The 197749-nt window shown below is 59.7% G+C and carries 193 protein-coding genes, 4 tRNA genes, 7 pseudogenes and 1 riboswitch (1 of these 205 only partly in view); of the genes and pseudogenes, 70 read left to right on the forward strand and 134 right to left on the reverse strand.

The window, feature by feature from the left end; genetic code table 11:
- The 5 genes from trpS to WMP97_RS04025 form a co-directional block, all read right to left on the reverse strand.
- Window positions 1–122 carry the beginning of a tryptophan--tRNA ligase gene (gene trpS / locus WMP97_RS04005; protein ID WP_340439861.1) on the reverse strand. 904 nt of this gene lie to the left of the window's left edge, so only the first 122 of its 1026 coding nucleotides appear in the window; its start codon is at window positions 120–122; its stop codon lies off the left edge, out of view.
- A gap of 119 nt (window positions 123–241) precedes the next feature.
- Window positions 242–433: a hypothetical protein gene (locus WMP97_RS04010; RefSeq protein WP_049383615.1), complete on the reverse strand. Its 192-nt coding sequence runs from the start codon at window positions 431–433 to the stop codon at window positions 242–244.
- A 51-nt stretch (window positions 434–484) separates the two neighbouring features.
- A complete protein-coding gene (locus WMP97_RS04015; protein ID WP_086587851.1) occupies window positions 485–1456 on the reverse strand; it encodes a trimeric intracellular cation channel family protein in 972 nt (323 codons plus the stop codon).
- Entirely contained in the window at window positions 1456–2373 is a 918-nt protein-coding gene (locus tag WMP97_RS04020) for an exodeoxyribonuclease III (RefSeq protein WP_340439862.1), read from the reverse strand. Before WMP97_RS04020 ends, WMP97_RS04015 begins: the two co-directional genes overlap by 1 nt.
- Window positions 2374–2394: 21 nt before the next feature.
- On the reverse strand, window positions 2395–3648 hold the full coding sequence (locus WMP97_RS04025; protein ID WP_200288216.1) for an MFS transporter: 1254 nt from the start codon (window positions 3646–3648) through the stop codon (window positions 2395–2397).
- Window positions 3649–3863: 215 nt separating this feature from the next.
- Between WMP97_RS04025 and WMP97_RS04030 the strand changes: the two genes are divergently transcribed.
- Window positions 3864–6077 (forward strand): NADP-dependent isocitrate dehydrogenase, encoded by a 2214-nt coding sequence (locus WMP97_RS04030; protein ID WP_340439863.1) that lies wholly within the window; start codon window positions 3864–3866, stop codon window positions 6075–6077.
- Window positions 6078–6149: 72 nt separating this feature from the next.
- On the opposite strand, the gene pdxT is transcribed toward WMP97_RS04030, so the two are convergent.
- Both pdxT and pdxS read right to left on the reverse strand, forming a co-directional pair.
- Window positions 6150–6743 (reverse strand): pyridoxal 5'-phosphate synthase glutaminase subunit PdxT, encoded by a 594-nt coding sequence (gene pdxT / locus WMP97_RS04035; protein ID WP_023020657.1) that lies wholly within the window; start codon window positions 6741–6743, stop codon window positions 6150–6152.
- Window positions 6737–7639 carry a pyridoxal 5'-phosphate synthase lyase subunit PdxS gene (pdxS, locus tag WMP97_RS04040; protein WP_023020656.1) on the reverse strand — a complete coding sequence of 301 codons (903 nt, stop codon included), beginning with the start codon at window positions 7637–7639 and terminating at the stop codon, window positions 6737–6739. The genes pdxT and pdxS overlap by 7 nt, the downstream gene beginning before the upstream one ends.
- Before the next feature lie 81 nt (window positions 7640–7720).
- On the opposite strand from pdxS, the gene pdxR reads away from it, so the two are divergent.
- From pdxR to metX, 4 genes are all read left to right on the forward strand, one after another.
- Window positions 7721–9025 carry a MocR-like pyridoxine biosynthesis transcription factor PdxR gene (pdxR, locus tag WMP97_RS04045; protein ID WP_340439864.1) on the forward strand — a complete coding sequence of 435 codons (1305 nt, stop codon included), beginning with the start codon at window positions 7721–7723 and terminating at the stop codon, window positions 9023–9025.
- Window positions 9026–9062: 37 nt separating this feature from the next.
- Window positions 9063–9224 carry a hypothetical protein gene (locus tag WMP97_RS04050; RefSeq protein ID WP_167371285.1) on the forward strand — a complete coding sequence of 54 codons (162 nt, stop codon included), beginning with the start codon at window positions 9063–9065 and terminating at the stop codon, window positions 9222–9224.
- A gap of 123 nt (window positions 9225–9347) precedes the next feature.
- Window positions 9348–10664 (forward strand): O-acetylhomoserine/O-acetylserine sulfhydrylase, encoded by a 1317-nt coding sequence (locus tag WMP97_RS04055; protein WP_340439865.1) that lies wholly within the window; start codon window positions 9348–9350, stop codon window positions 10662–10664.
- Window positions 10661–11779: a homoserine O-acetyltransferase MetX gene (gene metX, locus WMP97_RS04060; RefSeq protein WP_340439866.1), complete on the forward strand. Its 1119-nt coding sequence runs from the start codon at window positions 10661–10663 to the stop codon at window positions 11777–11779. The genes WMP97_RS04055 and metX overlap by 4 nt, the downstream gene beginning before the upstream one ends.
- Before the next feature lie 87 nt (window positions 11780–11866).
- Here the strand turns inward: metX and WMP97_RS04065 are convergent, their stop codons facing one another.
- The 3 genes from WMP97_RS04065 to WMP97_RS04075 all read right to left on the reverse strand — a co-directional run bounded on the left by WMP97_RS04065 (window position 11867) and on the right by WMP97_RS04075 (window position 14133).
- Window positions 11867–12847 (reverse strand): HNH endonuclease signature motif containing protein, encoded by a 981-nt coding sequence (locus WMP97_RS04065; RefSeq protein WP_340439867.1) that lies wholly within the window; start codon window positions 12845–12847, stop codon window positions 11867–11869.
- Between the two features lie 126 nt (window positions 12848–12973).
- A complete protein-coding gene (locus tag WMP97_RS04070) occupies window positions 12974–13288 on the reverse strand; it encodes a DUF3017 domain-containing protein (RefSeq protein WP_239205823.1) in 315 nt (104 codons plus the stop codon).
- Window positions 13285–14133: a bifunctional methylenetetrahydrofolate dehydrogenase/methenyltetrahydrofolate cyclohydrolase gene (locus WMP97_RS04075; RefSeq protein WP_340439868.1), complete on the reverse strand. Its 849-nt coding sequence runs from the start codon at window positions 14131–14133 to the stop codon at window positions 13285–13287. Before WMP97_RS04075 ends, WMP97_RS04070 begins: the two co-directional genes overlap by 4 nt.
- A 23-nt stretch (window positions 14134–14156) precedes the next feature.
- Between WMP97_RS04075 and WMP97_RS04080 the strand changes: the two genes are divergently transcribed.
- Window positions 14157–14627 carry a tRNA (cytidine(34)-2'-O)-methyltransferase gene (locus WMP97_RS04080; RefSeq protein ID WP_299136842.1) on the forward strand — a complete coding sequence of 157 codons (471 nt, stop codon included), beginning with the start codon at window positions 14157–14159 and terminating at the stop codon, window positions 14625–14627.
- Here WMP97_RS04080 and WMP97_RS04085 read toward each other — a convergent pair.
- Together WMP97_RS04085 and WMP97_RS04090 are read right to left on the reverse strand one after the other, a co-directional pair.
- On the reverse strand, window positions 14611–15936 hold the full coding sequence (locus WMP97_RS04085; RefSeq protein WP_301716543.1) for a PH domain-containing protein: 1326 nt from the start codon (window positions 15934–15936) through the stop codon (window positions 14611–14613). The two genes, WMP97_RS04080 and WMP97_RS04085, sit on opposite strands and share 17 nt — an antisense overlap.
- Window positions 15933–16394: a PH domain-containing protein gene (locus tag WMP97_RS04090; RefSeq protein WP_084278972.1), complete on the reverse strand. Its 462-nt coding sequence runs from the start codon at window positions 16392–16394 to the stop codon at window positions 15933–15935. Before WMP97_RS04090 ends, WMP97_RS04085 begins: the two co-directional genes overlap by 4 nt.
- Window positions 16395–16481: 87 nt before the next feature.
- On the opposite strand from WMP97_RS04090, the gene WMP97_RS04095 reads away from it, so the two are divergent.
- Genes WMP97_RS04095 through WMP97_RS04105 form a run of 3 tightly spaced genes read left to right on the forward strand, consistent with a single transcriptional unit; the run spans window position 16482 to window position 17434 of the window.
- Window positions 16482–16631, forward strand: a complete 150-nt coding sequence (locus WMP97_RS04095; protein ID WP_080972300.1) for a helix-turn-helix domain-containing protein — start codon at window positions 16482–16484, stop codon at window positions 16629–16631.
- Between the two features lie 42 nt (window positions 16632–16673).
- Window positions 16674–16937: a helix-turn-helix transcriptional regulator gene (locus WMP97_RS04100; protein WP_023020645.1), complete on the forward strand. Its 264-nt coding sequence runs from the start codon at window positions 16674–16676 to the stop codon at window positions 16935–16937.
- Window positions 16937–17434: a hypothetical protein gene (locus tag WMP97_RS04105; protein ID WP_023020644.1), complete on the forward strand. Its 498-nt coding sequence runs from the start codon at window positions 16937–16939 to the stop codon at window positions 17432–17434. Before WMP97_RS04100 ends, WMP97_RS04105 begins: the two co-directional genes overlap by 1 nt.
- Here WMP97_RS04105 and WMP97_RS04110 read toward each other — a convergent pair.
- Complete coding sequence (locus WMP97_RS04110) at window positions 17431–20550, reverse strand: error-prone DNA polymerase (RefSeq protein ID WP_340439869.1); 3120 nt, start codon at window positions 20548–20550, stop codon at window positions 17431–17433. The two genes, WMP97_RS04105 and WMP97_RS04110, sit on opposite strands and share 4 nt — an antisense overlap.
- 137 nt (window positions 20551–20687) lie before the next feature.
- On the opposite strand from WMP97_RS04110, the gene WMP97_RS04115 reads away from it, so the two are divergent.
- From WMP97_RS04115 to WMP97_RS04125, 3 genes are all read left to right on the forward strand, one after another.
- Window positions 20688–21545 (forward strand): MetQ/NlpA family ABC transporter substrate-binding protein, encoded by an 858-nt coding sequence (locus WMP97_RS04115; protein WP_316327685.1) that lies wholly within the window; start codon window positions 20688–20690, stop codon window positions 21543–21545.
- Window positions 21546–21616: 71 nt separating this feature from the next.
- Window positions 21617–22654 carry a methionine ABC transporter ATP-binding protein gene (locus tag WMP97_RS04120; protein ID WP_023020641.1) on the forward strand — a complete coding sequence of 346 codons (1038 nt, stop codon included), beginning with the start codon at window positions 21617–21619 and terminating at the stop codon, window positions 22652–22654.
- Window positions 22651–23331 (forward strand): methionine ABC transporter permease, encoded by a 681-nt coding sequence (locus WMP97_RS04125; protein WP_023020640.1) that lies wholly within the window; start codon window positions 22651–22653, stop codon window positions 23329–23331. The genes WMP97_RS04120 and WMP97_RS04125 overlap by 4 nt, the downstream gene beginning before the upstream one ends.
- Before the next feature lie 21 nt (window positions 23332–23352).
- On the opposite strand, the gene WMP97_RS04130 is transcribed toward WMP97_RS04125, so the two are convergent.
- Window positions 23353–24213 carry a sucrase ferredoxin gene (locus WMP97_RS04130; protein WP_340439870.1) on the reverse strand — a complete coding sequence of 287 codons (861 nt, stop codon included), beginning with the start codon at window positions 24211–24213 and terminating at the stop codon, window positions 23353–23355.
- A gap of 110 nt (window positions 24214–24323) precedes the next feature.
- On the opposite strand from WMP97_RS04130, the gene WMP97_RS04135 reads away from it, so the two are divergent.
- Window positions 24324–24881, forward strand: coding sequence for an AMIN-like domain-containing (lipo)protein (locus WMP97_RS04135; RefSeq protein ID WP_340439871.1), 558 nt, complete (start codon window positions 24324–24326; stop codon window positions 24879–24881).
- Here WMP97_RS04135 and WMP97_RS04140 read toward each other — a convergent pair.
- Window positions 24878–26401 carry a DNA polymerase Y family protein gene (locus WMP97_RS04140; RefSeq protein ID WP_340439872.1) on the reverse strand — a complete coding sequence of 508 codons (1524 nt, stop codon included), beginning with the start codon at window positions 26399–26401 and terminating at the stop codon, window positions 24878–24880. The genes WMP97_RS04135 and WMP97_RS04140 overlap by 4 nt on opposite strands.
- Window positions 26398–26994: a hypothetical protein gene (locus WMP97_RS04145; RefSeq protein WP_340439937.1), complete on the reverse strand. Its 597-nt coding sequence runs from the start codon at window positions 26992–26994 to the stop codon at window positions 26398–26400. Before WMP97_RS04145 ends, WMP97_RS04140 begins: the two co-directional genes overlap by 4 nt.
- Window positions 26995–27124: 130 nt before the next feature.
- Here WMP97_RS04145 and WMP97_RS04150 point away from each other — a divergent pair, with 130 nt between their 5' ends.
- The gene (locus WMP97_RS04150) at window positions 27125–27544 is read left to right on the forward strand and encodes a hypothetical protein (RefSeq protein WP_340439873.1); all 420 of its coding nucleotides are present in this window, start codon (window positions 27125–27127) and stop codon (window positions 27542–27544) included.
- 137 nt (window positions 27545–27681) lie between these two features.
- Window positions 27682–28719 (forward strand): HNH endonuclease signature motif containing protein, encoded by a 1038-nt coding sequence (locus tag WMP97_RS04155; protein ID WP_023020634.1) that lies wholly within the window; start codon window positions 27682–27684, stop codon window positions 28717–28719.
- Between the two features lie 65 nt (window positions 28720–28784).
- Here WMP97_RS04155 and guaA read toward each other — a convergent pair whose 3' ends face one another.
- Window positions 28785–30359 (reverse strand): glutamine-hydrolyzing GMP synthase, encoded by a 1575-nt coding sequence (guaA, locus tag WMP97_RS04160; RefSeq protein WP_239205809.1) that lies wholly within the window; start codon window positions 30357–30359, stop codon window positions 28785–28787.
- Window positions 30360–30392: 33 nt separating this feature from the next.
- On the opposite strand from guaA, the gene WMP97_RS04165 reads away from it, so the two are divergent.
- Window positions 30393–30764: a hypothetical protein gene (locus WMP97_RS04165; RefSeq protein ID WP_340439874.1), complete on the forward strand. Its 372-nt coding sequence runs from the start codon at window positions 30393–30395 to the stop codon at window positions 30762–30764.
- Between the two features lie 103 nt (window positions 30765–30867).
- Here WMP97_RS04165 and WMP97_RS04170 read toward each other — a convergent pair whose 3' ends face one another.
- Both WMP97_RS04170 and guaB read right to left on the reverse strand, forming a co-directional pair.
- Window positions 30868–32031: a GuaB3 family IMP dehydrogenase-related protein gene (locus tag WMP97_RS04170; protein ID WP_239205805.1), complete on the reverse strand. Its 1164-nt coding sequence runs from the start codon at window positions 32029–32031 to the stop codon at window positions 30868–30870.
- 7 nt (window positions 32032–32038) lie between these two features.
- Window positions 32039–33559 carry an IMP dehydrogenase gene (gene guaB / locus WMP97_RS04175; protein WP_301716535.1) on the reverse strand — a complete coding sequence of 507 codons (1521 nt, stop codon included), beginning with the start codon at window positions 33557–33559 and terminating at the stop codon, window positions 32039–32041.
- Window positions 33560–33677: 118 nt separating this feature from the next.
- On the opposite strand from guaB, the gene WMP97_RS04180 reads away from it, so the two are divergent.
- Entirely contained in the window at window positions 33678–34049 is a 372-nt protein-coding gene (locus WMP97_RS04180) for a DUF5319 domain-containing protein (protein ID WP_005326826.1), read from the forward strand.
- Window positions 34050–34052: 3 nt separating this feature from the next.
- Here the strand turns inward: WMP97_RS04180 and WMP97_RS04185 are convergent, their stop codons facing one another.
- Both WMP97_RS04185 and WMP97_RS04190 read right to left on the reverse strand, forming a co-directional pair.
- Window positions 34053–34808: a hypothetical protein gene (locus WMP97_RS04185; protein ID WP_340439876.1), complete on the reverse strand. Its 756-nt coding sequence runs from the start codon at window positions 34806–34808 to the stop codon at window positions 34053–34055.
- A gap of 65 nt (window positions 34809–34873) precedes the next feature.
- Window positions 34874–35446 carry a sigma-70 family RNA polymerase sigma factor gene (locus WMP97_RS04190; RefSeq protein WP_023020628.1) on the reverse strand — a complete coding sequence of 191 codons (573 nt, stop codon included), beginning with the start codon at window positions 35444–35446 and terminating at the stop codon, window positions 34874–34876.
- Between the two features lie 306 nt (window positions 35447–35752).
- Between WMP97_RS04190 and WMP97_RS04195 the strand changes: the two genes are divergently transcribed.
- A complete protein-coding gene (locus WMP97_RS04195) occupies window positions 35753–36055 on the forward strand; it encodes a WhiB family transcriptional regulator (protein ID WP_023020627.1) in 303 nt (100 codons plus the stop codon).
- Here the strand turns inward: WMP97_RS04195 and WMP97_RS11810 are convergent.
- The 5 genes and pseudogenes from WMP97_RS11810 to WMP97_RS04220 form a co-directional block, all read right to left on the reverse strand.
- Window positions 36052–36405: pseudogene (locus WMP97_RS11810) on the reverse strand (hypothetical protein); the annotation flags it as partial. The gene WMP97_RS04195 and the pseudogene WMP97_RS11810 overlap by 4 nt on opposite strands.
- Before the next feature lie 84 nt (window positions 36406–36489).
- Window positions 36490–38106 carry a chaperonin GroEL gene (gene groL / locus WMP97_RS04205; protein WP_023020625.1) on the reverse strand — a complete coding sequence of 539 codons (1617 nt, stop codon included), beginning with the start codon at window positions 38104–38106 and terminating at the stop codon, window positions 36490–36492.
- Window positions 38107–38114: 8 nt separating this feature from the next.
- The gene (groES, locus tag WMP97_RS04210) at window positions 38115–38408 is read right to left on the reverse strand and encodes a co-chaperone GroES (RefSeq protein ID WP_005322702.1); all 294 of its coding nucleotides are present in this window, start codon (window positions 38406–38408) and stop codon (window positions 38115–38117) included.
- Between the two features lie 186 nt (window positions 38409–38594).
- A complete protein-coding gene (locus tag WMP97_RS04215; protein WP_340439877.1) occupies window positions 38595–39836 on the reverse strand; it encodes an FtsX-like permease family protein in 1242 nt (413 codons plus the stop codon).
- Window positions 39820–40425, reverse strand: a complete 606-nt coding sequence (locus tag WMP97_RS04220) for an ABC transporter ATP-binding protein (protein WP_023020623.1) — start codon at window positions 40423–40425, stop codon at window positions 39820–39822. The genes WMP97_RS04215 and WMP97_RS04220 overlap by 17 nt, the downstream gene beginning before the upstream one ends.
- A gap of 112 nt (window positions 40426–40537) precedes the next feature.
- Here WMP97_RS04220 and WMP97_RS04225 point away from each other — a divergent pair, with 112 nt between their 5' ends.
- Complete coding sequence (locus WMP97_RS04225; RefSeq protein WP_239208232.1) at window positions 40538–41689, forward strand: sensor histidine kinase; 1152 nt, start codon at window positions 40538–40540, stop codon at window positions 41687–41689.
- Window positions 41686–42321: a response regulator transcription factor gene (locus WMP97_RS04230; RefSeq protein ID WP_200288249.1), complete on the forward strand. Its 636-nt coding sequence runs from the start codon at window positions 41686–41688 to the stop codon at window positions 42319–42321. Before WMP97_RS04225 ends, WMP97_RS04230 begins: the two co-directional genes overlap by 4 nt.
- A gap of 18 nt (window positions 42322–42339) precedes the next feature.
- Here WMP97_RS04230 and WMP97_RS04235 read toward each other — a convergent pair whose 3' ends face one another.
- The 11 genes from WMP97_RS04235 to WMP97_RS04285 form a co-directional block, all read right to left on the reverse strand.
- Window positions 42340–43776 (reverse strand): purple acid phosphatase family protein, encoded by a 1437-nt coding sequence (locus tag WMP97_RS04235; protein WP_301716531.1) that lies wholly within the window; start codon window positions 43774–43776, stop codon window positions 42340–42342.
- Window positions 43777–43898: 122 nt separating this feature from the next.
- A complete protein-coding gene (locus WMP97_RS04240) occupies window positions 43899–44327 on the reverse strand; it encodes a hypothetical protein (protein ID WP_023020619.1) in 429 nt (142 codons plus the stop codon).
- 91 nt (window positions 44328–44418) lie between these two features.
- The gene (gene tsaD / locus WMP97_RS04245) at window positions 44419–45462 is read right to left on the reverse strand and encodes a tRNA (adenosine(37)-N6)-threonylcarbamoyltransferase complex transferase subunit TsaD (RefSeq protein ID WP_239205791.1); all 1044 of its coding nucleotides are present in this window, start codon (window positions 45460–45462) and stop codon (window positions 44419–44421) included.
- A gap of 25 nt (window positions 45463–45487) precedes the next feature.
- Complete coding sequence (locus WMP97_RS04250) at window positions 45488–45970, reverse strand: GNAT family N-acetyltransferase (RefSeq protein ID WP_239205789.1); 483 nt, start codon at window positions 45968–45970, stop codon at window positions 45488–45490.
- Window positions 45967–46674 carry a tRNA (adenosine(37)-N6)-threonylcarbamoyltransferase complex dimerization subunit type 1 TsaB gene (gene tsaB / locus WMP97_RS04255; RefSeq protein ID WP_340439879.1) on the reverse strand — a complete coding sequence of 236 codons (708 nt, stop codon included), beginning with the start codon at window positions 46672–46674 and terminating at the stop codon, window positions 45967–45969. The genes WMP97_RS04250 and tsaB overlap by 4 nt, the downstream gene beginning before the upstream one ends.
- Window positions 46674–47183: a hypothetical protein gene (locus tag WMP97_RS04260; protein ID WP_023020615.1), complete on the reverse strand. Its 510-nt coding sequence runs from the start codon at window positions 47181–47183 to the stop codon at window positions 46674–46676. The genes tsaB and WMP97_RS04260 overlap by 1 nt, the downstream gene beginning before the upstream one ends.
- Before the next feature lie 162 nt (window positions 47184–47345).
- Window positions 47346–48935 (reverse strand): aspartate:alanine exchanger family transporter, encoded by a 1590-nt coding sequence (locus WMP97_RS04265; protein WP_340439938.1) that lies wholly within the window; start codon window positions 48933–48935, stop codon window positions 47346–47348.
- A gap of 89 nt (window positions 48936–49024) precedes the next feature.
- Complete coding sequence (gene tsaE / locus WMP97_RS04270; protein ID WP_316331125.1) at window positions 49025–49525, reverse strand: tRNA (adenosine(37)-N6)-threonylcarbamoyltransferase complex ATPase subunit type 1 TsaE; 501 nt, start codon at window positions 49523–49525, stop codon at window positions 49025–49027.
- On the reverse strand, window positions 49515–50618 hold the full coding sequence (alr, locus tag WMP97_RS04275) for an alanine racemase (RefSeq protein ID WP_340439939.1): 1104 nt from the start codon (window positions 50616–50618) through the stop codon (window positions 49515–49517). Before alr ends, tsaE begins: the two co-directional genes overlap by 11 nt.
- A 162-nt stretch (window positions 50619–50780) precedes the next feature.
- Entirely contained in the window at window positions 50781–52652 is a 1872-nt protein-coding gene (glmS, locus tag WMP97_RS04280) for a glutamine--fructose-6-phosphate transaminase (isomerizing) (RefSeq protein ID WP_023020611.1), read from the reverse strand.
- A gap of 95 nt (window positions 52653–52747) precedes the next feature.
- The gene (locus tag WMP97_RS04285) at window positions 52748–55552 is read right to left on the reverse strand and encodes an FAD-binding and (Fe-S)-binding domain-containing protein (protein ID WP_340439940.1); all 2805 of its coding nucleotides are present in this window, start codon (window positions 55550–55552) and stop codon (window positions 52748–52750) included.
- Window positions 55553–55753: 201 nt separating this feature from the next.
- Between WMP97_RS04285 and WMP97_RS04290 the strand changes: the two genes are divergently transcribed.
- Window positions 55754–56587 carry a dienelactone hydrolase family protein gene (locus WMP97_RS04290; RefSeq protein ID WP_023020609.1) on the forward strand — a complete coding sequence of 278 codons (834 nt, stop codon included), beginning with the start codon at window positions 55754–55756 and terminating at the stop codon, window positions 56585–56587.
- A 4-nt stretch (window positions 56588–56591) separates the two neighbouring features.
- Here the strand turns inward: WMP97_RS04290 and WMP97_RS04295 are convergent, their stop codons facing one another.
- The 16 genes and pseudogenes from WMP97_RS04295 to WMP97_RS04370 all read right to left on the reverse strand — a co-directional run bounded on the left by WMP97_RS04295 (window position 56592) and on the right by WMP97_RS04370 (window position 70120).
- Window positions 56592–56849, reverse strand: coding sequence for a hypothetical protein (locus WMP97_RS04295; protein WP_034655755.1), 258 nt, complete (start codon window positions 56847–56849; stop codon window positions 56592–56594).
- Window positions 56849–58606, reverse strand: a complete 1758-nt coding sequence (locus WMP97_RS04300; RefSeq protein WP_340439880.1) for a hypothetical protein — start codon at window positions 58604–58606, stop codon at window positions 56849–56851. The genes WMP97_RS04295 and WMP97_RS04300 overlap by 1 nt, the downstream gene beginning before the upstream one ends.
- Complete coding sequence (locus tag WMP97_RS04305) at window positions 58603–58917, reverse strand: hypothetical protein (RefSeq protein ID WP_340439881.1); 315 nt, start codon at window positions 58915–58917, stop codon at window positions 58603–58605. Before WMP97_RS04305 ends, WMP97_RS04300 begins: the two co-directional genes overlap by 4 nt.
- Window positions 58918–59029: 112 nt before the next feature.
- Window positions 59030–60373 carry a phosphoglucosamine mutase gene (glmM, locus tag WMP97_RS04310; protein ID WP_023020606.1) on the reverse strand — a complete coding sequence of 448 codons (1344 nt, stop codon included), beginning with the start codon at window positions 60371–60373 and terminating at the stop codon, window positions 59030–59032.
- 189 nt (window positions 60374–60562) lie between these two features.
- Window positions 60563–61096, reverse strand: a complete 534-nt coding sequence (gene rpsI / locus WMP97_RS04315) for a 30S ribosomal protein S9 (RefSeq protein WP_023020604.1) — start codon at window positions 61094–61096, stop codon at window positions 60563–60565.
- A complete protein-coding gene (rplM, locus tag WMP97_RS04320) occupies window positions 61096–61539 on the reverse strand; it encodes a 50S ribosomal protein L13 (RefSeq protein ID WP_340439882.1) in 444 nt (147 codons plus the stop codon). Before rplM ends, rpsI begins: the two co-directional genes overlap by 1 nt.
- A 402-nt stretch (window positions 61540–61941) precedes the next feature.
- A complete protein-coding gene (locus WMP97_RS04325) occupies window positions 61942–62229 on the reverse strand; it encodes a WXG100 family type VII secretion target (protein ID WP_340439883.1) in 288 nt (95 codons plus the stop codon).
- Between the two features lie 69 nt (window positions 62230–62298).
- Window positions 62299–62613 carry a WXG100 family type VII secretion target gene (locus tag WMP97_RS04330; RefSeq protein ID WP_340439885.1) on the reverse strand — a complete coding sequence of 105 codons (315 nt, stop codon included), beginning with the start codon at window positions 62611–62613 and terminating at the stop codon, window positions 62299–62301.
- A gap of 128 nt (window positions 62614–62741) precedes the next feature.
- Window positions 62742–63866 (reverse strand): type VII secretion-associated protein, encoded by a 1125-nt coding sequence (locus tag WMP97_RS04335; RefSeq protein WP_023020601.1) that lies wholly within the window; start codon window positions 63864–63866, stop codon window positions 62742–62744.
- Window positions 63867–66251: pseudogene (eccCb, locus tag WMP97_RS04340) on the reverse strand (type VII secretion protein EccCb); the annotation flags it as partial.
- Window positions 66252–66405: 154 nt separating this feature from the next.
- Window positions 66406–66627 (reverse strand): type IIL restriction-modification enzyme MmeI, encoded by a 222-nt coding sequence (locus tag WMP97_RS04345; RefSeq protein WP_340439941.1) that lies wholly within the window; start codon window positions 66625–66627, stop codon window positions 66406–66408.
- Window positions 66628–66714: 87 nt separating this feature from the next.
- On the reverse strand, window positions 66715–67236 hold the full coding sequence (locus WMP97_RS04350) for a hypothetical protein (RefSeq protein WP_340439886.1): 522 nt from the start codon (window positions 67234–67236) through the stop codon (window positions 66715–66717).
- Window positions 67237–67296: 60 nt separating this feature from the next.
- Window positions 67297–68436 carry a hypothetical protein gene (locus WMP97_RS04355; RefSeq protein ID WP_340439887.1) on the reverse strand — a complete coding sequence of 380 codons (1140 nt, stop codon included), beginning with the start codon at window positions 68434–68436 and terminating at the stop codon, window positions 67297–67299.
- Complete coding sequence (locus WMP97_RS04360; RefSeq protein ID WP_340439942.1) at window positions 68426–69139, reverse strand: ATP-binding cassette domain-containing protein; 714 nt, start codon at window positions 69137–69139, stop codon at window positions 68426–68428. The genes WMP97_RS04355 and WMP97_RS04360 overlap by 11 nt, the downstream gene beginning before the upstream one ends.
- Window positions 69133–69294 (reverse strand): hypothetical protein, encoded by a 162-nt coding sequence (locus tag WMP97_RS04365; protein WP_340439888.1) that lies wholly within the window; start codon window positions 69292–69294, stop codon window positions 69133–69135. Before WMP97_RS04365 ends, WMP97_RS04360 begins: the two co-directional genes overlap by 7 nt.
- 400 nt (window positions 69295–69694) lie before the next feature.
- Entirely contained in the window at window positions 69695–70120 is a 426-nt protein-coding gene (locus tag WMP97_RS04370; protein WP_340439889.1) for a YjdF family protein, read from the reverse strand.
- A gap of 637 nt (window positions 70121–70757) precedes the next feature.
- Here WMP97_RS04370 and WMP97_RS04375 point away from each other — a divergent pair.
- Window positions 70758–71330 (forward strand): hypothetical protein, encoded by a 573-nt coding sequence (locus tag WMP97_RS04375; RefSeq protein WP_340439890.1) that lies wholly within the window; start codon window positions 70758–70760, stop codon window positions 71328–71330.
- A gap of 519 nt (window positions 71331–71849) precedes the next feature.
- On the opposite strand, the gene WMP97_RS04380 is transcribed toward WMP97_RS04375, so the two are convergent.
- Together WMP97_RS04380 and WMP97_RS04385 are read right to left on the reverse strand one after the other, a co-directional pair.
- On the reverse strand, window positions 71850–72443 hold the full coding sequence (locus WMP97_RS04380) for a recombinase family protein (protein WP_340439891.1): 594 nt from the start codon (window positions 72441–72443) through the stop codon (window positions 71850–71852).
- Window positions 72443–72700 (reverse strand): hypothetical protein, encoded by a 258-nt coding sequence (locus tag WMP97_RS04385; RefSeq protein ID WP_340439892.1) that lies wholly within the window; start codon window positions 72698–72700, stop codon window positions 72443–72445. The genes WMP97_RS04380 and WMP97_RS04385 overlap by 1 nt, the downstream gene beginning before the upstream one ends.
- Window positions 72701–73274: 574 nt before the next feature.
- Between WMP97_RS04385 and WMP97_RS04390 the strand changes: the two genes are divergently transcribed.
- The 7 genes and pseudogenes from WMP97_RS04390 (at window position 73275) to WMP97_RS04415 (ending at window position 81560) form a co-directional block, all read left to right on the forward strand.
- Complete coding sequence (locus WMP97_RS04390; RefSeq protein ID WP_340439894.1) at window positions 73275–73598, forward strand: helix-turn-helix domain-containing protein; 324 nt, start codon at window positions 73275–73277, stop codon at window positions 73596–73598.
- Window positions 73598–77743 (forward strand): DNA polymerase, encoded by a 4146-nt coding sequence (locus WMP97_RS04395; RefSeq protein ID WP_340439896.1) that lies wholly within the window; start codon window positions 73598–73600, stop codon window positions 77741–77743. Before WMP97_RS04390 ends, WMP97_RS04395 begins: the two co-directional genes overlap by 1 nt.
- Window positions 77744–77914: 171 nt before the next feature.
- Window positions 77915–78319 carry a hypothetical protein gene (locus WMP97_RS04400; protein ID WP_340439897.1) on the forward strand — a complete coding sequence of 135 codons (405 nt, stop codon included), beginning with the start codon at window positions 77915–77917 and terminating at the stop codon, window positions 78317–78319.
- A gap of 3 nt (window positions 78320–78322) precedes the next feature.
- Complete coding sequence (locus tag WMP97_RS04405) at window positions 78323–78754, forward strand: hypothetical protein (RefSeq protein WP_340439899.1); 432 nt, start codon at window positions 78323–78325, stop codon at window positions 78752–78754.
- A gap of 298 nt (window positions 78755–79052) precedes the next feature.
- The gene (mobC, locus tag WMP97_RS04410; protein ID WP_340439901.1) at window positions 79053–79424 is read left to right on the forward strand and encodes a plasmid mobilization relaxosome protein MobC; all 372 of its coding nucleotides are present in this window, start codon (window positions 79053–79055) and stop codon (window positions 79422–79424) included.
- A 104-nt stretch (window positions 79425–79528) separates the two neighbouring features.
- Window positions 79529–79888 (forward strand): annotated as a pseudogene (locus WMP97_RS11815) (relaxase/mobilization nuclease domain-containing protein); the annotation flags it as partial.
- Window positions 79889–80372: 484 nt separating this feature from the next.
- Complete coding sequence (locus tag WMP97_RS04415; protein WP_340439902.1) at window positions 80373–81560, forward strand: hypothetical protein; 1188 nt, start codon at window positions 80373–80375, stop codon at window positions 81558–81560.
- A 164-nt stretch (window positions 81561–81724) separates the two neighbouring features.
- Here WMP97_RS04415 and WMP97_RS11820 read toward each other — a convergent pair whose 3' ends face one another.
- The 6 genes from WMP97_RS11820 to WMP97_RS04440 form a co-directional block, all read right to left on the reverse strand.
- Window positions 81725–81823, reverse strand: a complete 99-nt coding sequence (locus WMP97_RS11820) for a helix-turn-helix domain-containing protein (RefSeq protein ID WP_445293080.1) — start codon at window positions 81821–81823, stop codon at window positions 81725–81727.
- A gap of 710 nt (window positions 81824–82533) precedes the next feature.
- The gene (locus WMP97_RS04420) at window positions 82534–83100 is read right to left on the reverse strand and encodes a recombinase family protein (RefSeq protein ID WP_340439903.1); all 567 of its coding nucleotides are present in this window, start codon (window positions 83098–83100) and stop codon (window positions 82534–82536) included.
- Window positions 83100–84248 (reverse strand): restriction endonuclease subunit S, encoded by a 1149-nt coding sequence (locus WMP97_RS04425; protein WP_340439904.1) that lies wholly within the window; start codon window positions 84246–84248, stop codon window positions 83100–83102. The genes WMP97_RS04420 and WMP97_RS04425 overlap by 1 nt, the downstream gene beginning before the upstream one ends.
- Window positions 84245–86194, reverse strand: a complete 1950-nt coding sequence (locus tag WMP97_RS04430; protein WP_340439905.1) for an HsdM family class I SAM-dependent methyltransferase — start codon at window positions 86192–86194, stop codon at window positions 84245–84247. The genes WMP97_RS04425 and WMP97_RS04430 overlap by 4 nt, the downstream gene beginning before the upstream one ends.
- Window positions 86195–86382: 188 nt before the next feature.
- Window positions 86383–87858, reverse strand: a complete 1476-nt coding sequence (locus WMP97_RS04435; RefSeq protein WP_340439908.1) for a recombinase family protein — start codon at window positions 87856–87858, stop codon at window positions 86383–86385.
- Complete coding sequence (locus WMP97_RS04440) at window positions 87803–89236, reverse strand: cell division protein FtsK (protein WP_340439909.1); 1434 nt, start codon at window positions 89234–89236, stop codon at window positions 87803–87805. Before WMP97_RS04440 ends, WMP97_RS04435 begins: the two co-directional genes overlap by 56 nt.
- A 151-nt stretch (window positions 89237–89387) precedes the next feature.
- On the opposite strand from WMP97_RS04440, the gene eccD reads away from it, so the two are divergent.
- Entirely contained in the window at window positions 89388–90815 is a 1428-nt protein-coding gene (gene eccD, locus WMP97_RS04445) for a type VII secretion integral membrane protein EccD (protein ID WP_023020599.1), read from the forward strand.
- Window positions 90816–90871: 56 nt separating this feature from the next.
- Window positions 90872–92011: a S8 family serine peptidase gene (locus WMP97_RS04450; RefSeq protein WP_232213546.1), complete on the forward strand. Its 1140-nt coding sequence runs from the start codon at window positions 90872–90874 to the stop codon at window positions 92009–92011.
- Here the strand turns inward: WMP97_RS04450 and eccB are convergent.
- The 12 genes from eccB to secY form a co-directional block, all read right to left on the reverse strand.
- Window positions 92001–93287: a type VII secretion protein EccB gene (gene eccB, locus WMP97_RS04455; RefSeq protein WP_340439910.1), complete on the reverse strand. Its 1287-nt coding sequence runs from the start codon at window positions 93285–93287 to the stop codon at window positions 92001–92003. The two genes, WMP97_RS04450 and eccB, sit on opposite strands and share 11 nt — an antisense overlap.
- Before the next feature lie 75 nt (window positions 93288–93362).
- Window positions 93363–94244 carry a tRNA pseudouridine(38-40) synthase TruA gene (truA, locus tag WMP97_RS04460; RefSeq protein WP_408922461.1) on the reverse strand — a complete coding sequence of 294 codons (882 nt, stop codon included), beginning with the start codon at window positions 94242–94244 and terminating at the stop codon, window positions 93363–93365.
- A gap of 147 nt (window positions 94245–94391) precedes the next feature.
- The gene (gene rplQ, locus WMP97_RS04465) at window positions 94392–94889 is read right to left on the reverse strand and encodes a 50S ribosomal protein L17 (protein WP_023020595.1); all 498 of its coding nucleotides are present in this window, start codon (window positions 94887–94889) and stop codon (window positions 94392–94394) included.
- Between the two features lie 72 nt (window positions 94890–94961).
- Window positions 94962–95972, reverse strand: coding sequence for a DNA-directed RNA polymerase subunit alpha (locus WMP97_RS04470; RefSeq protein ID WP_340439911.1), 1011 nt, complete (start codon window positions 95970–95972; stop codon window positions 94962–94964).
- Between the two features lie 114 nt (window positions 95973–96086).
- Window positions 96087–96692 carry a 30S ribosomal protein S4 gene (gene rpsD / locus WMP97_RS04475; RefSeq protein ID WP_005322762.1) on the reverse strand — a complete coding sequence of 202 codons (606 nt, stop codon included), beginning with the start codon at window positions 96690–96692 and terminating at the stop codon, window positions 96087–96089.
- A 21-nt stretch (window positions 96693–96713) separates the two neighbouring features.
- The gene (rpsK, locus tag WMP97_RS04480; protein ID WP_005322764.1) at window positions 96714–97118 is read right to left on the reverse strand and encodes a 30S ribosomal protein S11; all 405 of its coding nucleotides are present in this window, start codon (window positions 97116–97118) and stop codon (window positions 96714–96716) included.
- A gap of 3 nt (window positions 97119–97121) precedes the next feature.
- On the reverse strand, window positions 97122–97490 hold the full coding sequence (gene rpsM, locus WMP97_RS04485; RefSeq protein WP_005322765.1) for a 30S ribosomal protein S13: 369 nt from the start codon (window positions 97488–97490) through the stop codon (window positions 97122–97124).
- A 183-nt stretch (window positions 97491–97673) separates the two neighbouring features.
- Complete coding sequence (gene infA, locus WMP97_RS04490) at window positions 97674–97892, reverse strand: translation initiation factor IF-1 (RefSeq protein WP_004566852.1); 219 nt, start codon at window positions 97890–97892, stop codon at window positions 97674–97676.
- Between the two features lie 300 nt (window positions 97893–98192).
- Complete coding sequence (locus tag WMP97_RS04495; RefSeq protein ID WP_023020594.1) at window positions 98193–99044, reverse strand: L,D-transpeptidase; 852 nt, start codon at window positions 99042–99044, stop codon at window positions 98193–98195.
- A 66-nt stretch (window positions 99045–99110) separates the two neighbouring features.
- A complete protein-coding gene (gene map, locus WMP97_RS04500) occupies window positions 99111–99905 on the reverse strand; it encodes a type I methionyl aminopeptidase (RefSeq protein WP_023020593.1) in 795 nt (264 codons plus the stop codon).
- A 2-nt stretch (window positions 99906–99907) separates the two neighbouring features.
- Window positions 99908–100453 carry an adenylate kinase gene (locus WMP97_RS04505; RefSeq protein ID WP_023020592.1) on the reverse strand — a complete coding sequence of 182 codons (546 nt, stop codon included), beginning with the start codon at window positions 100451–100453 and terminating at the stop codon, window positions 99908–99910.
- Window positions 100453–101778: a preprotein translocase subunit SecY gene (gene secY / locus WMP97_RS04510; protein WP_023020591.1), complete on the reverse strand. Its 1326-nt coding sequence runs from the start codon at window positions 101776–101778 to the stop codon at window positions 100453–100455. Before secY ends, WMP97_RS04505 begins: the two co-directional genes overlap by 1 nt.
- Window positions 101779–102153: 375 nt before the next feature.
- On the opposite strand from secY, the gene WMP97_RS04515 reads away from it, so the two are divergent.
- Window positions 102154–103461, forward strand: coding sequence for a class I SAM-dependent methyltransferase (locus tag WMP97_RS04515; protein ID WP_023027810.1), 1308 nt, complete (start codon window positions 102154–102156; stop codon window positions 103459–103461).
- Window positions 103462–103472: 11 nt separating this feature from the next.
- Complete coding sequence (locus WMP97_RS04520) at window positions 103473–104975, forward strand: FAD-binding oxidoreductase (protein WP_023020589.1); 1503 nt, start codon at window positions 103473–103475, stop codon at window positions 104973–104975.
- A gap of 111 nt (window positions 104976–105086) precedes the next feature.
- On the opposite strand, the gene WMP97_RS04525 is transcribed toward WMP97_RS04520, so the two are convergent.
- The 7 genes from WMP97_RS04525 to rpsH all read right to left on the reverse strand — a co-directional run bounded on the left by WMP97_RS04525 (window position 105087) and on the right by rpsH (window position 108458).
- The gene (locus tag WMP97_RS04525; RefSeq protein WP_023020588.1) at window positions 105087–105575 is read right to left on the reverse strand and encodes a hypothetical protein; all 489 of its coding nucleotides are present in this window, start codon (window positions 105573–105575) and stop codon (window positions 105087–105089) included.
- Window positions 105576–105814: 239 nt separating this feature from the next.
- The gene (gene rplO, locus WMP97_RS04530; RefSeq protein WP_005322777.1) at window positions 105815–106261 is read right to left on the reverse strand and encodes a 50S ribosomal protein L15; all 447 of its coding nucleotides are present in this window, start codon (window positions 106259–106261) and stop codon (window positions 105815–105817) included.
- A 3-nt stretch (window positions 106262–106264) separates the two neighbouring features.
- A complete protein-coding gene (rpmD, locus tag WMP97_RS04535) occupies window positions 106265–106450 on the reverse strand; it encodes a 50S ribosomal protein L30 (RefSeq protein WP_023020587.1) in 186 nt (61 codons plus the stop codon).
- A gap of 3 nt (window positions 106451–106453) precedes the next feature.
- Window positions 106454–107077 carry a 30S ribosomal protein S5 gene (gene rpsE / locus WMP97_RS04540; protein WP_023020586.1) on the reverse strand — a complete coding sequence of 208 codons (624 nt, stop codon included), beginning with the start codon at window positions 107075–107077 and terminating at the stop codon, window positions 106454–106456.
- A 40-nt stretch (window positions 107078–107117) separates the two neighbouring features.
- Complete coding sequence (gene rplR / locus WMP97_RS04545; protein WP_340439912.1) at window positions 107118–107519, reverse strand: 50S ribosomal protein L18; 402 nt, start codon at window positions 107517–107519, stop codon at window positions 107118–107120.
- Window positions 107520–107522: 3 nt separating this feature from the next.
- The gene (gene rplF, locus WMP97_RS04550; RefSeq protein ID WP_023020585.1) at window positions 107523–108059 is read right to left on the reverse strand and encodes a 50S ribosomal protein L6; all 537 of its coding nucleotides are present in this window, start codon (window positions 108057–108059) and stop codon (window positions 107523–107525) included.
- Window positions 108060–108074: 15 nt separating this feature from the next.
- Window positions 108075–108458, reverse strand: a complete 384-nt coding sequence (gene rpsH, locus WMP97_RS04555) for a 30S ribosomal protein S8 (RefSeq protein ID WP_005322799.1) — start codon at window positions 108456–108458, stop codon at window positions 108075–108077.
- 306 nt (window positions 108459–108764) lie between these two features.
- On the opposite strand from rpsH, the pseudogene WMP97_RS04560 reads away from it, so the two are divergent.
- The 4 genes and pseudogenes from WMP97_RS04560 (at window position 108765) to WMP97_RS04575 (ending at window position 112745) form a co-directional block, all read left to right on the forward strand.
- A pseudogene (locus tag WMP97_RS04560) lies at window positions 108765–111053 on the forward strand (FdhF/YdeP family oxidoreductase).
- 77 nt (window positions 111054–111130) lie between these two features.
- On the forward strand, window positions 111131–111376 hold the full coding sequence (locus WMP97_RS04565) for a DUF6457 domain-containing protein (protein ID WP_023020579.1): 246 nt from the start codon (window positions 111131–111133) through the stop codon (window positions 111374–111376).
- Window positions 111376–112206: a formate dehydrogenase accessory sulfurtransferase FdhD gene (gene fdhD, locus WMP97_RS04570; protein WP_023020578.1), complete on the forward strand. Its 831-nt coding sequence runs from the start codon at window positions 111376–111378 to the stop codon at window positions 112204–112206. The genes WMP97_RS04565 and fdhD overlap by 1 nt, the downstream gene beginning before the upstream one ends.
- Window positions 112203–112745 carry a hypothetical protein gene (locus WMP97_RS04575; protein ID WP_023020577.1) on the forward strand — a complete coding sequence of 181 codons (543 nt, stop codon included), beginning with the start codon at window positions 112203–112205 and terminating at the stop codon, window positions 112743–112745. The genes fdhD and WMP97_RS04575 overlap by 4 nt, the downstream gene beginning before the upstream one ends.
- Here the strand turns inward: WMP97_RS04575 and WMP97_RS04580 are convergent.
- Window positions 112642–113625 (reverse strand): 3-hydroxyacyl-CoA dehydrogenase NAD-binding domain-containing protein, encoded by a 984-nt coding sequence (locus tag WMP97_RS04580; RefSeq protein WP_023020576.1) that lies wholly within the window; start codon window positions 113623–113625, stop codon window positions 112642–112644. The two genes, WMP97_RS04575 and WMP97_RS04580, sit on opposite strands and share 104 nt — an antisense overlap.
- Window positions 113626–114029: 404 nt before the next feature.
- On the opposite strand from WMP97_RS04580, the gene WMP97_RS04585 reads away from it, so the two are divergent.
- The 3 genes from WMP97_RS04585 to WMP97_RS04595 are packed head-to-tail and all read left to right on the forward strand — an operon-like array spanning window position 114030 to window position 119377.
- A complete protein-coding gene (locus WMP97_RS04585) occupies window positions 114030–115523 on the forward strand; it encodes a pyridoxal phosphate-dependent decarboxylase family protein (RefSeq protein ID WP_023020575.1) in 1494 nt (497 codons plus the stop codon).
- 36 nt (window positions 115524–115559) lie between these two features.
- Window positions 115560–116909 carry a lysine N(6)-hydroxylase/L-ornithine N(5)-oxygenase family protein gene (locus WMP97_RS04590; protein ID WP_023020574.1) on the forward strand — a complete coding sequence of 450 codons (1350 nt, stop codon included), beginning with the start codon at window positions 115560–115562 and terminating at the stop codon, window positions 116907–116909.
- Window positions 116909–119377 (forward strand): GNAT family N-acetyltransferase, encoded by a 2469-nt coding sequence (locus WMP97_RS04595; protein ID WP_301716787.1) that lies wholly within the window; start codon window positions 116909–116911, stop codon window positions 119375–119377. Before WMP97_RS04590 ends, WMP97_RS04595 begins: the two co-directional genes overlap by 1 nt.
- A 55-nt stretch (window positions 119378–119432) precedes the next feature.
- On the opposite strand, the gene WMP97_RS04600 is transcribed toward WMP97_RS04595, so the two are convergent.
- Window positions 119433–120218, reverse strand: coding sequence for a formate/nitrite transporter family protein (locus WMP97_RS04600; RefSeq protein ID WP_023020572.1), 786 nt, complete (start codon window positions 120216–120218; stop codon window positions 119433–119435).
- A 197-nt stretch (window positions 120219–120415) separates the two neighbouring features.
- Between WMP97_RS04600 and WMP97_RS04605 the strand changes: the two are divergent.
- From WMP97_RS04605 to WMP97_RS04620, 5 genes and pseudogenes are all read left to right on the forward strand, one after another.
- A pseudogene (locus WMP97_RS04605) lies at window positions 120416–120772 on the forward strand (ATP-binding cassette domain-containing protein); the annotation flags it as partial.
- Window positions 120753–120863, forward strand: a pseudogene (locus WMP97_RS11825) (hypothetical protein); the annotation flags it as partial. The pseudogenes WMP97_RS04605 and WMP97_RS11825, both read left to right, overlap by 20 nt.
- 45 nt (window positions 120864–120908) lie before the next feature.
- Window positions 120909–121091 carry a hypothetical protein gene (locus tag WMP97_RS04610; protein ID WP_198010455.1) on the forward strand — a complete coding sequence of 61 codons (183 nt, stop codon included), beginning with the start codon at window positions 120909–120911 and terminating at the stop codon, window positions 121089–121091.
- Window positions 121088–122230 (forward strand): hypothetical protein, encoded by a 1143-nt coding sequence (locus WMP97_RS04615; RefSeq protein ID WP_340439913.1) that lies wholly within the window; start codon window positions 121088–121090, stop codon window positions 122228–122230. Before WMP97_RS04610 ends, WMP97_RS04615 begins: the two co-directional genes overlap by 4 nt.
- 108 nt (window positions 122231–122338) lie before the next feature.
- Window positions 122339–122917 carry a hypothetical protein gene (locus tag WMP97_RS04620; RefSeq protein WP_023020567.1) on the forward strand — a complete coding sequence of 193 codons (579 nt, stop codon included), beginning with the start codon at window positions 122339–122341 and terminating at the stop codon, window positions 122915–122917.
- A gap of 58 nt (window positions 122918–122975) precedes the next feature.
- On the opposite strand, the gene rplE is transcribed toward WMP97_RS04620, so the two are convergent.
- Genes rplE through rplN form a run of 3 tightly spaced genes read right to left on the reverse strand, consistent with a single transcriptional unit; the run spans window position 122976 to window position 124217 of the window.
- Complete coding sequence (rplE, locus tag WMP97_RS04625; protein ID WP_023020566.1) at window positions 122976–123527, reverse strand: 50S ribosomal protein L5; 552 nt, start codon at window positions 123525–123527, stop codon at window positions 122976–122978.
- Between the two features lie 2 nt (window positions 123528–123529).
- The gene (gene rplX, locus WMP97_RS04630; RefSeq protein ID WP_023027809.1) at window positions 123530–123844 is read right to left on the reverse strand and encodes a 50S ribosomal protein L24; all 315 of its coding nucleotides are present in this window, start codon (window positions 123842–123844) and stop codon (window positions 123530–123532) included.
- 4 nt (window positions 123845–123848) lie between these two features.
- Entirely contained in the window at window positions 123849–124217 is a 369-nt protein-coding gene (rplN, locus tag WMP97_RS04635) for a 50S ribosomal protein L14 (protein ID WP_005322812.1), read from the reverse strand.
- Between the two features lie 529 nt (window positions 124218–124746).
- Here rplN and WMP97_RS04640 point away from each other — a divergent pair.
- Complete coding sequence (locus WMP97_RS04640; RefSeq protein ID WP_023020564.1) at window positions 124747–125664, forward strand: hypothetical protein; 918 nt, start codon at window positions 124747–124749, stop codon at window positions 125662–125664.
- A gap of 218 nt (window positions 125665–125882) precedes the next feature.
- On the opposite strand, the gene WMP97_RS04645 is transcribed toward WMP97_RS04640, so the two are convergent.
- Together WMP97_RS04645 and WMP97_RS04650 are read right to left on the reverse strand one after the other, a co-directional pair.
- Entirely contained in the window at window positions 125883–127931 is a 2049-nt protein-coding gene (locus WMP97_RS04645; RefSeq protein ID WP_340439914.1) for a sucrose-specific PTS transporter subunit IIBC, read from the reverse strand.
- Between the two features lie 133 nt (window positions 127932–128064).
- Complete coding sequence (locus tag WMP97_RS04650; RefSeq protein WP_023020562.1) at window positions 128065–129273, reverse strand: glycoside hydrolase family 32 protein; 1209 nt, start codon at window positions 129271–129273, stop codon at window positions 128065–128067.
- A gap of 20 nt (window positions 129274–129293) precedes the next feature.
- On the opposite strand from WMP97_RS04650, the gene WMP97_RS04655 reads away from it, so the two are divergent.
- Window positions 129294–130178 carry a carbohydrate kinase family protein gene (locus tag WMP97_RS04655; RefSeq protein WP_023020561.1) on the forward strand — a complete coding sequence of 295 codons (885 nt, stop codon included), beginning with the start codon at window positions 129294–129296 and terminating at the stop codon, window positions 130176–130178.
- Window positions 130175–130567: a multidrug transporter gene (locus WMP97_RS04660; protein WP_340439915.1), complete on the forward strand. Its 393-nt coding sequence runs from the start codon at window positions 130175–130177 to the stop codon at window positions 130565–130567. The genes WMP97_RS04655 and WMP97_RS04660 overlap by 4 nt, the downstream gene beginning before the upstream one ends.
- A gap of 36 nt (window positions 130568–130603) precedes the next feature.
- Here WMP97_RS04660 and WMP97_RS04665 read toward each other — a convergent pair whose 3' ends face one another.
- The 4 genes from WMP97_RS04665 to WMP97_RS04680 all read right to left on the reverse strand — a co-directional run bounded on the left by WMP97_RS04665 (window position 130604) and on the right by WMP97_RS04680 (window position 134602).
- Window positions 130604–131446, reverse strand: coding sequence for an ABC transporter ATP-binding protein (locus tag WMP97_RS04665; RefSeq protein WP_340439916.1), 843 nt, complete (start codon window positions 131444–131446; stop codon window positions 130604–130606).
- An 85-nt stretch (window positions 131447–131531) separates the two neighbouring features.
- The gene (locus WMP97_RS04670) at window positions 131532–132566 is read right to left on the reverse strand and encodes a FecCD family ABC transporter permease (protein ID WP_239204649.1); all 1035 of its coding nucleotides are present in this window, start codon (window positions 132564–132566) and stop codon (window positions 131532–131534) included.
- A 5-nt stretch (window positions 132567–132571) separates the two neighbouring features.
- Complete coding sequence (locus WMP97_RS04675) at window positions 132572–133654, reverse strand: FecCD family ABC transporter permease (RefSeq protein WP_023020557.1); 1083 nt, start codon at window positions 133652–133654, stop codon at window positions 132572–132574.
- Window positions 133655–134602: an ABC transporter substrate-binding protein gene (locus WMP97_RS04680; RefSeq protein ID WP_301732275.1), complete on the reverse strand. Its 948-nt coding sequence runs from the start codon at window positions 134600–134602 to the stop codon at window positions 133655–133657.
- A 100-nt stretch (window positions 134603–134702) separates the two neighbouring features.
- Here WMP97_RS04680 and WMP97_RS04685 point away from each other — a divergent pair, with 100 nt between their 5' ends.
- The gene (locus WMP97_RS04685) at window positions 134703–135524 is read left to right on the forward strand and encodes a siderophore-interacting protein (RefSeq protein WP_316349432.1); all 822 of its coding nucleotides are present in this window, start codon (window positions 134703–134705) and stop codon (window positions 135522–135524) included.
- Window positions 135525–135596: 72 nt separating this feature from the next.
- Here the strand turns inward: WMP97_RS04685 and rpsQ are convergent, their stop codons facing one another.
- From rpsQ to rpsJ, 11 genes are read right to left on the reverse strand one after another with little or no spacing between them, the layout of a single operon-like run.
- On the reverse strand, window positions 135597–135905 hold the full coding sequence (gene rpsQ / locus WMP97_RS04690; RefSeq protein ID WP_023020554.1) for a 30S ribosomal protein S17: 309 nt from the start codon (window positions 135903–135905) through the stop codon (window positions 135597–135599).
- A 2-nt stretch (window positions 135906–135907) separates the two neighbouring features.
- Window positions 135908–136138, reverse strand: coding sequence for a 50S ribosomal protein L29 (gene rpmC, locus WMP97_RS04695; protein WP_005322842.1), 231 nt, complete (start codon window positions 136136–136138; stop codon window positions 135908–135910).
- Complete coding sequence (rplP, locus tag WMP97_RS04700; RefSeq protein WP_023020553.1) at window positions 136138–136554, reverse strand: 50S ribosomal protein L16; 417 nt, start codon at window positions 136552–136554, stop codon at window positions 136138–136140. The genes rpmC and rplP overlap by 1 nt, the downstream gene beginning before the upstream one ends.
- 3 nt (window positions 136555–136557) lie before the next feature.
- On the reverse strand, window positions 136558–137301 hold the full coding sequence (rpsC, locus tag WMP97_RS04705) for a 30S ribosomal protein S3 (protein WP_023027807.1): 744 nt from the start codon (window positions 137299–137301) through the stop codon (window positions 136558–136560).
- Window positions 137301–137663 carry a 50S ribosomal protein L22 gene (rplV, locus tag WMP97_RS04710; RefSeq protein ID WP_005276938.1) on the reverse strand — a complete coding sequence of 121 codons (363 nt, stop codon included), beginning with the start codon at window positions 137661–137663 and terminating at the stop codon, window positions 137301–137303. Before rplV ends, rpsC begins: the two co-directional genes overlap by 1 nt.
- A gap of 3 nt (window positions 137664–137666) precedes the next feature.
- Entirely contained in the window at window positions 137667–137945 is a 279-nt protein-coding gene (rpsS, locus tag WMP97_RS04715; RefSeq protein ID WP_005276936.1) for a 30S ribosomal protein S19, read from the reverse strand.
- A gap of 13 nt (window positions 137946–137958) precedes the next feature.
- Window positions 137959–138795 (reverse strand): 50S ribosomal protein L2, encoded by an 837-nt coding sequence (gene rplB, locus WMP97_RS04720; protein WP_023020551.1) that lies wholly within the window; start codon window positions 138793–138795, stop codon window positions 137959–137961.
- 35 nt (window positions 138796–138830) lie between these two features.
- Window positions 138831–139133, reverse strand: coding sequence for a 50S ribosomal protein L23 (gene rplW / locus WMP97_RS04725; protein WP_023020550.1), 303 nt, complete (start codon window positions 139131–139133; stop codon window positions 138831–138833).
- Window positions 139133–139786 (reverse strand): 50S ribosomal protein L4, encoded by a 654-nt coding sequence (gene rplD, locus WMP97_RS04730; protein ID WP_005322847.1) that lies wholly within the window; start codon window positions 139784–139786, stop codon window positions 139133–139135. Before rplD ends, rplW begins: the two co-directional genes overlap by 1 nt.
- Window positions 139783–140439 (reverse strand): 50S ribosomal protein L3, encoded by a 657-nt coding sequence (rplC, locus tag WMP97_RS04735; protein ID WP_023020549.1) that lies wholly within the window; start codon window positions 140437–140439, stop codon window positions 139783–139785. Before rplC ends, rplD begins: the two co-directional genes overlap by 4 nt.
- A 23-nt stretch (window positions 140440–140462) precedes the next feature.
- Window positions 140463–140768, reverse strand: a complete 306-nt coding sequence (rpsJ, locus tag WMP97_RS04740; RefSeq protein ID WP_003848085.1) for a 30S ribosomal protein S10 — start codon at window positions 140766–140768, stop codon at window positions 140463–140465.
- 719 nt (window positions 140769–141487) lie between these two features.
- Between rpsJ and WMP97_RS04745 the strand changes: the two genes are divergently transcribed.
- Genes WMP97_RS04745 through amaP form a run of 6 tightly spaced genes read left to right on the forward strand, consistent with a single transcriptional unit; the run spans window position 141488 to window position 144609 of the window.
- The gene (locus tag WMP97_RS04745; RefSeq protein WP_023020548.1) at window positions 141488–141967 is read left to right on the forward strand and encodes an Asp23/Gls24 family envelope stress response protein; all 480 of its coding nucleotides are present in this window, start codon (window positions 141488–141490) and stop codon (window positions 141965–141967) included.
- Between the two features lie 5 nt (window positions 141968–141972).
- The gene (locus WMP97_RS04750; RefSeq protein WP_023020547.1) at window positions 141973–142320 is read left to right on the forward strand and encodes a hypothetical protein; all 348 of its coding nucleotides are present in this window, start codon (window positions 141973–141975) and stop codon (window positions 142318–142320) included.
- Window positions 142321–142322: 2 nt separating this feature from the next.
- Entirely contained in the window at window positions 142323–142517 is a 195-nt protein-coding gene (locus WMP97_RS04755; protein WP_023020546.1) for a DUF2273 domain-containing protein, read from the forward strand.
- Window positions 142517–143482 carry an Asp23/Gls24 family envelope stress response protein gene (locus WMP97_RS04760; protein ID WP_023020545.1) on the forward strand — a complete coding sequence of 322 codons (966 nt, stop codon included), beginning with the start codon at window positions 142517–142519 and terminating at the stop codon, window positions 143480–143482. The genes WMP97_RS04755 and WMP97_RS04760 overlap by 1 nt, the downstream gene beginning before the upstream one ends.
- Window positions 143475–144041, forward strand: coding sequence for a DUF6286 domain-containing protein (locus WMP97_RS04765; RefSeq protein WP_023020544.1), 567 nt, complete (start codon window positions 143475–143477; stop codon window positions 144039–144041). The genes WMP97_RS04760 and WMP97_RS04765 overlap by 8 nt, the downstream gene beginning before the upstream one ends.
- On the forward strand, window positions 144034–144609 hold the full coding sequence (gene amaP, locus WMP97_RS04770) for an alkaline shock response membrane anchor protein AmaP (protein ID WP_023020543.1): 576 nt from the start codon (window positions 144034–144036) through the stop codon (window positions 144607–144609). Before WMP97_RS04765 ends, amaP begins: the two co-directional genes overlap by 8 nt.
- Here amaP and WMP97_RS04775 read toward each other — a convergent pair.
- Window positions 144598–145296 carry a hypothetical protein gene (locus WMP97_RS04775; protein WP_023020542.1) on the reverse strand — a complete coding sequence of 233 codons (699 nt, stop codon included), beginning with the start codon at window positions 145294–145296 and terminating at the stop codon, window positions 144598–144600. The genes amaP and WMP97_RS04775 overlap by 12 nt on opposite strands.
- Window positions 145297–145628: 332 nt before the next feature.
- Here WMP97_RS04775 and WMP97_RS04780 point away from each other — a divergent pair, with 332 nt between their 5' ends.
- The 4 genes from WMP97_RS04780 to WMP97_RS04795 all read left to right on the forward strand — a co-directional run bounded on the left by WMP97_RS04780 (window position 145629) and on the right by WMP97_RS04795 (window position 151310).
- On the forward strand, window positions 145629–146612 hold the full coding sequence (locus WMP97_RS04780) for an ABC transporter permease (RefSeq protein WP_086589068.1): 984 nt from the start codon (window positions 145629–145631) through the stop codon (window positions 146610–146612).
- Window positions 146613–147605 (forward strand): ABC transporter permease, encoded by a 993-nt coding sequence (locus WMP97_RS04785; protein WP_239204665.1) that lies wholly within the window; start codon window positions 146613–146615, stop codon window positions 147603–147605. It abuts the gene before it with no gap.
- Complete coding sequence (locus WMP97_RS04790; protein ID WP_340439917.1) at window positions 147602–149506, forward strand: ABC transporter ATP-binding protein; 1905 nt, start codon at window positions 147602–147604, stop codon at window positions 149504–149506. Before WMP97_RS04785 ends, WMP97_RS04790 begins: the two co-directional genes overlap by 4 nt.
- Window positions 149507–149615: 109 nt before the next feature.
- Entirely contained in the window at window positions 149616–151310 is a 1695-nt protein-coding gene (locus tag WMP97_RS04795; RefSeq protein WP_340439918.1) for an ABC transporter family substrate-binding protein, read from the forward strand.
- Between the two features lie 230 nt (window positions 151311–151540).
- Here WMP97_RS04795 and tuf read toward each other — a convergent pair whose 3' ends face one another.
- From tuf to rplJ, 15 genes are all read right to left on the reverse strand, one after another.
- The gene (gene tuf, locus WMP97_RS04800; protein WP_023020538.1) at window positions 151541–152731 is read right to left on the reverse strand and encodes an elongation factor Tu; all 1191 of its coding nucleotides are present in this window, start codon (window positions 152729–152731) and stop codon (window positions 151541–151543) included.
- A gap of 392 nt (window positions 152732–153123) precedes the next feature.
- On the reverse strand, window positions 153124–155253 hold the full coding sequence (gene fusA, locus WMP97_RS04805) for an elongation factor G (protein WP_340439919.1): 2130 nt from the start codon (window positions 155251–155253) through the stop codon (window positions 153124–153126).
- A gap of 322 nt (window positions 155254–155575) precedes the next feature.
- Window positions 155576–156043: a 30S ribosomal protein S7 gene (gene rpsG, locus WMP97_RS04810; RefSeq protein ID WP_005322865.1), complete on the reverse strand. Its 468-nt coding sequence runs from the start codon at window positions 156041–156043 to the stop codon at window positions 155576–155578.
- Between the two features lie 6 nt (window positions 156044–156049).
- On the reverse strand, window positions 156050–156421 hold the full coding sequence (rpsL, locus tag WMP97_RS04815; RefSeq protein ID WP_005322866.1) for a 30S ribosomal protein S12: 372 nt from the start codon (window positions 156419–156421) through the stop codon (window positions 156050–156052).
- 232 nt (window positions 156422–156653) lie between these two features.
- A complete protein-coding gene (locus WMP97_RS04820) occupies window positions 156654–157205 on the reverse strand; it encodes a hypothetical protein (protein ID WP_023027806.1) in 552 nt (183 codons plus the stop codon).
- A gap of 26 nt (window positions 157206–157231) precedes the next feature.
- On the reverse strand, window positions 157232–158002 hold the full coding sequence (locus WMP97_RS04825; protein WP_301716689.1) for an energy-coupling factor transporter transmembrane component T family protein: 771 nt from the start codon (window positions 158000–158002) through the stop codon (window positions 157232–157234).
- Window positions 157995–159422, reverse strand: a complete 1428-nt coding sequence (locus WMP97_RS04830) for an ABC transporter ATP-binding protein (protein WP_340439920.1) — start codon at window positions 159420–159422, stop codon at window positions 157995–157997. The genes WMP97_RS04825 and WMP97_RS04830 overlap by 8 nt, the downstream gene beginning before the upstream one ends.
- Before the next feature lie 14 nt (window positions 159423–159436).
- Window positions 159437–160048, reverse strand: a complete 612-nt coding sequence (locus WMP97_RS04835; protein ID WP_340439921.1) for an ECF transporter S component — start codon at window positions 160046–160048, stop codon at window positions 159437–159439.
- Window positions 160039–160169: riboswitch (TPP riboswitch) on the reverse strand. Its footprint overlaps the gene before it by 10 nt.
- Window positions 160170–160339: 170 nt before the next feature.
- The gene (locus WMP97_RS04840; protein ID WP_023020532.1) at window positions 160340–164335 is read right to left on the reverse strand and encodes a DNA-directed RNA polymerase subunit beta'; all 3996 of its coding nucleotides are present in this window, start codon (window positions 164333–164335) and stop codon (window positions 160340–160342) included.
- Between the two features lie 107 nt (window positions 164336–164442).
- Window positions 164443–167937 carry a DNA-directed RNA polymerase subunit beta gene (gene rpoB, locus WMP97_RS04845; protein ID WP_200288281.1) on the reverse strand — a complete coding sequence of 1165 codons (3495 nt, stop codon included), beginning with the start codon at window positions 167935–167937 and terminating at the stop codon, window positions 164443–164445.
- Window positions 167938–168321: 384 nt separating this feature from the next.
- Window positions 168322–169338 carry a DUF3068 domain-containing protein gene (locus WMP97_RS04850; protein ID WP_248099157.1) on the reverse strand — a complete coding sequence of 339 codons (1017 nt, stop codon included), beginning with the start codon at window positions 169336–169338 and terminating at the stop codon, window positions 168322–168324.
- Window positions 169339–169410: 72 nt separating this feature from the next.
- Entirely contained in the window at window positions 169411–169743 is a 333-nt protein-coding gene (locus WMP97_RS04855; RefSeq protein WP_023020529.1) for a HigA family addiction module antitoxin, read from the reverse strand.
- A gap of 40 nt (window positions 169744–169783) precedes the next feature.
- Window positions 169784–169927, reverse strand: coding sequence for a type II toxin-antitoxin system RelE/ParE family toxin (locus WMP97_RS04860; RefSeq protein WP_248099380.1), 144 nt, complete (start codon window positions 169925–169927; stop codon window positions 169784–169786).
- Window positions 169928–170141: 214 nt separating this feature from the next.
- Window positions 170142–170531: a 50S ribosomal protein L7/L12 gene (gene rplL / locus WMP97_RS04865; protein ID WP_005322882.1), complete on the reverse strand. Its 390-nt coding sequence runs from the start codon at window positions 170529–170531 to the stop codon at window positions 170142–170144.
- An 88-nt stretch (window positions 170532–170619) separates the two neighbouring features.
- Window positions 170620–171141, reverse strand: a complete 522-nt coding sequence (rplJ, locus tag WMP97_RS04870; protein ID WP_005322886.1) for a 50S ribosomal protein L10 — start codon at window positions 171139–171141, stop codon at window positions 170620–170622.
- Window positions 171142–171454: 313 nt separating this feature from the next.
- On the opposite strand from rplJ, the gene WMP97_RS04875 reads away from it, so the two are divergent.
- From WMP97_RS04875 to WMP97_RS04890, 4 genes and pseudogenes are all read left to right on the forward strand, one after another.
- Window positions 171455–172759: a cryptochrome/photolyase family protein gene (locus WMP97_RS04875; RefSeq protein ID WP_340439922.1), complete on the forward strand. Its 1305-nt coding sequence runs from the start codon at window positions 171455–171457 to the stop codon at window positions 172757–172759.
- A 32-nt stretch (window positions 172760–172791) separates the two neighbouring features.
- A pseudogene (locus WMP97_RS04880) lies at window positions 172792–173808 on the forward strand (pyridoxal-phosphate dependent enzyme).
- Complete coding sequence (locus WMP97_RS04885) at window positions 173805–175106, forward strand: FAD/NAD(P)-binding protein (RefSeq protein WP_340439923.1); 1302 nt, start codon at window positions 173805–173807, stop codon at window positions 175104–175106. The pseudogene WMP97_RS04880 and the gene WMP97_RS04885 overlap by 4 nt, the downstream one beginning before the upstream one ends.
- Window positions 175103–176491: a Y4yA family PLP-dependent enzyme gene (locus tag WMP97_RS04890; RefSeq protein WP_340439924.1), complete on the forward strand. Its 1389-nt coding sequence runs from the start codon at window positions 175103–175105 to the stop codon at window positions 176489–176491. Before WMP97_RS04885 ends, WMP97_RS04890 begins: the two co-directional genes overlap by 4 nt.
- A gap of 85 nt (window positions 176492–176576) precedes the next feature.
- Here the strand turns inward: WMP97_RS04890 and rplA are convergent, their stop codons facing one another.
- From rplA to WMP97_RS04925, 7 genes are all read right to left on the reverse strand, one after another.
- Complete coding sequence (rplA, locus tag WMP97_RS04895) at window positions 176577–177281, reverse strand: 50S ribosomal protein L1 (RefSeq protein ID WP_005322897.1); 705 nt, start codon at window positions 177279–177281, stop codon at window positions 176577–176579.
- A gap of 68 nt (window positions 177282–177349) precedes the next feature.
- A complete protein-coding gene (rplK, locus tag WMP97_RS04900; RefSeq protein WP_005327961.1) occupies window positions 177350–177793 on the reverse strand; it encodes a 50S ribosomal protein L11 in 444 nt (147 codons plus the stop codon).
- Window positions 177794–177965: 172 nt separating this feature from the next.
- On the reverse strand, window positions 177966–178892 hold the full coding sequence (nusG, locus tag WMP97_RS04905) for a transcription termination/antitermination protein NusG (RefSeq protein ID WP_340439925.1): 927 nt from the start codon (window positions 178890–178892) through the stop codon (window positions 177966–177968).
- Between the two features lie 126 nt (window positions 178893–179018).
- Window positions 179019–179351: a preprotein translocase subunit SecE gene (gene secE, locus WMP97_RS04910; protein WP_023020522.1), complete on the reverse strand. Its 333-nt coding sequence runs from the start codon at window positions 179349–179351 to the stop codon at window positions 179019–179021.
- A 223-nt stretch (window positions 179352–179574) separates the two neighbouring features.
- Window positions 179575–179647, reverse strand: a tRNA-Trp gene (locus WMP97_RS04915).
- Window positions 179648–179786: 139 nt separating this feature from the next.
- Window positions 179787–179858 (reverse strand) — tRNA-Met (locus WMP97_RS04920).
- Between the two features lie 37 nt (window positions 179859–179895).
- Window positions 179896–179971 (reverse strand) — tRNA-Thr (locus WMP97_RS04925).
- 164 nt (window positions 179972–180135) lie between these two features.
- Between WMP97_RS04925 and WMP97_RS04930 the strand changes: the two genes are divergently transcribed.
- The 5 genes from WMP97_RS04930 to WMP97_RS04950 all read left to right on the forward strand — a co-directional run bounded on the left by WMP97_RS04930 (window position 180136) and on the right by WMP97_RS04950 (window position 185525).
- Window positions 180136–181092 carry a sugar-binding transcriptional regulator gene (locus tag WMP97_RS04930; protein WP_239208168.1) on the forward strand — a complete coding sequence of 319 codons (957 nt, stop codon included), beginning with the start codon at window positions 180136–180138 and terminating at the stop codon, window positions 181090–181092.
- An 85-nt stretch (window positions 181093–181177) separates the two neighbouring features.
- Window positions 181178–181903 carry a purine-nucleoside phosphorylase gene (gene deoD, locus WMP97_RS04935; protein WP_340439926.1) on the forward strand — a complete coding sequence of 242 codons (726 nt, stop codon included), beginning with the start codon at window positions 181178–181180 and terminating at the stop codon, window positions 181901–181903.
- A gap of 15 nt (window positions 181904–181918) precedes the next feature.
- Window positions 181919–183286, forward strand: a complete 1368-nt coding sequence (locus WMP97_RS04940) for an MFS transporter (RefSeq protein WP_340439927.1) — start codon at window positions 181919–181921, stop codon at window positions 183284–183286.
- Between the two features lie 10 nt (window positions 183287–183296).
- Window positions 183297–183944 (forward strand): deoxyribose-phosphate aldolase, encoded by a 648-nt coding sequence (gene deoC, locus WMP97_RS04945; protein ID WP_340439928.1) that lies wholly within the window; start codon window positions 183297–183299, stop codon window positions 183942–183944.
- A gap of 3 nt (window positions 183945–183947) precedes the next feature.
- A complete protein-coding gene (locus WMP97_RS04950; RefSeq protein WP_239204695.1) occupies window positions 183948–185525 on the forward strand; it encodes a phospho-sugar mutase in 1578 nt (525 codons plus the stop codon).
- Here WMP97_RS04950 and WMP97_RS04955 read toward each other — a convergent pair.
- The 3 genes from WMP97_RS04955 to WMP97_RS04965 all read right to left on the reverse strand — a co-directional run bounded on the left by WMP97_RS04955 (window position 185522) and on the right by WMP97_RS04965 (window position 187792).
- Window positions 185522–186106, reverse strand: coding sequence for a DUF2335 domain-containing protein (locus WMP97_RS04955; RefSeq protein ID WP_340439929.1), 585 nt, complete (start codon window positions 186104–186106; stop codon window positions 185522–185524). The genes WMP97_RS04950 and WMP97_RS04955 overlap by 4 nt on opposite strands.
- Before the next feature lie 493 nt (window positions 186107–186599).
- Window positions 186600–186681: transfer RNA gene (locus WMP97_RS04960), tRNA-Tyr, on the reverse strand.
- A gap of 106 nt (window positions 186682–186787) precedes the next feature.
- Window positions 186788–187792 carry a polyprenyl synthetase family protein gene (locus tag WMP97_RS04965; protein WP_340439930.1) on the reverse strand — a complete coding sequence of 335 codons (1005 nt, stop codon included), beginning with the start codon at window positions 187790–187792 and terminating at the stop codon, window positions 186788–186790.
- Window positions 187793–187890: 98 nt separating this feature from the next.
- Here WMP97_RS04965 and WMP97_RS04970 point away from each other — a divergent pair, with 98 nt between their 5' ends.
- Window positions 187891–189156 carry a geranylgeranyl reductase family protein gene (locus WMP97_RS04970; RefSeq protein ID WP_340439931.1) on the forward strand — a complete coding sequence of 422 codons (1266 nt, stop codon included), beginning with the start codon at window positions 187891–187893 and terminating at the stop codon, window positions 189154–189156.
- Between the two features lie 44 nt (window positions 189157–189200).
- Here WMP97_RS04970 and WMP97_RS04975 read toward each other — a convergent pair whose 3' ends face one another.
- The 6 genes from WMP97_RS04975 to WMP97_RS05000 form a co-directional block, all read right to left on the reverse strand.
- The gene (locus WMP97_RS04975) at window positions 189201–189890 is read right to left on the reverse strand and encodes a demethylmenaquinone methyltransferase (RefSeq protein WP_023020512.1); all 690 of its coding nucleotides are present in this window, start codon (window positions 189888–189890) and stop codon (window positions 189201–189203) included.
- An 11-nt stretch (window positions 189891–189901) separates the two neighbouring features.
- Window positions 189902–191101: a glycosyltransferase family 4 protein gene (locus tag WMP97_RS04980; RefSeq protein WP_239208776.1), complete on the reverse strand. Its 1200-nt coding sequence runs from the start codon at window positions 191099–191101 to the stop codon at window positions 189902–189904.
- 60 nt (window positions 191102–191161) lie between these two features.
- The gene (locus WMP97_RS04985; protein WP_340439944.1) at window positions 191162–191599 is read right to left on the reverse strand and encodes a DUF3592 domain-containing protein; all 438 of its coding nucleotides are present in this window, start codon (window positions 191597–191599) and stop codon (window positions 191162–191164) included.
- Between the two features lie 33 nt (window positions 191600–191632).
- Entirely contained in the window at window positions 191633–193255 is a 1623-nt protein-coding gene (menD, locus tag WMP97_RS04990) for a 2-succinyl-5-enolpyruvyl-6-hydroxy-3-cyclohexene-1-carboxylic-acid synthase (protein WP_340439932.1), read from the reverse strand.
- A 57-nt stretch (window positions 193256–193312) separates the two neighbouring features.
- On the reverse strand, window positions 193313–194059 hold the full coding sequence (locus tag WMP97_RS04995) for a hypothetical protein (protein ID WP_340439933.1): 747 nt from the start codon (window positions 194057–194059) through the stop codon (window positions 193313–193315).
- A 78-nt stretch (window positions 194060–194137) separates the two neighbouring features.
- Window positions 194138–196540, reverse strand: a complete 2403-nt coding sequence (locus tag WMP97_RS05000) for an excinuclease ABC subunit UvrA (RefSeq protein ID WP_340439934.1) — start codon at window positions 196538–196540, stop codon at window positions 194138–194140.
- Window positions 196541–196738: 198 nt separating this feature from the next.
- On the opposite strand from WMP97_RS05000, the gene WMP97_RS05005 reads away from it, so the two are divergent.
- Window positions 196739–197650 (forward strand): hypothetical protein, encoded by a 912-nt coding sequence (locus WMP97_RS05005; protein WP_340439935.1) that lies wholly within the window; start codon window positions 196739–196741, stop codon window positions 197648–197650.
- Window positions 197651–197749: the final 99 nt, after the last annotated feature.

Here is a 197749-nt window from a genome sequence, read left to right on the forward strand (position 1 = left end):
TAGCCGTCCTGCAGGTCAATCCACTGCTTGAGCGCTCCCAGGTAATTACCCAGGTGATAGGAATCAGCGGTGGGTTGGATTCCGGACAGGACGCGGGAAACGGTGGAATTGTCTGCAGTCATGGTGCTTTATCCTACCCCCTAGCTCCGGCGCGCGGTCCACATCCTTCCCCAGCAGTGTCCCTCCCGGATCGAAAAATTCCCCCCCGCCCGGAGGGCAGAGGGAATGCGACGCAAAGATTTTAAATCTTGCGGGAGGTGGGGCTGACCACGTCCATCAGGATGGCCCAACCGGAAACCATCAGCGCGCCGCCCACGCCCATGAGCACGATGGGGCCGAGGAAAGCGAAGGACGGACCAACAACGGTCCACCACCAGATGCTCAGGCCGAGGATTACAGCGCCGAGGACGAAAGAAATAATTGCGCGAGCCATGAACTTTCTCCGTTGCAGATTACTGAATTTTTTGACCTACCCATAGTAGCACTACTGCTTGTGTTTAGGCGCCTTGCGCTTGCCGACGTCCCCCTTATTAAAGCTCCACTGCTGCTCCACGTTTACTCCCCTCGCCCCTGGCGAGTGCCGGCCACTCGGCCGGGTAATCGATTGTTGCTTCGGGCGGCGCGCGATGCGGTTGCTGGAAATATCGTCGTAGTCCGCCCCCTCTGCCGCAGTAGAAAAAGCTCGTGTCTTGTTCTTAAACGGGCGGCTTAAAGGCCTAGTCAACGGACGCGTGATGGGGCTGGCGTATCGCGTGGCCGCGCCTGCCTTGCGCTTGGCCTTGCGGGCGCCATCGCGCACGATGCGCGCGGACAACCGCAAACGCGGGTCCATCTGCTGTTCGGCATCACGATATTCGAAGACGGGCAGGCCCTTCTTGAAGTAGATCGCGGCCAAGCGGGCAATAAAGCACACGGAGGCGGTGATGATCGCAGCCGGTTCTTCGGCTAGACCACCGTGGTACAGCGCCATAAATAACGCCGCGGCGAGCACCGAAATAGCGGCGTAGAATTCGCCGGAAAAGACCAGCGGAATGCGATCTGAAAGCAGGTCACGCAGCACGCCGCCAAAGACGCCGGAAATCACCGCAGACACCGAGGCAATAATGAACCCATGGCCCAGGTGGACTGCGATTTGGGTGCCCAGCACCGAAAAGACCGCGAGCCCTAGGGCATCCAAGATGAGGAAGAGATGCCGGAAGTAGTGCATAAGGAAGGACATGCCCACCGTCACCACGGCCGCCACGATAACGATCACCAAATAAATCGGGTGCTCTACCCAGGTAAATGGAGGATCATCGAGGATCATATCGCGCACCGTGCCGCCGCCTAGCGCCGTCATGGAGGCGATCATGGTGACACCAAAAAGGTCGAGCTTTTGGCGTCCGGCGGATAATGCGGCAGTCATGGACTCGGCCGTAATGCCGACTACATAAAGGACGCTAAATAGTGGCGTCATCAGCTGTACTCCACCACTAGTGGGGAATGGTCGGACCAGCGCTGCTCCACGGTGGGGGCCTTTTCCACCCAGGTGCGCTGCGCGCGCTCCAGCATCGGACGGGTAGCCGCCTGATAATCGATGCGCCACCCAGCGTTGTTATTAAAGGCCTGGCCGCGGTAGGTCCACCAGGTATAGGGGCCGTCTTCGTCCGGATGGAGGCGACGGGTCACGTCGAACCACTGTGGCTCTGTGGTTGGGGCCCACGGCTCGCCGCCGGCGTAGTCGACAACGCCCTGCCACTGCCCCAGGTTCTTCTTTTCCTGCGGCTCATCATCCGGGAACGCACCAAAGACGTGGTCCATGAAGGCGCGCTCTTCGGGTAGGTGGCCGGCCTTCTTTTCATTGGCCTTATTATTCTTCAGGTCCTGGGCGCGGTGGCAGACATTCCAATCGCCGCCTATCACCATCTCGGCCGGGCTGCCATCGGAGTTCGTGCGCGCTGCGTTATCCGCCAGAATGTCTTGGAACTCGTCCAAGAAGCGGTACTTTTCATCCAATTTCGGCGAACCCGTATCACCGGAAGGCAGGTACAGAGAAGCGACGCGAATATCGCGGGTGGTAGCGGCAATCCAGCGGCCGGCGTCGCTAAAGGAGCCGAAGCCCACTTCGACGTCGGCAAGCGGGGTGCGAGACAAGATGCCCACGCCGGCGCGGCCCTTTGCGGCGGCGTCGGCAAGAGCCAAATGCCAGCCCGCCTCCAGGGCCGGTGCCAAGGCTTTTTCGGCCTGCTGCGGGGTAGCGCGCACCTCTTGCATGAGCACGATATCGGCCGAAGTCGCCTCTAACCAGGCATTCATGCCGGGATTATTTTCATTGCGCTGCTTACACGCAGCGCGGATTCCGTTGACGTTAACGCTCGCGATGGTAAGGGTCATACAACCAGCATATCGGTCCGTTTATGAATGGCGAGCAAGGCGCTTTTTATCCCACATCGTCGCAGCCCACACCAGGCAACCCGCAGCCGCCAGGCCGGCACCCGCCAGCGCCGGAGCGGAGTAGCCCCAGCCGGCACCCACCACGGCGCCACCAATGGTCGCACCCGCTGCATTCGCAATGTTCAACGCGGACTGGTTGAGTGCGGCGGCCAAAGTCTGGGCGTCGCCAGCCACATGCACCAAGCGCAGCTGCAGCGAAGGCACCAAGGTGGAGCCCATAAACGCTACGCAGCCAAAGCAAATCGTGGCCGGGATGGCGTGTCCGGAGAGGAAATAAAAGGCCGTCAAAATAACGATCAGGCAGGCCAAGGCAAAAATGATGCCAAACTCCAGGTTGCGGTCCGCCAGCCAGCCGCCGAAGGCATTGCCGATGGTCATGCCGATGCCATAGGCCATGAGCACGACCCAGATGAGGCTCTGATCCATGCCGGCAACCTCGGTCATGGTCCAAGAAATATAGGTATAGACGGAGAACATGCCGCCAAAGCCCACCACGCCCATGATGACGGTGAACCACACCTGGCTATTTTTAAACGCCCCAAACTCCGTGCGGATATCGGTCTGTTTCATCTCCGTCATGTGCGGCATCAGGAAAAACAACGCAATGGCGGTGATAATGCCCAGCGCCACAACCACAAGGTAGGCCGCCTGCCAGCCTAACGCGGAGCCAAGCGCCTGCGCGGCCGGCACCCCAATGACCGTGGCGATGGCCAGACCCATGCCTACGTAGGCCATGGCCTTGCCGCGGCCGCCTGGAGGCGCCATGGATGCGGCCGAAAGGTTCGCCACGGAGAAATAAGCACCGTGCGGCATACCCGCAATGAAGCGCGCCACCATGAGGATGGCGTAATTCGGTGCCACCACCGATAGCAGGTTTCCCACCACGAGGAATCCAATGAGCAGCAGGATCAAGCGACGGCGTGGAAGCTTGCCGGTAAAGGCCGCAATCAGCGGGGCACCGACCACCACGCCCATCGCGTAAATGGTGATGAGAGTCGAGGCGTTTTCTTCCGAAATGCCAAAATCATCCGCGATAAGCGGCAGCAGGCCCATCGACACGAACTCCGTAGTGCCAATGGCAAAGGCACCAAGCGCCATCGCCACCATGACAATAGCGCGGCGACCAGCGGTAATCTCCGTTTGTAAAGGCAACGGACGACGCCGAATGCGGGGTTCATGGGCGCTGCGCGGGCTTAGCTCGTCGATGATTTTCATGGAGAGTGAGGGTACACCCCGCGTTTATCTGCAGCATGCCCGCAGCGGGCGGCCGTGAATATCTCCACCCCGCCAGCCAGTGGGTGATGCTAGCCACGCAACCCTTTTCAAGGGGCGCAAATGGGGGATCACTATCAGCAAACTGGCCCACATGCCGCCCACAAAATCGGTACTCTGGGCACTTGAACAATTTTCCAACGTTAATTAGGAGAATCATGGCAAAGATTACGTGGACCCGTACCGATGAGGCGCCGCTGCTGGCGACCTACTCCCTCAAGCCCATCGTGGAGGCCTTCGCTTCTACTGCGGGCATTGACGTAGAAACCCGCGATATTTCGCTGGCCGCCCGCATCGCCGCGCAGTTCCCAGAGCGCCTGACCGAAGAGCAGAAGGTCGAAGACGCCTTGGCAGAGCTGGGCAAGATGGCCAAGACTCCGGAAGCAAATATCATCAAGCTGCCGAATATTTCCGCTTCCCTGGTGCAGCTGAAGAAGGCCATCGCGGAGCTGCAGGCTGCCGGCTACGACCTGCCTGATTACCCGGATAACCCTTCCACCGAGGAAGAAAAGGACATCGCTACCCGCTACGATTCCGTCAAGGGCTCCGCTGTTAACCCGGTGCTGCGTGAGGGCAACTCCGACCGCCGCGCACCGGAGGCCGTGAAGAACTTTGTCAAGAAGCACCCGCACCGCATGGGTGAGTGGTCCAAGGACTCCAAGACCAACGTTGCCACCATGGCGGACAACGACTTCCGCCACAATGAAAAGTCCGTCATCCTGGAAAACGAGGACACCTTGTCCATCGTCCTTAAGACCGCCGACGGCGAGCAGACCCTGCTGCCGGAGTTGCCGGTTCTCAAGGGCGAGGTCATCGACGGCACCTTCATGTCCGCCAAGGCTCTGGATGAGTTCCTCATCGCACAGGTCAAGCGCGCCAAGGAAGAGGGCGTGCTCTTTTCCACCCATCTGAAGGCCACCATGATGAAGGTCTCTGACCCCATCCTCTTCGGCCACGTCGTCCGCGCTTTCTTTGCTGATGTATATGACAAGTATGGCGAGGAGCTGCTGGCTGCCGGCCTCAACGGCGAGAACGGCTTGGGCGCTATCTACGAGGGCCTGAAGAACTTGGACAATGGCGAAGAAATCAAGGCCGCTTTCGATGCCGCGCTTTCCGACGGCCCCGACCTTGCCATGGTCAACTCCCACAAGGGCATCACCAACCTGCACGTGCCTTCCGACGTCATTATTGACGCCTCCATGCCCGCCATGATCCGTACCTCCGGCCACATGTGGAATAAGAACGACGAGGAGCAGGACACCCTCGCCGTCATTCCGGATTCCTCCTACGCTGGCGTGTACCAGGCTGTTATCGAGGACTGCAAGGAAAATGGTGCCTTCGACCCAACCACCATGGGTACAGTGCCAAACGTTGGCCTGATGGCGCAGAAGGCCGAGGAGTACGGCTCCCACAATAAGACCTTCAAGATCCCGGCCGCGGGCACCGTTGAGGTTCGCAATTCCCAGGGCGAGGTCCTCATCTCCCACGATGTGGAGGAAGGCGATATCTGGCGCGCCTGCCAGACCAAGGACGCTCCGATCCAGGACTGGGTCAAGCTCGCCGTCAACCGCGCTCGCCTGTCCGGCATGAAGACCATCTTCTGGCTCGACCCAGAGCGCGGCCACGACCGCAATATCCAGTCCCTAGTGGAGAAGTACCTGCAGGACCACGACACCGAGGGCCTGGACATCTCCATCGAGGACCCGGTAACCGCTACCAAGACCTCCATCGAGCGCATCCGCCGCGGCGAGGACACCATCTCCGTTACCGGCAACGTGCTGCGTGACTACAACACGGACCTCTTCCCCATCCTCGAGCTGGGCACCTCCGCCAAGATGCTATCTGTGGTTCCACTCATGGCAGGTGGCGGCCTCTTCGAGACCGGTGCCGGCGGCTCCGCCCCGAAGCACGTCCAGCAGGTAGAAGAAGAAAACCACCTGCGCTGGGATTCCCTCGGCGAGTTCCTGGCCCTGGCCGAGTCCTTCCGCCACGAAAAGCAGACCAACGGCAACGAGAAAGCCGGCGTCCTAGCCGCTACCTTGGACAAGGCCACCGAGCGCCTACTCAATGAGGGCAAGTCCCCGTCCCGCAAGGTAGGCGAAATCGACAACCGCGGTTCCCACTTCTTCCTGGCCACCTTCTGGGCCGAAGAGCTGGCTAACCAGACCGATGATGCCGATCTCGCCGCAGCCTTCAAGGACGTGGCTTCCCAGCTGTCCTCCCAGGCAGACGAGATCGCCCAGGCGCTTGTCGACGCCCAGGGCAACCCCGCCGACCTCGGCGGCTACTACTGGCCAAATGACGAGAAGACCTCTGCCGTCATGCGCCCAGTTGCTAGGTTCAACGAGATCATTGACGGACTGAAGAAGTAATTCTTCCCAGGCAAAAGCCGCCCCGCAGCGTTCATTGCTTTGCTGCGGGGCGGCTTTAGTATGCGCGCAGATTTAGAAGCTATCGAGCCAGGCGGCGTGCACGCGAGCGTCGCCATTTTCTTCTGGGTGAAAGCTCAGCGCCGTCACGCGGCCTTGGCGCACACCGACCACCGCGTCGCCGTCCTCGCCCGGCGCCGTCGCGATGACCTCGACGCCCTCGCCTACGCGGGTGACCAGCGGTGCGCGGATAAAGCTCGCCTCAATCGGCAGCGACTGGTCTTTAGCAACGACCACGTCCACTGTCCGCTCGGCGGAAAAACGCTGGTTGCCAAAGGCATTGCGCCGCACCGTCACATCCAGCAGGCCCAAGGTCTGCTGGCCCGGCGCGGGGTTATCGAGCTCGCGGGCACAGTAGATGAGCCCAGCGCAGGTCGCGAGCACGGGCAGGCCTGCAGCTGCGGCGTCGCGCAGCGGCTCGGCCAGATCGAAGCTGCGCGCCAGCTTGTCGATGACACTCGACTCGCCGCCCGGAATCACCAGCCCGTCGAGCCCGTCCAGGTCCCGCGGCACCCGCACCCGGCGAGTAGCAACACCGAGCTCATCAAGAATGCGCAGGTGCTCCTCGACGCCGCCCTGCAGCGCCAGCACCCCAACGGTGGCTACCATCCGCGCTCAGCCAGGCGGTGCGGCGCGGGCACGTCGTTGACATTGATGCCCACCATGGCCTCGCCCAGGCCGCGGGAAAGCTTGGCTAGTTCGGCCGGCTGGTCGTAGAGGGTCGCCGCCTTGACGATGGCCTCCGCACGCTTGGCGGGCTCGCCGGACTTGAAGATGCCGGAGCCAACGAAGACGCCTTCGGCGCCCATCTGGCGGACAAGGGCGGCGTCGGCAGGCGTGGCCACGCCACCGGCGACAAAAAGCACAACCGGGAGCTTGCCGGTCTCCGCAACCTCTGCGACTAGGTCGTACGGTGCCTGCAGCTCCTTGGCCGCGACGTAGAGCTCATCGCGATCCAGGTGGCGCAGGCGGGCAATCTCGGCCTTAATCGTGCGCAGGTGCTTCACGGCCTCCGAGACATCGCCCGTGCCGGCCTCGCCCTTGGAACGAATCATGGCCGCACCCTCGGTGATGCGGCGCAGCGCCTCACCCAGGTTGGTCGCGCCACACACGAATGGCACGTCGAAGTCCCACTTATTGATGTGGTTGACATAATCGGCCGGGCTGAGCACCTCGGACTCATCGATGAAGTCCACGCCCAGCTCGCCGAGGATCTGAGCCTCCACAAAGTGGCCGATGCGGGCCTTGGCCATGACCGGGATGTCCACCGCTTCGACGATGCCCTCAATTAGCTCTGGATCCGACATGCGGGCCACCCCGCCCTGCGCACGAATATCGGCCGGCACACGCTCCAACGCCATAACTGCCGACGCACCCGCGTCCTCCGCAATGCGCGCCTGCTCCGGCGTGACGACGTCCATAATGACGCCGCCTTTCAACATATCGGCTAGTCCTCGCTTCACGCGCGTAGTGGCGCGTCCTTGTTCATTTACCTGTTCAGTCATAGGTCACATAGTGGCCCACACAATTGGTACAAGACAAGAGCCATTTTCAGCGTGTTGGATTAGACCACTTATGATGAAGGAGTGCCTCTCCGCCTCGATCCCTCTGATACGCGGCCGCTGCCCGTGCAAATCGCCGCGGCCCTCCGCACCCAGGTTGCCGCCGGCGTCCTCCGGCCCGGCGAGCGCGTTCCCTCGACCCGCAACTTGGCTTCGCAGCTCGGCGTTTCCCGAGGCAGCGTAGTCACCGCCTACGAGCAACTCACGGCCGAGGGATACCTTACGGCCGAGGTTGGCTCCGGCACCGTCATCAACCCGCTGCTCCCCCACGCCCGCGCCCCGCGCCCGGAGCCGGCCCCCATACCGGCCGCCGAGCCCGAGCTGGTGTCACTGACGCCCGGACTGCCCGACACCGCGGGAATCCTCACCCCTGAATGGAGGGCCGCGTGGCGCGCTGCGGCCGTCGACCCCTCCGGCGACCTTCCCCGCGAGGTCGCCGCGCACCTGCGCCACATGCGCGGGCTTAACGTCGACCCAACCCGCATCCTCATCACGGCCGGTGCCCGCGATGGCCTTTCGGTACTCCTGCGCGCCCTCGGCCGCCCGCTGCGCGTGGGCGTGGAATCACCCGGCTACCCCAGCCTGCGCCGAGTCCCCCAGGCCCTCGGCCACACGCTGCTGGAAATCCCCACCGGCCGCGACGGCGTCACTGTTCCCACCGCCGACCTCGACGCCCTCATCGTCACCCCCAGCCATCAATATCCCTACGGCGGCTCCCTGCCTGCAGCCCGGCGCGCAGAGCTCGTCGAATGGGCCCGCGCACATGACGCCCTCCTCATCGAGGACGACTTCGACTCCGAGCTGCGCTACGTCGGCCAGCCACTTCCCGCCCTGGCCGCGCTCGCCCCAGAACACACCGTGCTACTCGGGACTTTTTCCTCCGTCATTTCCCCCTCGATTGCATGCGGTTACCTCGTCCTCCCGTCACGCTTGCGCCCGGCCGTGGACCGTGTGCGCGATATCTTCGGCCAACCCGTCGGCTCCATCCCCCAGGCCGCGCTCGCCCACTACCTTGCCAGCGGCGCTTTACGACGCCACACCGGCCGCATGCGCCGCACCTATAAACGCCGCCGCAACCTAGTGGCCGAAGCGCTTGGCTCCATCGATGGCACCCAGCTCCTTCCCATCCACGGTGGACTCCACGCGGTCCTACTGTGCGACCCGGCCGTTGTCCCCCGCGCCGCCGCCCGCGGCATCAAACTCACCCCGCTGCGCGATTATTGGGGCGGGGCCGAAGCTGAAGACGGCGTCGTACTCGGCTTCGGCCACCTCAGCGATACCGAGCTACGCGAAAGCCTTTCTGCAGTCGCGGCGGCTTTACAGGGGTGATACCGTAAAGCCCACGTTTATAAACGAAAGGTAATAGATGTCTTTAGGTCCGATTGAGCTCCTTCTCATCCTCGTTTTCGTCCTTATCCTCGCTGGAATTATCGCCCTCGTGGTCAAGCTCGTGCGCAATAGCAATGACACCCGCGCGAATACTAGCCGCATTGCTAATCAGCTCGAGGAGCACGACCGCCGCCACTAAGAAAGACACCCCACCAGACCAAGCGCCACACCGACCGCTTGGTCTATTTTTATTCTCACGGCTGCCAGCGCGTTTCTACAAAATCGTTCGCTATATATACCGCTTGGTCTAGTCTTGCCAAGCATGACGACGAAATACGATAACTCCAATTCCAACTGGTCCTTCGCTACCCGCTCTGTACACGCAGGCCAAAACCTCGACGGGCACCACAACGCCCGCAATGTGCCGATTTACCAGACCACCTCTTACGTTTTTAACGACGCCGAGCACGCGGCCAACCGCTTCAACCTTTCCGACGCCGGCCCCATCTACACCCGCCTGACCAACCCCACCCAGGACGCGCTGGAAGAACGCCTCGCTTCCCTCGAGGGCGGCGTCGCGGCCGTTGCCTTCGCTTCCGGCCAGGCCGCCGAAACCGCGGCCATTTTGAACCTCGCCTCGGCCGGCGACCACATCGTGACTTCCCCGCGTCTCTACGGCGGCACCTCCACCCTCTTTACCGTCACGCTCAAGCGCCTAGGCATCGACGTCACCCTCGTCGAGGACCCGGACGACCCGGCCTCCTGGCAAGATGCCGCACAACCAAATACCAAGGCATTCTATGGCGAGACCTTCGGCAACCCCGTGGCTGATGTCCTTGATATCCCCGCCATCGCCGAGGTTGCCCACAATAACCAGGTCCCGCTCATCGTGGATAACACCATCGCCACCGCCGCCCTCGCCCGGCCGCTGGACCTCGGCGCGGACATCGTCGTGGTCTCCACCACCAAGTTCTACACCGGCAATGGCTCGGCCGTCGGCGGCGCGATTATCGACGGCGGCTCCTTCGACTGGACCGTCACCCGCAACGGCGAGCCCGTATTCCCCTACTTCGTCACCCCGGATGAGGCCTACCACGGACTCAAATACGCCGACCTCGGCGCCCCAGCCTTCGCACTCAAGGCCCGCGCCGGCCTGCTGCGCGATACCGGCGCCGCCATCTCCCCCTTCAACGCCTGGCTGACGCTGAATGGAATTGAGACGGTAGGGCTGCGCGTCGAAAAGCACAATGCCAACGCCCAAGCCGTCGCCGAGTACCTAGAAAGCCACGCCAAGGTCACCAAGGTCAACTACGCCGGCCTCGACTCCTCACCTTATAAGGCCACCAAGGAAAAGCTCGGCTACGCCTACACCGGCTCCGTGCTCTCCTTCGACATCGACGGCGGCCGCGAAGAAGCCTGGGCGTTTATCGACGCCCTCAAGCTCCACTCCAACCTCGCCAATATCGGCGATACCCGCTCCCTGGCCGTGCATCCGGCAACCACCACGCACTCGCAATCCGATGAACCTGCGCTGGCAGCGGCCGGCATTACTCAATCCACTATCCGCCTGTCCGTGGGCATCGAGCACATCGATGACATCATCGCGGACCTCGAGCTGGGCTTTAACGCGCTGGCATGAAGCTAGTTAGCATCGGCGATTTTCACACCGAAGCCGGCGCCACGCTTGCCGACGCCCACATTGCCTACCACCGCTTCGGCCACCTTCTCGGCGATCCCCATGGCGCCAATAACGTCATCCTGGTCGAACACGCGCTAACCGGGAACTCGAATGTGGCCGAGTGGTGGGCCGACCTAGTAGGCCCCGGCAAGGCGCTGGATACGACGAAGTGGTGCATTATCGCTACCAATGCACTGGGCGGCTGCGCAGGCTCTACCGGCCCGGCTTCTCCGCACCCAGACGATGGCCGTGCTTGGGGTTCGCGTTTTCCCGCGCTTTCCGTGCGCGACCTCGTTGCGGCCGAGCGTGCCGCTTTGCATGAACTTGGCATCACCCACGTGCATGCCGTCATCGGCGGCTCAATGGGTGGCGCGCGCACGCTCGAGTGGACACTGATGCACCCCGATTTCCTCGACGCGGCCTGCGTCATTGCCGTATCGGCCCGCGCCTCCGCCTGGCAGATTGGCATCCAGTCGGCGCAGATCGCGGCCATCGAGCAAGATTCCTTCTGGCACGGCGGGGACTATTACGCATCCGCCCAGCGTCCGCGCGAGGGGCTGGCGGCCGCGCGCCGCATTGCGCACCTGACCTACCGCGGCGAACAAGAAATTGACGAGCGCTTCGGCGTTCAGGCACAGACCGGCGAGAACCCGCTCGGGCCTTACCGCCGCCGCGATAATCGCTTTGCCGTTAACTCCTACCTGGATTACCAAGGAATCAAGCTGGCCGACCGCTTCGATGCCGGCTCCTATGTCACTCTCACCGAGGCGCTCAACCGCCACGATATCGGCCGTGACCGCGGTGGGCTCAACCGCGCGCTGGGATCATCCAAGGTACCTACAATGGTCGTAGGAGTAGACACGGACATCTTGTACCCGTATCACCAGCAAGAACATATCTCGCGCAATCTGGGAAATCTATTGGCTATGGCCAAGGTGGTCTCCCCGGTAGGCCACGACGCCTTCCTCACCGAGTCACGCCAAATGGATCGCATCCTGCGCAACTTCCTCACTCTTTCCCAGCCGGACCCGCGCATTGATGCAGCGGCAGGCGATCCCACCGAGTATTCGATTTAAAAAGATCGCAGCAGCAAGGATCGCCAAAGCCGCGCAGCGCGCACTAGCACTATGCGCTGCGCTGGGGCGGCGAAGGGACGAAGCGGCTCAGCGATCGTCGGGTGGCTTCGCCCAAGGCGGGCGCCACACGATGCCTTCTCCAGGACGGCGCTCGAGCCGGCCGCGACGCGGCGGCGCATTCGGGTCATCGTCGTTCACAGCATTGTGATACTTGCACGCGATGGTGAGGTTTTCGGGATTCGTATCGCCGCCGAGCAGCCACGGGGTGAGATGGTGGACTTGGCATTCATCCGCCGGCGTGTGGCAGTCGGGCCACGGGCACACCGGGTTTTCTGCCATCGCCATTTGGCGTTGCTTCCAAGTAGCCAAGCGTCGCGATTGATAGAGGTTTACGGGACCGGTGACGGGGTGGATGAGGGTGATAAGGCCGACGTCGGCAAGCGCGCGGCGGACAAGATCCGCACCAGATATCTGCGCGCCAATGGTCAGCTGCAAGGTGACGTCCTCGTCGTGGGTGACCTTCACCATCTCATTCAGGTTGAGCACCACATTGGTGGTGATTGTGGAGGTAGAGGCGCCCTCGGCAAAGACGCGACGAGCATCGGCGACGGTGGAGACGTGGTTATTAATTTCTGCAACCAACTCGGACTCGGCGGTAATTGTCAGGGTCCACAGGTCATCGCGGCGGCGGGTCAAGCGCACGCCTTCGGAGCGCTTGGTGGTGCGCTCCTCGCGCACCATGCGGCGGGCGCACTTTTCAATCTCGCTGGTGGAAAGGCGCAGGGCGCAAAGTGCCTCGCGCAGTGCCCAAGCCGCCCGCTGGGTTTTCATCTTCTGCGCGAAGTGCTCGATAATTTTCAGCGCGTCGAGCGGCAGCGAAGTGCGGCGGGCGGCGCGCCGTTTAGCGCCAAAGGAGGTGCGGCCGAAGTAAGTATCGGCCAGGCGGGCAAACTCGGCGGCCTCGCGATCACTAAAGCCCTTATCGACGAGCTCTTCTACCGACAGCCCAACGCACTCCCCGATGAGCACCATCGGGGAGTTCACGGCAGCCAGGTAGTTCGAAATCATGGCCCCGAGCCTAAACCGGCCGCGCAACCCAGCGCGCGGAGGCGGGCGGTTACCTGTGGATAACCGACCGAACCACACCCTTTCAGGCCGAAATAGGTGAAGGCTCTACGAAAAACCTGTGGATAACTAGCTACCGAGCGAGTCCACAGAAAAGGCCAGAAAGGCCATCACGGCGCCGACTAAGCCGGTAAAGCAGGCGTCAAAGCGGCGCGAGCGTACGGCCAGCACGCCGACGCGGCTGGAATCACACGTCAGTCGGACCACGGTGAGCCACAGCAAGGCCAGGCCGAGGAGGAACGTGGCCCGGCGCCAGTATTCGAAGACAGCATAGCCGCCGGAGATAACCACGCCGGCCACGAAGATGCCAATTGCTGCCCACTGCGCGGCAGGCGGCAGTGGGGAGGGCGCGAGCTCGGCGTCGTGCGGATTATCTAGATTCACGCCAACTTTTCCGCGCGTTCGACGATATTGCGTACCAGGAAGGCACGGGTCAGCGGGCCGACGCCACCTGGGTTCGGAGAGACGAACCCGGCCTTATCCCAGCAATCTGGGTGAATGTCGCCGGTGAGCTTGCCGTCGACGCGGGAGACTCCGACGTCGAGAAGCGCGGCGCCTTCCTTAAGCATGTCCGCGGTGAGCATGTGGGGCTGGCCGGCGGCGGCAATGACGATATCGGCCTCGCGGGTCTCAGCGGCCAAGTCCTTGGTGCCGGTGTGGCACAGCGTGACGGTGGAGTTCTCGCTGCGGCGGGTAAGCATCAGGCCGATGGGGCGGCCTACGGTAACACCACGGCCGATGACCACGGTCTTGGCGCCGTTGAGCTCGACGCCGAAGCGGCGCAGCAGATGCAGGCAGCCGTTCGGGGTGCACGGCAAGGGCGCCTCCTCGTTGAGCACGAGCTTGCCCAGGTTGACTGGGTGCAGGCCATCGGCATCCTTGGCGGGGTCAATGCGCTCGAGGATGGCGTTTTCATCCAGGTGCTTAGGCAGCGGCAACTGGACGATGTAGCCGGTGCAGGCATCATCGGCGTTGAGCTCATCGATGACGGCTTCTAGTTCTTCCTGGGTGATATCGGCCGGCAGGTCCTTGCGGATGGAGTTGATGCCAAGCTTTTCACAGTCACGATGTTTCATCTTCACATAGGATTGGGAGCCCGGATCCTCACCTACGAGGACGGTCGCCAGGCCAGGGGTAATCCCCTTCTCCTTCAGCGCGGACACGCGCTGGGCAAGGTCGGAAAAAATCTCGTCGCGGTACAGTGTGCCATCTAGTTTGGTAGCGCTCATAGCCACCATCCTAGACTGAAGGCATGAGCCAGCTGCACATTGTCTTTGATAACCCAGTCATCCCTACTAATACGGGCAACGCGATTCGCACGGCCGCGGTGACGGGTGCGAGCCTGCACCTGATTGAGCCACTGGGTTTCAATTTCGACGATAAGCACTTAAAGCGCGCCGGTCTGGATTATCACGATTTGGCCGATGTGCAGATTCACAAGGACTTCCAGGCCTGCATGGATGCGCTGCCGGGCGCGCGCGTCTTCGCGTTTACCACGCATACGGATAAGTGGTTTACGGATATCGAATACCAAGAAGGCGATGTCCTACTCTTTGGCACGGAGCCGACCGGCCTGCCGGAGGAGCATATTAACCATCCGCGCATAACGGACCGCGTGCGCATTCCGATGGTGCCTGCCAGGCGCTCGATGAACCTGTCGAATTCGGCGTCGACGGCCGTATTCGAGGCTTGGCGCCAGCTGGGCTTTAACGGGGCGGTTTAAGTCCCGGCAGTTGGCGGGAGCGCAGCTGGGTAAGGAGTGTGGCGGCGTCGGCAAGCGTGAGGTTGCGCGCGTCCATGCGCACGGGGCCCTGGACTAGGTCGAGGCCGACGGTGGCTAGGCCGAGCGCCTGGGAAATCGGCCCGCGGCGGTAGGTCAGCTCCTGGATATGGGAGGTGTGGATGGCCTTGACGCGGCGATTGAGCCGGCCGTTGCGCACTATGACGTAGCCGTCGGTAAGCGCCACGGTTTGTTGGCGGTAGTCCAGCGGGGAAACCCACTTGGCACGGGCCGGCGAGGCGTAGGTGGGCGCGGCGTCGGCCGGCAGGAATTGCCGGGCTTGGGCGAGGGTGCCCACCGGCAGGATGCGGGTGGAACCAGAAGCCTTTCCGCTTGCCGACGCCCCATACCCCGCCACCGAGACCCGTACCTCGTACCAGCCCAGCGGCCGCCAGAGGAACGGCTGGGTTATCTGTACGGCGTGGATGCGGTCGAGGCGAATGCTTTGGCGGCGGCGATCGGCCAGGCCGTAGGTGATGTTGAGGACCTCGCCGTCGGTGCGGGCGGTATAACGCCAGGAAGAATCGAGCACGTTCCAGGCATTGGGCAGCGCGCCGACGAGGATGGGCAGCGCGGTCGAGAGCGGCAGCCGCGTAACCACAACGAGGATAAGGAAGCCGACGAGGAAAAGCGTGGACGTGCGCAACGCGGCAGCAATAAGGGAGCGGGCGATGGGGATCTCGGGCACGAGAGCTGGTTCCTCGGCCGTTTCTTCAGCCGATTCCTCGGCCGGCGCCTCGGTTTGGGAGGTGGGAGCGCCGTGAACGCGGGCGAGGATGTCATCACGGAGGGCCTCGGCGTCAGACTTTTTGAGGTAGGCGATTTCGATGACAGATGATTGGCCGCCTGCGGTTTCCACCCGCACGGCCGCGAGACGAAAGAGGCGGGCGATGACGGGTTCCACGACGTCAACGGCCTGGGTGCGGTCATAGCGCGCGGTGCGCAATTGGACAGATAAGAGGCCGCGGCGCAGGGAAAGCTCTTCCGCGCCGAGCTGATAACCCATGCGGCGCCACCATAGGCCGGAGGCGAGCCACACCACCGCGCAGACCGCGATGAAACCGGCGAGGGCAAGGGCGGTATCACGCAAGGCCTCGCCGCGGTGTTCGCCGGTAATAAAGGCAAAGATATCGCGCAGGGCCTCCATGTTGGCGTTGAGGGCGAAGCCCGCGATGAGGGCCAGGATGACCGACCACAGACGCAACAGTGGGGTAAGGCGGTGGACGCGACGGAAGCTCGGCTGGGGGCTCATAGGCCGCTCATCCGTTCGCGGGCTTGGTGGGCAAGGCGGGTGCGGAGGGCGTCGGCAAGCGGGGCTTCTAGGCCTTTGATGGTGGCATCCGTGCTGGCCGAAGCCGTGTGGAGCTGCAGCTTTTTCAGCCCGAGGGCGCGATCGATGGGCCCGGAGGTGACGTCGACGAATTGGATGCGGCCGTAGGGCACGACGGTGAAGGTGTACCAGAGCTTGCCGCGGGTGATAAGCAGCTCGTCGTCGGTTTCGAGCCAACCCATATTGCGCACTTGAGCGGGAATGAGCCAGAGCAGCCAGAAGAAAAGACCGACGAAGATGCCGGCCGCCCAGTAGAACCACGGGGTCCACCAAAACCCCGCTGCAGCGGCGGCCGCGGCGAGCAGAAACATCCAGCTCAAATGGTGGATATAGCGCGAGGTCACCAGCCGCGGCGAGACGGGATTCATTTCTTCGCTCATAGTTATTGACAGTAACAATCAGGAGAAGCCCTTGGGCAACTTACCGTTTCCTTAACGGAAAACCATTGGTACCCTCGTCAGCTCGACATCGATTGGTGGGCCATCCAGCGCGGCATCACTCCAGTTAATCTCTCCGTTCTGAAGAATAATCGGGCCAAGGCCGTACGCTTTAGCACTCTGGCAGCATTATGCGCGGCACTGGACTGCCAGCCAGGGGATATCTTCGGCGTCGAGTAGTAACCCTTGCCAGGTCGTTGGGTTTATGCAATACTTTGACTTATGTCCCCAAAGAAGAAGCCCTCCGCACCCATTTATAACCGGGTTCGTGTGCTGCGCGCCGAGCGGGACATGTCGCGCGCACAGTTGGCCGAGGCCATCGACGTCAATCCTCAGACCGTCGGCGCGCTTGAGCGCGGCGACCACTCGCCCAGCCTGGACCTAGCTTTCCGCGTCTGCGAGGTCTTTGATCTCCCCGTGGAGGCTATCTTTTCCCGCCAGGAATTTTCTCCCATGTCCACTGAAATCTATAGGAAGAATTCCTAATGGCTAGCCCAATCCCCGCCTCCGTTTCTCGCCGCAAGCGCCTTGTCCTGGCCGGCGACATTTTCCTCGGCCTGGCCATCGTGGCTGCGGCCCTGCACTTCTTCACGCTCAGCTTGTCTAACTTGCTATGGCCGATTGCCGGTATCGCGGCCACCATCTACACCACGTCGCTCCGGCAGTCCATCCGTCACCTCGACGCACCCACCACGGAGATGGATGAGTACGAACTGCGCCTGCATACCGACGCCCGCGACACAGGACTTAAGACCGCAGTGGTTATTTCTATAGTGCTCTTCCTCGTCGCCGTCACCACCGCATTCGGCCTGCGCTTTCTCGGGGCGGAGCAGGTTGCAGTGGAGGAGGCGACCTCGGGGGCTAGTATCGCCATCTTCTTTGCCAAGCTCATCTATACCCAACTGCTGTGGATCCCTTTTGCGGTAGCCAAGGAATTGGCCAATAAGCTCAACGCGGACGAGCTGCGCAGCGGAGGAAACTAGCGGAAATCGCGGGAGCCGCGGGAGAGGAATTCGCCTAAGTCCAGCGGCTCGAGCTTATCCGCGACCACGCTGACCGCCCCGGTGGCATTTTGCACGATGCCTCGAATAATCATTGCGCGGGCGGTGCGGGCCAACACCTTGTGCCGCGACCACAATCCAGGTGAAACCATCACATTCATCAGGCCGGTTTCATCCTCCACACCCAAAAAGGTCAGGCCAGATGCGGTACGCGGGCGCTGGCGGTGGGTAATAATGCCGGCAATGCGCACGCGGGTGCCATCGGGAACATGGGGAAGTTGGGAAGCAGGTAGGACGTCGGCAAGCGAGGCACGCACCAGCTCCATGGGCTGCTGGTTATGGGTCACGCCGGTGGAGGCGACGTCGGTAGCCATAAGCTCGAAGGCGGACATACCGGGCAGGTGCGGTGCAGCCAGCGCGGAAGTGCCAGGCAGCATGCCTTCGCGCTCGGTGGCGGCAACGCCGGCCTGCCACAGCGCTTGCCGACGATCCAACCCCAGACACTCCAATGCCCCAGCCGTGGCCAGCGCTTCCACCTGCTCCACGCTGAGATCCGCCCGGCGCGAAAGATCGGACACGCTAGTAAAAGGCGCGGCCGCCTCCACGCGCTCGGCGGCAGACTCCCCCAGCCCCTTGATGAGGTTCAGGCCCAACCGAATCTCGCCCGACCTTGTCGCCTGGGCCTGCGCACCAGAATCATTGATACTCACCGGCAGCACCCGCACACCGTGGCGCCGGGCATCTTGGATGAGCGACTGCGGGGAATAAAAGCCCATCGGCTGCGCGCGCAGCAGGCCCACGCAGAATTCCGCCGGGTAGTGATACTTAAACCACGCAGAGAAATACACCAGCGAGGCAAAGGACTGCGAGTGCGATTCCGGGAAACCATAGGCGGCAAAAGCCACAATTTTGGTCCAGAGCTTATCGGCTACCTCGCCCTCGATGCCATTAGTCTCGCGCAGACCAGCATAAAAACGGCTGCGCAGCGCGTCCATCTTTTCCGGGGAACGTTTCGACCCCATGGCGCGGCGTAGGTCATCGGCCTCGGCGCCGGAAAAGCCGGCGGCATCGACTGCAATCTGCATCAGCTGTTCCTGGAAAAGCGGGATGCCCAGGGTTTTGCCCAGGGATTTCTCCAACACGGGATGGTCATAGGTGACCTCCTCCAAGCCATCGCGGCGGCGCAGGTAGGGATGCACGGACCCACCTTGGATGGGGCCGGGCCGAATAAGCGCGACTTCGACCACCAGGTCAAAGAAACGGCGCGGCTTCAGGCGCGGCAACGTGGCTAGCTGCGCGCGGGATTCCACTTGGAAGACGCCCACCGCATCGGCGCGGCAGAGCATGTCATAGACTTCCGGCTCGGCGAGGTCGAGCTCCCACAGGTGCACCTCGCGGCCGGTGGTAGCACGCACGGCATCGATCATGTGGTGCAGCGCCTCCAACATGCCAAGGCCGAGCAGGTCGAATTTCACCAGGCCGGCGGCAGCACAATCATCCTTATCCCACTGCAGCACGGAGCGGTTTTCCATGCGCGCCCACTCCATGGGGACGACGTCCGCAATGGGCCGGTCACATAGCACCATGCCGCCGGAGTGGATTCCTAGGTGGCGGGGCTGGCCGAGGAATTGCTCGGCCAAAGATGAGACCTCAGCAGGCGGTTCGGAGGTACCCTTCGACCACGCATCGGCCGAGCCCTGCGGATACCCCAGCGCGCGGGCGGCATCGCGGGTCGCGCCCTTGCGGCGATAAGTAATGACATTGGCCACCTGCGCGGCTCGATCACGGCCGTGGGTGCGATAGACATACTGGATTACCTCCTCGCGGCGACCAGACTCGATATCGATATCAATATCGGGCGGGCCATCGCGGTCCGGGGAAAGGAAGCGCTCAAAAAGCAGCTGCGCGGAGATGGGCTCGGCGTTGGTAATACCCAGTGCGAAACACACCGCAGAGTTAGCGGCCGAGCCGCGCCCCTGGCACAAAATATTCTCGCGCCGGCAAAAATCCACTAGGTCGCACACAATTAGGAAGTAGCCTGGAAAGCCCAGCTGCTTGATGACGCCCAACTCATGCCTAATCTGCTTCCTGGCCGCCTGCCTAATCTCGGCCGGGCGCGAGGCATAACGCTCCTTGGCACGGCGCCAGGCCTCATGCTCCAGCCAGCTCATCTCGGTATGCCCCTCCGGAACGGGAAAGTGCGGCAGGTTCGGGGCAAGCGCATCCCAGGTAAAGGAACACTCGCGAGCCAGACGCACAGTTTCCGCAATAAGCTCCGGCCGGTCAGGCAAAAGCTGGGCCATCTGCTCGCCGGATCGCAGCCAGCCGGCGCCCATGGGGTGGGTGTGCGGCGCAGCGGCCGCAAGAGACTCCCGGCGAGCCAAGGCGCGCTTGGCGGCGGCGAGCCGAGCTTGGTCACGGGTCGCCGCCGCAGGCCGTGCGGTTGCGATGGCCCGCAAGTTATTGTATTTATCGAGGAAACGGTGCCGATCCGCGTCTTCAGGGGACATACTGCACGAATATTCGAGAACTATGCTGTCTATTTTTATTCTTTCGAGCAGGTTATCGATTTCTGCTAACGCTTCCGACCCCACCAGGAAGAAGCACTCCCCTTCCAGCTCGCGCGCCACCTCATCTAGTGGCGGATAATCCACCCGATCCTTCTCCCCAGCCTCCATCCGGGCGCGCGCAATAAGGCGCGACAACCGGCGATAGCCTTCCGGGGTGCGCGCCAGCACGGTCACCGGCGCTTCCGCGAGCGATAGTTCCGCGCCATATACGGCCGGGAGATTCGCTTTAGCAGCAGCTTCAGCGAATTTCATCAGCCCATAAAAGCCATCGCGGTCCACAATGGCCAGCCCCTCGAGCCCCAGCTCCATAGCCCGGCCAACCAGCTCTTCCGGCTCAGCAGCACCGTCAAGAAAACTATACGAACTTACCGCGTGCAACTCCGCAAAAGGGACGGCGGAATGGCCGCGCTGAGCAGAATCGGCTGGCCCATGAAGGTGATTAACCGGCACGGGTGCGGCAGATTCGCGACCGGAGAGGATGCGCTCCACCCGCGACCACGACAGTGCTTTTCCGCCATTAAATTCCACTCCACACAGCGTAATATCGAATTATTGTTCTATACAAGCCCGTAAGACGTGATGCCGACAATAGACAAAGCGGTTCGCCGATTGCTAAGTTGCTAAACAGACAAATTATTTCAACTCCTACAAGAAGGGGAATCCCCATGCAGATCCGTCGCGTAGTGGCTGCTACTGCCGCTGTAACCATCGCTGCCACCAGCTTGGTGGCCTGCTCCTCCGATGATTCCAAATCCATCAAGGTGGGCACCACCGACGACGCCAAGAAGGCGTGGGTAGCATTCGAGCAGGAAGCGAAGAACGCTGGCTATGACATTGAAATCCAGCCATTCGCGGACTACAACACCCCGAACCAGGCTCTGGACCAGGGCGAGCTGGATACCAATAACTTCCAGCACCTGAAGTTCCTAGCGGAGTACAACCACGGCAATGACACCAACCTGGTGCCTATCGTGGCCACCGAAATCGTGCCGCTAGCACTGTTTTGGAAGGACCACGACTCCCTCGACGGCATCGAGGGCGAAGAGGTCGCCATCCCGAATGACTCCACCAACCAGGCCCGCGCCATCAACGTACTGGTCCAGGCCGGCCTTCTTACCCTGAAGGACAAGGACAACTTGGAGCCCACCCCGCTGGATATTGATGAAAAGAAGTCCAAGGTCAAGGTCACCCCGGTAGACGCCGCGCAGACCACGTCCGCGCACGGCGAGGGCACCCCGGCGATTATCAATAACTCCTTCCTGGAGCGTGCCGGCATCGATCCGAAGACTGCCATCTTCCAAGACGATCCGAATTCTGAAGAAGCAGAACCGTACATCAATGTCTTCGCCGTTCGCGAGGAGGACGCCGATAACGAAGACATCAAGAAGCTTGCCGAGCTATGGCACTCCGACGCCGTCCAGGAGGGCGTCGATGAAGACTCCGCCGGCACCTCCGTCGAGGTGGAGCGCAGCCAGGAGGATCTGCAGAAGATCCTAGATAAGCTCGAAGCAGATCTGGACTAATCACCCTTGCTTTTACCCCGCCGGAACCCCCCGGCGGGGTTTGGCACTTTCCTAACTAAGGACGCAAACACGTGGCAGATTCCACTCAACGCGGCACCCGCATCGAGTTCCGCGAGATCACCAAGATCTTTAAGCAGAAAAAGGCGCGAGTTAAGGCACTCGACCATGTCTCCATGACCATTGAGCCCGGCGAAATTGTCGGCATCATTGGCTACTCCGGCGCCGGCAAGTCCACCCTTGTACGCATGATCAACGGCTTGGACACCCCGTCCGCGGGAGAGCTGCTGCTTGATGACACCAATATCGTTGGCATGTCCGAGAAGAAGCTGCGCGGCATTCGCCGCAATATCGGCATGATTTTCCAACAGTTCAACCTGATGAACTCGCGCACCGCGGCCGGCAATATTGAATACCCGCTGCAGCTGCAGGGCGTCGGCAAGCAGGAGCGCGCCAAGCGCGTGCAAGAGCTGCTGGATTTCGTCGGCCTAGGAGACAAGGGCAAGAGCTACCCGGAGCAGCTTTCCGGCGGCCAGAAGCAGCGCGTCGGCATTGCCCGTGCGCTGGCCACCAACCCTTCGCTGCTGCTTGCCGACGAAGCAACTTCCGCCCTCGACCCCACCACCACGCAGGAAGTCCTCGACCTACTGCGTCAGGTAAACAAGGAATTTGGCATCACCATCGTGGTTATTACCCACGAGATGGAAGTCGTACGCTCCATCGCCGATAAGGTCGCCGTGATGGAAAACGGCCGCGTCGTGGAACAAGGCAGCGTCTACGAGGTCTTCTCCAACCCACAGACCTCCGTGGCCGCCAAGTTCGTAGCCACCTCGCTGCGCAACGAGCCCGACGTCGTTGAAACCGACGACCTGCTCGCACACGAAGGCCGCCTATTTACCATCAACCTCACCGAGGAATCCGGCTTTTTCACCGCCGCCGCCCGCCTTAAGGAAGCCGGCGTATCCATCGCCGTCGTCCACGGCGGCATCACCACGCTGCAGCAGCATTCCTTTGGCAAACTGACCGTACGGCTCAGCGGCGACAATAACGCCATCGAAGAGTTCTACCGCACGCTTTCTACCACCACCCAGATTGAGGAGATTGCACGATGACCGTCACCACCCTCGCCCAAGCCAACTGGGACCGCCTCGGCCCTTCACTGGCCGATGCCATCGTCGATACCCTCATCATGGTCTCGACTACCCTCATCGTTTCCGGCATCCTCGGCCTTGGCCTAGGCATGCTGCTCTATACCACCCGCACGGGCGGCATCCTGCAAAACCGGTTCGTCTATTTCATTGTCAACCTGCTGGTTAACTTCGTCCGCCCCATCCCGTTCATCATTTTGCTGGCTTTTGCCCAGCCACTGACCGTCATAGTGATGGGCGGGTCCATCGGCCGCGGACCGGCCACCTTCGTCATGGTCATCGCCGCGACCTTCTCCGTAGCCCGCGTGGTGGAACAAAACCTCGTGTCCATCGACCCCGGCGTTATCGAGGCCGCCCGCTCCATGGGTGCCTCGCCGTGGAAGATCATTACCTCCGTTATCGTCCCGGAGGCCCTCGGCCCACTGATTTTGGGCTACACCTTCCTGTTTATCGCCATCGTGGACATGTCCGCTATGGCCGGCTACGTCGGCGGCGGCGGCTTGGGTGACTTTGCCATCGTCTACGGCTACCGCGCCTTCGAATGGGAAGTCACCGTCGTGGCCACGCTCATCATCATCGTGCTGGTGCAGGCCGCCCAGTTCTTCGGCAACTGGCTCTCCTCCAAGGTCATGCGCCGCTAGCCCCCGCTTGCCGACGGCGCCCTACCCCGCGACCGGCTCCACGCCGGTCGCTACGATGGCTTGGCCCGTCTTCGGGGCGTCACCACACGAAGACACCACGCCTTCTACCTCGCGCTCCTCGAGCGTCACGCGCCAGCGCCGGCCGTCACTGTGGCTGACCTCGCCGCTATCAGTGGCGGTGAGCTGGCCGTAGGAGAGCTCCTCGCCGGCGTCGATAAGCGCTCGGGCCACCGCCAACTCCGCCACCTGGCCGCGCGGGCCGAAAATACCGCGCCCGCGATTTACCGGGTAAAAATACTTTCCCCGCGCCGCCGCCGCAATCATCTGCGCGGCGGCTTCTTTATTCATTCGTCCAAAGGAATAGCCCCACGGCATGAGCATGACCGATGGCGCGAACCGGTGTCCCTTCGTGTGCGAGGTCTCCCAGACCATATCCGGGTAATCCTCCACCAGCTCCGCGGCCAGCGGCCGGCCCTTGACCGCACAGCAGGTATCGCGCTTCGCGTGCGTACACACCAAAACTAGCGGTGTTTCCACTGCGCCGCCTCCATTGCGTCCAGGCCCTGTCAGATCCAGATCGAGGATTTTCTCTGGCCCTGTCAGCAGCACGAGTTCCATCACTCCCTGCTCGGCCCACACCAGGTAGCAGCGGTGCATCTTGCCTACCTGGCGGCCGTCGCGGCCCGGCCGACGGATAAGCTGCAGCCCCGCCACGCCTTTCAGCTTGGCCTTGAGCTGCGCCGTGAGATCCGGCCCAAAGGTATCGCCATCGAGCACGTCTCGCGACCATCCGCCCGGCCACTCAAAAAGCACATAGACGGATTCCTTCTTCGCTGTGCCTGGCAGCGGCTCTACCTGGATATCTGAACAGAACTCGGTCATATACCTAAGCCTAACCTTTCTGCATTTCAGCTCACACCCTTGGCCACAATTCGGCCACGAAATACCCCCTCGGCTATACAGTTCCCGGCCGAAACTATAACCTAGGGAGCATGCTAAAAGTCCGTCTCGCCGCAACACTCCTCGTCGCCGCTTTTCTCAGCGGCTGCGTCGCCCAAGAGACGGACCGCACCACCATGGCTGCGTCCGCAGACAACTCCCAGCTCAATCCGCTAGGCCAGGCCAACATGGAAATGAAAACCCTCCGGCCGCAGGCCCCCTCCGAGCTCACGGTAACCGACGTGCGGTTCGGCCAGCACGAGGGTTTCGAGCGCGTCGTCTTCGAACTCGACGGCGGCGGCTCTCCCGGCTGGTTCGTGGACTATGCCGACACGCCCACGCAGCAGGGCTCTGGCAAGGCTATTGATCACTCCGGCGAGACTGCGCTCAACGTCAATATCGACGGCGTGGTCTATCCCTTCGAGGCGGGAAAGGACGATCCCCGCATCGGCGTGGTCGATGCCCCCAAGGGAGGAGTCGTTACCCAGGTGGTCAACGGCGGTACCTACGAGGGCCGCTGCCAATTCGTCATCGGCATGACCTCGCGCAAGCCCTATTCCGTGCAGGTGATCGATAACCCCACCCGCCTTGTAGTCGATATTCGCGATTAATAGGTCGCCTCCACCCGCCAGCGTCCGCCGGACCATACCAAAAGCCAGGCCCGCTGATGCTCTTCATAGTCGGCCTGCCCCACCACCTGCAGGCGCGCTACGTGCTGCGGGGTATTAGTCCACCACTGCGTATCCACCGGCCAGGGACCGGCCCAGCCCAGCACACGGAAGCGATGCGCGCCCCAGCTCAATGCCACCGGCACCCCCGAAAGGAGAGCCTCGGCGGTGACAAATACTTCGCGACGAGCGGCATCGATAAGCCGGATACGCGCAGCCGGATGATTAGGCCCACCGCCCAAACGCGCAGGCAGGGGTGCCGGAATACGGCCGGGCCACTCACCTTGTGGCGGTGCGTCGCGCTGCTCACCATAAGGCACGTACTCGATGCGCTCGGCTACTCCACGGCCGCCCACCGCCCGCGGCTGCAGCACGCGGTCAACCCCCAGCTGCGATTGCACCCGAGCGATAACGCGCTTGACCTGCTCCTGCGATCCCTCCCCGCCCCATAGGCCGGTGGCGGACGGGGCGGCAACCTCTACCGGCTCCAGCGCGAGGCGGCGAATGGCCGCGCCCTCACCAGTAGCACGCGTGAGCCAGCCATCGAGCTGCCAACGCACGCGGTCCGCCGTGGCCTGCTCCGTCAGCGCTTCCTGCGTGCGCCATACCCGCGCCAACTCCTCGCCGGTGCCAAACTCCGCTACCACGCGCAGCCGCAGGCACACCTTGCCGGCTTCCTCCAAACGAGCATGCAGCCGGGCCGCTAGCTGGCGGGCCGCGAAGGCCGCCGCGTCCACGCGCTCGATGCACTCTTCCATTTCCACGGCCAGGTCTGGGCGCGCCATTTCTGGAGCTACGCGCCTATCCGCACGGGCCTGGGCCAGCTCGTGGGCACGCCGGCCAGGATCGCCAAACCGGGTAGCTACCTGCTTAAACGGCAGTGCGGCTAAGTCCCCCAGGCGGCGCACGCCCAGCTTATCGAGCTGCGCAACAAACCCAGCATCAAAGCCCAATGCCTCATCGGCGGCGAGCACGCCTATGGGCTGGGTGGCCAAAAAATCCCGCGATTCGCCCTCTGGCACCACCGCGCCCATGCCACGGTACCGGGCCGCGATGACAGCCGTAGCAATCTCATCGGCGACGCCGAGGGTGGAATCGAAGCCGGCGTACGAAGAGGCGTCGACAAGCATCTCTAATGCTTTCTCCCCGTGGTAGCGCAGCGCCGCGCCCGCGTCCACAATGGCCAGGCCGGGGCGCAGCACCTCCACCGAGGACGCCACCGCATCCAAACCGGCCGCAACCTCCGCAAACGCCGCACCATCCCGGTCCGGGTTAGCCTCCACCACCGCCGCCTCGGGGCACAGCGCTTGGGCTTGACGCAGGCGCATCCCACGCCGCACCCCCGCCCGGCGCGCCGCTCTATCACATACCGCCACCGCGTGATTGCGCGCAATGACCATAGGCCCCTGCCCGCCGACGGCCTGGATGGGCCAATCCGGAAACCACACGGCCGCTACCCTCATACGGCCTCCAACCGGCGCCGCTGGCCCACCGTGAGCACCCCATGCACGCTAGCCTGCTTCGAGGTCACCTCAACGTCCATGTCCACGCCGCGAATGCGCCCACTGCCCTTGCCGACGCCCCGATAGGCACTCACCTGCGCCCCTATCTCCACCGCCGTGCCGGGCAAGCGCGTGCCCACCGTCAGCACCGCCGCGCGCCCGCCGCGCACCTTCGCCAGCACCGGCCGGGCCTTGGTTGGGCTCACCTCACCGGGCGGCCCATGATGGATGACTAGGTCCAGTCCTTCCGCCAATACCCCTGTCACCATCCAGGAATCCACGCCCGGTTCTGGGACGGTTACCACACGTTCGATAACACCTTCCTCGGCCACTTGTGTGAGTAGAAGATCTGGCCACCCCACTACACCCACATGCCCACCGCGGGCCGTGAGGTGACAGATAAGCTCCACCACAAGCGCTGGACAGTTAGTACAGTGCACCACGTGCCGGCGCGCCAAGCCGCCCGCAGGAAGCAGACGTGCCAGGCCAGGAAGCGTATCTACCAGCTCCTCTTCCGGGCCACGCTCCATAGCGCGCATGCGAGTACGCAGCATCGCCACACGGTCCGACCTACTTAGTCCGGCCACCGCTTTTTCTAGGCGAACGCTCGTTTGATTCACCCGAATAGTATGAACCCTCACCCGGACACATGCAAGTGTATGTTCGAATGGTAGCCTTAGCGGCATGAACTTCAACGCTGCCTACGATGCCATGCGCGAGCACACCACCCCCATTCCCACTCCGCCATGGGTGCGTTTGGGTTCGTCCATCCTCATCGGTGCGGCCGTGGCGCTTTTGGCCAGCCGCGCACATATTTTTGCTGCACTAATCGGGGCGCTCGTGTGCCTCGTGGCGGCTTTCGTTCTCGTCTTTGCCCACCCCTACCGCCACGCGATGCGCGATTATGCCACCAAGCGCAATGTCACTCTGGTTCCTAGCATCGCACAGCTCGTGCCGCTGATGATTCTGTGGCTTATGGTGATGCTCGCCCCCATCGTGGCCCTACCCGCGTGGGGCGCCGGCCTGGTATGGCTGGTGGTTTTTGGCCTGAGCTTTCTCGTCTTCCCCCACGTGGATGGCACGCGACGGCTCGCGTTTGCCTAATCTATACGACACTTTTCGGGGTTATCCACAGCTTTTCCGCCCCGCCTCGGGTATGTAGGCCGGGTTATCCACACAACTGGCCGCAGCGGTTGCGCCGGCCGTGCGCCGGTGTAGGTGCGCGTCGTAGCGTTGCAGGCATGAACGCACTCGAGACCTACCTCACTGCCTTAGGCCCCGGCATGGACATCATCGCCGGGTGCCAGGGCATGTCCGGGTCCGAGCTTATGGACCACGGCGCGCCCGATGCCATCGCGGCCGATCTGCTTCTTTTGTGTGAGAGCTACTTTGGCCGCACCAAATTTACCCGGCTACAGCGCCGTGCTATTGCCGACGCCCGTCGCAACACCCATTCTATCGCCACACTCACCGCCCTAGAGCGCATTGTTAACCGTGCCCCGAGCAAGAAACAGGCCTGGGAGCTACGCGCGGAGTGCTGCGCAATGACCGGCGCGATGAGCCATATTCTCAAGCACGCCCGCCGGCGCCTGCACGAGATGAAAGACAACACCGTTACTCCAGGTGTGCGCACTTACCGACGCCCCAATGACTACTGGACGCTTGCCATCACCGGAACCTCTAGTTTCATCGCGGATCTCAACGCCGCGCTGGCCGCGACCGGGAAGCAATCGCTCGAGGCGGTAGAAAAAATTTTCTTTGACCAGGCAGCGGCCGCGCGGGCAGAGGTGATAACCAATGCCATCGTGCCATTAGACAAATTCATTCGCATCCGCGACGGCCACGGCGACGATATCGAGCTCGACCTGACCAATGGCGCCACCATTACCGGCACCGAATATCTGCGGCGCGTACTCAACGACGTCGGCTTTTCTGGCGATAGAGAAACCGGCTACGTCACGCTCGTGCACCCCGAAGAAGGGCCGGTCAACCTCTACCGCACGGCGCGCGTGGCCAATGACAAACAGCGCATCATGGCCGCTGCAGAAAACCCACGCTGCGCCTGGCCGGGCTGCAACCAACCGGCCGATCTCTCCCAGGTCCACCACCTCAAGGCGTGGAGTAACGGTGGGGAGACGAATATGAAAAACCTGGTCATGTGCTGCGCCTACCATAACGGCGTCAACGATGATGACCCCAACGCTCCGCCCCGGCGCGGCCGCCTCGAGCGGGTGGGCGGGCGCATTGTGTGGCGTCCACCGTTTACCCCGCGCGAGTAAACACGCTCCTCAAACGCGCGAAAAGGCGCTCAGAGATAGCCTGAGCGCCTTCTACGCATGCCGTTTTACTCCCACTCGATGGTTCCCGGTGGCTTGGAAGTGCAGTCCAAGACCACGCGGTTGACGTCCTTCACCTCATTGGTGATGCGGGTAGAAATTTTCTCCAGTACCTCGTATGGCAAGCGGGTCCAGTCTGCAGTCATGGCGTCCTCCGAGGACACTGGGCGTAGCACGATCGGGTGGCCATAGGTGCGGCCATCACCTTGCACACCAACGGAACGGACGTCGGCCAGCAGCACGACCGGGCACTGCCAAATCTGGTCATCCAGGCCGGCATTGGTCAGCTCGGTGCGGGCAATGAGGTCCGCCTCACGCAGCGTCTCCAAGCGCTCCTCGGTTACCTCACCGATAATGCGGATACCCAATCCTGGGCCAGGGAATGGCTGGCGGTTAACGATTTCTTCTGGCAGACCCAGCTCACGGCCGACAGCGCGTACCTCGTCTTTAAACAGCAGCCGCAGCGGCTCAACCAGCTCGAACTCCACGTCATCCGGCAAACCGCCAACGTTGTGGTGAGACTTAATATTCGCCGTGCCATCGCCGCCGCCAGACTCGACGACGTCCGGGTACAGCGTGCCCTGGACGAGGTAGTCGACGGTGGAGCCTGCGGGGGCGTCGTCAAGCACGCCCGCTACCGCGCGCTCAAAGGAACGGATAAACTCCGCGCCGATGGCCTTACGTTTAGCTTCAGGGTCGCTAACGCCTGCCAGCTTTTCCAGGAAGGCAGCGCGTTCGTCCGCGGTCACCAGCTTCGCGCCGGTGGAGGCGACAAAGTCCTTTTCTACCTGCTCGCGCTCGCCGGCACGCAGCAGGCCGTGGTCAACAAAGACACAGGTGAGGCGATCACCGATAGCACGCTGCACCAGCGCGGCCGCCACAGCTGAATCCACACCGCCGGACAGGGCGCAAATAGCGCGGCCTTCCTCGCCCACCTGGGCGCGGACATCGGCAATGAGCTGCTCGGCGATATTATCGGCCGTCCAGTTCTGCTCTAGGCCAGCAACCTCAGTAAGGAAGCGGGTAAGCACCTCCTGGCCGTGCGGCGAGTGCTGTACCTCAGGGTGGTACTGCACACCGGCCATCTTCTTGTCTAGGCACTCCATCGCTGCAACCGGAGCACCGGCCGAGGTGGCCGTAACCTCAAAGCCTTCGGGAGCGGCAGATACGGCATCGCCGTGAGACATCCACACCTTGTGGGTAGCCTCTAGGCCTTCGTGAAGTACGCCGCCCTTAACATTCATATCGGTACGGCCGTACTCACGCTCGCCAGTCGACGACACGGTGCCACCAAGCGCATGGTTCATGGCCTGGAAGCCGTAGCAGATGCCGAAGACAGGAATGCCGAGCTCAAGCAGCTCCGGCTTCAGGGCCGGGGCACCGTCAGCATAGACGGAGGACGGGCCACCCGACAGGATAAGCGCGGCGGGATCTTTAGCTTTGATTTCCTCCACAGACGCGGAGTGAGGGACAACCTCGGAGTAAATCTTGGCCTCGCGCACGCGACGGGCAATAAGCTGCGCGTACTGAGCGCCAAAGTCCACAACGAGGACGGGGCGCGGGGTAGTGTTTGGCTTAGTCACGCCCCATAGTCTAACCCACTAAACTGATAGCTTATGAAGCGCTTGGCTATTGTGCTCACCACCGGGCTATTGTTATGCGGTTGTGACGCTGCCCCAACTACGGCCGAGGTGACGTCTGCGCTGGATGAACAAGGTCCACAACGGGTAACACTCCCAGCCGCAGAAGTCTTTGGAAGCAAGTGGGACGAGTGGGCTCCCTTATGCGGCACTCAGCAGGCAGAGCGCATGGGATACCCAGAAGTAGCGCATAATTCGGTAGTGCTGCGCGCGAAAGAGGAAAAGAAGGTTGTAGAACTCAATCCTGCGGGAGCACGCGTGTGCCCAGTCCACGATGCAGGACAATGGCGGCCGATGTCGCGCGAGACCACATGGAGGAGGGAAGGCGGTTGGCAGTTGGTTTCCTGACCACCCTCCTTCTCCGCCACGCTCTACCTCTCCAGAGGAAAAGAAAGCTTGAAGACAAAACGCGGCTGCGCCAAGAAAGCACAGCCGCGTTCGAGATTGCCATTTAGTGGCGGACGGCGAGCTCAACCTTCTGGAAGGACTTCAGGTCGGTGTAGCCGCACTTTGCCATGGAGCGGCGTAGCGCGCCGACCAAGTTGGTGCGGCCGAAGGGCTCGCTGGAGGGACCGTGCAACACCGTTTCAAGCGAAGGAGCGGCAGACTCTTCTGCAGCTTCGGCCGGGGTACCGGCGGTGAGGAAATCAACATCCAAGTCGGCATCAGCTCCGGAGAACTGGACGAAGCCGCGGGGGAAACGCGGGTGACCGGCCGTGGCGGGCCAGTACCAGCCTTTACCGCCGGCCTCGCGGGCCTGAGCAAGCAGTGGGCCGAGAGCGACACTGTCGGCGCCACAAGCAAAAGCCTTGGCAATATTGCCGGAGTTTTCAAACTCGGTATCGGCGATGATGTGCACGTAGCGGCCGCCAGTCTCGTCGAGGTAGTCGCGGCGGGCGGCAGCGGCGTCGGCAATAGCGGTGGCCATGGCCGAGTCGATACCAACGGTCTCGGCGTTGGTCGTCACGCCCGCGCCCACGATAACGCCGGCCGCGCCAGTGCGCATCAGGTGCAGCGCGGTGGTGTAGTCGGTAACTCCGCCCGCGATGACCGGCACATCCAGCGATCCGATGAACTCCTTGAGGTTCAACGGCTCGCCACCAGTAGCTACGTGCTCGGCCGAGACCAGGGTGCCCTGAATAAACAGCAGCTCGGCACCGGCCGCGATCACCTTCGGGGCCATCTCACGAGCATTTTGCGGAGAAACGCGCACAGCAACGGTGACGCCGGAGTCACGGACTTGGGAGATGCGTTCGGTAAGGAGGGCGTCGTCAAGCGGGGCGGCGTGCAACTCCTGAATGATGGAGTTATCGCCCGGCTGCGAGTAAATGCGAGCTAGAGCGCCTTCGAGATCCTCGTGGCGGCCCCACAACCCCTCAGCATTAATGACGCCCAGGCCACCTTGCTTGCCCATCTCGATGATGAACTCGGGCGTGGCGAGCGCATCGGTGGGGTGGGACACGAAAGGGATGTCGAAGGTATAGGCATCGATGTGCCAGGTGGTATCCACGTCCTTGGAGGAGCGGGTACGGCGTTGCGGCACGATGGATAGTTGCTCTAGATCAAAGGTGCGGCGGGCCTCGCGGCCGATGCCAATTTCGGCGTATTCACGCATGATATTCCTAGCGGTAGTTTGGTGCTTCTGCGATTTGCTGCAGGTGGTGCGGGTGGGATTCCTTCAGGCCCGCGGCGGTGATTTGAACGAAGCGCTTGGTCTTCAGCTCGGCCAGGGTGGCGGAGCCGGTATAGCCCATGGAAGCGCGCAGGCCGCCGATAATCTGGTGCACGATGGCATCGATATCGCCGCGGAAGGGCACTCGGCCCTCGACGCCTTCTGGAACCAGCTTGTCCTCGCTGCGAACATCGGCCTGGAAGTAGCGATCCTTGGAATAGGAGCGCTTTTCGCCGGAAAGTCCACGGCCCTGCATGGCACCCATGGAGCCCATGCCGCGGTAGCGCTTGTACTGCTTGCCCTGGTAGACCACGATGTCACCGGGCGCCTCAGTGGTCCCGGCAAACATGGAACCCAGCATGACGGTATCGGCGCCGGCCGCTAGGGCCTTGGCGACGTCGCCGGAGTACTGCATGCCGCCATCGCCGATCACCGGTACACCGGCCGGGCCAGCTACCGCGGCGGCTTCCATCAGGGCCGTAATCTGCGGCGCTCCCACGCCAGCGACGACGCGGGTGGTGCAAATGGAGCCCGGGCCAATGCCGACCTTGATGGCATCCGCGCCGGCATCAATCATTGCCTGGGCGGCCTCACGGGTGGCAAGGTTACCGCCGATGACATCGACCTTGGAGCCAAAGTCCTTTTGGACGCGGGAAACCATTTCCAACACGCGGTTGTTGTGGGCATGGGCGGAATCGACGACGAGGGCGTCCACGCCGGCGTCGACAAGCGCGGCGGCGCGCTGGTAGGACTCCTCGCCGGTACCGATGCCGGCCGCAACCAACAGGCGGCCGGCCGAGTCCTTCGACGCGTTAGGGTACTGCTCGGACTTTACAAAGTCCTTGACGGTAATCAGGCCGGTGAGCTTATTATCCGCATCGACGATGGGCAGCTTTTCCACCTTATTGGCCGACAACAGCTCGAGGGCTTCCTCCTTGGATACGCCCTCGCGCGCTACGACGAGCGGCATGGCCGTCATAACCTCGCTGACCTTGCGATCAAAGTCAGGCTCGAAGCGCATATCGCGGTTGGTGCAAATACCGACTAAAGTGCCGTCCTCATCTACCACCGGCAGGCCGGAGATACGGAAGCGGGCGCACAGCGCGTCTACTTCCCCAATGGTCATATCCGGGCGGGCAGTGATGGGGTCGGTGACCATGCCGGACTCGGAGCGCTTGACTATTTCTACCTGCTCGGCCTGGTCCTCGGTAGACAGGTTGCGGTGCAGCACGCCGATGCCGCCCTGGCGCGCCATGGCAATGGCCATGCGGGCCTCAGTCACGGTATCCATGGCGGCCGAGGCAAGCGGGACGCCGAGGCGAATATTGCGGGTAAACTGCGCGCCGGTATCGACCTCGGAGGGCACGATATTGGATTCGGCGGGCAACAGAAGCACATCGTCAAAGGTCAGGCCGCGCAGGGCTACCTTGTTCGGGTCATCTCCACCAGTATGAATACGGTTCTCGCTCATCGAGGTCTCTCCTTAACAGGTTTAGCGGCTACCACAACTGTAGTGCTTTGCCGGCCGACGACACCATTTGGGCAGGGGTAAATTGCCTCGGGAGGGTAAGTTCAATAGGCTCGCAGGCGTGAACTTCTTCGCCAATATGCCCCGCGATCCTTTCGCCGATGACCCGAATGACCCCGCCTCCTTCTTGGAGGAGGACGAGCAGGTCATGCCGCTTACCGACGACGACCGAATCGCCATCATCCACGACCTCGCGCTGGTGCAGAAATTCGCGTCCATCCTCGGCCCGCGCGGCATCGACGGCATCTTCTTCCTCTGCGAGGATTGCCAGGAAAATCACTTTTATGAGTGGGATATCATGGCCGCAAATATGCGCGCCACGCTCGAAGGGGAGCTAGCGCCAGTGCATGAGCCAGGCGCCGAGCCGGATCCCTCCCGCTATGTTCCCTGGGACTACGCCCTGGGTTACTTGGATGGCCTAGAGGGCCGCTAGCTTCTACTGCTGCTGGCCCAACTCGATGGTGGTCGTCGGCTCATCCTCAACGTTGGGGTTGGGCTGCGGGTTTGGCTGCCCTTGTTCCGTGACCACCACGGTTTCGGTGGCGTACTGAGTTTCGGTCACGGTAACCTGCTCCGGCTGCTGTTCCGGTTGGGAAGCTTCTTCCGCCACGGTTTCGGTGGCGGTCTCCGTCACGGTGTGCGGGGCGGGCTTCGGGTGCGCAGAGCGCTTGTGTTCCGCCTCACTGTTGGCGGCGATGGCCTTTTCTTCCTTGCCTTCGGCCGCGTCCAGCTTGGCTCGGGCATCCCTCATCAGTTCCCGAGCACCTTCAATATCGCCTTCGGCCGCGCGAGATTCCATCTCTTCCAGCGTTCCGGCCAGCTCTACATTGCGGGTCTTATCCCCTTTATCAAAAGTTCCGGCATGCAGCATTGTGCCACCGGCTCCAGCAATGACTAGGGTTGCAGCGGCCGCGCCAATGAGACCATGCACGAAAGGCCCGCCGCGGCGACGCTTGCGCGCCTTACCAAGATCAATAACCTGAGGCTCCGCCTCAGCGCCTTCTACCAGCGGGGCCGGAGGCATGTGCTTGTCGACGTCCCCCTTTAACTCCAGCAGCAACCCCGCCAGGTCATCCTGACGGTCGGAAGGGTCGTTGCCTTTCGAAAGCTCAGTGAGGAATGCATCATCATCGACCAAGGGCTGGAGCTGGTCCGCTAGGTCGTCGTTATCGCCGTGGTGCTTAGAAGCCATGATGGTGTCTCTCCCCCTTCCTTTCTGTTATGAAATACCTGCTGTGAGATTGGGCCACAAGCCCCTTAGTGTGCAGTTTCCTGCGCGACTTGGAGGGTCTTTCGCAATTGAGCTAGTGCTCGGTGTTGTGCCACACGGACCGCGCCTGGAGTGGAACCCACAATTTCCGCAGTCTCTTCTGCTGACAACCCGTTGAACACGCGCAGAATAACGATGTTTTTCGCCTTATCACTTAATGTATCGAGCAAGGCGCGCATTCTGTTACTACCGTCGGCCTCTAGCGCCCACTCTTCAGGAGTGGCTTCACGCGCGGAGTCTTCCGGAATTTCTTCGGTAGGCGTGGACTTATCGCGGCCCATCGCGCGGTGAGCATCAGTGACCTTATTAAATGCGATGCCATAAACATAGGCCATAAAAGGACGGCCCTTGTCCTCATAGGAACCAATCGAGGTAGCCACTGCTAGGCAAATCTCTTGGGCCACATCTTCCGCGGTGGGTTGGCTGCCGCCCCCGATGCGGGCGCGGCAGTAACGCAGGACCTGCGGGTGAATGATCTGCAGGACTTTTTGCAGCGCTCGACGGCTGCCGTCGACGGCATGCGGAACGAGATCCGCTAGCTCCTGTTCCCTATCGCTCACGTATGCACCCTCTGAGATGTTTTCGACCGGTAACTAACCATATTGGCACACGGGGAGTTTATGCAAAGGCAACGCGCACCCCCATTACCTATGCAAGCTGAGCGGCAGAAAATTCACAAACCGTTAACCTTCGGCGTTTGCGCTGGTAAACCATGGTGCAGGAAGAGGAAGTGCGAGAATAATACTTAAAAGTCAAAAATCGGTAACCCACCGTTTACCCACGCGCGAAACACTACGTGAGGTTGCTTTCCGCGACGCTGCGGAAGCCACACAAGAATTCTCGCCCTTACAAAGGAGCTTAATAACGTGTCTCAGCCTCATTTGCTTCCCGGTCCCACCGCTGACCTGTGGGATTGGCAGCTACAAGGCGCCTGCCGCGGAGAAAACTCGGACGTATTTTATCACCCGGATGGCGAGCGCGGCCGCGCCCGCGCCCAGCGCGAGAATCGCGCCAAAGCCATCTGCAATTCTTGCCCGGTCATTGATTTGTGCCGCGAGCATGCCTTGCAATCCGCCGAGCCCTACGGTGTCTGGGGCGGAATGAGCGAATCCGAACGCGTGGTAGAGCTTCGCCAGCGTCGCCGCGCCGCCGCGCCGGTCAACGCTTAAGGCAGGAAAGTTAGGGGGAGACGAGGGCGTCGGCAAAAACGCCCCGTCACCGAGTCACGCTGTTCGGCTAAGTCTGCTGGCGTGCCGCTAAAGACCGCCTGGCCGCCGGCCAAACCGGCTCCGAGGCCCAAATCGATGGCGTAGTCCGCGTGCGCGAGCACAGCCAGGTTGTGGTCGATACGGATGACGGTATGGCCGGAGTCCACCTGCTCATCACGCCCGGCTCCACGTAGACCACACCCGCGCCGTTGCGCTTGAGGCAGGCACCCTCGAAACTCGCGGAATAAGAGTGCGGGTTTGATGCCATTGGCCTTGGCGAAGGCCTTGCGAACGGGGTCGGTATCACCGGTGACCTTGATGTATTCCACGGCCCTAGTCCAGGTACAACAAAACCCGCCTCGCGGGAAGCGGGGCGGGTGATGTTGGTAGCCAGTTTAGTGCTGGTGGCCGTGACCGGTGTCAGCTGGCTGCTCTTCCTGTGGCTTTTCCACCACGGAGGCCTCGGTGGTAAGAACCATGCGGGCCACGGAAGTGGCGTTGACCACGGCCGAGTGGGTGACCTTGACTGGGTCAATGATGCCGTTATCAATGAGGTTTCCGTACTCCAGGGTATTGGCATTGAAGCCTTCGCCATTGGACATCTCGGCAACGCGGGAGACGACGACAGCACCGTCGAGACCGGCGTTTTCGGCGATCCAGAACGCCGGGCGGGTCAGCGCGCGGGCGACGGCGAGGACGCCGACCTTTGCTTCGCCCTCAAAGCCCTCAGCGAAGGACTCCAGCTCCTTAGAGATCTGGACCAGCACAGAGCCACCGCCGGCGATGACGCCTTCTTCAACGGCCGCGCGGGCCGCGTTGATGGCGTCTTCGACGCGCAGCTTGCGCTCGTTGACCTCGGTCTCGGTGGCGGCGCCGACGCGGATGACGGCCACGCCACCGGAGAGCTTAGCTAGGCGCTCCTCCAGCTTTTCCTTATCCCAGGTGGAGTCGGTGCGCTCGATTTCGCGGCGGATCTGCTCGCGGCGCTCCTCTACCGCTTCAGCGGTGCCGCCACCATCGACGATGACAGTGTCTTCCTTGGTGATGGTCACGCGGCGAGCGGAACCCAAAACGTCGAGGCCAGCCTCGTTGAGGTTAACGCCCACCTCTGGGTCGATGACGGTGGCGCCGGTAACGACAGCCAAGTCATCCATGAAGCCCTTGCGGCGCTCGCCAAAGTACGGGGCCTTCACGGCCGCGACCTTGAGCACCTTGCGGATGGAGTTGACGACGAGCGCCTGCAGCGGCTCGCCCTCAACGTCCTCTGCGATGATGAGGGTTGGGCGGTTGGTCTCGGCGATCTTCTCCAGCAGCGGCAGGAAGTCCGGCAGGGAGGAGATTTTATTGCGGACGAGGAGCACAGCGGCGTCGTCCAGCACGGCGTGGTAGGTCTCTTCCTCCGTAGCGAAGTACGGGGAAAGGTAGCCCTTGTCAAAGGAAATTCCCTCGGTGACATCGACGGCGGAGTCGATGGTCTGGGATTCTTCGACGGTGACAACGCCGTCCTTGCCCACCTTGTCCATAGCACCGGCAACCATCTCGCCGACCTCCGGGTCGCGGGAAGAGACGGTGGCTACCTGGGCAATCTCGGACGAGGAGTTGACCGCGGTGGCGCGAGCCTTGAGCTCCTCCACGGCCTTTTCGGCCGCCGCCGCGATGCCGCGGTTAAGCTCGATTGGGTTAGCGCCAGCTGCGACGTTGCGCAGGCCTTCGAAGATGAGTGCCTGGGCCAGCAAGGTGGCGGTAGTGGTGCCGTCACCTGCGATGTCGTTGGTCTTGACTGCAACGGACTTAACCAGCTGGGCGCCGAGGTTCTCGAATGGTTCCTCGATGTCGATATCGCGGGCGATGGTCACGCCATCATTGGTGACGGTGGGGCCGCCAAAAGCCTTGGACAACACGACGTTGCGGCCGCGCGGGCCGAGAGTGACCTTGACGGCATCAGCCAGCGTATCGACGCCGCGCTGAATTCCCTCGCGGGCTTCTTGGTCGAATGCAATAAGCTTTGCCATAGTGAGGCCTACTTCTCGATGACGGCGAGCAGGTCACGGGAGGACAGCAGCAGGTACTCCTCACCGTTGTACTTCAGCTCGGTGCCGCCGTACTTGGAAAAGACCACGGTATCGCCCTCGTTGACGCCTACCGGGGTGACCTCACCCTTGTCGTTGGTGCGGCCTGGGCCTACTGCAACGACGGTAGCTTCCTGCGGCTTTTCCTTAGCGGAATCCGGGATAACCAGGCCGGAAGCGGTGGTGGTTTCAGCTTCTACGATCTGTACGAGGACGCGGTCCTCGAGAGGCTTAATGTTTGCCATGATGTTTCCTCCGTAGTGTTCGTATGCGCGCCGGTATGGCACGCGCGTGCCGGTTGTGGATGTCCAGCACAGCCGTCGTCGCGGGTGAACAACTGTGGGTCAAACAACCTGATTAGCACTCTACCCTCGCGACTGCTAACCCTCAACAATGACCCGGCCCACATTCTTAAGCCCTCAGCGATCCTTTCAGCGCTCCCGATTCCCCGCGCGTACAAAGCCGGCAAGCACCAGCTTGACGACGCCCAGGGCGATAGACATCGCACCAAAAATTACGGCGAAGGCCGGCCACCACAGCTGCTCCACCAACGTCTGGCCGAAAGGAACCTGTGGGGTGAGCAGGTGGTGGAGTGGGAGGAGCGTCGCCAAGCACAGCGCCCAGACCACGCCGGCCGCAGTCAGGGTGAGGCAGGCCGCCTCCCCCACTTGTATGCGCGCCCAGGCCCCGGGGGTAGCGCCGGCGAGGGTGAGGCCGCGGATATCGGAGGCAATGCGCCCGTGCATGAGCAGCGAGGTGAGCACGGCACTCACGATGCTGGGGGCAAAGACAGGCCCTAAAAGGGCGACGAAGACCTGCCAGGACGATAGGGTGCCGCCGGCGCCTGCGGCGCTTTCAAAGCGCAGGCCAGAGCCTACGGCGACGATAAATCCGCCGACGAGGACCCACGGCACGATGTGCGGGGTAGAAAAGTTGCGACGCACGCGTACATTGGCCCCAGCGATGCCGGCCGCGCGGGTCCATTGGTCGATAGCGGGCATAAGCCAGGGCCAAAAGAGGGCGACGAGGATGACCAAGCCCATCTCGGCCGAGAGAAGATCGCCGGGATCGGCAATGTGCAGGCACCCGTAAACCGTGCTGCCGATGGCCGCGGACGCGAGCAAGAATTTCACCACGGTCCAGGCCGGGTGTGCGGTGGTGCGCGGCCGGAAGACTCGGCGCAGTGGAGGCAGCGCGCCAACTAGCGCTGCGGACATGCAGACTATGACCGCAATGACCGTGACCTGGCCGGTAATGGCAAGGTCCGGCATGGGGATGCCATCGCTGCGTAGCGCGCGTACGCACGGAGCGAGCAGCGGGCCGGCCGGCAGTACTCCAAGGAGCCCTGCGGCCGCGCTGACTACGGCGACCTGGCCTAGAATGAAGGCAATAATCATCCACCCCGGCATGCCCACCATGCGCCAGGAACGGTAGACCGGCTCGCGCTCGGCGATGATAAGGCGCATTTGCGATAGCGTCACCAACACCACCACGCACAGGGCCATGCCGAGTACCGTGCCGCCCACCGGGCCGGCGGGGTTTTCTTCGGCCCCGGAGGAGGCGACCAGCATGGCTAGCGCCAGGGTGCACGAGGTGGAAGAGACCACCAACGTCAGCGCCACGGCCAGCCACGATAACCAATTGGACTGTAAGTCCTTAAGCCACACCAGCATGGGCTACCTCCTCAAGGGAAATAACGCGGTCGGCCGCTTCAGCGGCGAGGTGCGAGTGGGTCACCATAATCACGCTGGCGCCATCGCGGGCGGCGGTGCGCAGGTGGGAAAGGACGGTGGATGCGGTGGCGTCGTCAAGCGCGCCTGTGGGTTCGTCGGCGAAGATATAGGGCGCTTGAGCCAGCAGGGCCCGGGCTACAGCCACGCGTTGTTGCTGACCACCGGAAAGCTGTGCGGGCAGGCGGCGCTCCAGACCAGCAAGGCCGAGCGAATCAAAGACCTCCGCCACCCGGCTGCGTGACGGGCGCCGGCCGGAAAATCGCGCGGTCAAGGTGGCATTGCGCTGCGCATTGAGGGATTCCAAGAGGTTATAGTCCTGGAATACAAAGGCACGCTGCCTGCGCCCCGGCGCGTTGACTTGTCCGGAAGTGGGTTTATCCAGCCCGGATAGCAGGTTTAGGAGCGTGGTTTTACCGCTACCGGAAGGCCCCATGATGGCGACGAATTCGCCCGGGGCGATGGAAACAGTGACCCGCTTGAGCACAGTGCGGCGGCCGTAGCGCTTGGTGAGATTTTCTGCTTTTAACATGCCTTTGATTCCACTCGGCCGCGCAGAAGAAAGACATGGGGCGGGCTGCCCAGAAAATGGTAGAGCTAGCTCTACTGCTCCACGCCGGGTAAGGCGGCTAGGCTCTTGGGTTATGCGAACCCTCAAAGCCTGCGCGTGGAGCCTTGTCCTTGGCGCGCTATTTATCCCGGCGTTGGTGGTTTCGGTGCTGATGCTGCCGTGGGTTCCGCTGGTGGGACGCGCCGCGGAATTTGTCGGCCGGTTGGGTGCACGGTGGATGGGCGTGGAGATCCCTTCCCGGCGTGCGGGCCGGTGGTTTGATTGGCAGCAGTTTTATCACCTTATTATGCAGCTATTGCTTTCAGCTGCCTGCTTTGCCGCGTGGACTGCCTTGGGTTTTACGGCGGGTGTGCTGGTCATTGCGCCATTCGTGCCAAAGACCGAATTCTCCTTTGGCGAGTGGTCTACCACCAACCGGCCGCTCATTTTCTTTACCTGCTGGCTCACCGCGCCGTTGCTGGTGGCTTTATTGGTGGGGCTCAACCGCCTGTTGGTCTTGGCGTCGACCTCGTTGACTCGGCTGGCGTTGAGCCCCTCGGCCGAGGAGTTGGCGGCCTCGCGCGCCACGCTTATCGATGCCTTCTCCGGCGAGCGCCGCCGCATCGAGCGCGAGCTGCACGATGGACCGCAGCAGTACCTGACCGCGCTCAAGCTCAACTTGGCGGCGGCGAAGTTGCAGGCCCCGTCCGAGGCGCTGCCTGCTTTGGCCGATGCGGAACATAATGCTTCTTTGGCCCTGGCTTCCCTGCGCGCAACGGTGCGCGGCATTGCCCCGCAGGTGCTTTTCGACGCCGGGCTTATCCCCGCCCTCGACGAGCTACTCGCCCACTCCGGGCTGGAGACTGAACTGCACGTGGACGGGCCGGAACGCTCCGTGGACGAGACCACTGCCCTGCTGGCCTATCATGCGGTGGCCGAGGCACTTACCAATGCCTCCAAGCACGGCGCGGCCACCGAGGCGAAGGTAACGGTTACTTTCGGGGACATGCTGCGCCTGGACATCGTTGATAATGGCACCGGCCCCGACCTCAGCCCCACGGCCAAGGCGTCCACCACGGACGCGGCGACAGTCGCCACGTCGGGAGCCGGTACCGGCATAGCCGGGCTACGCGAGCGCGCCGCCGCACTGGGCGGCACGCTAAAACTTGCCGCGGCACACGAGACTGCCGCGGGCGAACGCGGCGGCCGACTACTAGTCGAGCTGCCGCTGAAGGAGGCGGAATGAAACTATTACTCGCGGAAGATTCCGCGCTGCTGCGCGCCGGGCTCGAGCAGCTACTCAGCTCTTTGGGCCATAGAGTTACAGCCGCCACGGATGCCGAAGAACTGCGCGCAATCGCTGGGCGAGAAGCCTTCGACCTCATTATCAGCGATGTGCGCATGCCGCCCACCATGACTGACGACGGCCTGCGAGCCGTCCATGACCTGCGAGCGCTAAACCCTACCCAACCAGTGGTGGTGCTAAGCCAATACGTAGCGGCAAGCTACCTCGACCGCCTCTTGGAGCACGGGGGATTTGGCTATCTGCTCAAAGAGCGCGTCTCTGATGTAGAGGAATTCGTGCGCACGCTCGACGAGGTCGCCCGCGGCGGCACCGTGGTGGACCCAGAGGTGGTTACGGCACTGCTGTCTGCAAAGCGCACTGGCCTCGCCCAACTCACCGCCCGCGAACGGGAGGTGCTGGGACTGATGGCGCAGGGGTTGAGCAATAAAGAAATTGAAGACACGCTCGTTCTTAGCGCTGGCGCGGTAAGCAAGCATGTCTCCAATGTTTTTACGAAGCTCGGGTTCCTGCCCGAGGATTCTAACCGACGGGTCAAGGCCGTGCTGGCGTGGCTGCGCCACACCGAGCGCTAATAACGCCGGCGACGCGAGCTACTTCTTGGAGCTGAGTCCACTCAAAGCATCGCTGGAGCTCAGGGAGCTGCCGCCTTCCGGATCCTGTGGCACCTCTGGGGTGTCGGGGTCGGTAGAGGCGTCGGCAGGCGCAGCGCCACGGTCCTTCTTCTTCAGCGAAACCTTGTCTACCAGGGTGTTATCGGCTTCGTTGAAGGTAGCGAAGGTGAGCTTGTCATCGGAGACATCCACGCGCATGTAGTCCTCGGTGTAGTCCTGGCGCCACATGGCGGTGGACTCATGGGCGAGCTTCGGATCGATGGTCTCCATGCGTGCGCCCTTGTGCTTCTGATTATTAACGTCAGTGAAGTCGTAGTACTTGCCGCCACCCGCGGTGGTGGTGGTCAGATACAAGGCCTCACCATCCTTGGGTTCGAGGACATCGCCGCGCTGCGGCTTCTTTTCTGGCAGGACTGGCTTGTTGTTTTTCATCAGGTGGCTGCGGGTGTAGATGTGGTCGTGGCCGGAGAGCACGGCATCCACGTTGAGCTCAGAGAGTACCGGGGTGAGCTTCTCGCGCAGGTTGGTGACGTCCTTATCAAAGTGGTGCGAGCCCTGTGAATACGGACCGTGGTGCATGCCAACTACGATCCAGTCATTATCCGCGCCACGAGATTCCACGGCCTCGCGCAGGAATTGCTCGTGGCGGGCAATATCGGCGTCGGAAGAAGCATTGGAGTCCAGGCCAATAAAGAGCACGTTATTGCGCTCGAAGTAGTGGTCGCGGATATCTTCGGCCTGGTGGGGGTTAGAGAAGTGCTCATCATGATGTTTCATGGTGAGGTTATAAGTCTCGTGGTTGCCCGGAACGGTATTGGTCGGGATGTGACGAATTTCCGGGGCGGAGAAGTAGGCATCGTACTGCGGCACTTGGGCGCCCCAGCCTTCTACTTGATCCCCTAGGGACCAGATCATGTTGGCATTGGGCACATGGGAAGCCGCGTGAGCGATGGTCTTGCGCCACTGCTCCGCTTGGTCATCTACCTTGAGGTCCACGCCGATTTGCGGGTCTGCAACGGTGAGGAAAGACCACTCATCGCCATTGGAGCCGGTGTTAAAGGTCTCTGGTTCGGACCAGCCGCCTTCCTCAGAGCCAACGCGGTAGGAGTACTCGGTATCCGGCTGCAGATCGGTGGCGGTGGCGAACTGGGATTTATAAAGCAGGGCGCCGTAATCGCGTTCCTCGGCGCGGAAAGTCTTGGTGCCTTCCGGGCCGGTAACCTCGAGGACTTCGTCGGCTTTGGACTTGGTGCGCCACGTAACCATTACCTGGGATTCATCCTCGCCCGGCTGCAGGATGGTGCGGTAGATGGGCGAATCAGCGGCCAGCGCCGGGGTGGCGGGCACGATGGTGGCGGCACCGCCCACGGCAAGGGCGGTAACGAAGGAGGCGACGAAGCGCGATGATCGAAGCATACAGTTTTCACCTTTTGGAGTCTTAGAAAAAGCAGTACGGCTCCCTAGGACACCATAAGAATGTGAACACCGTATTACGAGCGCGCGAAAAGCGCTTGAACCCTACCTGTGAGGGGCTAGGTTTAAAGGCTCTTGGTGGAATTGATAACGGCCGCGCGCCAGAGCGTGTACTCCTCTGGGTTATCTTCGCGGTAGTTCTTGACGGCGCGAATGCCCTGCTCCACGGACTCGATGACTGCGTCAATGGTTTTATCTTCGCCCTCGGCATCAACGAAGATGACCGGACCACAAATGGAGCGGATGGGGTCTTGCAAGAAAGCGGCATTGCCGGTGGCGGCGGCGTTGCGCGCCAAGGAGGCTACTGGGTTGGGTTCGGCGCCTTCGGCCTTGGCTTCGGGGTTGTAGAGCGCCGCATAGGTGGTGCCGTCTTCTTGGAATACTACGGAGACGCGGTCCTCAGTGGTGCCGCCCAAGAACTGGTTGGCGTGCTCCAGCTCGAATTCCAGCTTGCGGCGGGTGAGATCAGGGTTGACAAGGAAACCGACGGTCATGAGAGAAAGCTCCTTCACAAAGCCAAGAGGGCATGAACGCCTTTTAGGGTACCGGCCCCACACCCCGCCTGCAGAGCGAGAAAGAAGAACTTTAGGTTAACTGCGGCTCTTCCACATCCAGCTGGGTATCGGTGCCAACTCCGAGGCCAGAGGGCTGGGCGCCTTCATGAATAAGCTGCGCACCAATGGCCGCGATCATCACGCCATTGTCGGTACACAGCGAAAAGCGCGGCACGCGCAGCTCGACCCCAGCGGCGGCACAGCGCTCGCTAGCCAGCTCGCGCAGGCGGGAATTAGCGGCCACGCCGCCTCCCAGTAGCAGCACCCGGGCGCCCGTGTCCTCGCAGGCACGCACGGCCTTGGCGGTCAGGACATCGGCTACGGCTTCCTGGAAGCTGGCGCAGACATCTTCCACGCTGATGGTTTCCCCTGCCTTTTCGGCGCGCTCCACGTAGCGGGCCACGGAGGTCTTGAGCCCAGAGAAGGAAAAATCGTGGCGGTGCGGGCCGCGCAGATCCTCGGCGCGGGACATGCCGCGCGGGAAATCGATGGTGGCTTCGCCGCGGGCGGCGAGCTTATCAATCACCGGGCCACCGGGGTAGCCCAAACCGAGGAGACGGGAGACTTTGTCGTAGGCTTCACCGGCGGCGTCGTCAAGCGTAGAGCCCAGCTCGCGCATGGGCTTGCCGACGGCCTCAACCTCCAACAGCTGCGTATGCCCGCCCGAGACCAAGAGGGCCACCGAATGCGGCAGCTCTTCGCCTTCCAGGTTGGCCACGGCAACGTGGCCGCCTAGGTGGTTAACGCCGTAGAAAGGCACGCCCCAAGCCGCGGCATAGGCCTTGGCGGCCGAGGCACCCACCAGCAAAGCACCGGCTAGCCCTGGCCCCACGGTGGCGGCGATGGCATCTGGCTTAGCGATGCCCGCCTCATTCAGCGCCGCCTGCATCACCTGCGGCATGGCCTCAAGGTGGGCACGGGAGGCGATCTCCGGGACGACGCCGCCGAAACGCGCGTGCTGCTCCATGGAGGAAGCGACAGCATTGGCGATGATTTCCATGTGGCCGTCCTCGCGAAGCTCGACGATGCCCACGCCGGTTTCATCGCAGGAGGACTCGATGCCCATGATCTTCATGACTGCTCCTTAATTTTAATTATCTTTAACGCTCGGACTGGCGCGGGCGCACCATCACGTGCGCATCTGCTCCGGAGGGTTGGTAGTAATTCTCACGAATCCCCTGCTTGGCAAAGGCATAACCCTCATAAAGGCCGATAGCAGGTTCGTTGCCTACCCGTACCTCGAGGAAGACCGGGGCGTCTTTAAGATCCGCAATATGGCAAATATTGTCCATCATCATGCGAGCAACGCCGCGGCGCTGTGCGGCGGGGTCGACGCCGATGGTGTGGATTTCAAATTCTGGATCAGCCGCTGGCCCCATCATGCCGATTCCCGCATAACCTAGCAGCACTGTAGATTCGTGCGCGGGGTCGAGCGCGCCTTCTACCCCGAAATAGAAGTTGAAGGGCTGGGCCATTTCCTGGTGGAAAACTCCGCTGGACCATGGGGTCTCTCCGGGGAAAAGGACCTTTTCCAGCTCGGCGCATCGAGGCGCGTCGGCCGGGGTCAACTCGCGCAGCTTCACAGTTCAACCTTAGGAATGGCGGCCGACAGCTGTTGCCGCTTCGGCGGAACCGCATCCGGGCGGCGTAGGTAGAGCGGCACAACGGGGGCTGGTTCCGCAGTGAGGTCAGCTACGGCCACCAGGGCTGCTGCGGTGGGATGGGCCGCGCGGTGTGGCAACTCGGTCAGCTCCTCCGGTAGCTGTGCGGCGAGGCGCTCGGGGATGATGACCTCGGCCATAGCGTTAAGTCCCACCTCAACTTCTGCCGGCTTAGTTACCTCAGGACCAGAGATGCGCTGCACACCAGAATCGGTGGCGCGGTAGGTGGCCCAATAGATCTCTTTGCGGCGTGCGTCGGTAGCCACCAAGGCGGTGGCCTCGCCACCCGCGTCTGCGGGGCTCGCGTGGAGGCCGGCAGCATAGGCGATTGCATCGTGGGTGCATACGCCGTGGAGGGGGATGGACAGGGCGTCGGCAAGCGCGGAGGCAGTCGCCATACCCACGCGCAACCCGGTAAACGGGCCTGGGCCCACGCCGGTGACCACCGCATCTAGGTCGGAATACTCCATACCTGCCTCTGCGAGGGCGTCAGTGATCGTAGGTATGAGCAGCTCATTATGAGCGCGGGTATCTTCCAATACGCGCTCGGTGGTCTGCCCAGTGGCGGTATCTACTACCCCGGTGACCAAGGCGGTAGTTGCCGTGTCGATCGCGAGGACGCGCATTAGCCAACCAGCTTCCAGGTTCCATCCTGACGCTGGAACGCCAAAGGCTGAGCGCCCTGGACCATCGGTACTCCGCCATCCAGGCTCTGGCCCTGCTGCTCCATGGCCTTGATTTGGGTATTGATCATTTCACAGACTTCGACCTTTTCCGGGTCCAGCTCTTCGATGAAGGGCTCAGTGCTCTGGGAGATGGCAACCGCGTAGCTCTTGCCCTCTGGGACCTTGCCATCTTCAAAAGTGATGTCCTTGGTATCGATCTGCGCCTCTTTGACCTTCTCTTCCTGCATGCCCGGGCAGATGAAGCCAATAGCGGCATAGTCCTTGCCGTAGACATCGGACGGAATAAGGCTCATCGCCTCCAGGTTTTTCGGCGTCTTAGACAGCGTGGAGCTGAGGTTTCCCTCCAATGGATTGTCCTCGCGCAAGGTAGACGAGGCGAGGAGAACCATCATGACAACAATAAAGATGGCGATAATGGCGGCGGTAAGGTTGCGAGCGAATTTAGTCATGGGGTGAGTAAAGCTCCTTGAAAAGTTTTAGATTTCAGGCGGTGGGCGGTTTATCTGGCAACCGATGCTACCTGGTTAGCCGCAACACAAAACCCACAGGGTAGTGCCTGCCAGTGTAGGCGGGCACCCCTGTGGGTGAGTAATTAACGCGATGTATTGACGCTATAGCAATAGCAAAAGCAGCACCTGCGAGGCGATAATCTTGCCGATGATTGTCGTGGGATACACCGTGGCCCAGCCACGACCGGCCAGCTCGGTGCCGGTTTGGTCGCGAATATAGGCAAAGACCGCCGGATTGGTGGTCATGCCAGCCGCACAGCCCATGGCCTCGTCCCACTTCAGCTTCAGCACCAGCATGCCGATGACGCCAATCAGGATAGCGGAGGTCAAGGTGATAATGAGACCCACGCCCATAATGGTCAGGGAGGACGGATCCGTTAGGGCATCGCGGAAGGAAGCGCCGGCCGAAGTACCCACGCCAGCGAGGAAGAGGGTCAGTCCCATATTAGAAATGGTTTCGCGCGTATGGAATGGCATCTGCCAGTTAAGCGGACCTGTCCGGTTGAGGTAGCCCAGCAGCAAGCCGACGACCACGGGGCCGCCACCGAAGCCTAGCTGCAAGGTGGAACCGCCTGGCATCGGAATCGGAATGAGGCCAAGCAACATGCCCAGCGTCAGGCCGATAGCCATGGACAGCAGGTCCGCGTTACCCAAAGCAGCTTCAGAGTCACCGAGATACTTGCGTACATAAGACAAGCGGCTCGGGCTGGTTACTACGCGAACACGATCCGAATAGTTAAGCACCGTATCTGGATGCGGGACGAGGTCCTTATCGCCCTTACGAATACGAGCGATGATAAAGCCGTGGTCTAGGGCCTTGATCTCGCGAACCGACTTACCTGCAATGTCCGGGTTAGACACGGTAACGCGGGCGTACTTTAGACCGGCTTCCTCGGTCAGCTCCACCGGGTATTCTTCACCCAAAATCTCAATGGCCTTATCGACGGCCTCTTCGGAGCCATTGAGGAGGTATGCTTCGCCCTCGCATAGCGGCATTTCTGGGACGGCGAGGCGGTGACGCTCTTCGTCAGAAACGATACGAGTAGCAACGACAGTCTGGCCGGTTACGCGATAGATATGACCAGCGGTATCATTAAAGTTCTTGGTCAAGCGCACGCCCTTGGCCACGAGCTCGGCGGGAATCATGCCCTCCGCGCGGGCATCTTCCTCATGGTTGACCTTAACCACCTTGGCGCCGATAGCTGCGACCAGAATCGCGCCGATAACCGCACCCGGGTAGGCCAGGGAGTAACCGACAACCGGGGTGGAATCGCCCACCATTTCCACCACGGCGGCCATACCCGGTGTGGAGGAAAGCGAACCGGCAAACATACCGGTAGCTTCTGGCGTGCTCAGGCCAAAGGCGCGGATGAGGCCAAAGCCTACGGCAACCAGGATAACCAGCATTCCCAGCATGAATACCGTGAGCTTCCAGCCACGGGTCTTAAACTCGCGGACGAAGGAGGGCCCAAAGCTGAGGCCAATGGCATAAACGAAAATCGCCAAGCCAAATTGATAGACCAAAGGCGGAATTTGGATATCAGGATTGGCAGTAGAAAGACCCAGCGCCACAAACATCGCAGCCGCGGCACCGAGGGAGATGCCGAAGATCTTAATCTTGCCAATCGCTAGACCCACCGCCATGATGACGAAGAGAGATAGCAAAGGACTAGAGGCGAGAAAATTCAACACCTCAATAGAATTACGCACTGGTTATACCCGGGGCAAATTCTCCGCGTAGGAGATTCATCACTTATCCGCACTTTAGGCGGACATTTGTGCTAATGACCGCCCCGCAACGACCACGTAAAGCGGCGAACATCCTCGTCTGCGCCCGCGTATTCCGCCGGCTCGCGGTCGATGCTAATAAACAGGTAGTGCTCCACAATCTGCTCTACTAGTCCCCCACCCCATTCGGCAATGACCACGGCGTCTTCTAGCTCCGTGTCCAAGTCCAAAGCATCGAGCTCCCCTAGCGGATCCCCGGAATTAGCGCCGCCTTCATCGAGCAAACGGTAGGCATCAACGTGAACGAGGTCCGGCCCACCTACGGTTGAGCGGTGCACCCGGGCAATCACGAAGGTCGGCGAGGTTACCCGCCCCTTGACCTGCATGCCCTTGGCGACGCCCTGCGTTAGCGTCGTCTTTCCAGCCCCCAATGGCCCATCCAGGATCACCACATCGCCAGCCTCGAGCGCCGCGCCCAGCTCTTCGCCGAAAGCATAGGTTTCTTCCACCGTGGATAGGTCACGGCTGCCGGATTCCGGAAAGCTACTGCGCATCTTCTTCTCCTATGTATTCGCGTTCGGTGCGGCCATCGGGCAAGCAGACCACCTCGTAGTTGATGGTTCCTGCCGCCGCGGCGAGATCCGTAGCCGATACTCCCCCGTTGCCGAAAATCACGGCAGCTTGACCCGTGTCCACGCCATGGGGGTTGTCGCCCAAGTCCACCACAATCTGATCCATACAGATTCGGCCTACCTGTGGATACAGGTGCCCGCCGATGCCTACATGCAAGTCGCCTTGATAACCACGCGGTAGACCATCGGCGTATCCGCAATCCACGGTGGCCAAAAATCCCGGCTTATCCGCCTTCCAGGTCAGTCCATAACAGGTGCCTTCCCCTGGCTGAATCGGCTTTACGTTAAAAATCAGCCCGGACCAAGTCATGGCTGGGCGCAGACCATGCTCGCGGCCGTCAATAGGCTCCAAACCATAGCAGGCGGCGCCTACACGTACCTGCTCAAAATAGGAGGAAGGACGCGTCAGCACAGCTGGTGAATTGGCCAGGTGATTGACTGGACACTCCAGCCCAATCTCGCGCGCGAGCCGCAGGGCCTTGCGAAACGCCTCCTCTTGGGCGTCGTTGTGTGGATTATCCGGCTCATCAGCACAGGCAAAGTGCGACATAAGGCCGAGAACCTTGATATGTGGGGCGTCGCGCAGCACCTTAAAAGTGTCCGCCCAATCCTCTTCATCCACACCGGAACGGTGCATGCCGGTTTCTACCTTGACATATACCTCAGCAGGAAAATCGGCTTTAACCAGCTTATGTGCCTGTTCAAGAGAGTTAACTGCTACCTCAATGCCACAGGCAAGTGCCTCTTCGAGGATTTCGTCCGTCTGCCAAATCCACGCCACGATGGGTGCCTCCACACCCGCGCGGCGCAAATCCACCGCCTCCCGCAGAGTGGCCACTCCAAAGCTATCCGCGCCTGCACGCGCCATTACCGGCACGACTTTGGCCGCGCCGTGGCCATAGGCATCGGCCTTGACCACGCACATGAGCTTGACCTCAGGCCCTACCTTTTCCTTGATGAGGCGGACGTTGTGCGCAATGGCGGAGAGATCAATGGTGGTTTTCAGCATGTCCACCATTGTGCCACTGCTCACCCCTTTGCTGAATTCGGGCGGGTAGCGGCCGGTGAGCGAGCAACGTGCCTACACAGATTTGTACAAACAAAAAGGAAGCCCCCTTTCCTACCACGCAAGAAACGCGGCAGGTAAGGGGGCCTAACGGCGGACGCTTGGAGCGGATTACTCCACGGTCACGGACTTGGCCAGGTTGCGCGGCTGGTCCACGTCGTAGCCCTTGGACTTGGCTACGTGGGCGGCGAAGATCTGCAGTGGCACGGTAGCCAGCAGCGGCTGCATGAGGGTCGGGGCCTTCGGGATGCGGATGACGTGGTTTGCGTAATCCTCCACGGCGGTATCGCCTTCTTCCGCGATCACGATGGTGATGGCACCGCGGGCACGGATCTCCTGAATATTGGAGACGACCTTGGAGTGCAGGGAGTCGCGGCCACGTGGGGATGGCACGATAACGAAGACCGGCTGGCCTTCCTCAATAAGCGCAATTGGGCCGTGCTTGAGCTCGCCTGCGGCAAAGCCCTCGGCGTGCAGATAAGCGATCTCCTTGAGCTTCAGCGCGCCCTCTAGCGCCACAGGGAAGCCGACGTGGCGGCCCAAGAAGAGCACGGATTCCGCGTCCTTCATGGAATTGGCCAGGTTGGCCACCTGGTCTTCCTCGTCGATGACGCTTTGGACCTTATCCGGCATGTGGCGCAGCTCAGCAAGAACGCCCTGGATCTCATCGGCGAACATATTGCCGCGCAGCTGAGCCAGGTAGAGGCCAAGCAGGTAGGTGGCGGTAATCTGCGCGAGGAAGGCCTTGGTGGAGGCCACGGCGATTTCCGGGCCGGCGTGGGTGTAGAGCGCGGCGTCGGATTCGCGCGGGATGGACGAGCCCTGGGTATTGCAGATGGCAATAACCTTGGCGCCCTGCTGGCGGGCGTGGCGCACGGCCATCAAGGTATCCATGGTCTCGCCGGACTGGGACAGCGCAACAACGAGGGTCTTCTCGTTCACGATCGGATCGCGGTAGCGGAACTCGTGGGCGAGCTCGACCTCGGTAGGAATGCGGCACCAGTGCTCGATGGCGTAGCGCGCCACGTGGCCGGCGTAGGCGGCGGTACCGCAGGCAATGACGATGATCTTGTCGATGGACTTCAGCACGGTCTCATCGATGCGCAGATCATCGAGGGTCAGTTGGCCTTGCTCATCGAAGCGGCCCAGCAGGGTATCGCGCACGGCGGAAGGCTGGTCGTGGATTTCCTTTTCCATGAAGGAATCAAAGCCGCCCTTTTCCGCAGCGGCGGCATCCCACTTGATTTCAAAAGGCTTGCCCTGTGCAGGGTTGCCCTCATAATCGGTAATTTCCACTTCGTCCGCGGTGATGGTCACAACCTGGTCGTTGTCCATCTCCACGGCAGACTTGGTGTAATCAATAAAGCCGGATACATCGGAGCCGAGGAAGTTCTCGCCCTCGCCCAAGCCGATAACCAGCGGGGAGTCGCGGCGAGCGGCAACAATGCGATCGGCCTGCTCGGCGTGGATGGCTAGCAGGGTAAACGCGCCCTCCAGGCGAGCGCAGGTTAGCTGCATAGCCTTGGTCAGGTCACCGGCTGCCTCGTTGTGGAAGACATCTCCCAGCAAGGTGGCAGCGACCTCGGTATCGGTCTCGGAAACAAAGTTATAGCCCTTGTGCAAAAGCTCGGACTTGAGCTCCGCAAAGTTCTCGATGATGCCGTTGTGTACCACTGCCAGCTTGCCGCCATCGACCACGTGCGGGTGCGCATTCAGGTCGGTGGGGCCACCATGGGTAGCCCAGCGGGTATGGCCGATACCCAGCACGGAGTCAGGCAACGGGCGGGCTGCAATCTCAGCATCCAGCGCAGCGACCTTACCGGCCTTCTTGCGCCAGCTGATATCTCCATCGGCGTACATTGCTACGCCAGCGGAGTCATAACCGCGGTATTCCAAACGGCGCAGCCCTTCTAGAACTACGTCGAGGGCGAAGTAATCACGGCCACCACCAGCGTGACCAATATATCCAACAATTCCACACATGGTTGCTGATTTTACAGCACAAGGGGCAAAGCTCTAGGCGGGCGGGGCGTCGGCAAGCAAGGCACGGCACCCCACCCGCTACTGTGCTGGGAAAACTAGCGCGATGCCTGTTCCAAAAGCTCCAAAATGTGGTGGTAATCCTCGCCGGTGGCTCGGGTGAGACCAAGCTCGCAAGTGCGGTTGGTCGAGGCGTGATACTGCGCTCCGATTGCCCTGACCTGTGCCGCTTCGGCGCGGGTGGCGGCAGCGGTAAGCTCCGGGTGAAGCATGCCGCGGTCGCCGGCATAGCCACAGCAATTCCACTCGGTGGGAATGTGTACCTCGGCCGCGGCGGCGCGGGCCACCTTTTCTACATCATCCATCATGCCCAGTTGGAAAGCAGAGCAGGTAGGGTGCACAGTCACGGAAGCCACTGGATTCTTTACTTCCAGCTGCGGCAGCAAGGTATCGGCCGTAAAGCTAATGGCGTCAATAACGGTGATACCCACCGACTCCAACATATCTTTAAAGCCAGCGGTGCAGCTGCTGGCGTCCACGATAACCGGCAGGCGCGCACCATCAGTAGCGTCCATGACGATATCGCGCACGCGCTGCTCCATTGCATCGTGGCCGGCATGCATGCCCTTGGAAGACCATGGTGTACCACAGCAAAGCTTGTCGATGCCCTGCGGAACCTCCAGCGCGACCCCGGCGCGCTCCAAGAGTGCCACAAAGGAATCGGTAGCACCCTTGCCGCCGCCTTGCGGGCCGAACATGGTGTTCACGCAGGCGGGCAGATAGATTCCGGTGGTCTGGGCATAGCGATCACCTACGCGGCCGGCCAAGCGGCCGCGGGACTTGCCGCCCTTGCCCAACTCTGGCTGGTACTGCGGGAGATTATCGGCACCGATGAGACTGCGGCCCACATCGGTAACCTTTTTGACTAGCTCGGTGGGCAATAGGTGCGCGCCGGTAAGCGCTACCCCGGCGCCTTGGCTGACTACCTGCCAGTTCTTGGCGGCAGCACCCCACAGCTTTTGCTGCGCTGGCTGGGCTTCCTCGCGGCGCAAGCGCTTGATGAACTTGCCGGTATCGATGCCTACTGGGCAGGCAGTGCGGCACATCGAATCCACGGCGCAGGTCTCGACGCCCATGTACTCGTAGGCCCGATCTAGCTCAGCGACGAGTTGGCTATCGCCAGCTTCTTCCGCGCGCTTGCGGGCGCGGCGCACCACAATGCGTTGGCGTGGGGTAAGCGTGAGGTCGCGCGACGGGCAGACCGGCTCGCAGTAGCCGCACTCCACGCAGCGGTCTACTTCCTCTTCCACGGTGGGATTGAGCTTGATGTTTTTGATGTGTGCATCGGGGTCATCGTCCAAGATGACGCCGGGGTTCATCGTGTTGGTGGGATCGCAGGCCCGCTTGAGTTCCTGCATTACCTCATAGAGCTCATCGCCGTACTGGCGGCGCACATACGGCGCCATGGCGCGGCCGGTGCCGTGTTCCGCCTTGAGATTGCCCTCGGCCGAGAGGACCAAGTCCACCATGCCCTCGTTGAAACCGTTATAGCGACCGATGGCATCATCGCCTTCAAAGCGGTCCGTAAGCAGGAAGTGGATATTGCCGTCCTTGGCGTGGCCGAAAATGACGGCATCATCATATCCATAGCGGGCAAAGAGTTCCTGCAGCGAAGAACAAGTATCTGCCAGATCGCCGACAGGCACGACGATGTCTTCCAAAAGGGCCGTCGTGCCTGACGGGCGCGCCTCTGCTACCTGGGCGTACAGACCCTTGCGGAAATTCCAAGCGGTAGTGCGCGTTGTGGCATCAGCCGAGAAGGCTGCCGGGGACTGCAGCGGCAATTCGCGCAAGAGCTGCGATCCCTTGCTTTCTTTCTCCTGCAGTTCCTCTTGGGCATCAGCGTGATACTCAATGAGCAACGCGGCCTGCTTATCCACATCGAAACCGGTAATGGCCTGCGGCACCTTATCAAAGCCTTGACCGACGCGAATAGAGGCAGAGTCCATCAGCTCCAGGGTGGCCGCTCCGGTCTCCAAAAGTGCCGGCAGGGACTTGGTGGCAGCGCTGAGATCATCAAATACGGCCACCGTGGTGGTGGTCAGCTTAGAAATCGGCACCGTGCGGAAAACCGCTTCCGCAATGAAGGCCAGGGTTCCTTCCGAACCGATAAGCAGGTGCTCAAAAAGCTTGACCGGGCTATCAAAGTCGAGGAAGGAATTGAGACCATAGCCCATCGTGTTTTTCAGCTGGAAGTGACGGCGGATAATATCCACGGATTCCTGGTTATCGCGTACACGGCGCTGCAGGCGGATAAGCGTGTCCACCAGCTCCGGTTCCTGCTCCTGGAACTGCCGGTCTGCATCGGGATCGGCGGTGTTAATTACGGTGCCGGTAGGCAGCACAAAGGTCAGCGATTCCAGAGTGTTATACGTATTGAGCTCAGTGCCGCAGGCCATGCCGGAGGAGTTATTAGCCACCACGCCGCCGATGGTGCAGGCAGACTCGCTGGCCGGATCCGGCCCCAGTTTACGGTTGCGCAGGCCTAGGCGGGCGTTGACCTGACGCACCGTCGCGCCGGGCTGGACGCACACGCGCTTGCCCTCATCAAGAACTTCTATACCGCGGAAGTGCTTGCGCACATCCACCAGGTATCCATCGCCGGAAGCCTGACCTGCCAGAGAGGTGCCACCGGAGCGCAGAGTTACCGGAACATTCTGCTGCCGGCCCGCACGGAAGATGGCCGCCACATGCTCGGCGGAGCGAGCCTCGATGACTGCCTTGGGGGTGTACAGGTAGTGCGAGGCATCGGAGGCATGTGCCACGCGGTCAATGACTTCGGTCTTTACCTCCATCCCATAGCGAGTAGAAAGTTCTTGCACATCAACGACGCCGGTAGTCATGTACCGCAGCCTGCCTTCCCAGAAAAAGAGTACGTAGTTGTTCACACATTGCACTCCCCTGCGCTTAGCGTCGCAAGTTAGGAGGGGCTTAGGAAAGCTCGCCGCCACACCCGCTCCTCGGCCGGATACTGCGTAGATTTTTCTCAGATAAACCCGCACCCTTTCCCGCCTGGCGGGTGATCTTCATCTATCCTGGAATGCGTGTCTGCGAATTTGAAAAAACATCTAGCAACGTTGTCGAAGCGTGGCCGCAACCGAGTTTTGGTTGGCGACCTTGACTATGCCGGAATCACCGGCAAGGTTTATACCCCCGCGGAGGGCCAGAGCCTGCCCGCGGTGGCTTTTGGCCATGACTGGATGCACAAAATTAAGGATTACCACGCCACCCTGCGCCACCTGGCTAGCTGGGGCATCGTCGTGGTAGCCCCCGATTCTGAGACCGGCCCCTTCCCCGACCACCGCAACCTAGCTGCGGATATGGAATCCGCGTTGCAGATTGCCGCCGGGGTAAAGCTAGGCTCCGGAAACATTACGGTCTCCCCGGGCAAGCTCGGCATGATTGGCCACGGCATGGGCGGTGGCACCGCCGTGCTTGGGGCCTTGGACAATAAGAAAGTCGCCGCCGTCGCCGCTATTTACCCCTCGGTCACCTCCCCCTCTGCGGTGCAGGCTGCCCGCCGCATTGACACCCCGGGCCTAGTCATCGGTTCCGGCCAAGAAGACATCTTCAATGCTGGCAACCCCGCCAAGCTGGCCTATAACTGGCGTGGCCCGGTGTGCTTCCGCGCCATCGACAAGGGTAGCCAGGCTGGTTTTACCGAGGATCGCCTGCGCAAGTTGGCCATCGGAACGGCTGCTTTCCAGTCCGGCCCTACCGAAATCACCCGCGGTTTGCTCACCGGCTTCCTGCTGGCCACCCTAAATGATGATTCCACCTACGCCGCCTTTGCAGATCCAGAGGCAAGCGCGAAGAAGGTAGAAAGCCTGGTAGGCGAAGACCTGGCCGAGCGCGCCGGCGTAACCCGCGACGCCTAAGGCTTTAGCCCCGCCGCAGCACTGATTGCACCTGCCCCGACGCGTTTCGTGAACGCGCCGGGGCAGCGCCATATCGGGGCCTGGGCGCCGCTGCTTGTCGACGCCCCACTTGCCCCTTCTCCCTCCGTGCCTCCTGCATGGCCTTATCCGCGGATTTTTCAAGCTCGTCTTGCGCTTTCGCCAGCGTTTTTTCAAATTCCAGCAAGCGTTTAGCCGTCCTTTCTCGAAAGCCCTGCGCAAACTCTGCGAAATCATTATTCATTACCACTGCCCTGCCTTTCGTGCCTTAATGGATGGTTCTTCTGGTGCGGGTGCCGCCTCCTGCTGTGGCGCTGGCGCTGGATCCGGTACAGGTGCTGGGTCCGGTGCCTGGCTCGGTGCTGGGCCCTGCTCAGGTGCTGGCTCAGAAGCCGGTGCCGGGGCCTCCGCTGGACCGGCGGCTTGGAGGTGAGCCACCTTCTCTGGCGGCGGCGTTGGCTCCTCTACCTGAGACAGCTCTGGGGGCGGTGTTATGACTCCGTCATCACCAGTCGGTTCAGGTTCAGGGCAAGGCTCCGGTTCTGGCTCTGGCTTAGGCTCAGGGCAGGGATCAGGCTCCGGCTCATCTACAGTCTCGGGTTCGGGTTCTTGCACCGGACAATCCAGTTCGGACATGTTCTCCAAGCACTGTGCAGCGCCTTCCACTATGAGGCCCACTCCCACCAATGCGATTCCGGCTCCGACCAGGCCGAGGCTACCGCTACAGGAGGATTCGATCTCACAGCCTCCTGAGCTGGCTTGGCTCTTATCCACGCATTCTTCAGTACTCTCCGCGGTATTGTCTGGGCACAGAGGTTCCTCGCTTGTGCCCGGTTCAGAAGCGGGTTCGGTATCCATTTCTGGCTTGAGCTTCGGCTCTGGATTAGCTTCTGGCTCGGGACATGGCTCTTCTACCCGCTCCGGCTGTTCTGGCGGCTCCTCCGGCGGAATGATCTCCGCCTGTGCTGGCTTAGTGGTCCCTACTTCGCACTCCGGCTGTACTGTCCGCTCGGTGTTTGACTGCTCGGTGCACTCACAGCAGTGGCACCCAGCACCATGCTCTGATGAGGTCTCCGTGTGCATTTCCGTCTCGGCTGCAGGCTCCGGTGCAGGGCATGGCTCAGGTGGAGTAGGCGTTGGTGAAAGAGGCGTCGGTTGTGGCGGCTTGGAAGTGGCATGGTGTGATTCCGGCTTGGAGTCAGGCTCTGGCATGGGCTTGGACTCTGGTGGGCACTCCACTTGGGCAGGCTCGGTGGACTGCGGAGGCGGGCACTCTTCCTTCGGCATCGGCTTGGTGGGAGCTGGGGTATCCGGGCACTTTTCTACTGGTGCGGGGCAGGCATCATCTGTAGGCTTCGCCGGCTTCGGAGATTCTTCTGGCAATGGGCGCTCACAGACGCACTCACAGCGCGATTCGAACTCGCTATAACAGGATTCGATCGCATCATCGCGGTCGCGGCAGGTGCTGGCGATATTGTGATTTGTCTCCTCAATAATTTGCCCCCCGATCGTGGAAAGAATCGGGATGATGAACCTGGCTAAAGGGTGTTTGGTGGCGACCATGGACAAAATATTTAACAGTGGGATGACCGCAGAGACGAGCTCGGTAAGGGCCGTGTCAGAGACATCAACGACGTCAGCAATAGCGCCTGAGCACTGCTCCGCCGAGCTAGTCAGATGTGCGGCATCTTGGCGGTCAATGTCGAAGTCTTCCTGCACGCCGCACAGGTGCTCACGCATGGCGCCCTGAGCAACCTCGGAATCATCCTGCTGCAAATAGCCCGCTAGTCCAGCACCGCCTCCCTTCGGGCGATTGCCGCCCACGGCCGCAACGGTATTTTTCACCAAATTTTCGGGCGCAATGCCATCAACCGCACCGACTAACTCTCCTAGTAGATTCATCGGCATGCTGGGGCCCGAGTAGCTGCCCAGGCAGGCGAATTGGAATTGAGAAATAGCGTTAGAGTAGTCCCCCAACAGGGATTTTGTCAGCGTACTCACTTGCTGCCAGCCTCCCTACCGCGTGCAAAGGAGCTGCCAAAGGACTCATCAAAATCGGCGAAGGCGCGCACCTGTTCATGAGCGGCGTGGGCGGTGGCGGATAAATTATCCAACCTCTGCCCGCCGCGCTCATGGATGCGCGCCAAGGCATCACGAATGCGCTCACCGTGGCCGCCAAAATTGCGTCCAGCCGCGGCCACCGGAAAATCCGGTACCTCGGCCCGGTGGGCATCGCGTTGCTCGTCGTTATCGGCTACGACCTGCCGTAATGCGGACATCGCCTCCAAGGGGCGAAGAAAAACCTCAGACACTTGTGTATTCCCCCAAATCCATATGCGGTAAAAGTTCTCACCTTCATTGGACTGGGGATTGCGCCAAATGGTTCCCTCGGATTATAAAAATCTTCCACACTAAGCGGTGACTCTAGACCGAAGAAACGATGGCGGAAAGCCTCCCTGCAACCTTGCGGGCCTGCTCCTTGTCCGCAGCCTCTACCATGACGCGGAAAACTTCCTCGGTGCCGGAAGGTCGCAGCAGGACGCGGCCGGTCTCGCCGAGTTCTTCCTCGGCCTGAGCGATGGCTTCTTGTACTTCGGGGGCATCCATGATGACGCCCTTATCAGAAACCGGCACGTTGATGAGCACCTGCGGTAGCACGGTCATTACCGATGCTAATTCCTTTAGGGACTTCCCGGACTTGGCCATGCGCGCCATGATAGACAGGCCGGTAAGGGTGCCGTCGCCGGTCGTGCAATCATCCGTCAACACCACGTGGCCGGACTGCTCGCCGCCCAAGGAGAAATCGCCGCGGTTGAGCTCTTCTAGAACATAGCGGTCGCCTACTGCGGTGTGACGCACCTCGATGCCTTGTTCCTGCATCGCCAGCTTCAGGCCTAGGTTGGACATCACGGTTGCTACCAAGGTGTTATAGCGCAGGTCATTATCATCCTTCATGCCCACGGCCAACAGCGCCATAATCTGGTCGCCGTCAATCACATTGCCCTCGGCGTCCACAGCCAAGCAACGGTCGGCGTCACCATCGTGGGCCAGGCCCAAATCGGCGCCATGCTCGACGACGGCCGCCTGTGCCTTTTCAATATGCGTCGAACCGCAGTCCTCATTGATATTAAAGGCGTTCGGCTCATTGTGGATAGCAATAACCTCAGCCCCGGCCGCCTCATAGGCGATGGGAGCAACCTTGGAGGCCGCACCATTGGCGGTATCTACGACCACCTTGATGCCGCTCAAATCCGTGGAGACCACTTCCTTTAAATGGTTGAGGTAGCGCTCGCGTCCGTCTGGCGCCTCCGAAATGATGCGCCCCAACTTGGTGCCAGTCGGGCCGTCTTCAGTGAGGTTTTCCATAGTGGCCTGAATCTTGTCTTCTATTTCGTCCGGTAGCTTCTTGCCGCCGGCGGAGAAGAACTTAATGCCGTTATCCGGCATAGGGTTGTGGGAGGCAGAAATCATTACGCCGAGATCCGCGCCATAATCATCCGTCAGGTAGGCAATCGCCGGGGTCGGCAACACCCCCACGCGCACCACGTCAACGCCGCGGGAGGCCAAACCGGAGGCAATCGCCGCATCCAGCATCTCGCCGGAAACGCGCGGGTCGCGACCAATAATGGCCAACGGCCGACGCTCATAGGATTCCCGCTGGGCGGTGAATACCTCCGCAGCGGCCTGGCCTAGTTGCAAGGCCAGAATCGGAGTCAGCTTCTTGTTCGCGAGGCCGCGAACGCCATCGGTTCCAAAAAGTCGAGTCATGCAGTCAATTATGCATGCCTGTGCCCAGCGATTGCATGTTGGGGCAGTTTAGGCGAAATCAAGCTTTTGGTTTATCGACAGGTTGAGCAATATTCCTTCCACCCGCGCTTCCATAAAACGACGAAAGCCGCCTCCTCCAAAAGGGAAGCAGCGGCATTCTCGGCGTTTGCGCGCGCAGTAGAAGCGAGATTAACGCTTGGAGTACTGCGGTGCGCGACGTGCCTTGTGCAGACCAGCCTTCTTACGCTCAACTGCACGAGCATCACGGGTGAGCAGACCAGCCTTCTTGAGGGCGGTGCGGTCACCTGGGTTGTAGATGTTCAGTGCACGAGCGATAGCCAGACGCAGGGCGCCAGCCTGACCGGTTGGGCCGCCACCGTTGACGGTGACCTTGAGGTCGAACTGGTTCTCGCGCTCCAGCAGGGTAAGCGGCAACAGGATGTCCTGCTGGTGCAGCTTGTTCGGGAAGTACTCGCCGAACTCGCGGCCGTTAACCACGATCTGGCCGGAGCCAGCAACAAGGCGAACACGAGCGACGGCGCGCTTACGGCGTCCGACGGTCTGGATCGGGCCCTCGTGTACCGGAGCGGCAGCCTCAACCTCTTCGGTCTCGGCCGGTGCGATGGAATCACCGATGGTGTTGGTGAACTCTTCGGTAGCGGCGCTTGCTGCAGCGATGTCAGCAGCGTCGGCTACGTTGTTGTCGATGTTCTGCTCAGACATTACTGTGCCACCTGCTTAAACTCGAAGGTTTCCGGCTTCTGGCCGGCGTACGGGTGCTCTTCGCCTGCGAAGACGTGCAGCTTCTTGATGGAAGCGCGGGAGAGCTTGTTGTGCGGCATCATGCCGGCAACGGCTTCTTCGATAACGCGAACCGGGTTGGCGTCCAAAGACTGACCCAGGGTCATGGACTTCAGGCCGCCCGGGTAGCCGGAGTGACGGTAGCGCATCTCGCGGCCGCGCTTAACGGAAGAAACGTGGATCTTGTCAGCGTTGAGGATGATGACGTGGTCACCAGCGTCAACGTTCGGTGCGAACTGTGGCTTGCGCTTGCCGCGCAGCAGGTCTGCAACGGTGGAAGCGAGCTTGCCCAGCACCACATCAGTAGCGTCGATGACGTACCACTTGCGGGTGATGTCACCGCTCTTTGGGTGGAAAGTAGACAATTTGACTCCTTGAAAGTCTGTCTCGGAACTGCCGGCCAGCGCTAAGCATCCATCCACTCCCGTACAGCGGCCGGTGGAGACCTGCAGGGAGCGCTTCGCCAGCTGCTAACCGACGAGCGAACACATAGGTCTCCTACCCTACTTGCTCACCTGCTCGAAAACCAAAACGCCGAAACCGGTACCTTCCGCGGCTCAAACGGAAGGTACCGGCTCGTGGGTGTGGACTAGAAAGGTACGACTTGAAAAGGTGGAAGAGAGGAAAAGAGGTATTGGTCAAAAAGTGCTCACGCTGCAATCTTTTGCCAAGACTGCGGCTGCGTCCGCCTCCTGCCACTCGGGTGTGGTCAGTGGCACCGCAAGCTCGGCCAAGACAGCCTGAAACAGTGCAGGCGGGGCGCGGATCTAACCCCAGCTTGCGGCGGCGCGACGATTAACGTCACTCATTGCATCATTGCCCTGAGAGACGGTCTTGGAGATGGTCGCGAGCACGGTATTGAGTTCCTGAGATGCCTTGTCCCACTTGGCCTGTGCCTGGTTATAAGCCACTGCGGACTCGCCCTCCCAAGTGCTCACCATCGGCTGCAGCCGCACCTTCAGGTCTGCCAAGGTGCTGTTGATGCGACCTGAGGTGGCGTTGATATCAGCTGCGGCGGAAGAAATGGCACCGAATTCGTACTTGATCTCGGACATGTGGTGGTGGATTCCCTTCTGTGAATCTATAGGTTTTGGTCAGTGGACTAGAGAACTGTGCAGTGCGGTTTAGAGGGCGAGGCCGCCACCAACATTGGAGAATGCCTGGGCGTTTTCTGCTTCCACGTTGTCGAAGTTGTGGGCGTTGTTGCGGATATTGTCAGAGATAGAGGCCAATGCCTCGCGCAGCTGTTGTGCAGAGGTGTTGTAGCGCTGCATCAGGTCATCGAATGAGACCTGGGCTTGGCCTACCCAGCTTCCGCGCACAGAGTCGACGACTCCCTGCAGGCGGGTGAGCTCGCCTTGGACTTCATCATTGGTGTTATCGACTTTGCCGGCGGTGGCAACCATGACATCGGCTTGTGTCTTGAAAGTCTGAGACATAAGAGTGCGCCCCTCCTTAGGGCGGATGAGATTGTGTATATTCCCCCGAAAAAGCATCTGTGCTTTCTCACCTTTATTGGACTGAACTTTCTGCCAAACGGTTCCCGTCTGGGACAAAGTTTTTAAGACTATTTTTTGACCAGGCTTTCCGTAGCCATGCGGCAGGCTGCCTTTTGGACAGCATTGGAATTGTGGCGGGTATGGCACCCCACAGACATCTGATGCCCACGGTCTTCCCAGGTAGTCCACTCCACCAAAGAGCCGTCCCCTGGGTCTTCGGTATAGCTCAGGCGCCCGGCCTTATCGGTAGCATCGCGTAGCGCCGGGTCTTCGTCGACCTGCGCGCGGATTTCTTTAAAAAGTGCATCCGCCGGAACGTTAAACATTTCATCCGCCGCCAATAGGATACGCAGGTTCGGATCCTCCCCGGTGGCGGTAACCAACCCATCTTCTACCTTGGTATGAAACCCGGTGGGAACGACCACAGACATTCCCTCAATATCTAAGCGCTTTTCTCCCGGATGTAATTCATCACCACCCGGTTCTGCAGCACCCGTGGCACCAGACTCTGGCGAGTTGGGTACGGATTCCACCGCGGTATCGCGGCTCGGCTCTGCAGCGCGTGGTTGTGGGCGGGAATCACCTGAGGCGGCATCACTGTCTGCTGAATCTCGTGCGCCGATAGCCCACCAGGAAGCTCCGGCAACGGCAATAATGACCACTGCAATTGCGAGGTGGAAGATATCAATAGCCCCGAGCCAACCGCGCAGCCGGTCGGACCAGCTTGGTGTTACTGGCTCATCATAGGCTGGCGCTTCCATCACTCTGGTGGGAGAAGCTGGTTCCGCAATCTCCGTAGCCGGATGAGTAGGGGTTCCAAATGAGGTTGACGTAGCTAACGAGGAGATAGCTGGTTCTGGGTCAATGAGCCGCACCCCGGTGACTTCCAATTGCCGGCTGACGATGGTGGTGGCTTCCTGCGCAATGTCCGTGCCGGACGAGTCTGCCACCACGCAAGCTTCCACGTCGGGCCAGGACGGTCCGGCCAACTTTGAAATCTGATCCATGACCTGGCCCAAAGCCCAACCTTCCACGATGCCGGTACCCGGCAGGTCGTAGCGGTATACCGAATCAGGCCCTTCAAAAATGGTGACCGCGTCCAGGATCGTGACGGTAATTGGTACGGCGTTAGTCTCCCCACCGTCAGTGATTGGGGCGTCGGTGTGCGAATTCGCGCTGAGGTTGGTGGTCATTTACTTCTCTCCTTCTGGGTACACCACTTGGGCGACGCCAAGGTTTTCACCGCGGATGCTCCACTGACCGCGACCGGGTGGTTGTTGGCTGGGTTTAAGGCCAAAGATGGTGCCTTCGTCCCGGTCGGCGTCGAAAAGCAGCAACGCTGGTTGAAGATCGCGCACTGCAGAGAAGAATTGGCCGAAAAGGGCGCGGCCAATGCCACCAGACTTGCGAGCGACGATGAGATGCAAGCCAATGTCGCGGGCGTGCGGGAGTAGCTCCAGGAGCGGTGAAAGGGCAATATCGCTCAGCAGGTCCGCATCGTCGATGACTAAGTAGATATCTGGGCCCTCCCACCAGTCTCGTGTGGCGAGCTGCGCTGGGGTAATATCCGGGCCCGGCAGGCGGGATTCCAGTGTCCGGACAGTATCGAGAATGGTCTCTTGTGCACTTGTCTGCGTTGCGGCATAAGCGGCAACCATGTCTTGGTTCAAGGTTCCTAAGTGAGCCCGCCGCTGGTCGATGACCACAAGGCGAGCGTCTTCCCGCGCGAAGGCGCAGATGCCGCGCATTATCTGCGCCAAGAAGGTGGACTTGCCGCAACCCTGCGCTCCTATGGCCACTAGATGCGGCTCGCGCGATGGATTCCACGTCAGCGGATCGAGATCCCGTCCGCCGATACCCCAGGCGATCTCGCCGTCGGGAACGTTCCCTTGAGTAGCAAGGGCAGACGGGGTGAGTACCGCGGGCAGCATCTTGAGTTGCGGAACTGGATCGGCTGCGGCATGAACGCGGCAAATGTGGGCGATGTCCTGGTTTGATGTGCGAGCCAAAAGCATATTCTCTCCGGCCAAGGTAAGCCCGCGGCCCGGCGCGCTGGGTAGCTTCTGCTGCAACTTGCGGTCAATTAGCGAATCCAAGGACTCACCAAGACGCAGCTCAAGTCGGTTGGCTATGAGATCGCGAATGGCGGGGCGCATCGTGGTCCACCGCGAGGTGGCAATGATGACATGTACGTGGGCAGAGGCGCCATCGGCGACGATCTCTGTAACTTTCTCCGCTATGTCTTCAAACTCTGCATTGGAGGTGCCAATGTGGTGCCAGCCATCGATAACGAGGAAGGTTGCGCACTGTTCCGGGCGGCGAATAAAGCCGGCTACTTCGTCCACGATTCGCCGCACCTTTTCCCCTTCATCTCGTCCAGCAACTCCGGCAACGTGGGGAAGTCTCTCCAAAGACGCTAGCTGACCGCCACCCAAATCGATGACGTAGAAGCGTGCCGCCTTGGGGCTATGCCGTAGCGCCAGAGCCGAGACGATGGTGCGCAGCGCACTTGATTTTCCTGACTGCGGGCCGCCGCATAGGGCCATGTGCCCGCCGTGCTGGTGGAAATCAATTATCAGTTCATCTAGACGTTGATAATACGGCCTATCGATAATGCCGACGGGAGCCAGCAGCGTCCCGTTACCTGCAACAAACGACGAGGCGCCCACGTCCGCTCCGCTAGACAGTCCGGGTAATGCAGATAGCTCAATGACCGGTGGTAGCGGCGGCAGCCAGATACGGTGCGCCGATTGATCACGCAATCGGGCTTCTTCTGCCGCGGCACGCACGACCTCGCTAAGCACAGTGGTGGTGTCATCGAGAACAACCACAGGGCTAGTGCTTTCTTCCTCCTCTGCCCAACCTCGAAAGAACTGCACGCGGCCGCGGGCTACGGCGGGTCCGTCCCCATGAGCTTCAGCTATCGCCCGGCGCGGCACGGGCCCAGAAACATAGGAGGCTTGGAAACGAATCAACGCCTCGGCATCAGACTTGAGGTAGCCCGCGCCGGGTTGGCCGGGCAAATGGTAGGCATCGGCCACGCCCAATACTTGACGGGATTCCGCCGAAGAGAAGGTTTTTAGCCCGATTCGGTAGGACAGGTGGGAATCCAGCCCCCGCAACCGGCCTTCTTCAAGTCTTTGAGAGGCTAAAAGCAGGTGCACGTGGAGACTGCGCCCCAAGCGGCCAACGGCAACGAAAAGTTCCGCAAAATCAGGGTGCTGGCCCAAAAGCTCCGAGAACTCGTCAACAACAATGACCAAGGCGGGCAGTGGCCCGTGCTCGCGTACTGCGGCGGCGGAGGCGTTGTACTCGCTGACGTTGGCGAAGTTTCCGGCGGTGCGCAACAACTCCTGGCGGCGGTTTATCTCGCCGGAGATGGCATCGTACATGCGCTCTACCAGCGTAGATTCCTCTTCCAAGTTAGTAATCACCGCAGAGGTATGCGGCAGGTGGTCACATCCTAAGAAAGTAGCGCCGCCTTTAAAATCCACCAGTACGAGGTTCAGCTCGTCCGGGCTATGGGTAGCCGCAAGCGCGGTGACGAGGGTGCGTAGGAGCTCTGACTTACCAGAACCTGGGTTATAGGTACGATACAGTAACCCCGTCTACGGGCAGTGGACGAAATACTGCGCGTGGTAGACATACTGATTGATGTGGGGGCTTAGGGGCTTACTTTTAACCCTGCGCTAGGAAAACCGAAAATTTAAAATATTTTATGTACCGAAGTTTCTAAATTTTCCTGATTTGGTATGGAGAGCCGTAACCCAAGCCCCTCAAAGCCCCTCCCCGATACACTCGAGGCTTCCGACATCGACAGGTGCAGCATGCTACCAAGATTGATATTGTGAACCGACCCCCACACACAAACAACTTGACACGCTCTGGCACGGGGAACGTGTTCCACGTCAGTGTTGATCTGAAGCGGAGATCGGATTTTATTCGTCCTCCAATTGTTTTGCTACGTAATAAACATGGAGGACGAAATCAAAGAGAATTGAAGACCTTCTGAGTCAGGTAGGACGAAGTTCGCGTCTCCAGCTAAAACGCAGAGCGCTTGAATTTACGCAAAGAAACAACACTTACGAAAAAAGAAACCACGCTTAATAGTAATGGAATACGGCCTGGTGGAACTTCTAAAGCGAAAAGAAGGAGTTTCCAATTCGTATCAGACAATGATGGCCAAAGAGCAGTTTGTAAAACAAGCTGTGCTACAAGCGACAAAGCAAGTGTATCCACACTTACATATCTACCTATAAGAAGCGTCAAACCTGTAAGAACAGTAGATACATAAGCAAATCTAGTGCTTCCTATGCCGCAAAGGGAAAATACCCAAGGAATAACCCATAAAGTTACGAGGACTATACCGTCAATAAACAGCCAATTCCGTGAAGCTTGCGCTTCTAACCTGGAAATCTGATTTCTGAAAAAAATCACTGGCAATGCGGCGTAAGAAAACGAACATAAAGTGCCAACGTTTGCCCCAGCAGTATCATCGAGCCAAGGGATATTTAGTAACCATCCCTCAGCAAAAGCAAGAACAAAGCCAATAAACAGCACCATGACTAAAACAGTAATTAGCTTATGCCCACGGCAGTACAAGAATGCGTATGATGTCATGAGCTAATTGCTAACTCTGCACACAGTGTGCTCGATACGCTGAACAACGTCTCCAACGTTAACTTGTCGATTAGGCTCCCAAGGAAGACCACTAAGCGTAATTCCCAAATCTTTCGCCGGAATTCCGCAGATTTTAGCGTCTGAACGAATCAGTTCTGCAGATCCAGCTTGATCCACGAACTCTCCAACTATCCCCTCTACCGTGGATTGGCCGCTTAAACTTAAATGCTCTTCCGAAAAATCTCCCCACATCACAGGACGTTCTGAAAAATCTCTCCACTCAGTAGGTGCTATTTTAGAGAAAGCATCCCTCGCCTGGATATTAAGTAATATATTTTCGCTAGGAATTTCAGGCCATGCGCATACATTAGAAGAGCAAACAAGCTGACGAGAATCTCTTTGTGCAAGACCAAACTCTGTGAGTTGCTGCGCCCAAGCAAAAGAACCGATAAGACAGAGAAGCCCTAAAAAGAAAGTTAACATATACATTTTACTACTGTGCCTAAACAGTGCCGCAGCCGAGACTATGGTCAGTGTAGCTCCGATAATCCCTGCAATTGCTGTCCCAATTGCTTTCACATCTAGCGTTGCATCAAAAGAACAGCACGCTAAAAAATCACCAGTTATATGTCTTAGGGCTCCAGGAGAAGTAGCTGGAACTACCGCATACCACGTATATGCAAGCGCAGCTGATACAGACACTGATATCAGTGGTTTAAACGAAAAACCAAGTGCACTTCCGATTAGCGTCCAACAGATGCCGACGATGGACGAATAAGCCAGCATAACCCAAAAGATTAAAGAGCCGAACAGCGCAGAATCAGTACTTTGTGAAAGACTTGCTAATACATAGCCAAGGGGAAAAATCAGCGACCATGCAAACATTCGGTTCACATAAATACGAACTACAGATTTTCTCCCCATCTGCACTAGAGGACGAAAACGTGATGCTTCCCATGTCATTGCGGCAGAAACCGCAGGAGCAATTACGAAGAACACCAGTGTAGATTGAGCAGCATTCGACTCATAGTATGGCGTCTTTCCTAATTCCGAAATGGGAACTGCGCTAAGGATTAGCCCAATAAGGCAAATCCATAATGATGGACGACGAAGCCAGTGTTTAACGCCGAAATTAGGAATCACTGTAGTTTCCTCTCCGTACAAGAGATCGTGAGAGAATATGCGCTGGGGTATTTCCCGACTCTGTAGCTAGCTGTACAAAATCTTGCCGTGAACCATCGAAATGTAGCTTCCCCTTATCAAGAACAAGGACACGCTCGAAAGGTCTCTGTAGTTCGCCGGCATCATGCGTTGAGACAACTAGGTTATGCCCTCTATCCACAATCCGTTGGTATACCTCAGTTACATGCTCTTTGTTGAGTGGATCAAGTGCCGCACTAGGTTCATCAAGCAGTAATGTTTCCGCCCCAGAGTTCAACGCAGTGGCGATCGCTAGCCTAGAGCGTTCTCCTCCGCTAAGGCTTTCGCACCGTTGACTAGATACTCTTGATAAATCTACAAAATCTAGCCAATCTAAGCTTTCTTTCTTTGCAGTCTTTTTATCTCGTCCGAACAACCAAGCAACATAAGCGCAGTACTCACTGGAGGTGAAACCGGTAATAGGGGTAAATTTCTGCTCCACTATAGATATAGATCCTTTCCTCAGGACTGTTCCGTGCTTAGGAGAAGAATCTGATGCAAGGGCAGAAAAAAGCGTTGATTTCCCAGCACCATTAGCCCCCAGTAGAAGCGTGGGGCGTTCATCTATCACCAGCTGCGGTATATCCAGAATTGTCTTATTTGAACGCCGCACTCTTAGTGCATTAACCCGAGCAGTTACTACCATACAAATTTCATCCACTTGATGGTTAAGTGGTTCCAATCGAATGTATGGATGTCGGCATGATACTTTCCTGCAGCCTGGCGCCCCCACCCGCCTGGAGTAGCAAACATAGAAACCGCCAAGGCAGTAACTAGCCCTGCTGCAATTTTCTTCTTCACAGTACTTTTCCTTTCGAAAGTTAAGCACGCCAAAATCGGCTTCGTCTTTATGCGTCTGCCTCAATCTCTAAGTGTTGGATGGCTTTTACCTATGCCTGAAACAGGTTTACCTTAACTTATTCGCTTATAGTATGCACAGCCCGCAGTAACGATATTCTAATTAATTACCCGCAATTACCCCTTATCCCCAAGTTTTATCCACCTCTAGAGTGCATATTCATATGCCACGGGAAAGCCAAGCTCAAACGGCGTAAATCTTCCGAGTTGACACGTCCCTCACTAGGCTAGGGCCCCCTTTGTCCTTGCAGACATATAGCGGGGATCGTACGTGCGCATAAGTTGGCTCACGACTACACAGCTTTGCTCGCACTGTATTGCAACTTCGCTTTAACGCCTTCGACTACTTGCCTTTATGTTTGGCCTTCTTTTTCATGGCACGGATCTGAAATTTCCGTTGTGCTTCTTCGCGCCGAGCGATCCGCGAAGCTTTCTTCTTGTTTGCGTTAGCTAATTCGAAATTTAGCTTTGTTGCTTCTTGGGCTTTCGAGGACACTCCTGAGGTCTTGCGTTGCTCCTTATTGACTTTCCGCTGCAGGCGTTTGGGATTTCCTCGCTGTGGCTTTTCAATAGTGCCAGGTATAGGTGCGGAACGATGGGCACGTTTGACTAGGGAAGAACCATTGACGAGCAGCCACTCATAAAGTTCGGCATTATTAGGCTCGGGGCCGAAAACTACTCGGACGGCGCGGAGTAGGTTGTTGCTGGAAGTCTCGTAGACTCCGCACCAAAATTGCCCATCGTGAAAAAGGGTGAATTGAGCAGGCAAAGTTGTCTCCAGGTACGCTAAAGCGGACCTGACGACGCTGGATTCCTTAGCTCTCGTGAGAGCAAGAGCTAAAGCGACGGATAGCACTGGCTAGTGTTATCGCTCAGACTTCCTACTGAGACTGTGCGTTTTGCGCATCAGGATCTTACGGGGGTAACACTAACACACCCTGACTCTTGGAAAATGTAGCGCACAGGCTGTGTCCGCCTTCCCGATAGGATAAGCACCAGCCCCAGAAAGGAGAAGAGGAATGTATACGACCATTACCCTCGCCGCGTTCGCAGTTGTTTTAGTCTTAATCATCCAGACCATCCGCCGCGAACAGTCGCAAGACCGCCTGTTCTACGCCGCGCTTGGAGCGCAGCATAAGCGCAGCAATGATCCTTGTCCCCTCTTTCCTTTTTACCCACGCAGGACTCTCACGAGAACTGGCCGCACTGCTCATCTCCTTTGGCCTACTAGCCCTGTGGACTGGCATTTTCGGAATCCGGCTCAATGCAAGAACTAGCAGGTAAAAACTGCCTACCGTCGGACATATGGAAGGGCTGACGACTGCGTATAAGTTTACTGCCTTGACGACAGCAAATTTCAGCTTTACTTTAGTATAAGTAAGGTGTTTCATATGGTTAGGAAAACTGTGAATAAGACTAAGATGTTGAAAACTGCCGCTTCCCTTCTATCTGCCTTGGCTATCCTTCCTGTCTTGTCTGGAACCGCTCAAGCAGAAACGACACAAGGAAAGCAGGAAGAGTCCCAAACGATTATGGGCGGAAACTACCAAAGTACTGATCCAACGGCCTACAATTACCTTCCTGAAGGAAGTGATCCAGTTCCGAACACTGCGGATAGATCAGCATTCGGATCGGCCAAAATCAGCGGCTTTGGATTTACGTTTCAAGGGCATGACTTCAAAGTTCCCGTAGTGAATCTTGAGCATGCAATTAAGGGTAAAGGCGGTCACATAGACTCCGAAAGTGCATCCGTGACGTTTACTAACGGAACGCTGTGTAACTGGAGAGTGGACTACCAAAATAGAGACGAGAATGGGATTCATGCAACCCGTAAGGGGGCAACCCACAATGATTGCTCTCTTGGGCATGCACATGATGCCGGATTCAAAAACTTCGATGTTAAAAGCAATGCTGAGTGTGCACGTCTATTTGTAATGGGAGAATTTAAGGGAGAGCAGTGTCACGCAATTCATCCTTAGTAGCTCTGATGAAGATTGCGATTTTTATATCGTTATCGCTTTGTCTCGGGTATCTTGTTGGCGGTTTAAATGCGATACACGTTGCTAAGGCTTTGGCTGAGGGGAATTCAACCTCATTAGCCGATATTTCTCGTAGATTAGAAAATGGTTTTTTCTACTTTAGAATCGCTGGAGTCTTTGCCGTCATTTTTCTCGTCGGAACTTATACGGTTTGGCGCAGGACCAAAGTCTCCCCTTAAATGAGATCTATACGGGCATCAGTTATTTATCCTATTTGGGTATGTGTGGCACAATCGTGGGCCTTATCTTAGGCCTCAAATTCCCCTTCTGAATCGAGTAAACGAGGGCACTCCCGCTGGTGGGAGTGCCCTTTCCTATTTATTACTGCTGTCGTTTAGACGTAGACAGTGCGGGTAGTGGCGCATTCTCGGAAACATATATTTTCTATGTGTTTAGCCATATGTCCTGCCATACGGCAGGCACCGTGGGCACGCTGATTTACCGTACGACTGCGCCGCTTTAGGCGTTTTTCAACGCCCGATACACCGTAGGGCGAGTCACCCTAAACTCTCGCGCCAAGGCTGCTTTCGACTCCCCCGCTAGTGTGCGTCGCTTAATCTCCGCCACCTGCTGCGGGCTAAGAGCAGGCTTGCGGCCTTTGTACTTGCCAGCCTTTTTAGCCAACGCAATCCCCTCCGCCTGGCGCTCGCGGATAATGGCCCGCTCAAACTCCGCAAACGAACCTAAAATGCCGAGCATTAAATCCGCGCGTGGATCTGTGGTGTCTTTTGCAAACGCGAGATTTTCATGCAGGAAAGTAACAGTCACACCCTTGTTGGTGAGTTCATCAACAATGCCGCGTAAATCCGCCAGTGAACGGGCGAGGCGATCGATTGACGACACGACGAGTTCGTCACCGTCGCGCACATACGCCATACACTCGACAAGTCCTGGGCGCGCAGTCTTGGTGCGGCCGGAAATCTTATCTTCAAAGAACCGGTCAATCCTGCCGGAAGCATTGAGTAGTTCTTTCTGGCGCTGATTATTCTGCTCCACCGTCGAAACACGGATATAGCCCACCCGCTGCCCACGCGAACCAGAGCTTTTGGCCATTAGTCTTCGCCCCGCGAGGGCGTAAAGGCAGCATTCTCCTGGGCGATGACCGCATCACGATACGACTCGATTGCATCCGAGAGGGCATAAAGCTGAACACCGTCGAGACCGTCAGCGTCAGCAAGCAAGGACTGCACAATCCTGCCCAACGCCTGCTGCCCCGACGACAATCCACCATGCAGATCTTTCACCCGCGCCAACGCGGGCACAGAGTCAATATGACTTTCAATATGGAAACCATCAGACGACAACACCACACTCACCACTTTCTGTAAACATAAGGCCTAGACCCCACTAGACATGTGTAAAACAATACTAGGAACCGCCCTATTTTACAGCAAACATTCCGCCGCACACCGGCGTAACAATAGGGTGTACTTACACGAATGTGGGTTGTGGGTACGATAGTTCTGTACGGGCGGGGGTTAGGGGGCTTACTTTTAACCCTGCGCTAGAAAATAGGAAAATTTAAAAGGTTTTGTGTACCTAAGCTTCTATTTTTTCATGTTTTTGTATAGGGGGCCGAAATCCAAGCCCCATAAGCCCTATAACCCCCACCTCGCTCTGTACACAGGGCTACATCTGTGGTAGAGTGAAGAATGTAAGTATAAAACTTCGCCCGACGGGATCACGAGTCAGGACCTCGCCCCGCCGTTTGGAAAATTGCTCCTAACGAAACCAGGTAGCTGACCCCCGGCAGCGTACCTGGTGGGTTTGACCGGGATAGTGGGTCTCCGTGCCCCAGGACAACCATGGATAGCTGGCGAGTACCTCCGGCAGGAGGCCGCGCGAAAAGGTGCCCAGTGCGATGATTCTTTATAGGAGTCATTTATGGGCGCGCCCAAAAACTTTTCCCCCAACGACTGGTTAACCTCTGCCGAAGCTACTGAGTACCTCGGTCTTTCACATTCCCACCTGAGCGTGCTGCGCTCCCGTGGCAACGGCCCTCTGCACACTAACGTTGCGCCTGAAGGTGCTGCGCCTCAGTACAGGTATCGTCGCAGCGATCTCGATAATTGGACCGCCTCCCGCGCGACAACACTCACCCCGGAAATGCAGGGCTGGGTTGACCACGCTGTCTCGACGGCTCCCCGTATGACACGCGGGCAACTCGCTGAAGTCACCCGCATTCTGCGTCAGGGGGTGGCGGCGTAATGCAAAAAAGAAACGCCCCCGCTACTCACGAGGACGACCAAACCTTTGAGGCCAATGATACCATTATGGTATCCGACGGTCTAGTGTCGAACATCGATTCGGACCACCTGGAGGAGCTTCACGCGTCCGCGATCAGTGACGATGTAATCCGAGCCTCTGGCATCTACACCGCGCACACCCGCGATGAGCTGCCCGAGCCGTTGCGCTGGATTGCAGATAGGGCCGACACCCTTCCGGCTTTGGTCTATCCGATGGTCGAGGCTGGGTGCGGTGTGACGTGGCAGGTAAAGCCACAACCTGGTTCTTTGGTGGACGAGAAGGGACGGCCCCGCAAATACATCTGCCCGGCAAAAGACGGGTCAAATATCTCTCCATCATTTATCGAGCGGCGACCGATTACGAGTGCCACACGTCGCGTGTTGGTAGTCGAGGGTACAAAGCAGGCTCTTGCCGCGATGACCTGGACGGGTGACGAGACGGCTGTGTACTGTATTCCCGGTATCCAGACGTGGATGGGTGGCGAGGACGGGCCTAATCCTGCTTTCTCCCGACTTAAGGAAAAGTCTGTCTACATCATCCCTGATGCTGATGCTGGTTCTAACCGTGCTGTCTACGACGGTGCGCAAGCCCTTGGTGAACACTGCAAAGCATGGGGTGCATCCCCTGTCCGCTTCGTCCGTATGCCAGGCCACGGGTCGCAAGGGTTAGATGATGTCCTTGCCACCGTGGACGATGACGAGCGCTCGGAGATGCTTGAGCTGTGGATTCGCCAGGCACAGGGTAAGCCTGCCAGCAAGATGCCGAAGCGTGCTAGCAAGAAGCAGCGCAGAAATACTGACGAGACTGGCAACAACTCGCGCCCGAAGCTTTATACCGACTTGCCGCCTGAAACGCTATGGAATCGAGCTTGGGAGGCAATTGAGAGCAAACATGCAGGCGTGACGCTTTTCCGTCAGGATTCTCGTCCTGTAATGATCTCTCAGCGTGATGGCCAGGCTGTCCTGGTGCCAGTAGACCGTGCAACGGGGCGGCGTCTGGCTGCTGCTGCTTTCGATTTGGTGCGTGAAACTGACGATTCCACCACTGTCGTGGCACCGATGGACAAAGATATCGACGTGATTTTCTCACCTTTCTATACCGATAGTCTGCCGCCGCTGCACAGCGTAACGCGGTCGCCACTGGTTACAGAGACTGGCGAGATTATCACGCGCTCGGGTTACCACGAGGGCACAGGTGTCTATGTAGACCTCGACGATTCCCTTATCGGTATCTCTGTGCCAGATAAACCGAGTGCTCAGGACGTGGAGAATGCAAAGGTGCTGCTTGAGGATGTTCTCTACGATTTTCCGTGGGTGACTCCTGCTGATCGCACACGTGCTCTCGGTGCGTTGCTGACTCCTTTGGCACGTCCGATGCTTACCACGGCACCTATGCATGTGATTTCTGCCGTGCGTCGATCCTCTGGAAAAGGCCTGCTCACAGATGTTTTCCATCTGATCGCAACAGGCGAGACTGCTGCGGTGCAGGACTTGCCTGGTACTGAGACAGAGATGCGGAAGGTGATTGCATCGAAGCTTTTTGCAGGTGCTGCAACACTTTTTCTCGATGAATGCAGCGTCGGTGTGGACAGCAAGGCTTTATCTGCCCTGCTGACAGCCGAGTCTTATACCGACCGCATTCTTGGCGAGTCGCGCATGATTTCGGTACAAAACAACCTGTGCGTGTACGCAGCCGGAAATAATATCGCTGTTGACGGCGACCTGGCCCGCCGTGTCGTGCCTATCCTCCTTGACCCGAAGTGCTCCAAGCCTGAATCTCGCAGCGGTTTCCGGCACCCGCACCTGCGACAGCACGTGCGTGAGCACCGGCGTGAGCTGCTGGCAGCAGCGCTGACACTAATCCGTGCGTGGGCTGTGGCAGGTAGGCCGTCTCCCCGTGTGGCAGGCCCGTTCGGATCTTTCGAGGGCTGGTATCACGTGGTCGGTGGCACCCTGGAACACGTCGGGTATGCCGATCTCACGACAGACTTGGAGGCGATCCGAGCACGCTACAACGCTTCTGAGCAGGAAAACGCTGAGCACTTAGCATGGCTCTACCAAGTGATGAAGGGCAGCGATTTCCGCGCCTTCGACGCGGAATGCAAAATCGCTGACTCCCGCGACTATGTCCCTCTGCCCGAAGGCCTGGTTTCTTTGGATGAGGTCTCAGCACGACGCCTAGGGCGTATCTACTCCCGTCTGCAAGGCGCGTGGATTGGTGGATATTGTCTTGAAAGCGCTGGTGTAAAGCACCACACGAAGCTTTTTTATGTGGTGTGCGAGGGTGACCAAGGTGGTGGCCCCGGTCCTGGTCCTGGCCCCGATAACAGTGTGCCTCCAGAGCCTTCTACGCCTGCAACACCTGAGCCTTCGGATACAGATAGTGTTGCCACGCTGGTATTCGACTTGGAGACCGGCAGTGCCAATGACCTGCACGTAACGGACGACCCTGGCTTTATCCGGTTGGCTACCTACTCGATCAACGGTGCAGAACCTCTAGCTACAACTGATATCGCCGGTGAGCTGCTGCCTCTAATTGAGCGTGCAGGTGTGGTTGTAGGCCACAACATCGTCCAATTCGACCTGCCTGCGCTGCAGCGTCTCTACGGTCTCGATGTTGAGGCTCTGGTGAAGTCCAACCGCCTGCGTGACACTCTCGTCATGGCACGACTGGCTGCAGGTGGTGCGAAGAACGTGAAGTACAGCCTCGATGCTGTCGCGTCGCGTTACGGCGTTGATGGAAAGTTGCTCAAAGATGGAAAGACAGTACTTGAAGCGCAGGCAGAGCAGTTCGGTGGCTTCGACAAGATACCTACCGATAACCCTGACTATGTCGAGTACGCGCTCCAGGACGTGCGGGCGAACACCGCTGTGTACAGCAAGCTTCTGCCTGAGACTATCGACGCAGTAGGCGAGGAATATCTCCAGCGCGAGCACGAGAAGGTGCACGCTCTATCCGTCGTGGAAGCAAAAGGTATCCGTGTAGACGCCGATAAGGTCGAGGCTTTTCTCGCAGAGGAAGAGCAGACGAAAAGCAGTATCCGACAGTGGCTAGTAGACACTGTCGGCATCCCCGACGAGGGTAAGTCTCCGTGGTCTTCAGTAGCTGGTAAGCAGGCTATTGCAGACTACTTCGGCCGATTCGGTGCCGAAGTGCCACGGACAAAGAAGGGTGGAATCTCGATTAGCGCTAAGGCGCTGCAGGGGCTTGCTGAGCAACATGCAGGCACCCCCGAGGTAGTCGAGCTGGCGACCAGGATGCAAACACTGCTGCAATCCTCGACACCTGCTTCGACGATTAAAAAGTATCTGCACGGTGACCGCGTGTACCCGTCTATTAAGTCCAGCCAGACCACTGGACGCCTGAGCACCACGGATCCGGGTATGACGATTTTCGGTTCTCGCGATAAAAGGCTTATCCGGCAGCGCGAGATGATCCTCTCAGATGGTGCCGATGAGGTTCTTATCAGCGTGGATTTGAGCCAGATTGACGCTAGGTGCATGGCTGCTGGCAGCGGCGACGAGCGCTACTCAGAGTTATTCGCGCTTGGTCGTGACGCACATACAGAGATGGCTATCCGTGTATTTGGAGATGCATCTCGCAGGCCCGAGGCTAAAGCTCTCGGCCACGCCGCGAACTACGGCATGGGGCCGAGGGCGTTTGCCGACCATGCTGGCATCTCTGTGGTTGAGGCCCGGTCTCAGCTCGACCGTCTGCATCGTGAGTTTCCGGAGCTTGAGTCCTTCAAGGAGCATCTGCGCAAGAGTGCTGAGACTCGTGGCTGGGTTTCCACCGGCTTCGGTCGCCGTGTAGCTGTCGCACGAGATAGGGCATATACCCAAGCACCGGCTGCATACGGTCAAGGCACAGCGCGTGACGTGTTCCTGGAGGGCGTTCTCAACCTCCCGAAGGAGGTGCTAGAGATGGTGCGCATCTTCGTCCACGACGAAATCGTACTCTCTGTCCCTGCCGACGAAGCCGAGGATATTAAGCAGTGCGTGCTGGAGGCTTTCGAGTCTGTGCAGCTGCCGTCGGCAGACGGGGTCGATATCCCGGTCCTGGCAGATGCAGCTGGCCCTGGTTCCAACTGGTCTGAGTGTAAGTAGGGGATTGCTATGGGTCTCTCTCGTAGCCCTCCTATAGGCGCTTTTATCGTCACAGAGACATTAATCCTACAAGCAGACAGTAGCCCCAAGGGAGTTCAAACCGTGGGTGCTCGTCGTGAGTGCCCACGGCACCGATACTCAGTAACCGCCTACGACAGAAAGGAGTAAGCAGTGCGGAACCAAGAGCTGAAGGCCTCGGCGCTTCTTGCGAGGCTCCTGGGCGCAGATTTCGACACGCTCTTAGAAGAGCTTGACGAGTCTCTGGAGCGCTCAGAGAGGGAACTGGAAAAGTCCCGGAACAAGCTGGCACGCCTTAAGGCGCAGCCGGATATCACCGTCGAGGGAGAGGTTCCCTCGTTGGAAGAAATTGAAGAAATGATTGCGGAATCTGAGCGCGAGGAAGCGCTTAAGCGCCAGGCCTCCCTGGAGCGCATTCGCGCCCAGGAGGCCGAACGCGAGCGGCGCAGGAAATCTATCAATGAGGCCTGGAGGCCGACACAGAAATTTACGCCGTTTGTGCCACAAGAGAGCACGAAGGCAGAACCAGAAAATGACGATTACGAAATGGAGCTTTAAGTTATGACCGATTCTAAGGTAGCCGCGTCCATTAAGAAGGCTCTCGCGGAATTAGCCACAGTCGACGGGATGACCGAGGAGGCTCAGAAGGAGACCGAAAAGAAGCGCCGGGAGATTAAGAACGAGGCTCAACGGAAGCGTCGGCAAATCGCCAAGAAGAAGCGTGAAGCAGAACGGAAGGTGCGCGAGGAACTGGGCACCCTTCTTCTCGAAATCGACAACGAAGAGGGCGATTTCGCCGGGTTCAAAAACTGCACGATTGCAGAGTTCCTGGACGCGGTTTTTGACCGGGAGCCGGGCGCAGATGCGCACGGCTTAGAGTCGGAAGGTGAAACCCCTTCCGACTCGGCAGGCACCGAGGGTAGCGAGCCTTATGGAACCGATAACGGTTCCGAAGGCGGCTACCCAGACGACGAGCATCAGTTCCAGGGGTAGGACTGATGAGTCGTTGTTCGGTGCCCAACTGGGTGGGGTCTGGGGAGGGGCGTAGCACCCTCCCTGGCAAGCCGACCGCATCGCGGTCGCCCCGGAGTCGTCAGACGCAGGGGTTTGCTTGCCGCATGTTTGCGAGGGAGGGAAATCGGTTACGCCCCTGGCCAGCAAAATGGATGCTTTGCGTCCATGAGCGTAGCCAGCAGGAACCGATGAACGACCGAGTGAACATGTCCGGTCTGTTGCAGATTAAATCTGCAACAGACTTGAGCAACGGAGCAATCAGGAAGCAGGCGCTGTTATGAGTAAGCGAGTAACAGTGCGCCTATCGGATGCGGAGGTGCGTCTGCTGGAGGAGGCCAAGAGTTATCTCGGGGACTCCTCCAGCGAGGTGCTGCGCATGGCTCTGAGGCTTCTCTGCCTTGGCGAGAAGCCTCAAGTCGAGCAGGTGTACTGCGTGCGCGATCCATCACTGGAGAAGCTGCTGGCTGAGTTTGCCCGTCAGGGCAATAACCTCAACCAGATTGCGCGGCACCTGAATAAAGGAGGCGCGCCAGAAGAGGTTATCGAAGCTCTGCAGAAGGCGTTGGCCGATAATGCCCATTCTCACGAGTCGATGGACGATATCACGGCCATGACGCAAGCCAACATGTTGGCGGTGGTGTCTCGATGAGCGTGGTGCAGGTATCACGGTCTACGCACGCTATGGGTGCGGTGATCTATGCCGCCTACGGCCGGGGCGAGGACGCACGGGAAGAGAACCAACGTGCGGCACACATGACGTACTTCTCGCTGGATGCGGCATCTTCCCCCAAGGCCTGGTGCGCGAAGGGACTCGACTGGGTTCGCGGCGCTGCCACTGCTCGGAAGAATGAGGCGTTTCTTATTACGCAGAGCTTCTCTCCAGAAGAGTTCAGTAGCGACGATGAGACAGACATAGCCCGAGTACACGGCGCTGGCATGGAGTTGGCGCAAAGGATGGCTCCTAATAGCCCGTACTTTGTCGCCACTCATACCGATGCCAAGGGCGGTCATGTCCATAACCACATCGTGGTTTTGAACCACGATTACTCCACGGGGAAGGGAGCACCGAAGGCGCTTAAGCACCACCCTTCGGTGCGCAAGGCCAATGACGCTGTCATGAAGGATTTAGGCATGGAGATAACCCGCCAGGATGCGGTGCATCTCACCCCGGTAGAGGCTCACGCCGTGCGGCAGGGCCGGTCTATCGACCCTGCTCCTTTGGACAAGCTCACGAACGATAACTGGCGGCATACTCTGCGCGCGCACGTTATGGACTTGGTCGACGATCCTGAGGTCGAAACGATGGAGGACTTTATGAGTCGCAGTCTTCTCCATAACGTCTCGGTGCGCTCGCGGTCTGGTCGTGGCAAGAACAAAGACAAGACGTATCTGACTTACACCCTGGTCGACGATGACGAAGTCCCTTTGAAGGTTAATAACCGCAAGTGCTCGGAGCGTGCCTCCAAGCTAGGCACTGATTTTCAGTACGAGGGTATCCAGGAAATCCTGCGGGAAAAGCAGCAGGACAAGGAAAAGCAACAGACAGAAGCTCACGCAGCACTAGTAGCTGCAGAGCAACAGCAAGAAAGGATTGAATATGAAGAATCAATTGCGCAAGAAGAAGCCCGCGCCGCCGCAGAACGTAAGCGAGACGCAGACTACCACCGCCGATTCGCTACAGCAGCAGCACTTCTCGAAGAAGGAGAAGCTGCAGGTGGAATTGGAGACGAAGCAGGCCATCGAAGGACTGCAGGATGGGCAAAAGAGGTCCGAGCAGGACTGGAAGAAGCTGAGGAAGGAGAGCCAACAGCGTTATCAGGAGTTCCTGGACGAGAAGAAGGAAGTCCACGACTTCCTGGACAAGTACTCGAAGCTGACGGAACAGACAGCCCAGCGGCAGAAGGAGCTGGCGCTGGCGCAACGCGACCAGGTAACCATCCAGGAGGCAATGGATCTCAGCGACACAATGTATCGCAGGATGTTCCAGCTGGTGGACAATTACGGCGAAATCTCGAAGGCAAACGAGGAGAGGGCCTTCAAGATGGTCGAAATGATGGACAAGAGGCTGGAGAAAATCCGTCAGCACATGGAAGTCCTGGTGAAAATCAAGACGGACATCAACCTCGACGCCGAGCAAGTGCGGCAAATCGTCGAACCCGTCAGCGCCGAAATGAAACAATACGTCGACAAGTCTCTGGAGAAGCTCAACGGGCAGACGAACGAGACGCTGGAGACGATTTTGAGCCAGAGTTTTAGCGAGTACGCGGCAGCGCAGGAGGAGGCCGTGCAGCGCCAGGAGGCTGCAGCTGAACGTGCTGAGAGGGCTGCAGAGCAGGCCCTGGAGGCTGTCGCCGCCCAGGAGGCTAACCGTGGCTGGCAGCAGCAGGCACTATCCACGTTGGGGACGCTATCGCTGCAGTCCGCATCGGTTACTCTCGGTGCCCTTGTATTCCTTGGCCCCATTGCCGCTATCTTCGGATTGACGGGTGCACCAGGCTTTATGCAGTGGCTTACTGATTTCGGCTCTCAGGGTGTAGGACAGGCTGCTCTGGCTGTTCTTATCTTCATCGTCTTCGTTGTCTTAGCGGCGGGAGGCATGGCAATCATGTATCGCGTTGTTGACGGTGCGCTCCGGGAGCGCAAGGGCGAGAAGGCGTTGAGCAACATGGAGGACTCGGTACGGCTGAGCAAGGCACGTCGCAAGGGTGACGAGGCCTTTAAGGCAGAAATCACCGCCCAAGCACAGCGGAAATTAGCCGAGAAGCGTCGTAGGGACGAGTCTTAGTTAATGAAAACGGGTGAAAACATGGCGGTGGTCTCGGAGACCACCGCCACGGATTTATCGAACAGAGAGGGTGAAACAGCAGGCCAGACCATTCGAACATTTTCAGGCCAAAATACTTTGAGGTTTGCGATGTTGGCCGGATTGCTAGATCTGTGTCGACATCGCTACGCCCTTTCTGCGCGTTCTAAAGCCCTATACAGCGTAGGACGCGAGACATTAAAGCTGCGGGCTAAGGCAGCATACGACAAGCCCTCGTTGAGCATAGTGCGTGCTGCACGCTTGCCCCCTCAAGGCACATCGCGATGATCTGTTTGAAGTTAGCCACAAGTTGGCTCCTTCCATGTCGAAGATGACGCGACGCCACCGGGTTGTGGTGTCGCCATCTTTTACTATGGAAGAAAAACAGCGCTTCAGTACCAGGTACGTGGAACCCCGGTACCAACTACGCGGACACACGGTACCAACTACCCCAAATCTACAATCTACGGCTGCAAGAGCTGTGGAGTTGCTCGCAGGGCGCAAGCGCTAGTGTCGCAGTGTGTGCTTAAGAAGCGGCCTCAATGCGCTCTAGAGCACGGTAGATCCTCAGCCGCGAGACGTGGGGTGTCCTGGCTTGTCAGCCACTGTTAGCTCCTGGATCAGTCTCCGAACTTTATCCTCTCTTTTTTCGAAGTTGCTAATCACGATCCCAAAGTCTTCAAAACCGCGATCTTCTGGGTCTTCGAGATTACGCGGCTTACCAGTCACTGGGTCGACTCGATAAGGACTTACCGGGTGCCGATCTAGATCAGTAGGTTCAATATCCCGTATCTGGTAAATTGTATTCCAAAAACCACGGATAGCTGCGTTGCAAGACCTGCGTGCGGCACTGGAGCGAATCTCTTGAGAGCGCAGTCTGGACTCAATCCTCGACATCTTACGTACCAGTTTCCCCCACGCTTCGAATTCCCTTCTTAATTTTTCCTGCTCATTGTTAACCATCGTTGTCGGCCCTTTCTAATGCTCTGTAGATTGTTGGTCGCGAGACACCGAATGTCCTGGCTACTGCGCTAATGGTCTTGCCGCCGTCGATGAGTTCTTTTACGACTTGTGCCTGCTCGCTGCTGAGCTTGGGCTTCGGCCCACCGACCCTGCCCTGAGCTCGGGCATGTGCGACCCCCTCACGTGTGCGCTGGATAAGCAGGTCGCGCTCCCACTCGGCAAGCCCGCTCATGATCGTCACCATGAGCTTGCCCTCCTTGGTACGGGTATCCAGGCTCGGGTCCAACATCACGACAGGAATGCCCCGCTCGTCGAGAGCGCTGATGGTGCGCAGCGTGTCCAGCGCCGTACGGCCAAGGCGGTCGAGCCGCGTGACAACAAGCACGTCGCCCTCGCGCATGTAGTCCAGAGCTTCGTCGAGACCGGGGCGGGCGGATTTGGCGCCACTGATGGTGTCCGTGAAGACCTTCTTACAGCCGTAGTCCTCCAGGGTCTGGCGCTGAGTGTCCAAGGAGTCGCCTTGGCGCTTTGTGCTGACGCGAGCGTAGCCGATAAGCATCAGTACTCACCGATGTCGGGGATGCGGTCGCCGTAGGGTAGCGAGCACATGTAGTCCTCCATGAACTGCCAGTCGGGGATGTACCCCTCGGGGTGGAACTGACGTGCATTGTCAACGATCGGGTCACCGTTAGCGTCCCGCTGAATGGGGAGGTCAAAACCGTACGTGGTTCGGATGTATTTGTTGAGTTCTCGTCCAAACGGGAAATATTTGAATCTGGATTCAAATTGAATCATGTTCGCTAGGAACAAACGGGCTTGCAGTGAAACTAGGTCCTTGTCGAACTGGAGAACAACCACGTTTTGTGACGTATAGAACGGTTCAATTTGCAGGTAGGTTGATCCAAGACTGCCGCCTAAAGCGACGGTAAGAGCACCCGCTGGGTACGGGAGCACATCGGACTGTTCGTCTACTTTCCCCATCACACCGTTGTCGACGGCAGACCGCCCCACGAAGTTAATGCTTGGGCGATCGACAGACATGGCCGAGAAGTCCATCTTGCTCCCCATGTCGATCTCACACAAATCCTTAAGGAAAAAGAACTTCCAGGTGAATACGTCTAGAGGCAATGCAGAGCCTGTAGAGTTCGCCGTCGTCAGCGGCTTGTGGTTGAGACTCCGGATGAAAGCTTCCATGAACTGCCAGTCGGGGATGTACCCCTCGGGATGGAACCGACATGTGTCGTCAATGAGCGGATTATCGTCGGCATCACATTGGATGGGGAGGTCCATAACCTCACTCAAATACTTGGATTCGGTAACTTTTCTCCCATAGCTGTACTTGAAGCGGAGCTGCTGAAGAACAACCTGCAAGAACAGGAGCACGCCGATCGTAGGCTCTTTGTATTTGAGAACCAATAATTTCGCAGAGTCACCTACCACGCAACCGTCCGGCTGGAAAGACACGAACCCTGCGGTTCCGGTACGAGCAACGGTGAGGACCATGTTCTGTGAATAGACATAATTCATCTTTTCGCAGTATTCAGAACTGATCGACCCCATCACCCCGTTGTTCTCCTCACCGCTTTGAACCGCATTCAGTGTCCCAGGGTTTTCAGCCACTTCTTCTGCAGTGATTCCACGTCCGTTGCGTATCTCAAAAATGGAGGAGACAAGGAATTCTTTCCACACCGATACGTCTAGCGTCATCGTGCAACCTCCCCGTCCGCGGCTACAGCATCTTCAACCAACTTTCCTTCCTTGACAAGGTACGCAAGGTAGTTGTTAAGGGTGCTCTGGAAGTCCGCCTCAGTGAGCTTCGAGTAGTCGGTCTTCATGTAAGCCTCAACGAGCCACTCATCCTCGTGAGTGACTTCCTGCATGGCAGACATGCCAGCCTTCACGGTCCTGTTGCGGTAGAGCTTCAACCACTCTTCCTCAACGGCCTTCCACATACTCGCGTTGTTGGAGTCGAACTGCTCAATGCGGCCGAGGTTTTTCTTCTTTTTGTGGGCGTCATCCCTGTAGTAGCCGAAGAACGTGGCCTTGGCCGGCGCGCCACCGTCGTAATGTGGCTTGCCCAGAGTAAAGACCATCATGCACGCTGAAGCCGAGGCGCCGGGGTAGAAAATTTCGTTGGGCAGCGTAAACACCGCTTCAAGAGTGTTGTTGACCAGGAGACGCTGCTTGGTCTCACGCAAGAGCTTGTTCGCACCGATTGCCGCAGCGACAGGAAGTATCACCGCCATCGTGACAGTCTTCGTTGACTGGTTGTTCTTCTGCCTCTGAGCGTTAGCCTCAACGATGCAGTCGGAGATGAACTGCACGAAGACCATGCCTTTGGTGGGGTCTTCCTTGCCGTTTCTCGCCTTGCCCCAGTTGGTCTTGTATCGATCGGGGATCGTTATGGGCTTTGCGTTGAAAGGTGGGTTCATGAGGACCACATCAGGGTCTGCTTCCTGGAGAAACGCCCTCGATTCAAAGAGGTTGCCGAGTCTGATGTTCGAGTTGCCGTCGGCGTGGATGAGCATGTTGGTTACAGACAGACCGAAAGCCTTCTCCTCGATCTCCACACCGTAGATGTGCTCACGCCGAATCTTCTCCTGTTGGGCGTCTTTTTCCTGCTGGGTAGCCGCCATGTTTGTGCAGTCGGCCAGTGCCTTGACCATGCCCTGCACAAGGAAGGAGCCGGAGCCGCACGCGCCGTCGAAGATGCGCGTGTTGCGATTCACGCCGGTTACACGGCACGCGAACTCAGTGATGTGGTCGGGCGTGAACGCCTGGTTCTTGTCGGCCTTGCCGGTGTACTTGTTGAAGGCGATGAAGAACAGGTTGAGTAGGTCCTGGCCCTCTGAGCTTTCCTCGTCGATATAAGCGTAGATGCCGGTGACAATGGATAAGAGGATGTCCAGCCAGTCACTCAACTGGAGTTTCCGCACCTTCTGGTCGGAGACCACGTTTGATTTCAGTAGCTTGACCTTTTTGGCCTTGTTGTCGGAGCCATCAAGGAGATTATTCAGCGTGGTCTCGATGCCGGTACGGATTTGGGCCTCATCGAAAGTAGACCAGTAGTTGCGGAGTGTGACAGTCGTGTCGTCGTTGATGTCAGAGATGCCAAGCTTTTTCACCACGTCTTTGACGTACAGGAGTGTAGTGCCGACGAACTGGCTGCGCAGCTTCTCGTCGATATCCTTTTTGTGCAACAGCTCGTTGAGCGCGTAGGTGTTGCGCAGAACCTGCTCACGGTTGTTCTGACGATTCGTCTCAAACAGGCCCGCGTAGTAGGTCATGGTGTCGATGGCGGTCTCGCCCGGCAGCTCATGTTCATCGTCGACTTCGCTCTTCCACACGCGCAGTTCTTCATTGGTGGTGTTCGCTAAAATGGCGATGATCTTGTGGTCTGGAAAGAGCGCCTTCTCCTCGTCCACGTACTCACGGAGCTGGTTGACATCACTGTCGACGAACTTTTGCTTCGTCTCGACGAGCACAACAACGTTGTGTACGGAGTCATGGAAGCGCAGGTCCAGCTTGAAGTGCTTGGGGTTGTAGCCAAGTGCTGCGCGAAGCTCGTCACGACCACCGGCCGCCTGGGCGTAGCTATACTCTCCTCCCTCGATGTTGGTGGTGAGGTAATTCACCCCGACGGTATTAGTCATCGTGGCACGCGACATTGTGTTTCCTTGTGTAAAAAATCCGGCCGATCTCGTACATGCCATTACCGTGCGCCGTCATCCAACTGCAACCAGGTCAATTACATGTACGAGATCGCTGTACATAATGCACAGTGTAACACAATTGCAACATTAACGATATCGTACAGCGAAACTCATTTTATCTACTTTATCTACTGCTTCCACCTAATTTTCACGCGATTTGGGTCGAACACCTTTGCGCCGAGCTTGCCGGGCTGGATGTGAATGTCCATCATTAGTCGAGTGAGTCGACGTTTATCCTCAACAGAAGCACCACCCCACCACTCTGCAAAGTCAGGCCCGCCAGCAAGCTCCACAGCGAGCGGATCTGCGTCAAGGTTAGTCGTCAGATCGCGTATATCTTCATCTAAGCCCGAGATTTGAGCTTCGATCTTTTTCGACATGCGCGCGAATGTGGACATGTCAATATCTTCATTAAGGGCAGCGTCCTCTATCTGCTCACGCTTAGCCAGAAGCGCATTTCTCTGCCCTGTCAGGTCTTGCAACTGTTCGGTAAGGGTATCGTCCTCCGGTGTTAATGCTTTCTGAATTATAGCTACAGCATCAGGCTGCTCCATGCGTTTAAGAATGGCGGCCTCGATTAGGTTTTCAACCTCAGCACCAATGGACACATGTGTGCCACCAGGCTCCGATCTTTTGCACGTGTAGTAGCGGCGAGGCTCCCCGTTCTTGTTCCTCCGATTACGTGCGTACATTGGAGCTCCGCACGTACAGGTCAGGACAGATGCGAGGAAGTGCCGGGGAGTATTGCCGCTATGTGAGCACCGACGAGCTGGGTCACGCAAGATTGCGTCGAGCTTCTCACCCGTAGCCTCATCGACGATGGCCGGCCAGTTACCTTCGCCGACGATTTCTCGGTCTTTGACAAGACGAAAGCCTGTCTTCGGATCGGTTGGATTGAAAGTACTTTGCCCTCGTACACGCGGGTTGAGCAAGATATCTCTCAGCGTCGGCGCTGTCATAGGCCGCCCGGATGTGGCCGTCAGACCGCGAGCATCGAACACGTCGCGCACTGTCTCACGCAGGGTCTTGCCAGCAATGACCATCGCAGCAGCATCGAGAATAGCATCAGCCTCTTCGTCAATGACGGTCACGGCGTCAGCCTCGTAACCAAACATGCGCCGCCCACCTGTTTTTGGCCGTCCGGTACGCGCACGATCTTCGTAGGCAGCTCGGATACGTGCCGCACGGTCAATGGACTCCTGCTCAGCGATGAGGCCGAGGATCACAATCGTGAGCCGTGATGCCGGATCGCTGGGATCAATGTTGTAGCCCCGGTTCGCCTTGACGGTGACACTATGCTTCTCACACAACTCGAAGAGTGCCAGTGTGTCTTTGGTGCGGCGAGTCAATCGGTCGAGTGCATAGACGTAGACGACATCGATCTCACGGTTCTCGATGGCATGGATTAGTTTGTCGTAGTCAGGTCGATACTCACCTGAAAAGGCCGAGATGTTGTTGTCTACGTAGGTGGCAACCACCTCAGCCTCGTCGGCCTCGGCTTGTTTGGTGGCTAGATGTATCTGTCGTTTTACACCTGCCTCTTCCTGCTTATCCAGTGAAATACGCGCATAGATTGCCGCACGCCGCGTCGTGATCGTTGCCATGCGCCCATCGTACCCCATTCCCTAAGTCTGCATTGCCGCTGCCGGTAGCCCCAATGCACAAGCCATGCGGGCCCATGCCGCCGTGCGCAGATTCCTTAAGATCCACCGTGACGGGTTGGCCGACCGTATCGATGCCGATGGGCACCATGAGGCGCGCCGAGCCTTCTCGGCCATGCCACATGCCGCTGGCCGCTAGCTCCTCCACATCGCGATAGCCTAAAAGGCCCATGAGGTCACTTCCATGGCGGCCAGAGGTGCTATCGGGCCGGCGAAAGGAAGCCATGCTGCGCGCAAGCAATGTCGCAGCGGCCACGCTCATTCCATCGGGAGCCCCTAGTTCTTCCACCCCGGCTGCGGTGACTACCTGCAAGTGGTCCCCTGCCACCAGGCTTAGGCCTTCGTGCTCGGCACGTACCCCCAGCGCCGAAGACGGCGCCCCTGCGACCTCGATGATGGTGGTGTAGGAATCATCGTGGAAAAAATCCTCGGTTCCCGTTGTCAGCACGCCGTCGACAATGAGAATGCGAAAGCGTGCCTTCTCCGGCGTGCGAGCGTGGGGCAGCCACTTTAGCCATTCCCACTGCCCACCACGAGCTTCAATGCCGCAAGCTTCTGGGCCATGCGCCAATGCCATCTGGAGGACCATAGCGCGCACCATATCGCGGGCGGGATCCGCAGGCTCTTCACCTCGCGTCGACGCCGTACCGGAAACAGAAAGAAAGCGAAAAGCCTGCAATTGAATAACCACCGGCATATCGGGCACGGTACCCACCGCTTTGATGGTCTGGCGCATGCTCACTGCGCACACTGGGTCTAAGTCCTCGGTGGCTCCAGAATCCGGCACGTTGATGGGAGTGCACAGCGTGGTAGGCCCAGTTCCTACGCGTACCTCGAGGGCGTCTGAGTCATCGGGGCCGCGCTCCCACATGCGACGCGAGCCTATCAGCGCACTTAGCTCTTCCGGTGCGGGGTGGCGATAGTTCTCATGTGCGCGCTGCGCAGAAGCGTTGCATAGGGCCTTTTCCCGTAAGGCTTTGATGTGGCGCAGGTAGGTGCGTCGGGTTTCATCAGGATCCTGCCCGCTGTTATTGGGCCCAAACATCATGGCCATGCTCGCCAGCATCATCAGCGGAAACATCAAGGCCATCGGGCTTATCTGCCGGGAATCTCCCGCACCAAGCACCATAAGGGCGACCATGCCAAGCATCGCCGCAATCATCACCACCGGAAGAAGCAGCCGCACCAGCGGTACCGGTTGTGGGCGTACTGCCTCTGGGACCTCCTCGGCCTCAATGCTCCCGGCGGGCAGCGGCGGTGCAGCATCCCGCAATGGCATGGTCAACGGCTCAATTACACGGGTATCCCCGATCCCAAGCATGCTTAGGTAACCTCCCCCGAGCCACGCGCCAGCGCCCTTAGCCCCCTGCCAAGATTCCCCGCGCTGCGGTGGACACGTCGCCACTAGTAAGCCACAATATGTGGCATTGGGCAAGGGGGACGCCCACAATCCATTGACTTTCGGGGGAATAATGACTACTGCTACAGCGCACCACCTGCGCCTTACCATCCGCATTCACGCCGGTACATTCCACAAAGAGGCGGACGTGGCACTACCGTTGAGTTCCAGCGTGGGCGAGCTTTTGGCTGAAATCACGGACTTAGTGGATGCGCCCACGATTTCCGAGCCCTGGCGCGCCAGTACTGTTTCTGGCCGCGCTATCGATCTCACCGCCCCGCTGGCCGCCACTCCACTTACCGAAGGCGCCATCCTGGTTATTAGTCCGCGCGAGCGCCGCCCTGCGCCGGTGATTCGAGATGCAGCAGAATCGCTTGCCGCCGCGGCCGAGGAGGATACTACCGCTGCCCTTCCTGTTGTTTGGGCGTGGGGAGGGCTACTTGCCGCCTTCGCTTTGCTCTGGGTTAGCACCCTTCCCCTTGCGGCGTGGGCGGCGCTGGCCGCAGGAGCGCTTTTGCTCGCCCTGTGGATCCGTGTCCTGTCGCTGGTGCACCTTAGCTTGGTGGCCAGCATGGCGTGCGGCTGGGTGATAATTTCGCCCTCGCTGGATGAGGCGCCGTTTGCCGCATTTACCGCCTGTTTCACCCTGCTCATCGTGCTACTTGCTTGCCACGTCACCGGGTTAAGCACGGTTCGCACCAGCTCTGCGGCACTCACTGTCTCGGCTCTCATCTTCATCGCGGCATTGGGGTATCTGCTGCCCGGACCAAGGGCAGGGCTACACGCCAGCCACGGTACGGCGGCCGCTGCCTGTGTCATCATCGCCGGCATTATTATGCTGGCCACTGCCCCTGCATTGAGCATTGCTACTGCTGGCCTCAAGGTTCCGCAGCTGCCCACGGCCGGCCAAGATCTTGCGGTATCCGATGCTAGCCAGCCGGATGTCGATAGCCGCGCGTGCCGCGCCAGCAGCGCCTACGAGGGAATGTGCTGCGGCCTGTCACTCTGTCTTATTCCGGCGCTCATCGCTCTCTCGTTTACAGGCAGTGGTCCGGCTCTATCACCGACCCATGGCGCGCCTGATTCTCTCACCGAGTACATTTCGGTGCTTTTTGGAACAGAGGGCTCCGGCGCGGGCTTCGTCCAAGCACTCTGTGTTACTTCCGCGGGTGCCGTAATGATGCACGCCTCCCGGCACGGTCGTGCGCTAGCCAGTTGGGCACTCATGGTTTTGGCAATTGCCGCGTGCCTGGCTACTTGTCTCTGTGCCACCCACGCGATAGTAGATTCCGGGCTTGCACATGCTTGGGCACCGGCCTTGATTTCCGGTCTCGTTCTCATCGCTATGATTAGCGCCCCGCTGTGGGCGTCCAAGGTGGCGGGGCTAGAGCCCACCACCATCGCTTGGTTTGAGCGCATCGAATCCCTAGCTATTGCCGCCAGCTTGCCACTCGCCGCCCACCTAACCGGCGTTTTCATGCTCATCAGGGGTATCGGATGATGCGCAGTCTACCTACTACATTGTGGATAAGCCCGGCGCTTCTTGCTTGCGTAGCTGTGGCAATACTTCCCGTTACCTTAGGTGCTGCGGCATTAGTAACCGCTCCCGATGCGACCGCGCGTGAACCGGACCGCGAATGCGCAATCGCGCATTCCTCACCGCTTTCGCCCCAACCTAGCGAGGATCAGCTCAACTACCGCGCCCGTCTGCACTCCTTTGCCACCGGGGAGGGCGTAAAGGTTGCCGTTATCGATACCGGCGTGGCTACCCACGATCAGCTGCGGCACCTCAGCGGTGGCGCGGACCTTATCGCGCCGGAGGAACCGGAGCCGCACCGCGACTGCGACCTGCACGGCACCGTCGTAGCCGGTATCATCGCCGGCCACGATATCGGTATCGCGCCGCGGGCGGAAATCTACGCTGTGCGCCAAACCAGCGCGCATTATCGCCAAGAGCGAGAAGACAATACCACCGGCTCGCTAGATACCTTGGCCCAAGCGATTGATGACGCCGCCGATGCCGGCGCCCGCATCATCAATATCTCCGTTGTTTCTTGCGTCCCGCCGGATGTGGCCGCCCAGGTGGATACTTCCCGGTTGGACGGTGCTTTAGCACATGCGGAAGAATCTGGATCCGTGGTAATTGCCGCATCCGGCAACGCTTCTTCCGGTAGCTGCGAGATGGGTGACCGAGTATTTCCAGCGGATTCGCCCACAGTGCTCTCAGTAAGCGCCCAAGCGGATTCGCACGAGCTCGCTGACTACTCTCTGACTTCGGCGGATGGCCCACAACTGGCCGCGCAAGGATTTGTACCACTCGCGCTCAATCCCGCCGGCGGATGGGCCGACGGCAAAGAGGGTACGGACGGCACGTCACAATTTCACGGCACCTCCTTTGCCGCGCCGGTAGTCAGCGGCACGGCGGCCCTACTGGCGCAGCGTTTCCCCGATGACAGCCCGGCCGCCCTGCGTAAACGCTTAGAAGACGCCGCGGAGCCGGGACACGGATTCGTCGACCCGCTCACGGTGCTCACCCACGTGGAATCATCCACGCTCGGAGATACCCGAGCAATGGCTATCCGCCCCGCCGAAAAGAGCACATCACGCGCACCTATGCACAGTGCATGGGTACTCGGCGGGTTGGCGTTGGCGCTAGCCGCGTGGGCAACGTGGCGCGGGCTGTGGTCTAAGAGCTGACCTGCAGCGCCTGCTCCCGGCTAAGCGCCGAGCCTTCCGGCAGCAAACGCAGAATCTCCCAGGGCACCCGCGCGCCTACACCAGTGCCCAGCGCCTCTAAGGTCTCTTTATCCTTGACCTCGTGCCGCTGACCCGTCGGTGCAACCACGTGGTAGCCATGACCGCTATCTACTCCTACGCCTCCGCCGTTGAGACCACCAAAGCGCTGCGCCACCGTCTCACCAGCCAAGGCTACGGTACCCGCTTGGGCAGGTACCACTTCCCCGCCGCCCTCATTACCCGCACACATCCAACCATCGTCTGGGCTCACAAAGCGGAAAGTGGTGGAGGGAAGGTTGAGGTTTAAGGGGACGTCGGCAAGCGCAGCAATCTCCTGGGCCGTGGATGTCGCCGTCTTGGCGCCTAATCCAATAAGCATCTGCGCCTGCGTGGGCGTAAGCTCGGCGACGCCATCGGGTGTGCGCGCCCATAGGCCCTGGCCTGTGTCTACGACCTCCGGCGGCTGCGCCGGAAAATTCAGCGGAGGCAACTCCGCAAAAGCATTGAGCAGCTCAGGCGGCATGGGCCAGGCGTGGGTGCCGTCGTCCACACCAATCGCGCGACGCACCACACGCCCCTGGGTGCTAGAGGGATCAGGCAACGCCACCCGGCCGTCCTGAGTAATAAGCCACTGCGTGCCTTCGGTCTCCACCAATGCGGCGCGCTCCGGCCCCAGGCCTTCCTGGTCGGGCTCGGCAAGCACGATGACCTCTTGTGCAGCAACCTGGTGGCCGCCGATGCTAGTCGGGTTTTCCGCCCCTGAGGACTCCTCTTTACCTGCCAAACAGGCCGCCCAGCGCTGCTGCGGAGTCTCGCTGGCAGCCGCAAGGTACCCCGGGGCATCCGCGATCCCTACCGGGGACCCCAGAAGCGCGTCGTGCAGGTGTTCATCCCCTATCGCCTGAGCCTCGGCAGCCTGACCAGCGATAATGCGCGCAGACGCCAGGTTAAAGACTGGGTGGTAGGTATCATTGACATCCACAAATAGCTGGCCCTGCTCCGAGCGCACTATGGGCGCATCGCCCGGTTGCGGGCTCGGTTGCAGCCATGCGAGCATGCCAGAGCCCACCGCGAGGAAGGCTATGCCCACTCCGCCGAAAAGCAGGGCCTTGCGCCGCCTTGCCAAAGGATCATGAATCATCCTGATATCGCCCAATACGAGCCCGTGCTCGACGCGGCGGCGCAGAAATTTATGCCCCGAAACTTGGGCCTTAGTAGTAGGCAGCGGACGTGCCATGATTTTCCCCCGAAAAGTCTGTGTACACCCAGCACACAGGCTATCCCAGGTGGGCTCCCACCGCCACCTGGAAAGCTAGTCGGCGCTGCGCCGTTCCCGAGTAGCCTCGGCGCGGGCGGCCATCTGATCCGCCGCCGGGTAATCTACGGCCACCAGAGAAAGCCCTTTCGCCGGAGCCACGGGGATGCTGGAGGAGCGTTTGGTCTCGTGGAGCAGCGCTGCGGCGAAGTCGGCATCGCGGCGCCCCTCCCCTACACGCAGGCAGCACCCCACCAAGGACCTAACCATCGACCAGCAAAACGCATCGGCGCTCACGCGGGCCTCGAAGAGCTCTGGTTCCTCAGGCGTTGAAATATCCCGCCAGGAGAACTCTTGCAGCTCACGAATGGTCGTGGCATTCGGCTTAGCTTTGCAGAAGGCCGCGAAGTCATGCAGGCCTACCAACGCGGTGGCGGCCTCCTGCATGGCATCGATATCCACTGGCTTTATCCACTCGGCGGTATCCCGCGCACGCGTCGGCAAAGCGCCCCGCGGGCTGGTAGTAATCCGGTATACATAATGCCTGCGCAACGCCGAGAAACGCGCATCAAAGCCCGCGGGCGCAAACTCGCAGCTATGTACCCGCACGTCTTCAGGCAAAAGCTTTGCTAACCGACGCACCAGCTTCCCCGGTTCCCCCGCCACTGAGCGCTGCTCCAGCATCTCTTTGGGAACGTCCACGTGGGCAACCTGGCCACGCGCATGGACCCCGGCGTCCGTCCGGCCGGCGACCGTTAGCGGTACCTTTGCGCGGGCAATCATCGCGAGTGTTTCTTCCAGCACGCCTTGCACGGTGCGCAGACCGCCTTTTTGCTTCGCCCAGCCGTGGAAATCCGTTCCGTCATAGGCCAAGTCCAAGCGCAGGCGCACGAACCCGTCTGCCGGCCCTTCTGCGGTGGTAGATGCTGCAACAGTCATGGTGGGACTCATGCTACCGGAGGCACTTCCCTCGACCAGAGCCGGGCCCAGCTCCCCGTGCACCGTTCGGAAGAGTCCAGAAATAAAAAGCCGCCGCCCTCCCACAAGTGGGAAAGGCGGCGGCAAAGCGCTAAGGCCGAAGGGGAACTACTTCTCCTCGGACTCCTCAGCTGCGGTCTCCTCAGCAGGTGCCTCGGTTTCTGCAGCCTCGTCTGCCTTAGCTTCCTCAGCCTCGGCGGCCTTAGAAGCGGCAGCGCGGGTAGCGCGGTTAGCCTCGGAGGTCACGGTCTCCTCAAGAACGAGGGAGATCTGGGACATCGGGGCATTGTCACCGGTGCGGTTGTCCAGCTTGATGGTGCGGGTGTAGCCACCCTCACGGTTCTCAAACTTCGGTGCGACCTCGTCGAACAGGTAGGAAACGACATCCTTGCGTGGGATGAGCTTCAGCACTGCGCGGCGGTCAGCAACGGTGCCGGACTTAGCCTTGGTGATGATCTTTTCGATGTACGGGCGAAGAACCTTCGCCTTAGCATCGGTGGTCTTGATAGCGCCGTGCTCGATCAGGCTGGCTGCCAGGTTGCTCAGCATGTGAGCCTGCTGCTTGGCGGAGCCGCCGAGACGGGCACCCTTCTTAGGGGTTGGCATTGTGTACTCCTCGTATGCGGTAAAAGTTGAGCGCGCGGCAATTAGGTAATTGCCGCAAGTCAGCGGGGTTCTTTACTCGGAATCCTCAGCAGCCGGGTCCTTGAAGTCACCGGTTTCTGCGTCGTAGCCCTCGAGCTGGGTCGGGTCAAAGTCCTCAGGGGTGTCCTTGAGAGCCAGGCCCAGGTTAGCCAGCTTGATCTTTACCTCATTGATCGACTTCTGGCCGAAGTTGCGGATATCCAGCAGGTCGGACTCGGTGCATTCAGCGAGCTCGCCCACGGTGTGGATCTCCTGACGCTTCAGGCAGTTATAAGAGCGGACGGAGAAGTTCAGGTCCTCGATCGGCATGCCATAAGCAGCGATGTACTCGGTCTCCTGCGGGGAGGGTCCGATCTCGATGCCTTCGGCAGCGTTGTTCAGCTCGCGAGCCAGGCCGAAAAGCTCAACCAGGGTGCCACCGGCGGAAGCCAGTGCATCGCGTGCGGAGATCGAGTTCTTGGTTTCGACGTCGATGGTCAGCTTGTCAAAGTCGGTGCGCTGCTCAACACGAGTTGCCTCGACCTTATAAGAGACCTTCAGAACCGGGGAGTAAATCTGGTCGACCGGGATACGGCCGATCTCACCGGAGGTAGGAGCGGCTGGGACGTAACCACGGCCGCGCTCGACGACGAGCTCAATGTCCAGCTTGGCGGTGTCATTCAGGGAAGCGATGTGCAGATCCGGGTTGTGGATCTCCACGCCAGCCGGCGGCTGGATATCGCCCGCGGTGACATCGCCCGGGCCCTCCTTGCTCAGGTACATAACTACCGGCTCATCAGAGTCGGAAGAAAGCACCATGCTCTTGATGCTCAAGATGATCTCAGAAACGTCTTCTTTCACACCGTTGATGGTGGTGAACTCGTGGAGAACACCATCGATCTTGATGGAGGTTACTGCTGCACCCGGAATGGAAGACAGCAGGGTACGACGCAGCGAGTTACCGAGGGTGTAGCCAAAGCCCGGCTCGAGCGGTTCGATGACGAACTTGGAACGAGACGAGTCGATGAATTCCTCGGTGAGTTGAGGACGCTGGGAAATGAGCATTGCAATTCTCCTTTTCGGCGACCGCTATTTGACGCCGGTAGAGGGGTAAAAATCTTCGGGTTCGAAGATTCCTGGTTCTCCGCCAGGCCATTAAAGGCCTCGCGGAATAACAGTTTACTTCGAGTAAAGCTCGACGATGAGCTGCTCCTGCAGCGGAATGTCGATCTGAGCGCGCTCGGGCAGCTGGTGCACGAGGATGCGCAGGGTATCAGGAACAACCTGCAGCCATGCCGGTACGTTGGCATCGATGAGGGCGTCCTGAGCATCTTCGAACCATTCCATCTTCTTGGAGCGGTCACGGACATCGATGATGTCGTACTGGGTGACCTTGTAGGAAGGAACGTTGATGTTCTTGCCGTTCACGGTGAAGTGACCGTGGGAGACAAGCTGGCGAGCCTGGCGGCGGGTGCGTGCCAGACCTGCACGGTAAACTACGTTGTCCAGGCGGGACTCGAGCAGGATAACCAGGTTATCGCCGGTCTTGCCCGGGAGGCGGTTAGCCTCTGCGTAGTAGCGACGGAACTGACGCTCCAGCACACCGTAGGTGTACTTTGCCTTCTGCTTCTCCTGGAGCTGCAGCAGGTACTCAGATTCCTTGATGCGGTTGCGGCCAGCCTGTCCCGGTGGGTACGGGCGGCGCTCGAATGCCATATCTCCGCCGACCAAGTCGACGCGAAGACGGCGGGATACGCGGGTAGCGGGGCCAGTGTAACGAGCCATTTTCTTACCTCTTCCTTTCCCTTAAACCTTGCGGCGCTTGGTCGGACGGCAGCCGTTGTGCGGCTGTGGGGTGGCATCCGTGATCGAGGAAACCTCGAGGCCTGCGGCCTGCAGGGAACGGATGGCGGTCTCACGGCCGGAGCCCGGACCCTTGACGAATACGTCAACCTTCTTCATGCCGTGATCCATTGCCTTGCGTGCAGCGTTCTCAGCCGCCATCTGAGCGGCGAACGGAGTGGACTTACGGGAACCCTTGAAGCCAACGTGGCCGGAGGATGCCCAGGAAATAACAGCACCGGTCTGATCGGTGATCGAGACGATGGTGTTATTGAAGGTGGACTTGATATATGCGTGGCCGAGAGCCACATTCTTCTTTACGACGCGACGGCCGGAACGGCGCGCGCCGGAACGAGTCTTTGGAGGCATGAATTACTTCTTCTTTCCTGCGATCGTCTTCTTCGGACCCTTACGAGTGCGCGCATTGGTCTTGGTGCGCTGGCCACGTACAGGCAGGCCACGACGGTGGCGCAGACCCTTGTAGCTACCGATTTCAATCTTGCGGCGGATATCAGCCTGAACCTGACGGCGGAGGTCACCCTCAACCTTCCAGGTAGCCTCAATTGCGTCACGGAGCGCCGACAGCTGGTCATCATCCAGGTTGTCAGTGCGCAGGTCAGGAGAAATGCCAGTCTTTTCTAGCAGTTCCTTGGCACGGGTTGGACCGATGCCGTAGATGTAGGTGAGAGCGACCTCCATACGCTTATTGCGTGGGAGGTCAACACCAGCTAGACGTGCCATATGGCGTGTCCTTTCGGGTTGTTACGGCGGTTTTCTCCCCATCCGTCCCACTCCATGCAACGCTTCGCCCGGACCGTGCCGGGAATCCTTGGGTTACTTACCAGTGTGGGCTCAGGCCACCGTAGCCTGAGGTGGACAGGGTGAACCTACAGGTCCACCCTTGGGTGAGGAGGCTTACAGTTTTTACTTGTAGCGGTAGACGATGCGTCCACGGGTCAGGTCATAAGGAGACAGCTCTACAACCACGCGGTCCTCTGGGAGGATGCGAATGTAGTGCTGACGCATCTTGCCAGAAATATGTGCAAGAACCTTGTGTCCATTGTCGAGCTCGACACGGAACATTGCGTTGGGCAAAGGCTCGATAATGCGGCCTTCTACCTCGATTGCGCCTTCCTTAGCCATAACCTCTACTTTTCTGGCGACGGACAAGTGTGCCGTCACCTGCATGTTTGTTGTCTACTGCGGTGGCGTATCCGCGCCAGCCTCACTGACGCTATACACCGACTTAACAGCATACGCTGCAGCGACACGATTTCCAAACCAGTGCGCTTTTCGACGTCCCATAATGGACTTCCCCGCTGCCCTACCCTTGTGCCCACGGTCAGAGTTCTTAAGACTTGCAGATCAAAGAAATCCCCCAACACCGGCCCCCTTCTCGGGGAACCAGCGCGGGGGAATCAATAAGCGCAGTGGCGGGAGGCTTTAGTAAATGAATACCTTATCGCCGACCTGCACGTTATCCCAGTAACGCTTTGCAGCGTCCGGCGGCAGGTGTACGCAACCATTGGAGTCAACGGCCGGGTCATCCAGGTGGAAGGCGTGGCCATTGTTGGTGAAGTAGATGGAGTACGGCATCGGCGCGTTATTGAACTCGCGGGAGATTTCGTGCTCTACCTTGCGGGTGACGTGGAAGGTGCCGCGTGGGGTTTCCTGACCTTGCATGCCAGCCGACATTGCCGGGGAAACATAGGAGACCTTTCCACCGTCCTGCAGCCAGGTGCGGCGACCGTTCAAGTCAACACACACCTTGGCATCCGCTGGGCACGGACCACGGTCAAACTCGTTAGCGCGGCGTTGTGCTTCCGCCTTGCGTGCGGCAGCCTCGGAGCGAGCCTTCTCAGCGGCAACGCGCTCGGCATTAGCGCGGGCCGCAGCCTCGCGAGCCTTGCGTGCTTCCTCATTCTTCTGAGCAATCAGACCCGGGAAGAGGAATTCAACGGCGCCATCCACCGCAGTCTGAACGCTAGGAACCAGCTCAGGAGAGAACTTCTCCGCCTGGTCCAAAATCTGGTTGCGGGTGTTCCACGCCTGCTCGCGGGTTTGGCCGTAGAAATTATCCAGCTGTGCCTTTGCATCAGCGGTGAGCCTATCTAGGCCGGACTGAGAAGAGAGCTGTGCGAGGTCAGAGTTTGCCTTGGAGCGGAGCTGATCCAGGTTAGGAACCTCCTGGGCAGTAGCGGCAGGAGCCGCAACGGTGGCACTCAAGGCCATCACGCTAGCGACTGCGGGCGCTGCGACCGTGGCACGGAACTTGCGGAAGCTAAATTTAGACATAGCTGTGAGTATAACCTTTCGGGGGGGTATCTGCCTAGTACAACAGGCAATATTGGGGAATATATGTCAGTAGCGACGGGTGAGAATACGGGGACCATCGGCGGTGGCGGCCACCGTATGCTCCCAGTGGGCGGCAAAGGAACCATCGAGGGTAACGACCGTCCAGTCATCCTCCAAGACGGCGGAATCCTCTGTGCCCAAAGTTAGCATGGGTTCGATGGCCAGTACGGAACCTTCCTGAATCAGCGGGCCGCGTCCGGGCCGGCCTTCGTTAGCTAGGTAGGGATCCTCATGCATGGTGCGGCCAATTCCGTGTCCGCCGTAGCCATCGACGATAAAAAGCTCCACACCGAATTTGTCCTCGGCACGGCGGGTGGCTTGCTCTAAGGCATGGGAGACATCGGTAAGCAGATTGCCCGGAACCATAGCTTGCATGCCTTCCATAAGGACCCACTCGGTGGCCTTATTGAGGGCCTCGACATCTGGATCGAGCTTGCCCACGGCGAAGGACCATGCGCTATCGCCGACCCAGCCGTCGAGCGTGGCCCCACAATCAATGGAAACTAGGTCACCTTCGGCGAGGACGGTTTCCTGGTCTGGGATTCCGTGGACGATGACATCATTAACCGAAGCGCAAATGGAGCCCGGGAAGCCCTCGTAGCCCTTAAAAGTGGGATATGCCCCGGCATCGCGAATGGTCTGCTCGGCCACTGCATCTAGCTCGAGGGTAGATACGCCAGACGCCGCAGCAGCGCGGACTTCCTGCAGTGCCTTGCCGACGATCTCGCCGGCGGCCTGCATGGCGTCTAGCTCACCCGGGGTGCGGGCGGGGATGCGCTTACTGCGGCGTCGAAAAGCCATGCTTACTTACCCAGTGCTTCCATCGCACGGGCGTTGATTTCCTCCACGGTACCTTCGGCCTTGATGGGGATAATGGCATCGCCGTAGTGCTCAATAAGCGGGAAGGTTTCCTCACGGTACACGCCGAGACGGGTACGGATGGTTTCCTCGTTATCGTCGGCACGGCCGCGGGCCATCATGCGCTCGACAACTACGTCCTCAGATACTTCGAAGTTGAGCACGCCGTCGAGCTTTTCGCCCTTCTTGGACAGCAGCTCTTCCAGGATGTCTGCTTGCTCGGTAGTACGAGGGAAACCGTCCAGCAGGAAGCCATTCTTGGCATCGTCCTGGTTGAGGCGATCCTCGACCATACGAGCGGTGACGTCGGTAGGTACCAGCTTGCCTGCATCGATATAAGACTTTGCTTCCACACCCAGCGGAGTGCCCTCGCCAATATTGGCGCGGAAGAGGTCGCCGGTAGAGATATGCGGAACGTTCAGCTTCTCGCTGAGGATAGCTGCCTGGGTGCCCTTGCCGGCACCGGGAGGTCCTAGAAGTACAAGACGCATTACTTAAGTAGTCCTTCGTAGTTGGATTGCAGTAGCTGGGACTCGATCTGCTTGACCGTAGTCAAAGCGACAGAGACCATAATCAGGATGGCCGTACCGCCAAAGGCGGAGGTACCGCTGGCAGAAGCGCGGCCCACGCCGAGGTCCAAGAGGATATTCGGCAAAATGGCGATAACTGCCAGATACAGGGCGCCTACGCACAGCAGACGGTTCATCACATAACCAAGGTACTCCGCGGTCGGGCGGCCCGGGCGAATACCCGGGATGAAGCCGCCGTACTTCTTCATATTATCCGCCTGCTCCGCCGGATCGTACTGGACCGAGACATAGAAGTAAGCGAAGAAGATGGTCAGGACGAAGTACAGCACGATGTACTGCCAGGACGATGGCGCCTGCAGGTGTGCGATGACATTGCGTTGCCACCAGTTATCGGGGGTACCGGCGGAGCCAGAGTTCACAATTTGGGTAATGAGAACCGGCATGTAGATAAGGGAGGAGGCAAAGATGACCGGAATAACGCCGGCCTGGTTGACCTTCAGCGGCAGGTAGGTAGAGGAACCACCGTACTGGCGGCGACCGACCATACGCTTTGCGTACTGAACCGGAATGCGGCGCTGGCCCTGTTCGATGAAGGTAATGCCAACAACCAGGATGACCAAGCCGGCTACCACCATGGCGAAGACGAGTCCACCATTGTTCTGCAGGATGCTTACACCATCGGTTGGAAGGCGGGTTGCGATACCAGCGAAGATGAGCAGGGACATACCGTTACCGATGCCCTTTTCGGTGATAAGCTCGCCCATCCACATCACCAGCACGGCGCCCGACGTCATGGTGATTACCAAGACGATGAGGGTAAAGAAGTTACGGTCTTCTGCCAAGACCTGTACGCCCTGGCCCAGCAGCTGCTCGCGGTCTGCCAGTGCGACGATGCCGGAGGATTGTAGCAACGCCAACGCCAAGGTCAGGTAGCGAGTGTATTGGGTCATCTTGGCTTGACCGGACTGGCCTTCCTTCTTCAATTCCTCGAAGCGGGGAATGACCACGGTCAACAGCTGCACAATAATCGAGGCCGTAATGTACGGCATGATGCCGATGGCGAAGATCGACAGCTGCAGCAACGCGCCACCCGAGAAGAGGTTAATGACGGAGTAAAGGTCTCCGGACTGCTCGGTCAGCTGGCGCAAGCGGCCAGCAATTGACGCATAGTCAACACCCGGGGACGGGATCTGTGCGCCGACGCGGTACGCAATGACCATCACGATGGTGAAGATGATCTTCTTACGTAGGTCGGCATCCTTAAAAGCCTGGATAATGGCGGACACTACAAAATCCTCCTGGCCTACCGCTGCCGAACGCGAAATCTAGGGAGGGTTTCGCGCTCATACACGGAGGTGGAAACTCATCTGCCCCTAGGAAACCGCACCCCTTAAGCTGGACAGCTAAGGGGAATTTTAGGCTTCTTTCAGGGACGGTTGAACACTTATGACCCCACAACCCTACCAGCCTTGTCCCCCATAGCCACATTAATACCCAATAGTGTGACCATCATTGCTTGTTCTTTCGCACGTTTTGCCTACGGGGTCTACCATGAGGAGGTATTGCACACACGCAATTCTCCGAAAATATCTCCGACCTCACAGCCTTTCGCGCTTCGAGGCCGTTATTGGTGTGAACCAAATGTTTCGAAAGAAGTACTTATGAGCAAGAAATTCACCCCGATGACCGTTGCTGAGATCATCGACGTATTTGTCCCTAGCCCCAATCCCTTCCGCTGGGAAGCCTTCGACGGATCCGCGACCGGACCGGAGGATGCCCAGTACAAGGTGACTATTAACAGCCTTGAAGGCTTGTCTTTTATAGCCACCCATCCCGGCGATGTGGGATTCGCCCGCGCCTATGTCACCGACGGCATCACGGTACACGGCGATCACCCAGCCCACCCCTATGGCATCTTCGACGCCCTACATGCCATGTACGACAAGTTTGAAAAGCCGGATGCGAAGACACTGGCGCGCGTGGTGCGCTCGCTGGCGTCCATGGGCGCCTTCCAGATCCAGCCTGTTCCCGAGGTAGAGCGTGCCTCTTGGCTGCGCCGCAAGCTACACGACGGCCTATCCAAGCACTCGAAGCAGCGCGATGCTGATGTCATTTCTGATCACTACGACGTGGGCAATGACTTTTATGAGCTCTTCTTGGGCGATTCGATGACCTATACCTGCGCCTACTACCCTTCCCCAGACGCCACTTTGGAGGAAGCGCAGGAGAATAAGTACCGCCTCATCTTTGACAAGCTGCGCCTCCAGGAGGGCGACCGCCACTTGGACGTGGGCTGTGGCTGGGGCGGCATGGTGCGCTACGCGGCGCGCCGCGGCGTGAAGTCCATTGGCGTCACCCTATCCAAGGAACAGGCCGAGTGGGGCCAGCGCAAGATTGAGGAGGAAGGCCTCCAAGACTTGGCGGAAGTACGCTTCATGGATTACCGCGATATCACCGAAGAGGGCTTCGATGCTATCTCCGCCATCGGCATTATCGAGCACATCGGTGTAAAGAATTACGATGACTTCTTCAAGTTCCTCCATGGCAAGTTGAAGGTGGGCGGCCTGATGCTCAACCACAACATCACCTACCCGGATAACCACAAGACGCCCAAGGGCGGCTTCATTGACCGCTATATCTTCCCGGACGGCGAGCTCACCGGCTCCGGCAATGTCACCAAGGCGATGCAAGACAATGGCTTCGAAGTCATCCACACCGAGTCCCTCCGGTTTGATTACATGCGCACGCTGCATGACTGGTGCGAGAACCTGAAGGACAATTGGGACGAGGCCTGCGCAACCGTGGGCCTACCCACCGCTCGCCTCTACGGCATTTATATGGCCGGATCCGAATGGGGCTTTGAGCGCAATATCATCAACCTTTATCACTTCCTCGGCGTCAAGCTGGGCGAGGCCGGCTCCCGCGCCGGTGTGCCTGAGCGCCGCTGGTGGGAAGATAGCCGCTTTTAAGGAGGGGTGCCATGACTCTCATTGATAATCTGCGCGAACGCCTCGCCGCTGCCCAACCGCGACCGGTGGATGCCATGCCCATTGAGCCGGTGGGATGGACGGCGCACCAAGAGGGCGTCGACAAGCTGCTGGCGAGTTTCCGTGCTGTCCCGGCCGGAAAGCGCGTGCGCCTAGCCAAGAAGACCTCCAATCTCTTCCGTAGCCGCAGCGAGGCGCAGGAAGGCCTCGACGTATCCGGCCTTAGCGGCGTCATTGAGGTCGATCCAGTTGCCCGCACGGCCGATGTGCAGGGCATGTGCACCTATGAGGACCTCGTGGATGCCACCCTGGCCCATGGCCTCATGCCCTTCGTCGTACCGCAGCTTAAGACCATTACTTTGGGCGGTGCGGTTACTGGCATGGGCGTGGAATCCACGAGCTTTCGCAATGGCTTGCCGCACGAGTCCGTCCTCGAGATGGACGTGCTTACCGGCACGGGTGAGATCCTTACCTGCTCCCGCGAGCAGAATGTGGATCTCTTCCGTCTCTTCCCCAACTCCTATGGCTCGCTGGGCTATGCGGTGCGCCTGAAGATCGAGTTAGAGCCCGTGCCCGCCTATGTGGAATTGCGCGAGGAGCGTTTCCACACCGTGGAGGAGGCGAGCCGCGTGCTTGCCGACGTCGCCTCTTCCCACACGCACCGCGGCGAGCCCGTCCATGGCCTCGACGGCGTGGTCTTCTCCGAGGACGAGGCCTACCTCGTCTTCGCCCGCTTTACCGACGAGGAGGGCCCAACCTCCGATTACACGCGGGACAAGATTTACTACCGCAGCCTCCAGCACGCCTCTGACATCCGGCGCGACCGCCTGACCATCCGCGACTATATCTGGCGCTGGGATACCGACTGGTTCTGGTGCTCGCGCGCCTTTGGCGCGCAGAACCCGAAGGTGCGCAAGGTGTGGCCGCGCGAATTGCGCCGCAGTTCTTTTTATTGGAAATTGGTCCGGCTCGACCGCAAATACGAGCTGGAATATAACTTCATTAAAAAGCCCCACGGCAAGCCACGTGCTGAACGCGTGGTCCAAGATATCGAGGTCACTCCAGAAAACCTGCCGGAATTCCTCCATTGGTTCTTTAATGCTTCCGATATCCAGCCGGTGTGGCTCTGTCCAATCCGACTTCGCGATGGCGTGGAAGAGCTAGTAGGCACCGGCGACCTCGCCTCTAACTCGAGCGACCCCTGGCCGCTCTACCCGCTTCGCCCCGGGCAGACCTGGGTCAATGTTGGCTTTTGGTCCGGCGTAGAAGGCGACCACGTCGACCCTTCCGCCCCGAATAATGGCGCTTTCAACCGCGTCATTGAATCCAAGGTCAACGAGCTTGGCGGACACAAGTCCCTCTACTCCGAAGCCTTCTATTCCCGGGAAAAATTCGAAGAACTCTACGGTGGCAGCCTTCCCGCCACCATCAAAGCGGTTACCGATCCGGATGACCGCTTCCCTGGCCTGTACGAAAAAACCGTAGACGAGGCCTAGGCCTTCCCTCCCCCCCGCGCCTACCCTAGTTGGAAGAGCATAAAGGGTGGAACGCCCTCCCCGAGCGTTCCACCCTCTTTTATCGTCCCGAAGTCTTGGGACACTCGCGCTTTAGTAGGCCGCGGTGATGTTGTCGTAGCCGTTGATCTTCAGGGCGTCCATGACGCGCTGCACAGCTGCCTCATCCTTCTCCGGGTTATAGGTCTCCGGGAAGGTCAGGTGAGCAGAGTGGTCATCCTTAAACTCGATGTTCATGAACTCGTGGCCGGCCTCCTGGGTAGCTAGGGCCAGCTCACGCTGCACGGCCAGCTTACCGCTCTGCAGGTTGCCACCGTTGAACCCTGGATCGACCTCTTCGGCACCCTCTGCGTCACCGTTGATGACGTCTTCCTTGTCACCGGTGATACGGCCCTTCTCAGCGTGAGCGCCGGGCTGCTGGTCCTGAGCGTTCTGCTCGCCAACTTCGGCAGGCGCGGTCTGAGTGGTCTCAGCAGGATCCGGCTGGGAGAGCTGTTCCTGGGCGTCGACTGGGCCGGTAGAGCCGGCAAATGGCATGATGGCAGCGACTGCGGTTGCGAGCAGCGAAGAAATAGACGACATAAGAGTCTCCTTAACGGTAGATGATTTTCAACTAAGATTGACTTTAACACTCATGAATATATATCGCCATACCGGCAACCTTATTTATTAATAAAGGTTTCCTGTCAGCTATTTCCAGCACCAATTGTGTCCATAACCAAGGTACTGCGCTCTATACCGGCACCAGGGCGCTTACCAAACGAAATCATCCCCCTGCTCCGCTGGTGCGGAGAGGGGGACGAAAATCTACTTGAAAGAGATTACTTGGTGTTGGCAGATCCGCCAGCAGCCTCGATCTTCTCAACAGCAGACTTGGAGAACTTGTCAGCGGTGACGTTCAACTTAACGTTGATGTCGCCGTTGCCCAGAACCTTGACCGGCTTATTAGCGCGGACCAGGCCAGCAGCTGCGATATCAGCAACGGTGATGTCGCCGCCATCTGCGAACTTCTCAGCCAAGTCAGCAACGTTAACTACCTGGTACTCAACATGGTTCGGGTTCTTGAAGCCCTTCAACTTAGGCAGACGCATGTGGATCGGCATCTGGCCACCCTCGAAAGCAGCGGAAACCTGCTTACGAGCACCGGTACCCTTGGTACCGCGACCAGCGGTCTTACCCTTGGATGCCTCACCGCGGCCGACGCGGGTCTTAGGCTTGTTTGCTCCTGCGGTTGGGCGCAGGTCGTGCAGCTTGATGATATCAGCCATGGTTTACTCCCCTGCCACTTCTTCGACGGTGACCAGGTGGCGAACCTTGTGAACCATACCGCGAACGATCGGGGTGTCCTGCTTAACTACGGACTGACCGATGCGCTTGAGGCCAAGAGCCTCAATGTTCTTGCGATGGTTCGGCTTGGTGCCCACCAGGCCCTTTACCTGTGTAATCTTCAGAGCCATTGCTTATGCCTCCTGACCTGCGCGCTTGCGCAGCATACGGGCCGGGGTGACCTCTTCGATGGACTTGCCACGACGTGCGGCAACCTCTTCAGGGCGGACCAGCTGCTTGAGGCCGTCCACGGTAGCGCGGACGACGTTGAGTGCATTGTCGGAGCCCAGGGACTTCGACAGGATGTCCTGCACGCCAGCGCATTCAAGCACTGGACGAGCAGCACCACCGGCGATAACACCGGTACCAGGTGCGGCAGGCTTCATCATAACGATGCCAGCTGCGTCGCGACCCTCAACCGGGTGGGTGATGGTGCCGGCAATCATCGGAACGCGGAAGAAGTTCTTGCGAGCCTCTTCAGCACCCTTCTGGATTGCGGCCGGGACTTCCTTGGCCTTGCCGTAGCCAACGCCAACCTGACCCTGGCCGTCACCAACGACGACGAGAGCGGTGAAGGACATGTTGCGGCCACCCTTAACGGTCTTGGAGACGCGGTTGATGGTCACAACGCGCTCGATGTACTTATCGCGCTCGTTGTCCTGGTGGTTACGACGATCGTTGCGGCGGCCGTTGCCACCGCGGTTGTTCTTGTTGTTCTCGGCGGAGCGTCCGCCGTCACGCTGTTCACGGTCCGACATTAGGCGTTCCTTCCGTTGATGTTTCCGTTGACGATGATCATTAGAACTTCAGACCACCTTCACGTGCGGCGTCAGCCAGCGCAGCGACGCGGCCGTGGTACTTGTAGCCTGCGCGGTCAAATACGACGTGCTCGATGCCAGCGGCCCTTGCGCGCTCGGCAACCAGCTCGCCTACCTTGGCAGCCTTGGCCTTCTTATCGCCCTCGAGTGCACGAACGTCCGCCTCCATGGAGGATGCGGAGACCAGGGTGTGGCCTGCCAGGTCATCGATGACCTGGACGTGCATGTGACGTGAGGAGCGGTGAAGAACCAGGCGCGGTGCCTCAGGGGTGCCGCGCAGGGTCTTACGGATACGGAAGTGACGGCGTGCGCGTGCTTCGCGACGACGGGAGGAGATGTCCTTGCCGACTGGAGTGCGCTTGGTGTTTTCAGTGTTTGCCATTGCTTACTTACCCGTCTTTCCGACCTTGCGACGGATCTGCTCGCCTTCGTAGCGAATACCCTTGCCCTTATAAGGATCGTCCTTACGCAGACGACGGATATTAGCGGCGATCTGTCCGACTAGTTGCTTGTCAATACCGGTAATGGACAGCTTGGTTGCGCCGTCCACTGCGAAGGTAATTCCCTCCGGAGCCTCGATGAGGATCGGGTGGGAGTAGCCCAGGCTGAATTCCAGGTCCTTGCCCTTCTGCTGGACACGGTAGCCGACACCGAAGATTTCCATCTTGATGGTGTAGCCCTCGGTCACGCCGATAACGGCGTTGTTCAGCAGGGAGCGGGACAGACCGTGCAGAGCACGGTGCTTGCGGTGGTCATCAGGGCGGGAGACGGACAGTACGCCGTCTTCCAGGTTGATGGCGATTGGCTCTGGAACGTTAACGCTCTGGGTGCCCTTTGGGCCCTTCACCTCAACGTCTTGGCCGTTGATCTTGATTTCGACGCCGTTTGGTACGGCGATTGGTGCTAGACCGACTCGAGACATGTGTCAAACCTCCCTTTACCAGACGTAGGCGAGAACTTCTCCGCCTACGCCCTTCTCCTCAGCCTGACGGTCGGTCAGCACGCCGTGGGACGTGGAAATAATAGCCACGCCCAGGCCGCCCAAGACCTGTGGCAGTTCGGTGGACTTTGCGTACACACGCAGACCCGGCTTAGACACGCGACGCAGGCCAGACAGGGAGCGCTCGCGGTTGTTGTACTTCAGCTCGAGGGACAGGGTGTGGCCCTCGACGGTGTAGTCAGCGATGTAGCCTTCCTGCTTCAAGATGTCGGCAATATTTGCCTTCAGCTTGGAGGTAGGCATCGACACGGTGTCATGGTGCGCATTACTTGCGTTGCGCACGCGCGACAGCATGTCGGCAATAGGATCAGTCATAGTCATATGAGTGACCGTGTACCTTTCTCGTTGCGGTTCCCGTGCTCACCAAAGCGTTCTCCGTGTGATTTCGGGCTACTCACGCTCCCCACGGTCAGTACCGTGAGGCGCTCGCCACCCTTTAATTCAGACAACGGTCCGCTATCTACGGCGAGGGGCCTACAACAAAGTTGAAATGAAATTCTTGAATTGCGGGTACTCATCCCCATGTGAGCTGCATAAACAGCGTGCGGGCACGAGTCCGAGCATTTACATTACACGTCGACCTGGCCTTTTCCAAAATTCTCCCTGCTTATCGGCAAGCTTGCCGGCATGACCCCAAACGTTACAGTTTCTCGTGCCAATCCCGTCGCTAACCGCTTCGACAACCCACGCATCGGCCACCGCGTCACCGCGCCTGCAGGCGTGGGCGGCGTATACCACGCGATGGAGAAGGCAATCCCGAACCACGGCCTCGTGCCGCTGCTGAAAATGAACCAGCATGGAGGCGTTGACTGCCCCGGCTGCGCCTGGCCGGAGCCGGGGCAGGGCGACATCAACTTCGTCGAGTTCTGTGAGAACGGCGCCAAGGCCATCGCCCAGGAGACCACGTCCAAGCGCGTGTCCCGCGAGTTCTTCGCCAACACCACCGTCCGGCAGGTGCGCGAGATGCCGGACTAGGAGCTCAACCAGCTCGGCCGTCTCACCGAGCCCATGCTCTGCGACCGCTCGCTCGGCGACGAGAAGTACCACCCCGTCTCCTGGGACGAGGCCTACGACCTCATCGCGGAGCAGCTCAAGGCCACGGACCCAAACCGCGCCATCTTCTATACCTCCGGCACGGCCGTCAACGAGTCCGCCTTCATCTTCGGTGTGCTGGGCCGCCGCCACGGCTCCAATAACCTGCCGGACTGCGCGAACCTCTGTCACGACTCCACGGGTGTCGCGCTCGCCAAGACCGTGGGCGTGGGCAAGGGCTCCATCGTCATGCAAGACATATACAACACGGAACACATCATCTCCGTGGGCCAGAACCCGGGTATCAACCACCCGCGCTCGCTGACCGCCTTTAAGAAGCAGAAGGAAAACGGCGGCAGGTTCATCATTATCAATCCCATGCCGGAGACTGGTTTAATGAAGTTCAAGGAGCCGCAGTCCGTCAAGGGCGCCCTCGGCGTGGCCGACAAGATTAGCGACGAGTACGTCCAGGTTCGCCTCGACGGCGACCGCGCGCTGTTCCAGCAGATCAACCGCGAGGTCATTCGCCGCGACTTGCTCGACCGCAAGTTCTTGGAGGAGTTCTGTTCCAACGTCGACGAGACCATCGCGCACCTTAATTCGCTTGACGATGCCGCCCTTTCCCGCGGATCCGGAGTCTCCCAGGCCGAGGTCAAGAACATCGTCGACTACGTGGAGAAGTCCGAGACGGTTGTTCTCGCGTGGACGCTGGGCGTGTCCCAGCACCGCAACGCGGTGGCCACCATCCAGGAAATGATGAACTTCCTGCTGCTCACCGGCAACTACGGCAAGCCCGGCGCGGGCTCCGGCCCGTTCAGTGGCCACTCCAATGTCCAGGGTGACCGCACGATGGGCATCTCGTAGAAGATGCCGGAGTGGTTCCTGGCCAACATGGAAGAAAAATTTGGCTTCGACGTTCCGCGCGAGCACGGCGTTTCTTCCACTGGCGCGGGTATCCAGCTGCGCGAAAAGAACGTCGATTTCTTCCTGTCACTGGGCGGAAACTACATCCGCGCGATGTCGGACACGACGGCGCTTGAAGACGGCATTTCTGCCACCTAGCAGTCGGCCCACATGCTCACCAAGCTCAACCGCACGTGTGCGTGGCTGGGTGAGAAGTCGCTTATCCTGCCGGTGCGCTCCCGCACCGATGTCGACATTCAGGCCTCGGGCCCGCAGAAGGTCTCTGTCGAGGCATCGGACTCCAAGGTTTCCGCGTCCTTCCCGAAGCGCCGCGGAAACCGCGACCTGAATCTCCACTCCCAAATGCAGATCATCTGCGGCATCGGCGAGCGTGCATTCGGCGACGCCTTCTAGCGCCCGATGATGGACAACTACGATGTCATCCGTGATCACATCGCGAACGTCATCCCTGGTTTTGAGAACTACAACGAGCACCTCAAACGCCCCAGCGGCTTCATGCTCCCGCACGCGGCCCGCGAACGCATCTTCAACACCTCGGACGGCAAGGCCCAGCTGACCATCAATGCCACCGACACCATCGAGCTGGGCGACCAGCTGCTGCTGACCACGGTGCGCAGCCACGACCAGTACAACACCATCTCCTATGGCCTGGTTGACCGCTACCGCGGTGTGCGCGGTGGACGCCGTGTCATCTTCATCCGCAAGAAGGACCTGGCCGAGCGCGGGCTCAAGGACGGCGACATCGTCGACGTTGTCTCCGAGTACGCCTCGGGCCGCCGCGTCGCGCCGAACTTCCGCCTGGTCGAGTACGACATCGCCAAGGATTACGTGGGCGGCTACTTCCCTGAGCTCAACATCCTCGTGCCTGTGGAAGAGATGACTAAGGACTCCGAGACTCCCGTTTCCAAGTCCCTCATTGTCCGTCTGGAACCGACCGGCAAGAACGCGAACGACTTCTAAGTCGCCGCACCCCCGTTAGTCCCGTCGCGAGCGGGACTTTCGCGGTTGTAGGCAGGGCCGCGACTACAGTTGAGTTCATGACTGAAGACAAAGACCCCATCCAGACCGCGCACGAGTGGCTTGAAGAGGTCGCAACGACGCTGGATCTCGATCCGCACGACGCCACGGCGCTGGTGCGCGAGCTGCTCGATCTCACCAAGGACGTCGCGCACAATCGCTCCCGCCCGGCCGCCCCGCTCACCGCCTTCGTGGTCGGTCTGGCCAGCAAAGACGTCGAGGAAGCCCGCGCCAACATCGCCAAGCTCAAGGAAGCCGTGCAGTAGTGGCGGGCCGCACCACCTCCAAGTTCGCGGTCACCAAGGTCCGCCTCAACGAGGAGCGCACGCAGGTCACCCAGGTCGATACCCGCGCCGATACCGTCGCTGGCGAGGAGCCGCTCGAAATCCGCGTCGATGGCCAGACTCTCACCACGACCATGCGCACCCCGGGCCACGACGTTGAGCTCGCCCATGGATTCCTCCATTCCGAGGGCCACATCCAGGCCGCCCGCGACATCGAGTCCGCCAAGTACTGCGAGGGCACCACCCGCGACGGTGTCAACACCTACAACCTCCTCGACATTGAGATGCGCGACGACAACGTCATCTCGCTCAAAGAGCTGCGCCTAACACTCACCAACTCCGCGTGCGGCGTGTGCGGTACCTCGTCCATCGAGGAGCTAGCCAAGAAGACCCGTTACCCCATCCCCCACGTGCCGGTCGACCCGCTCGTTATCGCCCAGCTGCCGGATAGGCTGCGCGAGGGCCAGAAGCAGTTCCGCAAGACCGGCGGCATCCACGCCGCTGGCGCCTTCACGCTGGGTGGCGAGCCCATCGTCATCCGAGAAGACGTCGGCCGCCACAACGCCGCGGACAAGGTCATCGGCCACCTGCTCATGGAGGGCTTGCTTCCGGCCAGCGATCTCATCCTCGTGATGAGCTCGCGCGCCAGCTTCGAGCTCGTGCAGAAGGCTGCGATGGCGGGCTTCTGCCAGCTCGTGGCGGTATCGGCAGCCTCCTCGCTCGCCGTCGACACTGCCCGCAAAACCGGCATGGCACTCGTCGGTTTCGCACGCGGCGACCGCTTCAACCTTTACTCGGGAGACCTGAAATGAGCCTTATCGATTTCCTTGTCAACGTCGAGCTGGACACCCCGCGCCCCGACTACCGCGCGCTGCTCATCGCCGCACGCAACGTCACTTCCCCGGTTGCCGAAACCCCCGCCGCCCCGTCAGCATTCCAGCCCCATGTCGCCGCGTGGCGCACGGCGTGGCAGAACGCCGGGCTCGATCCCGCACTTTTTGATCTGGGCGCCCAGCCTTCCGATGCCCCCGTAGTTGCCCTCGGCAACGCCGTCGCCCGCCGTTTCGAGCTGCCTGTCACGGCGTTCGCCCTCGATGGCTTCGCGGGCCTAGTGCGCATCGAGGTAGGCACCGCTACGGTGCGCGATGCCGCGGGTAGTGCCGCGCGGCGCTTCCGGCCCGAGCACCGAGTCCAGCCCACGCCGGAGACCACCAGCGTGCTCTATATCCTCGAGGCCTTGGATCCGCTCACGGACGACGATCTGCGCCTGGCGGCAGATGACATCCTCGACGCCCTGCGCGCGGCGAACCCTGATGTCGAGGTCGCCCAGCGCATCCTGCGCCCCGAATAACTCCGCGCGCCGAGTAAGCGCTAGTGTGCAGCGCGCACGTCGAGGAAGCCGCGCAGCAGCGCATTGCGGCGGCGGGTGCCGGACTCGAAGGTCTCGGCGTAGTTGCCGTAGGGACATCGACTTGCGCGTACACCTCGTCGAGATGCGACATGTCGGGCACTCCGGCGACAGGCTCGGTCTCCCAGGCTCCCGCGATATGTTCGATAGTCGACTTGATGCCCTCGGGGCCGCCGCCCAAACGGTTGGACTCGAACGGGCCTGTGGCCGCGTAGCGCAGCCCCAGCGAGTTGCGCAAAATCGTGTCGAGGTCCTTCGCGTCAATGACCCCCTGTTGCACGAGTGAAATCGCCTCCCACATGTCGACCTTTTGAATGCGGTTGCCCACGAATCCGGGGATTTCCTTCTTCATCGCGCTGGGCTCGAAGCCGAGCTCTCGGTAGACCTCCAGCGCGCGTTCGACCGTCTCCGGCGCGGTCTCCGGTCCCGGCACGACTTCGAGAACCGGCATGAGTGCCGGCGGGGTGAACGGGTGACCGATGACGATCCGCTCGGCTGCGGGATTGTCTGCCGCGCTCTTGGAAGGAAGGATGGCTGAGGTCGAGCTGGCGAGGATGGCGGCATCGGTAAGTCCCGCCAGCCGTGCGAAGATCTTGTGCTTGAACTCCAGCGACTCCAGCCCTGCTTCCTGGACGAAATCGACGCTGTCCGTGAGATCCTCCAGGTTTGTCGAGAACCGAACCTTGTCCCCGAACTCCTGCGCCACCGCGTCCGCGAGTTCTGCGCGCACGTCTGTCATGCGCACCTGCCACCCCGCGCCGACGAAGCGCTGGGCAAACGAGAAACCGATCAGGCCGCCACCTACAAGCAATGCTGTCTTCATGTTTTTAGCCTGGGCCTTCTGGCTCGCGGCCACACGGTTTGTTGTATGGCCACCGCCACACAAAAGGTCTACAAGAATTGATTTAACCCGCCTCGGCCTTGTCCGAAGTGAAAGACGCTTTTCCACATCCCACCCTCGCCACGTCCTGCGCCCGCAACCAACCCATAGAAATGCACCGCACGCCCATTCCTTCTACTCGCCCCTGTGCCGCTCCTGCTATGCCCGAGACCTCAGCCGTCGCCCCCGCGCACTGCGCATCAGACCAGTGCTTTCGCACCCTTCCCCGAGCCGGTGCAGCAAATACATCCCGCCGTGACCACGGATCACCGCAGCGTGCCCGCGCGCAGCACCACTTTCCATTAAACACTTTTACCGTAGCCTACTCTATGTTAGGGTATCCTAACATGCACAAAATTCGTCACGAGAGACCGGCCCCTTTCGTCGATTCCTTCGTAAGAGCCGATCCGACTGCATTAAACACAATCATCCACCACAGCCAGCACACCCTCACGCAGTATCTCGCCGAGGGCGACGCGCCACGCTCCGGTCGCAACGCCCATGAGACAGCAGCGGCCGTCACACGCGTTGACCTCGAGCACCCAATTGGTACATTCGACGCCGCGTTGGCTGAGCTTTGCGAACTCTGGCTCGACCACGCCGTGTGGTACCACCACCCGCGCTACATCGCCCACCTCAACTGTCCGATCACCGCCACCGCCGTGGGCGCGGATCTGCTCGCCACCACAGTTAACACCGCGGTCGAAAGCTGGGATCAGGCCTCGAGCGCCGCCGCAATCGAAGGCCACCTCCTCGAGTTCTTCGCGCGCAAGCTGCGCTGGCCGGAAGACCCGCATTCCCGCACCCGCGGGGTCTTTACCTCCGGTGGTACGCAATCCAATCTGCAGGCGCTCTACATTGCGCGCGAAAAGGCGCTGGGCGCCCAAGGCGTGCAGGGACTTTCCCAGTTGCGCCTCTACACCAGCAGCCACGCCCACTACTCCGTGTTGCGCGCCGCCCACCTCCTTGGGCTCGCGGACACCGCCGTCATCACTATCGAATCGGATGCCGAACACCGACTCGACGCGGCTGATCTCGCCCGGCGCATCGCGGCCGACGTGGCGGACGGCTACACGCCGATGGCCGTCGTGGCCACCGCTGGGGCAACCGACCGCGGCACCATCGATCCGCTAGAGAGCATCGCCAAGGTCTGCCGCCACGCAGGGGTGCACTTGCATGTCGACGCCGCGTACGGGGGCATCCTGCTGCTCTCACCCACGCAACGGCACCGTTTGCGCGGCATGGACGCGGCCGATAGCGTCACCGTCGACTTCCACAAGGGCTACTTCCAGCCGGTGGCCTGCAGCGCGATTCTTTTGCGCGATCCCGCCGACTGCGCCCTCGTGTCGTGGCACGCGGACTACCTCAACCCCGAAGACGCCACCGACCACAATCTCGCAGACTTCTCGCTCCAAACCACGCGTCGCTTCGACGCGCTCAAGCTCTGGATGACGCTGCGCACCCACGGCGCCGACGCCCTCGGGGAGGCCTTCGACGCCTGCTGCGCCGCGGCCCGCGATGCCGCCCGGCGCGTCGACGCCCATCCACGCTTTGCACTGCGCGCCACACCGGAGCTTTCCACAGTGCTGTTTACGCCTGCCGATGCCCCCGCCAGCCTCGTCCACATCGTCCGCCAGCGCTTGCTCGAGCGGGGCGACGTGATTGTCGCGACCACCACCTTCGAGGGCGCGCCGTGCTGGAAGTTCACCATTCTCGATCCGCAGCTGCGTGGCACAGATATCGACGCGATCCTCGGGCTCATCGAGCGCGAGATGGACGCCGTCGACCAAGCCAACGCTCAACCGAGCCCCAGCGCTCTCGCGATACAACCCGCGCGCTAGACCACGACCCACAGAAACTTAAAACAGGAGTTTGTAATGTCTTCTTCCACCACCGCCCGCACTACCGCCGCCGCTGATGCCGAATCTAGCATTAAGCCCTATGACCTGGTGGGCATCGGGATCGGGCCGTTCAACCTGGGCCTGGCGGCGCTGAGCCAGCCGCTGGTTGACGGCGGCGCGCTGCGCGCGGCGTTCTTCGATTCGCGCGCGGAATTTTGCTGGCACCCCGGGATGATGATTCCTGGGACGACGATCCAGGTTCCGTTCATGGCCGATCTGGTCACCCTCGCCGACCCCACGAGCCCGTACAGTTTCCTCAACTACTGCAAGCAGCAAGGGCGCATCCACCAGTTCTACATCAAGGAGGATTTCAACCCGCTGCGCGAGGAATACTCCGATTACTGCACCTGGGTCTCCCAGCAGCTGAGCACGCTCGAGTGGAACTCCACGGTGACGTCGGTGCGCCGCGTCGACGATCTGTGGGAGGTCACCGTCAACGGGCCACGGGACACCTGCACGGTGCTCAGCCGCAACGTCGTGGTCGGAGTGGGCACCATACCGTTTATTCCCGCCGAGCTGCGGGCTGCGCCGGAAGCCGGGCTCGCCGTACACTCGGCGGACTATCTTGAGCACAAGGAGGAGTTGCTCGCCCAGGAGTCCGTCACCATCATCGGGTCGGGGCAGTCCGCGGCCGAGATTTACGCCAATCTCATGGAACCTGCCGCGTACCAAGGCACGCGGCTGGACTGGGTCACCCGCTCGGGGCGCTTCTTCCCCATGGAATACACCAAGCTCACCCTCGAGATGACTAGCCCCGAGTACGCGCAGTTCTTCCGCAGCCTGGACGCCGCGACGCGCGACCGGCTCAACCGCGAGCAGCGCAATCTTTACAAGGGAATCTCCGGCCAGCTCGTCAATCACATCTACGACACCTACTACCGGTTGTCCATCACGAAGGGCCTGCCGCGCCCATTCGCCTCGACGCTCCTAGCCGGCTGGAGCGCGGCGCTATGCGACGCAGACGCGTCCGCCCCGTTCCAGCTGACGTTGACCCACGGCGAGACCGGCGAAACCCGCACGCACGCGACAAACGCGCTGGTGCTCGCCACCGGCTACAAGGCCCCGCTCTTCCCCAGCTTCCTGGAGACCGCACGCGAAGAAGTCCAGTTCGACACGGCCGGGCGCCTGGCCATCGATCCCGAGTTCGCCATCGACGCCGCCCAGTCGCTCTTCGTCCAAAACGCCGAGGAACACCTTCATTCGCTCATCGCGCCGGATCTCGGGATGGGACCGTGGAGGAACTCCATTATTCTCAAGGCCATCACCGGCCGCGAGTACTATCCCATCGAGCGTTCCGTCGCCTTCCAGACCTTCGGGGGTCAGTAATGCTCAATACCGAACGTGACGAAATCTTCACTCCCCACGGCACGGTGCGCCTTCGCCCGCTCACCCCCGGCGACACCGAGCTCGTTCACGGGTGGCTCACCGATCCTCACTGCGCGTTCTGGGGCATGCAACAGGCCAGCGTCAACGACGTCGCCGTCGAATACGACCGGCTCCGCGCCTCCCCGCACGAAGAAGCCTGGATCCTCGAGCTGCGCCCGTACCCTGCCGCCCCGCGCAGACCGATGGGCATCGTCGAGGACTACGACCCGCGCCGCGTGGTTCTGGACTCGGTGTTGGCCGGGGCTGCTAGCTCGGAGGCTGCTGGTGTCAGGGAGTTGACGCTGGAAGAGCCAATACGCGGACTGCACTTCCTCGTCGCCCCGCCGGCCGGTGCCCACGTTTCTGGGCTAACCAGCAGCCTTTTCGCCGCGGTCATCCGCTGGCTCATCGACTGCCGGGGTTTCCGCGAACTCCTCGTGGAGCCCGACGTAGCCAATGGCGCAATTCACCGCAAGAACGCCGAGGCCGGCTTCCTTGATGTGCCGGGACTTAACGAGGTCCGCCTGCTTCAAGGCGGGCACACGAAGACGGCACGGGTGCAGCGTTGTACTGCCTCAGACTTCTATTCCTCAGCGGCTGCCGCGCGCGCCTCGCTGTCGCCGGTGGCGAATGCGCTGTGCGCGGCCGAGACCGCTGAGCGCCAGCTCATCGCCAAGGCCATCCGCGAATTTAGCCATGAAAGACTGCTGACGCCGAGCTTTCACCCGGACTCAGAACGATGGTCGGTCCACTTGGGGCCGCGGGAGCTGAGCTTTTCGGCCCACCAGTACGGGCTGGAGCATCTCGAAGTCGTCCCCGAAAGCATCGAAGCTGCCGATGCCGCCCCGCTGCACCTGGCCGAGCTCATCGCCGGGGCCGCAGAACAGCTGGGCATAGAAACGGGGTTCCTGCACACCTACATCGAAGAAATTCAGGCGACCCTCGCCGGCCGTGCCCGCGCCCTCGCGACTCGCCCCGCCGCGCAAAGCTTGCGCGCACCGCAGCTCGCCGCCAGCGCCCAGGAGCGCGCGAATGCCCAGGCGGACTATCTCGTCTCCGCTGAGTCAGCAATGTATGAGGGGCACCCCGGGTTCCTCGCGAATTCGGGGCGCGGCGGGATGAGCCTTACCGAGCTACGCGCCTACGCGCCGGAGGCGGGAGCCGACGTACACATCGTGTGGCTCGCCGCCAAGCGGGAGCACTGCGTGGTGGCGGCATCAGAAGACGTCGCGGACCTAGCCGGGTTCTTCGCCGAACAGCTCGGAGACCTCGAGCCGCGCTATGAGCAGGCGCTCGCAGAATTGGGCTGCGACCCGGATGACTATGTGCCGCTGCCGCTGCACCCGTGGCAGTGGGACAACTGCATCTCCACGATCTTTTTCGCCCAGCTCATTTCCCGGGATCTGGTGTACATCGGCACCAGCAGCGACCTATTTCGCCCCCAGCAGTCGCTGCGGACGTTCTTCAACCACTCGCGCCCGGCGCTGCCCTATGTCAAGACTGCCGTGGGCATTCGCAACATGGGGTTCGTCCGCGGGCTCTCGCCGGCGTATATGGAAACCACGCCCGCCATCAACGATTGGTTAGCCCAACAGCTCAATGTCGATCCGGAATTCCGGGCCTGCAACGTGCGTCTGCTCAAAGAAATCGTCGCCGTAGGCTACCGCGGCGACACCTACCACCGCCACCCGCTGCCCGCGGACTCAACAAGCGGGCGAGAGAAAATGCTCTCCGCGCTGTGGCGCGACTCGCCCGTGCCGCAGCTATCCGCCACGAGCGTGGCCGTGACCCTGGCGGGCTGCCTCTACGTCGACCCGGCAGGAGAGTCACTCGCCGCCGAGTGGATCGCGCAATCGAGTCTACCGCCGCAAGAATGGCTGCGTCAGCTGCTCGACGTGTACCTTGTCCCAGTCCTCCACGCGCTCGCCCAGTACGGAATCGTGTTCATGCCGCACAGCGAGAATGTCATCCTCGAGCTCGACAACGGCGCGCCCGTCGGCGCGTTTTTCAAGGACCTGGGGGAAGAGGCCGCGGTCGTTGACGCCCGCGTGGACATGCCTGCGGGACTAGAGCGCCTGCAGGTCGATCACGGCGACTTCACCGGTGCCCAGCGCGCGCTATCTATCCACACCGACGTCCTCGACGGCGTGCTGCGCCACCTCGCCGCGCTCTTCGACCGGGAGGGATTGCTCACTGAGACCGAATTTTGGCTCACCTGCCGTGAAGTCGTACTGGATTACGAACGCCGCTTCCCCGGCACGCTGGAGAAACTTCCGGTGCTCGCGCCGCAGTTCAAGCACTCGTGCCTCAACCGCTTGCAGTTACGCAACCCGTTATCGATGGTGAACTTGGGCGACCAGGAGTCCTCGCTCATCTACGCCGGGGACATGGACAACCCGTTGCATTCTCCAGAATCGACGGCGCGATAAGTAAAGGCCAACCCCGCTCGTGCGGGGTTGGCCTTCTCGCGTACTACGCCGCAGCTTAGTCGCGATACGCTTCCGGGCCAGAGTTAAGCCAGGCGTACACGCCACCAATTAGGAAGCCACCACCGATGAGGTTTCCTACCCACACGATGGACCAATTGGCCAACACCACCCAAAGGGTAAAACCTTCCGGTAGCGGGCTGGCGCAGAAGAAGGTCAGGGTCATCAGGCAGAAATTGGCGATGACGTGCTCGAGGCCCAAGCCCACGAAGCAGGCGATGATCGGCACGATGACGAAGAACTTGGAGGCAATGTCTTTGGCAAAGATAGCGCCGATAATCGCCATGTTGACCACGAAGTTGGCCAGTATGGCCTCCACGAACATGCCGCCTGGTCCTTTGAGGAGCTTGCCCATCGCGAGGTCGACGATAAGGTGATTTGGGTCGATGCCGCCGAGCTTGGCGGACATACCCATGGCTGCGGCGAAAAGCACGGCGCCAACTAGGTTGAATAGCGTGGTGACTGCGAGGAGCCACAGCGCCTTTCCCCAGCCCACCTGCTTCTTCACGGCGCCGTAGACCATGTACATCATGTTGCCGGTGGCTAGGTCCGCGCCCAGAATGACGATGGCAAAAAGGCCCAAACCGAACAGGCAGGCAAAGACCAGAGAACCGAGGCCTTCCACATGCTTCTCGACGCCCATACCCATCACCGCAGCAAATGCCGTACCGATCGCCAGGTACACGCCGGCCAAAGTAGAACGGACAGCAAAGCGGGAGAAAGATTGCTCTAGGAGCGTGACCTTCTTCGTCACGGCTGCTGCGGCAGCATCATTCAAGGACATCAAGTACCTCGTACGGTTCAGATTTCAGAGACCTTTGTATCGTACTCCGCCGCACGCACCGCAGGTGAATCCCTGATCTTCAGCAACCAATTGCAATCACTTTTCACTTAAGAAAAACTGGCGGGAATGACACCCTTCCTGTCTGTCCAGCACCTCAGCTACGGCTACTCCGCCCGCACTAAGGTTGTTCGCGATATATCCTTCGACCTCGCCCCAGGGCTCACCGTCCTTCTCGGCGCAAATGGCGCGGGAAAAGCACGCTCATGCAGCTCATCGCCGGTGAGCTACGCCCGCCAACAGGAACCATCTTCGTGGGCGGTGAAGACGTCCGCCGTTCCGACTCGTGGCGGCAACGTGTCGGCTGGGTTCCGCAACGCAGTGTGTTTGATCCGGCGCAACGCGCAGTGGATTTCGTAGCAGACGTTGGCTGGCTGCGCGGACTAGACCGCGCGACAGCACGCCAGCACGCGGTAAATGCCTTGCGGATAATTGGCTTGGAGGACCACAGCACTACCCGCCTGCGCGCGATGTCCGGTGGAATGCAGCGCCGCGCCATGGTCGCGGCGGGCCATTGTCCACGAGCCAGATGTACTGCTTCTCGACGAACCCACCGCAGGTCTCGACCCACACCAACGATCCTCACTCATCCGCGCACTGCGTGACATGGCCTCGAACGGCACCACTGTCCTCATGTCTACGCACGTCGCGGCTGATATGGACTCCGCCGATCGCACGCTCATTCTTCATCGTAGGTGCATCGCAGTCGATTCTTCTGTTGCAGATTTCATCGAAAGGTACGGCTCCGTAGAACAAGGATTCTGCGCCGTCACCGAACAAGCTACCGACGGGGCACGGGGAGGGGCTGCTTTGTGAGACACGTTCGCTTCATTCCTGTTGTACTCTTCACCGCACTGCTGAGTTTTGCCTCTGCGCGGGGCAGTAACGTCGCCGGTTCCTGGCCAGAGGCCACCGCAATCTGCGCGGTTGTCGCCGCGGCTACGGGCGTACTTCTCGAAAGTATTGCTGCATGGGACGCAGGAAGCCAGGACGCCACGTTTCTACGCTCCACATCCACCTCGCGCGCCCGCACAGCAGTACTTCTCGTCGGCCTGGCGCTGGCATGGGGACTGGCCAGCATTCTTATCGACTTCATGATCCTGGCAGGGTTTGTCTATACCGCACCCGTGGGCAGCTCGCCATGGTTCCTCGTCATCATTAGCAGCCTTGTGTGGGTTGTGTTGTGTGCGGTTCTCGGTGCGGGTTTGGGTGTCTTTGTCCGGCGCCGGCTTCTCGCCGCGTTACTCGCAGCACTGCTCACGCTAGCTTTGTGCGTGGTATCGGCGTGTGCGGATTCCACGCCGGCTTCCCTACGCTTTCTTTTCTTCCCCGGCAATGGGTACGAGCTGATAGCACGGCAGCGACGGGTGGCTTCGGTCGCAATTTCTGCCGTCATGGTAGCGGCCTTAAGCGCCTGTGTCCTTGCCGCACTGACACGCCACCACCCTGCCCCGCGTTACACCGCGCTGACTCTCCTCGCCATCATCACCATCGCCGCTGTTGGCTCCGCCGCAGTGGGGCCCCAAGGTACGCGGGCACGGGACACCACGGAGGCGTCGGCAAGCTGCACCCGGGATGCGAACAAACAGCGATACTGCAGTTGGCCAGAAGATCACGAACTCGTCGTAGCCGCAGACGCGCACTGGCAGGAATTCACGCAGATGCTTGTCGACGCCGGCCTTCCTCCCCTCACCGGCACATACGGTCAACCCGGCTCCGATCACGGCACGGAGTTGTCCCACACAGTGGCCAGCCCAGCGGCCCTGTACACGCGGGTTTATGAGGCTCAAGCTGCGGCGCTGCGCGCTCAGCGCCCCCTGCGAAGAAACTTCTGCCTCTCGCAACGCACACCAGGTACTTTCGGACTGGGCCACGTATGCGTTCAGAGCGGAGGACGACAGGTTTACTACCCTCAGCGCACAAAGTTCAACTACTCCTGCGCGCGCCTGGATTGAAAACGAGCTTTCTCACCGTTCGCCCGCAGAGCAAGCCGTGGCTCTGGCTCCCTTTATTCACACCATGCAGACGTGCAGCTCCGAGCTACCACCGCTGGGGGTTGCACAATGAGTCCCTACCTGAGACTTCGCCGTTGGCCGGAGTTCTTTTTAATCCTCAGCCTTGGCGTGGTAGCGCAGTTCCTGGATAACTTGGCCGTTCCACAGCTCTTCGGAGCGCCACTGAACCGTCCCGTATTCGTTTTCAATCTGCTGCCACTGCTCGTCGCAGGCTCCATACTGGCGTTGCTGAATAGTTCATGGGATGAGAAATACGAGGCCACGAGCACGGCCCGTTCGCTACGCAAGGAGAAAACTGCCTTGTTGGGTGCAGCTACCGCAGCGTGGACCGCTGTGTTCGGATTCGGATTATTCATTGGGGTAGTACCTATTCATTCAGCATCCACGATCCTTTTCTGTCTCGCTGCGGTTGGCGTCGCATTAACGCTGCGTAGCGCACTGGACTCGAAGGCATCTGCGGGAATTGCGCTCCCCCTGTCGTTGCTGGCGCTCCTTTTTCCCTGGTGCTTGGGCGAAACCACGCCGTTGGGCAATTCCCTCGGCCAAAGTATGTCTCCCATCATTGCCATCGTGTGCGCCACTATCTTCCTTGTAGGCGCGGCTGCGTGGCTTCACCGACGGCACTAAAACCAAAAAATTCCCCCGGCCTCCTTTCGGAGTGCCGGGGGAATGCCTCAAGCGCTATTTACTTGAACGGGAAGCCGAGCTCGCGCAGGAGCTTGCGGCCCTCGTCGTCGTTAGTAGCGGTGGTAACGACGGTGATGTCCATACCACGAGGGCGGTCGATCTTGTCGATGTCGATCTCGTAGAACATGGACTGCTCGGACAGGCCGAAGGTGTAGTTGCCGTGGCCGTCGAACTGCTGATCAGACAGACCGCGGAAGTCACGAATACGTGGCAGCGCGATGGTCAGCAGGCGGTCTAGGAACTCCCACATGCGGTCGCCGCGCAGGGTAACGCGTGCGCCAATGGGCATGCCCTCACGAAGCTTGAAGTTCGCGATGGACTTCTTAGCGCGACGCAGCTGCGGCTTCTGACCGGTAATAGCGGTCAGATCCTCGAGTGCGCCGTTGATGACCTTGGAGTCACGTGCGGCTTCGCCAACACCCATGTTGACGACAACCTTGGTGACACCAGGGATCTGCATGACGTTGTCGTACTTGAACTCGTCATTCAGGGTCTTGCGGATTTCCTCGCGGTAGCGAGTCTTCAGACGCGGGGTGTAGTTCTCGCTCATTTTTAGATGTCCTTCCCGTTGCTACGCGCGATACGGACCTTCTTGCCGTTCTCGTCGAAACGGTAGCCCACGCGGGTCGGGTTGCCTTCGGAGTCAACGATCGCAACGTTGGACACGTGGATCGGTGCTTCCTGGGTAACGATTCCGCCGGACTCGGCGCCACGCTCGGCAGCAGAGTTTGCGACGTGCTTCTTGATGCGGTTAACGCCCTCTACGAGGACCTTGTCACGCTTTGGGTATGCCTCGATGACCTTGCCCTTCGCGCCCTTATCTGGGCCCGAAATGACGATCACCATATCTCCCTTATGGATCTTCATAAGACTAGATCACCTCCGGTGCGAGAGAAACGATCTTCATGAAACGCTTGTCACGAAGTTCGCGAGCAACCGGTCCGAAGATACGGGTACCACGAGGCTCGCTATCGCCCTTGAGAACAACTGCAGCGTTCTCGTCAAAGCGAATGTAGGAGCCGTCTGGACGACGGGTTTCCTTCTTCGCACGGACGATAACTGCCTTAACTACGTCGCCTTCCTTGACGTTGCCACCTGGGACAGCGTCCTTGACAGTCGCGACGATGACGTCGCCGATGCCAGCGGAGCGTCGGACAGAGCCGCCGAGAACGCGGATGCACAGCAGTTCACGTGCACCAGAGTTGTCGGCGACGCGCAGACGCGATTCTTGCTGAATCACTATGGGTCTCCTGACCTGGATTGATGTGCGGTAAGATTTCCGTCCTTGCCGCACGCGGTCTACAAACTTGCGATGCTCAAGCCTTGACAACGGACTGTGCCGAAGGGTCTCGGACCGGCGGTTCGGAAACGCACCACTACGGGCCGACCAGCTTTTGCAACCTATACATTCAACCACACGCCAGCGCCCATACCAAAACGCCGCTTAGTGATTACCGACGCCCCCTACCTCCACATATATTTCCGTCAGTACACCCGCTTACCCCTCGGCCTCTTATTTCGAATACTACGACACGCATAGGCTCCAAAATCATCGCCACAATCTGCACATATGAACCACACTTTAACAACGCTCAGTGCAAAGTCCATCGCGCAGCCATTCTAATGGTTTGATCTTTCACTGCTGTAACGCATGAGAATTACAGTTAACTTCTGATTTTCATGCAACAACTGCAAATTCTGTGACTACTGGTATTTGCCCGCGAAAGACGTTTCTTTGCTCTTTCCCATATTTCCCGAAGGAGAAACACATGAAGCGTTTGCCACAGACCCTGACTGCTGCTGTACTGACCGGCGCACTCGCCTTTGGCGGCGCAGCTATTGCCCAGGCTCAGATGCCACTACCGGCTTCCATCGAGACCAATGGCATTACCTACGACAAGCAGCCCGACGGCAGCTACGCACCACGCAACCGCTTTGAGAACCCAGCCGGCGAGGACACCGTACCTACCCTCACTGAGGATCAAGCTCGCGCCATCTGGGAGCGTCAGCAGTCAAAGGATGGTGAAAGCGCTGATCCTGAGACCCCTGGAAACGAGACTGACACTGAAGGCGCAGCCGACGCCGAGGGTACTGACTCCGAGAGCTCCAACAAAGAAGGTATCCCTGCTCCAGCTACGAAGAAGGACGCCGAGGGCAACGAGTGGTACCAGAGCCTGAAGGATCCGAAGGTTTACGTCAACGACCCAGCTCTGGTGAATGAAGAGATCACCGACGAGATGCGCAATTCTTACGCTGAGGCGTTCCTGTCTGAGGATTCGAAGCCTGAATTCGACAAGAATAAGCTGGCTTGGTTGGCACTGCCAGCTGCACTGATCATCGGTGGCATCACCTGGTACCTTTCCCAGGACGGCAAGACCTACGTCAAGGACGAGGCACGCAAGAACCAGGAACCGACCGCTGAGGAAAAGGCTGCTTCCGAGCAGATGCTGAACGCTAACAAGGACGAAGTTATCGCCCAGGTCGGTCAGCTCGCTAAGGGCGACGCTGCCCTGGCTGAGGTTCCTTCCGCACTATCTGCCCCGGCAACTGGCGAATCTGCAGACTCCGCACGTGACATGTCCGCTGAGACCGGCTCCAACTCCGTTGCACAGGCTCTGGCTGCTCTGGCCGTAGCTGCAATGGTTGCTGCTGGCGCTTTCACCGCACGCCGCAAGTTCTTCGCTTAAGCAAGAGCCTCCCTACTAGATAGGAAACTGAATTGAGACTTGCTGCGTCGGTCGGGCTTCGGTCCGGCCGGCGCAGCTTTTTGCTGTGGACTCCCTGGTGCATCGCAATTCGCTTGGGCTCCAAATGAGCTTTTGGCCATGGGAGCACAGTTGTTTCTAATACACTAAAGGCCGAACTGGGAAGAAGTATCTCTCAGTTCGGCCTTTGTTCTTTAGAGCTAGCTGGTTGTACTGGAAGGCTCCTCAGTGGATGCAGGTGTAGCTGCATGGCCAGTGGTTGGTGTGGATGCTGGCTCGAGCTTGGGATCCACGGTGAAGATATCGGTACCGGAGCCAATAAGTTCGCCGGGGCGGAAGGCCTCGGTAGGGATGACCGGGCCGGTCTTCTTCGAATTCGAGACAACCACCGGAGTGGTCACGGGAAGGCCGGCGGCCTTGATAGCGTCGATATCGAATTCGGCGAGGATATCGCCCCGCTTGACCTCATCGCCCTTGGTGACGTGGGAGGTGAAGTGCTCACCCTTGAGGTTTACCGTATCGAATCCGATATGCATGAGGATATCGATATTGCCCACCACTGAGTCCTTGGCACGAATGGCATAGGCATGGTGGGAGGGGAAAGTAACGGTGATTTTGCCGTCGGCAGGCGCAACCAGCTTGCCCACGGTGGGCTCGATTGCCACACCTTGGCCCAGCTTGCCACCGGCAAACATAGGATCGCTGACCTGAGACAGTGGCACGGCGGTGCCCTCCAGTGGGGAGAAGATGGTGCAGGCATCGTCGGCAGCTACCGCAGCTGGGGTGGCAGCGGCAGCCTGTGCCTCGGCTGCGGGAGGATTGACCTCGTCCGGGTCGATGGAGCCATTCTTCCGAATGAGCACGCGGCCGTAGAGGTACGCGCCCACAAAGGCAATCACGAAGGAGATGACACCACACAGGAGGAAGGTCGGCACGAAGCGGGGGACGGAGACGAAACCGATGAAGCCGGCGGCGCCGAGGGCATCGGCAAGCACGCCAAAGATGGCGATGAAGGCAGAGGAAACGGCGGACGCCGCCATGCCGATATAGAACGGCCAGCGCAAGCGAAGGTTTACGCCGAAGATAGCGGGCTCAGTAATACCGAACAGGGCGGAAATGCCGGAGGCACCGGCCAGCCCCTTGAGCTTTTCGGAGCGGGCCAGGAAGTATACGGCGAGCGCGACACCACCTTGGGCGATATTGGCCATGGAGGCAATCGGGAAGATAAAGGAACCGCCCTCGTTCCACAACATCGTCTCAATCGGCGGGAAAGATTGATGCAAGCCGGTAATCACAATCGGCGAATAGACAAGGCCGAAGAGGAAACCGGCCACTGGACCGGCAAAGTCATAGAGGTTAGCTAGTCCCATGCCAAGCCAGTCGCCGGCCGTGCGCAGGATGGGCCCCAAGCCCATAAAGGTTAAGAAACCGGTAATGAGCAGCGTGAGCAGCGGGGTAAGCATGAAGTCCACCGTGCCCTTGAGGTGCTTGTGCAGGAATTTCTCCAAGGTGGCGAGGATCCACGAAATCACCAAGATAGGAAGGATGGAACCTTGGTAGCCGGCCTGGGCGACGTCGAAGCCAAAGATATTCCAATAGGACATCTCGCCGCTTTCAATCGCTTCAGCCACGTTGTAACCGCTGACCAAATCCGGCATGACCATCGCCATAGCCATACCGGCGCCAAGGAACTCGTTGCCACCAAAGCGCTTCGTCGCGGTAAAGCCGACGAGGATGGGCAGGAAGGCGAACGGCGCGGCGGCGAGCAAATTAACTAGCCCAGCAAAGCCTTCCCACGCCGGGAACATCTCGATGACGGATTTATCGCCAAACAGGCCTTCGGCCGTCAAGACGTTATTGAGAGCCATGAGCAAACCGCCGCCCAATAGGATGGGGATGAGCGGCACGAAGATATCCGCCAAGACTTTGACGGCCCGGCTAAACCAGTTGCCGGATTCAGCAGCGATGTTTTTTAGACGGTCGGTGGATACGGCCACGTCCTTGGAAATCAGGTTGGTCATTTCCTGGAAGACGATATTGACGTCACCAGGGCCGACGATGACCTGGAACATACCGCCAGCCTCAAAGGTGCCCTTGAGATCGGGGTCATTATCCAGCGCGGCGGTATCCACCTTGTCCGAATCTTGCAGCACCATGCGCAGGCGCGTGGCGCAGTGCGCGAGTGCGATGATGTTGTTTTCGCCGCCGAGCGCCTTAAGCGTGCGGGCGGCTACTTCCTTGTGGTCCATAGAAGAGCCCTTCAGTGTAATGAATCACATCCTGATACCGGACGTGACTACTTATGTCCATTACAGCTGGAATTCGGGTCTAAGTCCACACATTCGGGCGGAGTGTTGGCAACTTCACCGGTGATAGGTACACCTACCCGCGCGGTTCCCACCCCTGCCACGGTGACTCGCCAAACACCGCGAACGAAGCAGCAATCCGACCACCCCCGGCATAGACCTCAACGGCGCAGCCATCCGCAATCAAGCGCATCTCACCATCCGGGCAGTCGATGGGTTCTCCGCCATTAAAGGAAATGGTCCCGTCGCGTTGGGTGACACGGAAAGCTTCATCCCCGGCGGCGTCGATAAGAGCAAAGGAACCTTCGCCCTTGATATCGATGGTGGAGCCAAAGCCTTCGCGCCCGTGGGTCTCCGGCAAGGCAGACCACAGCGGCTCTTGGTGCAAGTAGTCACCCTCAAGCCAGATGCGGCGTGGCAGGGTCAAGGTGTGCACCCAGCCTTGCGTCGGAGTGTCATCCTGGGCGGGCATGCCCATCCACCCCAGCAGGATGCCGTCCTCGGTAGCCTGCGGCGCATAAAACTGGGTGCCGTGATCCAAGAGTGTAAAGCCGCGCTCAATGTGAAAATCCAACCCTTCGAGCGTGCCCACGACATAGCCGCAGCGGTCCGTTTCTGCTTGCGGGCAAAAGATGAGTACCTGCTTGTCCCCTAGCGTGAGGAGATTAGGACACTCCCACATATATCCGCCCGGCAGCTGGGAAGGATCATCCAAAACAATCTCGCCCTGAAAGTCCCACTGCGCTAAGTCCTGGGAGCGGTAGAGAACAATGGTGCCGCGTTCATCTTCGGTTTGGGCGCCGATGACCATCCGCCAACCGTCACCGTCGCGGGTGATCTGTGGGTCACGGAAGTGGCCCGTATAACCCTCCGGGGAGTCCGGGATGAGGGGGTTATTCTCATCGCGGAGATAGATGCCGCCTTCAGGGCCCGAAGGGTCGAGGGCGCGCACGCGGTTCTGCGAGGGAATGCGGCGGCCGTCTTGTTTCAGGTTGCCTGTATAAAACAGCCAGACATCGGTGCCATCGACCACCGCGCCGCCCGAATAGCATCCATCCTTGTCATAGGGCAGATCCGGGTATAAGGCATCCGGGTGGTGTTGCCATGGCGTGGGCGCGGAAACACGTGTGGTCGCATGGCCCCAGCCGGTGCGCTTGGGCTGGCGCGGGAAGGCAGGGTCATGCTGGTAGTAAACATGCAAGGTATCACCGTCTACAAAGACACCATTGGGATCATTGAGGCGGCCTTGTGGTGGGGCAAGGTGAAAATTGGGCCGGTAGTTCATATCACCGATACTATGAAAATATGACTATTCATGTGTGCGGTGAAGGGCTCGTGGACCTCGTTCCAGTAGCCCCTGGCAGCTTGAACGACCACACCCCGGCGCTGGGCGGCGGGCCATTTAACGTGGCCATCGCAGCCGCGAGACTGGGGGCGGACGTAGAGTTCCAGTCCCGCCTTTCTACCGATGGTTTTGGCCAGGAACTCGTTGGCCGCCTTAAGTCAGAAGGCGTGACCACCACCCACCTGCAGCGTGGCGATGAGCCCACCACGCTAGCCGTCACGACCATCCATGAGGACGGCTCCGCTTCCTATAACTTCTATATCGAGGGCACCGCCGACCGCTTGGTTGAGCCACACTTGGTTCCGGCCGATATCGCGTGCTTTGGCACGGTCTCCCTTGCCCTTGAACCTGGCGCCTCCCGCTATGCGCAACTATTGAAGGATTTTGCCGCACAAGGTACCTTGGTCGCCCTCGATCCGAATATCCGCCCGTTCTACGCCACCCAGGAGCACCGAGAATTCCTAGCGGACCTGCTCCCCCACGTCACTGTGCTCAAGCTTTCCGACGAGGAGGTGGAATTCCTCGGCACCGACCTCATTTCCCAAGTCCCCGTCGTCGTAATTACCCGCGGCGGGGAGGGCCTTAGCGTTCAGGCCGGTGACACCGCACTACAGGTGCCGGCCGCAAAGGTCACCGTCGCCGACACCATTGGCGCCGGCGATACCATCATGGCCGCATTGTTGACCCAGATTGATGAGCGCGGGCTCGACGCCACCGCTTTGTCTGAACTAGGAGCTGCGGAGTGGAAGGAAATCCTGTCCTTCGCCGCGGCCGCCGCAGGGATCACCGTTTCACGCAAAGGTGCTAACCCACCACGGCGTGAGGAAGTAGAGTCAGCGCTATGACCTACACCAAGCGCACCCTGTGGCTGCACTCCGCGCTCTTTATCCTCGCGTTTCTCGCGTTTATCCTGCCCGTAGTCTTTGGCACCTCCGCTCTACTTCCTGTTTGGTTGACCGGCGGGCTGAGTCTGGGGCTAGCGGCTTGCGTGCTTGTCGACGCCGCCTATAAATTCTTCGCCCCTACCTCCCCTCGTAGCCTCCGCCTGCTCTCTGGTCTTGCCGGCCTCGTTCTGCTCATCGGCTGGGGCATCTGGGTCTATATCTACGGCAATATGGCGGCCGTGGGCACAGGTTCCTATCGAATCGGTACCTTTTTGCTCGGCGCGGGAAGCGTGCTCAATCTTTTTGTAGTGGCAATTTCCTTTCTAGATATACAAAGAAAGGTCAACTAGAGCGACTGGGCAACAGCCACAATTGGCAGGTTTCCACTAATGCGCCGCTACGACGCGGCGGGGAACAATGATGGGAGCATCGCCGAGCGGATCCTCCCAGGCTTCAGCCTCGATGCCATAGGCCTGCTCCAATACCTTCGGGGATAGCGCTTGTTTCGGCGCCCCGCGAGCGATAATTTTGCCGGCTTTCATCACCACCATGGAATCAGAATAGTGGCCGGCCAGCATGAGATCGTGCAGGACTACAACCACTGTTTTTCCCACCTGCGCCTGTGCGCGAGCCAACTCCAGCATGCGCATGGCATGGGCGGGGTCGAGAAAGGTCGTGGGTTCGTCGAGAAGCAGCACAGGCGTATCTTGTGCCAGTGCCAACGCCAGCCAGACGCGTTGGCGCTGCCCACCCGATAGCGAAGCGATATCACGATCGAGGAAGTCCACAATGTCGGTAGCCTCGCAGGCCTGCGCGATAGTCTCCAGATCCGTAGCGGAAAGGCCGCGCATCCTCCCCTGATAGGGATGACGCCCGCGCGCGACCAACTCGCCTACCCGTAGCCCATCGGGGGCCACGGGGTGCTGCGGCAGCAGCGCCACCTGCTGCGCGGCATCCTTCGCGGACAGCGCATGTAGGTCAGCTTCCCCGACCATGACGCTGCCCTGCCGCGGGGCCAGGATTTTCGAGAGAGTTTTCAGCAGCGTGGACTTGCCACAGCCATTGGGCCCAATGAGCGTGGTGACTTCGCCGGCACGGGCGTGCAGATCGACGCCGGCAAGGATGTCCTCGCCATCCTTATATCCCGCATGAATGCCGGTGGCGTGGAGACTGCACCGAGGCTTCGCGCTCGTGGGCTGTTTAGGCTGATTAGGCCGATTATTCGTCATATCTTTTCCTTCATCCACGTACGACTATCTAGCACCATCCGGCGCTGTGTTTGTCCGTTTCCCCCGCTGTGCCGCGGCGCAACGTTTAGCTGCGCCCGGCCGCATTCCACACCACTATCACCAAGGCGCAGCCGCCGATGACCGAGGAAACCGCACCCACCGGCGCGTTTACCGGGATAGCGCCAGCGATGACGGCGCACACGGTAAGCAACGCCGCGCCCGCGGCTGCCGATGCCAGCGGCGATGGCGTGGGGGTGCGCGCCACCATCCGCGCCAGGTGCGGCGCTAGCAGCGCGATAAACCCAATGGGTCCCACCACCGAGACCACCACGGCGCTGATACCGGTTGCCGCGATAAGCAGAAGAGAGCGCTGGCGGGAGATATTCACGCCCAGGGTGGTTGCGGAGGAATCATCATGGGCAAGCAACGGCAATTCCCGCGCGCACCAGATGCCTATAGCGAGAAACGGCGCTAATGCCGCCAACAGGGGGAGGATGACCTCCATGCGCACAAATCCAGTCGATCCCGCAAGCCACGTTTGCGCCTCCGCAGCGCGCAGGACCTGGGCGCTGCGCATCAAATACGCCACGATGGCCTGAAACAGCAGCGATAAGGCAATACCGACGATGACGATGCGGTTGCTCGTACCGATGCCACCAAGGGTGGCGAGGAGGAGGACAACGAGGAGGGCGCCGATCGTCGCCAAGCATGCCCGCCACCAAAACTCCGGGATGCCCTCAGCGAAACTGGGGCGCGAATGCACGGTGCCCAGGACCACCAGCACCGATGCCCCGCCGGTAACGCCTAAAATATCCGGCGAGGCGAGCGGGTTGCGGGCCATGGTTTGCGTCCAAGAACCGGCCAGACCGAGGGCGGTGCCCACGATGACGGTGGCGATAGCAACCGGCAGGCGCAAGTCCCACACCACCCTGATGTGGCTCTCGCTGCCGCCGCCGGTGAGGACATCGATGACTTGCCGTGGGCTCAGTTCCACGGAACCTTGCCCCAACAATACTAAGTACGCGATAAGGGCGATAAGGATAAATGCCAACGTGGAAGCGAGCACGCGCGCGTGCCGACGGCGTTGCTGCGCTGTTAAAATTGTGCTGATCGTGGTCATGCGTTTTACCCCCACGTTCTGCCCATTCCTCGGTGGGCACCCCAAATGAGGAAGGGTGCGCCCACTACCGCGAGGACGATGGACATCTCCAGCTCCGAGTTACCCACAATGAGGCGGCCGATGATATCGGCGGCAAGCACGGCACAACCGCCTAAAAGCGCGGAGGGCAAAAGCATGGTAGCAACGCTAGGGCCCACCACCCGCCGCACGATGTGAGGAATGGCAAAGCCGACGAAGGCAATGGGCCCCGTTGCCGCCGTTGCACTGCCGGCCAGCACCACGACGCTGAGCGCCGCGCCCACCCGCGCGGTGGTGGGGGACCCGCCCAAGGCGAGGGAGGACTCCTCCCCCATAGCCAAAAGGTCGAGGGGTCTGGCTGCCATCGCCGCGCACGCTAGGCCGATAACAAGCCCTATGCCCGCGATCGCGACGTCTTCTGGGCCGCGGCCAAAGGTGGATCCGATGGTCCACCGCCGCATGCTATCGAGGACGTCCGTGGAATAAAGGCCGATGATCATCGCGCCCGATCCCAAGGCGGCGGAGACGCCGGCACCTACCAGAACGAGCGTCAGAGGATCCTGAAACCGCCGCGATACGGCTAAGACCAGCAGCGTGGTAATACCCGCGCCAGCGAGCGCGAGGGTAGTCCGCATACCGGTGGAGGTAGCAATGCCGATGGCCGTGCCTATGGCAACAAAGAATGACGCACCCGCGGTAACGCCAATAAACCCTGGATCCGCCAGCGGGTTTCTGGTCCACGATTGCGCCAGTACACCGGCCACAGCAAGGGCCGCGCCGGCGAAATAAGCCAGGAAGGTGCGCGGCATGCGCAGGTTCCACACGATATCGTGGATATCCTGCTCCCCTGCTCCGTGCAGGGCGGCGATGACCTCCCCGGGCGGAATCGAGCGGGATCCTAGCGTCAAGGACGCCACCGCCAACACCAGACTGGCGAGGATGAGGGCAACAAGGAGCAGCTTGTGACTCTGTGCCCGCGTCATTACCGGTGCGGCGGCGCCGGTGGCGGTAGGACTATCTGCGGTGTTATCCGTCTGGATTTTTTGGCCGACTTTCGTGGTTGCTGACAATTACAGCTTCTCTTCAAACTTATCTACTGCCCAGGGGATGGTCACCGGGTTCGGCATACTCATGGCATTACCGGTATCCGTATCCAGGTAGCGCACGCGACCATCCTTGACAACGTCGAGGCCTTGGAAGGTCTTATCCTTCTTCAAGGCTTCGGAGGAACCGTTGTAGTCCAGGACAAAGAGGTAATCAACCTGGTTAAGTTTTGCGTAATTTTCTGGGGCAATGTCAACGAAGAAGCTGCTGCCATCGCCCTGCAAGGCATCGGGGATCTCCATGCCAAGATCCTCGATGAATTGTCCGCGCCCGTCCTCCTCGGTGTAGAGGCCGATTTTGCCGTCATAAGGCATGACGATGGCCGCAGATTTATCCTGCAATTCCGTGTGCTCGCGGCGGAATTCCTCGAAGGCCTTTTCGGTGTCATCGATAAGCTTATCGCCTTCGTCTTCCTTACCCACCGCGTCTGCAATGGTTTCTACCTGCTTTTCCCAGGGCACCTGCCAGTCTTCATAGCCATCTGGCTTGACGGTGGTAGGCGCGATGTCTTCCAGGGATTCCTTCGTATGCGCATCCACGGCCTGGTTCACCGCAATGATCTGGGTGGGATCTGCCGCGGTGATCTGCTCAAAGGTATCCGCGGTGAATCCGGTTGCGGTGTTATAAATCACCTCAGGCTTTGCATCGCCCAAAAGCTTCTCTGCCCAGGGGCCGACGCCGGAGGGATCGCCATCGCCCTCAGCACCCCACGGTGCCACCGCCACGGGAGTGATCCCCAGGGCAAGCAGCGTATCGGCGTCACCCAGGCCCAGGCTAGCCACCCGCTGCTCGCTGGAAGCGTCAGTAGCCTTAGCCGTTTCATCGCCTTCACCGCGGGAGCAGCCTCCTAAGGCTACGGCTCCGGCAGAAAGCACTGCTACTGCACCCAAACTACGACGGCCGAAAATCTTCACCAGGCTAGCCCTTTCAAGAAGGAGGAAAATAACTTTGCTTAGCCTATACCGCAAAGAGTAATTTAGGCAAGCCTTAGTTTATTATGAGTATATTAGACGCATGAACTCTTCCCCACAATCCGCCACGATGCGTCAACACGAACTCATCCCCGTTATTCTGACCGCTAATAAACGGATCCGGCCGCGCCTGCACCGCCTGACGTTTTATGCCGAGGCATTCCGGACATACATCCTCTCCGGACCCGATGAATTCTTTGGACTCGTCATGCCACAAGCCGGACAGGAATTTAGGCCCTTCCCCGTCGACGGCATAAACCTCCGCTCGGCGGTAAGCGCGATTTGCGAGGAGAGGCGGCCGGACCTGCGCTGGTATACCATCCGCGCGCTCCATTCAGAAGAGGCCACAGTCGATGTCGACGTGGTCACCCACGGCGATTCCGGACCTGGCTCGCGGTGGATTCGCCGCGCACGAGCCGGCGATACGGCGGGATTCTTTACGTGCAACGACTTGTGGCGACCAACCGAGTCGGCACAACTTCTAGTCGCCGATGCATCCGCCCTGCCCGCCCTGCGGCACATCTTGGCCTACCAAGAAAACCATAACCCGGCGATGCTTCGAGCCACCGACGTTATGGCCGTGGTAACCAGCGAGGACGAGGTAGAGCCGGGCCTTGCAACTCGGTGGGAGACGAGCGTCCGCAGCCTGCGCATCATTCATACCCAACCGCGTCAGGAGGCGGATGCTGTCGTAGCCGCTCTAAGAGCGGACTATGCCCGTGCGCCGGGGCCAGGGTACGTGTGGGCTTCCGGCGAGGGGGAGCTAGCAAAGAGCGTACGAGGCCTCGCGGTGAATGAGTGGGGCCTGGATACCACCGACGTCACGTGGGTTCCCTACTGGTTTTATGGAAGGGCCCGACCGTAGCTAAGCCCGAAAACGGCGAAGGCCCCTACCCCGAACCATTAGATTCGGAGCAGGGGCTGCGCTGGCTAGTTTTTACTTAGCCTTCTCGATGATCTCAACGAGACGGAAGTGCTTGTCCTTGGACAGCGGGCGGGTCTCAGCGATGCGTACGAGATCGCCGATGCCTGCGGTTTCTTCCTCGTCGTGCGCCTTAACCTTCTTGTTAGAACGCATGATCTTGCCGTACAGGGCGTGCTGCTTGCGGTCTTCCAGCTCGACAACGATGGTCTTGTTCATCTTGTCGGATACTACATAGCCGGTGCGAACCTTAGGAGCGCCCTTGACCTTCTCCTTCTTCGGAGTAGGTGCCTTCTTGGAATCAGTCACGTTAGCCTCACTCATGATTAAGCCTCAGCTCCCGGAGCAACGGACAGGCCCAGCTCGCGCTCGCGCAGAACGGTGTAGATGCGGGCAATGTCGCGCTTAACCGTGCCGATGCGGCGGTTGTTGGTCAGCTGGCCGGTGGCCTTCTGGAAGCGAAGGTTGAACAGTTCTTCCTTCGCATCCTTCAGGCGGGACTGCAGCTCAGCATTGTCGAGCTCACGGAACTCGTGGGCGGGGGTACCGGTTGCCATTAGAACTGGTCCTCCTTCTTGATGATACGGACCTTGCAAGGAAGCTTCTGGCCAGCGCGGCGCAGAGCCTCAATTGCAACGGCATCGTTCGGATAGCTCATCTCGAAAAGTACGCGGCCCGGCTTAACGTTAGCCACCCACTTCTCAACCGGGCCCTTACCGGAACCCATACGAACGCCGAGCGGCTTCTGGGTCAACGGACGGTCCGGGAAGATGTTGATCCACACCTTGCCACCACGCTTGACGTGGCGGTTGATGGCAATACGTGCGGCCTCAATCTGACGGTTGGTGATGTACGCCGGCTCGAGAGCCTGGATAGCGTAATCGCCGAAGTTGATGCGGTTACCGCCCTTGGACACGCCGCGACGGTTCGGGCGGTGCTGACGGCGGTACTTAACACGCTTAGGAATCAGCATGGATTAGCCCTCCTGCTTCTGCTGTGCACGCTGGCGGCGCTGGCCACCGCGGCGGGAGCGACCATTGCGGTCACGGCCACGGCCCTGTGCCGGAGCGTTCAGTTCGGACTCGCGTACGCCACCGACGACGTCACCCTTATAGATCCACACCTTGATGCCAATGCGGCCGAAGGTGGTGTGGGCCTCTGCGGTGCCGTAATCGATTTCGGCGCGAAGAGTGTGCAGCGGAACGCGACCCTCGTGGTAGCGCTCAACGCGGGACATTTCAGCACCACCCAGGCGGCCGGACAGCAGAATCTTGATGCCCTTGACCTGTGGCTGGCGCATAGCGGACTGGATAGCCTTGCGCATTGCACGACGGAATGCGACGCGGTTAACCAGCTGCTCCGCGATGGAGTGAGCAACCAGGGTTGCGTTTGCGTCTACCTGCTTGACCTCGAGGATGTTGAGGGCAACCATCTTGCCGGTGAGCTTTTCCAGCTCGCGGCGGATACGGTCAGCCTCAGCACCGCGGCGGCCAATCACGATGCCCGGGCGGGCGGTGTGAATGTCGACGCGGACGCGGTCGCGGGTGCGCTCGATAACGACGTCGGCAATGCCGGCGCGCTCGAGGCCCTTGTTGAGGTAGTTACGAATCTTGATGTCTTCGGCTACGTAGTTCGCGTAGTCCTTATCGGCGAACCAGTGGGTCTTCCAGTCGGAAGTGATGCCCAAACGTAGGCCGTGAGGATGGATCTTCTGGCCCATTACTTGGCCCCTTCCTGCTGGCTTTCGACCACCACGGTGATGTGGCTGGTGCGCTTACGAATCATGAATGCACGACCCTGTGCACGCGGCTGGAAACGACGCATGGTCGGACCCTCGTTGGCATAAGCCTCGGAGATGACCAGGGTACGTGGGTCGAGGCCGAAGTTGTTCTCAGCGTTAGCGGCTGCAGAAGCAACGACCTTAGCAACTGGCTTGGAAGCACCCTGCGGTGCGTACTTCAGGATAGCCAGGGCTTCGCTTACGGACTTGCCGCGGACCAGATCGAGCACGCGACGTGCCTTCATCGGGGTGACGCGGACGTAGCGGGCCGTGGCGGATGCGGAGGTGATGGTCTCACTCATCGCTTATCGACGTCCCTTCTTGTCATCCTTGACGTGACCCTTAAAGGTCTTGGTTGGTGCAAACTCGCCCAGCTTGTGGCCGACCATGGAGTCCTCGATGAAAACCGGCACGTGCTTGCGGCCGTCGTGGACGGCGAAGGTGTGACCGATGAAATCGGGGAGAATGGTCGAGCGGCGAGACCAGGTCTTGATGACCTGCTTGGTGCCTGCATCGTTCTGAGCATCCACCTTGTTGAGGAGGTGCTCATCGACGAACGGGCCCTTCTTAAGGCTGCGTGGCATTGTTTACCTCCTCTTAGCGCTTCTTGTTCGGGCGACGACGGCGCACGATCATGTTGTTGGAGTAACGGTTCGGGTTGCGGGTGCGACCCTCCTTGTGGCCCCATGGGGACACAGGGTGGCGACCACCCGAGGTCTTACCCTCACCACCACCGTGTGGGTGGTCAACCGGGTTCATTACGACACCGCGGACGGTCGGGCGAACGCCCTTCCAACGCATACGGCCGGCCTTGCCCCAGCGGATGTTCATCTGCTCGGCATTGCCAACCTCACCAACGGTGGCGCGGCAGCGGATATCCACACGGCGGATTTCGGAAGACGGCATACGCAGAACTGCGTACTTGCCTTCCTTACCCAGCAGCTGAATGGAAGCACCAGCGGAGCGAGCCAGCTTAGCGCCAGCACCCGGCTTGAGCTCAACAGCGTGGATGGTAGAACCGGTCGGGATATTACGCAGAGGCAGGTTGTTGCCAACCTTGATATCTGCATTCGGGCCGGACTCTACGATGGTGCCCTGCTTCAGACCCTTAGGGGCGATGATGTAGCGCTTTTCGCCATCAACGTAGTGAAGCAGTGCAATGTTTGCGGTGCGGTTCGGGTCGTACTCGATGTGAGCGACCTTTGCCGGGATGCCGTCCTTGTCGTTACGACGGAAGTCGATCAGACGGTAACGGCGCTTGTGGCCACCGCCGATATGGCGGGTGGTGATGCGGCCGTAGTTGTTACGGCCACCAGTCTTGCTCAGCGGGCGCAGCAGGGACTTCTCCGGAGTAGAACGAGTGATCTCGTCAAACTCAGAAACGGAGGATGCGCGGCGACCCGGAGTTGTCGGCTTGTACTTACGAATAGCCATAATTCTTCCTTTTCCTTTCGGCTCTCCGGTGACGCTTAAGCGCCGCCGCCGAAGACGTCGATGGAGTCGCTGCCTTCACGGAGCGTCACATATGCACGCTTGGTGGACTTACGCTGGCCGTAACCGGTGCGGGTGCGCTTACGCTTGCCTGCACGGTTCACGGTGTTCACGGAGTCGACCTTGACGTCAAAGATCTGCTCTACGGCATCTTTAATCTGGGACTTATTGGAGTCCGTGGAGACGTAGAACGTGTACACGTTCTGCTCCATCAGACCGTAGGACTTCTCGGATACAACCGGGGCGATGATGATATCGCGTGGGTTAGAAATCTTAGCCATTAGTTCTCCTCCTTATCCGCGCCGGTTGCGCGGTTGATGAAGGTGTGTAGCGCCTCAACGGAGAACACAACGTCATCGGAGTAGAGAACGTCGTAGGTGTTGAGCTGGCCAGCGTCCAGGATCTGAACGTTAGGCAGGTTATTAGCGCTACGACGAGCGTTGATGTCCTCGCGGCCGATGACCAGGAGCACGTTCTTGCGCTCGGTCAGGGACTCGAGGAAGGCCTTAGCCGACTTGGTGGACGGCTTCTGGCCCGGTACGAGCTCTTCGATGACGTGGATGCGCTCGTTGCGAGCACGGTCAGACAGTGCACCGAAGAGAGCAGCCTTGATCATCTTCTTAGGGGTGCGCTGTGCGTAGTCGCGCGGCTGTGGGCCATGGACGGTGCCGCCACCGGTGTAATGCGGTGCGCGGATTGAGCCCTGGCGTGCACGGCCGGTGCCCTTCTGACGGAAAGGCTTGCGACCACCACCGCGGACATCGCCGCGGGTCTTGGTTGCGTGGGTGCCCTGGCGTGCAGCAGCAAGCTGAGCGTTAACAACCTGGTGCATCAGAGCAATGGATGCCTCGGTGTCAAAGATTTCAGCAGGCAGGTCTACAGAGCCGTTGGTCTTACCCTCGGAAGTGTGGACGTCTAGCTTGAGGTTGCTCATGCGTGTGCACCGCCCTTCACTGCGGTCTTAACGGTGACGAGGCCGCCGCGCGCACCAGGGATAGCACCCTTGATGAGCAGCAGGTTGGACTCGGCATCGATTTTCTGAATCTTCAGGTTCTGGGTGGTCACGCGGTCCTGGCCCATACGGCCAGCCATGCGCTTGCCCTTGAAGACGCGGCCCGGGGTAGCAGCGCCGCCGATGCCACCAACGCGGCGGTGAGCGGCCTGGTTACCGTGAGCTGCGCCCTGGCCTGCGAAGCCGTGGCGCTTCATGGCACCAGCGTAGCCGTGGCCCTTGGTCTTGCCGGTGACGTCAACGAAGGTGATGCCCTCGAAGATGTCAACCTTGACCTCTTGGCCAACCTCATAAGCAGAGGTGTCGTCCATGCGGATTTCCGCAACGTGACGGCGTGGGGTTACGCCAGCCTTCTTGAAGTGACCACCAACCGGCTTATTTGCCTTGCGTGGGTCGATTTCGCCAAAGGCGATCTGGATGGCGCTGTAGCCATCGGTTTCGGGGGTGCGAATCTGGGTGACAACGCATGGCCCTGCCTCGACGACGGTAACCGGTACAACGCGGTTGTCCTCGTCGAAGACCTGGGTCATGCCGAGCTTCTTGCCCAGAATGCCCTTGATCTCGTTTTCACTCATTATTTGTTCTCCACCAAAGTCGCTTACTGGATGTTCACGTCGACGCTTGCCGGAAGATCGATGCGCATAAGAGCATCAACGGTCTTCGGGGTTGGGTCGAGAATGTCGATCAGGCGCTTGTGAGTGCGCATCTCGAAGTGCTCGCGAGAGTCCTTGTACTTGTGCGGAGAACGAATAACTGCGTATACGTTCTTCTCGGTTGGGAGCGGCACTGGGCCGACTACACGAGCACCGGTACGGGTAACGGTCTCGACGATCTTCTTTGCAGAAGCGTCGATAGCCTCGTGGTCATAGGCCTTCAGCCGAATGCGGATTTTTTGTCCCGCCACGCTTATCCTCTTCCTCGCTTCCCCACTTTCACATTCCCGGCGTTTCCGGGGCGTGAAGCGGTGGGAAATTGCTTCTCGATTTCTCTATAACGTTGTCCGGGCTTGGGGGCCTGACACAACGCCAGTGGTCTGACTGTCATGACGACCAAGAGTTGCGGTACATGGCAAGCGCCAGAACGCAGTGCTCTCGACGGGGTACAAGACCCGTGGTCAAAGTATTGTGAAGAGGACGGTTTTCACGCATTACACGTGGAGAGTGTCCAATTCGTCTACTGCCGCTGTTTATTTGCCATGCCCCTTCTCCGGTCCATCTTCTCGGGGTGTCACTGCTCTAACGCGGACCTAGCCCGATCGGATGACCTTCCAGTCAATGTTTCAAGTTCCCCTGAAACATGGCGACAACGAAGGTGTCATGTTCGCTTTACCAGCTCAGCGTCTCCCCGAGACTGCGCTTGACGACGTCCGTCGCTCGCACCACATCTCGGTTCTCGCTGCCCTGTTAAAGCAACCTTTGTATTTAAGCATGTTGGGCTGCGGTTTTTCAAGCCGCGTATTAAACCGTGCCAAAAATCACGTTTTGGAAAATTTTGTTGCCTCGCACCCCACACTCGGCTGAGAAGTATCTAAACTCGGAGGCAATGGCTGTGGACTCTTTGTCCTGCCTAGATAGTTGAATATCGCGTTCATGCATTACCCAATAAAGAAAGGCTCACTCGCCCATGTCTGAAAACAAGACCCCTGCACAAAACTCTGACAACCAGGTTCCCGCTTCCGAGGAGCGCGAGGTCAATAACAACCTGGAAACCCAGTACGGCACCACCACCATCGATGATGTCGTGGTCTCCAAGATTGCCGGCATCGCAGCCCGCGAGGTTTCCGGCGTGGATTCCCTGGGTGGCGGCGGCGCCCGCATGATCGGCAATATTCGCGAGTCTTTCGGTGCTTCCGAGGACGTCCGCCAGGGCGTAGACGTAGAGGTAGCAGAAGGCTCCGCCCGCATCGAGATTGCAATTACGGCTGAGTACGGCGTGGCCATCCACGAGCTCGCTGAGGCTATCCGCCGCAACATCATGAATGCTGTAGAGCGCATGACTGGCCTGAGTGTCGAGCGCGTCAACGTTGTTGTTCACGATGTCAAGCTGCCGAAAGATGAGTCCGAGTCTGAAGACCAGGCTGCTTTGAACCAGGGTCAGGCCTAAGCCCAATGCCTGAGCCCCGAGCACATTTCGAGCTCGAGGTAAGCCACGCCCACGCTATTGCACAGGCCGTCACGAAGGTCCGCGGCGTCGCTGCACTCGACGGCGGTTCGTTCAGTTCGGTGAGTTTGTACCTCCCAGGCGAGCGCATCGTCGGTATGCGGCGACCCAATCCGCGCGACGATCGCCACCTGCAGATCAACATCCGCGTCGATATCAGCGCGGCGCCGGACCTTTATGCCTTGGCAGAAGACATCCGGTCCGCCGCACGAGGGGCATGTCCCGAACTGCAGCGCATTGACGTTGAGTTTTCTGACGCCGTGGATGGCTTATCCGCTGCTCCATCGAAGGAATAGATATGAAAAATTACACCACTTTGGGCATCATTTCCGGCCTTATTCTTGCCTTCTTTTTGCACCTAGGTTGGGGTCCGACCCTGCTCGCCGTACTCCTTGCTGCCATTGGCGGAATCGTGGGAGCACACTTTGATGGCCGTATCGATCTCACCTCGGTGTGGAATGGCCTCATCGGTAAGGAGAAAGGCCAAGGTTAATGACAGATAGTTCCACTCAGGGCCACACGCGTATCTCGCTGCGGACCATGGAACGCATCGTTACCGCCGCGATCGCTAGCGTCCCCGGCACCAAGGCCATAGAGGCCAAGCTAGCGGGCATCGGCGGCCGCGGTTTTCCACGGGTCTCGGTCCAAATGGACTCGGAGCGCGAGGTAGCGGCCGTCAACGCCACTATCGGCGTAGTGTGGCCCTCGCCGGTTACTACGGTGGCGGAGCATACCCGCGCCGCCATTTCAGAAGCCATCGCGGCACATACCGGTTATTCCACTACACGCGTTAATGTCACCGTTGGCGGTTCCGTTCCGGGCAATCGGGTAACAGCGGCAGAAGTGGAGCAGCGCCAGGTTGCTGCTGCCGTCGCGCCGCACATCACGCCCTCGCCGGTCTGGCAGCCGGTCACTGCCGAGTCGGTCAACGTACGCAGCATTGCCACACCGCAGAAAACACCGGTGCGCAGCGTCACTGCCCCGGACTCCGACATCGCGGTGCGGTCCGTAAACACTCCGCGCGAGGCTGAGGTACGCAGTGTCTCTGCTGATCTCCCTGACCACCACCTGCGCGAAATCTCTTCCCCAGGTGAACATGCGCTGCGGCCTCTCAAAGAGCCTAAGCCGGTACACGTTCACAGCGTGGCGGCACCGCGCCCAGCCAAGCTGGTCCCCAGCGGACAGGTTCGCCCGCTGTCGCGAAAAGTACAGGTATCAGCTCCTCGGCCGCAGCCGCTGCGTGATATCGAGATCCGCCACGAGTGGACACCGCGCCGCGTGCAGACCCCTAAGTCCGTTCCTGCGCGAAAGGTACAAGCCCCTCGACCACAAGCACTCAAACGTATTGAGGTCACCCCGGCCAACCCTCGCCCACTGCACGTGGATGTGCCACGGCCGGAGCCGTTGCGCGCCATTTCCATAAACCCCTACCGCCCACAAGGAGGCAACCATGGCTGAACAGCACATGCCTGAACACTTTGGGCAGCAGCCGAAGGCGTCTCCAGCGGCGCGATCGTGGGCTGTGATTCTAGGGCTGCTTCTGATCGCCGCGGGCATCGTCGGCGTGCGCGAGACGTGGCTTGTAGGTTCTGGTTCCGATGCCCAATCGTGGGTACAGCCAGTACTTAACCTCATCGCCACTGAACAGCTGCAGACCTGGATGATTTGGGCCGGTGTCGCATCCATCATCGTCGGCCTTATCTTCCTATTTGCAACGCTAAAGACGCGCCGCACAACGCACCTGCAGCTGGCTTCCGATACCGCGTCCATGTGGATGCGGCCGGTAGATATCGCTCGCCTATCTTCGGCGACTGCTCGCCGCGTGCCGGGCGTTGCCTCCGCACAGACCTCAGCGGATAAAAAGACCGCTAAGGTCACCGTCAATGGTGATACCGACGATGCCGAGCTGCAGGGCCGAGTAGAGACCGCGGTTACGCAGTGCCTGGCGCACTTAAAGAATCCGCCACAGGTCACCGTAGCTGTAGAAAAGATTCCGGAGTTGGATAACAATGTCTAGAAAACTTGCTACTTTTGACCGTATCCTGCTCGGCCTGCTGGGAATAATCCTCATCGCTTTGGGCGTGTGGCCCATCCTTATCCACTTCAATGTGGAGTTTGCCAAGTACTTAGCCCTGTGGGTGGACCACGATGCGTGGAAGACGTTGGCGGACAATGACTGGTGGGTCTGGGCGCTGGCCGGTGGTTCCGCACTACTGCTTATCGTAGGCCTGTGGCTCGTGGTAGCTAACCTGCGCCACCGTCGCTTTAATAACGTGGAGTCTGCATCGTCTAATGACAAGGGATCTATCACGACGTCGATGAACGCTATTGCCGGTGCTGTGGCCCAGGATCTGGATGGAATTAAGGGCGTCGAGCACGTGGAGCGGCTCGTGGCTTATGACCGTGCCCGCCCTACCCTGCAGTACACGGTCACGGCCAATCCGGATACCCCGGTGGAGCGCCTTACTGGCGCCGTGGAGACCAATGAACGCGATTTCCGCGCGGCTTTCCCGGACGCGGATTTGGACACCATTTATAAACTGCAATTCAGCAAGGTTGGGCCTCTGAAGGACCTATCCGAATAGCGGGTTCGGGGTCTCTGCCACTAGGACCTCTTCAATGGCCCCCAAACGGGCCGATTCGCCGCCCCCGAGGATCACTTCCAGTTCCTCTCCGGGGCGGCATTTTTCTATTCGCTGCCAAGAATAATCCTGGCGAGTAACGCGGCGATTTTCCTTGGCAAATAGGTGTAACCCATGGTCAAGAACGCCAATGGCCCCGGAGAAGCGAAGAACAAAGACGAAATCGCCTAACTCCTGTCGCTTCAGGCCCTTGAGGTCTGGGCACGTAGTGCTCAACCGCATGAGGCTGGTAACCACGCCAAAGCGGTGCTCGAAGCCTTCTGTATCACGAATGGTAAAAGGCCGGCCGGGCCCGGTTGGGCGAATGGAATCATATGCCCATACCACGGGTTGAGCTTGTGGACGGCGCACGATGACGTGGGTGGGGGTGGCGGTAATGCGGTTAGTGGGGGCGTCGGCAAGCACCAGCCACTCCCCTTCCGCAATGCGTCCGTTATCCAAGGGCAGAAGCGGTGGATGCACGGCCGCTTGTCGCTGCAACTCCGCTACCAGCTCCGCATCGCTCGCACCCCAACCGATGCCCCGATTAGCCAGCATGGCAAAGAAGGTGGCGAGGCTGAGGTCGGGTTGGCCTTCCCAGGCGCGACGGAGGGACTCAAGAGTGGGATCGATGCGGGTGGGGTCATCCATATCCGCCAAGACTACCCAGCGCCGGCGACAGGCAAGCGGTCGGGGCGCGGGCGAAGATATTCACCCCCGAGTTAATTTCATTCAATTAAATAAATACTATAAGTGTTCAACAATCGCGAACGCCATATCCCCTGTTCATCGGCGCTTTATTGCACTATTTTCCCACCTCGCCACCTCCGCCAATACCTATCACGTTAAAGGGGATTTATATCACGGGGCTAATTCGATTGTGCCCCGCGCAACAGCTTATTAAATTGGTCACATACAACGATTTGCTCGTTGGAACCACATTTACATCCCGTTTCCTGCTTAACCACGCACGGAGAATCTCTATGACTAAATATCTGATCAAAAAGACCTTGGGCTGGTTACTCATGATCTTTTTGGCTACCAACCTCGCCTATCTCTTGGCGGCCAACTTCCTGGACCCACGGTCCAATTACATCGGCCGCCGCCCGCCGCTTTCGGCGGAGGAAATCAATAACCTTCTTGAGCCCTATAACCTCAGCCCCGATACCCCGCTAGTGCAACGCTGGTGGACGTGGCTGACCAATATCCTCACCAAATGGGACTGGGGCCAATCTCCAGTGGGCGAGGTGGTGAACTCAGAAATTAGCTACCGCATCTGGGTCTCCGCGCAGCTGCTCTTGCTTTCTACTATTTTGTCCATCCTCATCGGCGTGGCCGTGGGTGTTTATACTGCTTCGCGCCAGTACAAGACCGGCGACCGCATCTGGCAGGGCATTTCCATCATCGCAATGAATACCCACGTGGTGGTCGCTTCTATCGCTGTGGTGTGGGGCGCGCTCAAAATCAACGAGCTCACCGGAAAGAAAATTTTCTATGTCGTCGGCTCCCACTCGCTGGATGTGGAAGGCTTCTTCCCCAAGCTAATGGACTCCGCGCAGCACTTGGTTCTTCCCACTATTTCGCTGGTTTTCATTAGCTACGCCAGCTATCACATGACCCAGCGCACCTTGCTGCTGGATAACTTGGATGCAGACTATGTACGCACCGCTCGCGCAAAGGGATTGACCCGCCAGCAAGCCATTCGCAAGCACGCGCTGCGCACCTCCATCATTCCAGTAGCTACCTCGGTAGCCTTTTCCATTCCGGGTATTTTCACCGGTGCGGTGATGACTGAACGCATCTTTGGCTGGAACGGCATGGGCCAGTACTTCATCGAAACCATTAGCAAGAACGACGTCAACGGTGCAGCAGCCGTCGCCGCCTTTGGCGCCGCCATGACAGCCATTTCCGCGGTATTGGCGGACGTGGTCGTCGTTGCGCTTGATCCACGAGTGAGGGTGAGTTAAATGACCCCATCTAAAGACCGCAACTATTTCAAGCAGGAACCGCGCGGGGAAATCACCGCGCACAGCGAGGTCGCAACGGGGGACCCCTTCTCCCCGGCCGAGGCCGAGCAAGTAGCCACCTTAGAGCAGATGCCGCGTGGCACTTCGCGTTACAAGCTCTACCTGCGCCGCTTCTTCCGCAATAAGCTCGCTACCCTAGGCCTTATCATCCTGGTCTTTTTGATGCTGGCAGCCCTCTTCGGCGGCTTCTTTGCCAAGTGGGACTACACCGAACCGGACTTCCTCGCCCTGTCGGAGCCGCCGAGCCCCGAGCACTGGTTCGGCACGAATGATACCGGCAATGACCTCTACGCCCAGACCATTCACGGCTTAGGGAGGTCGCTAACCATCGCCATCGTGGTATCACTGGCCACCTTGGTCATCTCCGCTTTTGTCGGATCGGCCGCGGCCCTGTGGGGCGGAGTAGCCGAAAAGGCGGTGCTGGCGGTCATCCACTTTTTGCTGTCCATCCCTACCTTCTTGCTCATTGCGCTGGTGGTAGCGGATTCTGGTGGCGACTGGAAGCTACTCATCGTAGTCCTCATTGTCTTTGGCTGGATGTACCAGGCCCGCGTGATTTGGTCTTTGGCACTTACGGTGCGCGAGCAAGACTATGTCCGCGCAGCTAGCTACATGGGTGTTTCCAAGTTGCGGACCATCGTGCGCCACGTCATCCCAAATATTGGCTCGCTTCTTATCATCCAATTCGTCTTCGGCGTGGTGGGCACCGTGGGCTCCGAGACGGCCCTGTCCTTCCTGGGCTTGGGCGTCAAGCTTCCCGACGTCTCCCTTGGCACCCTCCTGCAGGGCGGCACCGCCGCTGTGCAGTCCTCCCCGTGGCTGTTCTACTTCCCTGCCGCAACCCTGACCTTGCTCACCGTGTCTATGGCCTTCATCGGTGATGGCCTGCGCGATGCGCTCGACCCCAACTCGAATTCCGGAGGCAAAGCATGACCTCGCCTGTCTTGTCCGTTAAAGACCTGCGCGTTAACTTCCCGTCCGAGGCCGGATCCGTCTCCGCGGTCCGCGGCGTAGATTTTGATCTCTACCCTGGCCGCACACTCGGCATCGTGGGTGAATCCGGATCCGGTAAATCAGTAACCTCCATGTCCATCATGGGCCTGTTGCCGGACTACGCAAAGATCACTGGATCCGTGAAATTCGAGGGCCGCGAGCTACTCGGCCTGAGCGATAAGCAGATGTCTGAGATCCGCGGCAACGGCATTGGAATGATCTTCCAAGACCCGCTCTCCGCGCTCACCCCGGTTTTCGATATTGGATCGCAGTTGGTGGAAGCCATTCAGGCCCATAGGGACGTCGGCAAGAAGCAGGCACTCAAAGAGGCTACGGAGTTGCTCGATCTCGTGGGCATCCCCGATCCACACCTGCGGTTGAAGTCCTTCCCACACGAGTTCTCGGGCGGCATGCGCCAGCGCGTCGTTATTGCCATCGCGATTGCTAATAATCCGCGCGTGCTCATCGCGGATGAGCCCACGACCGCGTTGGATGTGACCATTCAGGCGCAGATCCTGGACGTCATCAAGCTCGCGCAGCGCGAAACCGGCGCCGCAACCATCATGATCACCCACGACATGGGCGTGGTGGCAGAAACGGCCGATGATGTCATGGTCATGTACGCCGGCCGCCCCGTGGAGCGCGGCGATGTGGATACCATCTTCTCCCAGCCCCGCATGCCCTATACCGTGGGCCTGCTCGGCTCTACGCCGCGCCCAGATGTGTCGGCCGAAGAACCGCTCACTCCCATCGTGGGCAGCCCGCCAGTACTGGTGGATCTCAAGCAGCGCTGCCAATTTGCCCCGCGCTGCCCCGTGGCGCAGCCCGCCTGCTCCGAAGGCGAGCCACCGCTGAGCCCGCTGGACGATGCCCAGGGCCACGAGAGCGCCTGCCTGCGCGCACCCGAAATCCGCGACCGCAAAATCGGCGGCGATCTCATGTTCAAACCGCCACAGCTGGCCGATGATGTCATGGCTGGTATACCCCGCGATGAACGCCCCACCACCCTAGAAGTCACGGATCTGCGCAAAGAATTCCCGCTCACCAAGGGCGCATTAGTAAAGCGCCGGGTAGGAACGGTCAAGGCGGTTGACGGTCTCACCTTCGATATCCGCAAAGGTGAATGCATGGCCATCGTGGGCGAATCCGGCTGCGGTAAGACCACCACCCTGCTGGAAATCATGGACCTCAAACCCGAGCATGGCGCGGTGGTGCTCAACGGGAAAGACGCGGCCGGGATGAGCAACTCCGAGCGCCGCGCGGCCCGCAAGGACATCCAAATTGTCTTCCAGGACCCGATGAGCTCGCTTAACCCGCGTCTTACGGTTCGCGAGGTCATTGCCGAACCGCTCAATTCCCTCGGTTTTGATGGCGACGTGGATGCCCGCATCAATGAGCTCATGGGCCTGGTCGGCCTTGATTCCTCCCAGCTTGACCGCTTTCCTAGCCACTTCTCCGGCGGACAGCGCCAGCGCATCGGCCTTGCCCGCGCGTTGGCCACCAATCCCTCGGTTTTGGTGCTGGACGAGCCCGTCTCCGCGCTCGACGTCTCCATCCAAGCCGGCGTCATCAACTTGCTCGAAGATCTGAAGAGAAGGCTGGGGCTGTCCTACCTTTTCGTGGCCCATGACCTTTCGGTGGTGCGCCACCTCTCCGATAGGTTGGCTGTCATGTATAAGGGCCAATTTGTGGAATCCGGGCCGACCGACGAGGTCTTTGAAAACCCCCAAGCGGATTACACCAAGAAGCTACTGGAAGCTATTCCGATTCCAGATCCGGAGGCCGCCCGCAGGCGACGCAACCCCGATCCGGCCGATACATCCCCAATTTCACGAAAGTGACCCGCCGCACAGCAACCATTCTATATAGTTGACCTCACACCTAGAAGGATGTGGCGGCTGCCCCGCTTCCACAACTTTCACTTTCCTCTCACTCAAGGAGAACCCGATTATGCACAAGTTCACTCGCTTCCGGATCGCTACCGTAGCCACCCTTTCCGCCGCAGCCCTCGCGCCCACCGGCTGTGCCGCCAACTCGGGCGGAGGCTCTAATAAGGCCGTAGGCGGCCTCGACATCGAGGTCAATCCAGCCGGCGACTATAACGAAAAATCCCGCGACGAGCTCAAGGACGACGGTGAACTCACCCTCCCCATCGGCGAACTGACCGAGCAGCAAAACACCTTCCATGCCAATATGGTCACCGATACCCGCACGGTATGGGGTTGGTACAACCCACAGCTGGCACTTTACGACGGCGAGGGAAACTACACCCCAAACCCCGACTACATCGACGAGGCCAAGGAAGACAAGAAGGGCAAGAACACCGTCGTCACCTACAAGATCAACAAAGACGCCACCTTCAACGACGGCACGCCCATCGATTGGAAGGCCTTTGAGAATACCTGGCGTTTTAACAACGGCAAGGACGAGGACGTCCAGGTAAACTCCACCGACGGCTACGAGCGCATCACCTCCGTGGAAAAGGGAGCTACCGACAAGGACGTGGTCATCACCTTCGATGGCCCCTACCCGTGGTGGCAGGGTCTTTTCAATCAACTGCTCCACCCCGCTATTGATAGCCCAGAGAAGTTTGCCAAGGCCTACCTGGGCAAACTGAACCCGCAGTACGGCGCTGGCCCATTCAAGGTGGACAATGTGGACTTTAAGGGTGGCACCCTTAGCCTCGTGCCGAACGAAAAGTGGTGGGGCGATAAGCCAAAGATGAAGAAGGTAAGCTTCCGCGTCATGGAATCCCAGGCCACCATCAACGCCTTCCAGGCCGGGGAAATCGACGCGGCTGGCGTGGCCGATAAGAACAGCCTAACCATTGCCGGTGAAATGGGCGAGGACATCGATATCCGCGCAGCATTGCGCCCTGCCAATGTCATCCTCACCCTCAATTCCAAGGCGCCACAGCTCAAGGATGAGGATGTGCGCCACGCCGTCTTCTCCGCCATCGACCGCGATCAGCTGGCCGAGATCCGCTATAACGGCCTGGGCTATGAAGAAGAGATGCCGGGCTCGCTTACCCTCTACTCCACCCAGGACGGCTACAAGGACAATATCAAGGACGTCATCAAGTTCGACCCCGAGCAATCCAAGAAGCTGCTCGAGGATGCCGGATATCAACAAGGTGATGACGGAATCTTTGCTAAAGACGGCGAAAAACTATCCCTGCGCTATATCCTCATCGGCGACGATGAGGTATCCAAGTCCCTTGCCGCCGCACTTCAAAAGATGCTCAAGGACGTCGGCGTTGACCTCAAGATTGAAGAGCGCCCTTCTGCTGAGTTCTCGAAGGTAACCTCTGAGCGAGACTTCGACCTCTTCCTGTCCGCCATTGCTTCCTTCGATCCATTTGGAGTCGCCTACTTTGGCCAGTACTACGCCAGCGATTCCACACTAAATATGTCCAGCACTGGCACCAAGGAATTTGATAAGAAGATTGAAGAGCTGCAGAAGCTTCCTTCCCAGGACGAACAAATCGACCGCGTCAATGAGCTCGAATCGGAGGCCTTCGGCCACTACGGTATCCTCCCCTTCGCCAACGGTCCGCAAATGGTCGGCGTAAAGAAGGGCCTGGCCAACTACGGTGCCAACGGCTTCGCCATCCTCCCCAAGGAAGACATCGGCTGGGAAAAGTAGCAACTCCCTGCACACCTAAAAGCGCAATGCGCTGAAGCCTCCCGCAGCATCAATCAAACAGGATGCAGCGGGAGGCCTCTTTTATAGGCCAGCACCGCCCGGCCAAGGCAGCAACGGCTATTGCCGACGCTCGTGCATCGCGGAGAAAGTGGGTTAAGGATCAAAAAATCCGCCCCACCGAAAGTGAAGCGGATTTTTTATAGCTCTACTGAGCGGTTACTGGGTATCGACTAGTCGATAACCTTGGTAACGCGGCCAGCGCCGACGGTGCGGGAGCCCTCGCGGATAGCGAAGCGCAGGCCCTCGTCCATAGCGACCGGCTGGATGAGCTCAACGGACATCTCAACGTTGTCGCCAGGCATAACCATCTCGGTGCCCTCTGGCAGGTGAACAACACCGGTAACGTCCGTGGTACGGAAGTAGAACTGCGGACGGTAGTTGTTCATGAACGGGGTGTGGCGGCCGCCCTCTTCCTTCTTCAGGACGTAGACGGAACCCTCGAACTTGGTGTGCGGGGTGTAAGCGCCCGGCTTGATAACAACCTGGCCACGCTCAACGTCCTCACGCTTGGTACCACGTAGAAGCAGACCACAGTTGTCGCCAGCCTCGGTGTAGTCCATCATCTTGCGGAACATCTCGATACCGGTAACGGTGGTGGTCTGGGACTTCTCCTGGATACCGATGATCTCCACGTCCTCGTTGACGTTCAGACGGCCACGCTCAACACGGCCGGTAACAACGGTGCCGCGGCCGGTAATGGTGAAGATGTCCTCGATAGGCATCAGGAACGGCTGGTCGGTAGCGCGCTCCGGATCCGGGATAGCGTTGTCGCAGGCTTCCATCAGTTCAACGACGGACTGTACCCACTTGTCATCGCCCTCGAGAGCCTTCAGAGCGGAGATGTGAACGATAGGAGCTTCCTCATCGTAGTCCTGCTCTGCGAGCAGCTCACGGATCTCCATCTCAACGAGCTCGATGATTTCCTCATCATCAACCATGTCGCACTTGTTCAGTGCAACGAGGATGTAAGGAACGCCAACCTGGCGAGCAAGCAGAACGTGCTCGCGGGTCTGCGGCATCGGGCCATCGGTTGCAGCAACAACCAGGATAGCGCCGTCCATCTGAGCAGCGCCGGTAATCATGTTCTTGATGTAGTCGGCGTGGCCCGGAGCGTCAACGTGTGCGTAGTGGCGCTTCGGGGTGGAGTACTCAACGTGGGAGATGTTGATGGTAATACCGCGCTCCTTCTCCTCAGGAGCCTTGTCGATCATGTCGAACGCGAATGCCTGGTTCTCCTCAGGGTACTGGTCAGCCAGAACCTTGGTGATCGCTGCGGTGGTGGTGGTCTTGCCGTGGTCGACGTGTCCGATGGTGCCGATGTTCACATGCGGCTTCGTACGCTCGAACTTCTCCTTTGCCACTGTATGTCCTCCTGGACTATATGGTGGCTACGACCTTCGCAGCCACGTGGTTGACAGTTGTCATTGGCACCCGACCCACAGTATGTGGGGCAAAGCGCTAATGACGCTTTCTTTACGTGCCAGTTACACGATCCTAGATTTATGCCACGGTTTTTTCAAACCGCCGTTATAGGAGGTAACCCCGCGAAATATCGCGGCCATTTCCCTCGACAAGAATCTTCTAAAAAGGATCCTGGGAGGGTAACGGCCGGCTCAATTCACAACCTAGATGGTTAAGCTGCAAACTCAGCCCGCCGCTACCCTGGCCCAGTTGTCCCGCTCCGCGGCGGGTCTGGCATCTACTGGCGAAGATTACCAGCCCGGACAAACCGCGTGTGGAGCGGGGCTACTGCTTAGTTAGCGCTGCCGGTGCGCTCCTCGATGATCTCCTGTGCAACGGAGGATGGAACCTCTGCATAGGAATCGAAGACCATGGTGAAGTTTGCGCGGCCAGCGGTGGAAGAACGCAGGTCACCGATGTAACCGAACATCTCGGACAGCGGCACCTTAGCCTTAACGACCTTCGCGCCGGAACGGTCCTCCATAGCGAAGACCTGGCCACGACGGGAGGAGATGTCACCGTTAACGGTGCCCATGTACTCCTCAGGGGTGACAACCTCAACGGCCATCATCGGCTCCAGCAGAACAGGCTTTGCCTTGGCCATTGCTTCCTTGAAGACCTGGGAGCCGGCCAGCTTGAAGGCCATCTCGGAGGAGTCGACGTCGTGGTAAGCGCCGTCTTCCAGGGTGGCCTTGATGTTAACCATCGGGAAGCCTGCCAGGTAGCCGTACTGCATTGCGTCCTGGATACCAGCGTCAACGGAAGGAATGTATTCCTTCGGAACGCGGCCACCGGTGACGGCATTCTCGAATGCGTAAGTTGCGGACTCGCCCTCTTCCAAGGTCTCTGGGTCCGGGTTGTACGGCTCGATGGTGCAGATAACCTTTGCGAACTGACCGGAACCACCGGTCTGCTTCTTGTGGGTATACTCCATGGACTCAACCTTCTTACGGATGGTCTCACGGTAAGCAACCTGCGGGTTACCGATGTTCGCCTCAACCTTGAACTCGCGCTTCATGCGGTCAACGAGAACGTCGAGGTGGAGCTCGCCCATGCCGCCGATAACGGTCTGGCCGGTCTCCTCATCCAGCTCGACGGTGAAGGTTGGGTCCTCAGCTGCGAGCTTCTGGATAGCGATACCCAGCTTCTCCTGGTCAGCCTTGGTCTTCGGCTCGATGGAAACCTTGATAACCGGATCCGGGAAGTCCATGGACTCGAGGATGATCTGGTTATCCTTGTCACACAGGGTGTCACCGGTGGTGGTCTCTTTCAGACCGATAACAGCATAAATGTTACCGGCGTCTGCCTGCTCAACAGGGTTTTCCTTGTTGGCGTGCATCTGGAAGAGCTTACCGATGCGCTCCTTCTTGCCCTTGGTGGAGTTCATAACCTCGGTACCCGGGGTGACCTGGCCGGAGTAGACGCGGGTGAAGGTGAGCTGGCCAAAGAATGGGTGAGCAGCAATCTTGAATGCCAGTGCGGAGAACGGGGACTCAACGGAAGGCTTACGGGTAAGCTCCTTGTCCTCGTTTCCTACCTCGTGGCCGATAACCTCGCCGACGTCCAGCGGGCTTGGCAGGAAGTCAACCACAGCGTCAAGCAGTGGCTGCACGCCCTTGTTGCGGTAGGCGGTACCGCAGTAAACCGGGTAGACCTCGGAGTTGATGGTGAGCTTACGGATGCCGGCCTTGAGCTCGTCAATGGTCAGCTCCTCGCCGCCGAAGTACTTCTCCATGAGCTCTTCGTCGGACTCAGCAACGGTCTCAACCAGCTTCTCGCGGTATTCTTCCGCCTTGTCCTTGAGGTCCTCTGGGATTTCCTCGTAGGTAGGCTCAGCGCCGGTCTCGACCTTGCCACGCCAGGTGATTGCCTGCATATTCAGCAGGTCGACAACGCCGTCGAAGTCATCCTCAGCGCCGATAGGCAGCTGCATAACCAGCGGCTTAGCGCCCAAGCGGTCAATGATGGTCTGAACGGTGAAGTAGAAGTCAGCGCCCAGCTTGTCCATCTTGTTAACGAAGCAGATACGCGGAACATCGTACTTAGCAGCCTGACGCCACACCTGCTCGGACTGCGGCTCAACGCCTTCCTTACCGTCGAAGACTGCGACGGCGCCGTCAAGAACACGCAGGGAACGCTCAACCTCAACGGTGAAGTCAACGTGACCCGGGGTGTCGATGATGTTGATCTGGTTGTTATTCCAGAAGCAGGTCACGGCAGCGGAGGTAATGGTGATGCCGCGTTCCTTCTCCTGCTCCATCCAGTCAGTAGTGGACGCACCGTCGTGGGTCTCGCCCACCTTACGGTTGATGCCGGTGTAGAAGAGAATACGCTCGGTGGTCGTCGTCTTACCAGCATCGATGTGGGCCATGATGCCGATGTTGCGGACCTTGTTCAGATCCTTAAGCACTTCTTGTGCCACGTTTATACCCCAACTTAATAGTCGTCGACGCCGTGACCAGGTTTCTGGCTATGACGCCTGCATGGATAAGGTCTTTTAATTTTTGCCACTATTGGCCGTCCTAGGTGCACGCATGCCCCTAGACTTCCATCGCTTCAGTGTACTGGACACTCCACGATGCCGCTGGACCGGGCGGGCATACCGCCCAGAAATCACACCCATTAGGGCAAAAAATGACCCAAGCAAGAGATATGTAGTTTTGTGTCGCCGCCGGAGAAAACCTGCCGGCAGCCAGCGCGAAACTTTCTTCTCGTTGCTTGGGCCATTGAAATGAGTGCTGAAATTACCAACGGTAGTGAGCGAAGGCGCGGTTAGCCTCAGCCATCTTGTGAGTATCCTCACGACGCTTAACGGAAGCGCCGAGGCCGTTGGAGGCATCCAGAATCTCGTTTGCGAGACGCTCAATCATGGAGTTCTCGCGACGCTGGCGGGTGAAGGTCACCATCCAGCGCAGTGCCAGGGTGTTTGCACGGTCAGGGCGAACCTCAACCGGCACCTGGTAGGTAGCGCCACCGACACGGCGGGAGCGAACCTCAAGGTCTGGGCGGATATTGCCCAGTGCCTTCTCCAGGGTGCCAACCGGATCGGTACCGGTCTTCTCGCGGCAAGCCTCGAGAGCGCCATAGACGATACGCTCTGCGGTGGACTTCTTGCCGTCCTGGAGGATCTTGTTGACGAGCATGGTTACCTGCTCGGAGTTGTATACCGGGTCCTTGACTACAGGACGCTTCGGAGCAGCATTCTTACGCATTGTTTATTACTGTCCCTTCTTTGCGCCGTAACGGGAACGTGCCTGCTTACGGTCCTTGACACCCTGGGTATCCAGAGCGCCGCGGATGATCTTGTAACGAACACCAGGAAGGTCCTTCACACGGCCGCCGCGAACGAGGACCATGGAGTGCTCCTGCAGGTTGTGGCCCTCGCCCGGAATGTAGGCGGAAACCTCAATACCGGTGGTCAGGCGAACACGAGCAACCTTACGCAGTGCGGAGTTCGGCTTCTTAGGAGTGGTGGTGTACACGCGGGTGCATACACCGCGACGCTGCGGGGAACCCTTCAGCGCAGCGGTGGAAACCTCTTTACGCTTATCGTGGCGGCCCTTGCGGACCAGCTGCTGAATAGTTGGCATTTAACAGTCTTTCTGTCGAATTGCACCAATACCGAAGGAAAAGAACCAAACATGCAAAAATGGGCGCTCTTTCCCGGGGCGCTGCCGCATGTCCAGAACTCTCCCCAAGGTCGGTGCCTTGTTAAGGATCAGACTCTTCACCGCGCGCCAGCAAGGCACGCATAGTGAACTGCCGTTTAGACTAGCAAACCGATCACGCTTTATACAAAACGCGATCGGCACCTTCTTCCTGCTAGGACCATTCCCAAACTAAATCAGCCTCAGCAGCCTTGGTGGCAAAGTAGTCCTTTTCCTGTGCTTCCCAGGTTTCAAACCACTGCTCGTAGTCGGGCTCGCGGGCGATGGCGCGTTCGCGGCGTTGGTCCCGGGGGCCGTCGATAAGCACGCTAACTACCGTTCCCCTCTCCTTTGCGGCTGCGATATTGGCCGGGGTTACGGAGCCCACCCCTTCCACGATGAGATCATCGCGCACGTCGAGGCTAGCCCAGTCTCCAGGGCTGTCCGCCTCCCAATCCCAGCGCCAATAGCCGGGATTCATGGTGCGCAATACCTGTTCTGCCACCATGTCAGAGCCCTTGTCCAGGCCGTGCCAGCCGGGGTAGAACTCATCGAGGTGTACCACGCGCCAGTTGGTGCGCTCGGCCAGCGCGGCGGAAGTCCAGGTTTTTCCGGCACCCGAAGGGCCGTCGATAAGCACGGTCACTGGCTTGAAGGCACGCTTTCTGGCTGCCGCCAGCTTGACGACGTCCTCTAAAAGGCGCTCTTGTTGGCTATCAAAGTCCATGGTCGCTCAATCACTGCTTTCGCGGTTTATAGGCCGAAGAATCTCCAGGCCCCAGTGAGTACCGAAACTACCACCGGTACAAAAGCGAGGACAGTACCTAGGGCCATAATCCACCCATCGCGGGCATGCAGCCGGGAGGGACGCGCCCACGTACGTGCCCCTCCTCCGGGTGGGGTGCGCCCAAATCCGCGCGCCTCCATGGCCGTCGCCAGCTTGCCACCGCGGCGCAGCGCGATGACCAATAGCCCAAAGGACATAGTAAGCAGGTGCTTCAGCTTGCCGACGTCGGTCAGCCCCCTCGCCCTGCGCGCCATCCCCAGCGACTGCCAATCGGATTGAAAGAGCGTCATCATGCGCACACCGGCCACTGCACCAATGACAAAGCGCGATGGTAGCTTCAGGATCTGCGAGAGGGCATCACCCAGCTCCGTAGGGTCGATATCACGGGCGAGCACCACCATGGGCAAAGCCACGGCGAAGACGCGCAGCGTAATAGCGATTGCCAGGGTGAGGGAATTTTCAGTGACATGAATAAGCCACCAGTGGAAGTATTCGGTGCCGCTGGGCTCACCATAAAGCAGCATGGAAACGCCGGAAATCGGGGCAACCAAGAAAAGGAACCACCCGGCTTTAAAGACCCTCGCCCACGATACCCCACATAACGGGGCGAAAATCAGGGTGAGCGCCAATGATACCGCTGCCGAAACCCAGTCAATAGATGCCAAAATGGGAGTGACCCAGATAAACATCATAAACACTCGTGTCAGCGGATTGGCTTCGCGCAAAAGGTTAGGCACTATCCACCTCCACATGATGATCCCCTAAAGCCTGGATAAACAAAGGATCGTGGGTGATGGAGGCAACGGTGGTGCCACCATCGGCAAGCTCGCGTAGCAAGCGCACCAGCTCCACAAAGGTTTGCGGATCTTGTCCAAAAGTAGGCTCGTCAAGAAGTACTACCTCAGGTGACGTTACCAAGGCAGTAGCTACCGAAAGGCGGCGCTTCTCGCCTCCAGAAAGCGTGAAGGGATTAGCTTCCAAAAGGTGCTCCAGGCGCAGGGAATCCACCAATTGGGCTATGCGCTCTTCTGGCGGTTTTACTCGCATGACCTTTGGCGCGACGCGCAGCTCTTCCGCTACGGTGCGCGAAACGAACTGGTGCTCCGGGTTTTGGAATACGAATCCAATGCGGTCTGCCAGCTCTCGAGACTTCCACCGAATCGGTGGCCCCTTCACGCCACGGCGCACATAGTCTGCCACTCCGATCTCGCCGGAGATGGCCGGCAGCAAGCCCGCCATGGTCATCAACCATGTCGATTTTCCTGCACCATTAGGACCTGTAATCACAGTCGAAGCGCCCGCCGGCAGAGAAATCGTGCGCGGTGGGCCGAAGCGAGTAACCAAATCCTTACTCCAGAGCGCAGCGTCTCCTTCCCTAGCTGCGCCATCACCCAACTCGCGCGCCTGCGGGAGCTCTTCGACACGGCGGCGTCGTGCTATCTGCTCAAAGGGACCATCGGCCACGATGCGCCCATGCGCAATTTCCACGGCACGGTCAAGCAACCCTTCCCATGCCGTATGCTGGTGTTCTACCACCACAAGGGTAGCCCCAGTCTCTTCTACCAGTGCAGAAACGGCCCGAACCACATCGCGGGCGCCGGCAGGGTCAAGATTGGCTGTGGGCTCATCAAGCAGCACCACACCGGCACCCATAGCGATTACACCCGCTAAAGCAAGGCGTTGCTTTTGCCCACCAGACAGGCGCTCGGTGGGAAAATCCATATCCACGAACGGGCCGACCAGATCCTTGGCCGCGGCTACGCGGCGCCAAATCTCTTCCCTCGGATACGCTAGGTTCTCGCAGCCGAAGGCAATATCGTCTCCCACCCGAGCTGAGATAACCTGCGAATCTGGGTCTTGCAACACCAGCCCTACGGGAATGGAATGTCCCGGTTCCTCCACCGCGCCGGTGGAATCTTCCAAAAGGATCTCTCCGGCGCGGGTTCCCTCTTCATCGGAGCCCAGCACCCCGGCTATAGCAGCCAAGAATGTGGACTTGCCGGATCCAGAGTCGCCGCAAAGCAATACCCGCTCGCCTGGCTCAATAACCAGGTCAATATCAGCTAACGCTGGCTGGGTGCGCCCGGCATGCGTCCAGCCAAAACCGCGGGCGGTAATTTTTGTGGGCCTTCCCGCCAGAGTGAAAAAGTCAGTCACAGTGCCCATACGCCCTAAGCGCGCTGTTCACGGCCTGCGGCGAAACGATCCAAAGCACCTGTCTTCGCTAGCGCCTTCACCACGAAAAAGCCCAAAGCACCGGCGAGGATAGCACCGGAGATAGTCAGCGTAACCAAATAAATCATTTGGAACTCGAAGGAGCGAGCCAAGTTACCGGAAAGGAATAGCTCGAGAATAAAAGCACCCCAGCTAGCCGCCATGCCGGCTAATACCGAAACTCCAAAGCCAAACCTGCGGTACAGGAAGATAGCCAGGATGATTTCCACGCCTAGCCCTTGTGCCAAGCCGGAATACAGGGTTTCAATGCCCCACTGGGAACCCAGCACTGCGGACACAGTAGCCGCTAGGACCTCTACGTATACAGCTGCACCTGGCTTACGAATAATAAGGCCACCCAGCACGCCACCAATGAGCCAAATACCGGTCGCAATACCGCCCAACCCCGGGGTAATAGCATCCATGGCCTGGAACCAGGCATAGCCCACTGCGTTCCAACCCAAGAATACGAAGCCGCAAGCTACACCCAGAACAGATGCAACCACGATATCGACCACGCGCCAATTCAAACTGCGCTTCGGGGCAGCGGACGCACGTGTAGTAGACATAATCTTCCTCCCTCTCGCCGGCATTATCCGGATCAGGTTCTACGGTTCACCGCGCATGTGGCGGCATCTCAGCCAGTCTCGGCTACACAATGGCAGCTGACAAGCACCCGTGATGTGTGCATTTTTCAACTACTTAGGCAGCGCTCCCCTAAAGGCGCCTTGCCAAAAGCTGCATTCATACTAGCAGAGCAGTTTAGCGGTACACCCTAAACATGGAAACAGCCCCGCCTTCCTGTCATTCAGAAAGGCGGGGCCATCAATATCCCGCGTTAACGCAGATTCAGCTGCACCCTAGAAAGTGAAGTCCTCATCCAGCGGCACGGAGGCACCGGTGAACTCACCGAAGCCGTCATCGCCATAGATGGAATCGCCGTAAGTCGGAATCGAGTATGCAGCGTTGCGCGCAGCCTCGGTCGGCTTGACGGAAATATTGCGGTAGCGGGAAATACCCGTACCGGCCGGGATGAGCTTACCGATAATCACGTTCTCCTTGAGACCGATGAGCTTATCGGAGCGCTTATTAATAGCGGCGTCGGTAAGCACACGCGTGGTCTCCTGGAACGATGCAGCAGACAACCAGGACTCGGTAGCCAAGGAAGCCTTGGTAATACCCATGATCTCCGAGCGCAGCTGAGCCGGCTCGCCACCTTCTGCAACCTGAGCAGCATTGAGCTGCTTAGCCTCAGAAAGGTCGATGAGGTTACCCGGCAACAAGTCCGTAGTACCCGCATCAATGACGGTACCGCGGCGCAGCATCTGGCGGATGATGATCTCGATGTGCTTATCGTGGATAGCCACACCCTGGGTACGGTACACAGCCTGCACCTCGTTGATGAGGTGCTGCTCCACGCCACGACGGCCGAGGACCTCGAGCACGTCGTGCGGGTCAGCCGCACCGCGCATCAGGCGGTCTCCGGTCTCGACGTGGTCGCCGTCCTTGAGGGAACGCTCGATCATCGCATCCGGGTTGGACTCCATCGGGCGACGGACCTGAGCCAGGCCCTGACGCTTGGAGAGCTTCTCATAGACCACATCATCAGAACCGTCATCCGGGGTGATGGTCAGGGTCCAGAAGTTGCCCTCATCGGACAGGGATACGGTGCCGTCAACGGAAGCGATAGGAGCGCGGTTCTTCGGGTTACGGGCCTCGAAAAGCTCCTGAACACGCGGGAGACCGCCGGTAATATCGCCACCGACACCACCCTGGTGGAACGTACGCATGGTCAGCTGGGTGCCCGGCTCACCAATGGACTGTGCCGCCACGATGCCGACGGCCTCGCCGATATCGACCAGCTGGCCGGAAGCCATGGACTTGCCGTAGCACTTGGCACACACGCCAGCCGGGGTCTGGCAGGTCAGCACGGAGCGAACCTTGACCTCAGTAACCTTGGCGTCCAACAGCTTCTGGGTGAGTTCCTCGGTGAGGTCGGAGCCGGCCTCGGCCACGACCTCGCCATTGTCGTCCTTGACATCGGTCGCGAGAACGCGGCCGGATGCGGAGGTCTCCCACAGCTCGGAGAGAACCACCTTGTCGCCGGAAACCTCGCCGATGGGGACGCGAACGCCCTGGCGGGTGCCACAGTCCTCTTCGCGGACGATGACGTCCTGGGCCACGTCCACCAGACGACGGGTGAGGTAGCCGGAGTCAGCGGTACGCAGCGCGGTATCGGCCAGACCCTTACGGGAACCGTGGGAGTTGTTGAAGTACTCCAGCACGGACAGGCCTTCACGGAAGGAGGTCTTAATCGGACGGGTGATGTAATCACCGTGCGAGTTCACAACCATGCCCTTCATACCGGCCAGCGTCCAGATCTGACGCATGTTACCGGCCGCACCAGACTTCACAATCATCGGAATCGGGTTGTGGTCAGGGTACATGTTCTCGACGGCCTCACCGACGGTATCGGTAGCGTCCTTCCACAGCTCAACCAGGCGATCGTAGCGCTCGCGCTCGGTCAGAGCACCCTGCTCCCAGTACTTACGCTCGATGCGCTCTGCTTCCTTCTCATAAGACTCGAGGATCTCGGTCTTATTCGGCAGAACCAGAACGTCAGACATAGTGATGGTCACGCCAGAACGGGTTGCCCAGTAGAAGCCGGCATCCTTCATGTTGTCCAGCACCTGAGCCACGGTGATCATCGGGTACTTATTGGCCAAGTCATTGACCACGTCACCGATGAGGACCTTGTTGCCAGAGCCGCCGCCCTTACGGACCATGATGCCCTCGAGGTACGGGTAGTTCCATGGCAACAACTCGTTGAACATGACGCGGCCAATGGTGGTGTAGCCCATCCATGCCTGGCCCTTGGTCCAGCCATCCGGGAACTGCTCCTCCTCGATCTCCTTCGGCGGGCGAAGGTGATCGATGCGGACCTTGATCGGGGCCTGCAGGCCAACGGTGCCGCGGTCATAGGCCATGAGGGCCTCGGCGTAGGAGGAGTAAACGCCGGTTGCTGGCTTGTCCTCTTCTGCCTCGCGGAAGCGGCCGTTGCCACCGATCTCGTCCTCGGACTTGTCCATCGTCAGGTAGTACAGACCGGTAACCATATCCAGACGCGGCATAGCCAGTGGCTTACCGGATGCCGGGGACAGAATGTTATTGGACGCCAGCATCAAGACGCGGGCCTCAGCCTGTGCCTCAGCGGACAGCGGCAGGTGGACTGCCATCTGGTCACCGTCGAAGTCGGCGTTGAACGCCTCACAAGCCAGCGGGTGCAGCTGAATAGCCTTACCCTCAACCAGCTTCGGCTCGAAGGCCTGAATGCCCAGGCGGTGCAGCGTAGGTGCACGGTTGAGCATCACAGGGTGCTCAGAAATGGCCTGCTCCAGAACGTCCCACACCTCTGGGCGCTGGCGCTCAACCATGCGCTTGGCGGACTTGATGTTCTGGGCATAGTCGTTTTCTACCAAGCGCTTCATGACGAACGGCTTGAATAGCTCGAGCGCCATGAGCTTCGGCAGACCACACTCGTGCAGCTTCAGCTGCGGTCCAACGATAATAACGGAACGGCCGGAGTAGTCCACGCGCTTACCCAGCAGGTTCTGGCGGAAGCGGCCCTGCTTGCCCTTGAGCAAGTCAGACAGAGACTTCAGCGGACGGTTGCCCGGGCCGGTAACCGGACGGCCGCGGCGGCCGTTATCGAAGAGTGCGTCCACAGACTCCTGCAGCATGCGCTTCTCGTTGTTCACGATGATCTCTGGAGCGCCCAGGTCGATCATGCGCTTCAAACGGTTATTGCGGTTGATCACGCGGCGGTAGAGGTCATTCAGGTCGGAGGTAGCAAAGCGGCCACCGTCCAGCTGCACCATTGGGCGCAGCTCTGGCGGGATAACCGGGATGGCATCCAACACCATGCCGGCCGGATCGTTGCCGGAGCGCAGGAAGGCAGCAACGACCTTCAGGCGCTTGAGGGCACGCATCTTCTTCTGGCCCTTGCCATTGTTGATGATCTCGCGCAGCTCCTCGGCCTCAGCCTCGAGGTCGAAGTTGCGGACCAGGGTCTGGATGGCTTCTGCGCCCATGCCGCCGGTGAAGTAATCCTCGTAGCGGTCAACCAGCTCTTCGTAGATGGTCTCATCGATGATCATCTGCTTTGGAGCCAGCTTGATGAAGGTATTCCAGATTTCATCCAGGCGGGCGATTTCGCGCTCGCCACGCTCGCGGATGTGCTGCATTTCCTTATCGGCAGCGTTCTTTACCTTCTTACGGGCATCGGCCTTGGCACCAGCTGCTTCCAGCTCAGCCAGGTCAGACTCCAGCTTGGAGGCGCGCTCTGCGATCTCGGACTCGGTATCGTCCTCAACGTCCTTCTTCTCCAGGAGCATTTCTGCTTCCAGGGTGGACTGATCGTTGTGGCGAGCCTCTTCATCCACGGAGGTGATGATATTGGCAGCGAAGTAAATGATGCGCTCGAGATCCTTCGGGGCCAGGTCCAGCAGGTAGCCCAGGCGGGAAGGAACGCCCTTGAAGTACCAGATGTGGGTTACCGGAGCGGCCAGCTCAATATGGCCCATGCGCTCACGGCGAACCTTGGACTTGGTGACCTCAACGCCACAGCGCTCACAGATGATGCCCTTGTAGCGGACGCGCTTGTACTTACCACAAGCGCACTCCCAGTCACGGGTGGGGCCGAAGATGCGCTCACAGAAGAGGCCGTCCTTCTCCGGCTTCAGGGTGCGGTAGTTAATGGTCTCAGGCTTTTTGACCTCGCCCTTGGACCAGCGACGAATATCGTCTGCGGTGGCCAGACCGATGCGGAGCTCGTCGAAGAGATTTACGTCAAACACGTAATGTCTCCCTTTCATCCTCGTTGTCGAGGAATTGATGGCTTTGTATGAATGGAACGTTTACGCCCTACCACGGGGACTTACCCCGCGGTGGACCAAGAAACTAATTAGGCGATGTCAGCGGAAGAGCCCTCATCGCGGGACAGGTTAATGCCAAGCGATGGGCTATCCATGTCATCGTCATCAGAGCCAGACAGCTCCATCGGCGTGCCGTCGGTGGAAAGAACTTCCACGTTCAAGCACAGGGACTGCAGCTCCTTGAGCAACACCTTGAAGGACTCAGGGATGCCCGGATCTGGAATATTGTCGCCCTTAACAATGGCTTCGTAGACCTTCACGCGGCCGACGACGTCATCGGACTTGATGGTCAGCAGCTCCTGCAGGGTGTAGGCAGCGCCGTATGCCTGCATTGCCCACACCTCCATCTCGCCGAAGCGCTGGCCACCGAATTGGGCCTTACCACCCAGCGGCTGCTGGGTAATCATGGAGTAAGGACCGGTGGAACGGGCGTGAATCTTCTCATCGACCAAGTGGTGCAGCTTGAGCATGTACATGTAGCCAACCGAAATTGGGTACTTGTACGGTTCGCCCGAGCGGCCGTCGAAAAGCGTGGCCTTGCCGTGCTCATCCACCAGCACATCGCCGTCGCGGTTAGGACGGGAGGAAGCCAGCAGGCGCTCGATCTCGTGATTGGTAGCACCGTCGAAGACCGGGGTCGCGGTCAAGGAATCCGCAGGAACGTCATAGAGCTCCTCCGGCAGGGTCTTGAGCAGCTCGGCGTTCTTCGGATCCTCGGTGTCAACCTTCCAGCCGGCGTGTGCCAACCAGCCCAGGTGAACCTCGAGGACCTGGCCGATGTTCATACGACGTGGCACACCGTGGGTGTTCAGCAGGATGTCTACCGGGGTGCCGTCTTCCATGAACGGCATATCCTCTGGCGGCAGAATCTTGCCCACAACACCCTTGTTGCCGTGGCGGCCGGCCATCTTATCGCCGTCCTGGATCTTGCGCTTCTGGGCCACGTAGACGCGAATCATTTCGTTGACGCCAGGGGCCAGATCGTCATCATCATCGCGTGAGAAACGGGCAACGCCAATGACCTTGCCTACCTCACCGTGCGGCACCTTCATGGAGGTATCGCGGACCTCGCGGGCCTTCTCACCGAAGATGGCGCGCAGCAGGCGCTCCTCCGGAGTCAGCTCGGTCTCGCCCTTCGGGGTGACCTTGCCCACCAGGATGTCACCGGCGCGGACGTCGGCACCGATGCGGATGATGCCGCGCTCGTCCAGATCGCTCAAGACGTCTTCAGAGACGTTCGGGATCTCGCGGGTGATTTCCTCAGCGCCCAGCTTGGTATCGCGAGCATCGATCTCGTGCTCCTCGATGTGGACGGAGGTCAAGATGTCCTCTTCCACGATGCGCTGGTTGAGGATGATGGCGTCCTCGTAGTTGTGGCCTTCCCACGGCATGAAGGCAACCAGCAGGTTGCGGCCGAGGGACATCTCACCATTGTGGGTACCAGGGCCATCGGCCAGAACCTGGCCGGCCTCTACGCGCTCGCCCATAGAAACCAGCGGGGTCTGGTTGTAGTTGGTGCCCTGGTTGGTGCGCTCGAACTTACGCAGGATGTAGGTGTCGCGCTGGCCCTCATCATCCATGATGGTGATGACATCAGCGGTGACGTTTTCTACCACACCGGCCTTCGGGGTGATAACAACGTCGCCAGCGTCATAAGCAGCGCGCTGCTCCATGCCGGTACCTACCAGCGGAGCCTCGGAGCGAACCAGCGGCACGGCCTGCTTCTGCATGTTCGCACCCATCAGGGCACGGTTAGCATCGTCGTGCTCCAAGAACGGAATCATGGCGGTACCCACGGACACCATCTGGCGTGGGGAGACGTCAACGTAGTCCACACCAGAGGCATCGGTAAGTCCAATATCGCCGTCCTTTAGGCGGACCTCAATACGCTCGCCGGTGAGGTTGCCCTCTGCATCCTGCTCGACCTCAGCCTGAGCAATAGCGAAGCGATCCTCTTCATCAGCGGTGAGGTACTCCACCTGATCGGTAATCTTGCCGTCCACAACCTTGCGGTACGGGGTCTCGATGAAGCCAAAGGCATTCACGCGGGCATAGGAAGCCAGCGCGCCAATCAGGCCAATGTTCGGCCCCTCAGGAGTCTCAATCGGGCACATGCGGCCGTAGTGAGAAGCGTGAACGTCTCGCACCTCAATGCCGGCGCGCTCACGGGACAGACCGCCCGGGCCCAGCGCGGACAAACGGCGCTTGTGAGTCAGGCCGGACAGCGAGTTGTTGTGGTCCATGAACTGGGACAGCTGCGAGGTGCCGAAGAACTCGCGGATAGCAGCAGAGACCGGGCGCACGTTAATCAGGGAGGTCGGAGTGATGGACTCCGCGTCCTGGGTGGTCATGCGCTCGCGCACAACGCGCTCCATACGGGACAGGCCCACGCGGACCTGATTCTGGATGAGCTCACCTACGGTGCGCAGGCGGCGGTTACCAAAGTGGTCGATGTCATCCGTGTGCAAGGAGATCATCTCGCCGTTTGGCGCCTTCATCTCGCGCTCGCCTACGTGCAGGCGGACCAGGTACTCGAGGGTGACGGCAATGTCTTCCTCGGTCAGGGTCATCAGACCATCGTGGTCGCCGCCCAGACCCAGCTTGCGGTTGACCTTGTAGCGGCCGACCTTTGCCAGGTCGTAACGCTTCGCACGGAAGAAGGAGTTATCCAGCAAGGACTGTGCCAATTCACGGGTTGGCTGCTCGCCTGGGCGCTGCTTACGGTAAATCTCCAGCAATGCCTCATCGGTATTTGCCACACCATCAGATTCCAGGGTGGACATCATAAGCTCGGAAAAGCCGAAGCGATCCTTGATCTGCTCCTCGCTCCAGCCCAGTGCCTTAAGCAGCACGGTAACCGGCTGGCGGCGCTTGCGGTCAATGCGCACGCCGACGGTATCGCGCTTGTCGACGTCGAACTCCAACCATGCACCGCGGGAAGGAATAACCTTCACGGAGTGCAGCGGGCGCTCGGTGGACTTATCGATCGAGCGATCGAAGTACACGCCCGGGGAGCGCACCAGCTGAGAGACGACGACGCGCTCGGTACCGTTCACGATGAACGTGCCCATATCCGTCATCATCGGGAAATCGCCGATGAAAACGGTCTGCGACTTAATCTCTTGGGTGTCGTTATTGATAAACTCTGCGGTCACGTACAGCGGCGCGGAGTAGTTGATGTCCTTTTCCTTGCACTCATCCACGGTGTTTTTCACCGGTTCAAAGCGCGGCTCCGACAAGGACAGGGACATATTGCCCGAGTAGTCCTCAATCGGCGAGAGCTCTTCGAGGATGTCCTCGAGGCCGCTCGTTACGCGGGCATCATCGCCACGCGCAGCCTGCTCGCGCTCGCGCCATTCCGGCGAGCCGACGAGCCAAGCAAAAGAATCAAGTTGTACGTCAAGGAGACCCGGCAGGGCGATGGGCTCGCTAATTTTTGCAAACGAGTATCGCTTCGGGGCTCCGGGGATATTGGCCACTGACTTGGTCTGGCGGGAGACTGCCAAGATGGGTCCTTCCAGCACCTCACGCGGATTGCCTGCTCGCCCTGGCCGACGAGCCGCAAAACCGCTGGTAATTCTAGCATTCGGTCTGCTGTGGAGTGTCTGGGTTCAGAATGCACAAAATCACCTTGTCAAGTCGGTTTTGCCATCACCGGCCTGAAAGGCTAAATGTGCACCGAAGATCCAGATTCCAGCGCAACGAAATAGCTTATAGGAAAAGACCTGTCATGTAAAGACACACCACTATTGGGGCGTGTCGCTACCACGCTAGGGGGCAAGTTCGTGCTCGCCGCGGCGCTAACGCGTCCACACCGCGCAACTCCGCGCGGTAACCAGTGAGCACCCTACCACTAAAATCTCTCTATACCGCAACCCTGCCGGCGATCGAGGCTCCTAGCTGCTCTTTTAGCGGCTCACCGGCACCGCGCTTCCACCGTTGTGCGCGTGGTGGCCACACCGGCGGGCGTGCTTATTCTTTCCGCCAAATAGCCCCAGCGCACCGATGATTCCTAGTAACGCAAGCAGCGCGCCTACTCCAATGACTATCCAGCGGACAATCTCCGCCACGCGATCGCGCGGGAATTCTGCGGCTTCCTTCAGCAGCTCTTTTTGGTCCTCTTCGGAGGTAGAACTATCAAAGACGAAGGCACGCACGCGCCCCACGCCTTCGCGGTCTGCGTAGTAGTCATCGATGTCTACATCCATGCCCACCACGAGTCCGGTTTGTTGGTCTACATAGAAGTCACGGTTACCGGAGTGGGTCAAGTACCCCTGTTCCTCGCCGCCGCCCTCCTTGGGCAGGCTGGTGGTATTCCCATCGGCTGCATAAAGCTGCGCTACGTTCGTCGGCTCAATTTCTTGGTGATAGCGATAGACCGTACGGCCATCCATCGTGGTTTCTTCTTCAAAGACCGCATCGACGGCCTTGCGCAGGGTCGGGTCAAAGACTGGGTAATTGGTCTTTTCGGCATCCGCGGGGAACTTGAGCCAGTAGCCGTCTATGGTCACCGTATCTGATGGAGTCGCGAGCGTATGGCTCAACGAGGCCTCCCCCATCGCTTCACCACTCAGGCGGTCCACCGGGTAGGTCCACACCTGGGCCTGGCTCAAGTCGTTTAAGCCTTCGCCCTCGCCGCGCATACGCGTCTCACCGATGCGCACGGTAGCCTTCTCTTCGTCCGAGGGCTCTTGGATATCCATGTTGATCTGGTAAGTCATGGGGCCTGAATACGGCGCGGAACCATCCTTGGACAATTGCTGGGAATCCGCGGAATCATCGTGCAATGTCCAGGTGCTGTTTTTCAGGTTCAGCGGCAGCCGCGGGGAAAAATCCAAAAATGCCGGCGCCACAACACCAGCGGCGATCAACGCGACACCGAGGCCTAGGAGCAGGACGGAAAAAATGCGGGACTTGGGCAGCATGGGGGCTAATTCTACAGCCCTTGGCGGAAATTCCTGGTTTCTACAGGCCACCCCGCCGTGCCGGATTGATTTCTAAGCAGTGTGCTTATTCCAAGCAACGATACTGCTAGTATCCGTGGTTTGGCGCGCGCACCAAAGATCAAACTCTTCCTGCAGTCCCAGCCAAAACTCCGCCGAATTGCCAAAATAGGCAGAGAGACGAAGCGCCATTTCCGCACTAATCCCAATGCGTCCACGGACCAGCTTTGAAATTTGGGATTTGGAGCTAAAAATATCCCTGGCTAAGCGGTATTGAGTAAGTCCGAGCGGCTCCAGAAACTCCTCGCGCAGAACCTCCCCAGGGTGTGGAACGGATATGATATCCGAAGCTTCCTCTCCCTCATTTGTGATAATCGATGAAGTCAACGTCCACAGCTCCTTTCCCTGTCCATCGAAAGACTACTCTTCACTGCGCGTTAACGCGGATGGAATAAAATCCGTCCCACTGCCCTTTCAGTCTCTCCAAACGATTTGCTGGTGGAATCCTTAAATCAGCTAGGGAAACGGACCGGTCAATCATGATGAGTTTGCGGCGCAGGATCTTCCGCAGTTCAGGAGGTACATACTTTGGCGCCTTACCATCTGTGTGAAAACGCTCTAAGCTACCCTCCTAAACTCCACAACGCCATGGTGTCATACTTTGACACTATTGGCCATTGCTGCACTCCACGCACTACGCTCGCAAACACAAAACGAGGAAATCCCCAGCTCCCACCGCGTGCAGCGGTAGAAGTGGGGATTTAAAAGCGGAAAGCTCAGTGAAATTACTTGAGCTCGACGGAAGCGCCAGCCTCTTCCAGCTTGGTCTTAGCAGCCTCAGCGTCGTCCTTGGAAGCGCCCTCGAGGATAGCCTTAGGAGCACCCTCGACCATTTCCTTAGCTTCCTTCAGGCCCAGGCCGGAGACGATCTCGCGGACAGCCTTAATAACGCCAATCTTCTTAGCGCCAGCGTCGGTCAGAACGACGTCGAACTCGGTCTTCTCCTCAGCGGCACCAGCGCCGCCCTCAGCCGGAGCGCCAGCTGCAACAGCAGCAACCGGAGCAGCAGCCTCAACGTCGAATACCTCTTCAAATTCCTTAACGAATTCGGACAGTTCGATGAGGGTCATTTCCTTGAAAGCTTCAATGAGCTCGTCCTTGGTGAGCTTAGCCATGATGGCAAGTCCTTTCTGTGTTGTGTGAGCGCTGCACCTACATTAGGCAACGCGCACGGTGTTGTAATTGTGCGTCTTTTGTGACGACTTAAGCTTCTGCTTCCTTCTTGTCCTGCAGGGCTGCGACGGTACGTACAGCCTTGGTTGCAGGAGCGTTGAAGAGAGCGGCTGCCTTCGCCATAGAACCCTTCATAGCGCCAGCCAGCTTTGCGAGGGTGGTCTCGCGGTTGTCCAGCTTGGCGATGGCCTCAACCTGGTCGGCAGACAGTGCGTTGCCGTCCATGTAGCCACCCTTGATGATGAGTGCCTTGTTGTCATCAGCGAACTTGGTGATGACCTTCGCAGCATCCACTGCCTCGCCCTTGATGAACGCAATTGCGGTCGGGCCAGTCAGCAAATCATCAAGACCTTCGATGCCAGCTTCCTTGGCAGCGATCTTGAAAAGGGTGTTCTTGGCGACGGAGTATTCAACGTCAAATCCCAGATCGTTACGCAGCTCCTGCAGCTGGGATACGGTCAGGCCGCGGTACTCGGTCAATACAACAGAGTTAGCGCCAGCCAGCTTCTCCTTCAGCTCTGCCAGGTCTGCAGTGTTCTTTGGGTTTGCCATTGTCTCTCGCCTCCTTCCAAAACATCTCTTTTATTATTCCGCCGGGACCTTCCTTATTTCGGTTACCCGAAATAACAAAAGCCCCGTGCAAGAGCACAGGGCGCGCGACATAAGAGAATGCCGCGAATAATCGCAAAGTGTCTCCTGCGTGGGCCGCCTCCTAGGATGGAGAACCTTCGATCCAAATGGATGACCAACGGTCTTCGGTGAACTTTGACTCGGCCTGAAGCGGCCGTTCAAACTTCGTGGAAAACACTACCTTCCCACCAACGGTTTCTCCAAATCCCCGTTTTCGCCGCGTAGGATAGCCGACATGACCTGCCTGATGTGGTTTCGCGATGACCTGCGCCTACACGATAACCAGGCCCTTCGCCGCGCGGCCGAAGCCACCTCGCTTACAGGCGTTCCCTTGATCGCCGTCGTGCTCGACGAGCCGGCATATCCGGGCACCCGCCCACTGGGCGGCGCCACCACGTGGTGGCGCGAGCGCTCCCTTTATGCCCTTGCACACGACCTCGCCGAGCACGGCGTGGAGCTCATTCGCGTCGCCGGTGATGCCCGCGTGGAAATCCCCCGCCTAGCCGCCGAACTCGGCGCCACTACCGTCACGTGGACGCGCCGCTACCACGGCCCGCTGCGCGAGGTTGATGCCGCCGTCAAGGAAAACTTGACTGCTCGTGGCATTACCGCCACTTCTTCACCCGGCTTCACCCTGGTCGACCCCTGGGAGGTCACCAATGGCCAGGGCCAGCCCTATAAGGTCTTTACCCCCTTCTCCAAGGCCGCCTCCTCCCAAGTGGCAGGCGATGAACCGGAGGGGGTGCCGGAGATGGGGGCGTCGGCAAGCATTGCGTGCTCTTGGCCCAAGCCCACCGAGCCAGCGTGGGCCGCATCCCTGGCCGAGCACTGGACGCCCGGGGAAGCCGGTGCGCGAGAGCGCCTGGCGCAGCTGGACTTGGCCAACTACGCCGAGGAGCGCGATATCCCTGCGCTTAATGCCACCTCCCTACTCTCGCCGCGCCTGCGCTTCGGCGAGGTCTCGCCGCGGGAAGTATGGTTCGCCGCGGCCGAGGAGCCGGAGTGCGCCAAATTCCACTCCGAGCTACTGTGGCGCGACTTTGCCTGGCACCGCCTCTACCACCTGCCCAACCTTGCTACCGAAAACGTACGGGAAAAATTCGACCACTTCGATTGGTCCTGGGATGACCCACGCCTGACAGACTGGCAGTCCGGTACCACGGGCATCGCGCTTGTCGACGCCGGAATGCGCGAGCTTTGGGCCACCGGCTATATGCACAACCGCGTACGAATGGTGGTGGGATCTTTCATCACCAAGAACCTCGGTATCCACTGGCGCCTAGGCGAAGAATGGTTCTGGGATACGTTGGTAGATGCCGATGCCGCCTCCAACCCCTTCAATTGGCAGTGGGTGGCTGGCTGCGGCGATGACGCCGCACCATTTTTCCGCATCTTCAACCCCGAAACCCAGGCCAAGCGCTTCGACCCCGACGGCGAATATGTGCGCCGCTGGGCACCCGCGCTGTCTGGCCCACCCATAGTGGACCTAAAGGAATCGCGCCAAGCCGCCCTCGACGCCTATGCGGAGATCAAGGACTAGGTCGGCGGAAGAGGCAGAAATAAAGGTCTACCATGGGGCCAATGATGAGCCCTAGGATTCATTCTCAAGCGCACCCGCCCATCGGCAATACCCCACTCATGCGAGTGGAGGCGATCAATCCTCGGCCGGATGTCCACCTCTATCTCAAACTCGAACAGTTCAACCTTGGCGGCTCTGCAAAAGACCGTACCGCCCGAGCACTAATCCAGTCGGCCCTTGCCGCCGGCGATATCCGCCCAGGGTCGACGTTGGTGGAATCTTCCTCCGGCAACCTGGGCATGGCTCTAGCTCGCCAGGCCCCACTGCTGGGGATGAAGTTCCACTGCGTGGTGGATCCGCGCGTCAACGCTTCTACGGTGGCCACCATGCGGGCCTATGGCGCACACGTGGAATTGCTCGACCACCCAGATCCTGAAACCGGCGATTGGCTCACCGCCCGCCGCACCCGCGTGGCCGAGCTATTGGAAGAGATCCCCGATTCTTTCAACCTCAACCAGTATTCCAATGAAGCCGCCTTCCACGCCCACGCGGAGGGCACTATGACTGAGATCCTGGAGCAACTCGGGCAGGCACCCAGCCATGTGCTCGTGGCTATGAGTACCACCGGAACCCTTGGCGGCTGTGTCCGCAAACTTTCCGAGGTGGGAGCCAGTACCCAAACAATCGGCGTTGATGCAGAGGGCTCCGTACTTTTCGGCGGTGAGCGTGGCACCCGCATGCTGCCCGGCTATGGCGCAGGTATCGTGACCGACCTATCCACCAAATTTTCGCCCTCCTCCGTCGAGCGGGTCCCCGATCTCTAGGCCATCGTGGCCGCCCGCAGGCTCGCCCGGGCCGAGGGTTTGCTGCCGGGCGCTTCCGGCGGTGCTGTTATCGCAGCCTTCCAGCGCCTCGCCCCCTCCCTGCCGGCGGGGGCGGAGGTGGTTGCCGTGCTACACGACGCCGGCCAGCCTTACTTAGACACTATCTATAACGATTCCTGGGTGTGCGAAAACTTCGGCATTTCACCTGCCGAACTTGCCGCGCGCAGCGAAGGGACGGCGCAGTGACTTCCGCTAAGCCTGCCCGACGCATTGCCATCATCGGAGGCGGTCCGCGCGGTCTCTGGGCCGTAGAGGAACTCATCGAGCGCGCCCGCATCCCCATCGATGTCACGGTCTTCGACCCGTATCCGGCCGGTTCAGGCGCTGTCTACCGCCCGCAGCAGCCGCCCCACTGGCGCCTCAACGTCAACTGCGCCATCGTCACCACCGCCCACGATAATTTCAACGCATGGCGGGCCCGCCGCGGTAGGGACACCACCGATGCCCTCCCACCGCGCGCCGAAGTGGGCCAATTCCTCGCCGATACCTGGTCCGCCGCATTGCAGCGCGCGCCGGCGCACGTTGGCATCCGCCACCTGCCGCACCGCGTGAGCGAAGTGAGTAATGACGGAGAAGGCTTCATGGTCGACGGCACCCCCTTCGACGACGTCCTGGTCTGCACCGGACACGACCATCTCCATGCTGGTTCCTTGGTCCACGAAACTTCGCGTGTGCCCGTCACCGGTCTCTATTTCGGCGCCGACCTCCCTAGCGCTCCACGGCGAATCGGCGTGCGCGGTGCCGCCTTAAGCTTTATCGATGTATGCCTGCTTTATGGCGATACCGCCGAGGTCATTTATCCGGTTAGCCGCAGCGGGCGATTTATGGAGGTAAAGCCCTCTCCGGAGGCACCGCTGCCGGAGGTTTCGACGCGGTGGCGGCAGGCCTGTGCGCACATCACTAACGCCGCAGATTTGCGCGAGATCCTCATCGGGGCCGCAGCCGAGTTCGGTGACTTCTCTAGTGCGGAACTAGCAGCCGTTATTGATGGTCAGGATTTCACTGGCGCTGCGCTCGCTGAGCTCGAGGCTTCCCTCCGTGCGGTCGAGGGTACTGGTCCCCTGACTCCGGCCACGGCCGTGGGCGCGGCTTTTCGTGGGGTCTTCCAAGACTGCGTCGATTGGCACCAGGCACACGGCCCAATGCCCGGGTTCCGCGAGCTCTCACGCACCCTTGAGCGGGTGGCCTTCGGCCCACCACCGGTCACAGCCAGGCGTCTGCTCGAGCTCATCCACTCCGGGGTGGTGGATACCCAGTATCTAGGCACTCCTGAGCAGATAGATTCCTGGCGGGAGAAGGGCGGCGTGGACCTGCTTATCGACGCCACTGTGGCTCCCCAAGCCACCCCCTCCCCCTTCCATAACGTTCCTGGTGTGGTGGAAATTGGCCGCATGAATGAGCTCTCCCTGCCCGGGCATGACTCTCTTAACCGTTTAGTACACGATGACATCCCCCGCTGGGCGGAGAAAGTAGGAAACTCATGACCACCCCTCCCGTTGCCCCACTGCCGGTCCATGGCACCGTCCCGCTGCGTGCCCGATGGGAGCAGTGGATGCAAGAGCTCGTGGAGAACCCGCAAGAAGTTAGCGCACTCACCTCGCGCTATGGTTCTCCGGTAAACGTGCTTAATCCCGCGCCACTGCGCCACAATGCCCAAGAGCTACTAGACGCCGGTGCTTCCCACGACGTGAAAACTCGGGTATTTTTCGCCCGCAAAGCCAATAAGGCGCTGTGCTTTGTCGACGCCGCTCGCGAGAGTGGACTCGGCGTGGATGTAGCCAGTGAGAACGAGCTACGCCAAGTGCTCGAGCGCGATGTAGCCCCAGAGCGCATCATCCTCAGCGCTGCTATCAAAAGCGATGGTTTGCTCCGCCTCGCGATTTCGCGTGGCGTTACTATATCGTGCGATTCTCGCGCAGAATGCGACCGCATCGCCGCCATCGCCCGAGCTTTAGAAACTACCGCCCGCGTGGCACCGCGCCTTGCTCCAGATCCAGATGATTTACCACCGACCCGCTTCGGGGAAAGGCTACCTGCATGGCAGAAAGCGGAGTGGCCCACGGAGCTTCGTGCCGTGGGTGTCCACGTCCACCTGCATGGCTATAGCGAGGCGGATCGCCGCACCGCCCTTGCAGAGGCCATTGCTCTAGTCGAGCACCTACGCGCAATGAACCAACCCGCTAATTTCATCGATATCGGCGGCGGCGTGCCCATGAGCTATTTAGAATCCCGCGAGCAGTGGGAAAACTACACAGCGCGTATCTCTGCGCAGCGCGCTGGTACCGGTGACCCCTTTACCTGGAAATCGGATCCGCTCTCCAATACTTACCCATTCTGGCAGGAACCGACGCGCGGTCAGTGGCTGAACCAACTTCTCTCCGGTGAGGTCCCCGGCTACGGCAACGCCGGTGGTGCCCTGCGAGAGCGGGACATCGCCCTCCATCTAGAACCGGGCCGCAGCCTCCTCGACGGCTGTGGTGTCATCCTCGCCGAGGTGAGCTTTCTCAAAGAACGTTCTGATGGCCTGCCCCTTATCGGTGTGGCGATGAATCGCACGCAGTGCCGGACCGCCGCGGATGACATCCTGCTAGACCCCCTCCTCGTGCCTACAGCCGGTTCAGCAAAGGAGGTCTCCCGCGAGCGACGTACCGGCTTTGTAGTCGGTGCCTACTGCATTGAAGACGAGGTGATTCTGCGCCGCGAACTGGACTTCCCAGCGGGCATTGCCGTAGGAGATACCCTCGCCATTCCCAACACGGCCGGATATTTTATGCACATCCTCGAGTCTGCTTCGCACCAGATTCCCTTGGCTCGAAACGTCTACTACGACGGCGGCGAATGGGTGCCAGACGATATTGACGCCACATAACTACTAGTGGCTCGAGATATAGAAAAAGGGCTTCGAGGAATTGCCTCTAAGCCCTTTAACCTTAAACGCAGTACGTGATAACTGCTTAAGCGGTGTAATCCTTGACCACGGAACCGTCAACCGGGATGCCCGGGCCGGAGGTGGTGGAGATGGTAGCGCGCTTGATGTAGATGCCCTTAGCGGAAGAAGGCTTCAGGCGCTGGATCTCATCCATGAGGGCGCCGTAGTTCTCAGCCAGCTTCTCAGCATCGAAGGAAGCCTTACCGATGATGGCGTGCAGGTTAGCAGCCTTATCAACGCGGAAGGAGATCTTGCCGCCCTTAACCTCAGAGATTGCCTTAGCAACGTCTGCGGTAACGGTGCCGGTCTTCGGGTTCGGCATCAAACCACGCGGGCCCAAGACGCGGGCAACGCGGCCAACCTTGGCCATCTGATCCGGGGTAGCGATAGCAACGTCGAAGTCGATGTTGCCCTCGTTGATCTGCTCGATCAATTCAGCGGTGCCGACGATATCAGCGCCAGCTTCCTGAGCGGCGGTAGCCTTCTCGCCTTCTGCGAAGACAGCAACGCGAACGTCCTTACCGGTGCCGTTAGGCAGGGAAACGGTGCCGCGAACCAGCTGGTCAGCCTTGCGCGGGTCAACGCCCAAACGGAAAACAACATCAACGGTGGCGTCGAAGTTCTTGGAGGAGGTCTCCTTAGCCAGCTTGGTGGCCTCGATCGGACGGTACAGGCGGGACTTATCTACCAGTTCCGCAGCGGCCTTATAAGCCTTAGACTTGGTGCTCATTTAACAATTCCTTTTCTGGATTGGTGTGGTGTTCGGCGGGCCGTAGCTGGCCCTACCACATAAAGTTTTTACTTCTCCGGTGCGCCATCAACGGTGATACCCATGGAGCGGGCGGTACCGGCGATGATGCGAGCGCCGTTCTCGATGTCACGTGCGTTCAGGTCCGCAAACTTGGTCTCTGCGATTTCCTTGCACTGGTCCCAAGACACAGAGCCGACCTTGTCGGTGTGTGGAACGCCGGAGCCCTTCTTGATGCCAGCGGCCTTCAGCAGCAGCTTGGCTGCCGGCGGGGTCTTCAGCTTGAAGTCGAAGGAACGGTCCTCGTAGACGGTGATCTCAACCGGAACCACGTTGCCACGCTGGTTCTCGGTAGCGGCGTTATAAGCCTTGCAGAATTCCATGATGTTGACGCCGTGGGCACCGAGTGCTGGGCCAACTGGCGGTGCCGGGTTAGCGGCGCCTGCCTCGATCTGCAGCTTGATGAAGCCAGATACCTTCTTCTTAGGAGCCATCGAATTACCTCTTTCCTGTGTTACCGGGATAGCCGCCACGATGAATAACGGGATCCCGTCCGGATGCTCACCTTCAGTGGGCCACCGGAGGATGAAACGTTTTTCTTATACGCACGCCAAAGGCGCACGGCGTTCCAGTTTAGAACACCGTGCGCCCTGCACAAAATCACTTTTAGGAGATGCGCTCGATCTCGGTCGGCGACAACTCCACTGGGGTCTCGCGACCAAAGATGGATACCAAGCCCTGCATCTTGCCGGTCTCTGGGTCGATCTCGGAAATAGTGGCGGAGACTGCGGCCAGCGGGCCGGACAGGATGGTCACTGCCTCGCCTACCTCGAAGTCGTGGGCGTACTTCTTTGCCACTTCCTTTTCTGGCATGGCCACGACCTGCTCGCCCTCGGCCTCATTCGGGGCGGCATCGCCCTTGGTGGACGGTGCTTCGTTCGGCATCAGGAATTTAGCCACATCGCGGGTCTTCACTGGGGTGGCGTTGCCCTCGTTACCCACGAAGGAGGTCACACCAGGGGTTTCACGAATGACGGACCAAGCGGCGTCATTGAGTTCGGCGCGGACGAGGACGTAGCCCGGCAGCAGCTTGCGCTTCACAATCTTCTTCTTGCCGTCTTTGTTCTCAAGTACCTGCTCAATAGGAACGACAACCTCGAAGATAGAGTCCTCCACCTCGAGGGTCTGGGCACGCATGTCCAGGTTGGTCTTTACCTTGTTTTCGTAACCGGAGTAGCACTGAATGATGTACCACTGGCCCGGTTGCTTCTTCAGCTCGCGGGTAAACGCACGCAGGCGCTTGCGGTAGGCGGCGTCTTCGGACTCATCCTCGCCAGCCTCTGGAGCTGCGGCCTCTGCCGCCCCCTCGGCGTCGGCCGCTGCCGTTTCCGGTGCCTCGGCTGCCTCAGCAGGCTCAGCTGCGGCGTCGGTGGACTCTGCTGCTTCTTCTGCTGCGGGCGCGCTTGGGGTAGCGTCCTCCTGCTGTGCTTCTTCAACGGAGCTAGCGTGCTCTGCCGCCTGCTCCTGCACGTTGGCCTGCATAGCCTCCTCTAGGGAGGTGCCTACGGTTTCGACGTTATTCTCGTCGCTCATGATTCTTACTCCAAAAATTCCTCGGCGCGTTGCGTAGGACTAGCCTACCCGCCCGCGTATGGGCAAAAAGTATCCCGCCGTTCCTTCAGTGGAAACAGCGGGATAAAAGATTATGCGGCTATCTTACTAATCAGAGAGAACCTGCTCAACTCCGAGACCGGCCAGAGCGTCCACACCCCACACCAAAACGGTCATGACGATGAGGAAGGCAAAGGTAATGAGGGTGTACTGCAGCATCTCCTTAGCGGTCGGCCACACCACTTTCTTCATCTCAGTTGCCACCTCGCCAGGGAAAGCGGCTACGCCACCACCTGGGGTGTCATCGTGATTCTTATCCTCTACGCGGACGACGTGCTTATCGGCGTAGTCCGCGGAGGACGTGGTAGCCGCACCAGAGAGCTGACGCTTACCGGTCGGGCGCGGTGCACCCGAATTCTTCGGCTGCTGCTCATCGCTCACAGCTAACCCTCCTTGGGAACTAAATCTAATAGGGCGCTTAACGCGCACCTCCATAACTTTGTCAACCCTAGCAAAGCTTGCACTGCATGAAAAGCTGACCACCGCATTTATAAGACGTGGCCTTGGATACATTGGGCGAGCACAGCGGCGAGCAAGGCTCGACCGGGAAAATATGGCATGAACAAACCCCGCCACCTGAAATCAAGTGACGGGGTTTACTGTGCAGGGGCGACAGGACTCGAACCTGCAACCTACGGTTTTGGAGACCGTTGCGCTACCAATTGCGCCACGCCCCTATTCTTTTATCTCTTAATGCCTCAGCATCAAGCGTTGAAGACCTTACCAGAGCCATAGTTCCAATCTGAAACCAGGCGGGTCTGCAAAGCCTTCAGCGCGGTAATAAAAAAGCGCCCTGCGGGCGCCTTTCTTTCCCGGTAGCGATGGCGAGAATTGAACTCGCGACACAGCGATTATGAGTCGCTTGCTCTACCACTGAGCTACACCGCCATATTCACCTTGGGGAATTTCTTCCTCCGAACATGAATGGAGCCCCCTGACAGAATCGAACTGTCGACCTTTTCCTTACCATGGAAACGCTCTGCCGACTGAGCTAAGGGGGCACATCCTAGCGTTGAACACATCGCTATTTCGTTGTGCTCTCCGTTGCGGACTCCAATAATCTAACCCGCTTGCAACGTTTTACACAAATCGCCACGTCAGAGCGCAAAAATGGGAAGCTTTTATGACACCTTATCGCGCATGTGAATGTGCTTGAATGAAAGGCATGTTGGATCAGAAGGATGCCCAGTCCATTGACGCCGCAAAGTTGTACTACAACTCCGGCTTCTCTCAGGCCGAGGTTGCCCATCATCTTGGGGTTTCCCGGCCCACGGTGTCCAAGTTGCTCAGCCACGCCTCCGCGCGCGGCTTTGTCACCATCAGCATTGCCGATCCGCGGGAGCAATCCGATGAACTAGTGGGCCAACTACGCCAACGCTTTGCGCTTGCCGACGTCCGCGTGACCACCACCCCACCCGGCGGTTCTCCCCTAGCAGACCTGGGCAGCGCCGGCGCCGCCCTCCTGGAAGAACTCATTGAGGATGGCACCAGCGTCGGCCTCTCTTGGGGCGAGACGATGTCCGCCGTCGCTTCTCACCTGCGGCGACAGCCACGGGAAGGCGTAGAGATTGTACAACTAAAAGGTGGCCACTCACACACGGAGCGATCCACTAAAGACTTCTACACCCTGCAGGCCTTTGCCCACGCCTTCAATGCCGAGGCCCACCTTTTACCGCTGCCGGGCATCTTCGATTCCGCGGAGGCCAAGCAGTGGGTGGAGCGCGATAGGCATATTGGGCAGATTTTGCATAAGGGGGCGTCGGTAAGCGTGGCGGTCTTTACGGTGGGCTCGGCCGAGCAGGAATCTTTAGCTTTCAACCTGGGCTATCTGACCGCGGCCGAGAAACAGCAGATTGCAGACAATGCTGTGGGTGATGTGTGCTCGCGCTTCTTCGACGCCTGCGGGGAAGTAGCCTGCCCGGCCGTAGACGCCCGCACCGTGGGCATCAGCCTCGCAGACTTGGCCACGCGCCCCACCCGGGTGCTGGTAGCTGGCGGCGCATCTAAGGCGCGGGCCATATGGGTGGCGCTGCGCAAGGGATTGGCTACCCATCTGGTCACAGATCAGGCCACCGCGCGCAAGCTCGTGGACTGGGCTAGTGAGGCCTCCCACAAATGTTGAACAATTGTAAATTGCGTCATTGACATGGGTTCCTGCGGGGTTAAGCTAAGTGTGTAAAATCCCCCCCACACCGAGGAGCGAAGCTATGTCCGCTACCGATATTGCCACCCCACACATCAACCCGCAGGGCGCGCCCATTGCAGAAACCATCTTGCTGCCCGGCGACCCACTACGCGCACAATTCATCGCCGAAAACTTCCTGTCAGACACCGTCCAGTTCAACGGCGTGCGCAATATGCTGGGGTTTACCGGCACCTATAAAGGCAACCCCGTTTCGGTCATGGGCACCGGCATGGGTATTCCCTCCATCGGCATCTACTCCTGGGAGCTCATCCACAACTACGGCGTAAAGAAGCTCATCCGCGTCGGTTCCATCGGCGCTATGCAAGAAGACATCGAGCTGCACGATGTCATCGTCGCCTCCTCCGCCTCCACCGATTCCAATTTCTTGAGCCAGTACAACCTGCCGGGCAGCTACGCTCCGACCGCCTCGTGGAAGCTCCTCAAGGCTTTGGTGGATGAATCCGAGAAGCAGCAGGCACACATTCACGTGGGCAATATCTTGAGCTCGGACATCTTTTATAACTTTGACCAGTCCGTCAACGAACGCTGGGCGCACATGGGCGTGCTCGGCGTAGAGATGGAATCCGCAGCGCTTTATGCCACCGCGGCCGAAGCCGGCGTCGACGCACTGGGGCTTTTCACCGTATCCGACAACCTCGTGCACGGTACCAAGCTTTCTGCCGAAGAACGCCAAACCGCCTTCCACACCATGATTGAACTCGCGCTGCCGCTTAACGCGCTCGACTAAAAGGACGCCTTCCCCGTGACTTCTTCTACTACCTCTGCTTCCCCGCAGGACAAGCGGCCAGGTCCCGCGCTAAACCCCAAAGTTGCCGTCCCCATCCTGCTCTTCGTCTTTGTCTTTTCTCTGGTTATTGATAACGGCTTTAAGACGATGACCATGCCGATTGCCCAGGCGCTCGACCTTTCCGTTAAGACCGCCTCCCTCCAGGCTTCCCTCGCCGGCGTCATCATCGGCATCGGTGCTGTGGTCTATGCCGCGCTGGCGGATTCCATTTCCATCCGCAAGCTCATGCTCACCGGCGTTGTCCTCATTGCCGTGGGATCGATTTTAGCCTTCGCCTTTTCTAGCTTCTGGCCCATGGTGCTGGCCGGTCGCCTCATTCAAACCGCCGGCCTCGCCGCCGCGGAGACGCTTTATGTCATTTACGTGACCAAGCACTTGAGCGAGGCCGATCAAAAGACCTACCTGGGCTTTTCCACCGCCGCTTTCCAAGCCGGCCTGCTCATCGGCGCGTTGACCTCTGGCTTTATTTCCACCTATGTCTCGTGGACGGCGATGTTCCTAATCCCGCTCATCCTCATTCTGACCATCCCACCAATCATCAAGCTGGTGCCAGAAGATGAGGCCGTGGAGGGACACCTCGATGTGCTCGGCCTATTTTTCATCGCCGTCTTTGCCACTGGCCTGACCTTATTCATGCAGGAGTTCGACTGGGTATATCTCATCGTGGCTGTCCTCGGCGTGGTGGGCTTTGTTTACCACATCGGCCACGCCAAGTATCCCGTGGTCACCCCGGAGTTTTTCACCAACGGCCGCTACGTGTGGACCATCCTCATGGTCTTCTTCGTCTATTCCACCCAGATGGGCTTCATCTTCTTGCTGCCTTTTGCGGCGCATGACCTGCACGGCATGAATATCGATAAAGCCTCCCTGTTGATGATCCCGGGCTATATCTGCGCCATCCTCATCGGCATCTTCTCCGGAAAGATCGGCACCGTTTTATCCTCCCGCGCCACCATCTACACCGCCTTCGCCTTAGTTGCCGGCGCACTGGTGATGGCCGCGCTTTTTGTGCACCTCCACGTCGCTATTCTCATCGCAGCCATCGTGGCCTTCGCCTCCGGCTTTTCACTGATGTACGCGCCGCTGGTTAATACCGCGCTGCGCAATATCAGCGCCGTCAAGTCCGGCATCGCCATTGGTTTTTATAACCTGACCATCAATATCGCCATCCCGCTGGGCATTGCCTATACCGCCAAGCTGCAGGACCTCGCTAGCTATAACACCGTGCTGTGGATCCTGGCCACCGTGGCTGCTATTGGCATTGCCCTATACGTAGTTTCTGACCTCAAGATGGCCCGTTCCGAATCCCGCCCAGCCCGTTAAGGAGAAAATTATGACTTCCCGCACCGACGTTGCATCCATCATCGATCACACCCTGCTCAAGCCGGAGGCCACCCCGGAACAATTCCGCGCCCTGGTAAATGAGGCAGCCGAGCTGGGCACCTACTCCGTATGCGTTTCCCCCTCCGCCCTGCCCATCGAGGTTCCTGACTCCCTGCACATTGCCACCGTCGTCGGCTTTCCCTCCGGTGCCGTAAAGCCGGAGATCAAGGCCGCTGAGGCAGCCCGCGCGGTTGCCGATAGCGCCGAAGAAGTGGACATGGTCATCAATATCCCGCTAGCCATTGAGGGCCGCGCCGAGGATCTGCAGGCCGAAATCCAGGCCGTGCGCGATGCCATCCCGGGCAAGGTTCTCAAGGTCATCATTGAATCCGCCGCGCTTTCCGACGACGCCATTGTCCTCGCCTGCAAGGCCGCCGCAGCCGCCCAGGCGGACTTTGTTAAAACCTCCACTGGCTTCCACCCGGCCGGCGGGGCCTCCGTGCATGCCGTAAAGCTCATGCGCGAGACCGTAGGCGATAGGTTAGGCGTGAAGGCCTCTGGCGGCATCCGTACCGCGAAGGATGCCCTAGCCATGATTGAGGCTGGCGCGACCCGCTTGGGCCTGTCCTCCTCCGCCAAGATCCTCGAGGAGCTCTAGTCCATGTCGAACGCCGCCGTAGATTATGACTACGCCCGTACGTGGGCCGAGCACGACCCTGATCCGGATACCGCCCGCCAGGTAAAGACCTGGATTGAGGAGGGCAATACCGCCGAGCTCGCCTCCGCCTTCGCCGGCCTCCTGGCCTTTGGCACCGCGGGCCTGCGCGCCGCCGTGGGCCCGGGTGAGTCCCGCATGAACCGCGCCGTGGTCATCCGCACCACCTACGGGCTCATCACATGGCTCAAGCAGCAGGTCGATACCCCAGTCGTGGCCATTGGTTGCGATGCCCGCCACGGCTCCGCGCAGTTCCAACGCGATGCGGCGCAGGTCATCTCCGCAGCTGGCGGCCGGGCCCTGGTTTTGCCCGCACAAAACCCCACCCCGCTGACCGCTTTCACGGTACACAAGCTCAAGGCAGATGCTGGCATCATGGTTACCGCCTCGCATAATCCGCCGGCCGATAATGGCTACAAGGTGTACTTGGGCGGCCGCATCGCCACCGGCCCTGCGGAAGGCGTGCAACTTATCTCGCCCGCCGATGCCGAAATCGCGGAAGCCATCGCCGCGGCACCTCATGCCGATGAAATCCCGCTTTCTGCGGCGAATGTCGAGAACGTCGATACCCGCGCCGACTACCTCGACCGCGCGGCACAACTCGTAGGCGAAAGCTCCGATGTCACCATCGCGCTCACGGCCATGCACGGCGTTGGTGCTGCCTTGGGCAAAGAACTTCTCACCCGCTGTGGCTTCCGCGTCTCGCTAGTTCCTGAGCAGGCCCAACCGGATCCGGATTTCCCCACCGTCTCCTTCCCCAACCCGGAAGAGCCCGGCGCCCTTGATCTGGGTATCCGCCACGCTGAGGAGATCGGCGCCGATATCCTTATCGCTTATGACCCCGACGCCGACCGCTGCGCCGCCGCCGTACCTACTGCTTCTGGCTCCTGGCGCCAGCTCACCGGCGATGAAACCGGTGCCCTTTTGGGCGACTATCTGGCCCGCCGCGGGGCGACCGGCAATTTTGCCAATTCCCTCGTCTCCTCCCGCCTGCTCGGGCGCATCGCCGCGCACTACGGCCTCGGCCACGAAGAGACGCTGACCGGCTTCAAGTGGATCGCACGAACCCCGGATCTCGCCTTTGGCTATGAGGAGGCCATTGGATTCTGCCCCGATCCCACCGCTGTCCGTGACAAGGATGGCATCGCAACCTCCGTAGTGCTCGCCAGCCTCGCAGCCGAGTGCAAGTCCGCAGGAACCACCCTGCTGGAGCGATTGGAGGGCATCTATGCCGCCGTTGGGGCCCTGTATACCCAACCGCTGACCTTCCGCGTAGATGACCTCAGCATCATCGCCCAAGCGATGGACAAGGTCGCCTCTACCCCACCCACGGAGCTGGCCGGCTCCCCAGTGGCGAAGGTAGAGAAATTCGCCCAAGGCTCCAAGTTCTTCACCAACAACGATGACCGCGTCATCGTGCGCCCCTCCGGTACCGAGCCGAAGCTGAAGTGCTACATCGAATCCCCCGACGCCGACCGCCTCGATGCTATTGCGGCCGACCTGCGCGCCTACTTCGAGATTTAAACCCCTCCCCGCTCCGCGCTCTCTAACTGGTCCTTCTGAGATTGCTTAGGGCCAATGAGGGTGCGGACTAGTGGGCTTGCTGCCGCCAGGCCCACCGCCGCAGTACCAACTATCGATTCCGGTGGGTCAAAAAGAACGAGTATCGCCGGTATAAGGATGAGCGCGCCGAAAATGACACCTACGGCCGTAAAGAGCCGTACTTTTGATTCAAATATCGCGTACTCAAAAGATTCTGCTGTAACTTTCCTATCGAGGACAATATCTGCATGAGCGTCCTCCATAATCCGATCGCCTGCACCCGGCTGAATGTCATTGTGCTGTTTGATTATCTGTGGATGCGGAGTTGGCCCCTGATGCGCCCACACAGTAATTTGGTCGTCAAGGTTAGAAAGTCTATTTACGCCAGGGAGCGCTCCTCCAACTGGTGGGAAATCGCTGCGTTTATTTTCTGGTGCGCCCGATAACTGCGAGTCCGATTGCGCAGATGCGCTTGCTGCGCTGCCTGCGCTACTCGCTGGCTTTGAAATAGGTGAATCTCGTTTACCCCGTCCAGCATCGTTCGGATCTTCTTCATATCCCATATCCTATCGCTAAACCTCATACCTTCATCTCTACAGTGACTTTCTGTGACTGATGGTATGGCTACCGAGCACGCCTATTTGTACACAGCACCTTAGGAAGGTGTAGTTTGCTGGTCCTGAAGGCCAAAATGAGAGGAGTTAAAGATTACAGAACCCCGCCATTCATCCTTAACAGTTTTGCTAAAGATTGCAGTTGGTATTTCATCATTGCTCTGCCTCGGTTATTTCATTGGCGGTTTGAATGCGGCATACATTGCCAAGGCCCTGGCGGGATCGGATTCCACCTCATTGCCGGATATTTCTCGTAGGTTAGGAAATGGATTTTTCTACTTCACGATCGCTGGGATATTCCTAGCTGTATTCCTCGTTGGTGCCTATGCGGTGTTCCACAGGGCTCAAAGCTCCCGCAGACAGGAGTCCTGCCGGTAGCACCCGTCTCACGACTGCAGGTACGACGAAACCCCGCAAGCATCTGCTTGCGGGGTTCATTCTGTGCCAGGTAGAAGATTCGAACTTCTGAAGGCAATGCCGGCGGATTTACAGTCCGCTCCCTTTGGCCGCTCGGGCAACCTGGCATGCACTGTGTGGTGCGAGTAAGTACTTTACTACGAACCACCCACCTACCTACAAATCGCCAGCACATAAGGGAAAAAGACGATAGAGGAGGGCGTCGCCAAGCAGCTAGCCCACGCGGCGCACAGTGTAATCCGCCAATTGGCGCAGGGCCTGGCTGGCCGAATTCTCCGGCAGCACGGCGAGCTGCTCCTCTACCACGCGCAAGTAGGCAGTGATGTCCTCCAGCGCCTTCTGTCGACCGCCAGATTGGTGCAGGAGCTCAATGGCACGCTCCACCTCGGCGTCGGAATGCAGCGGCCCAGTGAGCAGCTCACGCAGCTTATCGCCCACCTCACCCTCTTCTTCCAAGGCATAGAGAACCGGCAAGGTAAATACGCCCTCACGCAGGTCCGTGCCCGGGGTCTTGCCGGATTCCTTAGGGTCGGAGAAGATGTCGATGACATCGTCCACAATCTGGAAGATCATGCCGATGGCACCACCAATGCGGTGCAGGGCTGCGGCATGCTCGGCCGAGGCACCGGAGTGATAGGCGCCCAAGTAGCCCGCAGAGGCAATGAGCACGGCGGTCTTTTCGCGGATAACCGCCGTATAGTGCTCCACGGCATTAGCCTCGCCCGCGCCGATGGTCTCGCGCATCTGGCCGGTAACCAGCTCTTCAAAGGTATCGGCAAAGTGGCCTACGGTGTGGGTATCCAGCTCGCTCATCAGGCGGGAGGCATGCGCCAAGAGCGCATCGCCGGCGAGGATGGCCACGGAATTATTCCACCGCGAATTCGCGGATTCCACGCCCCTACGGCGGTCTGCCTCATCCATGACATCGTCATGATAAAGAGTGGCCACGTGCACCATCTCCACGACGGTGGCGGCCTTAACAACCTCTTCGCAGCCCGGACGCGAACCATACTCGGAGGCCAATAGCGCCATCATAGGGCGAAAGCGCTTGCCACCGGCCTTGGACAGGTGGCTGACCTTATCCTTTAAGAAGTCCTGGCCGCGGTCGATTTCACTGCGCAGCTTGTCTTCTACTGCTTCTATGCCCGCACCAATGCGCTCGTTGAGCTGCGGATCACCAAGATCCACGTGCGTGGCATGCGATTGACCGTGAGTCATTAAATAGTGTTCCTTGCAACTAAAAGCCAGAGATAATCGATTACCTACCGTAGTCCAATCCGCGCCCCTAAACACACTCGAGGGGGCGAACTCATGCAATGATAGTCCTCATGTCGGAGCAGATCGATTCCCAAACCTATGTCGAAGTCGCCATCATTGGCGCTGGACCTGCCGGAGCCGCCGCCGCGATTCACGCCGCACGCGCGGGCTTTGACACCCTCCTTATTGATTCCGCGACGTTTCCCCGCGAGAAAACCTGCGGTGACGGGCTCACCCCACGCGCGATGCATCAGCTCGACGAGCTGGGCCTTAAGGTCAACGCCTCCTACCGCAATCGCGGCCTGAAGCTGCACGGATACGGCGGCGATATTACCGCGCCGTGGCCGAAGACCTACCCTTCCCAGGTGGGTACGGCCCTGCCACGCTATCGCTTTGATACCCTGCTTGTCGACGCCGCCGTAGACGCCGGCGCCACCCTTATCACCGGCACCCCCGCTACCGATCCCATGCTCGAAGGAAACCGCGTGACGTCTTTCCGCGTGGGCGAAGCCACCGTACACGCCACGTGGGTCATTGTGGCCGATGGCGTGCGCTCTACCTTTGGCAAGAAACTTGGCCGCACCTGGCACCGCGAGGAAGTCTATGGAATCGCCGCACGCTCCTATGCTTCTTCCACGCATGCCGATGAGCCCTGGATGCACTCCCACGTGGAGCTTAAAGACGAAGACGGCGAGGTGCAGCCGGGCTACGGGTGGATCTTCCCGCTCGGCCTTGAGCTCGGCCAGGTCAACATCGGCCTTGGCGCGCTCTCGACCGCGCAGCGCCCCGCCAAGATCAACACCAAGAAGCTGCTCGAGTTCTACGCCGCCCAGCAGCGCCCCGAGTGGGGACTAGGAGAGATTGAACACGTCACCTCTGCTCTACTGCCCATGGGCGGCGCGGTATCCAACGTGGCCGGTGCCAATTGGATGCTCATCGGCGATGCCGCCGCCTGCATCAACCCCCTCAACGGCGAAGGCATCGATTATGGCTTGGAGACTGCCGCGCTTGCCGTGGATCTACTCGGCCCAAAGGATTTCACCCTCGCCTGGCCAGCCGTCCTGCGCGAACACTACGGCGAATCCTTCCTCCTCGCCCGCACGGCCGCGCGCCTTTTGACCTACCCGCAGTTCCTCCCGATTGCCGGTCCGCTGGCCCTGCGCGGGCCCATCGGCCGCATGCTCATGCCGGCCGCCGCACGCCTTATGGGCAATCTCATCACTGACGACGACCGCGACCTCATCGCGCGCACCTGGCGCGCTGCTGGCCGCACCGTATCGTCTCTCCGCCGCGATACTCCCCTGTGGGATTCCACCGCGGCTTAGTCCCCGTCCCCCTCATGTCTCTAGGCGCGGGCCCAGGCCCGCACCTAGGCGGGCTTGACCGCCGAGTGCAGCGCCACGATGCCAAAGGTAAGGTTTTGCCAACCAGCCTCGGCCCAGCCATTGCGATTGATAGCCGCCGCGAGCTCCTCTTGCCCCGGCCATGCACGAATGGACTCCGCGAGGTAGATATAGGCATCCGGATTAGAAGAAACCACGCGCGCCACCGGCGGCAACAGGCGCATTAAGTATTCCTTGTACACGGTGCCAAAAATCGGCACCACCGGGGTGGAAAATTCCGCCACCGCTAGACGCCCGCCCGGCTTGGTCACGCGCGCCATTTCACGCAGCCCGAGCTCAAAGTCGTGGATATTGCGCAGTCCATAAGAGATGGTCACCGCATCAAAAGTATTATCCGCAAACGGTAGCTTCATGCCATCGCCGGCCACCTTGGGTACGTCACGCTCACGGCCAGCGGCCAACATCCCGCGGGAGAAATCGCACGCCACGCACCACGCACCGGACTTGGACAATTCCACGGTGGATACGGCGGTGCCGGCCGCAAGATCGAGGACCTTCTCCCCCGGCTGTAGGTTTAGTCGCTCGCGGGTGCGCTTGCGCCAGTGCGCGTCCTGCCCGAAGGACAAGACGGTATTAGTGAGGTCGTACTTCTCGCCCACGGCGTCAAACATGCGCGCCACATCGAAGGGCTTTTTATCCAGATCTGCCTTAGACACAAATGATCAGTTTAGGCCACGCGGGCGCCGAGGGCACGAGCCGCCCACCGCGGCAGCTCCGGGCGCTGCCCCAAAATGGTCAGGGGCACCCGGCGGGTATCCTCCAGCACCTCTTCGTAATAGCCCACGAGCTGCTCGCACAGCGCCTTCCACGTCTTGGAAGAAATGGACTCGCGGGCATTATCGCGCATCTCCTGATGGATCTCTGGGTTGAGCAGCGCATCCACCGCATTGGGGAGGTCTTCCACAAAGGTCTTCACGTCCAACAAAAGCCCGTTATAGCCCTCCTCAATGAGGTCTACCGGACCACCGGCACGCGGCCCAATGGTAGGCACGCCGGAGGCCTGCGCCTCCTGAATGGACTGGCAGAAGGTCTCAAACTCACCGGCGTGGACAAAAACATCCAAAGAGGCATAGGCCGCGGCAAGTTCTTCGCCAGACAGAGCGCCAGTAAACACGGCCCCAGGAAGCTGGGCTTCCAATAATGGCCGCTCCGGCCCATCGCCCACGATGACCAGCTGGATATCTTCGCGTCCATTGAGCGCCGATAACCGGTGCACCCCCTTTTCCGCAGCCAAACGCCCAACGAAGCCGACGATATTCTTCGTGCCGCTCGGCTCCCAGCTGCGGCGCAGCTCAGCAGAGCGCTTGGATGGGTGGAAAAGCTCCGCATTCACGCCGCGTCCCCAATGGCGCACGTTTTTGATGTGGTGCTTTTCCAGATCCCGGATGGTCAGAGAAGACGGTGCCAGGGTCATCTGGCAGGAGTTGTGGATGGTGCGCAGCCACTCCCAGACGCCATAGGCCAGCGCGGAAGCATGGTATTTGGTGGCGAATCCGGCGACGTCAGTCTGGTACAGCGCCACGGCCGGCACGCGTTGCTGACGGGCGGAGAAGGCACCTGCCGCGCCGAGTACGAAGGGGCTGGCTAGGTGGATGATATCCGGCTTGAAATCACGCAGCGCCTCATCCACCGCCGTTGTAGGAACTCCCACCGGAAGCGAATCCACCAGCGGCACGCGCACGGTGGGCACGCGGTAGATGGGGAATCCGAGGTAGTCCGGAATTTCCTCTTGGCCTTCGCGGGCGCCCGGCGCGATAACAATGGCCTCCTGCCCCGTCTCGTGCAGATGCTCCAAAACGCGCAGCACTGAGTTGGTCACACCATTGACATTGGGAAGGAAGGATTCAGCCACGATCGCAACACGCATGCCACCATAATGACCTATTTTCTTAAGTTAATGGTGAAGCTAGTGGAAAATCTTGGTTAATTATTTCTCCGCACGGCGGGTAAAGAAGCTAATCAGCTTCCACAAAGCGGCCACAATAAGTGTAGCCACCACCCCTACCGAAGCCGCTGGGATGATAGCCAGCGTCCACTTACGGCCTTCTACCTTGACCAGATCAGGGTCATCGAGGGCGTATTGCACCCACACCTGCTGCCCCTCACCCAGGCCGCTGGGATAAAGCAGCCCGTGCTTCGGGGTGTGGTAAATCCCCTCACTGTCTTGGAAATCCACCGTGGTGCGCAGCATTCCCACGTCTTTGACCGTGGCCAGAGCACGCGCGGGGTGGGCGGCGATGGCGTGATCATTTAGCGCCGGTCCGATGACCATGCCTACCACACCCACGAGTGCGGCCAGATACAACGCCAGCGTCAGCTGGTGCAGGCGGCGACGATAGACCGCAGCCGTATAGCGCGGCACCACGGCTGCGTGCGGTTTATGCTGCGGCGAAGCCACTTACTGGCCCACCTTTGCGGTCAACTTCTCAGTGAGCGCCCGGCGCGTGGCACGGGTGGTCTTTGCTTCCACGATGGTGATACCGGTGGAGTATTCCTTAAGTTCCGCCAGCGTATCCAGCAGCTCCTGCGGGGTAGTGACCTCTCGGTAGTCTGCCTCGTAGGCTTCTGCCAGCTTGCCGACGTCCACCCCATGCGGCGTCCCAAACGCCGGCTCGAATGACGCGCGCAGCGCATCGGCCCCCTGCTCAAGGGTCTCAAAGATGCCGCCACCATTGTCATTGGCTACGACGATGGTGAGGTTTTCCGGACGCGGTTGGTCTTCCGGGATGAGTAGGCTATTCGCATCATGCAAGAAGGTGACATCGCCCATCAGCGCCATAACGCGTGGGGCACGCCAATTGGTGGGATCCAGCGATTGTGTGGCCAAGGAAATGCCGATGGCCTGGGCGATGGTTCCGTCAATACCGGCCGCCCCGCGCGGCGAGTACGTATCGACACCGTCGAAGGGCAGGCCCACTAATGCGGCATCGCGCACCGGGTTCGAGGCGCCAAGGACCAGGGTGTCGTTGACGGAGAGCGTATCGCCCACCGCGGCCGCCACGTGCAGCCCGGTAAATCCCAGGTCTTCGTCCTCAAGAGTCTCGCGCACGGCTTGCCCCGCCATGTCGGTAGCACCCTCGCAAATCTTCATCCACTCGCGGCTCGGCTCGCCGGTGACCTTGACAGTGGTGCCCAACCGAGCATCGTTGCCGCGCTGATTGGTGAAGTCCTTGGTGCGCGAGAGCACCACCAGATCAATATCCGGATCATTCATCAGCGCCAAAACGCTGCGGTGCAGCGTCGGGTGCCCGACGACGATGACCTGTTCCACCTTGGTATTGATCACATAATCATTCGCGGAGACCTGCGCCTTGCGGAAGATATGCGCCGCCGCCGGATGTACCGGATGGTACGGGCCCGGCGCGCTTGGCTCTGCGATGGTCGGCACGTCTTCTAAGCCTTCTACCTCCCAGGCTTCATCACCGGCAATGACCAGTGTGTTCTTGCTCAAGTCCACGGCTACTTCGCCGTGGTCCACAAAGGCCGGTGCTGGCTCGCGCACGCCGTCGCCGGAGGTACGGGCGGGCAAGGCGGCGTCGACAAGCGGGGCATCAAAGGCCACATTGATGTGTACTTGCAGGTCTGTGCGGAAGCGCTGGGACATCGCCTCCAGATCATCTGCGCTGGTGACCTGGGTGGTTTTCGCGTATACGCCGAAGATGCCCTGTTGTTCGATGGTTTGGGAGGCACCCGTGCCTACCAGACGCTCTGGCCGGTCGGCGCTAATGATGGCCAGCGGCGTATGGGAATAATGTGCCTCCACCACGGCCGGCAGGGTATTGGCCACGGCAGTTCCCGAGGTCATCACCACGCCCACGTGGCGGCGCTGCACTCGCGCCATGCCTAGGGCGGTAAACGCGCCTCCGCGCTCATCGAGGCGGGTGTGAACGCGGATATCATCACGTGCTAAAAGCGCCAACGACAGCGGCGCGTTGCGCGAACCAGGGCACAAGACGACATCCGTGAGGTGGCGCGCCAGTTGGGTGGCTACCTTCTCAGCCAACTGCATCGATTCATTCATGCCGCCCGATTTTACCTGCCCGCGCGCCATTTCCCTTACCGGGCAGGTGCTTGGCACTTAGTTCTGAGTGCCCTGCTGGCCAGCCGGCTGCTCGCCGCCGCCCAGGAGGTCATTGAGGAGGCCCTCTACGTCCACATCGGCGCCTTTATCCAGCTGGTCTTGCACCTCTGGCGGTAATTCGGTCGGAATATCGGAGGGCAGCTCTTTTTGGAAATCCGGCAGCTTCGGTAGCTTATTGGAATTTTCATCCTGCGTATCCGGCTCATCGGTCTGGGTCACGGTGGTGGGGACTTCCGTAGTCAGCGTCTCCGTCACTGGCTGTGGCTCCGGTTTATCTGCCTCGTCCGCGGCATTGCGCCACAGGAAAAACAGCACAGCCGCGGCAAGCACTGCCAGCACCGCAATAGCCGCAAAGACGCCGACCATAGCGCCGCCTCCGCCGCCCTTCTTCTTGCGCTTTTCCGACTGGTCCGGATCATAGTTCGACGGCACCGGTTCGTACTCGGGCTGCTGCGCGTATTGCTGGCCATATGCCTGCCCGGCCGGCTGCTGATAGTTCTGGCCGTAGCTTTGCTGCTGACCGTAGCCCTGCTGATAGCCAGCGGCCGCATCAAATTGACGAATCTCATTCTGCGTCTGCTGCTCGCCTGGGAAGTACTGCTTGGGGTGCTCGCGGCGCGCTTGGTCGCGGCTGGGGCCTGCGGCATTATCGGGCACGCGGCCAATCTGGCGCGTGGCATCATCCGCCGGGCTAGACCAGCTGCGGGTTTCATTATTATCGCCATGAGGGCCTTTAGTAGTCATACCCTCTACCTCTACCCCATTTTGCTGTGAGATCCCAGAGAGGTCTCCCACAGCTAACGGGTAGCTAAGGCTCGCCGCTTAATGCGCTCGGCGTGCACTCAAGGCGCGGCCCGTGGCGGTATCCTCTGCGGCAACCTGCGCCGGGGTGGCATCCGCGATGATGCGGCCGCCATCTTCGCCAGCGCCCGGGCCCATCTCAATGATGCGGTCCGCATTCGCCATGACCGAAAGATCATGCTCGACGACGATCACCGTATGTCCAGCATCCGCCAGCTTATGCAGCTCGGTATTGAGCAGGTCGATATCGGCTGGGTGCAGGCCCGTGGTGGGCTCATCGAGCAGGTAGACCGTGTGGCCGCGGCGAGAATTGCGAGAGCGCTGCAGTTCCGTGGCGAGCTTGATGCGCTGGGCCTCTCCGCCGGACAGCTCCGGTGCACCCTGACCCAAGCGGAGGTAGCCCAGGCCGACGGCCTGCAGTGTGGCGATGGCGCGGTAAATCTTTTCCTCTTCGGCGAATACCTCTGCGGCTTCGTCGACGGTGAGCTCCAAGATATCCGCGATGGTGCGACCCTGCCAGGTTACTTCGAGGGTTTCCTCGTTGAAGCGGGCGCCGCCGCACTCTGGGCAGGTGGTATACGAGCCTGGCAAAAAGACCAGCTCCACTTCGATTTTGCCCGCGCCGCCACAGGTGGGGCACTGGCCTTGCTTCACGTTGTAGGAAAAGCGCGAGACCGTCCACTTGCGCTGCTTGGCCTCGTCGGTGGAGGCGAAGAGCTTGCGGACGTTATCGAAAAGACCGGTATAGGTTGCCAGCGTGGAGCGCGGGGTGCGGCCGATGGGCTTTTGGGTAATCTGCACGACGCGCTTGACTCGGTCAAAGCCTTCCGTGCTCTCTATCGACCAGCCCTTCTCCTCGGTCTCTTCTTCATCGGAGACGGCCGTAGCGGATTGGCGCAGCAGGCCGGCAAGTACCGTACTGACCAGAGTGGACTTACCGGAACCGGATACTCCAGCGACCGCCGTGAATTGGCCGAGACCAAAATCTACATCGAGGTTGTCGATGCTGCGGGCTTTGATGCCGCGAAGGGTGAGGTGGGAAGAGGGGGTACGGGGGTCGTCGGCAAGCGCGAGCGTGCGATTAGCCAAGGCACGGGCGGTGGGGGTGTCCGCGTCGTAGTCCGCGACTGGACCCGAATAAACGACGTTACCGCCGCGCTCGCCGGCCAGCGGGCCGACGTCAACGAGCCAGTCCGCCTGCGCGACCAAATCCATGTCATGCTCTACCAAGAGCACAGAATTGCCGGCCGCGATGAAGCGGCGGCACATGTCCATCACGGCATCGCGCTCATCTGGGTGCAGGCCGGCCGAGGGCTCATCGAGCACATAGGCCACGCCAAAGAGACCGGAGCGCAGCTGCGCCGCCAGTCGGATACGCTGCATCTCGCCGCCAGATAGGCTCTGCGTTGGCCGATCCAGGCTTAGATGCGCCAGGCCGAGCTCGAGCGCCGAGGTCAAGGCAGGAAGAATCTGTTTGAGCAATAAGTCCTCGGCCGAATTCTCCTCCGGATTCTGCTTGCTGAGCACCGCGTGGACCCTATCGAGCGGCAGCGCGCCCAGCTCATCAATGGGCATGCCCGCATAAGTCACCTTCAGCGCGGCTGGGTTGAGACGGCGGCCTCCGCAGGTTTCGCACTCGCGCGATTCCATATAGGACAGGGTGCGCTTGCGCAGGGTATCCGATTGGGTCTCTGCCAGCGTCTTCTTCAGGTAGCTGGCCACCGAACGCCACGTGCCCTCATAGTTGCGCTGAATCTGGTCCTTGCTGCGCAGGGGCTTGACCGTGACTACTGGACGCTCCTCGGTAAAAAGAATCCAGTCGCGGTCCTTTTGGGGCAGCTCTTGCCAGGGCGAATCCAGGTCATAGCCCAGGTTCATGAGGATGTCGTGGAAGTTCTTGCCGGCCCAAGCGCCAGGCCACGCCTGGATAGCACCCTCCTCAATAGAGAGGGTGGGATCCGGGACCATCGAGTCCTCGGTCGGTTCATGCACCACGCCCGTGCCGTGGCACTGCGGACACATTCCCTCCGGAGTATTAGGCGAGAAGGAATCGGAGTATAGGCCCTCCGGGTTATCCCCGGCGCGCGAGTAGAGCAGGCGCACGCTATTGGAGAGTGCGGAGACTGTGCCGACCGTGGAGCGCGCTCCGCCGCCGGAGGTCGATTGCTGCAGTGCGACCGTCGGCGGTAGGCCCTCTACCTGGCTGACCTGCGGATCGACGGCCGAGCTAATGAGGCGGCGGGCGAAGGGCGCTACTGATTCGAGATAACGACGCTGACCTTCGCCGTGAATCGTGCCGAAAGCAAGCGAAGACTTGCCAGAGCCGGACACCCCAGTGACAGCGACGAGTTTGCCACGGGGCACATCGACGTCGACGTTGCGCAGGTTGTGCAGGTGGGCATCGCGGACCTTGATAGTAGACATGTCCCCTAGCGTACGCACAGGTGGCGGGCTGGGCAGCGACCTCTATCTTGGCTTTCCGCCGCTGATCGCGCACCGATCGCGATTTTCGTCCATCTAAACCAGGGATTTCGTCGACGGTTTAAGCGGTTTGTATGGACGAAAGTCGTGATCCCAGCAGTTCCGCGGAACCGAATCCTCAGCGCAGCAGTCTAAAAGGCTATGTACACACGAAAAGACCTGTTCGAAAAAGGAATGACTCAATATCGAATTGAAAAGGAGGTGGCAGAGGGCAGACTCCTCCGGCTTAGGCGCAATTGTTACGTCCCGGCGGAGGCAGAGGCGAAAGATAAGCTCAACGCGGTGGCACAGCTTTATCCGGACGCGGTGTTTTCAGGGACAGCGGCTCTCGCGGCCTATGGCTTATGCGAAGTACGCCTGCCGGCGGTGATCCGGGTGGATAATAATAGCCGGATGCGGGCGGATGATCTGGTGCATATGGTGAGGTCGCGACCAGTGCCGGCAAATCGGATAAAGGGTGTCAAGATGGCGTTGCCGGCGCAGGCGGTAGCAGATGCCCTAAGCTTTGAGCGCTGCAGCGAGTGGCTGCTGAAGGATGCACTGGCGCAGGCGTATCGCGGGCTCAACGGAAGGGGGAGGTTCGCGGCCGATATAGAGCAGGTGATCAGCAAGAAAAGGGACGCGGTGCGCGAGTTGGCGGAGCGGGCGCCGGTGGGGACGGCGTCGAAATGGGAGCAGCGAATGTATCACGAGATGCGGCGGGTGGGGCTCAAGCCGGTGCCGAATTTCCGTTTAGGACCGTATACCTGGGATTTAGGCTTCGAAGCGGGAACGACGGTGGTGGATTTGGACTCGCTTTATTATCACGCGCCGGAAGATAATCACCGGGAATTTCTCATCGGGACGTGGAAGACCAATCATGCGGTGCAGCATGGGTGGGCGCCGTTGAAATTTACGGATGAATGCACCGACTACCACCTCAAGCTGGTGGTGGAGACGGTGCAAGAAACGGTGGCGCATCGCCGCAGCGTGCGCGGGCTAAAGAGCAGTCCGCAAAAGGTGCGGCGGGCGCTGGTGACTCCGGCGTGGCGGTTCCACCAAAGCTTGCTCTAGAGCCTAGTCAGACAGGTGCGGCCAGCAGGCACGGAGGCGGTCGAACCACCAATCGCGGCGGTCGGCGGGGGCGGCGAGGGCGGTCAGGCGGTCTGGGTC

Origin of the sequence: Corynebacterium sp. KPL4072 (genome assembly GCF_037908395.1) — a bacterium.
Lineage (GTDB): Bacteria > Actinomycetota > Actinomycetes > Mycobacteriales > Mycobacteriaceae > Corynebacterium > Corynebacterium kefirresidentii.

Excerpts from the sequence above, each read along its gene's own strand:
- WMP97_RS04075 (WP_340439868.1), bottom strand. The coding sequence starts at position 14,133 with ATGAGCGCTACCAAACTAGATGGCACACTGTACCGCGACGAGATTTTT.
- WMP97_RS04590 (WP_023020574.1), top strand. The coding sequence starts at position 115,560 with ATGTCTTCTTCCACCACCGCCCGCACTACCGCCGCCGCTGATGCCGAA.
- WMP97_RS04780 (WP_086589068.1), top strand. The coding sequence starts at position 145,629 with ATGACTAAATATCTGATCAAAAAGACCTTGGGCTGGTTACTCATGATC.
- WMP97_RS04350 (WP_340439886.1), bottom strand. The coding sequence starts at position 67,236 with ATGGTGCTGTTTATTGGCTTTGTTCTTGCTTTTGCTGAGGGATGGTTA.
- WMP97_RS04820 (WP_023027806.1), bottom strand. The coding sequence starts at position 157,205 with ATGGACTTTGATAGCCAACAAGAGCGCCTTTTAGAGGACGTCGTCAAG.
- WMP97_RS04330 (WP_340439885.1), bottom strand. The coding sequence starts at position 62,613 with ATGTCTCAGACTTTCAAGACACAAGCCGATGTCATGGTTGCCACCGCC.
- WMP97_RS04585 (WP_023020575.1), top strand. The coding sequence starts at position 114,030 with ATGCACAAAATTCGTCACGAGAGACCGGCCCCTTTCGTCGATTCCTTC.
- WMP97_RS04610 (WP_198010455.1), top strand. The coding sequence starts at position 120,909 with ATGTCTACGCACGTCGCGGCTGATATGGACTCCGCCGATCGCACGCTC.
- WMP97_RS04470 (WP_340439911.1), bottom strand. The coding sequence starts at position 95,972 with ATGCTCATTTCCCAGCGTCCTCAACTCACCGAGGAATTCATCGACTCG.
- WMP97_RS11820 (WP_445293080.1), bottom strand. The coding sequence starts at position 81,823 with ATGCTCAACGAGGGCTTGTCGTATGCTGCCTTAGCCCGCAGCTTTAAT.
- WMP97_RS05005 (WP_340439935.1), top strand. The coding sequence starts at position 196,739 with ATGTACACACGAAAAGACCTGTTCGAAAAAGGAATGACTCAATATCGA.
- rplE (WP_023020566.1), bottom strand. The coding sequence starts at position 123,527 with ATGAGCGAGAACTACACCCCGCGTCTGAAGACTCGCTACCGCGAGGAA.
- WMP97_RS04215 (WP_340439877.1), bottom strand. The coding sequence starts at position 39,836 with ATGCTGGTGTGGCTTAAGGACTTACAGTCCAATTGGTTATCGTGGCTG.
- rplK (WP_005327961.1), bottom strand. The coding sequence starts at position 177,793 with ATGGCTCCTAAGAAGAAGGTATCTGGCTTCATCAAGCTGCAGATCGAG.
- WMP97_RS04225 (WP_239208232.1), top strand. The coding sequence starts at position 40,538 with ATGCGAACCCTCAAAGCCTGCGCGTGGAGCCTTGTCCTTGGCGCGCTA.
- WMP97_RS04020 (WP_340439862.1), bottom strand. The coding sequence starts at position 2,373 with ATGACCCTTACCATCGCGAGCGTTAACGTCAACGGAATCCGCGCTGCG.
- WMP97_RS04115 (WP_316327685.1), top strand. The coding sequence starts at position 20,688 with ATGCAGATCCGTCGCGTAGTGGCTGCTACTGCCGCTGTAACCATCGCT.
- WMP97_RS04415 (WP_340439902.1), top strand. The coding sequence starts at position 80,373 with ATGAAGAATCAATTGCGCAAGAAGAAGCCCGCGCCGCCGCAGAACGTA.
- WMP97_RS04760 (WP_023020545.1), top strand. The coding sequence starts at position 142,517 with ATGACAGATAGTTCCACTCAGGGCCACACGCGTATCTCGCTGCGGACC.
- rplB (WP_023020551.1), bottom strand. The coding sequence starts at position 138,795 with ATGGCTATTCGTAAGTACAAGCCGACAACTCCGGGTCGCCGCGCATCC.
- WMP97_RS04015 (WP_086587851.1), bottom strand. The coding sequence starts at position 1,456 with ATGACGCCACTATTTAGCGTCCTTTATGTAGTCGGCATTACGGCCGAG.
- rplP (WP_023020553.1), bottom strand. The coding sequence starts at position 136,554 with ATGCTGATTCCTAAGCGTGTTAAGTACCGCCGTCAGCACCGCCCGAAC.
- WMP97_RS04580 (WP_023020576.1), bottom strand. The coding sequence starts at position 113,625 with ATGAAGACAGCATTGCTTGTAGGTGGCGGCCTGATCGGTTTCTCGTTT.
- rpsE (WP_023020586.1), bottom strand. The coding sequence starts at position 107,077 with ATGTCGGACCGTGAACAGCGTGACGGCGGACGCTCCGCCGAGAACAAC.
- deoD (WP_340439926.1), top strand. The coding sequence starts at position 181,178 with ATGTCCGCTACCGATATTGCCACCCCACACATCAACCCGCAGGGCGCG.
- rplV (WP_005276938.1), bottom strand. The coding sequence starts at position 137,663 with ATGAGTGAGACCATCACCTCCGCATCCGCCACGGCCCGCTACGTCCGC.
- WMP97_RS04425 (WP_340439904.1), bottom strand. The coding sequence starts at position 84,248 with ATGACGCTAGACGTATCGGTGTGGAAAGAATTCCTTGTCTCCTCCATT.
- WMP97_RS04790 (WP_340439917.1), top strand. The coding sequence starts at position 147,602 with ATGACCTCGCCTGTCTTGTCCGTTAAAGACCTGCGCGTTAACTTCCCG.
- WMP97_RS04495 (WP_023020594.1), bottom strand. The coding sequence starts at position 99,044 with ATGTCTAAATTTAGCTTCCGCAAGTTCCGTGCCACGGTCGCAGCGCCC.
- amaP (WP_023020543.1), top strand. The coding sequence starts at position 144,034 with ATGTCTAGAAAACTTGCTACTTTTGACCGTATCCTGCTCGGCCTGCTG.
- WMP97_RS04890 (WP_340439924.1), top strand. The coding sequence starts at position 175,103 with ATGACCACCCCTCCCGTTGCCCCACTGCCGGTCCATGGCACCGTCCCG.
- groES (WP_005322702.1), bottom strand. The coding sequence starts at position 38,408 with ATGGCAAACATTAAGCCTCTCGAGGACCGCGTCCTCGTACAGATCGTA.
- WMP97_RS04260 (WP_023020615.1), bottom strand. The coding sequence starts at position 47,183 with ATGACTAAATTCGCTCGCAACCTTACCGCCGCCATTATCGCCATCTTT.
- WMP97_RS04965 (WP_340439930.1), bottom strand. The coding sequence starts at position 187,792 with ATGACTCACGGTCAATCGCATGCCACGCACGTGGATCTTGGTGATCCG.
- WMP97_RS04520 (WP_023020589.1), top strand. The coding sequence starts at position 103,473 with ATGACTCTCATTGATAATCTGCGCGAACGCCTCGCCGCTGCCCAACCG.
- WMP97_RS04130 (WP_340439870.1), bottom strand. The coding sequence starts at position 24,213 with ATGACCGAGTTCTGTTCAGATATCCAGGTAGAGCCGCTGCCAGGCACA.
- WMP97_RS04285 (WP_340439940.1), bottom strand. The coding sequence starts at position 55,552 with ATGACTACCGGCGTCGTTGATGTGCAAGAACTTTCTACTCGCTATGGG.
- rpsI (WP_023020604.1), bottom strand. The coding sequence starts at position 61,096 with ATGTCTGAGCAGAACATCGACAACAACGTAGCCGACGCTGCTGACATC.
- WMP97_RS04600 (WP_023020572.1), bottom strand. The coding sequence starts at position 120,218 with ATGTCCTTGAATGATGCTGCCGCAGCAGCCGTGACGAAGAAGGTCACG.
- WMP97_RS04655 (WP_023020561.1), top strand. The coding sequence starts at position 129,294 with ATGACTATTCATGTGTGCGGTGAAGGGCTCGTGGACCTCGTTCCAGTA.
- rplF (WP_023020585.1), bottom strand. The coding sequence starts at position 108,059 with ATGTCTCGAGTCGGTCTAGCACCAATCGCCGTACCAAACGGCGTCGAA.
- WMP97_RS04025 (WP_200288216.1), bottom strand. The coding sequence starts at position 3,648 with ATGAAAATCATCGACGAGCTAAGCCCGCGCAGCGCCCATGAACCCCGC.
- rplO (WP_005322777.1), bottom strand. The coding sequence starts at position 106,261 with ATGGCTGATATCATCAAGCTGCACGACCTGCGCCCAACCGCAGGAGCA.
- WMP97_RS04135 (WP_340439871.1), top strand. The coding sequence starts at position 24,324 with ATGCTAAAAGTCCGTCTCGCCGCAACACTCCTCGTCGCCGCTTTTCTC.
- WMP97_RS04930 (WP_239208168.1), top strand. The coding sequence starts at position 180,136 with ATGTTGGATCAGAAGGATGCCCAGTCCATTGACGCCGCAAAGTTGTAC.
- rpsS (WP_005276936.1), bottom strand. The coding sequence starts at position 137,945 with ATGCCACGCAGCCTTAAGAAGGGCCCGTTCGTCGATGAGCACCTCCTC.
- rpsQ (WP_023020554.1), bottom strand. The coding sequence starts at position 135,905 with ATGAGTGAGGCTAACGTGACTGATTCCAAGAAGGCACCTACTCCGAAG.
- WMP97_RS04670 (WP_239204649.1), bottom strand. The coding sequence starts at position 132,566 with ATGACCACGATCAGCACAATTTTAACAGCGCAGCAACGCCGTCGGCAC.
- rpmC (WP_005322842.1), bottom strand. The coding sequence starts at position 136,138 with ATGGCAACCGGTACCCCCGCCCACGAGTTCCGTGAGCTCGACAATGCT.
- eccB (WP_340439910.1), bottom strand. The coding sequence starts at position 93,287 with ATGGCACGTCCGCTGCCTACTACTAAGGCCCAAGTTTCGGGGCATAAA.
- WMP97_RS04010 (WP_049383615.1), bottom strand. The coding sequence starts at position 433 with ATGGCTCGCGCAATTATTTCTTTCGTCCTCGGCGCTGTAATCCTCGGC.
- rpsC (WP_023027807.1), bottom strand. The coding sequence starts at position 137,301 with ATGGGCCAGAAGATCCATCCTCACGGCCTACGTTTGGGCATCACTTCC.
- WMP97_RS04645 (WP_340439914.1), bottom strand. The coding sequence starts at position 127,931 with ATGGACCACAAGGAAGTAGCCGCCCGCACGCTTAAGGCGCTCGGCGGC.
- groL (WP_023020625.1), bottom strand. The coding sequence starts at position 38,106 with ATGGCAAAGCTTATTGCATTCGACCAAGAAGCCCGCGAGGGAATTCAG.
- WMP97_RS04080 (WP_299136842.1), top strand. The coding sequence starts at position 14,157 with ATGAGCCAGCTGCACATTGTCTTTGATAACCCAGTCATCCCTACTAAT.
- deoC (WP_340439928.1), top strand. The coding sequence starts at position 183,297 with ATGACTTCCCGCACCGACGTTGCATCCATCATCGATCACACCCTGCTC.
- WMP97_RS04875 (WP_340439922.1), top strand. The coding sequence starts at position 171,455 with ATGACCTGCCTGATGTGGTTTCGCGATGACCTGCGCCTACACGATAAC.
- menD (WP_340439932.1), bottom strand. The coding sequence starts at position 193,255 with ATGAATGAATCGATGCAGTTGGCTGAGAAGGTAGCCACCCAACTGGCG.
- WMP97_RS04565 (WP_023020579.1), top strand. The coding sequence starts at position 111,131 with ATGACTGAAGACAAAGACCCCATCCAGACCGCGCACGAGTGGCTTGAA.
- pdxT (WP_023020657.1), bottom strand. The coding sequence starts at position 6,743 with ATGGTAGCCACCGTTGGGGTGCTGGCGCTGCAGGGCGGCGTCGAGGAG.
- WMP97_RS04185 (WP_340439876.1), bottom strand. The coding sequence starts at position 34,808 with ATGGCTTCTAAGCACCACGGCGATAACGACGACCTAGCGGACCAGCTC.
- WMP97_RS04085 (WP_301716543.1), bottom strand. The coding sequence starts at position 15,936 with ATGAGCCCCCAGCCGAGCTTCCGTCGCGTCCACCGCCTTACCCCACTG.
- WMP97_RS04360 (WP_340439942.1), bottom strand. The coding sequence starts at position 69,139 with ATGGTAGTAACTGCTCGGGTTAATGCACTAAGAGTGCGGCGTTCAAAT.
- WMP97_RS04220 (WP_023020623.1), bottom strand. The coding sequence starts at position 40,425 with ATGTTAAAAGCAGAAAATCTCACCAAGCGCTACGGCCGCCGCACTGTG.
- WMP97_RS04405 (WP_340439899.1), top strand. The coding sequence starts at position 78,323 with ATGACCGATTCTAAGGTAGCCGCGTCCATTAAGAAGGCTCTCGCGGAA.
- rplL (WP_005322882.1), bottom strand. The coding sequence starts at position 170,531 with ATGGCTAAGCTCACCAAGGACGAGCTCATTGAAGCTTTCAAGGAAATG.
- rpsL (WP_005322866.1), bottom strand. The coding sequence starts at position 156,421 with ATGCCAACTATTCAGCAGCTGGTCCGCAAGGGCCGCCACGATAAGCGT.
- truA (WP_408922461.1), bottom strand. The coding sequence starts at position 94,244 with ATGACTGTTGCAGCATCTACCACCGCAGAAGGGCCGGCAGACGGGTTC.
- WMP97_RS04395 (WP_340439896.1), top strand. The coding sequence starts at position 73,598 with ATGCAAAAAAGAAACGCCCCCGCTACTCACGAGGACGACCAAACCTTT.
- WMP97_RS04955 (WP_340439929.1), bottom strand. The coding sequence starts at position 186,106 with ATGGGATATGAAGAAGATCCGAACGATGCTGGACGGGGTAAACGAGAT.
- nusG (WP_340439925.1), bottom strand. The coding sequence starts at position 178,892 with ATGAGCGACGAGAATAACGTCGAAACCGTAGGCACCTCCCTAGAGGAG.
- WMP97_RS04380 (WP_340439891.1), bottom strand. The coding sequence starts at position 72,443 with ATGGCCAAAAGCTCTGGTTCGCGTGGGCAGCGGGTGGGCTATATCCGT.
- WMP97_RS04575 (WP_023020577.1), top strand. The coding sequence starts at position 112,203 with ATGAGCCTTATCGATTTCCTTGTCAACGTCGAGCTGGACACCCCGCGC.
- WMP97_RS04230 (WP_200288249.1), top strand. The coding sequence starts at position 41,686 with ATGAAACTATTACTCGCGGAAGATTCCGCGCTGCTGCGCGCCGGGCTC.
- WMP97_RS04165 (WP_340439874.1), top strand. The coding sequence starts at position 30,393 with ATGAAGCGCTTGGCTATTGTGCTCACCACCGGGCTATTGTTATGCGGT.
- WMP97_RS04155 (WP_023020634.1), top strand. The coding sequence starts at position 27,682 with ATGAACGCACTCGAGACCTACCTCACTGCCTTAGGCCCCGGCATGGAC.
- WMP97_RS04100 (WP_023020645.1), top strand. The coding sequence starts at position 16,674 with ATGTCCCCAAAGAAGAAGCCCTCCGCACCCATTTATAACCGGGTTCGT.
- rpsK (WP_005322764.1), bottom strand. The coding sequence starts at position 97,118 with ATGCCTCCAAAGACTCGTTCCGGCGCGCGCCGTTCCGGCCGTCGCGTC.
- WMP97_RS04525 (WP_023020588.1), bottom strand. The coding sequence starts at position 105,575 with ATGTCGTCTATTTCTTCGCTGCTCGCAACCGCAGTCGCTGCCATCATG.
- WMP97_RS04665 (WP_340439916.1), bottom strand. The coding sequence starts at position 131,446 with ATGACGAATAATCGGCCTAATCAGCCTAAACAGCCCACGAGCGCGAAG.
- WMP97_RS04125 (WP_023020640.1), top strand. The coding sequence starts at position 22,651 with ATGACCGTCACCACCCTCGCCCAAGCCAACTGGGACCGCCTCGGCCCT.
- WMP97_RS04090 (WP_084278972.1), bottom strand. The coding sequence starts at position 16,394 with ATGAGCGAAGAAATGAATCCCGTCTCGCCGCGGCTGGTGACCTCGCGC.
- WMP97_RS04650 (WP_023020562.1), bottom strand. The coding sequence starts at position 129,273 with ATGAACTACCGGCCCAATTTTCACCTTGCCCCACCACAAGGCCGCCTC.
- WMP97_RS04440 (WP_340439909.1), bottom strand. The coding sequence starts at position 89,236 with ATGCTTGGGATCGGGGATACCCGTGTAATTGAGCCGTTGACCATGCCA.
- WMP97_RS04050 (WP_167371285.1), top strand. The coding sequence starts at position 9,063 with ATGTCTTTAGGTCCGATTGAGCTCCTTCTCATCCTCGTTTTCGTCCTT.
- infA (WP_004566852.1), bottom strand. The coding sequence starts at position 97,892 with ATGGCTAAGGAAGGCGCAATCGAGGTAGAAGGCCGCATTATCGAGCCT.
- WMP97_RS04750 (WP_023020547.1), top strand. The coding sequence starts at position 141,973 with ATGCCTGAGCCCCGAGCACATTTCGAGCTCGAGGTAAGCCACGCCCAC.
- WMP97_RS04980 (WP_239208776.1), bottom strand. The coding sequence starts at position 191,101 with ATGCGTGTTGCGATCGTGGCTGAATCCTTCCTTCCCAATGTCAATGGT.
- WMP97_RS04435 (WP_340439908.1), bottom strand. The coding sequence starts at position 87,858 with ATGGCAACGATCACGACGCGGCGTGCGGCAATCTATGCGCGTATTTCA.
- WMP97_RS04145 (WP_340439937.1), bottom strand. The coding sequence starts at position 26,994 with ATGCTGCGTACTCGCATGCGCGCTATGGAGCGTGGCCCGGAAGAGGAG.
- rpmD (WP_023020587.1), bottom strand. The coding sequence starts at position 106,450 with ATGGCTCTGAAGATTACACAGGTAAAGGGCCTGGTGGGCACCAAGCCG.
- WMP97_RS04620 (WP_023020567.1), top strand. The coding sequence starts at position 122,339 with ATGAGTCCCTACCTGAGACTTCGCCGTTGGCCGGAGTTCTTTTTAATC.
- WMP97_RS04335 (WP_023020601.1), bottom strand. The coding sequence starts at position 63,866 with ATGACCACCAACCTCAGCGCGAATTCGCACACCGACGCCCCAATCACT.
- metX (WP_340439866.1), top strand. The coding sequence starts at position 10,661 with ATGAAGCTAGTTAGCATCGGCGATTTTCACACCGAAGCCGGCGCCACG.
- WMP97_RS04170 (WP_239205805.1), bottom strand. The coding sequence starts at position 32,031 with ATGCGTGAATACGCCGAAATTGGCATCGGCCGCGAGGCCCGCCGCACC.
- WMP97_RS04140 (WP_340439872.1), bottom strand. The coding sequence starts at position 26,401 with ATGAGGGTAGCGGCCGTGTGGTTTCCGGATTGGCCCATCCAGGCCGTC.
- WMP97_RS04150 (WP_340439873.1), top strand. The coding sequence starts at position 27,125 with ATGAACTTCAACGCTGCCTACGATGCCATGCGCGAGCACACCACCCCC.
- WMP97_RS04030 (WP_340439863.1), top strand. The coding sequence starts at position 3,864 with ATGGCAAAGATTACGTGGACCCGTACCGATGAGGCGCCGCTGCTGGCG.
- WMP97_RS04785 (WP_239204665.1), top strand. The coding sequence starts at position 146,613 with ATGACCCCATCTAAAGACCGCAACTATTTCAAGCAGGAACCGCGCGGG.
- WMP97_RS04795 (WP_340439918.1), top strand. The coding sequence starts at position 149,616 with ATGCACAAGTTCACTCGCTTCCGGATCGCTACCGTAGCCACCCTTTCC.
- rpsH (WP_005322799.1), bottom strand. The coding sequence starts at position 108,458 with ATGACTATGACTGATCCTATTGCCGACATGCTGTCGCGCGTGCGCAAC.
- WMP97_RS04660 (WP_340439915.1), top strand. The coding sequence starts at position 130,175 with ATGACCTACACCAAGCGCACCCTGTGGCTGCACTCCGCGCTCTTTATC.
- WMP97_RS04325 (WP_340439883.1), bottom strand. The coding sequence starts at position 62,229 with ATGTCCGAGATCAAGTACGAATTCGGTGCCATTTCTTCCGCCGCAGCT.
- rplQ (WP_023020595.1), bottom strand. The coding sequence starts at position 94,889 with ATGCCAACCCCTAAGAAGGGTGCCCGTCTCGGCGGCTCCGCCAAGCAG.
- WMP97_RS04065 (WP_340439867.1), bottom strand. The coding sequence starts at position 12,847 with ATGATTTCGAACTACCTGGCTGCCGTGAACTCCCCGATGGTGCTCATC.
- rpsM (WP_005322765.1), bottom strand. The coding sequence starts at position 97,490 with ATGGCACGTCTAGCTGGTGTTGACCTCCCACGCAATAAGCGTATGGAG.
- WMP97_RS04515 (WP_023027810.1), top strand. The coding sequence starts at position 102,154 with ATGAGCAAGAAATTCACCCCGATGACCGTTGCTGAGATCATCGACGTA.
- WMP97_RS05000 (WP_340439934.1), bottom strand. The coding sequence starts at position 196,540 with ATGTCTACTATCAAGGTCCGCGATGCCCACCTGCACAACCTGCGCAAC.
- WMP97_RS04055 (WP_340439865.1), top strand. The coding sequence starts at position 9,348 with ATGACGACGAAATACGATAACTCCAATTCCAACTGGTCCTTCGCTACC.
- pdxS (WP_023020656.1), bottom strand. The coding sequence starts at position 7,639 with ATGACTGAACAGGTAAATGAACAAGGACGCGCCACTACGCGCGTGAAG.
- WMP97_RS04390 (WP_340439894.1), top strand. The coding sequence starts at position 73,275 with ATGGGCGCGCCCAAAAACTTTTCCCCCAACGACTGGTTAACCTCTGCC.
- WMP97_RS04105 (WP_023020644.1), top strand. The coding sequence starts at position 16,937 with ATGGCTAGCCCAATCCCCGCCTCCGTTTCTCGCCGCAAGCGCCTTGTC.
- map (WP_023020593.1), bottom strand. The coding sequence starts at position 99,905 with ATGGCTTTTCGACGCCGCAGTAAGCGCATCCCCGCCCGCACCCCGGGT.
- WMP97_RS04755 (WP_023020546.1), top strand. The coding sequence starts at position 142,323 with ATGAAAAATTACACCACTTTGGGCATCATTTCCGGCCTTATTCTTGCC.
- rplX (WP_023027809.1), bottom strand. The coding sequence starts at position 123,844 with ATGAAGATCCATAAGGGAGATATGGTGATCGTCATTTCGGGCCCAGAT.
- rpsG (WP_005322865.1), bottom strand. The coding sequence starts at position 156,043 with ATGCGTAAGAATGCTGCTCCGAAGCGTCCTGTAGTCAAGGACCCGGTA.
- glmM (WP_023020606.1), bottom strand. The coding sequence starts at position 60,373 with ATGACTCGACTTTTTGGAACCGATGGCGTTCGCGGCCTCGCGAACAAG.
- WMP97_RS04950 (WP_239204695.1), top strand. The coding sequence starts at position 183,948 with ATGTCGAACGCCGCCGTAGATTATGACTACGCCCGTACGTGGGCCGAG.
- rpsD (WP_005322762.1), bottom strand. The coding sequence starts at position 96,692 with ATGGCTCGTTACACTGGCCCCGCTACCCGCGTATCCCGCCGTCTTCGC.
- tsaD (WP_239205791.1), bottom strand. The coding sequence starts at position 45,462 with ATGAAGATCATGGGCATCGAGTCCTCCTGCGATGAAACCGGCGTGGGC.
- rplR (WP_340439912.1), bottom strand. The coding sequence starts at position 107,519 with ATGGCAAACACTGAAAACACCAAGCGCACTCCAGTCGGCAAGGACATC.
- WMP97_RS04430 (WP_340439905.1), bottom strand. The coding sequence starts at position 86,194 with ATGACTAATACCGTCGGGGTGAATTACCTCACCACCAACATCGAGGGA.
- WMP97_RS04295 (WP_034655755.1), bottom strand. The coding sequence starts at position 56,849 with ATGAATAATGATTTCGCAGAGTTTGCGCAGGGCTTTCGAGAAAGGACG.
- guaB (WP_301716535.1), bottom strand. The coding sequence starts at position 33,559 with ATGAGCGAGAACCGTATTCATACTGGTGGAGATGACCCGAACAAGGTA.
- tsaB (WP_340439879.1), bottom strand. The coding sequence starts at position 46,674 with ATGCGCGTCCTCGCGATCGACACGGCAACTACCGCCTTGGTCACCGGG.
- rplC (WP_023020549.1), bottom strand. The coding sequence starts at position 140,439 with ATGAGTGAAAACGAGATCAAGGGCATTCTGGGCAAGAAGCTCGGCATG.
- WMP97_RS04595 (WP_301716787.1), top strand. The coding sequence starts at position 116,909 with ATGCTCAATACCGAACGTGACGAAATCTTCACTCCCCACGGCACGGTG.
- glmS (WP_023020611.1), bottom strand. The coding sequence starts at position 52,652 with ATGTGTGGAATTGTTGGATATATTGGTCACGCTGGTGGTGGCCGTGAT.
- rplW (WP_023020550.1), bottom strand. The coding sequence starts at position 139,133 with ATGGCTAAGATTTCTAACCCACGCGATATCATCATCGCCCCGGTTGTA.
- WMP97_RS04995 (WP_340439933.1), bottom strand. The coding sequence starts at position 194,059 with ATGACTACTAAAGGCCCTCATGGCGATAATAATGAAACCCGCAGCTGG.
- WMP97_RS04240 (WP_023020619.1), bottom strand. The coding sequence starts at position 44,327 with ATGACCGTCGGTTTCCTTGTCAACCCTGATCTCACCCGCCGCAAGCTG.
- WMP97_RS04685 (WP_316349432.1), top strand. The coding sequence starts at position 134,703 with ATGAACTCTTCCCCACAATCCGCCACGATGCGTCAACACGAACTCATC.
- WMP97_RS04420 (WP_340439903.1), bottom strand. The coding sequence starts at position 83,100 with ATGCTTATCGGCTACGCTCGCGTCAGCACAAAGCGCCAAGGCGACTCC.
- WMP97_RS04765 (WP_023020544.1), top strand. The coding sequence starts at position 143,475 with ATGGCTGAACAGCACATGCCTGAACACTTTGGGCAGCAGCCGAAGGCG.
- WMP97_RS04970 (WP_340439931.1), top strand. The coding sequence starts at position 187,891 with ATGATAGTCCTCATGTCGGAGCAGATCGATTCCCAAACCTATGTCGAA.
- rplD (WP_005322847.1), bottom strand. The coding sequence starts at position 139,786 with ATGAGCAACCTCAAGCTAGACGTCCACACTTCCGAGGGTAAGACCAAC.
- WMP97_RS04850 (WP_248099157.1), bottom strand. The coding sequence starts at position 169,338 with ATGCTGCCCAAGTCCCGCATTTTTTCCGTCCTGCTCCTAGGCCTCGGT.
- WMP97_RS04835 (WP_340439921.1), bottom strand. The coding sequence starts at position 160,048 with ATGTCTACTACACGTGCGTCCGCTGCCCCGAAGCGCAGTTTGAATTGG.
- mobC (WP_340439901.1), top strand. The coding sequence starts at position 79,053 with ATGAGTAAGCGAGTAACAGTGCGCCTATCGGATGCGGAGGTGCGTCTG.
- tsaE (WP_316331125.1), bottom strand. The coding sequence starts at position 49,525 with ATGCGCAGTAGCTTTCCGGAATCCGGCAGCCGTGACCTATCCACGGTG.
- WMP97_RS04775 (WP_023020542.1), bottom strand. The coding sequence starts at position 145,296 with ATGGATGACCCCACCCGCATCGATCCCACTCTTGAGTCCCTCCGTCGC.
- WMP97_RS04640 (WP_023020564.1), top strand. The coding sequence starts at position 124,747 with ATGAAGCGTTTGCCACAGACCCTGACTGCTGCTGTACTGACCGGCGCA.
- rplA (WP_005322897.1), bottom strand. The coding sequence starts at position 177,281 with ATGAGCACCAAGTCTAAGGCTTATAAGGCCGCTGCGGAACTGGTAGAT.
- rplJ (WP_005322886.1), bottom strand. The coding sequence starts at position 171,141 with ATGGCAAACCCAAAGAACACTGCAGACCTGGCAGAGCTGAAGGAGAAG.
- WMP97_RS04745 (WP_023020548.1), top strand. The coding sequence starts at position 141,488 with ATGTCTGAAAACAAGACCCCTGCACAAAACTCTGACAACCAGGTTCCC.
- WMP97_RS04505 (WP_023020592.1), bottom strand. The coding sequence starts at position 100,453 with ATGCGTCTTGTACTTCTAGGACCTCCCGGTGCCGGCAAGGGCACCCAG.
- eccD (WP_023020599.1), top strand. The coding sequence starts at position 89,388 with ATGACTACTGCTACAGCGCACCACCTGCGCCTTACCATCCGCATTCAC.
- WMP97_RS04235 (WP_301716531.1), bottom strand. The coding sequence starts at position 43,776 with ATGCTTCGATCATCGCGCTTCGTCGCCTCCTTCGTTACCGCCCTTGCC.